Below are 226722 nucleotides of genomic sequence, written 5' to 3'. Positions count from 1 at the left end.
AGGACCGCGTCACCGGCGTGCGGTTCGGCGACGGCACCGAGCTGCCGGCCGATCTGGTGGTGATGGCGGTCGGCATCCGTCCGAATTTCGAGCTCGCCAAGAAGGCCGGGCTCTACTGCGAGCGCGGCATCGTCGTTTCCGACACCATGCAGACCTATGACGGCCGCATCTACGCGGTCGGCGAGTGCGTGCAGCACCGCCGCCAGACCTACGGTCTCGTCGCGCCGCTGTTCGACCAGGCCAAGGTCTGCGCCAACCACCTCGCGATGAAGGGTTTCGCCACCTATGACGGCTCGGTTACCTCGACCAAGCTGAAGGTCACCGGCATCGACCTGTTCTCGGCCGGCGACTTCGCGCCGGGGCCGGACAAGGAGGAGATCGTGCTGCAGGACGCCAACCGCGGCGTCTACAAGCGCATCATCCTGAAGGACAAGAAGATCGTCGGCGCCGTGCTCTATGGCGACACCATCGACGGTCCCTGGTACTTCCAGCACCTGCGCGACGGCACCGACGTCTCGCATATGCGCGAGCGCCTGGTGTTCGGCGCCGCCAATCTCGGCGATGGCGGCGTCAGCGGCCAGAGCTCGGTTGCCGCGATGAGCGACGAGACCGAGATCTGCGGCTGCAACGGCGTCTGCAAGGGCGCCATCGTCAAGGCGATCAGCGAGAAGAAGCTGTTCACGCTCGACGACGTCCGCGCCCATACCAAGGCATCGTCGTCCTGCGGCTCCTGCACCGGGCTCGTCGAGCAGGTGCTGGCGTTCACGCTCGGCGGCGACTATTCGGCGGCGCCGAAGGTCAAGCCGCTGTGCAAATGTACCGATCACAGCCACGACGACGTTCGCCGCGTGATCGTCGAGCAGCAGCTCAAGACCATTCCCGCGGTCATGCGCTTCATGGAGTGGAAGACCCTGAACGGCTGCCACTCCTGCCGTCCGGCGCTGAATTACTATCTGCTCGCGACCTGGCCCGGCGAATATCGCGACGATCAGCAGTCGCGCTTCATCAACGAGCGCGTCCACGCCAACATCCAGAAGGACGGCACCTATTCGGTCGTGCCGCGGATGTGGGGCGGCGTCACGACGCCGAGCGAGCTGCGCGCGATCGCCGACGTCGCCGAGAAGTTCAACATCCCGACGGTGAAGGTCACCGGCGGCCAGCGCATCGACCTGCTCGGCGTCAAGAAGGAGGACCTGCCGGCGGTGTGGTCCGACCTCAACGACGCCGGCATGGTGTCGGGCCACGCCTACGCCAAGGGCCTGCGCACGGTGAAGACCTGCGTCGGCTCGGAATGGTGTCGCTTCGGCACCCAGGATTCGACCGGCCTCGGCGTCAAGCTCGAGAAGTTCATGTGGGGCTCGTGGACGCCGGCCAAGGTCAAGCTCGGCGTCTCCGGCTGCCCGCGCAACTGCGCGGAAGCGACCTGCAAGGACGTCGGCGTGGTCTGCGTCGATTCCGGTTACGAGATCCATTTCGCCGGTGCCGCCGGACTGCACATCAAGGGCACCGAGTTCCTGACCAAGGTCGAGACCGAGGACGAATGCCTCGAGGTGATCGTGGCGCTGACCCAGCTCTACCGCGAGGAGGGCTGGTATCTGGAGCGCATGTACAAATGGTGCGACCGCGTCGGTCTCGAGCAGATCAGGAAGCGGGTGGTCGACGACGTTGCGAACCGCAAGGCGCTGTTCGCCCGCTTTGCCTATTCGCAGCAGTTCGCGCAAACCGATCCGTGGGCCGAGCGTGCCAGCCGCGGCGTCGACCGCAACGAGTTCGCGCCTCTCGCCGAATTGGAGCTCGCATGACTCAGTGGATCGAAATCGGCGCATTGACCGACATTCCGCGGCTCGGCTCGCGCGTGGTGCGCACGCCGGGCGGCAACATCGCAGTGTTCCGGACCGAGAGCGACGAGGTGTTCGCGCTCGACGACCGCTGCCCGCACAAGGGCGGGCCGCTGTCGCAGGGCATCGTGCACAACAAGCGCGTGACCTGTCCGCTGCATAACTTCGTCATCGAACTGGCGAGCGGGCAGGCCGTGGCGCCCGACGAAGGCTGCACCCATACCCATCCGGCCAAGGTCGAGAACGGCGTTGTCTGGCTGTCGGTGCGGCAGGCGGCCGCGGTGAGCTGAGCGGTCAGGCAATGTCCGTCAAGACCACGTGTCCCTATTGCGGTGTCGGCTGTGGCGTCATCGCGTCGAAGGACGCGGCCGGTGCCGTCACCGTCGAGGGCGACAGGCAGCATCCGGCCAATTTCGGCCGGCTCTGCAGCAAGGGCTCGGCGCTCGCCGAGACCATCGATCTCGACGGGCGTCTGCTCGAGCCGATGGTGGACGGCGCGCCGGCGTCATGGGACGACGCGCTCGATCGCGTCGCCGATGGCTTTAGCAGGATCATACGCGAGCACGGGCCCGACGCGGCCGCGTTCTATGTTTCCGGCCAGCTGCTGACCGAGGACTATTACGTCATCAACAAGCTCGCCAAGGGCTTCGTCGGCACCGCCAATATCGACACCAATTCGCGGCTGTGCATGGCCTCCAGCGTCGCGGGGCACAAGCGCGCGTTCGGCAGCGACACCGTGCCGGGCTGCTATGAGGATCTCGAGCAGGCGGACTTACTCGTGCTGGTGGGCTCCAACGCCGCCTGGTGCCATCCGATCCTGCACCAGCGCATGCTGGCGGCGAAGGAGAAGAATCCGGCCTGCAAGATCGTGGTGATCGATCCGCGCCGCACCGCGACCTGCGAGGGCGCCGATCTGCATCTGCCGCTGCGCTCGGGCAGCGATTCCGTGCTGTTCAACGGCCTGTTCGCCTTTCTCGCCGGCAGCAACGCGGTCGACCGCGGCTTTGTCGGCAATTGCACGACGGGTGTGGTCGACGCGCTGAAGCAGGTCGGCGGCCAGACCGTGGCGCAGACCGCGGCGACCTGCGGCCTGACCGAAGGCGCGGTCGGGCTGTTCTTCGACTGGTTCACGCGTACCGAGCGCGTCGTCACGCTGTATTCGCAAGGCATCAACCAGTCGTCGAGCGGCGTCGACAAGGTCAACGCCATCATCAATTGCCATCTCTTGACTGGACGCATCGGCCGTCCCGGCATGGGGCCGTTCTCGCTGACCGGCCAGCCCAACGCGATGGGCGGCCGCGAGGTCGGCGGGCTCGCCAACCAGCTCGCCGCGCATATGGAGATCGAGAATCCCGCGCATCGCGAGCTGGTGCAGCGGTTCTGGCGTGCGCCAGTGATCGCGGAGAAGGCCGGGCTGAAAGCGGTCGACATGTTCGACGCGATCGCCGACGGCCGCATCAAGGCGGTGTGGATCATCTCGACCAATCCGGTGGTGAGCCTGCCGGATGCCGATCGCGCGCGCGCCGCGCTCGACGCCTGCGAGCTCGTCGTGGTGACGGATTGCATGCGCGACACCGACACCACGCGCCATGCCGACGTGCTGCTGCCGGCACTGGCGTGGGGCGAGAAGGACGGCACCGTCACCAATTCCGAGCGCCGGATCTCGCGGCAGCGGCCGTTTCTCGCAGCGCCGGGCGAGGCGCGCGCCGACTGGCGCATCATCTGCGACGTCGCCGCCCGGATGGGATATTCCGGCTTCGATTATGCCTCGGTGGCCGAGGTGTTCCGCGAGCACGCCGAACTGTCCGGCTTCGAGAATAGCGGCCGGCGCGATTTCGACATCTCGGCGCTGGCGGCGCTGGACGATACCGCCTATGACGCGCTGGCGCCGGTGCAGTGGCCCGTGACGTCGGACCATCCGGCCGGCACGTCGCGGATGTTCGAGAGCCAGCAATTCTTCACGCCGGACCGCAAGGCGCGCTTCGTACCGGTGGCGCCGCGCGCGGCGCGCCACGCCACCAGCCGCGACTTTCCCCTGGTGCTCAACACCGGCCGCGTGCGCGATCAATGGCACACCATGACCCGGACCGGCAAAACCGGCCGGCTGCTGGCGCATGTGTTCGAGCCCTATGCCGAGTTTCACCCCGAGGATGCGCGGCAGGCCGGGCTGCAAAACGAGGGATTGGTGCGGCTGACCAGCAGCTGGGGCGAGATGATCGCGCGCGTCGTGGTCAGCGCCGACCAGCGTCGCGGCTGCGTGTTCGTGCCGATGCACTGGAACGCGGAGTTCGCCGGCGAGGGGCGCGTCAACGCGCTGGTCAATCCGGCGACAGATCCAGTGTCCGGCCAGCCGGAGTCCAAGCACACGCCGGTCAAGGCCGATCCCTATACGCCGAAATGGCACGCCTTCATCCTGAGCCGCGACGCGATCAGGCGTCCGGCAAGCGGCTATTGGGTCTACGGCAAGGCCGGCGATTGCACGCGGCTGGAGCTCGCGCTCGACACTCGCCCGGAGAGCTGGCGCGACTGGGCGAGGGCGCAGCTCGGCCTCGAAGGTGTCGAGATCGAGTGGATCGCCTATCGCGATCCGGCGGCGGGACGCTTCCGCTACGCGGCGGTGCGCGACGGCCGGCTCGAGGGCTGCGTGTTCATCGCGCCCAATCACGCGCTGCCGTCGCGGGCCTGGCTGACCGGGCTGTTCGCCGAGCAGCAATTGTCGGCCAATGCGCGGATGTCGCTGCTCGCGGGAAGGCCGTTCGGCGCGGGCGAGGATGTCGGCCCGATCGTCTGCTCCTGTTTCAGCGTCGGACGGCACCAGATCACCGCCGAGATCAAAAAGGGCGCCGACAGCGTCGATGCGATCGGCCGCTGTCTGAAGGCCGGCACCAATTGCGGCGGCTGCAAGCCCGAGATCGGCAAGCTGATCGGCGCCACCGCGCAGCCGCGGCAGGCGATCGCGTCGTAGGTCGCCGCGCCAGGGCCCAGCCGAGAAATGCGCGATTCAAGATTGTTGCGGCGCAAATTGACCGTGAGCCCTATTTCTACGGCCGCAATTTCCTAATGTGATCTTCAATATTGCGAGCCAGTTTGCGGTTACCCCTGCTGAGGCGCGCCGTGCCGATCACCATCATGTCGTGACCAAAGCCATAGAACAGGAAGGACATTACATGCCTTCACGCCGTCATCTTCTGACCGGCGCCGTCGCGACCGGTGTCGCGCTGTCAATGCAACGCGCCACTGTAGCAGTCGCGCAGCAAAAACGAGTGATCGTCGATTCGCAGGTTCACCTGTGGCCGGCAAGCACTCCGGAGAGACCCTGGCTCCCCGGTGCCAAGCCGCAGCTCCCGGAGCCCTTCACCATCGAGCGAGTCATTCCACTGATGGACGAGGCTGGCGTCGATCGCGTTGTCATCGTTCCGCCAGTGTCGCTTGAAGGTGAGCGCATCGATTATGCCCAGGAGGCAGTCAGACGGTACCCGGGCCGCTTCGCCATCATGGCGCGTGTCGCCCTCGACAAGCCCGACCGCGCGGCACGGCTTGCGACTTGGCGCGACCAGCCCGGCGTACTGGGCGTGAGGTTGAACGTCGGCCCCGGCGAAGCGGCGTGGCTGACAGACGGAACCGCGGACTGGTTCTGGCCGGCGGCGGAGAAGGCCCGCCTGCCGGTGATGTTTCTCACTGAGGGGCAGACGTCGCTGTTCGCCCGCATCGCCGAGCGGCACCCGCAACTTACGCTCATCATCGATCACATGGGCGTCGGCGCGGGACTTCGCCCTCGTCCCGGCTCATCGGAAAACAACATGGTGCCGGAGGCTATCGTCCAGGCGGCCGCGCTCGCAAAATATGCGAATGTATCGGTGAAGTTGTCGTCGGTCCCGCTGATTTCGACTGAGCGATATCCATTCCGCGACGTGATCCCGCACATCCACCGCCTGTTCGACGCCTACGGCCCGGAGCGCTGCCACTGGGGGACCGATCTAACCAACTCATTCGCCCGGGCCACTTACCGGCAGCGCGTGACGCAATTCACCGAGGAGCTTCCGTTCCTCAGCGAAAGCGACAAGGACTGGATCATGGGCCGCGCGATCCTGGCGCGGCTTCGCTGGACGTCGTCCTAGCAGCCGCGGCAGATGCTCTTCAGCTTGCTGTTGAGCAGGCGGTCCTCTTCGTCGGAGGCCGCCTTGGTGTAGGGGTCGTTGCCGTGGCGCTTGTCGTCGGCAAAACTGCCGGCGCCAGTGGCGCCGCCCAAGTGCATGCCGTGCATCGCGTGCCCGCCGCCATGGCCGTGGCTGCCGCGCGCGTCCACCGGCGGCATCGCGGCCGCAAGCAGCGTCAGCAGCAACCCGACCGTCGTGATCGTCCGCATGTTTTCCTCCTCGTCGCGGTAAAATACCGCTGACGCTGAGGCAAATGGGTGTCGGCCATCTTCACAATTTCGCGTGGCGGCAATCGGGGCAGGGGCCGGCCGGTTCCGGCCAAATACCGCCGGTGCGCCGCACATAGGCCGCCCGGGGATGGCTTCATGCCGACAATGCAGTGCTCGTCACACCAAAATGGTGTATCGGCAGGCTTGAGCGCGCGCGGGCAGCGGCCCGGTGCGACACAATCAAGATATCGCAAGATTTGGAGGAAGGTTCATGTCGGCTCTGCCACTCTCGGGCATCAAGATTCTCGACCTGACGCGGGTGCTCGCGGGCCCGCTGTCGGCCCAGATGCTGGCGGATCTCGGCGCCGAGGTGATCAAGATCGAGCGGCCCGGCGGCGGCGACGACGCCCGCGCTTTCGGCCCGCCCTATCTCACCGATCCCGAAGGCAAGCAGAACAACAACAACTCGTTCTACCTCTGCGCCAACCGCAACAAGAAGTCGGTCACCGTCAACATCGCCAAGCCGGAAGGGCAGGCGATCATCCGCGAGCTCGCCAAGACGGCCGACGTGATGATGGAGAACTACAAGGTCGGCGACCTCAAGCGTTACGGTCTCGACTACGAGACCATCAAGCAGCTCAACCCCGGTATCATCTATTGCTCGGTGACGGGTTTCGGCCAGACCGGACCTTACGCGCCGCGCGCGGGCTATGATGCGATCCTGCAGGCGATGGGTGGCCTGATGAGCGTCACCGGCCATATCGACGGCGAGCCGGGCGAGGGCCCGATGAAGGTCGGCCCCTCGATCGTCGACTACATGACCGGCATGAACACCTCGATCGGCATCCTCTCGGCGCTCTACCATCGCGACGCCAACAACGGGGAAGGGCAGCACATCGACGTCTGCCTGTTCGACACGGTGATCGCATCGCTGTCGCACTGGCTGCAGATCTACCTCGTCAATGGCAAGACCCCGCCGCGCCGCGGCACCTGGGGCAATGGCGGCATGCCGGCCGGCGTGTTCCGCTGCACCGACGGCGAGCTGATGCTGGTGGTCGGCAATGACGGCCAGTTCCAGCGCACCTGCGCCGTGCTCGGCGAGCCCGAGCTCGCGAACGACAAGCGCTTCGTCAAGAACAACGACCGCGTCGTGCACGGCAAGGAGATCATGGCGATCTTCGCCGGGCTGTTCCTGAAGCATCCGGTGGCCTACTGGCTGGAGAAGCTCGAGGAGGCCGGCGTGCCGTCCGGCCCGATCAACAATTTCGAGCAGGTGTTCAGCGATCCGCACGTGCAGTCGCGCGGCATGCGGGTCAAGGTCGACCATCCGTTCGAGCCGAACCTGTCGCTGATCCGCAACGCGCTGACCTTCTCGGGCACGCCGATCACCGAGTACCGCGCCCCGCCGCTGTTAGGGGCCGACACCAAGGACGTGCTGGCGACCATCGGCTATGACGACGCCAAGGTCGAGGGACTGAAGGCGCAGGGGATTCTGTAGGCACTGACTTCGAGGCCGCGGGCGGTGGAGTTTCTCCGTCATCCTGAGGTGCGAGCTCTTGCTAGCCTCGAAGGATGAACGGCCCCGCTGGTGGCCGTCGACCCTTCGAGACGCGCGCAAGGGCGCGCTCCCCAGGGTGAAGGGACCAGGGTCGTCATTCCGCAACAACACTTCGACCAGCATCGAAGCATCATTGACATCCGCCTGCTAGGTTGGCGCCATCGATCCTCATCGAAGGTGCCAATCATGAAACGGGAAGTGGTCCGCGTCGAACCGATCTCGAGTTGGCTGGAGCGCTGGAAGGCGCCGGCATCGCCGGTGACCCGGGCCGGCAACATGGTGTTCGTCTCCGGCCTGCCGCCGTTCGATCCCGCGACCGGCGAGTTCGCCGCCGGCGCGTCGATCGAGCGGCAAAGCGAGCTGGTCATGGAGCAGCTCAAGCAATGCCTCGAGGCGGCCGGCGCCACGCTCGACAATGTGATGAAGTGCAACGTGTTCTGCACTTCGGCAAAGCACTTCACAACCTTCAATGCAGTCTATGCAAGGTACTTCCCGCACCAGCCGCCGGCGCGGATCTTCGTCTGCATCCCGGAATGGACCGGGCCGTTCGACGTCGAGATCGACTGCATCGCGATGGTGTAAGGGCAGGGCGCCGCAGCGGCGCCCTCGCTTCACAAATCCTGCCGCGTCAGCCGCCCGTGCATCGCGACCGGTCGCGGCGCTGGCTTGCTCGGCACGTCGCCCATCGTCAGCGCCATCACCGAGACCGTGACCACGCGGTCGATGATGCCGCGGACGTCGTCCAGATCGCATTTGCCTTCCGACAGCCGCAGCAGGCGTTCCTTCTCGCGGATGGTGTGGTGCGCCATCGCGAGCGCGAAGTGCAGGCCCCAATAGAGCTCGGTGTCGCTGCTGGCCGGCATCGCGCGGCGCATCGCCGCGGCGAACTTGCGCAGGTGATCGACCTCGCGATTCTTGATGCGGCGGATCGGCGGCACGGATTCGATCGAGGCGCGGATCATGAACCGCGCCGCGGTCGAGCCCTCGCGATCCGGCCCGAGGCAGCCGCGCAGGGTGGGGCCGACGAGGGCGCGCATGATGTCCTCGATCGCGGCGCGGCCGCCGCCTTTTTCCTCCGCCGCCCGCAATTCGTTGAGGCGCTCGCGGTTGGTCTGGATGCTGCGGGTGACGAACAGCTCCGCGATCAATTCGTCCTTGGAGCCGAAATGATAGTTCACCGCCGCGAGGTTGACGTTCGCTTCCGCGACGATGTCGCGCAGCGTGACGTCGCCGAAGCCGCGGTCGGCATAGAGCCGCTCGGCGGCGGCGAGAATGGCGGATCGGGTCTGGTCGCTGGCCATGGCTGAGAGCCTCCGGTCATTCCGGGGCGATGCGCAGCATCGAACCCGGAATCTCGCTCCACAATTTCCGGATTCCGGATTCAGCCCTGCGGGCTGCCCCGGAATGACGAACGCGAGGTTGCATTTCAAACATTTGTATGAAACTATCGTTTGAACGGTCGGAAATGTCAATCCGCGGATCGCGGGGCTGCATTCTGGCACACCGCCGCCGCCCTTTCGCGAACGCCCTTGCGAGCCGCGGAGGCGGGGGCAACAATGTCGGCAAATGGCTACGGCCCAGGTCATCGGCCCAGGTCAGCGGCCCAAGTCTAGGAAACGAGGAGCGTCCCATGGATTTCACGATGTCGCCCAAGCAGAAGGAGTGGCTGGAGCGCGTTCAGGCCTTCATGAAAACGCACGTTCGGCCCGCCGTGCCGATCTACGACAAGCAGGATGCCGAGGGCCCGCGCTGGAAGGTGATCCCGATCCTCGAGGATCTGAAGAAGAAGGCGAAGGCCGAAGGCCTCTGGAACATGTTCATGCCGCCGTCCTCGCATGAGGACGATGAATTCCACGGCGCGGGATTGACCAATCTCGAATACGCGCTGCTGTCGGAAGAGATGGGTCGCATCTCCTGGGCTTCGGAAGTGTTCAACTGCTCCGCTCCCGATACCGGCAACATGGAAGTGTTCATCCGCTACGGCACCAAGGAGCAGAAGCGCAAATGGCTGCGCCCGCTGATGGACGGCGAGATCCGCTCCGCCTTCCTGATGACCGAGCCGGCGGTCGCTTCGTCCGACGCCACCAACATCGAGACCCGGATCGAGAAGGACGGCGATCACTACGTCATCAACGGCCGCAAATGGTGGTCGTCGGGCGTCGGCGATCCTCGTTGCAAGATCGCGATCCTGATGGGCAAGACCGACTTCAACGCCGCCAAGCATCAGCAGCAGTCGCAGATCCTGGTGCCGCTCGATACCCCCGGCATCAAGGTCGAGAAGATGCTGCCGGTGTTCGGCTTCGACGATGCGCCGCACGGCCACGCCCAGGTGCTGCTCGAGAACGTCCGCGTGCCGAAGGAAAACATCCTGCTCGGCGAAGGCCGCGGCTTCGAGATCGCCCAGGGCCGTCTCGGTCCGGGCCGCATCCATCACTGCATGCGCACCATCGGCCAGGCCGAGGAGGCGCTGGAGAAGATGGTGAAGCGGCTCGCCTCGCGCACCGCGTTCGGCAAGAAGATCATCGAGCATTCGGTCTGGGAGCAGCGCATCGGCGATGCCCGCACCGACATCGAGATGAACCGTCTGCTCTGCCTCAAGGCCGCCGACATGATGGACAAGGTCGGCAACAAGACCGCACAGGCCGAGATCGCGATGATCAAGGTCGCAGCTCCCAACATGGCGCTCAAGATCATCGACCAGGCGATCCAGGCCTTTGGCGGCGGCGGCGTCTCCGACGAAGCAGGGCTCGCCCGCGCCTATGCCCACATCCGCACGCTGCGCCTGGCGGACGGTCCGGACGAGGTGCACAATCGCGCCATTGCCAGACTTGAACTTCGGAAGTATGCAAACACGTCGCACTGAGCATGATGCGGAACGCATGGCGTTCGCGCGCACATCGTGCTCAGAATGAAAAAGAGAGATCAGGCTGGCGTGCCAGCCTGATTGAGGGAGCGCCCCGACGCGCTCCTTGAAAAATCGAGTTGAGGGAGCGTCATCGTGGCGGACGGCGTCAGGAAAGACGAAGAATTTTCCGGCACAAGGGAAGTCGAGGAGCGCCATCGTATCAACGAGGCTAGTCTCGACGCCTGGATGAGGGAACACGTCGAAGGCTATCAGGGGCCGCTCACGGTCCTGCAGTTCAAGGGTGGCCAGTCCAACCCGACCTACAAGCTCGAGAGCCCCGGGCGCAACTACGTGATGCGGCGCAAGCCGTTCGGTAAATTGTTGCCGTCGGCGCATGCGGTCGATCGCGAGTTCCGCGTGATCGCGGCGCTCGGCAAGCAGAATTTCCCGGTCGCGAAAGCCTACGCCCTGTGCACCGACGATGCAGTGATCGGCTCGGCCTTCTACGTCATGTCGATGGAGGAGGGGCGGGTGTTCTGGGATCCGACGCTGCCGAGCCAGGAGCCCGACGCGCGCCGCAAGATCTTCGCCAGCAAGATCGAGACGCTGGCCAAGCTTCATCTGTTCAATCCCGAGACGATCGGCCTCGGCGACTTCGGCAAGCCCGGCAATTATTTTGCGCGGCAGGTCGATCGCTGGACCAAGCAGTACCGCGCCTCCGAAACGCAGCACATTCCCGAATTCGAGAAGCTCGCCGAGTGGCTGCCGAAAACCGTTCCGGAGCAGAAGCGCGTCTCGATTGTGCATGGCGACTATCGCCTCGACAACATGATCTTCCACGCCACCGAGCCGCGGGTGCAGGCGGTGCTCGACTGGGAATTGTCGACGCTCGGCGATCCTATGGCCGACTTCACCTACCTGTTGATGCAGTGGACCATGCCGGGCCTCGTCAATGCCGACCTCAAGGCATTGAACATTCCGAGCCAGGATGAAGCGGCGCAGATCTATTGCGACGTGACCGGCATCCCGGTGCCGGACCTGAACTGGTATTTCTCCTACAACCTGTTCCGCCTTGCCGGCATCACGCAGGGCATCGCGGGCCGGGTTCGCGACGGCACCGCGGCGAATGCCAAGGCCCTCGAGTCGGCCAAGCGCACCGTGCCGCTGTCGCAGGCGTCATGGGAATACGCGCAGAAGGCCGGCGCAACCTGATCCAGGAAAGCGGCGCGATCCCGCAGGGTTCGCGCCGCCTTGCGTCCGCTTCACCTCGCCCCGCCTGCGGGGAGAGGTAGGATCGCATCGCCAGATGCGATCCGCGTGAGGGGAGTCTCCGCAAACACATTTGTCGCCGTTGATGCGGCGCCGCCGCTGCAAGGTGCGGCATGTTTCCGCATTGTAGCCATCTGTGACTTGAGTTCGCGCTGCCGCTTTGGCAAGTCAGTCCGGTCAACGCCCGCCCTGGTCCTGATCGGACATTTTCATTTTGGCTCTTTCCTCCAATCTTCGCGGCAGCCTGTTCATGGCTGCGGCCATGGCCAGCTTCACGGTCAACGACACCATCACCAAGGCGGTGTCGGCGGAGCTCAACATCGGCGAGATCCTGCTGGTGCGCGGCCTGGTTGCGATGGTGCTGGTCGCGGCGCTCGCCTGGTACCGTGACGCGCTGCGCAGTTTCAGCGTGCTGCTGATCTGGCCGGTCGGGCTGCGGGTTCTTGGCGAGATCGGCGGCACGCTGACCTATCTCTCCGCGATCGCGCAGATCCCGCTCGCCAACGCCTCGGCGATCTTCCAGGCGCTGCCGCTGGTTATCACGCTCGGTGCGGCGCTGGTGTTCGGCGAGCCGGTCGGCTGGCGGCGCTGGCTTGCGATCGCCGCCGGCTTCATCGGCGTGCTTGTCATCGTTCGGCCCGGTGCGGAAGGCTTTAGCCAGGCTGCGCTCTTGGCGCTGGCGTCGGTCGGCTTCTGCGCGGTGCGCGATCTCGCCACCCGCCGTATCCCGAAAGAGCTGCCGACCGTGTTCATCACGCTGCTCACCACCGTGACCGTGACGACGGCGGGTGCTGTCGTCCTTGTCCCGCTCGGCGGCTGGCGGCCGCCGTCCGGCACCGCGCTCGGCCTGCTCATATTGGCCGCGGTCCTGATCCTGATCGGTTATCAGTGCATCATCGTGTCGCTGCGCACCGGCGACATCTCGGCGGTGGCGCCGTTCCGCTATACCGCGCTGCCGTGGGCGATGCTGACGGGCTATCTCGCCTTCGGCCACAAGCCCGACGGTCCAATGCTCGCGGGCGCCGCGATCATCGTGGCCTCCGGCCTCTATGCCTTCTACCGCGAGCGCAAGCGCGACAAGCTCCGTCCGGCCGCGACCGGACCGGGCCTGCCGCCGGATGGGCTGTGAGGCATCCGTGATCCTACGCAATCATTTGCAAATCACTTCGCGCAATGCGCGATCAGCCGTGCGACGAATGCGCCGCACGCCTCGAGCTGCGACATCTCGACGAACTCATCCGGCGTATGCGCCTGTGCGATCGAGCCGGGGCCGACCACAACGGACGGCACATCCGCCATGCTGACGAACAGGCTGGCCTCGGTGCCGAAGGCGACCTTGGCGTGGTCGTTGCGGCCAGCAAATTGCTTGGCGAGCGTGACGATGGCGGCGTCGGCGGCGGTGTCGAGTGCGGGGTAGTCGAGGATCTCCTCGAAGTCGATGCCGCAGTCCGGATGCCGCTTGCGCATGTCAGGCTCGATCTCGGCCTTGGCCCAGGCGGTGATCGCGTCCGTCACCTCTCTCGACTCGGTGATGCCGATGCCGCGGCACTCGAATTCCACCACGCATTGGTCCGGCACGATGTTCAGCGCGGCGCCGCCATGCACGATGCTGGTGAGCAGGGTCGAGTGCGGGACATCGTAGAGGCTGTCTCGCTCGGCATCCGCCGCCAGCAGCACGGCGCGGCGGCGGATTTCGGCGATCAGGTCGGCGGCATATTCGATGGCGTTGACGCCGTCGGGCGCGATCGAGGAGTGGCGGGCGAGCCCGCGGAACGTGGCGCGCACGCCATGCTTGCCCTTGTGACCGATGATCACCTGCATCTGGGTCGGCTCGCCGACGAAACAGCCGAGCGGCTTGATCGGCTTGCGCGCGACCTCGCGCAGCATCGGACGCACGCCGACGCAACCGATCTCCTCGTCATAGGAGATGGCAAGATTGATCGGCGTCTTCAGATCGGCCGCGAGCATCTCGGGAACCATCGCGAGGCAGACGGCGACAAAGCCCTTCATGTCGGTGGTGCCGCGGCCGTACAGCCGGCCGTCGCGCTCGATGAGCTCGAACGGGTTGTGGCTCCAGTCCTGTCCCACAACCGGCACGACATCGGTATGCCCCGACAGCACCAGTCCGGCCTTGTCCTCGGGGCCGACCGTGACCCACAACGAGGACTTCTGCCCGGTTTCATCGACGATGCGCTGTCCCGTGAGGCCAAGCGAGGCGAGGTAGCGCTCGATGTAGTCGATCAGGGGCAGATTGCTGCGGTCGCTGACGGTGTCGAAGGCGACGAGGTCGGCCAAGAGCTTGCGGATGCGGTCGGGACGTTGATTTTGCATTGCCTGTTCGTTTGCGAGGGGATTGTGCGAGGAACTACGAGTGTGCGGGCGATCCTGCCAGCGAAGTATAACAGCTGGTCGGCCTGCCGAGGCCAAGCAATATTCGGACCGTTGCCAGCGGTTATTGGAGGTCCAGGCGTGTAGATGGGTAGAGCGAAGCGAAACCCATCAAACATATCCGCGCGGCGCGGTGAGATGATGGGTTTCGTGGAGCTATCATCGGGTCGCGCGCGTTGCGCGGACCTAGCGCGGAACGAAAGGCAAGACTCGGACGATTTATGTCGCGAGAATGCGAAACTGTTCCCCATTCTCGGCTGTCATCGCCCGGCTCGGACCGGGCGATTCAGTACGCCGCGGCCTCTCGGCTCAAGCACAGACGTCTCTGGAGTACTGGATCACCCGCATGCGTATGCGCAGGTGATGACACCGCATTGTTTGGCACTTGAATGCGAACCATCTCCAGCGTCGTCCCGGCGAAGGCCGGGACCCATTACCCCAAATGCCAATGAATGCGCGACGCTGGGGCAACAGCCTTCTTCAACTACTCGACCCTGTGGTTATGGGTCCCGGCCTTCGCCGGGACGACGGTCGTGAATGTGGAGCCATCGGGGCCGCAGCCGGGATAACCACTGGAGACTGCCCTCGCTAGATCGGCTTGCCCGTATAGGGCATCGATGCGGTGAGGCCGCCGTCGACCGGGATGGCCTGGCCGTTGACGTAGGACGCATCATCGCTTGCCAGGAACAATCCCATCGCGGCGAGCTCGTGCGGCTGGCCGGCGCGCTTGAGCGGATTGAGCTGGCCGATCTTGTCGGCGGTGCCGCGCTCCTTGGCGCGATCGAACACCGGTTTGGTCATGCCGGTTTCAATCAGGCCCGGGCACACCGCATTGATGCGCACGCCGGTGCCGGAGAGCGAGTAGGCGGTGGTCTGCACCAGGCTGATGACGCCGGCCTTGCTCGCGCCGTAGGGATGTCCGCTGGCACCCGACTTCAGGCCCGCGACGGAGGCGGTGCAGACGATCGAGCCGGAGCCTTGCTTCGTCATATGCGGAATCGAATGCTTGATCGCGAGGAACGGGCCGATCAGATTGACGCGCAGCACTTCCTGCCAATGTTCGACGGTCTGGTCGGCGAGCGGGACGAGGCCGCCGCTGACGCCGGCATTGGCCCAGATCGCATCGAGCTTGCCATACTTCGAAACCGCCTTCTCGATGAAGGCCTTCACGTCGCTCTCCGAGCCGGCATCGGCGGTGACGGCCTCGACGGTGCCGCCGGCATCGCGCACCAGCTTGGCGGTCTCGTTGACGCCCTCGGTGCGATCGACCGCGATCAGCTTGGCGCCTTCCCTGGTGAACAGCAGCGAGGCGGCGCGGCCGATGCCGCTGCCTGCGCCGGTGATGATGACGGATTTGCCTTCGAGGCGGCCCATGGGTTTCTCCCTGTTCACGTGATTAGTTCGGGTGGTCCTTGGCGCGTCTGCCGCGCGACGGAATTCAAACAAAATTTCAAACGTCCGAAGCACTTGAGACGATGTGCGGCGTGACGTACAGCGAGACGGGACACTATTGAAGGGCTCATCCGATGTCCAATCCAGACAAGCCTGACGTGACGGTGACGCGGTGGTGGTGGGTTCGCCACGCGCCGGTGCGGAGCGACGGCGGCAACATCTACGGACAGGAGGATATCGACTGCGACACCGGCGATGTCGAAGTGTTCGAGGCGGTCGCCAAGATGCTGCCGCGCGATGCGGTCTGGTATTCGAGCAATTTGAAACGCACGCACAAGACCGCGGACGCGATCTGGGCTGCCGGGTTTCCAAAACCGGAAAGCATGACGCAGGAACGCGACTTCGCCGAGCAGCATCTCGGCCAATGGCAGGGCATGAACCGCGCCGCGTTTCTCGCCAGCCGTCCGCCGGGTACGGCCTGGTTCGCCGACGTCAACGATCCCGCGCCCGGCGGCGAGAGCTACATGGATCTCTACACTCGCGTCTGCCGCACCATTGTGCGGATCACCGCGGCGGAAGCGGGCAGGAATATCATCGCCGTCGGCCATGGCGGCGTGATCAAGGCCGCGGTCGGGCTGGCGCTCGGCGGCCAGCCGGACAGGGGGCTGTCGTTCGATATCGATAATGTCTCGGTGACGCGGCTCGATCACATCGCAAGCGCAGGCCTGTCGACCTGGCGCTTGCCGATGGTGAACCAGCAGCCGTGGATTGCCGATCCGCGCCACGCCGCTATGCATCAGCCGTCCGGGCCTGAAGTCAGGCCGGCGAGCAAGCTTGCGTGATCGTCATTCCGGGATGGTCCGAAGGACCAGACCGCAGATGCGCAATTGCGCATCGGGGAATCTCGAGATTCCGGGTCGACGCTGGTGCGTCGCCCCGGAATGACGCTAAGACGAACACTTAACATCAGGGAGAGAAACATGACCTTGTTCGACATGAAGGGAAAAGTCGCCGTCATCACCGGCTCGACGCGCGGCATCGGACGCGCGATCGCCGAGCGCATGGCCGAGCACGGCGCCAAGGTCGTGATCTCCTCGCGCAAGGCTGACGTCTGCGAGCAGGTGGCGAAGGAGATCAACGACAGCTACGGCAAGGGCACCGCGGTTGCGATCGCGGCAAACATCTCGTCGAAGGAAAACCTGCAGAACCTGGTCGACGAGAGCAACCGCGCCTTCGGCAAGATCGACGTGCTGGTCTGCAACGCGGCGTCGAACCCGTATTACGGTCCGCTCGCCGGCATCTCCGACGATCAGTTCCGCAAGATCCTCGACAACAACATCGTCGCCAACAACTGGCTGATCTCGATGGTGGTGCCGCAGATGATCGAGCGCAAGGACGGCTCGATCATCATCGTGTCCTCGATCGGCGGCCTGAAGGGCTCGACCATCCTCGGCGCCTACGCGATCTCCAAGGCTGCCGACATGCAGCTCGCGCGCAACCTCGCCTGCGAATACGGCAAGCACAATATCCGCGTGAACTGCATCGCGCCCGGCCTGATCAAGACCGACTTCGCGAAGGCGCTGTGGGACAATCCGGACAATCTGAAGGCCTCGACCGCACGCTCGCCGCTACTGCGGATCGGCGTGCCGGACGAGATCGCTGGCGCCGCCGTGATGATGGGCTCGCGCGCCGGCGACTTCATGACCGGCCAGACCATCGTGATCGACGGCGGCGCGACGATCAGCTGAGCATCACTCGTCATTCCGGGGCAGCCCGCAGGGCTGAACCCGGAATCTCGATGTTGTTGCGCGAGATTCCCCGATGCGCGATTGCGCATCTTAGGTTCGCGCCCCGGAATGACGGACTACTCCACCGCCGCATACACCCCGTTGCGCACCAGCGAGCGGGTATATTCGCGCTGGCCCGGGCCCTGCATCATGAAGACCGCGATCAGGTCTTCGCTCGGATCGATCCAGAAGAAGGTGCCGGCCATGCCGCTCCAGAAATACTGGCCGACCGAGCCGGAGAACGGCGCGATGCCCTGCTGCATGCGCACGGCGAAGCCGAGGCCGAAACTGTGGCCGGGCGACACCAGCGTGCCCTGGATCTTCACGCCGGCGCCGAGGTGATCGGAGGCCATGAATTCGAGCGTCTTGCGGCCGATGATCCTGGTGCCGTCGAGCGAGCCGCCGTTCAGCAGCATCTGCGCGAAGCGGGCATAGTCCATCGTGGTCGAAACCAGGCCGCCGCCGCCGGATTCCATCGCCGGCTTCTCCAGCATGTTGAACAGCTGCACCTTGTCGTTGGTCCAGGGATCGTTGGCAAAGGCCTCGGCGAGGCGGCCGGCATTGGCTTCCCCGGTGTGGAAGGCGGTCTCGGTCATCTGCAGCGGCGAGAGGATGTGCTCAGTGAGGTACGCGCCGAGCGTCTTGCCGCTGACGACCTCGATGATGCGGCCGAGTATGTCGGTGGAGCGGCTGTAGTTCCACTCGGCGCCGGGCTGGCAAACCAGCGGCATGCCGGCGAGCATGGTGGCGTGCTCGGCATTGGTGATCTTGCGGCTGCGCAGCCGCGACTGCTGGTAGAGCTGCTGCACCGGGCCGTTGCCGGTGTGGTCATAAGTAAGCCCAGACGTGTGACGAAGCAGGTCCTGGATCGTCATCTGCCGCTGCACGGGTACCAGCTCGAGCTTGCCGTTGTTGTCGATGCCGACCTTGGTCTCGGCGAATTCGGGGATGAATTTCGCGACGGGGTCGTTGAGCAGGAAGTGGCCGTCCTCCACCAGCTGCATGATGCCGACCGAGACGATCGGCTTGGTCATCGAGAAGATACGGAAGATCGTGTCATGGGCCATTGGCGCCGAGGCGGTCGGGCTTTGCCGGCCGATCGCGTCGAACCAGCCGATCTGGCCGCGCCGCGCCACCAGCACCGTCACGCCGGGCACGGTTCCCTTGTCGACCTCGCGGCGGAAGGTGTCGGACATCGCCTGCAGCCGCACGCTCGACAATCCGATCGATTCGGGCTTGGCGAGGGGAAGAGAGGGGGTGGTCGGGCTGGCGGCGTGCTTGGTGGCGGTTTGGGCGTTCATGGTCTCTCCCTGGTTGTTGATTCTTGCGGCGAGGTGCCGACACGGGGTGATCGCCGAAGTCTGGCGCAGAAGTTTTGCAATGAACAGAAGCTTCACCGCTTCGCCCTTGCAAACCGGCCATGCCCTGTGCTTGAAACGGCGCGAACCGGCGGCGACGCAGGTTCCCTGCAGGAGTGTAGCTCAATTGGTAGAGCACCGGTCTCCAAAACCGGGGGTCGCAGGTTCGAGCCCTGCCACTCCTGCCAGCTAATTCAATGACTTAAGCATGATTCTCTGGGAACGGACACCGAACTTGGACCCAACCTGGACCCAAGCGCTTTCAGGACCCAAAAATCCCCGCCGATAGCGAATTGATGATCGAGGCCACCGAGGTATCCGCGGTCTGCCTCCGCTTACGTTTTGCATAGTTCCTGAGCAGCACCGCTGGATCGTCTCCGATGCGCTCGGCGACGGTGTGGACAGGGACGCCGCGGTCGAGCAGCAGCGTCGCGTGGGTGCCCCGCAAGTGGTGGAATTCGAATCCCTCGTAGCCTAGAGCGTCCGCGGCTCGTCGGAATTGCTTCGAGAAGGCGTTCGGATCCCGCGGCTTGGCCAGATCGACGCCGCGTCTTGTGAAGGTCGGAAAAATCAGCGCGTCGTCGGGCAGCCGGACTAAGCTCAGGTCGACATCAACGCCGTCAGGAACGCCCGCAAAGAGCCGCTGGTGCGCTAAACGCTCGGTGGCCAGCAATGCCACCGTCGCATCGTCTAATGCGATCGTGCGGGCTCCGCGCCACGTTTTCGGGGGCTTGTACCTGGCGCCGAACTTCTTTGTGATCTCCAGGGCGCGCTCGACCCTGAGTGTCTTCTTTTGGTCGTCGAAGTCCGACCAGCGAAATGCGAGCAACTCGTTACGCCGGACGCCTATCGCCGCGTCCACCGCAACCGGGACGTACATCGTTGGCAACGACTTGAAGCCGCTGACCAGCGTCTTCAGGTCCGACTCGTCGAGCGCAAGGCCGTGGTCGCTCTCGCCGGCCGACGGCAGCTGTTCGATCCGGGTCATGGGATTGCTGGCTAGCATGCCTTTACGCTCGGCGGTCGACAGGCAGCTGTTGAAGCAGCGATGGACGTGGTTGACTGTCATCGGTGCCAGTCTGGCCTCCAGCTCGCGGTACAGCTCGTCGATCTCGGTCGCCTTCAGCTTCTGAAGGAGCTTTTCGCCGAGCTTTGGCTTGACGTGGACGCGCAGCAACTCCTCGTAGCGTTCGAGAGTACGTTGGCCGACGCGGGTCTTCTTGCGGCCGGGCGCACCGGCCGCGATCCACTGCTCGGTCCAGGCGGCGATCGTGATCTTGTTCGGGTCGACGTGCTCGTGGGTGTCGACCGCCCTCGTCAGCGCCCTGAGCCGCTTCCGCGCCTCGGCTTTGGTCCCGCGAAAGGTCTCTGCGTGACGCTTGCCGTTCGCGCGCCATCGAAGGCGGAAGACATTCTCACCGCGCTCGTCAATGCCGCCTTCTCCGTGGGATCGCTTACCCATTCACGTCACTCCGATGCTGCTGCTTAAGAAGTTCTGCGATCTGCCTAATCAAGTTACCCCATAGCGTCGCCTCGACATCCATACGACCAGGCTGCGGATGGCGACCAAACAAGGTTGAAGGTCTGAGGTAGGGATGGGGGCCGGCCAGCGGCTCCGCGATTTTTTCATAGACAATCTCGCATGCCATGGTCGATCTGTGCACGCGGACGTAGAGCACCTGAAACGCCAATTCGTACGATGCAAAGACCGCGGTCAAAGCATCGACCAGGAAAGCGGATCCCGTCAGCTTGCACCGTGGTTTTGCGCGAGCTTTTGCCAACTGATGGATTCGGGCGTCTGTGTCCGAGACACTGTCGGTTGCCATAACAGCTAAAACCAGAATGGCCACTGTTGCTGGCGTCGCGGCGAGACCAAGGCCGACTCTTCGGGCCTCTTGGACGCCGACTGGGCTGAGATTAATAGGTTGCGCAAGGTTCTTCTCAAGAGCGGTCTGGAGGGGTTAGCCGTAGCACACGATGCGCTAACAGACAGGGACCCTGCTCAAAGCGCGCGTATTCTGATGGCGCTCTTCCCTAGCGTGGTCCCGGATCTCTTGCGGGACGAGTTTGCTAGTAGTGGCATTACTCAACAGGACCTGCTTGATGCCATCCGCGACCTCGAAAGCCCGGCCCGAGACCAGTAGGAATGAGAGAGGCGCGGCGGGAGGGTTGGAGCCGTCCGCAGGGTGGGCCGCCCGAGCCCGGCTATGCGATCGCGGCCGTCGGCCGCTGTTTGGGCGTTGGCAGGGTCGAAATAACGCCGGGGGCTCCGGCTGGTCCTCGCCTGCTCGGCGGCGGGCTATGGAGGTCTTCCGGCCTAAGGCTACCTTCCACGCGCCGCGTTTGCCCCGAACCACCGCCGCTCGATTTCCTTCACGGCTATCTTCACGGCCGGAAGATACTTTCGCGCCGCTGCCTCTGGCGTCATCGACGACGAGAAGAAGATTAGGTTGAGGCTGGCTGCCATGAATCGGGCCACCGCCGGGGATCGCCAAGGCGACGGCGCTGAACCGGCTGTGGATCCGCCGACAGACGACGCGTAACCATCCTCCTTCGTTTGGAAAAGGACGTCCTCGATGAAGCGGCTAGTCGCCAAACGGCGCGACACGGGCGTCAAAGGAGCTGATCTCGAGGGTTTCCGGCTCTTGTTAGGTCCAGGTACGGGTCCAGGAGTTGCGGGTAAGCGAGAAATCGCTAGATTTGCTAGCGGTTATGAAGTTTTGCCCCCGGTTTGCATGTCCGGTGGGTACGCCGGCGCCCTGCGGCTGATTGGCCGTCAACTCGTCGAGCCGGTCTCGAAAGCAAGGCTGGCGATCATGTCAAACAACTTTCTAATCCGTCCTTGAATGTCCAGTCTTGTGTTGCGAGCTAAACCTCAGGCGGCGATGCAAGCGAGGACATCCAGTTGCCGGTCCGAGCGCCGCAAAAGCCTTGAAGGCCAATAAACGGCTTTTGACTGGGAACGACGCAGCCAACGTCAAAATGAATGCACGGGCTCGTACGGCTGTTCGGCAACGAGCGCAGCCAAGCAAAGCAGCGGCCGAACGGGGCTCAGAGGCATCCAGAACGAGCTACGAGGCCGCGTGCAGACGATCTGGAGTGTGAGGAGTTTTGCTCTACGTGGCCTCGCTGACGCATTGCGCATTGCTGCACACTCACTACCTCGCCGAGACCGATAGCTCGAACGTTCGTGGCGCGCCGAGATAAACCTGATCCCCGTAACCCGGATCCGACCATGCCGCATACCCAGCTTCACGGAAAGAGGGCGGCGTCCTGTTGAAAGCAGAGCGGAACGGACTAACGCGTTAGGGCGTCTTGCGGCGGAGCCGAGGAGTAGAGAACTCTACGGTCTCCAAGGCATCTAGAACGGTCTGTGAGGCCGCGTGCAGCCGATTTGGCCTCTCGGCAGTGACCATGAGGCCCCTCGCGGAAACTTTGCTCCACGCGGCACATGTGGCCTAAGGGAGACCTGCGGTCGCGCCCAGAATGGGTTGGGAGGAAATCAGCGTCTCGCGATCTGCAGCGATTTCGCCCGTAAAGCTACGGATATCACCTGTAGTGCAACGGAACCCATTGGCGGTTCGATGTTAATGTTAAAAGCGGACACCTCATGGGGCGCTAGACGGCCGCGCAAATTTGCGGCAAATTGCATCCAAATTAGGTTTTGGGATGCTTGCTCACATTTTTGCGGACAAAGAGCGCAAGCTTCCCGCGGCGCGACGGTTTGAAGACAAAGAATTTTGATGTGCGGAGTGTAGAGCCGCACCGAAGCGGGCAGGGTTGGCGTTCGAAGTCTTTTTCACAGCGCGGCGGACGAGCAAACACTAATAGATGCGTGGCAATTGCTTGTCAGCTGAAGCGCTCGCAGATTTTTGGCGAGCGCTCGGGTGGTTTGATGAATTGATTTCCGACTGCAATCACACCTGCTCTGCGTCGGCAGAGTTTTTAGGAGCGGGTGTTGAGTCGTGTGACTTTCATTGCGAAGGCCGAGCCGCTGGTCCGCTGGTCCGAAGTTGAATCGGATCTCCACGAAATTTCAAATTTTTCTTCCTCGTTGTCAGGCGATCTTTCGATCGAGCGCTTGGCTATCCCTGCTAATGACCCGCGCACACTAATTAAGCGGCCAGCGTCAAGGCTGGTGGGATCAATTGATACGCTTCTGGCAGTGCCGCCATTGAGCGCTGCGCACGATCCGTTGCACACGCTGTCATGGCCGAATGAAGGCGCGGCATCGCTCGTCAATCCATCAAATCGTCATCCCGGATTTCGAGCCGGTGAATCCAACATCCAGTTGATCATTTAGCTGAATCTGTAGTTGCGCGCGAATTGTACGAAAAGAATATTGGAGCATCTGTAATGGCAAGCGCTAGCGGCACCACCATCCTCACGGGCACGAGCGGCAGCGACAATCTTGTCGGAGGCTCGGGCGATGACACGCTATCCGGTGGTGCCGGCAACGATCGCCTCAACGGTGGTTCCGGAGATGACACCCTCAATGGGGGCAGCGGCTTTGATACCGTTCTGGGCGGATCAGGGTCGGATACCTTGATCTACAAGGCATATGAAAATCAGTACGTCCTGGGATCAACCGGCTTCACTGCCACCAACCAGCAAATCAGTGGCGGGATCATTTATTCTGGAACCGATCAGACGAGTCTCGGCATTGTTGGCGCGTCTACGGTCGTCTCAGGTACAACGTTCCAGGGCTACGACTCCTACGACGGCGGAAATGGTGCTGTGCAGCTCGGCAAGGCGGGCGCGACGCCGGATCGCGATACGCTGCAGATCTGGCTGAGTGCCGCGCAGTTAGCCGATGCAGATATTCAGGCCGAGATTTCGTATTATAAGAACGTCTGGGTTCCTGCGCACATCAGTGCTCAAACAGGACAGGCCGACGGTACCGTCTATAGCTTCAAAACTCTCAATTTGCAGGTTTCGGCGATCGAGAAAGTTGAAGTACGTGATGCCTCAGGCAACCTTACTATCGCAGCCACTGCCGATACAGCATCGGCGACAGAAGCCGGCGGTATTAATAACGGCACTGCTGGCGTCAATCCGACCGGCAACGTCCTAACGAACGATTTCGATTTCAGTGCTGCTTCCAAGACAGTTGCGGGCGTTGCGGCGGGAACCACCAGTGCCGCGTTGAGTTCTGGTGCCGGCACTGACGTGGTCGGTGCGCATGGCACCCTGCATCTCAATACCGACGGTTCCTATACCTACACCGTGAACAACGGCCAGGGCGCTGTAGAAGCGTTGCGCACATTTAGCGACACGCTGACGGATACGTTCTCCTATACGGTGAAGGATACAACGGGGGCGACGGCTACCACGACGCTGACGGTGACGATCCACGGTGCCGACGATGCGCCGGTTGCGGTGGCCGACGTGGCCTCGGCGACCGAGGCGGGCGGGGTGAATAACGGCACGGCCGGGGTCGATCCGACCGGCAACGTGCTGACCAACGACACCGACGTCGATGCCGGCGACAGCAAGACGGTCGCAGGCGTTGCGGCGGGCACCACCAGTGCCGCGTTGAGTTCTGGCGCCGGCACCGGGGTGACCGGTGCGCACGGCACGCTGACGCTGGGTACCGACGGCAGCTACACCTATGTGGTCGACAACAGCGACAGCGCGGTGGAGGCGCTGCGCACCTCGAGCGACACGCTGACGGATACGTTCTCCTATACGGTGAAGGATACAACGGGGACGACGGCTACCACGACGCTGACGGTGACGATCCACGGTGCCGACGATGCGCCGGTTGCGGTGGCCGACGTGGCCTCGGCGACCGAGGCGGGCGGGGTGAATAACGGCACGGCCGGGGTCGATCCGACCGGCAACGTGCTGACCAACGACACCGACGTCGATGCCGGCGACAGCAAGACGGTCGCAGGCGTTGCGGCGGGCACCACCAGTGCCGCGTTGAGTTCTGGCGCCGGCACCGGGGTGACCGGTGCGCACGGCACGCTGACGCTGGGTACCGACGGCAGCTACACCTATGTGGTCGACAACAGCGACAGCGCGGTGGAGGCGCTGCGCACCTCGAGCGACACGCTGACCGACACGTTCTCCTACACGGTGAAGGACACCGCCGGGCAGACCTCGACGACGACGCTGACGGTGACGATCCACGGTGCCGACGATGCGCCGGTTGCGGTGGCCGACGTGGCCTCGGCGACCGAGGCGGGCGGGGTGAATAACGGCACGGCCGGGGTCGATCCGACCGGCAACGTGCTGACCAACGACACCGACGTCGATGCCGGCGACAGCAAGACGGTCGCAGGCGTTGCGGCGGGCACCACCAGTGCCGCGTTGAGTTCTGGCGCCGGCACCGGGGTGACCGGTGCGCACGGCACGCTGACGCTGGGTACCGACGGCAGCTACACCTATGTGGTCGACAACAGCGACAGCGCGGTGGAGGCGCTGCGCACCTCGAGCGACACGCTGACCGACACGTTCTCCTACACGGTGAAGGACACCGCCGGGCAGACCTCGACGACGACGCTGACGGTGACGATCCACGGTGCCGACGATGCGCCGGTTGCGGTGGCCGACGTGGCCTCGGCGACCGAGGCGGGCGGGGTGAATAACGGCACGGCCGGGGTCGATCCGACCGGCAACGTGCTGACCAACGACACCGACGTCGATGCCGGCGACAGCAAGACGGTCGCAGGCGTTGCGGCGGGCACCACCAGTGCCGCGTTGAGTTCTGGCGCCGGCACCGGGGTGACCGGTGCGCACGGCACGCTGACGCTGGGTACCGACGGCAGCTACACCTATGTGGTCGACAACAGCGACAGCGCGGTGGAGGCGCTGCGCACCTCGAGCGACACGCTGACGGATACGTTCTCCTATACGGTGAAGGATACAACGGGGACGACGGCTACCACGACGCTGACGGTGACGATCCACGGTGCCGACGATGCGCCGGTTGCGGTGGCCGACGTGGCCTCGGCGACCGAGGCGGGCGGGGTGAATAACGGCACGGCCGGGGTCGATCCGACCGGCAACGTGCTGACCAACGACACCGACGTCGATGCCGGCGACAGCAAGACGGTCGCAGGCGTTGCGGCGGGCACCACCAGTGCCGCGTTGAGTTCTGGCGCCGGCACCGGGGTGACCGGTGCGCACGGCACGCTGACGCTGGGTACCGACGGCAGCTACACCTATGTGGTCGACAACAGCGACAGCGCGGTGGAGGCGCTGCGCACCTCGAGCGACACGCTGACCGACACGTTCTCCTACACGGTGAAGGACACCGCCGGGCAGACCTCGACGACGACGCTGACGGTGACGATCCACGGTGCCGACGATGCGCCGGTTGCGGTGGCCGACGTGGCCTCGGCGACCGAGGCGGGCGGGGTGAATAACGGCACGGCCGGGGTCGATCCGACCGGCAACGTGCTGACCAACGACACCGACGTCGATGCCGGCGACAGCAAGACGGTCGCAGGCGTTGCGGCGGGCACCACCAGTGCCGCGTTGAGTTCTGGCGCCGGCACCGGGGTGACCGGTGCGCACGGCACGCTGACGCTGGGTACCGACGGCAGCTACACCTATGTGGTCGACAACAGCGACAGCGCGGTGGAGGCGCTGCGCACCTCGAGCGACACGCTGACCGACACGTTCTCCTATACGGTGAAGGATACAACGGGGACGACGGCTACCACGACGCTGACGGTGACGATCCACGGTGCCGACGATGCGCCGGTTGCGGTGGCCGACGTGGCCTCGGCGACCGAGGCGGGCGGGGTGAATAACGGCACGGCCGGGGTCGATCCGACCGGCAACGTGCTGACCAACGACACCGACGTCGATGCCGGCGACAGCAAGACGGTCGCAGGCGTTGCGGCGGGCACCACCAGTGCCGCGTTGAGTTCTGGCGCCGGCACCGGGGTGACCGGTGCGCACGGCACGCTGACGCTGGGTACCGACGGCAGCTACACCTATGTGGTCGACAACAGCGACAGCGCGGTGGAGGCGCTGCGCACCTCGAGCGACACGCTGACCGACACGTTCTCCTACACGGTGAAGGACACCGCCGGGCAGACCTCGACGACGACGCTGACGGTGACGATCCACGGTGCCGACGATGCGCCGGTTGCGGTGGCCGACGTGGCCTCGGCGACCGAGGCGGGCGGGGTGAATAACGGCACGGCCGGGGTCGATCCGACCGGCAACGTGCTGACCAACGACACCGACGTCGATGCCGGCGACAGCAAGACGGTCGCAGGCGTTGCGGCGGGCACCACCAGTGCCGCGTTGAGTTCTGGCGCCGGCACCGGGGTGACCGGTGCGCACGGCACGCTGACGCTGGGTACCGACGGCAGCTACACCTATGTGGTCGACAACAGCGACAGCGCGGTGGAGGCGCTGCGCACCTCGAGCGACACGCTGACGGATACGTTCTCCTATACGGTGAAGGATACAACGGGGGCGACGGCTACCACGACGCTGACGGTGACGATCCACGGTGCCGACGATGCGCCGGTTGCGGTGGCCGACGTGGCCTCGGCGACCGAGGCGGGCGGGGTGAATAACGGCACGGCCGGGGTCGATCCGACCGGCAACGTGCTGACCAACGACACCGACGTCGATGCCGGCGACAGCAAGACGGTCGCAGGCGTTGCGGCGGGCACCACCAGTGCCGCGTTGAGTTCTGGCGCCGGCACCGGGGTGACCGGTGCGCACGGCACGCTGACGCTGGGTACCGACGGCAGCTACACCTATGTGGTCGACAACAGCGACAGCGCGGTGGAGGCGCTGCGCACCTCGAGCGACACGCTGACGGATACGTTCTCCTATACGGTGAAGGATACAACGGGGACGACGGCTACCACGACGCTGACGGTGACGATCCACGGTGCCGACGATGCGCCGGTTGCGGTGGCCGACGTGGCCTCGGCGACCGAGGCGGGCGGGGTGAATAACGGCACGGCCGGGGTCGATCCGACCGGCAACGTGCTGACCAACGACACCGACGTCGATGCCGGCGACAGCAAGACGGTCGCAGGCGTTGCGGCGGGCACCACCAGTGCCGCGTTGAGTTCTGGCGCCGGCACCGGGGTGACCGGTGCGCACGGCACGCTGACGCTGGGTACCGACGGCAGCTACACCTATGTGGTCGACAACAGCGACAGCGCGGTGGAGGCGCTGCGCACCTCGAGCGACACGCTGACGGATACGTTCTCCTATACGGTGAAGGATACAACGGGGGCGACGGCTACCACGACGCTGACGGTGACGATCCACGGTGCCGACGATGCGCCGGTTGCGGTGGCCGACGTGGCCTCGGCGACCGAGGCGGGCGGGGTGAATAACGGCACGGCCGGGGTCGATCCGACCGGCAACGTGCTGACCAACGACACCGACGTCGATGCCGGCGACAGCAAGACGGTCGCAGGCGTTGCGGCGGGCACCACCAGTGCCGCGTTGAGTTCTGGCGCCGGCACCGGGGTGACCGGTGCGCACGGCACGCTGACGCTGGGTACCGACGGCAGCTACACCTATGTGGTCGACAACAGCGACAGCGCGGTGGAGGCGCTGCGCACCTCGAGCGACACGCTGACGGATACGTTCTCCTATACGGTGAAGGATACAACGGGGGCGACGGCTACCACGACGCTGACGGTGACGATCCACGGTGCCGACGATGCGCCGGTTGCGGTGGCCGACGTGGCCTCGGCGACCGAGGCGGGCGGGGTGAATAACGGCACGGCCGGGGTCGATCCGACCGGCAACGTGCTGACCAACGACACCGACGTCGATGCCGGCGACAGCAAGACGGTCGCAGGCGTTGCGGCGGGCACCACCAGTGCCGCGTTGAGTTCTGGCGCCGGCACCGGGGTGACCGGTGCGCACGGCACGCTGACGCTGGGTACCGACGGCAGCTACACCTATGTGGTCGACAACAGCGACAGCGCGGTGGAGGCGCTGCGCACCTCGAGCGACACGCTGACCGACACGTTCTCCTATACGGTGAAGGATACAACGGGGGCGACGGCTACCACGACGCTGACGGTGACGATCCACGGTGCCGACGATGCGCCGGTTGCGGTGGCCGACGTGGCCTCGGCGACCGAGGCGGGCGGGGTGAATAACGGCACGGCCGGGGTCGATCCGACCGGCAACGTGCTGACCAACGACACCGACGTCGATGCCGGCGACAGCAAGACGGTCGCAGGCGTTGCGGCGGGCACCACCAGTGCCGCGTTGAGTTCTGGCGCCGGCACCGGGGTGACCGGTGCGCACGGCACGCTGACGCTGGGTACCGACGGCAGCTACACCTATGTGGTCGACAACAGCGACAGCGCGGTGGAGGCGCTGCGCACCTCGAGCGACACGCTGACCGACACGTTCTCCTACACGGTGAAGGACACCGCCGGGCAGACCTCGACGACGACGCTGACGGTGACGATCCACGGTGCCGACGATGCGCCGGTTGCGGTGGCCGACTCCAGGGCAGTCAATGAGGATGCGACCCTCACTGTGTCTGCCGCAAATGGCGTGATCCAGGGCACCACCGGAGGGTCGGTGGCTGATACCGACGTTGACAATGCTACCAGCACGCTGGTGGTCTCTGGCGTGGTTGCCGGCACGGGTTCGGTGACGCAGGGCGTTGGCGTGGCGACCTCGATCGCGGGCACCTACGGCCATCTGACGCTGAATGCGAACGGCTCGTACAGCTACGTGGCGGATACCGCTAACAGCCTCGCCACGGGTGTCACGGCGGTGGACACCTTCACCTACACGGTCAAGGACCCAGACGGGCTGGTGTCCAACAGCACGACGCTGAAGATCACAGTGACCGGCACCAATGACGCCCCAGTTCTGGATCCGTCGAAAACGCCGGTGCTCACGGCCGAGAACCAGGGCAGCGGTGCGCCGTCGGGAGCGGTCGGTACGTTGGTCTCTAGCTTGGTGGATATTAATCCACCCAGTGGTGGGTTGGACAATGTTACTGATGTCGACACAGGGGCCGTGACCGGCATCGCACTGACCGGTACCGATACGAACCACGGCTCCTGGTTCTTTTCCACAAATAACGGCGCAACGTGGACGGCTGTAGGAGCAGTGTCGAACACCTCGGCTCTGCTCCTCTCGGCGGACGCCAACACGCGGCTCTACTTCCAGCCAAGCGCGGGCTTTGCCGGAACAGATACGAATGCCATCACCTTCCGTGCTTGGGATCAGACCAGCGGCTCGAACGGAGTCAAGGTGGACACATCATCCAATGGCGGTACGACGGCATTTTCGACAGCCATTGATACTGCGAACATCACTATCAATGCGACCGACACAACTCCGCCGACGGTGATATCGATTACGGGTGGCACCTCGTTGCCTGCGGGCAACAGCGAAACGATCACGTTTACATTCAGCGAAAAAGTGACCAATCTTACGCTTGGAGATATATCGCTAACCGATAGCTCAAACGGCACCAGTTTGAGCAATCTTCAGTCCACGGATGGCGGGCTCACTTGGACAGCGACGTTCACCAAGGGCAGCTCCAATAGTACAACAATCAGCGTTTTCAACAGTGGCACTACGGCTGCCACGGATCCGTATTGGACTGACCTTGCGGGAAATCTCGGGACAGGTGGCGGATCTCTGACTATCTCGAAAAAAGCTCCTGCGGGTATTTCGGGGCAGCCGATTAATCTCGGTCTGGAACAACCCGAAGCAAACGACGCCGCTGTCTCAGTGACGATCACAAGCCTGCCAACGGGGTGGACCGTACCAAACGGCACCAAGCTTAGCGACGGTTCATTTGCCGTAACGGGGGTCGACTTAGGCGCGCTCACCGTTACGACGCCCCTTGAATTTGTCGGAGCCGCGGTTATCACCATTTCCGCCACTTGGGCCAATCCCGATGGTAGCTTTGACACAATTCTGGTTCGCGACAATGTCGAAGCGTACGCACCGGGATCTCCGATTTTTGCTTGGTCGGGCGATGACCATCTGACTGGTTCAAGCGGCCACGATACCTTTGTGTTTTCGCAGCCAATCGGCGACGACGTCGTGCACAGCTTCGAGGTATCCTCAGACGTCATCGACCTGATCAGCTATGGCTGGCAAAGTTTCGCGGACGTTCAAGCCCACACCGCGGACGACGCACATGGCAATGCTGTGATCACGTTGGCTGACGGCCAAACGATCACGCTCGATGGCGTGCATGCATCGGATCTCACCGCCGCGAACTTCGAATTCGACGTGACGCCGACGGTCGAAAACCCGGGTCCGATGACCATCGGTGATGGAGCGATGCTGCCGCTGTCGGGCGTCATCCACAACACCGGCGAGATCGACCTGCAGGCCTCCGGCGACGACACGCTTCTCCAGATCATCCAGACTGGCATCACGCTCAACGGCGGTGGCCGCGTGGTCCTGTCCGACGATGACCACAACATCATCGCCGGCACGGCCTCGAACGTCTCGCTCGACAACGTTGACAACGTGATCTCCGGCGCCGGCCAGATCGGGCAGGGTGACCTGACGCTCAGCAACGAGGGCACTATCGACGCCAACGGTACCCATGCTCTGGTGATCGACACCGGCGCCAACGTGATCATCAACGCCGGTACGCTGGAGGCGACCGGTACGGGTGGGCTCGTGCTCGAGAGTGCAGTGGCCAACAGCGGCCTGATCTGGGCCAATGGCGGCACGGTCGCGGCAGAGGGCGTGGTTACCGGCAGCGGTAACGCCCTGATCAGCGGAGCCGGCACCGTTGAGTTCGGCGCAGCCTCGGCGGCAGGCGTCACTTTTGACACAACCGCTGCCGGCCACCTGATCCTGGATGATGCCTTCCACTTCTCCGGTACGGTGCGCGGCTTCGATGGCAATGACGACATCGACATCAAGGGCATCAGCTTCGGCGCTGGCACCACGTTGAGCTTCACAGGGAACCAGGAGGGGACCGGCGGCACTCTGACGGTGTCGGATGGCGCTCACACGGCCAACATCGTTCTCCTCGGTCAATACGACCCGACCGGCTTTGCCGAGAAGGCGGACGCCACGAACGGCACGGTGATCACCTATGACCCGCACCACATCGCCTGAGGGGCGTGAACTTCACGGAGGAAGAAAATAATGGGGGAGAAGCCGAACCCCGTAAGTTTACCCTCCTGCCTTTTTTTGGGTCGGCAGTGGCTTTGGCGCAGCCGCCGGCCATGCTAAGTAGGACCGATTGGAATAATTGAATACTTGAACGTTTTGGGTGCCGCCTATTGGCTGCCGCTCATCATTTTTAGGGGATGGCTCCGGCCAGGTTCCGCGTGAGTACCCTTCGTAAAAGAGCGGACGAAATCCGGCAGGCGCTGCGGGCCTGCCAGGGCTATTTTGTGACTGCAGCGATATTCAGCCTGGCCATCAACCTGCTCTATTTGGCCGGCCCGCTGTATATGCTGCAGGTCTATGACCGCGTGATCTCGAGCGGGAGCGAGGTCACGCTGCTGATGCTGACGCTTGCGCTATTACTAGCGTTCATGGCGTTCGCGGGTCTCGATGCGGTACGCGCGCGTGTGCTGACGCGCGCCAGCATCCGCCTCGATCGGACGATCGCGCCACGGGTGATGACCGCCATTATTGACCATTCGACAAGGATCGGCGGTGCGCGCAGCCAGTTGCTGCGCGATTTCGATGCTTTCCGCCAGTTCATCACCGGGGCCGGAGTTCACGCAATCTTCGACCTGCCGTGGACGCCGATCTATGTTGCTGTGATTTTCGCTCTGCACCCGTTCCTGGGCGCATTTGCGCTGGGCTGCACGATTATCCTGGTTCTGATGGCCTTTCTCAACGAATGGATCGTCAGGCCGCCGCTTTCCGAATCCAGCGAGGCGGCCAATCGAAATTACAGCTTCACCGAGATGAGCCTGCGCAACACCGAAGTGGTGCGCGCAATGGGGATGACTGCCGGCCTTCTGAAGCGCTGGGGCCGCGACCGCGACCGAATGCTCGAGCGCCAAGTCGCCGCAAGCGATCGCGCGGCCACGATGCAGAGCTTGATCCGCCTCCTGCGGCTGTCAATGCAATCATTAATTCTCGGTCTCGGCGCCTATCTGGTGATCGAGCGGCTCACCACCGCCGGTGCGATGTTTGCCGCCAGCATCCTGCTTGGCCGCGCCCTGCAGCCGGTCGAACAGATCGTCGGATCCTGGCGCAGTCTTGTCTCGGCCCGCGGCGCGTTCCTAAGGGTGCGGGAGCTGTTGGGAGCCAATCCGCCGCGCCAATCAGGACTGACGCTACCGCGGCCTGAAGGCCGCCTTTCCGTAGAAGCGCTGTCCTTTGCTGTGCCTGGAACATCGAGGCCCATTCTGCGTGGGGTCACCTTCCAGGTCGAACCGGGCGAAGTGCTGGGGATTATCGGTCCTTCAGGTGCCGGCAAATCCACGCTGGCGCGTCATATCGTTGGCGTTCAGGCGCCATCCGCGGGTGCCGTCCGCCTCGACGGGTCGGATGTTTCGACCTGGATCAGGTCGTCGCTCGGCGAGCATCTCGGCTATCTTCCGCAGGATATCGAGCTGTTTGCCGATACCGTGGCCGCCAATATCTGCCGGTTCAAGGACGGAGATGACAAGACGATCATTCTAGCGGCGCGAATGGCCGACGTGCACGAGATGATCCTGCGGCTCGTCGACGGCTACGACACCCAGGTCGGGGAGGGCGGCGCGATCCTGTCCGGCGGCTACCGCCAGCGCATCGGTCTCGCACGCGCGGTCTACGGCAATCCGAGCCTGGTCGTGCTTGACGAGCCGAGCTCGAACCTCGACTCGGAAGGTGACGCCGCACTCGCAGAGTGCATCACGGAGCTGAAGAAGCGCGGAACGACGGTAGTCATCATTTCGCATCGACCGGCAACTATCGGGGTGGCCGATAAACTCCTGGTGTTGCGTGACGGCGTTGTCGAGATGTTTGGCGCACGCCATGAAGTGCTGTCGCGTCTAACACGTCCCGTGCCGGTACCGGCCGTTCGAGGGGCGGCAGGCTAGGAGACGTCATGTCATTGCTTGATCTTGCCGATCTATCGATGCGTCCGGGCGTGGTTCTACGCCGTAGGGAATTTGCCAACAAGGATGGGACGCCAAACGATTCCATTCGCAACATTGCGCTGGCGGGCTGGCTGATCATCGCGATCTTTTTCTTCGGTCTCGGCACCTGGGCGGTTACCGCGCCTCTCAACGGGGCCGTGGTCGCCAACGCCGTCGTGAAGGTCGATGGCAACCGCAAGAGCCTTCAGCACCTCGATGGCGGCATCGTCAAGGAATTGCACGTCAGGGAAGGCGACAGGGTGCTCGCAGGCGATCTGCTGATCGTCCTGGACGAGACCCAGGCTCGCGCCGAACATGAGGTGCTGACGCAGCAATATGCCGTGCTGCGCGCAACGGAAGTCCGGCTGCTGACCGAGCTTGACCATGGCTCACAGCTTGTCACGCCGCCAGATCTGAAAGCGCGCTCTGATGATCCCTATTTCAAGAGCGTCTGGAACGGACAGGTCAGTCAGTTTGATACCCGCCGGGCGTCGCTCGAAGGGCAAAGAAGCGTCGTTCGCGAGAAGATCAATCAGCTGGGCTCGCAGATCGTTGGCTCGGAAGCGCAGGTGAAGTCGTTCACCAATCAAATCGACTCGGTGCGTAAGGAGGCCAAGGACGTCGCTCCACTCGTTGAGCGAGGGCTGATCGCCCGTCCCCGCATCCTGCAGTTGGAGCGGACGGCGTACGGCCTCGAAGGCCAGATCGCCGATGCAAACGCCAGCATTGCCAAGGCGCGCCAGGCGATTGCGGAGCAGGAACAGCAAATCGCTCAGTTCGACAATGACCGGATGACCGACGTCACAAAGGACCTGCGCGACACGCAAGCCAAGCTCCTCGAGGTCATCCCGAAGGCGATGAACGCCAAGGCTGTGCTGGGCCGGATGGAAATCCGCGCGCCCTATACCGGACGCGTGGTCGGGCTCAATGTGTTCTCCGTCGGTGGGGTGATTCAGCGTGGCGACAAGATTCTGGACATCGTGCCCGATGAGGACTCGCTGACAATCGAGGCGCAGGTGGCGGTTGAAGATATCAGCGATGTGCATCCGAACACGCGCGCTGAAGTCCACCTAACCGCCTACAAACAGCGTATAGTTCCGATCATTCATGGCGACGTCATCCTGGTCTCGGCGGACCGCTTGACGGATCCCAAGACCAATAATCCGTATTACACGGCGTTTGTTCGGATCGACCAGAACGAGCTTGCGGCCTTGCCCAACATTCATCTTTACCCGGGAATGCCTGCAACGGTGATGATCCCGACGGTTCAGCGAACTGCGTTTGATTATATCGTGGGGCCGCTCATTATGTCGTTCAACCATGCCTTCCGGCAGAAGTGATCGCACGAAAGGGCTTCGGAATTGTTCAGGTCGGTCGGCAGAGGGGGCGGGCAACCACGGCCGCGCTGAACTGATCGACAGCTTCATTCAGTGCCCATGGCGCGCCCGGTGACGCGCCGCCGGATGTTAGCGACAATATCCGGTTTGTGCTCGAATTCGCTCTGTGTCCTGCTGGCCGGGCCGCGCGCCAGGCCATCGAGCAGACGGCGGAGCCCGAGACCGAGCCGGCTGCGGTCAACCTGAACGGCACGCTCGCGGACTGCCGCAGCGCCTTTCCCAGCCAGATTCCGGAGGCGATGGAGCGGGCGTCTTGCGCATAAGGGCGACGGACCTGGTGCGGCCGCTGTTGCCGTTTCCCGCGTGCTCTACCGCGAGACGCCCTGCGCAGGGCCACTGGCAGGGCAGCTTCAGGCCAGGACAATGTACCTGCTCGAGCGAAACGTGCAGATCCGGAAGCTTCATGCGCAGCTCATCGACGATAGCAGCAGACTATCGGCGGCGCCGACCGGCGCGGGCAAGCAACCGCTGGCCGTCAGCCAGCGGCGACAATCGAACCCTGAGGTCAGCGGCGGGCTCGGAGAGGATTCTAGAACGTGTTATTTAGACGGTGTGAGGCTAGGCGGAAGGACTCATGTCATGCGCCGTTGCTGCTGTCATTGCGAGACATCAGGCTTCCGCTTGCCTCGTGGATCATCGTGACCCACGGGACCGTCTCGTTGAAACCGGCGGCGGTATGCAGCAGCTAGCAACCGAAGTTCGCTGCCTCGTCAGGCAGACCGACGACGTGTTAGGTCCAAGTATGGGTCCACGAGAAAACGATCGGCGAAAAATTGCTTCATTTGCAATGAGCTAGGACGGTGCGGCACCGGTTTAAACATCCGGCGTTTGGTGCTTCGTGACGCAGGGTTGGGCTCATCCTGCCGAAGCTACCAGTACGGTGGCCTCAATCGAGCGGCTCCGGGACCCACCATCGAAGCTTCGGCGCTTGGCATTGTGGCGCGATTAACGAATACGGTTTCTCAGTCGCAGCTGACGTTTGGTGTCACAAAGCGACGCTTGCCGGAGTAAAAGGCCCCGACGCTGAGGAGACGTGCATCGGGGCCTTGGGTAGGCGAGCTGCAGAACGCGCCGCGCCTTAGCGGGCTAGTCCCGTCCCCTCGCCATAGAGTTTGCGCTCGCGTTGGATCTGGTCAACCGCAGGCAAATCAGCGTCGATCGCTCGCTCCTTATCGTATGTTAAGCGAACAGGTCGTTTCCAGCCTGCGTGATCCTCACGAAGGTGCCGCTCTCGTGTTACTCGAGCCGGCGCTGACCTTTGGCGTGCATCAGCCCAGCCTAGTACTCAGTCCGTGTCGCCTTGTCTCCGTCGATCATCGAACGGTTGATCTTCTCGATGTAGATCCTGCCGTCTTGGATCGGCTCGAATGCGCGGGCGTGCTCCATGTTCCTGCGGGCGGCTTTCTCGGGGTCGGCGTAGGGGTGGTCGCCCTTCATCTTCATCGGTGGGTCCCATCGCGCATCTGCGCGGCATGGATGTGCTGGCGGTGTACGTGGCTTTCGGCCGGGTTGTGGCTATCAAAGGTCGCGCCGCAGGGACAGCGCATCAGCGACGATGGTTGTTGAGAAGGCAGCTTTTCGCCGCGCCCACATCGCCTGCTTGCGCGTAGTCCGGTCGCGCTAGTCGCGCCAGGCTTGGAAATGCGCCTCGCTCAGCGCCGGCCGCAACGCTTCCCATTCGAACTCGAATGGCGCGCGCGAGTTCGAAACTCGCGGCCGGCCCGCTGGCCGCTTAGCCGGAAAAGCGAGAATCAATCATTGGTATAGCTTGCGAAGGCAACCAGCAAGTGCAGTCCCCGGAACTAGCGTTTTGGGGAGGCGGATGGCAAAGAGAGCTGCCACGGTTGTGGGGCGCATGAAGAAAATGCACCCCACCGATTTCGAGAACCTCGCATACGACCTTTTGTTCTTGTCGGGCATTCGGAACCTGAAGTGGCGCACGCCCGGTTCTGACGGCGGGCGCGACCTGGAGGGCGAATTCACGTCACCGGATTTCTCCGGGGATTACGTTCCCCAAAAGTGGTACATCGAGTGCAAACGGTACGGAAAGTCGATCGACTGGCCTACTGTTCATGAGAAGCTATCGGTCGCAATGAATCACAAGGCCGACTTTCTATTGTTTGTGACGACGGCAAATTTCTCCACCCAGTGCAGGGATGAGGTAGACCGCCACAACGAACGTAAATCGTCTCCGCTGATTAGAATCTGGCCTTTCTATACATTGGAGCATCTACTTTCGGTGCATGGTCAACTCTCAGTCAAGTACGGGCTGCGCCAAGCCAAGGAAGTTTTGCCCGTCGATTTCAAGACTATCCTCGCGGAGCTGAATAAGCTTGCTCAATCCACTCACGCTGCCGCCGTGTTCGGTGAGAATACCATCAATCGGGTCGAGCTTCTTGCCGCCGTGACAGAGCTGATTGAGGCAAGAATGCTGGACGTGGTTCATCACGGCAGATTTGTCTCGAAAGCGTTCAACCAAAGCCGAGATTCCTTTGATTGGTGCTTTCCAAATCCTCTACCTGTTAAAGAATTCGATCGGCCAAGCCTGAGGGCCGCTCTATCGACTATCAAAGTGGTCAGTGGCGACAGCACCATCTCGTGTTCAGTGCAGAAGGACACCATTCGGGTTTCCGTTAATGGGGAGTAAGCCGAAGAAGGCAGTTGCCGCCCCGAAACGCACGACCAAAAAAGCAGCCGCACCAAAGAAACGGGTTTCGAAGGTAAAGCGGGGGCGGGCGAAATCTAAGTCAGCGTGATTGACTGCTCAGGATGCGGTGAGTGGAGCACTTTTTGAGCGTGATCCGCCGCTTTCCGCAGGAGCAGGATCTTTCGCCTCCAATCACGCAATCGTCTGTAGGTCAGATTTTCCCGAGGCCCGCGAGCAAAATCTCGATATTTGGAGCGCAAGGCCGCACTGACCGCCTCGACCACGCCAATGGTGTAAAAATCGGCAAAGAATAACGGTGGAGAACGTCGCGAGCCTTATGGGGGCGCACCCTCGTAGCGTTCTTCTTCGTCCATCAAGCGAGATAATCGAGCAGACCTGATCCTCGAGGTCCTGAACTTGCAAAATGGCTTGTGACCTACCTAGCTCATCTTCGATTGCCTTTAGGATCATGGGATCGATATGAGGTTCGCTCCGCAACCCGGAATGAGCCTGTGGAAATTGCCGGCGCCGGCGGACCCAAGCTTGGACCCAAACGCAATGAAATAGGGCATAACTAGGCAGCACAAGGCTGCGGGCAAGCCGACGAAAACGTCAACGAAATGAAACAAGACGACACTACAGCCAACCAGCGGTCATAGTGCTTTTCAATCTCCAAAACCGGGGGTCGCAGGTTCGAGCCCTGCCACTCCTGCCAGCCTTTTCCCAATCATTTGAATGCCTTGGCCGAGGTCCCGGCCCCCGGCCATGATCCTGTTCGCCTACTTGATGAGCGGGCAGCCGCCGTCCTTCAGCGGCCTGAACGCCTGGTCGCCGGGTACTTCGGCGAGCACCTTGTAGTAATCCCACGGCGCCTTCGATTCCTCGGGCTTCTTGACCTCGAACAGGAACATCGAGTGCACCATGCGGCCGTCCTCGCGCACCACGCCGTTGTCAGTGAAGGCGTCGCGGACCGGGGTCGCGCGCATCTTGGCCAGCACCGGCTTGGTCTCCTTGGTGCCGGCGGCCTTCACCGCGTTGAGGTAGTGCAGGGTGGCGCTGTAGGTCGCGGCCTGGTTCATCGTCGGCATCCGCTTCATGCGCTCGAAGAAGCGCTTGCCGAAGGCGCGGGTGCGGTCGTTGAGATCCCAGTAGTAGGCCTCGGTGATGATCAGGCCCTGCGCGAGCTTGAGCCCGAGGCTGTGGATATCCGAGATGAACATCACGATGCCGGCGAGGTTTTGCCCGCCCGCGACGATGCCGAATTCGGAGGCCTGCTTGATGGTGTTGATGGTGTCGGCGCCGCCATTGGCCATGCCGATGATCTTGGCCTTCGAGGCCTGCGCCTGCAGCAGGAAGGACGAGAAGTCCGGCGTGTTGAGCGGATGCCGCGCACTGCCGAGCACCTTGCCGCCGGCGGCGCGGACCACGTCGCCGGTGTCGCGTTCGATCGAATGACCGAACAGATAGTCGGCGGTGATGAAGAACCAGGTATCGCCGCCGTTCTTCACGATCGCGCTGCCGACGGTGTGGGCGTTGGCGTAGGTGTCGTAAGTCCAGTGCAGCGTGTAGGGCGAGCAGGACTTGCCGGTGATGTCGGAGCTCGCCGCATCCGTCACAATCATGATCTTCTCGAACTGCTTCGACATCTCCATGCCGGCGAGCGCGGTCGCCGAGGTCGGCAGGTCGATGATCATGTCGACATTCTCGGCCTCGTACCATTTGCGGGTGATGGTGGCGGCGACGTCGGCCTTGTTGAGGGCGTCGGCGGTGACGAGCTCGATCGGCTTGCCGAACATCGACCCGCCGAACTCCTCGATCGCCATCTTGGTGGCCTCGACATTGCCGGCGCCGCCGATGTCCGAATAGACCGACTGGAAATCCGTGAGCACGCCGATCTTGAGCGGCGCCTGCTGCGCGAGCACCGGCCCTGCCAGCACAGCCGCGATCAGGCCGGCGGCGGACAGACTCGTGACGATGGATTTCATGATGGTGTGCCTCCCCGAGGTGTTCTTGTCAGTTTGTCCGACAAAGCTAGATTTGCCCGGTTCCGGTGTCAATTCCGACCGCCCGGGTGCGACAATCAGGCCGAATATTGCCCGTTTGACGCCCCAAGGGCCTTCGCCTATCTTTTGTCCGACAAACGACAATCGGGGTCCGGGGGAGCTGAAGATGCCCACCACGCCGCTGTTCCGGCGTATCGATGTCGCGCCGGCCTATCAGAAGGTCGCCGACGCGATCGAACGCGAGATCATCAACGGGCGGATCAAGCCGGGCGAGCCGATCGGCACCGAGCAGCAGCTGGTTGCGCAGTTCGGCGTCAACCGCTCGACGGTGCGCGAGGGCATTCGCGTGCTCGAGGAGGGCGGGCTGATCCGCCGCGATTCCAGCCGCCGGCTGCAGGCCTGCCTGCCGCGCTACAACAAGCTCGCGACGCGACTGTCCCGCGCGCTGATCCTGCACGAGGTGACGTTCCGCGAATTGTTCGAGACCTCGATGACGCTGGAGGTCGCGAGCGTCGAGGGCGCGGTGGAGCGCGCGACCGAGGAGAACATCGCCGAGCTCGCCGGCAATCTCGAGCGCAGCGCAGCTGTCGTCGGCAATCCCGCGGCGCTGGCCGAGCTCGATGCGGAATTCCATGTGCTGATGGCCAAGGCTTCGCAGAACCGCGTGCTGCAACTGGCGCGCGAGCCCGCCGCGCAACTGTTCTTTCCGACCACCGAGATGATCGTGGGCGGCGTGCCCGAGGGCGGCGCGCGGCTGGTCGAGGCGCACCATCATCTGCTCGACGCGATCAAGCGGCGCGACAAGGAGGCCGGCGTGCTGTGGACGCGGCGGCACCTGCAGGACTGGCGGCGCGGTTTCGAGAAGATCGCCTCGCTCGATCGCTCGGTCGAGCACACCTACATGGAACACGCTTACGCCGCCCGGCAATAGCGACGGCGCGGCCAAGACAAGACGAAAACAACGACAACAAGCACATTCGGGAGGGACAAATGAGCGGAGACATCGCAGCAACCATCCAGCGCGCCCGCGGGCACAGCATCGGCGATCTGCTGCGCCGGTCGGCGAAGCGCTACCCCGGCAAGACCGCGCTGATCTGCGGCGCGGTGAGCTGGAGCTTTGCGGAGATGGACGCGATCTGCAATCGGCTCGGCCGTGGCTTGCTCGCGCTTGGCGTTGCGAAGGGCGATCGCGTCGCGGTGCTGTCGCGCAACTCGCACGGCTTCGCCGCGCTCCGCTTTGCGGTGGCCCGGATCGGCGCGATCCTGGTGCCGATCAACTTCATGCTCAATCCGGACGAGATCAATTTCATCCTCGCCAATTCCGGCGCCAAGCTGCTCGCGGTCGGCCCGGATTTCGTGGAGACGGCGCACGCTGCGGCCGCCAAGGGCTCGGCGGTCGAGACCTTGATCTGGCTGCCGGGCGAGGATCCGGCCACCGCACCCGACGGCATCACGACGTTCGACACCCTGCTGCACAGCGACGCCTCGGCGCCGGAGGTGTCGGTGGACAGCCGAGATCCCGCGCAGGTCATCTACACCAGCGGCACCGAGTCGCTGCCGAAGGGCGCGATCCTCACCCACGAAGCCGTTATGTGGCAGTATGTCAGCTGCATCATCGACGGCGGCATGGCGACCGACGATACGGTGCTGCACGCGCTGCCGCTCTATCACTGCGCGCAGCTCGACGTTTTCCTGGGGCCCGCGATCTATCTCGGCGCCACCAGCCTCATTACCGGCAAGCCGGTGCCCGACAATGTCCTGGCGCTGATCGCGGCCCACAAGATCAATTCGTTCTTCGCGCCGCCGACGATCTGGATCGCGATGCTGCGCTCGGGCGCGTTCGACCGCACCGACCTGTCGACCCTGCGCAAGGGCTATTACGGCGCCTCGATCATGCCGGTAGAGGTGCTGCTCGAGTTGCAGCGCCGGCTGCCCGAGGTGAAGTTCTGGAATTTCTACGGCCAGACCGAGATCGCGCCGCTCGCGACCGTGCTGTCGCCGGAGGACCAGCTGCCGAAGGCCGGCTCGGCCGGCAAGCCCGCGATCAATGTCGAGACGCGGGTGGTCAGGCCTGATATGACCGACGTCGGGGTGGGGGAGGTCGGCGAGATCGTGCATCGCTCGCCGCATCTGTTGTCAGGCTATTACAACGATCCGGTCAAGACTGCGGCCGCGTTCGCCGGCGGCTGGTTTCATTCCGGCGATCTCGCGACCATCGATGCCGACGGCTACATCACCGTCGTCGATCGCGTGAAGGACATGATCAAGAGCGGCGGCGAGAATGTCGCGAGCCGCGAGGTCGAGGAGATGATCTACCGGTTGCCTTCGGTGTCGGAGGTCGCGGTGGTCGGGCTGCCTGATCCGCGCTGGATCGAGGCGGTGACCGCGATCGTCGTGGTCAAGGCCGGCCAGAGCCTCGATGCCGACGCCGTCATCAAGCATTGCGCGGCGTCGATGGCCCATTTCAAGGTGCCGAAGCAGGTCATCTTCGTGGATGCCTTGCCGAAGAATCCGAGCGGCAAGCTGCTCAAGCGCGAGCTGCGCCAGCGCTATCTCGGCGGCGCCACGCTCGACCAGGCGGTGCAGAAGAGCTTCGCCGGCTAGGCTGTCTATTGGCCAGCTGTCGCCGGCGCCTTGTCCGACCATTCCGGCGGCAAGCCGAGCTTGCCGGCGGCCATTCCGACCAGGCCGGGATTGCGGCCGAACGCCTCGCAGGCCGCGTATTTCGGCTTGCCGCCGAGCGTTGCGCCAATCTTGTCGAACGATGGCAGCTCTGGCGCCTTTCCGAATGGCGTCGCGCCGGTGACGACGAGCTTGCTGAAATCGTCGCTGAAGGAAGGGGCGAGATCGTAGGCGTCACCGGCGCTCGAGACCATCGGCGAGTTGGTGAAAGAATTCGCCCCGCGGGCCCAGATCATCGCCGCCTGCTGGCGGCTGGCCTGATCGCGCACCTCGGCTTCGACGGTCAGGCTGCCAAGCCCGACCGGCAACCGCGGCACCGGCACCGGCACGCCCGCGCCGAGCGCGCTCGGCAGGAAGCTGACCACCATGGAAGTGCCCGCCGCGACCTCGTCGGTGGGCGCCGCCTGGGTGACAAGCGCGTGCAGGGACAGATCCGCAGGCTGATCGGGACCAACAACCTGCAGCCGCTCGCTCAGGCCGACGCACAGCGAACGATCGATCGCGTTGGCCACCAGGTGCCGCTGCTCCTGGGACAGCGTCGGCGACGCTGCCTGCGAGAAGGTCGTCGGGACGATCCGCACCGTCTTCGCGGCGAGGACCTCGTCCTTGTTGACGCGAACCAGCGATTTCGCCAGCACTCCGTCGGACGGCGTGAGATTGTCGTAGGATGCCAGTGACCCGCCTCGCGTCATCGGTGCGCTGGCACAGCCCGACAACAACACCATCGCAACCGCAGCGCCGGCAAGCAGGGATGACCGATTGGGCTGACCGTTGCGCGACGCCCGGCCCGTGCTCCGCGCATCAGTCGCAGCGCCCGGCAGAAATTCGATTCTCATGTACCCCTCGAACGACCGCTCACCCCACGAACGATCGAAGGTCACGATAGAGCAGGGCCGCCGGGGTCGGGATTAAGAGATATTAAGTCAGATGTAGCTCGCGAAACCGCGCGACCTATTTGAGCCACATTTGGCCGTGCAGGCTTAACAAAACGCTATATTTGCGCACTGCGCATCCGGGGCCGAGGCCTCTAAAATGCCGTGATGCAAATCCTGGAATACGACCTCGTGGCTTTCCCCGTCACCAACGCACGCATCCTCTGCGTCGAGGACGATGCCGATATCGCGCGCATGCTGGCCGAGGTGCTTGAGGACAACGGCTTCCGACCGGTGCTGGTCGGCTCGGCCGTGGAGATGGATGCGCTGCTCAAGCGCGAGAGCTTTGATCTCGTCGTACTCGACGTGATGCTGCCGGGCGAGGATGGGCTGAGCATCTGCCGGCGCCTGCGCATGTCGTCTTCGATTCCGATCATCATGGTCACCGCGCGGGGCGAGGACATCGACCGTATCCTCGGCCTCGAGCTCGGTGCCGATGACTACGTCACCAAGCCGTTCAATTCGCGCGAACTGGTCGCCCGCATCCGGGCGCTGCTGCGCCGCGTCGAGAGCGGCGCCACGTCGCGGTCACGGCCGCGTCCGCTGACCTTTGCCGGATGGCGCATCAACCCCACCACCCGTGAGCTGCATGACCCCGCGGGCGTCCGGATCACGCTGACCGGTGCCGAGTTCGATCTGCTGCTGGCGTTCTGCCGCAATCCTGGGCAGGTGCTGTCACGCGAGCAATTGATCGAGCAGGCCTTCGGCGGCCTGATCGCCTCAGTCGAGCGCAGCGTCGACGTTCATATCAGCCGCATCAGGCAGAAGATCGAACCGGATCCGAAGGACCGCTCGATGATCAAGACGGTGCGGCTCGGCGGCTACCTCTTCACGCCTGCGGTCGAGCAGATATGATGGGATGGGCGCAGCGGCTGATGCCGCGCAGCGTCGCTGCGCAACTCATGAGCCTCGTCGCGCTCTCGGAACTGATCGGCATCACGCTCGCGGCGGTGACCATCATTTTTCTGTTCGATTCTCCCTCGATCACCGACACGCAGAAGTTTCTTGCCGGGCGGGTCGCGGAGCTCACGCAGCTCGTGCGTTCCACGAAGACGCCGGCAGACGCGGATGAACTGCTGGCCGCAGCCAGGAGCGGCGGTCTCGACGTCAGGCGCGTCGCCTTAGGCGAACTGGTGCCTCGAGCAGCCGCAGAGACGCGGTCGTTTTCCATGCGAGCGTTCCGGCAACTGGCTGCGGAGCCCGGAATTGAATTGATGGAGGATCTGCGCCATCCCGCAGGCTCGTCGTCACAGGTGATCGTGAGACTCGACGATGGCCACGCGCTGATGGCCGATGTTGCGGTCAAAGGCGGCCTTTGGTCCACTTTGCTCCGCCCGCTGGCCGGGGGGACGATCATCGTGCTGATCTCGATGCTGCTGCTGTCGGTCTATGCGGTGCGTTGGGTGATCGCGCCGCTGGCCGATGTCGCGCGTGCCGCGACCTCGTTCGGCCGCTCGCCGCGGGCTCCCGAGGTGCTGCGCCGGCGCGGTCCGCTCGAGATCGCCCAAGTCGCCGACGCGCTGAACGACATGCGCACGCGTATCGCAGCGCTGCTCGACGACCGCACCCGCATGCTCGCCGCCATCAGTCATGACCTGCGGACGCCGCTGACCCGGCTCAGGCTGCGCACCGAGCGCGTCGGCGACGACACCCTGCGCCCGGCGATGCTGGGCGATATCGCCAAGATGACGCGCATGATCAACGAGACCCTGGAGTATCTGCGCGAGGATGCCCGCTCGGAGGCGGCGTCGTTCATCGACCTGCCGAGCTTCCTGCAGACCATCTGTTCGGACTTCGCCGACATGGGCCACGCGGTATCCTATGCCGGGCCGGCGCGTCTGCCTTATGCCTGCCGGCCCCGCGCGCTGTCGCGCGCCGTCACCAATATCGTGGAGAATGCGGTCAAGCACGGCAGCAAGGTCGCGGTGACGCTTCGCCCCATGGAGGCCGGCCACATCGAGATCGAGGTGGCGGATGACGGTCCGGGCATCCCAACTGCGCTGCACGACAAGGTATTCGAGCCCTTCTTCAAGGCCGACAGCGCCCGGCAGGAGGGGGGCTTCGGGCTGGGGCTATCGATCGCGCAGGATATCGCCAAGCGCCATGGCGGCAGCATCGCTTTGAGGCTGCGGGAGCCGAGCGGACTGCTCGTATCGATGCTGCTGCCGCCAAAACCCGGCCTGGCCTAGAGGGGCGAGACGAACGACGCTGATCCCGCCAGGACGCCAGGGGATCGCAGGGCGCCGGCTAAGCCCTTGATTTGGAGAGACCAATGCCCGATCTCCCCGAACCGGGCGGGAGCCGGACCCGACCCCGCCGACCTTGACGTTTGGCCGGTCTCGCAGTAGATACTCGCCACTCGCAGCCGGCCCGCTTTGATGGCGGATATCCGGCGCGGCCTAATTCCCCGAACATTCGAGCTCGTTTATCGGCTCAACCTTCCAAACGAGGGCTGGGTCCGCAAGGTCGGCTGTTCGGATTCCTTGAAACGTTGCAATCGTCCGGAGACGGACGCGGATCTCACGATGGCTTTCAGCCCGTTCAAATTCCTGCAGGAAGTGCGCTCGGAGACCGCCAAGGTCACCTGGCCGACGCGCCGCGAGACGACCATCACCACCATCATGGTGTTCGTGATGGTGGCGCTGGCCTCGGTCTTCTTCTTCGCCGCAGATCAGATCATCCGCTATCTGATTACCCTGATACTGGGCATCCACTGATGAGCATGGGAACTCAATTGATGGACAAGCGCTGGTACATCGTCCACGCCTATTCGAACTTCGAGAAGAAGGTTCAGGAATCGATCCGCGAGCAGGCCAAGCAGCGTGGGCTGGAAGAACTGTTCGAGCAGATTCTAGTGCCGACCGAGAAGGTCACAGAGGTGCGCCGCGGCCGCAAGATCGACGCCGAGCGCAAGTTCTTCCCGGGCTATGTGCTGGTGAAGATGAAGCTGACCGACGAGGCGTTCCATCTGATCAAGAACACCCCGAAGGTGACCGGCTTCCTCGGCGCGGAAAACAAGCCGATGCCGATCTCGGAAGCGGAGGCGATGCGGATCCTGCACCAGGTGCAGGAGGGCGTGGAGCGTCCGAAGGCGTCGGTGTCGTTCGAGATCGGGGAGAACGTACGCGTGGCCGACGGCCCGTTCGCTTCGTTCTCCGGCGTGGTGGAAGAAATCGACGAGGCGCGCTCGCGCGTCAAGGTCGCGGTGTCGATCTTCGGCCGCGCGACGCCCGTGGAACTGGAATTCGGTCAGGTCGAAAAGGTGGTCTGACCGGACGGCGCGGGGTATATGCCTCGCGTCAAGTCGAGAGGCCGTGGGAGGGAGGAGGCGGTCGCCAGCCCCTTCAACCGAACCACGGAACCTGAAACCGCCGGCACGTCCGGCACAACAGGAGTGATAAATGGCAAAGAAAGTGACCGGATACCTGAAGCTTCAGGTCCCGGCCGGTGCGGCGAATCCTTCGCCCCCGATCGGCCCCGCGCTTGGTCAGCGCGGTCTCAACATCATGGAGTTCTGCAAGGCGTTCAACGCGCAGACCCAGAAGGAAGAGAAGAACACCCCGATCCCGGTGATCATCACCATCTATGCGGACCGGTCCTTCACCTTCGAGATGAAGACCCCTCCGATGTCCTACTTCCTCAAGCAGGCCGCCAAGATCCAGTCCGGATCGAAGGCGCCGGGCCGTGACAAGGCCGGCCAGGTGACCAAGGCGCAAGTGCGCGAGATCGCCGAGAAGAAGATGAAGGACTTGAATTGCGACACCATCGAATCGGCCATGAAGATGGTCGAGGGCTCTGCCCGTTCGATGGGTCTGGAAGTTGCGGGGTAACGGGCCATGTCAATCGGAAAGCGTTTGAAGAAGGCCCGCGAGGGCGTCGATCGCGAGAAGCTCTATCCGCTCGCGGATGCCATCAAGATGGTCAAGGAGCGCGCCAAGTCGAAGTTCGACGAGACGATCGAGATCGCGATCAATCTCGGCGTCGACCCGCGCCACGCCGACCAGATGGTCCGCGGCGTCGTCAACCTGCCGAACGGAACCGGCCGTACGCTTCGTGTCGGCGTGTTCGCGCGCGGCGCCAAGGCTGAGGAAGCCAAGGCCGCCGGTGCCGACGTCGTCGGTGCGGAAGACCTGGTCGAGAAGGTGCAGGGCGGCGCGATCGATTTCGATCGTTGTATCGCCACGCCCGACATGATGCCCCTGGTCGGCCGCCTCGGTAAGGTGCTCGGTCCGCGCGGCATGATGCCGAACCCGAAGATCGGCACCGTGACCATGGACGTCACCAACGCCGTGAAGGGCGCCAAGGGCGGCTCGGTCGAGTTCCGCGTCGAGAAGGCGGGCATCGTGCAGGCCGGCATCGGCAAGGCCTCGTTCTCCGAGGACAAGCTGGTCGAGAACGTCAAGGCGCTCGCGGACGCGGTCTCCAAGGCGAAGCCGGCGGGCTCCAAGGGCACCTACATCCAGCGCGTGGCGGTTTCCTCCACCATGGGCCCGGGCGTGAAGGTCGAGCCGGGCACAATCCTCGGCTGAGGTCTCTGGCCGTGACGAGATAAAGAGGGGCGGGACCGGGCAACCGGTTCCGCCCTTTGTTTTGCCAAAGCGTTTTCGAGCGAAGTGGCTACCGGTTCGCGTGAAGAAAACGCGCCAAGACAAGATCTGAAGCCTCTCGCAAGAAAGAACAACAATGCCCGATAAGGTCCTGGTCTATTCACGCTTTCCCAAGGCCCAGCTGATCCGCTTCGGCGAGCGCTATGAGCTGCTGAACGCGGCGGGCAAGCGATTGGATGAAGCGTTCCCGGCGGCCGAGCTCGCCGATATCCGCGCCATGATCACCGCGGGCGGCACGGCGCTCGGCACGGAGGCCATGGACATGCTGCCGAAGCTCGGCGCAATCGTCTGCTACGGCACCGGTTATGACGGCGTCGATCTCGCCGCGGCCGCCAGGCGCGGCATCGCGGTCGGCCACAGCCCGGGGGCCAATGCGGCCTCCGTCGCCGACACGGCGGTGACCTTGATGCTGGCGTCGGTGCGGCGGCTGCTGGTGGCTGACAATTACGTGCGGAGCGGCGACTGGGCCGGTGCAAAGCCGTCGCCGATGATGCGGCCGCAGGCCGGCATGCGCGGCCGCAAGGTCGGCGTCTACGGCATGGGCGAGATCGGCCGCAAGATCGCCGCCCGCGTCGCGGCCTTCGAGACCGAGGTCGGCTATTTCAGCCGCTCGAAGCAGGACGTGCCCTATCAATACTTTCCGACGCTGGAGGCGCTCGCCGATTGGTGCTGCGTGCTGCTGGTGGCCGTCCGCGCCGGCGCCGAGACCGAGCATGCGGTCAATGCCGACATCCTGCGCCGGCTCGGCAGCGACGGGTTCGTCGTCAACATCGCGCGCGGCTCGGTCATCGACGAGAAGGCGCTGGTCGCAGCGTTGACCGACGGCGTGATCGCCGGTGCCGGCCTCGACGTGTTCGCGAGGGAGCCACATGCGCCCGATGCGCTGACGGCGTTGCCGAACGTGGTGCTGTCGCCGCATCTCGGCGGCCACACGCTGGAATCGCACGTCGCCATGCAGGATTGCGTGCTGGCCAATCTCGACGCGTTCTTTGCCGGCAAGCCGCTCGCCTATCCGGTGGCGACGGCGGCCTGACCGGAGCTTCAGCTCCGGCGCGGCGCGTGGCGCAGCTTGTCCGGGTTGCGGACGATGTAGATCGCCGCGATCCGGCCGGTCTCGCCGTCGATCGCCATGCTCAGTGTGTGGTCGACTTCGCCATCGAGGAAGATCAGCGCGCCCGCGCTGCCATTGACCATCATCGGTTCGACGCGAACCTCGCTGCCGGCGTTCTTGCCGGCGATACCGATGATGAAGCGGACGATCTTCTCTGCCCCCTTGATCGGCTTCAGCGCCGCCAGCTTGCGGCCGCCGCCGTCGGTGATCGCGATGGCATCCTCGCGCAGCAGGTTGGCGAGGGCGGAGACGTCGCCGCTGGCCGCGGCCTTGCAGAATGCCGTCAGCAGCCGTGCGTGGCCTTCGGGCGGCTCGGCGGGAACAGGGCGGTTGTCGCGGACCGATCGGCGGGCGCGCGCGGCGAGCTGCCGGCAGGCCGCCTCGCTGCGCTCGAGGGTGCGGGCGACTTCCGCGAACGGCCGGTCGAACACGTCGTGCAGCAGGAACGCGGCGCGCTCGAGGGGCGTCAGGGCGTCGAGCGCCAGCATCAGCGCGAAGGAGAGATCGTCGGCGAGTTCGGTCGCCGCCTCGGCCGACAGCGCCTCGTCGAACACCGGCTCGGGCAACCAGGCTCCGACATAGACCTCGCGCTGGGCGCGGGCGCTCTTCAGCCGGTCAAGACAAAGCCGGGTCACCACCGTGACGAGGAACGCCTCGGGATTGCGAACGTCGTCGACCGCGGCGAACCGCAGCCAGGCGTCCTGGACCACATCGTCGGCATCGCCGCGGCTACCGAGCATGCGATAGGCAAGCCCGGTCAGCCGCGCCCGATACGGCGCCAGCGGGTCGCGCTCAGGCAGCCTGCTTGATGACATCGATCTGATGGCCGGCCACGGTCACGCGGCGACACTCCCTGGCATATCCCAGCGCCAGCTTCATCATGGGGAAGATGCGGCCGATTTGTAGGGCCATGGCGAGGTCGATCACGCCTTTTTCGCCCCAGCGCGCGCGAACGGCGTCGCGGCGGGCGTCATCGTCGGTCGAGCGCTGCACGATGGCGTCGGCGAAGTGGAAGCCGAGCGCGGTGTCCGCGGTCATGGGGGCAACGTCACGACGGAGCACGGCGGTGACCTGCTGTTCCGCCATTCCGGCTCCGATCGCCATGTCGACGACCAGTTGCGCACAGGGACCGCAATCTTCCGCCAGGGCGCCGGTCAGCTTGGCAGCATAGAAGGCCTCAACCGGCGCGACCGCGCGGTAGGCGGCGGCCTTCATCGCGCCGGCGAATTTGAAGAACGCGGCGGGCGATTCCTTCAGCATGATCTCGAGATAGGTGGTGTCGTAGCCGTAGCGCCTGGAATAGGCGCGCAGCATGCGGCGCGCGATGAAGCTACGCATGTCGTTCTCCTTGATTTGGCAGGGCGGAATAGAGGGCGAGCGCCGCCGGCAGGACGACCGCCACCAGATCGGATGCGGCATGGCGGTCGTGGCCGCCGGCGATCATCACGAGATGCAGCAGGCCGTGGCCGGCCAGGAACGCGGCGCCCGCGACCGCTGCCGGCCACCAGGCCGGCCACAAGGCTCGCGCGGCCAGGCCGAGCCCGGCCGCGATGAAGGCAATGCCGACGTCCTGGGCCAAATGAGGGTTGAACGGACCGGTATCGGCGGCGCCGGGCACCAGCGACCACCAGAGGGAACCGGCCGACAGCATCACCAGCCCATTGGCGACGTTGAAGAGGGCGAGAATTCCTGCAATCCATCGTTTCATGCGAGCCTCCAGCGCCCAGACGAGCGACGGCATTGGAGCGTGACGCCTCCGGGAAGAAATTTTTCGCTGGGCCGGGCGGATCGCCGAACTGGTCTGAAATTTGCTCTTGGCAAGCAGGGCAGGACCGGCTACATAGCGCCTTCCGGGCGTGCTGGCACTTGCTGGCATGTCCGTGCTCGCAATCCGAAAACCTGAGATGATAGGAGATCATTCCTTTCCGCATGCCCGCAAGGATGCTCGAAAGGAAGGAGACCCATCGCCTCTGACGGAGTGAGAGCAGGGGCCTTCAGCGTGCTGAAGTGCCTCGATCCTGTCCAAGACTGCAGGCGCCCGCGAGAACTTCGTGTTTTCAACGGCTTAATCGCATGGCCTGCATAGACGGGTGAAGACCGGATTTTGCACTCCACGTCGCGATCAGTTCGCGGCCGGGAGGCTGGTTTGGTTCGAACCTCGACAGCCCATGGCCGCAAGGCTCTGGGAGGGCAGGCTTCTAGATGTCGTCTTGCCCGGCATGTCCGAAGGGTCTCGCGCCCAAGGATCAGGTTTAGGGCGGGACGATGGGTGCAACCCGGCGGTCCTGCCTTCGCGGAAAGGCCGCCAACCGGAAAGAGCTTGCTGTGGAACGAGCGGCAAAAAAAGAGTCGGTCGAACAACTTAACGAGGTCTTCAAGACCACGTCGGTTGCGATCGTTGCTCACTATTCCGGCCTCACCGTGGCCCAGATGCAGAAGCTGCGCATGCAGATGAAGCAGGCGGGCGCGTCGGTGAAGGTCTCGAAGAACCGTCTCGCCAAAATTGCTCTTGAAGGCACTGACGTCGCTGCCATCGGCTCCCTGCTGAAGGGGCCGACCGTGATCGCTACTTCGAACGATCCGGTTGCGGCGCCAAAGGTTGCCATCGAATTCGCCAAGGCGAACGAGAAGTTCGTCATCCTCGGCGGCTCGATGGGTAAAACCGTCCTGAATGTCGACAGCGTGAAGGCGCTTGCCTCACTGCCGTCGCTCGACGAACTGCGCGGCAAGATCGTTGGCCTCCTCGTGGCGCCGGCGACCAAGCTTGCTCAGCTCTCCAACGCGCCCGCGGCCAAGCTCGCACGCGTCATTCAGGCTCATGCCTCAAAGGGCGAAGCGGCCTGACCCTTCGCTAATCTCAAACCTGGTTCGAACCAACGTTTAAGGAACTGAACAATGGCTGACTTGCAGAAAATCGTCGACGACCTCTCGAGCCTCACCGTGCTCGAAGCGGCCGAACTCGCCAAGCTCCTCGAAGAAAAGTGGGGCGTGTCCGCCGCTGCCGCCGTTGCGGTTGCCGGCCCGGCTGCTGGTGGTGGCGGTGCCGCTGCTCCGGCTGAAGAGAAGACCGACTTCACCGTCGTGCTGGCTGGGGCCGGCGACAAGAAGATCGAAGTCATCAAGGAAGTCCGCGCCATCACTGGCCTGGGCCTGAAGGAAGCCAAGGACCTCGTCGAAGGCGCTCCGAAGCCCGTCAAGGAAGGCGTCAACAAGGAAGAAGCCGACAAGATCAAGGCCCAGCTCGAGAAGGCTGGCGCCAAGGTCGAGCTCAAGTAATGCGCGATCCGGGAGCGCCGCAGGGCGCTCCCGGGCCATGCAAACGGCGTGCGACAGGTTGTCGCGTGGCGCGACGGACACAAAAAAGTGTGGGGATCCGTGGACTTAACCCTCGAATCTCCTTTATTGCCATCCCATATCGGGTTGGCAGCGGAAAAACACGGTAGGCGGCGGGGACGGCAGGGTCCTCGGCGGAAGCCGTTGGGAGACAGTCAGATTTCGGGCTTTTTCAGTCCGTAAAGCGGAGCGTTTGGACGAGCGGGTGCAGTGATGCGCCCCGCGCGTTGTTTTGCGTTTTGGAGGTGGTCGGGGCTGGGACGGGGATTTAATTCCTGACTTAGCGCTTCGTTCCTTCGAGACGATTCGAAATTCAACCCGGGGCCGATGGCAGTCGCTCCCGGAAGGTTCGCCCCACAAAGGCGACGAAAATGAGAGGCCACGATGGCGCAGCAGACATTCACCGGTCGCAAACGCGTACGCAAGTTTTTCGGTCACATCAAGGAAGTCGCCGAGATGCCGAACCTCATCGAGGTTCAGAAGGCGTCCTATGACCAGTTCCTGATGGTCGACGAGCCGACCGGCGGTCGGCTCGACGAGGGCCTGCAGGCGGTGTTCCGCTCGGTGTTCCCGATCTCGGATTTCTCCGGCACCTCGATGCTCGAATTCGTCCGCTACGAGTTCGAACAGCCGAAATATGACGTCGACGAGTGCCGCCAGCGCGGTATGACCTTCGCTGCGCCGCTCAAGGTGACGCTGCGCCTCATCGTGTTCGATATCGACGAGGAAACCGGCGCCAAGTCGGTGAAGGACATCAAGGAGCAGGACGTCTACATGGGCGATATCCCGCTCATGACGATGAACGGCACCTTCGTCGTCAACGGCACCGAGCGCGTCATCGTCTCGCAAATGCACCGTTCGCCGGGCGTGTTCTTCGACCACGACAAGGGCAAGACCCATTCGTCCGGCAAGCTGTTGTTTGCCGCGCGCGTGATTCCGTATCGCGGTTCCTGGCTCGACATCGAGTTCGACGCCAAGGACATCGTGTTCGCGCGCATCGACCGCCGCCGCAAGCTGCCCGTGACCTCGCTGATGTACGCGCTCGGTCTCGACGGCGAGCAGATCCTGTCGACCTTCTACAAGAAGATCACCTACAAGCGGACCAAGGACGGATGGCGCGTGCCGTTCGATGCCAACCGCTTCCGCGGTTATTCGACCGTCAACGACCTGATCGACGCCGACACCGGCAAGGTGGTGCTCGAGGCCGGCAAGAAGCTGACCGTGCGCCAGGCGCGCCAGCTTCAGGAGAAGGGCCTGAAGGCGCTGCGCATGTCGGACGAGGAGCTCGTCGGCAACTATCTCGCCGAGGATCTCGTCAACCCGAAGACCGGTGAGATCTACGCCGAAGCCGGCGAGGAGATCACCGAGAAGTCGCTCAAGGTGCTGAACGAGCAGGGTTACAAGGACCTGCCGCTGCTCGACATCGACCACGTCAATGTCGGCGCCTACATCCGCAACACGCTGTCTGCCGACAAGAACATGACGCGCGAGGACGCGCTGTTCGACATCTACCGCGTGATGCGTCCGGGCGAGCCGCCGACGCTGGATTCGGCGCAGGCGATGTTCCAGTCGCTGTTCTTCGACGCCGAGCGCTACGACCTCTCCGCGGTCGGCCGCGTCAAGATGAACATGCGCCTCGAGCTCGATGCGCCCGATACCCATCGCACGCTGCGCAAGGAAGACATCCTGGCGGTCATCAAGACGCTGGTCGACCTGCGCGACGGCAAGGGCGAGATCGACGACATCGACCACCTCGGCAACCGCCGGGTGCGCTCGGTCGGCGAGCTCATGGAGAACCAGTACCGGATCGGCCTGCTCCGCATGGAGCGCGCGATCAAGGAGCGCATGTCGAGCGTCGATATCGACACCGTGATGCCGCAGGACCTGATCAACGCCAAGCCCGCGGCTGCCGCGGTGCGCGAGTTCTTCGGCTCCTCGCAGCTGTCGCAGTTCATGGACCAGACCAACCCGCTGTCGGAGATCACCCACAAGCGGCGCCTGTCGGCGCTTGGCCCGGGTGGTCTGACCCGCGAGCGCGCCGGCTTCGAAGTCCGCGACGTGCATCCGACGCATTACGGCCGCATCTGCCCGATCGAGACGCCGGAAGGTCCGAACATCGGCCTGATCAACTCGCTGGCGACGTTCGCGCGCGTCAACAAGTACGGCTTCGTCGAGACGCCCTATCGCAAGATCAAGGACGGCCGGGTCACCGACGAGGTGATCTATCTGTCGGCGATGGAAGAGGGTCGCTACCGCGTCGCGCAGGCCAACGTGCCGCTCGATGCCAAGGGCCGCTTCACCGACGACCTCGTGGTCTGCCGTCACGCCGGCGAAGTGCTGCCGGTGACGCCGGACAAGGTCGACTACATGGACGTGTCGCCGAAGCAGCTGGTTTCGGTCGCCGCGGCGCTGATCCCGTTCCTCGAGAACGACGACGCCAACCGCGCGCTGATGGGCTCGAACATGCAGCGCCAGGCGGTGCCGCTGGTTCGCGCCGAGGCGCCGTTCGTCGGCACCGGCATGGAAGGCGTGGTCGCCCGTGACTCGGGCGCGGCGATTGCCGCGCGCCGCTCGGGCGTGATCGACCAGATCGACGCCACCCGCGTCGTGATCCGCGCCACCGAGGATCTCGATCCGACCAAGTCGGGCGTCGATATCTACCGGCTGATGAAGTACCAGCGCTCCAACCAGTCGACCTGCATCAACCAGCGTCCGCTGGTGAAGGTCGGCGACATCGTCAAGAAGGGCGACATCATCGCCGACGGTCCGTCGACCGATCTCGGCGAGCTCGCGCTCGGCCGTAACGTGCTGGTCGCGTTCATGCCGTGGAACGGCTACAACTTCGAAGACTCGATCCTGCTCTCCGAGCGGATCGTGAAGGACGACGTCTTCACCTCGATTCACATCGAGGAGTTCGAGGTGATGGCCCGCGACACCAAGCTCGGTCCTGAGGAAATCACCCGCGACATTCCGAACGTCTCGGAAGAAGCGCTGAAGAACCTCGACGAAGCCGGTATCGTCTACATCGGTGCGGAAGTCCGCGCCGGCGACATCCTGGTCGGCAAGATCACGCCGAAGGGCGAGAGCCCGATGACGCCGGAAGAGAAGCTGCTGCGCGCCATCTTCGGCGAGAAGGCCTCCGACGTCCGCGACACCTCGCTGCGCGTGCCTCCGGGCGTGCAGGGCACCATCGTGGAAGTCCGCGTGTTCAACCGCCACGGCGTCGATAAGGACGAGCGTGCGCTGGCGATCGAGCGCGAGGAGATCGAGCGTCTCGCCAAGGACCGCGACGACGAGCAGGCGATCCTGGACCGCAACGTCTACAACCGCCTCGCCGAGTTGCTGGAGAACCGCCAGGGCATCGCCGGCCCGAAGGGCTTCAAGAAGGATACCAAGATCACCCGCGCGGTGCTCGACGAGTATCCGAAGTCGCAGTGGTGGCTGTTCGCCTCGCCGAACGACAAGCTGATGGCCGAGATCGAGGCCATGCGGAAGCAGTACGACGAGTCGAAGAAGGGCCTCGAGCAGCGCTTCCTCGACAAGGTCGAGAAGCTGCAGCGTGGCGACGAGCTGCCGCCCGGCGTGATGAAGATGGTCAAGGTCTTCGTCGCGGTGAAGCGCAAGATCCAGCCCGGCGACAAGATGGCCGGCCGTCACGGCAACAAGGGTGTGGTGTCGAAGATCGTGCCGATCGAGGACATGCCGTTCCTCGAGGACGGAACGCACGCCGACATCGTGCTCAATCCGCTCGGCGTGCCGTCGCGCATGAACGTCGGTCAGATCCTTGAGACCCATCTCGGTTGGGCCTGCGCCGGCCTCGGCAAGCGCATCGGCCAGACCATCGACGCCTATTATCACAAGCAGGATCTCAAGCCGCTGCGCGAGACCCTGAAGAAGATCTACGGCGAGGATGAAACCATCAAGTCGCTGAACGACAACGAGCTGGTCGAACTCGGCCGCAATCTGAGCCACGGCGTGCCGATCGCAACGCCGGTGTTCGACGGCGCCAAGGAAGCCGACATCGAGGAGATGCTGAAGCTCGCGGGCTTCGACGCCTCCGGCCAGTCGACCGTTTATGACGGCCGTACCGGCGATCAGTTCGATCGTAAGGTGACGATGGGCTATATCTACATGCTCAAGCTGCACCATCTCGTGGACGACAAGATCCACGCGCGTTCGATCGGTCCGTACTCGCTCGTCACCCAGCAGCCGCTGGGCGGCAAGGCGCAGTTCGGCGGCCAGCGCTTCGGCGAAATGGAGGTCTGGGCGCTGGAAGCCTACGGCGCCGCCTACACGCTGCAGGAGATGCTGACCGTGAAGTCGGACGACGTCGCCGGCCGTACCAAGGTGTACGAGGCGATCGTGCGCGGCGACGACACCTTCGAGGCCGGTATTCCGGAATCGTTCAACGTGCTGGTCAAGGAAATGCGCTCGCTCGGCCTCAACGTCGACCTGCACAATTCCAAGGTGGGACCGGCGTCGACGTCGGAAGCGGCCGAGTAACGCTGTGATCATGCCCGGCGCGAGACGTGCCGGGCCTTCGCACCCAGCTCGGACGTTGGGCGGGGCGCGCGCTGAATAAAAGTTTCGAATTTGCTGCCGGTGACGATCGGCACGCGAGGAGAAGACCATGAATCAAGAGATTATGAATCTTTTCAATCCGACGACCCCGGCCCAGGTCTTCGACCAGATCCGGATTTCGATCGCGTCTCCGGAGAAGATTCTGTCCTGGTCCTACGGCGAGATCAAGAAGCCGGAGACCATCAACTACCGCACCTTCAAGCCGGAGCGTGACGGCCTGTTCTGCGCGCGCATCTTCGGGCCGATCAAGGACTATGAGTGCTTGTGCGGCAAGTACAAGCGGATGAAGTACAAGGGCATCATCTGCGAGAAGTGCTCGGTCGAGGTGACGCTGTCGCGCGTCCGGCGCGAGCGCATGGGCCATATCGAGCTGGCGGCGCCGGTCGCCCACATCTGGTTCCTGAAGTCGCTGCCCTCGCGCATCGGCCTCCTGCTCGACATGACGCTGAAGGATCTCGAGCGGATCCTGTACTTCGAATACTACGTCGTGCTCGAGCCGGGTCTCACCGCGCTGAAGGATCGTCAGCTGCTGTCGGAAGACGAGTATCTGAAGGCGCAGGACGAGTACGGCCAGGATTCCTTCACCGCCATGATCGGCGCGGAGGCGATCCGCGAGCTGCTCAAGGGGCTCGAGCTCGAGAAGCTCGAGGCGACGCTGCGTGCCGACATGGCGGAGACCGACTCCGACATCAAGCACAAGAAGCTCGCCAAGCGTCTGAAGATCGTCGAGGCTTTCCGCGTTTCCGGCAACAAGCCGGAATGGATGATCATGACTGTCGTGCCGGTGATTCCGCCGGACCTGCGTCCGCTGGTGCCGCTCGACGGCGGCCGGTTTGCGACCTCGGACCTCAACGACCTGTACCGCCGCGTCATCAACCGCAACAACCGCCTGAAGCGGCTGATGGAGCTGCGTGCGCCCGACATCATCATCCGCAACGAAAAGCGCATGCTGCAGGAGGCCGTCGACGCACTGTTCGACAACGGCCGCCGCGGCCGCGTCATCACCGGCGCCAACAAGCGTCCGCTGAAGTCGCTCGCCGACATGCTGAAGGGCAAGCAGGGCCGGTTCCGCCAGAACCTGCTCGGCAAGCGCGTCGATTATTCGGGCCGTTCGGTGATCGTGGTCGGTCCCGAGCTGCGCCTGCATCAGTGCGGCCTGCCGAAGAAGATGGCGCTCGAGCTGTTCAAGCCGTTCATCTACTCGCGGCTCGATGCCAAGGGCCTGTCCACCACGGTGAAGCAGGCCAAGAAGCTGGTCGAGAAAGAGCGTCCGGAGGTCTGGGATATCCTCGATGAGGTGATCCGCGAGCATCCGGTGCTGCTCAACCGCGCGCCGACGCTGCATCGCCTGGGCATCCAGGCGTTCGAGCCGGTGCTGATCGAAGGCAAGGCGATCCAGCTGCATCCGCTGGTCTGCGCCGCCTTCAACGCCGACTTCGACGGCGACCAGATGGCCGTGCACGTTCCGCTGTCGCTCGAAGCGCAGCTGGAAGCGCGCGTCCTGATGATGTCGACCAACAACATCCTGCATCCGGCGAACGGCCAGCCGATCATCGTGCCGTCGCAGGACATCGTGCTCGGCCTCTACTACGTCTCGATCATGCGCGAAGGCCTGCCCGGCGAGGGCAAGATCTTCGGCGACATGGCCGAGCTCGAGCACGCCCTGCATTCGAAGGTCATCCACCTCCACACCAAGATCAAGTACCGGTGGGAAGGCCTCGACGAGGAAGGCAAGCACTCCAAGCGCTGGATCGAAACCACCGCGGGCCGCGTCATGCTCGGCAACCTGCTGCCGAAGAACCCGAAGATCTCGTACGACATCATCAACAAGCTGATGACCAAGCGCGAGATCTCCGGCGTGATCGATCAGGTCTACCGGCACTGCGGTCAGAAGGAGACGGTGATCTTCTGCGACCGCATCATGGCGCTCGGCTTCTACAACGCCTTCAAGGCGGGCATCTCGTTCGGCAAGGACGACATGGTCGTGCCGGCGTCGAAGTGGAAGATCGTCGATCAGACCCGTACGCTGGCGAAGGATTTCGAGCAGCAGTACAATGACGGCCTGATCACCCATGGCGAGAAGTACAACAAGGTCGTCGACGCCTGGTCGAAGGCCGGTGAAGAAGTCGCCAAGGCGATGATGAAGGAGATCTCGTCCACCAAGAAGACGGCGGCGGGCGCGGATGCCGACATCAACTCGATCTACATGATGGCGCACTCCGGTGCGCGTGGTTCGCCGGCCCAGATGCGCCAGCTCGCCGGCATGCGCGGCCTGATGGCCAAGCCGTCGGGCGAGATCATCGAGACGCCGATCATTTCCAACTTCAAGGAAGGTCTGTCGGTGCTCGAGTACTTCAACTCGACCCACGGCGCCCGCAAGGGCCTCGCGGACACCGCGTTGAAGACCGCGAACTCGGGCTACCTGACCCGCCGTCTGGTCGACGTCGCGCAGGACTGCATCATCACGCAGACCGACTGCGGCACCACGCTCGGCATCAAGATGCGCGCCATCGTCGACGCCGGCACCGTGGTCGCCTCGCTCGGCTCGCGCATCCTGGGCCGCGTGGCCTGCGATGACGTGCGCGATCCCGCCACCAACGAGGTCGTCATCAAGCGTGACACCTTGATGGAGGAGAGCCACGTCGACGCGATCCAGCAGGCCGGCATCCAGGAAGTGAAGATCCGCTCGGCGCTGACCTGCGAGCTGATCAACGGCATCTGCGCCAAGTGCTACGGCCGCGATCTGGCCCGCGGCACGCCGGTCAACCACGGTGAGGCCGTCGGCGTCATCGCGGCACAGTCGATCGGTGAGCCCGGCACGCAGCTGACGATGCGCACGTTCCACATCGGCGGCGCCGCGCAGCTCAACGAGCAATCGTTCGTCGAATCGAACTTCGACGGCAAGATCGTGATCAAGAACAAGGCGATCGCCCGCAACAGCGAAGGCAGCCTGATCGCGATGGTGCGCAACATGGTCGTTGCGATCGTCGATGCCGACGGCACCGAGCGTGCGACCCACCGTATTCAGTACGGTTCGAAGATGCACGTCGACGAAGGCGATATGGTCAAGCGCGGCCAGCGCATCGCCGAGTGGGATCCCTATACCCGCCCGGTGCTGAGCGAGGTCGAGGGCACGATCGGTTTCGAGGATCTGGTCGAGGGACAGTCGATCTCGGAAACGCTCGACGAGTCGACCGGTATCGCCAAGCGCGTGGTCATCGACTGGCGCACGACGCGCGGCGGTTCGGACCTGCGTCCGGCCATCGTGGTCAAGGGCAAGGACGGCAAGGTGATGAAGCTCGCGCGTGGCGGCGATGCCCGCTACATGCTGTCGGTCGACGCCATTCTGTCGGTCGACACCGGCGGGAAGGTGATGCCGGGCGACATCCTGGCGCGTATCTCGACCGAGAGCGCCAAGACGCGTGACATCACCGGCGGTCTGCCGCGGGTGGCGGAACTGTTCGAGGCTCGCAAGCCGAAGGATGCGGCGATCATCGCGGAGACCGCGGGAACGATCCGCTTCGGCCGCGACTACAAGAACAAGCGCCGCATCTCGATCGAGCCGATGGACAAGACCGAGGAGCCGCGCGAGTACCTGATCCCGAAGGGCAAGCACATCCACCTTCAGGACGGCGACATCGTCGAAAAGGGCGATTTCATCGTCGAAGGCAATCCGGCGCCGCACGACATCCTGGCGATCAAGGGCATCGAGGAGCTCGCTGCCTATCTGGTCAACGAAATCCAGGAGGTCTACCGGTTGCAGGGCGTGCTCATCAACGACAAGCACATCGAGGTGATTGTCCGTCAGATGCTGCAGAAGGTCGAGGTCACCGATCAGGGCGACACCGACATGATCTCGGGCGAGCAGGTCGACAAGATCGAGTTCGACGCGCTCAACACCAAGGCCAAGGAGGAGGGCAAGAAGCCCGCCACGGGTACGCCGGTTCTGCTCGGCATCACCAAGGCGAGCCTGCAGACCCGCTCCTTCTTCTCGGCGGCGTCGTTCCAGGAGACCACGCGCGTGCTCACCGAAGCTGCCGTCAACGGCAAGGTGGACCCGCTCGAGGGCCTCAAGGAGAACGTCATTGTCGGCCGCCTGATCCCGGCCGGCACCGGCGCCTCGATGGCGCGGATCCGCGAGGTCGCGGTCAAGCGCGACAAGCTGATCCTCGACGAGCGCGAGAAGCAGCAGGCGGCGATCGTGCCGACGGCTCCGGAAGCGGAGCCGCTGGCGCTGCCGCCCGCCGAATAGGCATCCGCAAGACTACGGGTATGGCGAGAAGGCCGGCGTTTAGCCGGCCTTTTTGCTGCTTTCTTTGCTTGCTGCGGTGCAGGGACGCAGTTTGTTCATCTTTCCTTCAGGCAAAAAAGTGCCTTTGCTAGGGTGACTTAGACCGGTTGTTTGGCTCGCGCCGGAGACGACGGAATCCATATGCTCGACTTGGCTATCGTAGGCGGCGGCCCCGGGGGGCTGATGAGCGCCTGGTATTTGAAGCGCAAACTCGGCGACCTCTGCCGCGTTACCATCTTCGAGGCGTCGAACCGCCTCGGCGGCAAGATCGTCACGCGCAAATTCGACACCGCGCCCGCGATGTATGAGGCCGGCGTCGCCGAGATCTATGATTACTCGATGACGGGGCCGGACCCGCTGCGCGAGCTGATCCAGCATTTCGGCCTGCAGACGATCCCGATGGACGCCGAGCAGGTGCAGCTCGACGGCGAGTTGCTTGCCGACGTTCCCGGCATGCGCCGCAAATACGGGGCGAAGACCGCGGCCGCGATCGAGGCGTTCCGCAAGCGCTGCAGCGACCTGGTGTCGCCGATCGAATATTACGAGGGCGTCGGCGCCCACGACAACGAACACCCGTGGGCCTACAAGACCGCCGAGCAGGTCCTCGACGAGGAGGTCGAGGACGCGACCGCCAAGCGTTTCTTCAAGGTGATGGCGCGTTCCGACATCGCGACCGAGAGCCACAACACCAACGGCCTCAACGCGCTGAAGAACTACGTGATGGACGTCGACGGCTACATCGGCCTGTATTCGATCCAGAACGGCAACGAGCAGCTGATCGATTGTCTGCGCTCGGAAGTCAGCGCCGACATCCAGCTCAACCATCGTGTGCTCAAGGTCGGCAAGACCGCTGGCGGCCGCTACCAGCTCAACATGATGAACGGCAAGGGGCCGGAGACGCGCGACTTCGATCTCGTGCTGGTCTGCCTGCCGCACTCCTGGCTCGCGACCATGCGCTGGGACGGCGAACAGCTGCGCAAGTCGATGGTCAAGCACGTCGCCTATTTCGACCGGCCCGCGCATTATCTGCGGGTCTCGATCCTGTTCGACGAGCCGTTCTGGGGCGAGAAGATCCCGGGCGCCTGGTTCATGTCGGAAGCGTTCGGCGGCTGCTGCGTCTACAATGAGGGCGCGCGCCACGATGTCGGCAAGCACGGCGTGCTGAACTGGCTGATCGCGGGCTCGGATGCGCTGGCCTTCGCCAATCTCAGCGACCAGGAGCTGATCGATGCCGCGTTGAAGTCGCTGCCGGCCTCGCTCGGCGATGCGCGCGAGCATTTCCTGGAAGGCAAGATCCATCGCTGGCTGTCGTCGGTCAACGCGCTGCCGGGCGGCCTGCCGGTGCGCGACGTCATGACCAACCACCGGCCCGAGCCGAAGGAGCATCCCGGCATCGTGGTGGTCGGCGACTATCTGTTCGATTCGACGCTGAATGGACTGCTCGATTCCTCCGATGCCGCGACCGACATCATCGTCACCGAGATGATGCGGCTGCGCCGTACCCGCGCGCAGGACGAGAGCTCGCTGTCCGACAAGATCGACCGCAGCTATTTCGACAATTATCGCGGCGTCGGCCCCTACAGCGAGGTCTGGCGCAACTTCACCGACCCGGCCTATCTGACGGACCTGATCAAGACGGTCTGGGGCAGGGCGAAGGGCTACAAGCTGCTGATCGCCGGCTCCGCCAGCGGCGAACTGGTCGGCGCGCTGCGCGAACGTGGCATCGATGCCTGGGGCATCGAGAACAACCGCTACATCCACGGCAAGACGCCGAAGGCGCTCAAGAAGTACAACAAGCTCGGCTCGATCGCCGACATGCCGTTCAAGGCCAACGAGTTCGACTTCGTGTTCGAGACCTCGCTGTGCCATCTCGGCGAGAAGCAGGTCGTGCGCGGGGTGCGCGAGCTCAACCGCGTGGTCAAGACCGGCGTCGTGTTCGCGTCGGTGACCTCCGACATGGCGGCGGCAGTGATCGATCGCTACGACCTGCTGCGCGGGGTGAAGAAGCTCGGCACCTGGTGGGAGTGGTCGGAATTGTTCTTCGGCAACGGCTTCGATCTGTCGATGCACCGCCGCGACTGCACCGATGCGCTGTGGACATTGACGCTGGCCGCCAACAAGGGGCCGGGGCAGTGGTACGCCGACTCCGACAGCCTGCGCTATTCCTTCTTCGACAAGGTCGAAGCCGACCTCGACGACTAGCGGGACCGACCGGAAGCTTTTGCCGTGAGCCGACCGGCCTCGTGTCAACCAGCTGTCAAACGGCGGCAATTCTGCGCTCCGCGAATCCGCGCGAGCGCGCCGCGGCGTGTCGGCCGTTCCAAACGCTTTGCCGAATTCGTCGTGATCGCATAGGATTACGGGCGCAGTGTTATCAGCTGCGGTTTCGATTTGCGGTCATGCCGGCCGTGGAGCATCGGTTGGTTTCATGGCGCCAAGACCTCCTGCATCAGACGATCCGACGAGAGCGGCGGCCGACGATCCCGAGCTGAAGAAGAAGCCCGCGTCCGGTCCGCCCGCGGCGGCCGCCTCCACGAAGCCGTCCGCGGCGCCGGCTGACGACGAAGAGGAAGACGACGCGGACGACGAGTTCGAGCTCGATGACGACGATGATGACGAGGACCTCGTCGTCTTCACCGCCAAGGAAGCCGCCGGCGCGCTCTCCACGATCTTTGGCTTCGTCAGGCCGATCCTGGCGAACTACAGGAAGCCGTTCGCCTGCGTCGCCTTCGGCGTGCTGGTCGAGACGTTGTTCAACGTCATCATGCCGCTCAGCCTGAAATTCCTGATCGACGACGCGCTCGGCGAGGAGGATTTCGGGGCCCTCTACAAGATCCTCGGCGTGCTCGCGGTTGCCGGCATCGTCACCTCGATCATCGCGGTCTGGTACGAGCGCTGGGATGCGCGGCTGGGCGCCGGCATCATCGCCGACGTGCGGACGCGGCTGTTCGACCATGTCCAGAACCTGCCGTCGGCCTATTTCGCGCGCACCAAGCGCGGCGAGATCCTGTCGCGCTTCTCGATCGATTTGTCGGCGTTCGAGGGCTCGGTCAAGACCTTCGCCAACAGCGCGGCGCTGCCGGGCCTCGAGCTGGTCGCAGGCATCATCCTGATGCTGTTCCTGAACTGGCAGCTTGCCGTGGTCGCCTTGCTGGTGTTTCCGATCACCCTGATCGGGCCGCGCATCCTGACGCCGAAGGCGGTGCAAGCCAATTACGAGCAGAAGCAGAACGAGGCCGCGCTGCTCGGAACCGTGCAGGAGAACGTCGCCGCGCAGGCGGTGGTGAAGGCGTTCAATCTGCAGCGCCGGGCGCTCGGCTGGTTCACGATGCGCAACCGCGACGTCCGGGCCAAGGCCGCGTCAGCCATGTTCCTGTCGACCATGGTGGAGCGCACCGTCACCATCGCGGTGCTGCTGCTCCACCTCGTGGTGCTGGCGATCGGCGCCTATCTCGCCACCAAGGGGCAGATCACCGTCGGCACCTTCGTGACCTTCGAGAGTGCGTTCTGGGAGGTGTCGTACAACATCGCCCATCTGATGCATTTCATCCCGGTGTCGATCCAGTCGGCGGCGGCGGTGCGGCACATCCAGGAACTGCTCGACGAGCCGACCCGCGGCGCCGACCGTCCCGGCGCGCCGGATCTGCCGCGCATCACCAACGACATCTCCTTCGATCGCGTCACCTTCCAGTATGAGGGGGCACAGACGCCGGTGCTCGACAATCTCAGCCTCAAGCTCAATGCCGGCAAGAGCATTGCGATCGTCGGTCCCAGCGGCTCCGGCAAGAGCACGCTGATCAACCTGATCCTGCGGCTCTACGTGCCGGACGAGGGCCGCGTCGCCGTCGACGGCGTCGATATCCGCCGGGTGACGCGCGAGTCGCTGCGGGCCAACATGGCGGTCGTGTTCCAGGAGAACATGCTGTTCAACATGTCGATCCGCGAGAACATCCGGCTCGGCAAGGAAGGCGCGACCGACGCGGAGGTCGAGGACGCTGCCCGCAAGGCCGAGATCCATCGCTACATCATGAGCCTGCCGCAGCGCTACGACACGCCGGTCGGCGAGCGCGGCGATACCTTGTCGGGCGGCCAGCGCCAGCGCATCGCGATCGCGCGCGCGATCATCCGTAACCCGTCCGTGCTGCTGCTCGACGAGGCGACTTCGGCGCTCGACCAGACCACGGAGGCTGCGATCAATCGCACGCTGCTCAAGGTCGCCGAGGGCCGCACCATGATCTGGTCGACGCATCGCCTGACTTCGGTGGTCGAGATGGACGAGATCATCGTGATCTCCGGCGGCAGGGCGATCGAACGCGGCTCGCACGAGGAGCTGCTGGCCCGCAATGGCGTCTATCGCAAGCTGTGGGACGACCAGGGACATCTGAATCACGACGAGGACGCCGACGACGCGGATGATGACGATGATGACGATGATGAAGATGAGGACGAAGACGAGGATGAGGAGGCGTGAGACCCGCGTCGCGGGCGATGGTCGAGCGCCAGATTTTTCGTTACGCCCGGTCCGCGGCGTGCGGACGTTGCCGGAAGTGGTTGGCCGGCTGCGTCGTTGACGCCGCCGCCGCAGGGTTGTGCAGCCGGCGCAGCCAGCCGCGGCCGAGATAGCCGAAAAAGCGCGCCCAGCGCTGGGCCTGCCACGTGGGCCCGCTGCCGACCGACACCTCGCGGAAGCTGAATGCCTTGGCGTTCGACCAGGCGTCGCAGGCGGTCTTGACCGGATCGTCGTAGAACGCGGTGATCTTCTCCTCGCCCATGCCGTCGGTCGACAGCCAGGCCGGGATGTGGACGTTGCAGAGCTGGGCGACGTCGGTGAACACCTTGTCGGTACCGGTGCCGGTGACGGGGCAGGTGCTGGCGAAGGCATCACCGACCAGCACCACGCCGGCCTGCCGATAGCCGGTGCTGACAAAGATGTCGGCGGGCCTGATCTTGATATCGCCGGCGATGTCGAACTCGCCGGTGAGCCGGCGCAGCCGCGGCAGCGCGGCGTTCAGCGTCTCCACCGGATTGCGCCGCATCGCCCGCAGCCAGGGATCGTCGGCCTTGCGATAGGTGAAGAGGTTGGCGCGCATCCGGTTTCCGATCGGAAACAGCGTGATGTAGGGGATGCGGTCGCTCGGCCGCTCCGAGAAGTAGGTCATGGCCGCGAACGGGAAGGCGGGGCGGCCGACGGGGACGAAATCGAAGCCGAGCGAGATCGAGTGGCAGAAGCTCGTGACCAGCCGCTCGATGCCGAGCATCCGGCGCAACCCGACGTTCAGGCCGTTGGCAAGCACCACAAGGCGCGCCGAGATCTCCTCGCCATTGGCAAGCACGAGCCGCTGCCGCTCGGAACTGGTCGCGACATTGATCACCTTGTCGCAGATGAATTCCGCCGGCCCGGCGATTTCGTTCCGAATCGCCGCAATCAGCGCGTCGTACATGATGCCGTATTGCCGGCTCGGCTGCCGGTCGAGCAACCGGCCGAATCGCGCGATCCAGTTCTCGCCGTCCAGCGTCGCCGAGCGGAGCACCGACTCGGCGAGGCCGGTCCTGGCGAATCGCTCGAGCTGGAGGTCGCCGCCGATCTTTTCGACACGGAAATCGAACGGGTAGACCCGGTGGGGGTCGATCAGGATCGTCGGTATCCCGGCACGGCCGAGCATGACGGTTGCGGTCGAGCCCGCAAGACCGCCGCCGATGATCGCGATGTCGGTGTACCGCATGAGAATTCCGTGGCTGTGACCCCGATTTTTGCGCTGCGAATGGCAAATAAAGGCTTAGTTTCGAAGTTTGCCTTCGGGACTAACTTGGGGAGAGTTGTTTCTATTCATATTTTACCCGGATGTAATATGATTCCGCACGCGCCCGAAGATTCGGATGAAGTGCGCGGGGAGGTCGGTCGGCCGTCACATTTCGCCTTGCGCCGAACCTCGGTGAAATGCGAAATCCGCAAGTGCCAGAGGCGTTTCTTCGCTTGTCGTTTTGCTTGACTTCACTATCTCTCGATTATACAAGGCGCCCACTTAACGACAGGCGGTGAGCTACGCCAGCGTCGGAACGGAACACCCGAAGGTCCTTTTTGAAGAGCCGGACGGGCACCAACCTCGACGAATGCCGCTCAAACGCTGTCGATGATAGCTAGGCAATGCCAGGACGATATTAGTTCTCTTGAGCACGTCCTCTTGAGAGTGAATTCGGATGCATGACCTCGGTGGCGGACCGAACAGCGCACGCTGAACGGTTCGGGATCGCGGTCCTCTGTGGCGTCGATGCGCTTTCCGCTCAGCGATGAGTGGTTGGCGCGATTTCGCTTTGCGCGGTTGTTTGTTCCGTGTCGAGCGGGCCGTGCGGGACGGCTAGTCCTGAGAAGAAATTTGCGGAGCCATTCAAGGTTTTCGCGTGAACTAAAGGGTGAAGGCTGCATGCCGACGATCAACCAGCTGATCGCAAATCCGCGTGAAGTGCAGAAGTCGCGTAAGAAGGTGCCGGCGCTGCAGCAGTCGCCGCAGAAGCGCGGCGTGTGCACGCGCGTCTACACCACGACCCCGAAGAAGCCGAACTCGGCGCTTCGTAAGGTCGCCAAGGTGCGCCTGACCAACGGCTTCGAGGTGATCGGCTACATCCCGGGTGAGGGCCATAACCTGCAGGAGCACTCGGTGGTCATGATCCGCGGCGGCCGCGTCAAGGACTTGCCCGGTGTGCGCTACCACATCCTCCGCGGCGTGCTGGATACCCAGGGCGTCAAGAACCGTAAGCAGCGTCGTTCGAAGTACGGCGCGAAGCGTCCGAAGTAAGCGGGAACCGATCAGATGTCGCGTCGCCATTCTGCCGAGAAGCGTGAAGTTCTTCCGGATCCGAAGTTCGGGAACATCATCATTACGAAGTTCATGAACTCGGTGATGTACGCCGGGAAGAAGTCGGTTGCCGAAAACATCGTCTACGGTGCGCTCGGCATGATCGAGGCCAAGACCAAGCAGAACCCGCTCGGCGTGTTCGAGCAGGCGCTCGAGAACGTGATGCCGACCATCGAGGTTCGTTCCCGCCGCGTCGGCGGCGCGACCTACCAGGTTCCGGTCGAAGTCCGTTCGGTGCGCCGTCAGGCGCTCGGCATCCGCTGGCTGATCTCGGCCGCCCGCGAGCGCAACGAGAAGACCATGACGGAGCGTCTCTCGGCTGAGCTGCTCGACGCCTCGAACAATCGCGGCAACGCCGTCAAGAAGCGGGAAGACGTGCACCGGATGGCGGAAGCCAACCGCGCGTTCTCGCACTATCGCTGGTAAGGCGAACAACGGAATTTAAGGAACAGTTTCATGCCCCGCCAACATGCCATCGAGGACTACCGCAACTTCGGTATCATGGCGCATATCGACGCCGGCAAGACCACGACCACCGAGCGTATCCTGTATTACACCGGCAAGAGCCACAAGATCGGCGAAGTGCACGAAGGTGCCGCGACGATGGACTGGATGGAGCAGGAGCAGGAGCGTGGCATCACGATCACCTCGGCTGCGACCACCGCGTTCTGGAACGGCAAGCGCCTGAACATCATCGACACCCCCGGCCACGTCGACTTCACCATCGAGGTCGAGCGTTCGCTGCGCGTGCTCGACGGCGCCGTTTGCGTTCTCGACTCCAACCAGGGCGTCGAGCCGCAGACCGAGACCGTCTGGCGCCAGGGCGACAAGTACAAGGTTCCGCGCATCGTCTTCGCCAACAAGATGGACAAGACCGGCGCCGACTTCTTCAAGTGCCTGTCCGACATCGTCGACCGCCTCGGCGCCAAGCCGATCGCGATCCAGCTGCCGATCGGTGCCGAGAACAACTTCAAGGGTCTCGTCGACCTCGTGAAGATGAAGGGCGTCATCTGGAACGATGAATCGCTCGGCGCGAAGTTCGACTATGTCGACATTCCGGAAGATCTGGTCGAGCAGGCCAAGGAATATCGCGAGAAGATGGTGGAAGCCGCCGTCGAGCTCGACGACGACGCTTTGGCTGCCTTCCTCGACGGCAAGGAGCCGGACGAGGCGACCCTGAAGCGCCTGATCCGCAAGGCCGTGCTGACCGGCGCGTTCTATCCCGTGCTGTGCGGCTCCGCGTTCAAGAACAAGGGCGTGCAGCCGCTGCTCGACGCCGTCGTCGACTATCTGCCGTCGCCGATCGACGTGCCCGCGATCAAGGGCACCGACGATGAGGGCAACGAAGTCGTGCGCAAGGCGGACGACAAGGAGCCGCTGGCGCTGCTCGCGTTCAAGATCATGGACGACCCCTTCGTCGGCACCATCACCTTCTGCCGCATCTATTCCGGCATCCTGCAGTCGGGCACCGGCGTGGTGAACTCGACCCGCGAGAAGAAAGAGCGTATCGGCCGCATGCTGCTGATGCATGCGAACAACCGCGAAGACATCAAGGAAGCCTATGCCGGCGACATCGTCGCGCTGGCTGGCCTGAAGGAAGCGCGCACCGGTGACACGCTGTGCGATCCTGACAAGCCGGTGATCCTCGAGAAGATGGAATTCCCGGAGCCGGTGATCGAGATCGCGATCGAGCCGAAGTCGAAGGCCGACCAGGAAAAGCTCGGCGTGGCGCTTGCCAAGCTCGCCGCGGAAGATCCGTCGTTCCGCGTGTCGACCGACCAGGAGTCCGGCCAGACCATTCTCAAGGGCATGGGCGAACTGCATCTCGACATCAAGGTCGACATTCTCAAGCGCACCTACAAGGTCGACGCCAACATCGGCGCGCCGCAGGTGGCGTTCCGCGAGCGCGTGACCAAGAAGGCCGAAGTCAAGTACACCCACAAGAAGCAGACCGGCGGTACCGGTCAGTTCGCCGAAGTGTCGATCGTCGTCGAGCCGAACGAGCCCGGCAAGGGCTATGAGTTCGAATCGAAGATCGTCGGCGGCGCGGTGCCGAAGGAATACATCCCCGGCGTCGAAAAGGGCCTCAACAGCGTGATGGGCTCCGGTGTTGTTGCCGGCTTCCCGGTGGTGGACGTCAAGGTGCAGCTGGTCGACGGCAAGTATCACGACGTCGACTCGTCGGCACTGGCGTTCGAAATCGCATCGCGGGCTGCGTTCCGCGAAGCGTTGACGAAGGGCAAGTCCGTTCTGCTCGAGCCGATCATGAAGGTCGAGGTGGTGACCCCGGAAGACTACACCGGTTCGGTCATCGGCGACCTGAATTCCCGGCGTGGCCAGATCCAGGGCCAAGACATGCGCGGCAACGCCAACGTCATCAACGCGATGGTGCCGCTCATGAACATGTTCGGTTACGTGAACAACCTGCGCTCGATGAGCCAGGGTCGCGCGACCTTCACCATGCAGTTCGATCACTACGCCGAAGCTCCGGCGAACGTGTCGGCTGAAGTCCAGAAGAAGTTTGCCTGATTGTCGTTGATGGCAGTCAACGATTGAACGGAGAGTCAAATGGCCAAAGCTAAATTCGAACGTAACAAGCCCCACTGCAACATCGGCACCATCGGTCACGTCGACCATGGCAAGACCTCGCTGACCGCAGCGATCACCAAGGTGCTCGCAGAAACCGGCGGCGCGACGTTCACCGCCTACGACCAGATCGACAAGGCGCCGGAAGAGAAGGCCCGCGGCATCACGATCTCGACCGCTCACGTCGAGTACGAGACGACCAACCGCCACTACGCCCACGTCGACTGCCCCGGCCACGCCGACTACGTGAAGAACATGATCACCGGTGCCGCCCAGATGGACGGCGCGATCCTGGTCGTGTCGGCTGCTGACGGCCCGATGCCGCAGACCCGCGAGCACATCCTGCTCGCCCGCCAGGTCGGCGTGCCCGCGCTCGTCGTGTTCCTCAACAAGTGCGACATGGTCGACGATCCGGAGCTGCTCGAGCTCGTCGAGCTCGAAGTCCGCGAGCTGCTCTCGAAGTACGAATTCCCGGGCGACAAGATCCCGATCATCAAGGGCTCGGCGCTCGCCGCCCTCGAAGACAAGGACAAGAAGCTCGGCCACGACGCCATCCTCGAGCTGATGCGCAACGTCGACGAGTACATCCCGCAGCCGGAGCGTCCGATCGACCAGCCGTTCCTGATGCCGGTTGAAGACGTGTTCTCGATCTCGGGCCGCGGCACCGTCGTCACCGGCCGTGTCGAGCGCGGCGTGATCAAGGTCGGCGAGGAAATCGAAATCGTCGGTATCCGCGACACCCAGAAGACCATCGTCACCGGCGTCGAAATGTTCCGCAAGCTGCTCGATCAGGGCCAGGCCGGCGATAACATCGGGGCGCTGCTCCGCGGCACCAAGCGCGAGGAAGTCGAGCGTGGCCAGGTGCTGTGCAAGCCCGGTTCAGTCAAGCCGCACACCAAGTTCAAGGCTGAGGCTTACATCCTCACCAAGGAAGAGGGCGGTCGCCACACCCCGTTCTTCACCAACTACCGTCCGCAGTTCTACTTCCGCACCACCGACGTGACCGGTGTCGTGCACCTGCCGGAAGGCACCGAGATGGTGATGCCGGGCGACAACATCGCGATGGAAGTGCACCTGATCGTGCCGATCGCGATGGAAGAGAAGCTGCGCTTCGCGATCCGCGAAGGCGGCCGCACCGTCGGCGCCGGCGTCGTCGCCGCGATCATCGAGTAACTACGCGAATAGGGAATGGCGAGTAGCGAGTGGGGCACTCCATTCGCTATTCGCTACTCGCCACTCACTAAAGAAAGAATACGGCAATGAACGGCCAAAATATTCGCATCCGTCTCAAGGCGTTCGACCATCGAATCCTCGATACGTCGACCCGCGAGATCGTGAACACGGCGAAGCGCACCGGTGCGCAGGTTCGCGGACCGATTCCGCTGCCGACCCGCATCGAGAAGTTCACCGTCAACCGTTCGCCGCACGTTGACAAGAAGAGCCGCGAGCAATTCGAGATGCGCACCCACAAGCGCCTCCTCGACATTGTCGACCCGACCCCGCAGACCGTCGATGCGCTGATGAAGCTCGACCTGGCCGCCGGTGTCGACGTCGAGATCAAGCTCTAAGGTTTTGGATTTTTACGTCCGCCGCTTGCGGACAGAAAGACAGGAAGCACGCCGATGCGCTCCGGAGTGATCGCACAAAAGGTCGGGATGACGCGGGTCTTTACGGAGACCGGCGAGCATATCCCTGTGACCGTGCTGAAGTTGGGCAACTGCCAGGTGCTGGGCCACCGCACGACCGAGAAGAACGGCTATGTCGCTCTTCAGCTCGGCTCGGGCGCCCGCAAGACCGTGTACATGCCCAAGGCCGAACGCGGCCAGTTCGCGGTCGCCAAGGTCGAACCGAAGCGCAAGGTCGCCGAGTTCCGCGTGTCCGAGGACGCGCTGATCCCGGTCGGCGCGGAAATCCAGGCGGACCATTTCGTGGTCGGCCAGTTCGTCGACGTGACCGGCACCTCGATCGGTAAGGGCTTCGCCGGCGGCATGAAGCGCTGGAATTTCGGCGGTCTGCGCGCCACCCACGGTGTGTCGATCTCGCACCGTTCGATCGGTTCGACCGGTGGCCGTCAGGACCCCGGCAAGACCTTCAAGAACAAGAAGATGCCCGGTCACATGGGCGTCGACCGCATCACCACGCTCAATCTGCGCGTGGTTTCGACCGACGTCGAGCGCGGCCTGATCCTCGTCGAAGGCGCCGTTCCCGGCTCCAAGGGCGGCTGGATCTCGGTGCGCGACGCGGTCAAGAAGCCGCTGCCGAAGGACGCCCCGAAGCCCGGCAAGTTCAAGGTTGCAGGTGGCGAAGCTGCCGAGGCTGTGGCCGAGAAGGAGGGCGTGTGAGATGGAATTGAAAGTCACGACCCTTGAAGGCAAGGACGCCGGATCCGTCGAGCTCTCGGACGCGATCTTCGGTCTCGAGCCGCGCGCCGACATCATCCAGCGCTGCGTGCAGTGGCAGCTGAACAAGCGTCAGGCCGGTACCCACAAGGCCAAGGGCCGCGCCGAGATCTGGCGCACCGGCAAGAAGATGTACAAGCAGAAGGGCACCGGCGGCGCCCGTCACGGCTCGGCCCGCGTGCCGCAGTTCCGCGGCGGTGGCCGTGCGTTCGGTCCGGTCGTTCGCTCCCATGCGACCGACCTTCCGAAGAAGGTGCGCGCGCTCGCGCTCAAGCATGCGCTCTCGGCCAAGGCCAAGGACGGCGGGCTGATCGTGATCGACAATGCGCAGCTCGAGGCCGCCAAGACCAAGGCGCTGCTCGGTCACTTCTCCGGCCTCGGGCTCACAAACGCGCTGATCATCGACGGCGCCGAGCTGAACGCCGGTTTCGCGACCGCGGCCCGGAACATTCCGAACATCGACGTGCTGCCGATCCAGGGCATCAACGTCTACGACATTCTCCGCCGCCAGAAGCTGGTGCTGACCAAGGCTGCGGTTGATGCGCTGGAGGCGCGCTTCAAATGAAGAACATCGATCCGCGCCACTACGACGTCATCATCTCTCCCGTCGTGACGGAAAAGGCGACGCTCGCCTCCGAGCACAACAAGGTGATGTTCAAGGTCGCCGGCAAGGCGACCAAGCCGCAGATCAAGGAAGCGGTCGAGAAGCTGTTCGACGTCAAGGTGAAGAGCGTCAACACTCTCGTTCGCAAGGGCAAGACCAAGGTGTTCCGCGGCAATCTCGGCTCGCAGTCGGACACCAAGCGCGCGATCGTGACCCTGGAAGAGGGCCACCGCATCGACGTGACTACCGGACTATAAGGCGCAACGACGATGGCATTGAAAACCTACAATCCCACGACGCCGGGCCAGCGCCAGCTGGTCATGGTCGATCGTTCGGCGCTCTACAAGGGCAAGCCGGTGAAGACCCTGACCGAGGGCAAGCTCGGCAACGGCGGTCGCAACAACACCGGTCGCATCACTGTGCGTTTCCGCGGCGGCGGCCACAAGAAGGCCTACCGCACCGTCGACTTCCGCCGCGACAAGGTGGACATGCCGGCGGTCGTGGAGCGGCTCGAGTATGATCCGAACCGCACCGCGTTCATCGCGCTGATCAAGTATCAGGACGGTGAGCTGGCGTACATCCTGGCGCCGCAGCGCCTGGCGGCAGGCGACACCGTCGTCGCCGGCAACTATGTCGACGTCAAGCCGGGCAACGTCATGCCGCTCGGCAACATGCCGGTCGGCACGATCGTGCACAACATCGAGCTGAAGATCGGCAAGGGCGGTCAGCTGGCGCGCTCCGCCGGCACCTACGCCCAGATCGTCGGCCGCGACCAGGACTACGTGATCGTCCGCCTGAACTCGGGCGAGCAGCGTCTGGTGCACGGCCGTTGCCGCGGCACGATCGGCGCGGTCTCCAACCCCGATCACATGAACATCTCGATCGGCAAGGCCGGTCGTACCCGCTGGCTCGGCTGGCGTCCGCACAACCGCGGCGTCGTCATGAACCCGATCGATCACCCGCACGGCGGTGGTGAAGGTCGTACCTCGGGCGGTCGCCACCCGGTTACTCCGTGGGGCAAGCCGACCAAGGGCAAGAAGACCCGCACCAACAAGTCGACCAACAAATTCATTCTCCTCAGCCGCCACAAGCGGAAGAAGTAAGGAACGCCGGACATGGTTCGTTCAGTCTGGAAAGGCCCGTTCGTCGAGGGTTCTCTGCTCAAGAAGGCAGATGCCGCGCGCTCGTCCGGCCGTCACGACGTCATCAAGATCTGGAGCCGCCGCTCGACCATCCTGCCGCAGTTCGTCGGCCTGACGTTCGGCGTCTATAACGGCCACAAGCACGTGCCGGTGGCAATCAACGAGGAAATGGTGGGTCACAAGTTCGGCGAGTTCTCGCCGACCCGGACCTTCCACGGCCATTCGGGCGACAAGAAAGCCAAGAAGGCTTGAGGATTAACCGATGAGCAAACCAAAGCGCGAACGTAGCCTCGCGGACAATGAGGCCAAGGCCGTCGCCCGCATGCTGCGCGTCAGCCCGCAGAAGCTCAACCTGGTGGCGCAGCTGATCCGCGGCCGCAAGGCGTCCGCTGCGCTCGCCGACCTGCAGTTCTCGCGCAAGCGGATCGCGGTCGATGTCAAGAAGTGCCTGGAATCGGCGATCGCGAACGCCGAGAACAACCATGACCTGGAGGTTGACGATCTGGTCGTCGCCGAGGCGCATGTCGGCAATGGCATCGTGATGAAGCGTTTTGCTCCGCGCGGCCGTGGCCGTTCGGGCCGTGTGTTCAAACCGTTCTCGCACCTGACCATCGTGGTTCGTCAGGTCGAGGCCGAGGCAAGCGCCTAAGAAGGGCGCAGGAGAAGACGATGGGTCAAAAGATCAATCCAATCGGGCTGCGTCTCGGCATCAACCGGACCTGGGACTCCCGTTGGTTCGCCGGCAAGCAGGAATACGGCAAGCTGCTGCACGAGGACGTCAAGATCCGCGAGATCCTGCACAAGGAGCTCAAGCAGGCGGCCGTCGCCCGCATCGTGATCGAGCGTCCGCACAAGAAGTGCCGCGTGACGATCCATTCGGCCCGTCCGGGCGTCGTGATCGGCAAGAAGGGTGCCGACATCGACAAGCTGCGCAAGAAGGTTGCCGACATCACCTCGTCGGACGTCGTGATCAACATCGTCGAAATCCGCAAGCCTGAGCTCGACGCGACCCTGGTCGCTGAATCGATCGCCCAGCAGCTCGAGCGCCGCGTCGCGTTCCGCCGCGCCATGAAGCGCGCCGTGCAGTCGGCGATGCGTCTCGGTGCCGGTGGCATCCGCATCAACTGCTCGGGCCGTCTCGGCGGCGCCGAAATCGCGCGCATGGAGTGGTACCGCGAAGGTCGCGTGCCGCTGCACACGCTGCGCGCCGACGTCGACTACGGCGTTGCCACCGCGTTCACGACCTTCGGCACCTGCGGCGTCAAGGTCTGGATCTTCAAGGGCGAGATCCTCGAGCACGATCCGATGGCCCAGGACAAGAAGATGGCCGAAGGCGACAGCACGCCGCGTTCGCGCCGCGACGCCGCTTGAGGCAAAGCAGGAATTTGAGGGCTTAAAGCCATGATGCAACCTAAGAAAACGAAGTTCCGGAAGGCGCATAAGGGCCGTATCCACGGCGTTGCGACCTCTGGCGCGACGTTGGCGTTCGGCCAGTTCGGCCTGAAGGCGATGGAGCCTGAGCGCGTCACCGCCCGTCAGATCGAAGCCGCCCGCCGCGCGCTGACCCGTCACATGAAGCGCGCCGGCCGCGTCTGGATCCGCGTGTTCCCGGACGTGCCGGTGTCGAAGAAGCCCGCCGAAGTCCGCATGGGCTCCGGCAAGGGTGCCCCGGAATTGTGGGTGGTCCGGATCAAGCCGGGCCGCGTGATGTTCGAGATCGACGGCGTGCCGGTGCAGACCGCGAAGGAAGCGCTGTCGCTCGCCGCCGCCAAGCTGCCGATCAAGACGCGCTTCGTTGCGCGCATTGCGGAGTAATCGCCATGGCCGAGATGAAAGTTGAAGACATTCGCGCGATGAGCGACGACCAGCGGGAAGACGCGATCCTGAATCTGAAGAAGGAACGCTTCAACCTGCGTTTCCAGCGCGCCACCGGGCAGCTGGAGAACACCTCGCGGATGCGGGAAGCCCGCCGCGATATCGCTCGTATCAAGACCATCGCTGCCCAGCAGCGCGCGAAGAAGAAGTAAGGGGCCAGCTATGCCGAAACGTACTCTGCAGGGCGTGGTCGTCAGCGACAAGCAAGCCAAGACCATCGTGGTGCGCGTCGATCGCCGCTTCACCCACCCGATCTACAAGAAGACGATCCGCCGTTCCAAGAACTACCACGCGCACGACGAGAACAACCAGTTCAAGCCGGGCGACATGGTCTGGATCGAGGAATCGAAGCCGATCTCGAAGCTGAAGCGCTGGACCGTGGTCCGGGGCGAACACAAGAAAACGGCCTGATTACTTCGGCCTGGCCGAGGGAATTCAGGGAAATTTTGAGCGCGCTGAAGCGCAGAAAGAGGACGAGGTGCATCAATGATTCAGATGCAGACCAACCTCGACGTGGCCGATAATTCAGGCGCACGCCGTGTCATGTGCATCAAGGTTCTTGGAGGTTCCAAGCGCCGCTATGCCACCGTGGGCGACGTTATCGTTGTGTCGATCAAGGAAGCCATTCCGCGTGGCAAGGTGAAGAAGGGCGACGTGATGAAGGCCGTCGTGGTCCGGGTCCGCAAGGACATCCGCCGCGCCGACGGTTCGGTCATCCGCTTCGACCGCAACGCCGCCGTGCTGATCAACAATCAGTCCGAGCCGGTCGGCACCCGTATCTTCGGGCCGGTGCCGCGCGAGCTGCGCGCCAAGAACCACATGAAGATCATTTCGCTCGCGCCGGAGGTGCTGTGATGGCTGCCAAGATCCGCAAGGGCGACAAGGTGATGGTGCTCACCGGCCGCGACAAGGGTCGCACCGGCGAGGTGTTCGAGGTGCGTCCGGACGAGAACAAGGCTCTCGTTCGCGGCATCAACATGGTGAAGCGTCACCAGAAGCAGACCCAGACCCAGGAAGGCGGCATCATCTCCAAGGAGATGCCGATCGACCTTTCGAACATTGCGTATGTCGGCAAGGACGGAAAGCCGACCCGCATCGGGTTCAAGATTCAGGCCGATGGCAAGAAGGTTCGTGTTGCCAAGAGCTCGGGAGCAGAGATCGATGGCTGATACAGCTTACACGCCGCGTCTGCGCGCGGAGTATGACAAGAAGATCCGCGGCATGATGACCGAGAAGTTCGGTTATGCCAACGTGATGCAGGTGCCGCGCCTCGACAAGGTCGTGCTCAACATGGGCGTGGGCGACTCCGTCAACGATCGCAAGAAGGCCGAGACCGCCGCCGCCGAGCTGACCCAGATCGCCGGCCAGAAGGCGATCGTGACCTATTCGCGGATCGCGATCGCGACCTTCAAGCTGCGTGAGAACCAGCCGATCGGCTGCAAGGTCACGCTGCGCAAGACCCATATGTACGAGTTCATCGACCGCCTGGTGAACGTGGCGCTGCCCCGCGTCCGCGACTTCCGCGGCCTGAACCCGAAGAGCTTCGACGGCCGTGGCAACTATTCGCTCGGCATCAAGGAGCACATCATTTTCCCCGAGATCGACTTCGACAAGGTCTCGGAAGCGCGTGGCATGGACATCACGGTCTGCACCACCGCCAAGACCGACGACGAGGCGCGTGCCTTGTTGACCGCTTTCAATTTCCCGTTCCGGCAGTGAGTAGCTGAGCCAAAGCCACTCAAACGCGGATACCCAGGAGCCAAGCATGGCAAAGAAGAGTTCAGTCGAGAAGAACAACCGGCGCAAGCGGATGGCGAAGAACGCCGGCCCGCGCCGCGAGAAGCTGAAGGCGATCATCGCCGACAAGACCAAGCCGATGGAAGAGCGCTTCGCGGCGACGCTGAAGCTCGCCGAGATGCCGCGCAACTCGTCGCCGACGCGCATCCGCAACCGTTGCGAGCTGACCGGGCGTCCGCGCTCGAACTATCGCAAGAACAAGCTCTCGCGCATCGCGCTGCGTGAACTCGGCTCCAAGGGCCTGGTTCCCGGCCTCGTGAAGTCGAGCTGGTAAGGGAGGGTCGGAACAATGTCTACGCACGATCCGATCAGCGATCTCATCACCCGCATCCGCAACGCGCAGATGCGCTCCAAGTCCAAGGTCTCGAGCCCCGGCTCGAAGATGCGCGCCAACGTGCTCGAGGTGCTGAAGTCCGAGGGTTACATCCGCGGCTACGCCAGCGTCGAGCATGCCTCGGGCCGCAGCGAGCTCGAGATCGAGCTGAAGTATTTCGACGGCGAGCCCGTCATCCGCGAGATCGAGCGGGTGTCGAAGCCGGGCCGCCGCGTTTACGCCTCGGTGAAGAACCTGCCGCGCGTGAACAACGGTCTCGGCATTTCGGTGTTGTCGACGCCGAAGGGAATCATGGCTGACCACCAGGCGCGCGACGCCAACGTGGGCGGCGAAGTTCTCTTCACGGTGTTCTGAGGAAGGATTTTACGATGTCACGTATCGGCAAAAGGCCGGTGGCGATCCCGTCGGGTGTGACGGCGACCGTCGAGGGCCAGACCGTCAAGGTGAAGGGGCCGAAGGGCCAGCTTCAGTTCGTCGTGCATGACGACGTCGAGGTGAAGTTCGAGAACGGTCAGGTCAAGGTCGCTCCGCGGGTCAAGACCAACCGCGCGCAGGCGATGTACGGCACCGCGCGCGCGCAGGTCGCCAACCTCGTCGAGGGCGTCACCAAGGGCTTCGAGAAGAAGCTCGAGATCACCGGCGTCGGCTACCGCGCCGCGATGCAGGGCAAGAACCTGCAGCTCGCGCTCGGCTACAGCCACGACGTGGTGTACGCGATCCCGGAAGGCATCACCATCGCGGTGCCGAAGCCGACCGAGATCACGATCACCGGCAACGATCCGCAGCGCGTCGGCCAGGTCGCCGCCGAGATCCGCGCCTACCGTCCGCCGGAGCCCTACAAGGGCAAGGGCGTGAAGTACGCCAACGAATTCATCTTCCGCAAGGAAGGCAAGAAGAAGTAACGGAGCCGGTCATGTCACTCAAGGTTACGAATGCCCGGCGCAAGCAGCGCGTGCGCCTTGCGCTTCGCCGCTCGGCAGGCGGCCGTCCGCGGCTGTCGGTGTTCCGCTCGTCCAAGCACATCTACGCCCAGGTCATCGACGACCAGAAGGGCGAGACGCTCGCTTCCGCCTCGTCGCTGGAGAAGACCATGCGCGACGCCGGCAAGACCGGCGCCGACATCGATGCGGCAAAGGCGGTCGGCAAGCTGCTCGCCGAGCGCGCGGCGCAGAAGGGTGTCAAGGAAGTCGTGTTCGATCGCGGCGCCTACATCTATCACGGGCGCGTCAAGGCGCTCGCGGATGCGGCGCGCGAAGGCGGATTGAGCTTCTAAACTTTACGAACGATGACGAGGAAAGAGGCGCAAGGCCTCCTAGAGATTGGAAAACACCATGGCAGGTGAACGCGAACGCGGCGGACGCGAACGGAGCAGGGAGCGCGAGGAGCGCGACAGCGAGTTCGTCGACAAGCTCGTCCACATCAATCGCGTGGCGAAGGTCGTCAAGGGCGGCAAGCGCTTCGGCTTTGCGGCGCTGGTCGTGATCGGCGACCAGAAGGGCCGGGTCGGGTTCGGCCACGGCAAGGCGCGCGAAGTTCCGGAAGCGATCCGCAAGGCGACCGAATCGGCGAAGCGCAACCTGACGCGCGTCGCGCTTCGCGAAGGCCGCACGCTGCATCACGACATCGCCGGCCGTCACGGCGCCGGCCGCGTCTACCTGCGTGCCGCTCCGGCCGGTACCGGCATCATCGCCGGCGGCCCGATGCGCGCTGTGTTCGAGACGCTCGGCATCCAGGACGTGGTGGCGAAGTCGATCGGCTCGTCGAATCCCTACAACATGGTTCGCGCGACGTTCGATGCGCTGAAGCATCAGGATTCGCCCCGCTCGGTGGCGGCACGCCGCAACATCAAGGTCTCCACCCTGCAGTCGCGCCGCGTCGGCGGCGACGCCGAAGTGGTGGCGGAATAACAACGCGCGCTTCTCGAAGCGCTATTCGGAGTTACTGTCATGGCCAAGGCCAGCAAGACCATCAAGGTCGAGCAGATCGGCAGCGCAATCCGCCGCCATCACTCGCAGCGTTCGACGCTGATCGGCCTCAAGCTCAACAAGATCGGCCGGGTTGCCGAGCTGCAGGATACCCCTGAAGTTCGCGGCATGATCAGCAAGGTTCAGCATCTCGTCCGCGTCGTCGGCGAGTAAGCAGAGATAAGGAGAAGGGCGATGAAGCTCAGCGATATCGCCGACAACGCCGGCTCGCGCAAGAAGCGCATGCGTGTCGGCCGTGGCATCGGTTCCGGCAAGGGCAAGACCTCGGGCCGCGGCGGCAAGGGCCAGACCGCGCGTTCGGGCGTCCGCATCAAGGGTTTCGAAGGCGGCCAGATGCCGATGCATCGCCGTCTGCCGAAGCGCGGCTTCAACAACATCTTCCGGCTCGACTTCGCCGAGATCAATCTCGACCGTCTGCAGGAAGCGATCGACAACAAGCTGGTCGATGCGAGCGCGACGGTGAACGTCGAATCGCTGGTCAAGGCCGGCGTGCTGCGCCGCGCCAAGGACGGCCTGCGGCTGCTCGGCCGCGGCGAGATCAAGACCAAGCTGACCATCGAGGTGCACGGCGCTTCCAAGTCGGCCATTGCCGCGGTCGAGAAGGCCGGCGGCTCGGTCAAGATCCTGGCCCCCGCCAAGGAAGAAGGCGAGGCGGCGTAACATCTGCGTCATTGCCCGCGACGCGCGGGCAATCCGCGGATCGAATGATGGACTTATCGAGGCCGAGCACCAGATAATGTCCGGTGTCTGCCGGCGCCCAGGGAATTGATCTCTTTGGGGGCGCCGGCGAATGGGGCTCCGGGAGAAAGCCGAAACATGGTCTCAGCAGCCGAACAACTTGCCGCCAACCTCAATTTCGGACAGCTGGCGAAAGCCGACGAGCTGAAGAAGCGCATCTGGTTCACCCTGGGTGCGCTGCTTGTTTATCGGCTCGGCACCTACATCCCGCTGCCCGGCATCGATCCCAACATCTGGGAGCAGGTGTTCCGCAGCCAGTCCGGCGGCATCCTCGGCATGTTCAACATGTTCGCCGGCGGCGGCATCCACCGCATGGCGATCTTCGCGCTCAACATCATGCCGTACATCTCGGCATCGATCATCGTGCAGCTGCTGACCACCGTGTCGCCGCAGCTCGAGGCGCTCAAGAAGGAAGGCGAGGCGGGCCGCAAGACGCTGAACCAGTACACCCGCTATCTGACCGTGATCCTGGCGCTGTTCCAGTCCTATGGCATCGCGATCGGCCTCGAAGGCGCCGGTAATGTCGTCAGCGACCCCGGCATGTTCTTCCGGATCTCGACCGCGATCACGCTGACCGGCGGCACCATGTTCCTGATGTGGCTCGGCGAGCAGATCACCTCGCGCGGCATCGGCAACGGTATCTCGCTGATCATCCTGTCCGGCATCGTCGCCGAGCTGCCGTCGGCGCTCGCCAACATGCTGGAACTGGGCCGCCAGGGCGCGATGTCGACCGGCCTGATCCTGATCGTCATCGTGATGGCGGTCGCCGTGATCGCCTTCATCGTGTTCATGGAGCGCGCGCAGCGCCGGCTTTTGATCCAGTATCCGAAGCGCCAGGTCGGCAACAAGATGTTCGAGGGCCAGTCCTCGCATCTGCCGCTCAAGCTCAACACCTCGGGCGTGATTCCGCCGATCTTCGCCTCGTCGCTGCTGCTGCTGCCGACCACGGTCGCGAACTTCAACGCCGGCAAGGGGCCGGAATGGTTCCAGTGGATCACGACCCAGCTCAGCCACGGCCGGCCGCTGTTCCTGTTCATGTATCTCGCGCTGATCGTGTTCTTCGCGTTCTTCTACACCGCGATCGTGTTCAATCCGACCGAGACCGCGGACAACCTGAAGAAGCATGGCGGCTTCATCCCGGGCATCCGGCCCGGCGAGCGCACCGCCGAGTACATCGACTATGTGCTGTCGCGCATCACGGTGCTCGGCGCGGTCTATCTCGCGATCGTCTGCCTGATTCCTGAAATTCTGATTTCCTACGCATCGGTCCCGTTCTACTTTGGCGGCACCTCGCTGTTGATCGTCGTCAGCGTGACGATGGATACGGTGTCGCAGGTGCAGGGCTATCTGCTCGCTCATCAGTATGAGGGGTTGATCAGGAAGTCGAAGCTCAGGGGAGGCCGCCGCCGCTGATCGCGGCTTGGCTTCGAACTCAAAACACAGGTGTGCGGACGTCGCCCACCTAGCCGGGGGGCGAAACAGATATGAGATTGATCCTTTTGGGGCCGCCGGGCTCGGGCAAGGGAACCCAGGCGCAGCGGCTGGTGCACAAGCACGGCATCGTCCAGCTCTCGACCGGTGAGATGCTGCGCGCTGCGGTCGCCGCGGGCACGCCGGTCGGCTTGCAGGCCAAGGAGATCATGGCCAATGGCGGCCTGGTTCCCGACGAGGTCGTGGTGGGAATCATCGCCGACCGCATCGAGGAGCCCGATGCCAAGAAGGGGTTCATTCTCGACGGCTTCCCGCGCACTGTGCCGCAGGCCGAGGCGCTCGACGATCTGCTCCGGAAAAAGCACCTCAAGCTCGACGCGGTGGTTGAGCTCCGCGTCAACGAGAGCGCGCTGCTCGCCCGCGTTGAGAGGCGTGCCGAGGAAACCCGCGCGCGCGGCGAGGAAGTCCGCCTCGACGACACGCCGGAAGTGCTGACCAAGCGCCTGGCGCAGTACCGTTCGCTGACGGAGCCGCTGATTCACTATTATTCGGAGCGGCGGAAGCTTCTGACGGTCGATGGCATGATGACCATCGAGCACGTCACCCGCGAGATCAACCGGATCCTGACCGCGCTCGGCGCGCTGGAACCCAGGGAACACGAGGATCACGTCCCCAAGACGGCTAAAAAGGCCGCCAAGGCGGCCATGAAGGCCAGCAAGAAGCCGGCCCGGAAGGCAGCTAGACCAGCCAAAAAGGCCGCCAAATCGGCCCGGAAGGCTGCCAAGGCGTCCTCCAAGGCCAAAGCGGCCAAGAAAACCGTGAAGAAAACCGTGAAGAAAGCCGCGAAGAAGGCGGTAAAGAAGGCCGCCCGCGCCGCGAAAGCCCGCAAGGGAGCAAAGACCGCCAAAAAGGCGGCAAAAAAGCTCACGAAAAAGCGAGCTAAACGCTAGGAGCGGTTGACGAAACCGACATGAATCCTTTAATAAGCCCCGCATCCAAGTTGGATAGTTTGATGACGATGCCGGGCCCCGAAGGACATGAGGGGAGGGCGTCGTGTTCGCGTTTGTGGACACAAGCCCGAGAGAGCAAGCACTTGAGAAGCCCGTATCCGTGATGGATCGGCGACAGGAGAGAAGTCCGTGGCCCGTATTGCCGGCGTCAACATTCCTACCAACAAGCGCGTCCTGATCGCGCTTCAGTACATCCATGGCATCGGCCAGAAGAACGCGGCCGACATCATCGAGAAGGTCAAGATCCCGCTGGACCGTCGCGTCAACCAGCTGACCGACCAGGAAGTCCTGCAGATCCGCGAAGTGATCGACCGCGACTACCTGGTCGAGGGCGACCTCCGTCGCGAGGTCGGCATCAACATCAAGCGGCTGATGGACCTCGGCTGCTACCGCGGCCTGCGTCATCGCCGCGGTCTGCCGGTGCGCGGCCAGCGCACCCACACCAATGCGCGCACGCGCAAGGGGCCGGCCAAGGCGATCGCCGGCAAGAAGAAGTAAGTTTTGCGAATTGCTAGTGGGGAGTAGCGAATGGAAATTCGCTACTCGCCATTTGCGTTTTGAGGTGTAGCCGCTGGCACTACGGCGGCGTCGAGATCACAGGAAAGGTTTGAAATGGGCAAGGAAGCCACCCGCGTACGCCGCCGCGAACGCAAGAACATCGCCTCCGGCATCGCGCACGTGAATTCGTCGTTCAACAACACGACGATCACCATCACCGACGCGCAGGGCAACACCATTGCCTGGTCGTCGGCCGGCACCATGGGCTTCAAGGGCTCACGCAAGTCGACCCCCTATGCCGCGCAGGTCGCGGCGGAAGACGTCTCCAAGAAGGCGCAGGAACACGGCATGCGCACGCTGGAGGTTGAAGTGGCCGGCCCGGGTTCGGGCCGTGAATCGGCGCTCCGTGCGCTGCAGGCTGCGGGCTTCACCGTCACCTCGATCCGCGACGTGACCACCATCCCGCACAATGGCTGCCGTCCGCGCAAGCGTCGGCGCGTTTGATCTGTAAGTCGCGGGCGGCCTCTGGCCGCCCTGCGATGGTTTTTGGAATTGACCGCGCGGACTGATCCGCGATCTCCAACGCCGGGTTCGGCCATTCGATTTGGCCCTGTGACCGGCAAATGGGTGAAACAGTGACGATCCAGAAAAATTGGCAAGAACTCATTCGACCGAACAAGCTGCAGGTAACGCCGGGCTCGGACGCGAGCCGGTTCGCCACCGTGGTCGCCGAACCGCTCGAGCGTGGCTTCGGCCAGACGCTCGGCAACGCGCTGCGCCGCATCCTGTTGTCCTCGCTGCAGGGCGCGGCGGTGCAGTCGGTGCATATCGACGGCGTGCTGCACGAGTTCTCCTCGATCGCCGGTGTCCGTGAAGACGTCACCGACATCGTCCTCAACATCAAGGACATCTCGATCAAGATGCAGGGCGAAGGCCCGAAGCGCATGGTCGTGAAGAAGCAGGGCCCGGGCGCCGTCACCGCCGGCGACATCCAGACCGTCGGCGATGTCACGGTGCTCAACCCCGACCTGCAGCTCTGCACGCTGGACGACGGCGCCGAGATCCGCATGGAGTTCACGGTCACGACCGGCAAGGGCTATGTCGCCGCCGAGCGCAACCGTCCCGAGGATGCTCCGATCGGCCTGATCCCGGTCGACAGCCTGTTCTCGCCGGTCCGCAAGGTCTCCTACAAGGTCGAGAACACCCGCGAGGGCCAGATCCTCGACTACGACAAGCTGACCATGACGATCGAGACCAACGGCGCGATCACGCCGGAGGACGCGGTGGCCTACGCCGCGCGCATCCTGCAGGATCAGCTCAACGTGTTCGTCAACTTCGAAGAGCCGCGCAAGGAAGTCACGCAGGAGATCATCCCCGATCTCGCGTTCAACCCGGCGTTCCTCAAGAAGGTCGACGAGCTCGAGCTGTCGGTGCGTTCGGCAAACTGCCTGAAGAACGACAACATCGTCTACATCGGCGACCTCGTGCAGAAGTCGGAAGCGGAAATGCTCCGCACCCCGAACTTCGGCCGCAAGTCGCTGAACGAGATCAAGGAAGTGCTGGCCCAGATGGGTCTGCACCTCGGCATGGAAGTGCCGGGCTGGCCGCCGGAGAACATCGACGAGCTCGCCAAGCGCTTCGAGGATCACTACTAAGCTTTGGTCATTCCGGACGTCGCGAAGCGGCGATCCGGAATCTCGAGATTCCGGGTTCGGCTCTGCGAGCCGCCCGGAATGACGTCCGGGCGAACGCAGGATGCCCACCTGCAAAACTTGTCGCTGAACCACCGCGGCAGAATTGAAGAAGGAAGAAGTCAATGCGTCACGGCAAGGTTCATCGGAAGCTCAACCGCACCGCCGAGCACCGGCGTGCGATGTTCGCCAACATGGCGGCCGCGCTGATCAAGCACGAGCAGATCGTCACCACGCTGCCGAAGGCCAAGGAGCTGCGGCCGATCGTCGAGAAGCTCGTCACCCTCGGCAAGAAGGGCGGCCTCGCCCTGCGCCGCCAGGCGATCTCGGAGCTGCGCGACGTCGACCAGGTCAAGAAGCTGTTCGACACGCTGGCGACCCGCTACAAGGACCGCCAGGGCGGCTACACCCGCATCATCAAGGCCGGCTTCCGCTACGGCGACAACGCGGCGATGGCCGTGATCGAGTTCGTCGACCGCGACGTCGACGCCAAGGGCCAGGATTCCGGTCCGACCCAGGACAAGGAAGCCGAGGCGGCGTAAGCCCCGCTTCGAGCCAGGTTTTGAAAGCGGCGCCTTCGGGCGCCGTTTTTGTTTGTCGGCGTCGCTCCATCCCGGACGTCGTCCTGGCGAAAGCCAGCACCCACAATCGCAAGCGGACGTTGTCGCGACGGCTGGAGGTCGCGCCGTCGCGCAATAACGCGGGCTGGTGGTAATGGGTCCTGGCTTTCGCCAGGACGACGAGGTGTGTTCTGCTTCCTCACGCATCGGTGAGATGCAATTGCGGCGCTGCATGCCGCGCCCGATATGTCCATCGACATCAATGGAGATGACAGATGAAAATCGACCTTTCCGGAAAGACTGCGCTGGTGACCGGCTCGACCGCGGGCATTGGCAATGCCATCGCAAGGGGGCTGGCCGAGACCGGCGCCGAGGTCGTCGTCAACGGCCGCGGTCAGGCCAAGGTCGATGCCGCGATTGCCGCGATCACGAAGGCGGTACCCGGCGCGAAGCTCCGCGGCATTGCCGCCGACGTATCGAGCGCTGCCGGTTGCAAGGCGCTGCTCGCGGCGCTGCCGGACGTCGACATCCTCGTCAACAATGCCGGCATCTTCGAGCCGAAGCCGTTCTTCGACATTCCCGACGAGGACTGGAGCCGCTTCTACGAGGTCAACGTGATGTCGGGCGTGCGGCTGTCGCGCGGCTACATGCAGGGCATGCTGAAGCGCAACTGGGGTCGCATCGTCTTCATTTCCTCGGAGTCCGGCCTCAACATTCCGACCGAGATGATCCACTACGGCATGACCAAGACCGCGCAGCTTGCGATCGCGCGCGGCCTCGCCGAGCTGACCAAAGGCACCGCCGTGACCGTCAACTCGGTGCTGCCCGGACCGACCATGTCCGAAGGCGTCGAGACCTTCGTCAAGGATCTCGCCAAGCAGAACGGCCAATCGGTCGAGGAGGCGGCCTCCAACTTCGTCAAGCAGCACCGGCCGACCTCGCTGCTGCAGCGCTTTGCCAGCACCGAGGAGATCGCCAACCTCGTGGTCTATGTCTGCTCCAAGCAGGCATCCGCGACCAACGGCGCCGCGCTGCGCGCCGAGGGCGGCATCGTCAACACGATCGCATGAGGCCGCACGCCGGCCTATGTGATCTCCGAAGTCGAGATGCGCGACGCCGCGGCGTTCGAGGCCTATCGGACGCTGGCGGCGAACACCATCGCACAATTTGGCGGGCGCTACGTCGTGCGCGGCGGCACAGTCGAGGTGGTGGAGGGCGGTCCACCACCGAACGCGATCGTCGTCGTCGAATTTCCGACCATGGCGCGCCTGCGCGAATGGTACGCGTCACCGGAATACGCCGAAGCGTTGAAGCTTCGCGCAACCGCGCTGGAGCGACGCCTGCTGTTCGTCGAGGGCGTACCGGCGATCTAGAGCTTTTCCCGTTCCGATGGAATCGGAACGGGGCTCTAGATTCTTGTTTTGGCGCGTTTTCTTCACGCGAACCGGTATCCACTTCGCTCGAAAACGCTCTAGCTATCCCTTCGCGCCGTCGAGGAACTCGCTGAAGCCTGCGGGACGGTAGGGACCGAAGCAAATCTGCTCCAGCACGCCAATTCCGGTCTGGCCGCCCTGGCGGGCGCGGACCACCTGCTGGACGTGCACATTCTCGCGGGCCAGCGGGTCGAGCGTCGATGGATCGAACGACTCGCCGCCGATCTCGAGCTCGCCCTTCCACATGCCCTGGCCCCACTGCGGATGGCCGTAGCCGAGCCCCTTCATCTGGAATTTGAGGATCGGGTCGAGCGCGATGGTCGTGGTGTGGCCGTCGATATCGACGAGGTCGATTTCAGCCGACTGCGCGAGCCGGGTGTGCGGCACGTATTTGACGCGATGCCGCGCGGTCGCCATGCGGCGGTCGAGGCCGTCGACCACGCCGGGAATCTCGGCCTCGCATCGGTAGAGCGGCGCGGTGATGCCCTCGCGGACCAGCGCCTCGCCCTGCGTCCCGTCGAAGAAGATCGTGTGCGAGATGTGGTCGTCCCAGACCAGCGGCGCCCAGAGGAAGAACACGCTCGGCGGCGGCATCGGCGCGCCTCCGACGTCGCGTTCGCCGACATTGCGCACGCCCCAAGAGCGATCCTTGGTGCCGTAGCAGGTGCGATCGTCGACCTTGATCCCGCCGTCGGGGTGGCTGATGACACCGCTCCAGCGGCCGAACTGGTCGAACCGGGTCGAATCCATCGCGCGGCGGCCGCCCGACCAAAGCGTCTGGCGCGCTTCCTGGATCGCGGCGGTGCGCGCGGAGAAGGTCAGGTCGCAGGCGAGGCCCGTCGCATTGTCGTCGAGCACGACCCGGGTCCGCAGCATCGGCTCGAGCACTTCGAGCCTGAACGGACCGACCTGCATCTCGGTGCGCTCGAGCGGGGCGCGCCGCGAGCCGTAAAAGCAGTGCTGCCGTCCGCCGCGTTCCACGACGCTGAAGGCGCAATCGAGGATCTTGCGGTGCGGGTAGATCGCAATGCCGATCCCGAAATAATACGCGCCGTCGGCGGTGTAGCCGTTGAACCAGGTCCGGTCATAGACATTGCGGTCGCTGGTCGAGGGAACCGCGATCGGCTCCGGCGTCTGGTGGATGGGGAAATCGTCCAGTTTGTTGAGCACGCCGATCCCTTTCGCTGTCAGTCCTTCCAGTATGAAAAGCTGTCGTGGTCCAGGGCTTGCGCGCAGGCGCCGCGGGTCATTTTCAGGAACAGCGCGTCGCCGCGCTCGGAGCGCTGCACGCTGAGCGCGGAGACGACGCCCATCATGATGCCGTGCAGCGTGTAGCGCCGATAATCCCGCCAGCAACGATCCCACTCATAGTCCCGCACGCCGCGCCGGATCAGTTCCGAATGATAGAACCGAACCAGGTCGGCCTCATGAAGACGCCGTTCGATCGGGTCGATGCCGGCCGAGAGGAAATAGGCGACGTCGACGATTCCTGGGCCCACTGTCAGCGTCTGCCAGTCCAGCGTCGCCATCGGATGGGTATTGCCGCGGACGTCGAACAGCATGTTGTCGAGCCGGAAATCCGCATGCTGGAGCGTTCGCGGCGCCGATCGATCGGACTGGTAGCGCAATAGCGCGTCCGGAAGCCGGTCGATCAGATCAAGGAATTCCGGCTCGATCACGCCGCGATATCGCTCCTTGTAGTGACCGATGATGCCGGGCAGCGCCGCGCGAAGGTCTCTGCGCCGGCTTGCGGCCATCACGAAGCATTGCACCGCATCGAGGCTCGGGTCATTCCATCGCGGCGCATGCAACGCCGCGGCCTCGGTCATGGCGATCCGGCTGTCGGCGATCGAGCATCCGGCGAGCTGATCGCCCGGACGTGCGGGCGCGAGGTCCTCCAGGATCAGGGTGAAGTCGTCGGTCGCCGGATCGATTTCGGCAAGAATCGGCCGGGGGGTGTGAATGGCGACGGTGGCGGCCAGCTCGCGATAGAATGCGACCTCGCGGACGTAAAGCGTGTGCGCGGAACCGGAGCGGCGGCTGTCGGGATCTGCGGCCGGGAATTTGCCGACGACGCTCAAGGGAGCGTTCGGCTCGTCACCGTCATAGGTCAGACGAAATCGATAGCTGTCGCCGACGAGGCCATTGCCGACCGGCTTGCAGGCGAGATCGACGACCCTGACCTGGTCGATCACACCGGCTTCGCGCAGCGCCCGCGTCATCCACTCCGGATCGATCCGCGACGGATCGGCCGTGAGCAAACTCATCGGTTTCCTCCCATCCCCGTGGGCGTCACCACCGCTCCGGCTGCGTCCTGCGCGGCCGGATTGAGGACGGGGTGATCGTTGCGCAAATCATACAGGCGCTGGCGGCTTTGGCAAAAGCCACCCGCCGGCCTGTGGGGATATCATGCCCGGGATGTTGCCCGGGCATGAGGAAGCGGACGTGAGGAGCCTTACCAGCCCTCGAGCACGATCTTGCCGCGTGACTTGCCGCTTTCCAGCAGAGCGTGGGCGCGCTTGAGGTTGGCGGCGTTGATGGTACCGAAGGTCTGGTCGAGCGTGGTGCGCAGCACGCCCTTGTCGATCAGGTCGGCGACATCGTTGAGCAGATGATGCTGCGCGATCATGTCGGGTGTCTGGAACGAGGAGCGCGTGAACATCGATTCCCAGTGCACCGAGACCGCCTTGCCCTTGAACGCGGCGACGTTGAATTCCGGCGGATCGTCGATCAGGCCGAACTTGCCCTGCGGCGCGATGAAGTCGGCGATCGACTTGTAGTGCTGGTCGGTGAAGGTGAGGCTGGCGACGAGGCCGACCGGCGGCAGCCTCAAGCTCTCGATCTGCTCCTTCATCGGCTGCGAGTGGTCGATCACCGCATGGGCGCCGAGATCGCGGCACCACTTTTGCGACTCCGGCCGCGTTGCTGTCGCAACCACGGTCAGTCCGGTGAGGCGGCGCGCAAGCTGGATCAGGATCGAGCCGACACCGCCGGCGCCGCCGGTGATCAGAAGCGTGCGCGGATCGAGGCTCTTGCCCGGCACCGCGCCGAGCCGGTCGAACAGCAGCTCCCACGCGGTGATCGAGGTCAGGGGCAGGGCGGCGGCCTGCGCGAATGATAGCGACGCCGGCTTGTTGCCGACGATGCGTTCATCGACCAGATGAAATTCCGAATTGGTGCCCTGGCGCAGGATCGAGCCCGCGTAAAACACCTCGTCGCCGGGCTTGAAGAGCGAGACGTCGGGCCCGACCGCGTCGACCACGCCGGCCGCGTCGAAGCCGAGGATCTTGTATCCGCCGTCGGTCGGCGCCGCGCGCTTGCGCACCTTGTAGTCGACCGGATTGGCCGAGATGGCCTTCACCGCGACGCGGATGTCGCGCCCCTTCGGCTCAGGCTTGGCGATCTCGAAATCGACGAGCGAATCCGCCGCCTCGATCGGCAGCGATTTTTGGTATCCGACGGCCTTCATGCCTGGTCTCCGTGGTGGGCGATTGCCTGCCGATTAACTGTCGCGCTGGCGTCCATTTGGCAAGTACTGTAAAAACAGGGAACTAGTCCCTGTTTGTATACTATTGGGAAAATACTGCATGAAACGGAAGAATTTCGCGCGCCGGCCGGGCTGCGCGGTCGAGGCGGCGCTCGACCTGATCGATGGCAAATGGAAGGGCGTGATCCTGTATCATTTGCAGGCCGGCACCCAGCGCTTCGGCGAGTTGGGCGGCGGATGCCCGGCATCACCCAGCGCATGCTGACCAAGCAGCTGCGCGCGCTCGAGGACGACGGCCTCGTGATCCGCAAGGTCTATGCCGAGGTGCCGCCACGGGTCGAGTACACGCTTTCCGAACTCGGCGAGAGCCTGCGCCCGGTGATCGATATTCTGAAAGCCTGGGGCGAGGGCCATCAGGAGCGGCTGTCCTGCGCGCCGGCGCCGGAGGTCATTGTGAAGAAGTCGAAGCGCGCGGCCTGAAAGCATGTTCGCGCGACGCGCTCCGCTTCACCTCGCCCTGCGTGCGGGGAGAGGCATAGGCCGCCTACGGCGGCCGTTCTCAAGAACGCCTAAGCGGTGCTTCGGCTATGACGCATCGTCAGATGCGTTCCGGGTGAGGGGGAGCCTCAGCAAGCGCAGCTGCTGCCGAATACGCGGAGAGGGCCCCTCACCCCAACCCTCTCCCCGTAAGAACGGGGAGAGGGAGCGCGGCGCCGTCCTGGTCAATATTCGACCGATCTCATTCAGCTAGAAACGCGTGAACCAAACGCTCGATGAAAACGGCCGGAGCGATGCCCCGGCCGTCTATGAGTTGGTCTCAGCTCCGATCAGATCAGAACGCAACCTGCGTGCGCAGCGCGACCGCGTCGAACTTCGAACCGACGTCCGCAGCCGAGGTCGCCGAGGCCTGCTTGGCGATATCGCCGTGCAGATAGTTCAGCATGAAGCGGACGTTGTTGTTGACGTACCAGTTCAGCGCGGCGGTGTAGACGGTCTGCCGTCCACCCGCGATGCCGACCGCCTGCGCGATCTGATCGTTGAGGTCCATCGTGCTGACGCGGCCGGCGATTTCCCAGGCGCCCCAGCCGCCGCCCGCGAGCGAGAACGGATCATGCGGCTTGATCCCGCTATAGGAGGCCGTCGCCGGGTTGTAGGCGTGGTTCTCGCCGGTCAGCACATAGCCGACCTGCGCGTAACCGCCGTCGAACTTCAGGCTCGGCGCGCCGAACGGCGGCAGTCCGGTGTTCGCGGAGCGGTCGACATTGAACCAGTAATATTCGCCCTGCGCGATGAACGGGCCATAGGTCGCCGCCGCCTCGACGCCGTAGACCTGCGCGCCGGAGACATTGGCGATCGCACCGGTCGAGATCAGCGTGGTCGGATCGATGCGCAGCTCGGGCCGGTCGCTGAGCGTGAGCGTCTGCGCCTGCGTGAGCTGGTTGCGCGGCGGCTGCACCAGCCATTCCGCATCGGCGCCAATGTGCACCGAATAATTCTTGCCGCTGATCGGATTGCCGGCGACGCGGATGACCCCGCCATACTGCTCGGACGTGCCGGCCGGCGAGGCGGAGGACGCGGAGTGGATGGCGCCCGACGTCGGTCCGGTGACATAGCCGCCGATCCAGAACTGGTCGTTCCACCAGCGGGTGCCGGCGGCCGAACGGAAGTCACCGGCGGCGATGTTCTGTGCGATGATGCCGACCGAGGCGCGCTCCATGAACAGGATGTCGTTGGAGCTGGTCGCTTCGTCGAGTGTCCACGGCACGTCCATGATGCCGCCTTCGATCGCCATCTTGCCGCCGAACGGCTTGAAGCCGGTGTAGCTCAGATACGCGTTCTCGATGCCCGAGGTGCCGCCGCCGGGCAGCGATCCCGGCGCCGCGCCGCCGAAGCCGTCGGACGAGCCGCCGAAATCGTAGATCAGCGAGTAATTCCAGTCACCGAAGAACTTGCCGACGATGCCGATGCGCGCGCGGCGGACGTTCTCGCCGCTGTCGAGCTTCTGCGGTGAGGTGCCTGCGGTGTTCGGGCGATAGTCGTAGCCGCCGACATCCCAGTGCACGCGGCTCGTGATCGCAACGCAGTTCTGTTCGTCCGCGGTGCAGATCGTCGGCCGGTTGTTCGGCATCGTCACCACGACGCCGGACGGCGCGACCGGGCCCTTCACCGGGATCGCGGCGTTGGCGGTCGCCACCCGCGCGGCCTTGGCATCCGCCGCCTTCGCATTGGCGTTTGCGCTGGCTGCGCTTGCGGTATTGGCGTTGGTCTGCTTCTGCAGTTTGTCGAGCTTCTGCTCGAGCATCTTCAGCTGCTGCTTCAGCAGCGCGATCTCCGCATCGCTGCCGCCTCCGGCCGATTGCGAATAGGCCGGCGAGGCGGCAAGCGCCCCTGCCAGGCCTATGGCGATTGCACTGACTTTTGTTGCACCCATTGTGCACCCCCGTTGTGTTTGAATTCCCCACTCACTCACTGAACGGTCCTAGGAGCGTATCGTGACTGACGCACGACAGTGCTTCCGGGCATCGCAGTTCCGCTTGTGGTCCGCAGGCAACAAGCGGAGCGGCGCAGCGAGATGACAGCCATCATAGAAGCTTGGCGGCGCGCTTCAACGCGGCCGCTGCGGGTTGTGCACCGGTACGGCGGGGGGGCCAGTTATCCGGCCGGGCGCCCTTCAATTGCCCGGCAAACACGCCTATATTCCGGCGTTTCCACGAGAGGTGAGAATGCTCCGACCTGTCCGCTTTGCTGCCGTATCCGCTCTGTGCACGTTGGCCTTCATGGGGAATCTTTCCGCAGCCGCGGCCCAGGACCGCCGCGTGCCGTCCTCGCAGGCCGAGCTGCAATTGTCCTATGCGCCGATCGTGCAGCGGGTGCAGCCGGCGGTGGTCAATGTCTACGCCGCCAAGACCGTGCAGAACCGCAATCCATTTCTGGATGACCCGATTTTTCGCCGGTTCTTCGGCGTGCCGGGACAGCAGCCCGAGCAGATGCAGCGCTCGCTCGGCTCCGGCGTGATGGTCGATGGCTCCGGCCTCGTAGTCACAAACAATCACGTGATCGAGGGCGCCGATCAGGTGAAGGTCTCGCTCGCCGACAAGCGCGAATACGAGGCCGAGATCGTGCTGAAGGACAGCCGTACCGACCTCGCGGTGCTGCGCCTGAAGGACACCAACAAGGAGAAGTTCGCGACCCTCGACTTCGCCAATTCCGACCAGCTGCAGGTCGGTGACGTCGTGCTCGCGATCGGCAATCCGTTCGGCGTCGGCCAGACCGTGACGCACGGCATCATCTCGGCCCTGGCGCGCACTCAAGTCGGGATCACGGATTATCAATTCTTCATTCAGACCGACGCCGCGATCAATCCCGGCAATTCCGGCGGCGCGCTGGTCGACATGACCGGCCGGCTCGCCGGCATCAACACTGCGATCTTCTCGCGCTCCGGCGGCTCGCAGGGCATCGGCTTTGCGATCCCCGCCAACATGGTGCGCGTCGTGGTGGCCTCCGCCAAGAGCGGCGGCAAGAATGTGAAGCGGCCATGGCTCGGCGCGCGGCTGCAGGCGGTGACGCCGGAGATTGCCGAGACGCTCGGGCTGAAGCTGCCGTCTGGCGCGCTGGTCGCTAACGTCGCGCCGAACAGCCCGGCGGCGAAGGCCGGACTGAAGCTCTCCGACCTGATCGTCGGGATCGACGGCACGCCGATCGACGATCCCAACGCGTTCGACTACCGCTTCGCGACCCGTCCGCTCGGCGGCAACGCGGAGATCGAGGTGCAGCGCGCCGGCAAGCCGGTGAAGCTCACCATACCGCTGGAGACCGCGCCCGACACCAACCGCGACGAGATCGTGCTGACCGCGCGCTCGCCGTTCCAGGGCGCGAGGGTCGCCAACATCTCGCCGGCGCTGGCCGACGAACTGCATCTCGACGCCGGTGCCGAGGGCGTGGTGGTGACTGATCTCGCCGGTGACGGCACCGCGGCCAATGTCGGCTTCCAGAAGGGCGACATCATCCTCGCGGTCAACAACGAGAAGATCGTGCGGACCAGCGACCTCGAGAAGGCATCGAAGACGGGGACGCGGGTCTGGCGCATCACGCTGGTGCGCGGCGGCCAGCAGATCAACGTGACGCTCGGCGGATGAGCCCCAAGCAACCGCGAGAGGCCGGCAACCTCTTTGCTGCGGCGGGGATGGAGCAGGACGCGCCGCACCCGCTGCCGGACCGGCTGCGTCCGCGCACGCTGGCCGATGTCGTCGGCCAGGATCACATCCTCGGCCCTGACGGCGCGCTGACGCGGATGCTGGAGACGCGCACGCTGGGCTCGCTGGTGTTCTGGGGACCGCCCGGCACCGGCAAGACCACGGTGGCGCGGCTTCTGGCCGACGCCACCGAGCTGCATTTCGAGCAGATCTCCGCGGTGTTCTCCGGCGTCGCCGATCTCAAGAAGGCGTTCGATGCCGCGCGTGCCCGCCGCGAGACCGGCAAGGGCACGCTGCTGTTCGTCGACGAGGTGCATCGTTTCAATCGCGCGCAGCAGGATTCCTTCCTGCCCGTGATGGAGGACGGCACGGTGGTGCTGGTCGGCGCCACCACGGAGAACCCGTCCTTCGAGCTCAACGCGGCGCTTCTGTCGCGCGCCCGCGTGCTGGTGTTTCACTCGCTCGATACGGCGGCGATCGAGAAACTGTTCGCCAATGCCGAGAAGATCGAGGGCAAGCCGCTGCCGCTCGATGCCGAAGCCCGCGCCGTGCTGGTGCGGATGGCCGATGGCGATGGCCGCGCCTCGCTGACATTGGCCGAAGAGGTCTGGCGCGCCGCCCGCAAGGGCGAGGTGTTCAACGCCGAGCAGTTGCAGGCCATCCTGCAACGCCGGGCGCCGATCTACGACAAATCGGCCGACGGCCATTACAATCTGATCTCGGCGCTGCACAAGTCAGTGCGCGGCTCCGATCCGGATGCGGCGCTGTATTATCTCGCGCGCATGTTCGATGCCGGCGAGGATCCGCTGTTCCTGGCGCGGCGCGTGGTGCGCATGGCGGTCGAAGATATCGGCCTTGCCGATCCGCAGGCGCTGGCGGTGTGCAACGCCGCCAAGGATGCTTACGATTTCCTCGGCTCGCCGGAGGGTGAGCTCGCGATCGCGCAGGCCGTGGTCTATCTCGCCACCGCGCCGAAATCGAACGCGGTCTACACCGCGTTTGGTGCTGCGATGCAGACCGCGAAGCAGGGCGGCTCGCTGCTGCCGCCGAAGCACATTTTGAATTCGCCGACCAAGCTGATGAAGTCGGAGGGCTACGGCTCCGGCTATCAATATGATCACGACATGCCGGACGCATTCTCCGGCCAGGACTATTTCCCGGAAGCGCTGGGCCGCCAGACCTTCTACGATCCGCCCGACCGCGGCTTCGAACGCGAGATCCGCAAGCGGCTGGATTACTGGCAGCGGCTGCGCAAGGACCGGGGCGGGAGCTAGGGCAAGACGAGATTGGGCCGTGGCCGCGAATAGCGTGCGTTCCCACCTGCGGCGCGGGCAGGGAACGCTTGCGTAACTTCGGAATATTAGAAATATATTCCTGATTTGCCCGACGTGTCAAGTTGCTTGGTGCCACGCCGATCGCCGCCGGCTCCTTTGCATGGGGTTGTTTTCGATATTTTGCCAGCGCCCGCTGCGACGGCCCATAACTTGATAGTGCTTGAGCGCATCACTTGACGCTCTTCACGAACTCCAAAATCTCGTCCGTCAGCCGCGTGTCCGGCGTGTTGATCGCATAGACCTCCGACATGTGGCTGTGCTGCGGCAGCATGAAGCTGCGGGCGCAGCCGCTCGGCCGCTTGCAACTGGCCTGCTTCATGAGCTCGAACTGCTCGACGAAGCGCGGCGGATCGAGCTCGGCCGCGGTGATCAGGAACGGGATCGGGCTCGCGACCAGCCCTTGCAGCGAGGAGCGTTCGGCATAGCGCGAGGGGTCGGAGCCGTAATAGGCGAGCTCGGCGTCGCCGGCCGGCGAGGCCGTCAGATCATAGATGCCCGACACCATGATCGCGCCGGCAAGTCCGCCGCCCTTCACCTTGTGGAATTCGCCATGGGAGACATAGCTCTCGACATGGATCGCGCCGGCCGATTGGCCCATCAGGAAGATGCGCCTCGGCTCGCCGCCGCGGGAGGCGATGTTTTCCGCAACCCACTGCACGATCGCACCCATGTCCTCCGGGCCTGCCGGCCACGGAAAGGCCGGCGCGAGGCGATAGGTGGCATTGACGCCGACGAAGCCGTTCTTGACCGCCCACAGCATGATGTTGTCGTAGAACGGGCTGCCGGGCGCGCGCTTGTTGCCCGCGACGAAGCCCCCGCCATGGATGTAGATCAGCACGGGTCGTGCGGGCGCCGCCGTCTCCGGCGTGAACACGTCGAGCAGATGCCGGTCGGCGGGGCCGTATTTGAGGTCGCGCTCGACCTTGACGCCCTGATAGGGCTCCTTCTGTTGCAGCGGCGCGTAGAGTGCAGCGGTCTTGGGCGGGTCGATGACGCGGCCGAGTTCCAGGAGCTTCCAGGCCAGATCTTCCGGCATCGCGGCTTCGGGCATCGGACTTTGCTGGGCGAGCGCAGGGTCAGTGAGCATCAGGGCCGCCGCCAAAGCCGATATCGCCAGTCTCATTCCAGGGCCCCCGTCGATTGTCGTATGCGGCCGAACATGGCCGATGTTGCACCGGATTCACACCGATTTCGCCGTGACGATTCGCGGCATTTGCGCTAGGCACAATGCAGGTCTGGAGCCGAAAAATCACCATGAGCCGCCGCATCAAGAGAACTACATCGCCGGGCGACCGCGCCAAAGGGCGCGACAAGGGCCGCGACCGGGACCGCGCCGGCGATCGCGGCAAGGATCGTGGTAAGGATCGTGGCAAGAGCGGATCGGCGGAGCGCACCCGCAAGCCGGACGATCGCAAGTTCGGTGAGCGCAAGTCTGGAGAGCGTCCGTTCGCGCATCGTGCGGCCGGAAAGCCGCCGCGCTTTGCCGAGTCGCGTCGCGACCGGCAGGAGCGGGCTGAGCCCGCCGCTACGAAGCCCGCGGCCGAGCAGCCGCTGCCGACCAAGGTACAGACCGTCGTCGTCACCGCCGACGAGAACGGCATGCGCGTCGACCGTTTCCTCGAGGCACGCTTTCCCAGCCTGTCGTTCTCCCACATCCAGCGCATCGTCCGGAAGGGCGAACTCAGGGTCAACGGCAAGCGCGCCGATTCCAAGGACCGGCTGGAGGAGGGCCAGAGCGTGCGCATCCCGCCGTTGCGGCTCGACACGCCGAAGACATCAGGCACGCTCTCCGAGGCCGAGGCGAAGACGCTGCAGGCGCTGAAGGACATGACGCTGTACGAGGACGACGACGTGCTGGTGCTGAACAAGCCGGCCGGTCTCGCCGTGCAGGGCGGCTCCGGCATGACGCGCCATGTCGACCAGATGCTCGAGGTGATGCGCGACGCCAAGGGGCAGAAGCCGCGGCTGGTGCATCGGCTCGACCGGGAGACCTCCGGCTGCCTTCTGGTCGCCAAGACGCGTTTCGCTGCCACGCACCTCACCGGCGCATTCCGCCATCGCTCCGCGCGCAAGATCTACTGGGCGCTGGTCGCCGGCGTGCCGAAGCCGAAGCAGGGCCGCATCTCGACCTATCTCGCCAAGGAGGAGAGCGAGGAGGACAGCATCATGCGGATCGCCGAGCATGGTGACGAGGGCGCGAGCCACGCCGTGACCTATTATGCCGTGGTCGAGACCTCGGCGACTAAGCTCGCCTGGGTCTCGCTCAAGCCGGTGACCGGCCGCACCCATCAATTGCGCGCCCACATGGCGCATATCGATCATGCCATCGTCGGCGATCCCAAATATTTCAACAAGGAGAACTGGCAGCTGCCCGGCGGCTTGCAGAACCGGCTGCATCTGCTCGCCCGCCGCATCGTGATTCCGCACCCGCGCGGCGGCGTGATCGATGCCACCGCGCCGCTGCCGCCGCACATGCTGCAATCCTGGAATCTGCTCGGGCTCGAGGCCGACCGGTTCGACCCGATCGAGAACGCGCCCGAGGAGTGACGGTCGGGCGCCGATATCCGGCGCGGACAGCAACAACGATCAAACGGCTCCGCGCTTTGCGGCTATCCTCGCGCGCCGGCCTTTGCCGGCCTGCAACGGAGACTCTCCATGATCGGCACCTGGCTGCGCGTCACGCTTTTCCTGATCGGCTCGGCTGTCGCCGCGGTGACGGCACAGGCCGAGACCATCGTGCTCCGCGGCGGCACGCTCTACGCATCGGCCGACGCGCAAGCGCTGCCGGATGCGGTGATCGTGGTGACCGACGGCGTCATCAGCGCGGTCGGCAAGTCCGGCGACATCCAGGTGCCGCCGGATGCCCGCGTGATCGATTGCAGCGGCAAGACCATCGTCGCCGGCTTCTGGAACAGCCATGTCCATTTCACGCAGAAAGTCTGGCGCAACGCCGGCCGCGGCGCTGACGCAGCACATGCAGGAGATGCTGACGCGCTGGGGTTTACCACGGTCTGGGATCTCGGCTCCGATCCGAGCGACACGTTGCCGCTGCGCAAGCGCATCGTCGCGGGCGAAGTCGCCGGCCCCAACATCCTGCTCGCCGGCAACATCTTCCCGAAGGGCGGGCACCCCGTCTACATCCCGCGTGAAGTGCAGCTTCCTGAAGTCGCAACGCCGGAGGAGGCCACGAAATGGGCACGCGACTGGCTCGGCATGGGTGAGGACGGCATCAAGCTGTTCACCGGGGCGTTCATGGGCGACAAGCCCGTTGTCAACATGGACCCTGCAATCGCCAAAGCGGCTGTCGACGTCGCGCATGCGCAGGGCAGGCCCGTGTTCGCGCATCCGCAGAACAAGGTCGGCGTCGAGACGGTGATCGAGTCCGGCGTCGACGTGCTCGCGCACACCACGCCCGGCGAACCCAGCTACACCGCGGATCAGCTGGCGCGGTTCAAGGCACAGGGGACTGCGCTCGTTCCCACACTGTCGCTGTTCACCACCGTGGTGCTCGATCCGAACGTCACCAACCGTCTGGTGGCCTCGACCGTCAACCAGCTCAAGCAGTTTTCGGAGAATGGCGGCACGGTACTGTTCGGCACCGATGTCGGTTTCACCACGCTGTACGACACCACGCAGGAATTTCAGCTGATGCACCGCGTGTTGTCGGAGCGGCAGGTGCTGGCCTCGCTGACGACCAATCCGGCGCGGTTCTTCAAGGCCGCGAAGAAGGGACGGGTCGAGCAGGGCTTCGACGCCGATCTCGTGGTGCTCGACGGCGATCCGCTCGGTGACGTCGGCAATCTTGCGAAAGTGAGCAGCACGATCCGTGCCGGTCACGTGATCTACCAGAAACCGTGACGAGGGCGGGGAACTCGCATCTCGGGGGCAGCGTTGACGCATGGTGCGTTCACTTGAACCGTTGCTGTCGCGTCACGACATATAGGCTATGAAGCGATCCCTGATTGTTGCCGGCATTCTGCTCTGGGCCATGGGCGCGGCAAGCGCACAAATCCTTGCGCCCGGCCGCTCGACGTGGGATCCGCCGGTCCCTCAGCCTCCGCCTCCGCCGCGGATCGAGGTGCCGGCGATCCCCAGGATGGACGCGCCGACGCAGCCGAGCCTGCGCTCGCGGCCGCGCAGCTCGTTCGGCGACCGCGTCAGCCGGTGCCTCGACGAGGCCGCCGCCGCCGGCCTGAACCAGGCCGAGCGTGCCGCCTATTCGCGATCCTGCGCCAACCACCGGGATTAGGGCAGGGCGTGGTCTGCTAGACAAGCCTTGCTGACGCATGGACGGAATTGTCGTCGCGCCGGCGCGAGTACGAACAGGCAAACGACATCGGCCGGCGGAGCCGCGGCGATCCGGTTCAAGGCTGTCGACCGTGCGAATCTGTCTGGCTATCCAAACGGACCGCTTTGATTTCGTCTCATGATCTTGAGCGTGAGCAGGGCCGCCCCGAGCACAAGAAGCAAGACACCGACGACAGTTGTGCTTGTCGATTCGAATGTCACACCGACTGCTGTCAGCAAGCAGCCGACAACGATAGCAATAAGCCCACCAAGCTTCTTTACCAACAGAAGCTGTCCGTCGCTTGCGCGCGCCACCATGATCAACCTCACTCTGTAAGTGATGCGGTCATTCCACCGTCGCCGCGGGCCGGTGTTGCTTGGACAAGCGGCGGGCTCACATCCGCACACGATGATCGTACTCTCGCGTGCCAATGATGGAAATCGCTCGTTGCTGCCATGATGACTTCTCTTTTGATTCAATTGCGCCGCGGGCGATTGGACAATCTTGCTTACCTAGCCGCGCCGAAACGTCGCATGACAATATCGAATGTGCATCGCGCAACGGCGCTGCGATTCCGCGATACGCAATGCGTTCAGCGCATTTGTCGTAAAGTGTTCTGGACCAACGCAAGCATTGCAAAGGCTGTGGGAGTGGATCGTTGACTCCGTGGTTTTTTGGGCGCCTACTTCTGGTTGCCGACTAGAAGACCTGAAGCAATAAGGTCGAAATCCGGAAGGACAGCCAATGCGGCCGCCTTCGATCGCGGAACAAGCGGAGCGGCCCTACATCTCGACCGGGCACTTGCCCGAACCCGAGATGGTGCAGGAGCTCGTGTCTCAAGCGCATCAGCGCTTCAAGTCGAACAGCGAAGGGACCAATTCGCAGGTTTATCCGGCCCTGGCCAGAGTGCCGAGTGAACTGTTCGGCGTCTGTGTGGCCGGTACCAGCGGGCGTGTCTACGGCGCGGGCGATATCGAATACGAATTCTCGATCATGAGTGTATCGAAGCCATTCGTATTCGCATTGGTGTGCGAGGCCATCGGCCCTGAAGAGGCTCGTGCAAAACTGGGCGCGAACGCGACCGGGCTGCCGTTCAATTCACTGGCGGCGATCGAGCATGGAGCCGGGCGCACCAACCCCATGGTGAACGCAGGCGCGATCGCGACCACAAGCCTTGTGCCGGGCTCGAGCGCTGACGAGCAATGGTGGTTCATCCATGACGGTCTCTCGCGCTTCGCGGGCCGCAAGCTTTCGCTCAACGAGGAAGTCTACGCATCGGCATCCAAGACCAATTTTCGCAATCGAAGCATCGCGCGGTTGCTGGAGAGCTACGACCGGATCTATTGCGACGCCAGGCAGGCGACCGATCTCTACACCCGGCAGTGTTCGCTGAATGTGAGCGCCAGGGATCTCGCCGTGATGGGTGCGACGCTGGCCGACGGCGGGGTGAACCCCGTGACCCGGCAGCGGGTGGTCGATGCGGCCGTGTGCCACTATGCGTTGGCGGTCATGGTCACTGCTGGACTGTACGAGACGTCGGGCGACTGGCTGTACGACATCGGTCTGCCCGGCAAAAGCGGCATTGGTGGAGGCATCGTCGCGGTGTCTCCGGGAAAGGGTGGTTTCGGCACTTTCGGGCCGCCACTGGATGCGGCCGGCAACAGCGTGCGAGGGCAGCTCGCCGCGAAGTTCCTGTCGCAAAGACTGGGCATGGATCTGTTCGTGTCCCAACCGGACGAGTGAAGAGGCACTGAAGATCGGTCGAGCCGTGGCCCGATCGATCGCAACGTCGGGCAGGTTGGAGGACGCGATGGCAACGCAAGCAATCTCGATCGGCGACATTCATCAGGAAGAGCGCGCATCATGGGTGCCCATGGTCGCGATTGCGTTCGGCCAGATGATCATGTCGTTCAACGTCGCGTCGTTGCCGGTTGCGATGGGGGGAATGGTGGCCAGCTTCGGCGTGCCGCCGACCACGGTCGCGACTGGAATCGTGGCGTACTCGATGCTTGTCGCCGGGTTCGTGATGCTTGGCGCCAAGCTTGCCCAAAGGTTCGGGGCGGTGCAGGTATTTCGCGGTGCCGTCGTGCTTTTTCTGATAGCGCAGATTGCGATGACGTTCAGCCCTACGGCCTCCGTCATGATTTCCGCTCAGGCGCTTTGCGGCGCTGCGGGCGCGGTGATCGTGCCCTCGCTCGTCGCGCTGATTGCCGAGAATTATGCCGGACGCCAGCAGGCGACGGCCCTTGGCGCGTTGGGCTCGGCGCGGGCTGCCGCCGGCGTGCTGGCATTCGTCGTCGGCGGGTTGCTCGGCACCTATATCGGCTGGCGCCCCGCGTTTGGAGTTATCATCGTTGCCTCGGCGATCGCTTTCGCTCTGAGTTTCCGCCTGCGGCCGGACCGCGGTCGCGCGGATGTCCAGATCGACCTGATCGGGGTCGCTCTTGCCGCGAGCGCGATCATCTTCATCAGCTTCGGCTTCAATAATCTGAACAGTTGGGGCGTGATCCTGGCGACCCCTAACGCGCCATTCGACTTGCTGGGCGTCTCGCCGGCACCGGTCCTGATCGTGCTTGGCATAGTGCTCGGGCAGGCATTCCTGATGTGGACGCATCGCCAGCAGGCCGCGGGGAGGACGCCTTTGCTGGCGTTGGAGGTGATCGATTCGCCGGAGGAGAGGTGTGCGGTCTACGCGCTGTTCGCGGTCGTGGCGCTCGAGGCCGCGCTGAACTTCACGGTGCCGCTCTACATCCAGATCGTGCAGGGACGTTCGCCAATCGCGACGGCGATCGCGATGATGCCGTTCAATCTGACCGTCTTTCTCTCGGCGATGCTGATCGTCAATCTCTACGACAAGCTGACGCCGCGCCGGATCGGGCGCTTCGGCTTTGGCCTCTGCACTGTCGCGTTGTTGTGGCTCGCGTTCGTCGTGCGCAACGACTGGAGCGAAATTCCCGTTCTGCTTGGCCTCGTGCTGTTCGGCATCGGCCAGGGCTCGGTGGTGACACTGCTGTTCAACGTTCTGGTCACGGCCTCACCCAAGGCGTTGGCGGGGGATGTCGGGTCTTTGCGCGGAACCACGCAGAATCTGGCGGCTGCCGTTGGCACCGCGGTGGCCGGAGCTCTTCTGGTCGGTCTTTTGAGCACGATCGCGCTCGGCAGGATCGCGGCCAGTCCGGTGCTGACCAAGGAGCTTCAGAGCCAGGTTGATCTCGGCAACATCACTTTCGTCAGCAATGACCGGCTGCGCAGCGTACTCGAAGGCACGAGCGGTACGCCACAGCAGGTCGAGGAAGCCGTCCGGGTCAACACCGAAGCGCGCCTGCGCGCTTTGAAGATCGGGTTGCTGATCATGGCCGGCCTCGCACTGCTTGCGGTCATTCCCGCGGGACGGCTGCCGAATTATCGGCCAGGCGAAATACCGGACGACGGAGCGACCGGCGAGCGCGAGCGATCGACCTGATCGGATGTCGGGCGCCTCGGGGCAAGAAGGTCTCTGCAATAACGAGGTGCCAGATATGGATGAACTCGACCGTCGCATCGTGCTCCGGAGAATGCTTGGCGGCGTCGCAGCCGCTGGTCTCGGAACAGGCTTGCTGACGCAGGTGGCCAGGGCGCTGCCACTGCCCCCGAAGATGCCCTCGTGGCGAAGACGGATGATCCGGAGCGGCCGCTTCATATGGTCGTCGCCCGGCCATCACCGCGCCCGCGTCCTCCGCCACCGCGCCGCCGCTGGCATCGCCGGCGCCGCTGGACCTGTTGGTGGCACAGAGGTCGCCGCCGCTGTGGATGCGCTGGTGAGAGCAGGCACAAGCTCCGGCGGCGCGAGTGGCGCGGTTGCGCGGCCTGGAATGCGCGACCGTGCCATGGCTGCTTGGGATCAAGGAGGACGACATGGCTACCTATGAGAACAGTTCCACGATGCTCCGCGGGCTACCTGGCCCGCCTTTATGGGTCTGCGTTCTGCTGGGCCTCGTCATGATCGCCGCGGGCCTTCTGGTGCTGGGAGATGTCGTGCTTTTCACCGTGATCAGCGCCATCTTTATCGGCTGGACGGCCATCGTTGCCGGCGGGTTCGAAATCCTGCACGCCTTCTGGACCAAGGGCTGGGGTGGATTCGTGTGGCAGCTTGTGCTGGGGGTGCTCTACCTTGCCTGCGGAATCGTTCTGCTCAGCCAACCGGTGGCGAGCGCGCTGCTCTTGACCTATGCCCTCGGTCTCATGCTTTTGGTCTCCGGGATTGTGCGCATGCTGGTCGGCATCGGCCATTGGCAGCAGTCCGGCTGGATCATGCTCGCATCCGGGCTGTTTGGCGTTCTGGCCGGCCTCGTCATTCTGACGGGATTTCCGGCGACCGGACTGTGGGTGCTCGGGCTGCTGCTGGGGATCGATCTGCTGTCTCATGGCATCGGATGGCTGAGTTACGCTTTACAGCCTGCCGCCAGAGCGGCTCAATAAGCCGTCGATCCTCCAGGGAGCAGCAGAACTCTCATTAATCGTCTGAAATCAAGTCGGCTCCTCGCGAGATCAATGACGGTCTCGCGCGATGCGCCATCGGCGGAGAGTGGACATGTCAGGTTTGAGGAAGGGCGTGAGAGTTTCGGCGCTGGTTGCGTCGATCGTGATGAGCCTCGTCGCCTTGCTGCCAGCGCAAGCTCAGGAGGATGGCGACGTGCTGTTTCAGAACGTGCGAATTTTCGATGGCAGGAATGGCGCGCTGTCCGGGCCGTCCAATGTGCTGATCCGGAACAACAAGATCGAGAAAATTTCGACTGGGCCGATCGCGGCCGACGCTCAGGTGATTGCCGGCGACGGACGGGTGCTGATGCCCGGGCTGATCGACGCGCACTGGCATGCATTGCTGGTACGCCCGACGCCGGCGGCCGTGATGGCCAGCGACATCGGTTACATCAATCTTCTTGCGGCCGCCGAGGCAACGGCCACCCTCATGCGTGGCTTCACCACCATTCGCGACATGGGCGGCCCGGCCTTTTCCCTCAAGCGCGCGATCGACGAAGGTCTCGTCGTCGGTCCTCGCATCTACCCATCCGGTGCCATGATCACCATCACCGGCGGCCATGGCGACTTCCGGCCGCTGTCCGATCTGCCCAGAACAATCGGCGGCATGCTCAGCCGCATGGAGAGGATAGGCGGCGCCATGGTCGCGGACAGCCCGGATGAAGTTCGCGTGCGCGCGCGCGAGCAGCTCATGCAAGGGGCTACGCAGGTCAAGCTCACGGCGGGCGGTGGGGTGGCGTCGCCGTTCAGCCCGCTCGATGTGTCCACGTTCACTGAACCGGAGTTGCGCGCCGCGGTCGAGGCTGCGGAGAATTGGGGTACTTATGCCGTCGTACACGCCTACACGCCGGTCGCGATCCAGCGATCGATCGCAGCGGGGGTCAAGTGTATCGAGCATGGTCATTTGATGGACGACGCGTCGGCCCGCCTGATGGCCGAGAAGGGAATTTGGCTGAGCACCCAGCCCTTCCTCGATATGTCGGGCGCCAGCGCCCTTGGACCTGCGGAGCAGGACAAGATGCGGCAGGTCGTTGCCGGCACCGACAGGGTCTACGGCTTTGCGAAGAAGTACAAGTTGAAGACGGCATTCGGTACCGACGTGTTGTTCTCGAAGGCACTCGCCGACCGGCAAGGCGCCATGCTGTCAGCCCTCACGCGATGGTACACGCCGGCTGAAGCGCTCATCATGGCGACATCGACGAATGCCGAATTGCTCGGTCTGTCCGGGCTTCGAAATCCATATCCAGGCATGCTGGGCGTGGTGGAGGAAGGCGCGTTGGCCGACCTTCTGCTGGTCGATGGCAATCCAATCGACAACATCAAGCTGATAGAGGATCCGGCGAAGAATTTCCTGGTCATCATGAAAGATGGGAAGGTCTACAAGAATCTTCTTGGTGGTGACCGGAACAGGTAGGCGGACATAGTCACAAGGCGGGCCAAGCGGCAGCGTCAAAGCATCGGCTTGTAGCCGATATGGCTGCCGACGTGGCCGGTGGAGCAGCGATCGCCGGAAGGGCAAGGGCAGCTACTACCGCCGAAACTGCGTCAGAAACGTCCGCAAGGAATCGTGCGGGCTCTCGACATCCGAAATCACCCAGCCGTCGGGACCATTGACGACGATGAAGTTGAGCGTGACGGCGCGGCCTTCATTGTCGAATGTCACCGTCACGTCGGCCTTGTCGAACTGCCGGCGCGGGATTGCGATCGAGATCGGGCCGAGCCGCCAGGTCGGGCTCTGCACCAGAAAATCGTAGGGCGCATCGTGCAGCGCGGTCCAGGCACCGCGCAGGGTGGGATCGAAGAATCGGCGAGCCGTTTCCTCGTCGCGCGGCAGGCCGTTGGAATATTCGGCGCTGCCTCGCCCATAATGGGCGTAGACGTTGCGGATCAGGGATTCCGGCGAACGGAACCCGGCACAGGCTGTGGCGGAGGCGAAAACCACCGCAACCAGCGAAAAACCCGCAAGGAATTTGCCGCGTCCCATCAGCTTTATTTGCCGTTGCCCCTGACATATCTTGCAGGGAAATCCCTATGAACGAAAGCTACCCGGCGCGATGCGCGAACTTTTCGACGATGTCCCAGAACAATCTCCGTTCGATCCGCAGGAGGCGGTGCGGCGCCACATCCGCACGCCCCAGCGCAAGCGGTTCTACACCAGCGCCGGCGTCGCCGAGGCCGATGGCGGATTTTCGATCACGCTCGACGGCAAGCCGATCCGCACGCCGTCCGGCAAGCCGATCGCGGTGCCGACGCGGGCCATTGCGGACACGGTGGCGGCGGAATGGAATGCGCAGCGCGAGACCATCGATCCCATGACCATGCCGCTGACGCGGCTTGCCAACAGCGTGATCGAGGGGGTGATCGATCGCATCGACGAGGTCGCCGACGATGCGGCCAAGTTCCTCGGCAGCGACCTCTTGTTCTACCGGGCCGGCCATCCAGAGACGCTGGTGGCGCGCGAGGCCCAGCACTGGGATCCGATCCTGTTCTGGGCCGCCGACGCGCTCGGCGCCCATTTCGTGATGGCCGAGGGGGTGATGCATGTCGGCCAGCCCGAGCCTGCGATCAAGGCGGCGCGGGCGGCGTTCCCGACCGACCCATGGTCGGTCGCGGCGCTCCATGTGGTGACGACGCTGACCGGCTCGGCGCTGCTGGCGCTGGCGCTCGCCCATGGCGTCCGCGACGAGGACCAGGTCTGGGCCGCCGCCCATGTCGACGAGGACTGGAACATCGAGAAATGGGGCGTCGACGAGGAGGTCGCCGTCCGCCGCGCCGCCCGCCAGCTCGATTTCAAGGCCGCCGCCGGCGTGCTCAGGGAGCTCAAGCCGGCCGCCGGTTAACGAGGGGTTTACGGCGCCGGGCTAGCCTGCGGCACGTTCCTCGCGCAGGGCCGAGACCTCCGACATGGCACTCGCCATCAATCCCGTGCTGCCGGTGCTCGCCTCGAAGGAGGCGGACGGCGTTGCGCCGGACCTCAAGCTTGAGGCCGGCAGCGTCGTCAATGCGCAGGTGCTGAAAGTGCTGTCCGCCGATCTGGTGCGGATCGCGATCGCGAGCCTGTCGATCGACGTCCAGACCGAGGTGCCGCTGCAGCAGGGCCAGAACCTGCAGCTCGCAGTGTCGCAGACCAATGACGGCATCCGCCTGCAGCTGGTCGGGCCGGGGCCGGACACCGGCGATGCCGTACGGCTGTCGCCGGCAGCGGCCAACGCCACCGATGCCGCCCAGCCGGTCGCCACGGCACCGAAGGCTGTATTGACGCCGCTGGAGCGCGTCACCATCACCGCGACGGCGCAGACCGCGGCGGCGGTGCAGGGAAGCCAGGCGCCGCTGTTCGCCAATCTCGCCGCGGTCGCCTCGGCCAATCTGCCGCCGAAGCTGCAGGCCGCGATCGCGCAGGTGCTGGCGCAGCAGACCGGTCTCGACGAGAATTTGAGCGGCGATGCGGTCAAGACCGGCTTGCAGAAATCCGGCCTGCTGTTCGAGGCGACGGTGGCGGCGGGCATTGCGCCCGCGAGCGGCAGCGCGCCCGATCTAAAGGCCGCGCTGATCGTGCTGCGCCAGGCGCTGACCTCGCTTGGTACCGCTGATGCCGGCAGGCCCGCGTCCGCCACACCGCTCCAGCAACCGGCGCAGGCCAGCGCCGCGACGGCGCCGAGCCTCATGCCATCCGGCACGCCAGACCTCGACGTTCAGGAGATCTTGCTGCCGCAGGCCCGCCTGCCGGTCGCCGAGGATGTCACCCGCGGCACCACAGGGTTCGCAGGGGCGCTCGCGGATGCGCTCGATGCCGGCCCGTCCTCCGGCGGCGCGCTCAATCTCATTCAGCAAGCGCTGCACGAACTCGGCAACCCCGCACGGCAAGGCGCCGCGCCGAGGGAGATGCTGCCGGGCGAGGTGCCGGTACGCGGCAACACACCGCCACCGCCGTTTCACGGTGCGCTGCCGTCGGCGCAGGCCGTCGCCGAGCCGTCGATCGCCCCAAACACGCCACTCGCGACCGCCGCGCATCGCCTGCTGGAAAACACCGACGCCGCGCTGGCGCGGCAGACGCTGCTGCAGGTCGCCTCGCTGCCGGACCGCGGCGACGCTACGCGGCCGCAGCTCGACGCCATGCTGCCGCGCTGGAATTTCGAGATCCCGTTCCTGACCCCGCAGGGCACGGCGATGGCGCAGTTCGAGATTTCCCGCGACGGCGGCTGCAATGAGGTCGAAGCCGCCAAGCGGGTGTGGCGCGCGCGCTTCACGCTCGATGTCGAGCCGGCCGGCCCGGTGCACGCGCTGGTGTCGCTGAACGGCGAGCGCACCTCGGTGCGGATGTGGGCCGAGCGTCCCTCGACCGCCGCGCAACTGCGCGCCGGCGCTTCCGAGCTGAGCCGGGCGCTGACCAGGGCCGAGCTCACGCCCGGCGACATCGAGATCCGCGACGGCAGCCCGCCGCAACCCGCACCCGCCCGCGCCGGCCATTTCCTGGACCGCGCATCATGAGCGAGGCCAACAACCAGCTCGCGGTCGCGCTGCATTACGACCACGCCGGTGCGCCGCGCGTGGTGGCAAAAGGCAAGGGCGCAATCGGCGCCAAGATCATCGAGGTCGCCAAGGCCAACGACATCCCGATCGAGGAGAACGAGGTGTTGGCCGGCGCGCTCTCCAATGTCGAGCTCGGCGACGAGATTCCGGCCGAGCTCTACAAGGCCGTCGCCGAGGTGCTGGTGTTCGTGCTGCGGATGTCGGGCCGGGCGCGCTAGCGGGCGCGTTTTCGAGCGAAGCGGGCACCGGTTCGCGTGAAGAAAACGCGACAGACAAGTGAGTTCTCTTGCCATCCTTTCACCACGATGGCATCCACCATCGTCGTCAATGCGAACCTGCCCAGGACTTGTCGTGATCCATCGCCGCCACGCGCTCGGTCTGCTTGCTGCCGCTACGATCCTGCCATCGCGCAGCTTCGCCAACGTGTCCTACCAGCGCAGCGAGTTTCGCGAGGAGCTGCAAAAGCGGTTCTTCGAGCTCGGCACCGAGGGCACCTTCGTCGGCTACAAGGTCGAGGACTATCTGATCATCGCCAGCGACAAGGTCCGCTCGGGCGAGGGCAGGCTGCCGGCCTCGACCTTCAAGATCCCGAACGCGCTGATCGCGCTCGAGACGGGGGTGGTGCAGGACCCCGACAAGGACGTCTTCAAGTGGGACGGCACAACCCGCAGCATCGAGGCCTGGAACAAGGATCACACGCTGCGCTCCGCGCTCGCGGTGTCGGCCTTTCCGGTGTTCCAGGAGATCGCCCGCCGCATCGGCGAGGAGCGGATGAAGAAATATCTCGAGATCATCGACTACGGCAACCGCGACATCGGCGGCGGCATCGACCAGTTCTGGGTGACCGGCAATTTGCGGATCGATCCGGTGCAGCAGATCGATTTCCTCGACCGGCTGCGCCGCGGCGTGCTGCCGGTCGACAAGCGCAGCCAGCAGCTGGTGTGCGACATCCTCCCGGTGACGAAAGTCGGCGACGCCGTCATTCGCGCCAAGACCGGCCTCACCGACAAGGAGCACGGCTCGCTCGGCTGGCTGGTCGGCTGGGCCGAGAAGGGCACCGACATCACGGTGTTCGCGATGAACATGGACTGCAAGACGCAGGCGCAGATCGATGCGCGGATGAGCGTCACGCAGCAATGCCTCATCGATATCGTCGCGCTGTGATGACCTGATCTGCGTGTTCATCGCTGGCTGGCGCTACGTAGCTCGACTAGCATCCTCCGATAAAATCAAGCGGAGGAATCATGCATTCAGCAACAGTCTGGCTCTCGTCGCTCACGCTGGCCGCGGCCGGCGGCTGGCTCGCGGCGACGGTGTTCTCGGTGCCGGCCACCAGCAAGGAGCCGCGCTTCCCGCAGCTCACGATGGAGCAGCTCAGCGACCTGCAAAAACCGCTCGGCGAGCAGATCATGAAGGTGTCGAGCGTCGGCATCGGCGGTCCCTACAATCCGATGATCCGGAGCCCGGTGCTCGGCCAGCGGCTCTACGATCTGTTCTATTATCTGCGCTGGCAGACCTCGGTGCCGACACGGCTGAACGAGTTCGCGATCCTGATCATCGGCCGGCAGTGGCGCTCGCAGGTCGAGTGGTTCGCGCACGCGCCGCTCGCCGCCAAGGCCGGCCTGCCACCCGACGTCATCGCGGAGCTCAAGGCCGGCAACCGGCCGTCGAAGATGGCCGACGACGAGGCGGTCGTGTACGACTTCGTCACCGAGCTGACCACGACCAAGAAGGTCTCCGACGAGACCTATGCGCGGGCCAAGAAGATTTTCAACGATCAGCAGATCGTCGACCTCACCGCGGTCGCCGGCAATTACGTGATGGTGGCGATGATCCTGGCGATGGCGGAGGAGACCGTGCCGCCTGGCAAGGAGGAGCCGTTCAAGGTTGGTGAGAAGTAGGGGCGGCGCGGACTCCGTTCATCTCGCCCCGCGTGCGGGGAGAGGTCGGAACGCATCGCAGATGCGTTCCGGGTGAGGGGACTCTCCTCAGGCACAGCTATCACCGTGCAAGAGGAAGCAGCCCCTCACCCCAACCCTCTCCCCGTAAGAACGGGAGAGGGAGTAGGGCGCCGTCGCTATTGGCGCCCGATCGCTCGCTGCAAGGTCGGCATCAGCTTCGGGTCGCGGCATTGCGCGACGTTGAAGCGCATGAAGGCGGCGGCCGTCTGCGAGGCGCTGAACACGTTGCCGGGCGCCAGCACGACATTGTCCGTTAGCGCCAGCCGCGCCACGTCGGCGGAGTCGCACCCGTCGGGCAGATGGCACCACAGATAGAAGCCGCCGCGCGGCATCAGCCAGGGTGTGACGCCGATGCGCTGCAGTTTGTCGCCGACGTCGCGGCGGGCGCGGGCAAGGCGCCGGCGCAGCTCCTCGACATGCTTGCGATAGAAACCGCTCGACAGCACGCTGGCGATGATCTCGGTGGCGACCGCGCTCGGGCCGCCGAAACCGGTCGCGACCTGGAGATCGACGAGATCCTCGATCCAGTCCGCCCGCGCGGCGATGAAGCCGCAGCGCACCGATGCCGACAGCGTCTTGGAGAAGCTGCCGATCCGGATCACGCGGCTCAGGCCATCGAGCGCGGCGAGCCGCGCCGAAGGCTCCGGCTCGAAGTCCGCAAAGATGTCGTCCTCGACGATGGTGAGATCATGGGCGGTGGCGGCATTCAGCACGCGGTGCGCGGTCTGCGGCGACAGCGTCGCACCGGTCGGATTATGCAGCGCCGAGTTGGTGACATAGAGCCGCGGCCGCTCGGCGGCCAGTGTCGCCTCGAAGCTTGCGACATCGGGGCCCGATGCCGTGTAGGGCACGCTGACGATGCGAACCTGATGCGCGCGCAGCAGCGCCCGGAAATTGAAATAGCAGGGATCGTCGACCAGCACAGTGTCGCCCGGCCGCAGCAGGAAGCGGCAGACGAGGTCGATCGCCTGCGTGCCGGACGCGGTCAGCAAGAGCTGCTCGGGTGGCACCTCGAGGCCCTCGTCGGCAAACCGCGCCATCAGGATCCGACGCAGCGTGAGCGAGCCGCGTGTCGCGCCATAGTCGGAGAGCACGGCGTCGTCGGCCCGCGCGAGGCCGCGCAGCGCGCGCCGCAACGCCTCTGTCGGCATCCACTCGGCGGGCAGCCAGCCGCAGCCGGGCTTGAGCGCGCCGGTCTCGGCATCGAGCGATTGCCGCGACACCCAGAACGGATCGACTGCGCGGTCGCGCTGCGGCTCGTCCTTTGCGAGCGCGAGCGGCGGCAGCGTCGTGGACGAGACATAGAAGCCGGAGCCGGGCCGGGCCCGGATCAGGCCCTCGGCCACCAGCCGGTCATAGGCCTCGACGACGGTGGAGGGCGACACGCCCATGGTCGTGGCCAGGCCGCGGATCGAGGGCAGGCGGTCGTCGGCGACCAGCGCGCGGCTCGCCACCTTGGCGCGGATCGCGTTCATCACGTCGGTGGTCCGCGTCGCCTTTGGCGCATCGGATTGCTGTTGCAAGTGTATGCCTACCTTTGCCCATACAGTTTTGCGATATTGTACTGATCTGTAGCTGCCTTGGCGAGCCTCCGCCGGCTATGGTCGGTGCGAGGTCGGACTCGGCTTCATCTCGCCCCGCCTGCGGGGAGAGGTCGGAACGCATCGCCAGATGCGTTCCGGGTGAGGGGGAGTCTCCACGGGTTCGGGCGTTACCGAGTATGCGGGGCCGCCCCTCACCCCAACCCTCTAAGAGCGAGCTTCGCTCGTCTCGGCCCCGCAAGAGCGGGGCGAGGGGGCGCAGTTACGTTTTGGGAAGCAAAGTACGATGGACAAGGCTTCGATCGACGGCTGGGGCAGCGGCCTGCTCGGCGTGATTATCTTCAGCGGCTCGCTGCCGGCGACCCGCGTGGCCGTGGCAGGGTTCTCGCCGCTGTTCTTGACTTCGGCGCGGGCGGCGATCGCGGCGCTGCTCGGCGCCGCGCTGCTTGCGGCGCTGCAGCAGCCCTGGCCGCAGCGCAAGGATCTGGTGTCGCTGACCATCGTCGCACTCGGCGTCGTGATCGGCTTTCCGCTGCTCACCGCGCTCGCGCTCCAGCACATCACCTCGGCGCATTCGATCGTGTTCATCGGGCTGCTGCCGCTGTCGACCGCCGTGTTCGGCGTGCTGCGCGGCGGCGAGCGGCCGCAGCCGCTGTTCTGGCTGTTCTCCTGCATCGGCAGCGCGACGGTCGGCGCGTTCGCCCTGTCGAGCGGCGGATCGGCGTCGCTGACCGGCGACCTCCTGATGGTCGCCGCCATCATCGTCTGCGGCCTCGGCTATGCCGAAGGCGCGGCGCTGTCGCGGCGTCTCGGCGGCTGGCAGGTGATCTCCTGGGCACTGGTGCTCTCAGTGCCGGTGGTGCTCTTGATGACGATCATGACGCTGCCGCCGAGCTGGCAGGGCATCGGTGCGCCGGCCTGGCTCGGGCTCGCTTATGTCTCGATCTTCAGCATGCTGGTCGGTTTCGTGTTCTGGTATCGCGGCCTTGCGATCGGCGGCATCGCCAGCGTCGGCCAGTTGCAGCTGTTGCAACCGTTCTTCGGCCTCGCGCTGGCCGGCCTGTTGCTGCACGAGCAGGTGGCCTGGTCGATGATCGCGGCGACCCTGCTGGTCGTGGTCTGCGTGGTGTTCGCGCGCCGCTTTGCTTGACGTCTGTCTCTCCTCACGGAGAGGAGCGCGGAACGCGCGTCTCGAACCATGAGGCCACAGGCGGGCCTGCATCCTTCGAGACGCCAGCAATCGACGCGCACGCTGTCAATTTGACCGGCCGTGCGTGGCGTCAGGAAGCGGGCGCTAGGCGGGCTCTTGCGCTTTCCCGATCCGCCCGAGATGGGTGAAGCCGAAGCCCTTGGAATATTTCAGCCCGTAGCCGAGCGCGCGGTCGATCCCGATATGGGCGAGCCAGATCATCGCGATCGACAGCACCAGCGGCGCCGCGGCGGCAAAGCCCAGCGTCATCAGCGCGACCGGCGCCAGATAGCTGTGGGCGGCGTTGTAGACGATGGCGCCGACCCGCGGGCCGGCGAGATAGGCCGCGAAACTCAAATCCGGCACCAGGAACAGCAGGACATAGACCAGCCACGAGCCCTCCCATTGGGCATAGAGCACGGTCATGCCGAGGAACAGCACGAGGCCCTCCAGCCGGAGCAGGGTGCGCACCCCGCCGGTCGGTGCGCCGGTCTCGACCGTGGCCGTGCTCGTGTCGGTCATCGCCATCTCCCCAGGTATCGGAAATCCTACCGTTTTTGCGCCCGAACCCGTACACAACCGCCTTTCCGGTTCCGAAATGGCCGTGCTAAGCCATTTCCGAACGAAGCGGACCTCGGCTCGCGCCGGGACGCGGACTGTAGCTAACACGGGCGGAAACAAATGAAAGATATCCTCGATACCCTCGAAGAGCGGCGCGCCGGCGCCAAGCTGGGCGGCGGCGAAAAGCGCATCGAGGCGCAGCACGCCCGCGGCAAGCTGACCGCCCGCGAGCGGATCGAGCTCCTGCTGGACAAGGGCTCGTTCGAGGAATTCGACATGTTCGTCGAGCACCGCTCGATCGAATTCGGCATGGAGAAGACCAGGATCCCCGGCGACGGTGTCGTCACCGGTTGGGGCACGGTCAACGGCCGCAAGACGTTCGTCTTTGCCAAGGATTTTACGGTGTTCGGCGGCTCGCTTTCCGAAACCCACGCGCTGAAAATCACGAAACTGCAGGACATGGCGATGAAGGCGAGGGCGCCGATCATCGGCCTCTATGACGCCGGCGGCGCGCGCATCCAAGAGGGCGTCGCGGCGCTCGCGGGCTATTCCTACGTGTTCCGCCGCAACGTGCAGGCTTCGGGCGTGATCCCGCAGATCTCCGTTATCATGGGGCCGTGCGCCGGCGGCGACGTCTATTCGCCGGCAATGACGGACTTCATCTTCATGGTGAAGAACACCAGCTACATGTTCGTCACCGGCCCCGACGTGGTGAAGACCGTCACCAACGAGGTGGTGACCGCCGAGGAACTCGGCGGCGCCTCGGTGCACGCGACGCGCTCCTCGATCGCCGACGGCGCGTTCGAGAACGACGTCGACGCGCTGCTGCAGATGCGCCGCCTGATCGACTTCCTGCCCTCGAACAACAGCGACGGCGTGCCGGAATGGCCGAGCTTCGACGATATCGGGCGGGTCGACATGTCGCTGGACACGCTGATCCCCGACAATCCGAACAAGCCCTATGACATGAAGGAATTGATCCTGAAGGTCGTCGACGAGGGCGACTTCTTCGAGATCTCGGAGACCTTTGCGAAGAACATCGTCACCGGCTTCGGCCGCATCGCCGGCCGCACCGTCGGCTTCGTCGCCAACCAGCCGATGGTGCTGGCGGGCGTGCTCGACAGCGATGCCTCACGCAAGGCTGCGCGCTTCGTCCGGTTCTGCGACGCCTTCAACATCCCGATCGTCACCTTCGTCGACGTGCCGGGCTTCCTGCCGGGCACCGCGCAGGAATATGGCGGCCTGATCAAGCACGGCGCCAAGCTCTTGTTCGCCTATTCGCAGTGCACGGTGCCGCTCGTCACCATCATCACCCGCAAGGCCTATGGCGGCGCCTTCGACGTCATGGCGTCGAAGGAAATCGGCGCCGACATGAACTACGCCTGGCCGACCGCCCAGATCGCCGTGATGGGCGCCAAGGGCGCGGTGGAGATCATCTTCCGCTCTGACATCGGCGACCCCGACAAGATCGCCGCCCGCACCAAGGAATACGAGGACCGCTTCCTGTCCCCCTTCATCGCCGCCGAACGCGGCTACATCGACGACGTCATCATGCCGCATTCGACCCGCCGCCGCATCGCGCGGGCGCTGGCGATGCTGAAGGACAAGAAGGTGGAGATCCCCGCGAAGAAGCACGACAATCTGCCGTTGTGAGGAGAGCGTAGGGTGGGTTAGCGCAAGCGTAACCCACGACCTTCGCATGCGCGTCTCCCTTTGTTGCTCTTGTTGTCGTCATTCCGGGGCGCGCGTGAGCGCGAACCCGGAATCTCGAGGTTCCAGGGGCGTACGATCCGTAGCGGGTTGCGGCTTCCGCCTTCGCTCACTGCGCTACGCGCGCGGACCCGGTCGCGTAACCGGCCCTGCGAACAGAGAGCTGAGCTCAGCCCCATTCCAACCCTTTACGCTGAAAGGGGCGGACAGTCCGTCACGGCAGGCAGGAGAAACTGGTTGAGGATGGCGTTTGAGATGGCATCGTGGTCGAAGGCGTTCACGACGACCACCAGATCGAGCCCGGGCACGATGAAAAGGCGTTGGACGCCGCTGCCGTACGCGGCGATCCAGATCAGGTCGTGGCCGTTCAGCAAGGAACGGCCAAGCCACCAATGATAACCATAGTAGACGGCCACGTGCCCTCCGGCGTTAACCCGCGGCTTGGTCGACTCGGCGATCCACGCGGCGGGCAGGACCTGTCTGCCGTTCCAGCGTCCATCATTCGCGACGAGTTCGCCAAGCTTGGCGACGTCGCGCGGCCGTAGCCGCAATCCGGCAAAGGCCGCGAGTTCGGCACTGCCGGTAAAGCTGAGCCACTCGACATCAGTGATGCCGAGCGGTTCGAACAGCTTGTCTCTGGCAAGAGCATCGATCCGTTGGCCGACGCTCTTGGCAAGGGCCGCAGCCAGGAGGCTGGTGGCGCCGCCGCTATAGTTGAACGATACGCCGGGCGGGAGCGCCATCCGCTGTTGCAGAACATAGCGGTAGGGATCTTTCGCTTCGAGCAGATGCCGTTCGTTGTTCGCCTGATGTTCCAGCCGCGCGCTTCATCCCACCGTAGACCGTGCGACATGGTGAGCAGGTGCCGGAACGTGATGCGAGCGTTCCTCGTCGTACGAAGATCGGCGTATTCGGGGAAGTAGTCGATAACACGGGAATCTAGCGGCGGAAATTGTCCCTCGCTGATCGCCAAGCCGATCAGAAGTGAGGTTACGCTCTTCGAGATGGAGCGGATGTCGTGCTTCGTTTCCGCCGAAAATTGAACCGGTGCCGACCACTCCATCCACCGCCGCTCCCGGCCGGCGAAATAGCGCTCGAACACAAGCTTGCCGCGCCGCACGATGACAACGGCGTGAACGTTGCGCTTGGGCCATTGTTTGAGAAACGCGTCGAGTCCGGAGAGGCTTTCGGCATCGAAGCCGACCTCGGCGGGAGCCGCAACGACCCATCCGTCGTCGAGCGTTGAACAGGCTAACATTTGATTTGAGTCCGAATCGGATGACCAAGAGCTAGCGCGCGCCTGAAGCGTAGCGATTTCTTGCGAAAATGAACACGGCGGGTTACGGCTTCCGCCTGACCCGCCCTACAGGTCCGAACCCGATGACCGAAGACCAGCCGACCGACGAGATCTCCGAGATCGAGGCGCAGATCGAGGAGCTTGCCGAGAGCGCCGAGCGCTCCCGGCGGATCATTCTCGGCTCGAAGGTCGCGATCGCAGGCGGGTTCGCGTTGCTGGCCGTCGCGCTGCTCGGGCTGTTGGGCGCCGGTCAGACCGCGGCACTCGGATCGATCGCACTGATGCTCGGCGGTATCGTGTCGCTCGGCTCGAATGTCAGCACGTTGCGGCAGACCGAGGCAGCGATCAGCACCGCCGAGGCGCGCCGCGCGCGGCTGATCGGCAATATCGACCTGCGGCTGGTTCACGACGCGCCGCTGAAGCTGATGTGAGGCGCGGCGGGCGCGCAAAGCGGCGCCGCAAACTCAGTGTCGTCCTGACGAAAGCCAGGACTCATTATCCCAAGTCTCAATTGTTGCGCGACGCTGGGGCCGCGATCCCGTTCATCACCGAAATGCGGTGGTAATGGGTCCCGGCTTTCGCCGGGACGACAGCGGAGGGAGTTACTTCGACGCCAGCGGTACGTAGTCGTATTCGCCGACGCCTTGCAGGATCAGGAACGTCAGCGACGTCGTGCCGGCATTGGTGACGAGGTGAGGGCGGGTCGGGCGGACGGCGTAGACTTCGCCGACCTTCAGGTTCACTTCCTCCTTGGGCTCCTGCAGGAACAGCCGCATCCGGCCCTCCAGCACATAGAAGGTGTCGGAGATGTTGCTGTGGGTGTGCCACGGCACCTTCTGGGTCGGCGAGAGTTGCAGCTCCATGATGCGGAAGCCGGGGCGGGCGGCGTGCTGGGCGCGGCGCTCGACTTCGTAGAGATGGCTGGCGTCCTTGACCGGTTGTCCTGGCTTCATGGTGGCCTCCCTGTGGTGTTGTCCCGTCGGGCGGGAAGGCGATGATGCTAGTCCCGTTCTGCCGCGCGCGGAACGGCCGGAATGGTCATGGCGGGCGCGCACGATGCGTAGGGCGGGGCAGCCGTAACGCGCCCGGCAAGACCTCACTTCATCCCCATGCAGTTCGCATAGAATGTGGTCGTCGCCGGCCAGTCGGAAAACATCGCGCGGACGCCGACCTGTCTTGCCAGCACGTCGAGCACGGTCAACGTGTCGCCGTCGCGGTCGATCGCCGCCTTCACCGACTTGTGGTAGAACGCACCGCCTCGGTTAAGCGGCCCGTCGCGCTCCAGCGACCAGCCGATCAGATCGAGGCCGGCGGCCTTCGCTGCCCTGGCGTAAGCCGACGGGACGATCTCGCCCTTGTCGTTCAGCGCCAGCATCGCGAAGATCGGCGGTCCCAGGATCGCGACGCCGGAGGCCTTCAATTCCTGCATCGACGGCTTCCAGGTCTCCGGCCGGTTCGGATCGAGGCCCGCTTTCTCGTAGCGGTCCTCGAGATAGAGCGCCTGGCTGGCAAAGTCGGGTTCGGTCTTCACCCAATAGAGGATGTCCTTAAGGCTGAAGCTCTGTGGGAACACGTCGCTCGGCGGAATGCCGGCGGCCTTGTAGGCGGCGAGCATCTGGGTCGCATATGTCTCCTGGGTGTAGTCGCCGTCGAACGGCATCGCCAGCTCCGGCGCCTTCAGCTCGGGCGTGAATTTTGCGCCGAGACTTTTGATCAAGGCGATGCTCTCGTCATGGCTCATCAGCGTGCCGGAATTGGCGTAGAGGTCGGTGCGCCAGCGCGGCGTGCCGTTCTGGTACTCCTCGGGCGTCCTCGCATCCGGATTGAAGCCGTCCATTTTCGCGGTGAGCCGCTTGAATTCGGCGAGCGTGATGTCGCTGGTGCAGCACTTCGCCGAGGCCTTCCTGCCGGCGGCGGGATCGGCCGGGCTGAAGGGTTGCGTGCATTTTGAAGCGAGATCCGGCACCGTCAGGATGTTGGTCGTGGTGTGCAGGTCGCATTGCGAGTGCCGGCACACCAGCTGGCGGTCCCTGGTGAAGGTGACGTCGCATTCGATCACGCCGGCGCCCATCCGTGCGGCGGCGAGATAGGATTCGCGGCTATGCTCGGGAAATTGCAGCGCGGCGCCGCGATGGCCAATCGAAAAATCGGTCTTGTGGAACGGCCCGGTGCATTGGCTGAGCTGCTGCTTCAGGGGCCCGTCCTTCATCTTGTCGACCAGATAGAACGGGCGCGGCCCGAGCTGCGCCTCGCGCGGCAGCGCGATCTCCCCGGCGGCGACGGGCAGCGCGGCGCCGAGGGCGAGCAGGAACGAGAGCAGGGCGGTGCGGTGACGGGCAAGCATGGGTGATCCCCCTGATCAGGCATTGTCAGCAGGCCGACATATCACGGAGCATATGCCGGCCGCCTGTGCGAAATGAAACCATGGAGGAAAACCAATGCCCGCAGCCTATTTCGTCGTCCGCGCCACCGTCACGGACATCGCCCGGCGTGCCGCCTTCGACGCCTGGTATTCGCGCGAGCATCTGCCGGACGCGATGAAATCGTTCGGCGCCGAGCGCGCCTGGCGATGCTGGAGCCTGAGCGATCCCTCGCTGCACCAGGCGACTTATCAGTTCGCCGACGAGAAGGCGCTCGAGCGCGCGGTGAGCAGCGATCACATGAAGCGGTTGGTCGCCGACTTCAACCGTGACTGGCCGGAGGTGACACGCACGCGCGATCTCCTGGTGCTGGCGGAGGAGGCGACGGCGGCATGATGGTTGCGTGACGTCACGACGTCGACAACGCTCGAGTTCCATGAAACGTGAACGCGCGGTTCAGCGAGCGTTCAGCTCGCGAGGCAAAAACTTACTGCTGCAGTTGGTCCAACTCAGCAACAAAGGGAAACGCTCATGGAACGCCGGGATTTTCTGAAGATGGCCTTCGGTGTCGCCGCCGGAGCCGTCACCTTCGCAGCGACGGCGCAGGCGGCGCCGCTCGCGCCGCTTCCCCTCAACCAGGATGCACGCGCACCAGCGGCTGGCGAAGCGCATCCCGCCGTCACCACGGCCGAGGAGGTCGGCCGCATGAAGCCCGAGCAAGTACGCTGGCATCATCGCCATTGGGGTTGGCGTCACCGGCACTGGCACCGCAGGCATTGGGGCTGGCGTCGCCACCATTGGCGCCGTCATCACTGGCGCCGCTGGTGATATCGACTCCATGACGAAAAGAAAAACCCCGCGCCAGGCGGGGTTTTGTTAGTTCGGAATCTGCCGCGATCAGATCGGGCGGCAACGGCCATAGCGCCAGGCAAAACCGTAGGGGCAGGCGCGGACACGCGGCGCCACCACGACGGGGCGCTCGACCACGACCGGCGGGCGCACGACAACGGCGCCCGGCGCGACGACGACGCCGCGATTCCTGACGCAGCCGCCATAGGGGCCACGGTGCCAGCCGGGGCCGCAGCCACCGGCCGCATCAGCGGCGCTGATGCCGGCGAATGCGGTCGTCACCAGAACTGCTGCAGCAAAAAGATACTTCATGTCTTCTCCTTTTTTATTTTGGGCCGCGCTGCGGCACCGCAACAAACTTTCGTCTACCGATTCGCCCGGCCGGATCATTGCAGACGGCGTGCCCGATGTCGCCGACCATAATGTTGCGGCCTGAATGCGACATGAATGTTGCAGCTCACAGCTGCGTCAGCACGCCGCAAGCCGGCTCAGCATCACTTCGAAATATTTCGCGGACGCCGGGCAGCCGCGCGCTGTTGGCGAGCGTACGAGAATACATCGGAAGGCGAGGCAAACGAGACCGGCGGTTCATCGACGCTTGCCCGAAGGCGCACCGCTACTGGTCTGGGCCGAACAGCGCGGCAAATCGCTTCTCGCCGTTGCGCGAAAAATTGACCACGCGGCTGCCCGGTGCAGCGTCGCGCGCGGCCCATTTCAGTTCCGTGAAGCGGTCCATCATGGCAGCGCCCAGCGTGCCGGCGAGATGATGCCGCCGCTCGCTCCAGTCGAGGCAGGCCTTGCACACCGGCCGGCGCGGATGCGTCAGCGCATCGGCGTCGATCTGCAGCTCCTCGGCCATGAAGCGCTTGCCTTCGCCGGTGAGCTCGATCGCCTGCTTGCTCTGGCGGACCAGCTTCTGCCGCTTCATGCTGTCGAGCATCTGAACGCCGAGATCGCCGGCGAGATGGTCGTAGCAGATGCGGGCGCGGCGCAGCGCCGGATCCTTCGGCCCGGTGCGCACCCGCATATGGCCGGCGCGAGCGGCAATGCCCTGCAGGCCTTCCAGCACGTCGGCGACGTCGGGGTCGGAGAGGCGGTAGTAGCGGTGGCGGCCCTGCTTCTCGGGCTCGATCAGCCCGCCGGCCTCGAGCTTGGAGAGATGCGAGCTCGCCGTCTGCGGCGTGATGCCGGCCTCCTGCGCGAGCTCGCTCGCGGTCAGCGCGCGGCCGGTCATCAGCGCGGTCAGCATGTTGCAGCGTGCGGGATCGCCGACCAGAGCGGCGATCCGGGAGATATCGGGTCCTGCTTTCATAGTTCGATGATAGACGAAGCATCGAGGTCGGACAAGCCGCTATTGTTCACCGTGCCGTCATTGCGAGGATTGCTTCGCTGACGCTCGCAACAACGGAAACATGACCGGAGGCCATCAATGACCGTCACCGTTTTCATCCGCTACCAGCTCGATCCATTCAAGCGCGCGATGTTCGAGGAGTATTCGCGGAACTGGCTCTCGATCATCCCGCGCTGCGGCGGCGACCTCATCGGCTACTGGATGCCGCATGAGGGAACAAACAACATCGCCTTCGCGCTGATCTCGTTCGACAGCCTTGCCGCTTATGAGGCCTATCGCGCGCGGCTGCGCCAGGACAAGGAGGGCGTCGCAAACTTCAACTTCGCGGAAGAAAACCGCTTCATCCTCGCCGAGGAACGGACATTTCTCCGCAAGGTCGAGGTATAGTAGGGCCACAACAGCAATGTGCGGGAGGCGCCCATGATCGCAGTGATCTTCGAAGTCTGGCCCAAGCCTGAGCAACGGGATCTCTATTTCGACCTCGCCGCCGAGCTGAAGCCGATCCTGCAGGAGATCGACGGCTTCATCTCGGTCGAGCGGTTCGAGAGCGTTACCGAGAAGGGCAAGTTCGTGTCGCTGTCATTCTTTCGCGACGAGGCTGCGGTGGAAGCCTGGCGCAACACGATCGAACATCGCCGTACCCAGGCCAAGGGCCGCGCGCGGATCTTCCAGAACTACCGGCTGCGGGTGGCAAGCGTGATCCGTGATTACGGCCTGAACGAACGCGATCAGGCGCCGAAGGACAGCCGCGCGGCGCATGAGCCGCACTAGCGGGCGGATGCGTGGGTGCCTATCTGTGCGCGGCCAATGACTCCAGGGAGCGACCAATGCCACTGCCAACTGCTGACAAACGCGCCGCCTTCAGGAAGCTGCATGAGAGCGGGTGCTTCATCATTCCGAATCCGTTCGATGTCGGCAGCGCCCGCGCCTTGCAGCATCTCGGCTTCAAGGCGCTGGCGTCGACCAGCGCGGGCTTTGCATGGACCATCGCCAAGGCCGACAACCGCGTCACCGTCGATGACGTCTGCGACCACCTGACCGCACTGTGCGCGGCGGTCGATATTCCCGTCAATGCGGATTTCGAGGGCGGCTTCGCGGTCGAGCCCGACAAGGTCGCCGCCAATGTCGCGCGCGGCGTCAAGACCGGCGTCGCCGGGCTTTCCATTGAGGATTCCACCGGAGACGCCGCCAACCCGCTGTTCGAGCACAAGCTTGCGGTGGAGCGCATCAAGGCGGCGCGCAAGGCCATCGATGCCGACAACAGCGGTGTGTTGCTCACCGGCCGCTGTGAGGCATTCCTGTGGGGCAAGAAGGACATCAATCTGGTGATCGAACGGCTGCAGGCCTATTCGGAAGCAGGAGCGGACGTCCTTTATTCGCCGGGCATCGCGACCAAGGAGGAGATTTCCGCGGTTGTGAAGGCGGTGGCGCCAAAGCCGGTCAATCTGTTGATCGGCGGCGTGTCGGAGCTGACGCTGCAATCGGTCGCCGATCTCGGCGTGCGCCGGATCAGCGTCGGCGGAGCGCTTGCTCGGATGGCCTGGACCGGCGTGATGAAGGCGGCCAAGGAGATGGCCGAGAAGGGCACCTTCACGGAATTCGCCAATGGCTATCCCGGCGGCGAGCTCAACAAGATGTTCAAGTAGACTCACACGCAAAAAAGCAGCGGGCCGCCGGGGCCCGCTGCTTCATCGCTCACGATAGCGAGCGGATTACTTGTTCTTGTCGCCGGTCGAGTCGGCCGGCGCCGCCGAGCGGTCGATTTCCTGTCCAGTCGGCTTGTTGGCCGATGGAGACGCCGGCTGCGCAGGTGCCGCGCCCGTGGTCGTGCCGGGCTGGCTGTTCGGCTTCGGCGTCACGTCGCGCATGCCCGGAGGCGGCGCGGCCGGATTGGCCGGCTGCTGCTGCGCGGTCTGCGCTGACGGCGTGGTACCCGCCTCATGCACCGAGGTATTGTTCAAGCCGTAGAACAACGCACCGAGCACCACGGCCACCGCGACGGCGAACATCGCGATCTTGGTGGTGCTGGCCGGTCCCTCCTGGAGTTCCGGGTCCGGCTGCAGCTCGTTGTCCAGGCTGTTGAAGCGCGCCTGACGGCGCATTTCGTCCTCGGTCAGGTTGGCGCGATACGGATCGTCAGGTTGATGGGCCATTGCAAAGTTCCTCCGTTAGCACCTGAAAGCTAAACGCAGAGGACAATGGCTGGCGCGCGAGGATGTTCCGCGCCAATGTTGCAACCTGTTCATGCAGGAACCGCCGATTCCTCGGGTTCCAACCTGTTTCATGAGGCCTTTTCAATGTGGACCATGCCGCCCACCGATTCGGTGCTGCACTTGCTCTCGTTCATTGCGGTTGCGGCGCAGTCGATGACGGCGGCGCTGGCGGCAGGCAGGCGCAGCATGGATTGGGCCGGCGTCTGCATGCTCGGCGCGATCACCGCGCTCGGCGGCGGCACCATCCGCGACGTGCTGCTCGGACATTATCCGCTGCTCTGGGTCGCGCACCCGATCTACCTTGCGGTCGCGGCGGCGGGCGCCTTCGCCACCATCCTGCTGGCGCGGCTCGTGCACCGGCTCAACCTCGCATTCCTGGTGCTCGATGCGATCGGACTTGTGGTGTTCACCATGGCCGGTTGCGACGTGGCCTCGCAAATCGACGTCCCGCTGCCGATCGTGATCGTCGCCGGCATGATCACCGGCTGCGCCGGCGGCGTGCTGCGCGACATCCTCTGCAACGAGGTGCCGTTGTTGTTTCGCAGCGAGCTCTACGCCAGCGTCTCCGTGGTGACGGGACTGTTCTATGTGACCGGCTCCGGGCTGCAGGTGAACACCCAGCTCTGGACCGCGCTGACCTTCGCACTCGGGCTGACGTTCCGCATGCTTGCGATCCGCTACCGATGGGAGATGCCGAAATTCGTGTTCAGCGACGAGGAGCGCTGAACGGCTATTTCGCCGTCCGCGCCTTGGCGACCTCGTCCGCGGTGACGGCCGGCGCCGCGTTGCCCCAGGCATTGCGGATGTAGGTCGCAACGTCCGCGACCTCCTGGTCGGTGAGCTTGGGATAGGCCGGCATCGAGCCGCCGTTCGGGGCGCGCGGCGTGGTCACGGTCTGTGCGCCGTCGAGGATGATGCGCAGCGTGCTCGCCGGATTGGCCGACTGCAGATTGGCGTTGCCGGGCAGTGGCGGATAGATCCGCGGCGCGCCGGAGCCGTCGAGCTCATGGCAGGCGATGCAGGCCCCGCGATAGATGCGTTCGCCATTGCTCATCTGCGCCGGCGAGGGCGGGGTGACTTCCGGCTCCGGCGCGCTGGCAGGCAGGCTCTTCAGATAGACCGCGATCGCGCGCACGTCGGCGTCGCGCATCTTCGAGGTCGAATTGAGCACCACCTCGGACATCAGGGGGCCGGCATGGCTGTGCCCGTTGCGGCCGCTCTGCAGATATTCGGCGATGTCAGCGACGCTCCATGATTTCAGCCCGCTGCGCGCGGCGCCATCGAGCCTTGGCGCGAACATGCCTTGCACGGTGCTGCCACTGAGCGCCTGGTCACGCCTGTCGGCGCCGAAGGCGTTCTTGGGCGTGTGGCAGGCGCCGCAATGGGCGAGGGCCTCGACGAGATAGCGTCCGCGATTCCATTCCGAACCCTTGTTCTGGTCCGGCTGGATGATGCCCGGCGTGAAGAACAGCGCGTTCCAGGCCCGCATCAGCACGCGGTAGTTCAACGGCCAGCGCAGCTCCGGCGGCGGCGCCTTGTTGCTGACCGGCGCCAGCGTCGCGAGATAGGCTCGGATCGCCAGGATGTCGTCGCGGATCAGTTTCGTGAAGTACGGGTAGGGGAAGACGGGATAATAATGCGTGCCGCTCGGCGAGACGCCGATCCGCAGCGCGCGCAGGAAATCGTCGTCGCTCCAGCCGCCGATGCCGGTATCGCGGTCGGGGGTGAGGTTCGGCGAGAACACCGCACCGAACGGCGTGTCGATCCGCTTGCCCCCGGCAAAGGGCTTTGCCGGATCGGCCGTGTGGCAGCTGGCGCAGTCGCCGGCGATCGTGAGCGCCTTGCCGCGGGCGATGACGTCGTCGGTCGGCGCGGCGGCACATTCGCGGGTCGGGAGCGCGCCGCACAACAGCGCTGCGACCAGAATCGCACCCGTCGTTCGAAATCGTCGCCGCATCCGATCACCTTCCGGTCCACAAGACGCGTTACGCCATTTCGCCGCGGGCCTGTCCTGCGACAGAAACCGAAACGGCCCTGCAATATTCCCGGCACGAAATTGCGATTTTTGAGCCACGGGCCTGGTCGCCCAGAATTGTGCTGCGCGGGCCGGAAAATCCGACATAGACTGGTTCTAACAAGCTCGGATGACTAGCTAAAAAGCAGTCGTCGCGACCAGCGAAAAGAGGGCTAAATGGGAATCAACCAAGGGCCTATCAGCCTCGACCAGAAATACACCCAGGACACCGGCCACGTCTTCATGACCGGCATCCAGGCGCTGGTCCGCCTGCCGATGGCGCAGATCAGGCGCGACCGCGCCGCGGGCCTCAACACGGCAGGCTTCATCTCCGGCTATCGCGGTTCCCCCCTCGGCGGCTACGACCAGCAGCTGTTCGCCGCCCGCAAGCATCTCGAGCAGTACAACATCAAATTCCAGCCCGGCGTGAACGAGGACCTCGCGGCCACCGCGATCTGGGGCTCGCAGCAGCTCGCCCTGTCGCCGGGCACCAAATATGATGGCGCGGTCGGCATCTGGTACGGCAAGGGCCCCGGCGTCGACCGCTGCGGCGACGTGTTCCGCCACGGCAATGCGGCCGGCTCCGCCAAGCATGGCGGCGTACTCTGCCTTGCCGGCGACGACCATGGCGCGAAATCCTCCACCGTCCCGCATCAGTCCGACCACGCCTTCATCTCCGCGCTGATGCCCTACCTCTACCCCTCCAGCATCCACGAAATGATCGAGATGGGCCTCCTGGGTATCGCGATGTCGCGCTACTCTGGCTGCTGGGTCGGCATGAAGGTGATCACCGAGACGGTCGAGACGACCGCCGAGATCGACCTCACCGACGAGATGACGCCGTTCATCATTCCGACCGATTTCGAATTGCCGCCGGGCGGCCTCAACATCCGCTGGCCCGACGACCGCTTCGAGCAGGACCGGCGGTTGCAGGACTACAAGGGCTTTGCCGCGATCGCCTTCGCCCGCGCCAACAAGGTCAACCGCATCACGATGGATTCGCCGAACGCGCGCTACGGCATCATGGCCTCGGGCAAGAGCTACGAGGACATCCGCCAGGCGTTGCGCGAGCTCGGCATCACGCCCGAGATCGCCGCCAAGATCGGCATCCGCCTCTACAAGATCGGCATGCCCTGGCCGCTGGAGCCGGAAGGCGTGCGCAACTTCGCGGTCGGCCTCGAGGAGATCTTCATTGTCGAGGAGCGCCGCGAGATCGTCGAGAACCAGGTCAAGCAGGAGCTGTTCAACTGGCGCGACGACGTGCGTCCGCGCATCGTCGGCAAGATGGACGATCACGACAAGCGCTTCCTGACCTTCGCCGCCGAGCTCAGCGTGGCCTCGCTTGCGAGCTCGCTCACCGAACGGCTGCTTCGACTTAATCTCAATCCTGAAATCGCCGAGATGCTGCGCGCCAAGGCCGACTGGTTCAACGGCCGTCAGTCGACGCAGATGCAGGCGACCGCGCCTGTCAGCCGCACGCCGTATTTCTGCTCGGGCTGCCCGCACAACACCTCGACCAAGGTGCCGGAAGGCAGCCGCGCGCTGGCAGGCATCGGCTGCCACTTCATGGCACTGTGGATGAACCGCTCGACCGAGACCTTCACCCATATGGGTGGCGAGGGCGTGCCGTGGGTCGGCATCGCGCCGTTCACCAACGAGAACCACGTCTTCGCCAATCTCGGCGACGGCACCTATTTCCACTCCGGCATTCTCGCAATCCGCCAGTCGATCGCTTCCAAGGCCAACATCACCTACAAGATCCTGTACAACGACGCGGTCGCCATGACCGGCGGCCAGCGCCACGACGGCGATCTCTCGCCGCAGCAGATCACCTTCCAGCTCCATGCCGAAGGCATCCGCGAGATCTATCTGGTCTCGGAGAATCCGGACGCCTATCCGGCCGATACGATCGCGCCCGGCGTCAAGCTGTTCCATCGCGACGAGCTCGAGAACGTCCAGAAGATGTGCCGCGACACCAAGGGCACGTCGGCGATCGTGTTCGTGCAGACCTGCGCCGCCGAAAAACGCCGTCGCCGCAAGCGCGGCCTGATGGAGGATCCGCAGCGCCGCGTGCTGATCAATCCCGCGGTCTGCGAAGGCTGCGGCGACTGCTCGGTGCAGTCGAACTGCATCTCGGTCGAGCCGCTGGAGACGGAGCTCGGGCGCAAGCGCACCATCAACCAGTCGACCTGCAACAAGGATTATTCCTGCGTGAAGGGCTTTTGCCCGTCCTTCGTCACGGTCGACGGCGGCAAGCTCAGGCGGCGCGCGCCGCCCGAGCTCGGCAGCATAGATAATCTGCCGGAGCCGGCCTCCAAGCCCGCGCTCGACCGGCCCTACAACATCGCGGTCGGCGGCGTCGGCGGCACCGGCGTGCTGACGATCGGCGCGCTGCTCGGCATGGCCGCCCATATCGAGGGCAAGGCCTCGATGATCCTCGACATGTCGGGTCTCGCGCAGAAGGGCGGCGCGGTGCTGAGCCACGTCCGGCTCTCCGAGCACACCGCCGACGTGACCTGTTCGCGCATCGTGACCGGAACGGCCGATCTGGTGCTTGCCGCCGACGAGGTCGTGGCGGCGTCGAAGGACACCATCACGCTGTGCGATGCGAGCCGCACCGTCGGCATCATCAACAGCCACGTGATCCCGACCGCGGACTTTATCCTGAACCGCGACTTCAACTTCCAGAGCCGCAAGGTCAACAGCGTGCTGGAGACCGAGCTGCGCAAGGACTCCGCGTTCTTCGACTTCACCAAGCCGGCCGAAGCGCTGCTCGGTGACTCCATCGCCACCAACATCATGATGATGGGCTTTGCCTATCAGCGCGGGTTGCTGCCGCTGTCGGCGGAGGCGATTCTGCAGGCGATCGAAGTCAACGGCGTCTCGATCAAGATGAACACCCAGGCGTTCCAGCTCGGGCGCCTGGCCGCCGCCGATCCGGCACGGCTGAGCGGCATGATGAAGGGCGACGACGAAATCGCGCCACCGAAATCGCTGGATGCGATGTCGCTGGACGAGATCATCACCCATCGCATGGCGTTCCTGACCGACTACCAGAATGCACGTCTGGCAAAGCGCTATCGCAAGCTGGTCGACCAGGTGCGCGACGCCGCCACCAAGGGCGGCTATGGCGAGGCGCTGCCGCGCGCGGTCGCGATCAACTACGCAAAGCTGCTCGCCTACAAGGACGAGTATGAGGTGGCGCGGCTGTTCACCGACGGCCGTTTCGAGAAGCAGCTGCGCGATCAGTTTGAGGGCGAGTTCAAGTTCAACTTCAATCTGGCGCCGCCGATCCTCGGCGGCGGGCTCGACGCGCAGGGCAGGCCGAAAAAGCGCGCCTTCGGTTCGTGGATGATGTCGGCCTTCAGGGTGCTGGCGAGATTCCGCTTTCTGCGCGGCACGCCGCTCGACATCTTCGGCTACAACGCCGACCGCAAGCTGGAGCGCGATCTGATCGCGGGCTACGAGAAGGATGTCGCGACCGTGCTCGGCCTGCTGTCGCCGCTCAATCACGACATCGCGGTCGAATTGCTGGCGCTGCCCGATCGCATCCGCGGCTACGGTCCGGTGAAGGACAAGGCGATCAAGGAGGCGAAGGTTCGCTACGCGCAACTCGCCGCCGACCTCGCCAACCCGCCGTCCGCGCCGCGGCAGATGGCGGCGGAGTAGGTTAGCCACAAATTCGGTGTCGTCCCGGCCTAGTGCGCAATTGCGCACGGGAGCCGGGACCCATAACCACCGCACTTTGTTGTAGCGCGACGCTGGGGCCACAGCTCACTCTCACCACACAATCCTGTGGTTATGGGTCCCGGCTTTCACCGGGACGACATCTGTGTTTTGGGCGCGCGCACTGTGCACATGCTACAGTCTCGCCTGACGGAATATTTCCGCGCTTGCCAAGGTCGCGTCGTCGGTTCAGAAAAACGCTCGAGCGAAGAAACGCCAGCGGAGAGCGATTTGACCATCAAGGGCAAGGCCTACATTGCCGGGATCTACGAACATCCCACCCGGCACGCACCCGATAAATCAACAGCACAGCTGCACGCCGAGGTCGCCAAGGGCGCGATCGAGGACGCCGGGCTCACGAAGGACGACATCGACGGCTATTTCTGCGCCGGCGACGCGCCGGGCGGGCTGTGGCCGATGGTCGATTATCTCGGCCTCAACACCAAGAAGCTGCGTCATGTCGACTCCACCGAGACCGGTGGCTGTTCCTATCTGATCCATCTCGGCCACGCCGCCGAGGCGATCGCCGCGGGCAAATGCTCGGTCGGGCTGGTCACGCTGGCGGGCAAACCGCGCACCGGCCCGATGCCGCCGCGCGCCTCGGGCGCCGAGGCCGATTTCGAATCCGCCTACGGGGCTACCACGCACAATGCCTATGGCATGTGTGCCATGCGTCATATGCACGACTACGGCACCACCTCCGAGCAACTCGCCTGGATCAAGGTCGCGGCCTCGCATCATGCGCAATACAATCCGCATGCGATGCTGAAAGAGGTCGTCACCGTCGAGGACGTGCTGAACTCGCCGATGATCTCCGATCCGCTGCATCGGATGGATTGCTGCGTCGTCACCGACGGCGGCGGCGCGATGATCGTCACGACGCCCGAGATCGCCAAGAGCCTGAAGAAGCCGCTGGTGCGCCTGATCGGCCATGGCGAGGCGATGAAGGGCCCGCGCGGCGGCAAGGATCTCGATCTGACCTACTCCGCCGGCGTGTGGTCCGGTCCGCGTGCCTTCGAGGAAGCGGGCGTGACGCCGAAGGACATCAAATACGCCTCGATCTATGACAGCTTCACCATCACGGTGCTGATGCAGCTCGAGGACCTCGGCTTCTGCAAGAAGGGCGAGGGCGGCAAGTTCGTCGCCGACGGCAATCTGATCTCGGGCGTCGGCAAGCTGCCGTTCAACACCGACGGCGGCGGTCTGTGCAGTAACCATCCCGTCAATCGCGGCGGTATGACGAAAATCCTCGAGGCTGTGCGCCAGTTGCGCGGCGAGGCGCATCCGAAGGTGCAGGTGAAGAACTGCGACCTCGCGATCGCCCACGGCACCGGCGGTCTGCTCGGCGTTCGCCACGCCGCCTCAACCTGCATTCTGGAGCGTGCGTGATGTCTGAAGCGAAGAAGTACAATGCCCCGGTGACCAACCCGGAGACCGCGCCGTTCTGGGAGGCGGCGAAGGCGGGCAAGTTCATGATCAAGCGCTGTAACACCTGCGGCGAAGCGCACTACTTCCCGCGCGCGATCTGCCCGTTCTGCTTCTCGGACAAGACGGTGTGGGAAGAGTCGAGCGGCGAGGCCACGGTCTACACCTACAGCCTGATGCGGAAGTCGCCGACCGGTCCCTATGCGATCGCCTATGTGACGCTGAAGGAAGGTCCGTCGCTGCAGACCAACATCGTCGATTGCGATCTGGAGAAGGTGAAGATCGGCCAGAAGGTGAAGGTGGTGTGGAAGCCGACCGACGGCGCCCCGCTGCCGTTCTTCACGCCGGCCTGATTTTACCCTCTCCCCTTGTGGGAGAGGGTGCCTTCGCTGAAAGCGAAGGCGGGTGAGGGGTCTCTCTCCGCGTAGAGAATCTCTCTGTGGCGCGAACCCCTCACCGAAACGAGTTTGAGACGACTGCTGGTGCTGCCCTCTCCCACAAGGGGAGAGGGCGCAGTAATGGGCACCGTGCCGTTAAGAATACATTCGGGGAGAAAACAACAATGCCGATCGTGTACGAACAGCTGATGGCCCTGAAGAATCTCGGCCAGAAATACAGCTACGCCGACCGCGACGTGATGCTCTATGCCTATGGCATCGGCCTGGGTGCCGATCCGATGGACGAGAAGGAGCTCGCTTTCGTCAATGAGGGCGTGCTGACGCCGCGCCCGCTCAAGGTGGTGCCGACGTTTGCCTCGGTCGCGGCCTGGGGCGCCGGTCCCGGCGAGATGAATCTTAACCGCGTCATGGTGGTCGACGGCGAGCGCGACATCACCTTCCACAAGCCGTTCGCGACCGCCGCGCACATCACGGCCGACTCGACCGTGCTCGACGTGTTCGACAAGGGCAAGGACAAGGGCGCGGTGATCCGCCACCAGACCGTGCTGAAGGACGAGAAGGGCGACAAGCTCGCCACGCTGGTCGCCTCGCGCTTCGCCCGCGGCGATGGCGGCTTCGGCGGCCCGTCCGACGGCCAGCCCGAGCCGCACAAGGTGCCGGAGCGCGCGCCGGACAAGGTGGTCGACATCACGACGCGGCCCGACCAGGCGCTGGTCTATCGGTTGTGCGGCGACCGCAACCCGCTGCATTCCGATCCGGAGTTCGCCAGGAAGGCCGGCTTCCCGCGGCCGATCCTGCACGGCATGTGCACCTACGGCATCACCTGCCGCGGCGTGCTGCAGACCTATGCCGACTACGATCCGTCCGCCTTCAAGCAGCACGTGGCGCGGTTCTCCTCGCCGGTGTTCCCCGGTGAGACCGTGACCATGGAGCTGTGGAAGGACGGCAATGTGGTGTCGTTCGAGGCCAAGGTGAAGTCGCGCGGCGTCACCGTGATCAAGAGCGGCAAGACGGTGCTGGCGTAGCTTTCCGTCATTCCGGGATGGTCCGAAGGACCAGACCGCAGGTGCGCAATTGCGCACCGGGGAATCTCGAGATTCCGGGTTCGCGCTGCGCGCGCCCCGGAATGACGGCAATCAAGAACAAAACGGAGAAAACAACCATGGGATTACTCGACGGCAAGGTGGCGCTGATCACGGGCGCCGGCGGCGGGCTTGGTGAAGCCTATGCGAAGCTGTTTGCGCGCGAGGGCGCGGCCGTGGTGGTCAACGATCTCGGCGGCCCGCGCGACGGCTCGGGCTCCGACAAGTCGATGGCCGACAAGGTGGTCGACGCGATCAAGGCCGAGGGCGGCCGCGCCGTCGCCAACGGCGCCGACATCTCGACCTTGGCCGGCGGCCAGTCGGTGTTCGACGACGCCATCAAGCATTTCGGCCGCGCCGACATCCTGGTCAACAATGCCGGCATCCTGCTCGACGAGACCTTCCACAAGGCCAAGGAAGCGAACTGGGACAAGGTGATGAAGGTGCATCTGAAGGGCACCTTCTGCTGCACCCAGCCGGTGTTCAAATGGATGCGTGACAATGGCGGCGGCGTCATCGTCAACACGTCCTCGACCTCGGGCCTGATCGGCAATTTCGGCCAGACCAACTACGGCGCCGCCAAGGGCGGCATCTGGGGCCTGTCCAACGTGCTGGCGATTGAGGGCCGCAAGTACAACATCCGGATATGGACCCTGGCGCCGGGCGCGCTGACCCGCATGACCGCGGACCTGCCGCGTTACAAAGAGAACCCGGGTGCGGCGCTCGGCCCGGACGGCATCGCGCCGGCCGTGCTCTATATGGTCAGCGACCTGTCCGGCGACCAGACCGGCAAGGTGCTTGGCGTCTCCGGCCCGCGCGGCGTCCGCGAGATGCGGATGATGGAAATGGAGGGCTGGACGCCGCCGTTCACGGGATGGAAGGCGGAGGACATCGTCACCCACGCCAAGGAGATCTTCTTCTCCGAGGAGGAGATCAAGAAGTCGGCGCGGCGGTTCAAGTAAGGATTGGCACCCGCGACCGCGGGACGGCTTCCCGATGCGCAATGGCGCATCGGGAAATGACGCTGTATAGAGGGCGAAACAGACGAGGCACCCATGACCAAACTCACCGCCCAGGCCGCAGGAACCTTTGCGATCGCGCCGACCCCGTTCCACGACGACGGCCGCATCGACGAGGCATCGATCGACCGGCTGACCGATTTCTACACCGAGGTCGGCTGCGACGGCGTCACCGTGCTCGGCATCCTGGGCGAGGCGCCGAAGCTCGACGCCGCGGAGGCCGAGCAGGTCGCGCTGCGCTTCGTCAAGCGCGCCAAGAAGCTCCAGGTCATCGTCGGTGTCTCGGCGCCGGGCTTTGCCACGATGCGCTCGCTGGCGAAGAAGTCGATGGATGCGGGCGCCGCCGGCGTCATGATCGCGCCGCCGCCGCATCTGCGTACCGACGACCAGATCATCGGCTATTTCAAGCAGGCGCAGGAAGCGATCGGCGACGATATTCCCTGGGTGCTGCAGGACTATCCGCTGACGCTGACCGTCGTGTTCACGCCGGCCGTGATCCGCAAGATCGTGATGGATTCGCCGTCCTGCGTGATGCTCAAGCACGAGGACTGGCCGGGCCTGGAGAAGATTTCGACCTTGCGCAACTTCCAGAAGGACGGCTCGCTGCGGCCGCTGTCGATCCTGGTCGGCAATGGCGGCCTTTTCCTCGATTTCGAGATGGAGCGCGGCGCCGATGGTGCAATGACCGGCTATGCCTTCCCCGAGCTGCTGATCGATGTCGTCAACCTGTCCAAGGCCGGCAAGCGTGATGCCGCGCATGATCTGTTCGACGCGCATCTGCCGCTGATCCGCTACGAGCAGCAGCCCGGCGTCGGTCTCACCGTGCGCAAATACGTGCTGCAGAAGCGCGGCATCATCTCCTCCAGCGCGCAGCGCAAGCCCGGAGCCGTCATCACGCCGCAGGCAAGGGCGGAGGTCGACTATCTCTTGTCCCGTGTGGCGCGCGTCGACCGTCGCGCCAATCTGCAACCGCAATCCAGTGCAGCAGGCTAATCATGACCGAGATCGTTGCCCCGCGCCTTGCGTCGACCGTGCTGCTGCTGCGTGACGGCAGCTCATCGGGCGAAATCGAAGTCTTCATGATGGTCCGCCATCACCAGATCGAGTTCAACTCGGGTGCGCTGGTGTTTCCGGGCGGCAGCGTCGACAAGAACGACAAGGAGATCGCCGCCGATCCCGCGCTCTATTCCGGCGGCGAAGGGCTCGACGGCGACGCGCTCGGCTTCCGCATCGCGGCGATCCGCGAGACCTTCGAGGAGAGCGGCATCCTGCTGGCGCGGCCGGTAGGCTCGAAAGACCTGGTCGATGCGAAGCGCGCGAACGAGATCGCGACCGCGCATCGCACGGCGCTGAACGAAGGCAAGATCAGCTTCCTGAAGGTGCTGACCGACAACGGCATGGTGCTCGCGCTCGATGCACTCGTGCCGTATGCGCACTGGATCACGCCGGAGGGCATGCCGAAGCGCTTCGACACCTGGTTCTTCCTGGCCGCCGCGCCGCCCGAGCAGCTCGGCGCCCATGACGGCAAGGAATCGACCGACTCGATCTGGGTGTCGACGCGCGAGGCGCTGGAGGGCGGCGAGAGCGGCCGCTTCAAGCTGCCGTTCCCGACCACGCGCAATTTGATCAGGCTCGGCAAGCAGCCGAACGTCGGCGCCGCGCTCGCCGACAGCAAGGGCAAGTCGATTGTCGCCGTAATGCCCGTGATGACCAAGACCGCCACCGGCCGCCAGCTCCGCATCCCCAAGGAAGCGGGGTACGATGGCGAGGTGTTCGACGTCGGGGCGCTGGGGTAGGTCCGTCGTCCTGAGAGACGTCGAGTGCGTGACTCACAGGCAGCGCTATGTCGTCCCGGCGAAGGCCGGGACCCATAACCACCGAACTGCATTGCTGCGCGACGCCGAGGCTGCAGCTTTTTCCAACAACACAACCCTGTGGTAATGGGTCCCGGCCTTCGCCGGGACGACGGGGAAGGAGAGTCGCTTCTCCACATTTCGGCTTATATCGAAATATCATCACCTCGCAGCGATGTAGCTTCCGTCTCAACCATCGAGACGGGATCCCGCCAATGACCACCGCCCCACGACAGCCGAGCATGGCCTTCGAGCTCGCCTTGCTGCTCGCGCTCGCCACCCTGTGGGGCGGCTCCTATACCTTCATCAAGCTTGGTGTCGCGACCATCCCGCCGATCACGCTGATCGCGGCGCGCACCACGATCGCGGGGCTGCTGCTGCTCGTCATCATGCGGATGCGCGGCGTATCGATGCCGGCCGATCGCGCGACCTGGCGCCGCTTCATCTTTCAGGCCTGCCTCAACAGCGTGATCCCGTGGACGCTGATCGCCTGGGGCGAGCGCTTCGTCGATGCCGGGCTCGCCACCATCCTCAATTCGGCCTCGCCGATCTTCACCTTCCTGTTCACCGCCGCGATCACCCGCCATGAGGGGGCGAGCCCGCGCAAGCTGTTCGGGGTGATATCAGGCATGGCCGGCATCTGCCTGATCGTCGGCGTCGATGCGTTCCGCGATCTCGGGCAGGGGATCGTGGCCGAGGTCGCGATCGTCGCCGCCACCATCTGCTACGCCTGTGCCGCGATCTTCAGCCGCGGCTTCAAGGAGCTCGATCCGATGGCGCCGGCGGCGGGTTCGCTGCTCGCGGGCGCCGCGATCTTCGTTCCGCTCAGCCTTGTCGTCGAGCGGCCCTGGACGCTTTCGCCGTCGACGACATCGCTCACCGCATTGCTGGCGCTTGCCGTGTTCTCGACCGCGATCGCGTTCGTGATCTACTTCCGCCTGATCCAGACCCTCGGCTCGGTCGGCACCACCGCGCAAGCTTACTTGCGGGTGCCGATCGGGGTGGCGCTCAGCGTCATGGTGCTGGGCGAACGGCTGAGCCCGACGGCGTGGATCGGCCTCGCCTGCGTCGTGATCGGCGTCGCCGCGATGACGATTCCTGCACGAAGGATCGCCACGGCCTGACGTCATCGCCGCGATGACGATTCCTGGGCGCAAGATCGCCCCGCCTGAAGTTTCGCCCGCTGAAACCGGCGCCTTGCTGCCGCCGGCCAATGCCTGCATGCTGCCCGCAACGAGACCACAGGGCGGGAAACGGGACGATGTTGCGGCGGATCAGCCTCATTGCCGGTGCGTGCATGGCGTTGCTGGCGATGGCCGGCACGGTGCGCGCGCAGGACTTCCCGAGCCGGCCGATCCGCATCGTCATTCCCTACGCGCCGGGCAGCGTCGCCGACGTGTTCGCGCGCATCATGGCGCAGGACATGCAGGAGCAATGGAAGGGGACGATCGTCGTCGAGGCCAAATCCGGCGCCAATGGCTCGATCGCGGCCGAGGAGGTCGCCCGCGCCGCTCCCGACGGTTACACATGGCTGTTGGTGACGACCTTCTTTACCGCAAGCCCGGGGCTGAACACGCAGCTGCGCTGGGATCCCGTGAAGGATTTCGTGCCGGTCGGGCAGATCTGTCTCGCCCCGAACTTCTTCATCGTGCCGACCTCGCTGCCAGTGAAGACCGTCGCCGACTATGTCGCGCTGGCCAAGGCCAAGCCGGGGACGCTGAACTACAGCCATCCCGGCAAGGGCTCGACCGGCCATCTCGGCTTCGAGCTGTTCAAGCGGCTCGCCGGCATCGACGTCACCGCGATCGGCTATCGCGGCTATCCGCAGATGGTGCCCGATATCGCGAGCGGCCTGATCACCTCGAGCTTCCTGTCGGCCAACCAGGCGCTGGCCCAGGTGCAGTCCGGCAGCATCCGGATCATCGGGGCGATCAGCGACGGCCGCTCGAAGTATTTCCCCGACGTGCCGACCATGGCCGAGCAGGGCTTTGCCGAGGCGCAGGTGACGCCGTGGTTCGGCTTCGTGGTGCCGGCCGGCACGCCGCAGCCGGTGGTCGAACGCATCAGCGGGGCGCTCGAAACCGCGCTGGCTTCCACCGAGGTGCGCAAGAAGCTAGATGTCGCCGGTTGCGACGCCCGTAGCGCGCCGCTGAGGCAGTTCGCCGATATCATCAAGGCGGACGTTGCGCTCTGGGCCAGGGTGGTCAAGGAGGCCGGCATCCCGCCGGACTGAGCCCCGCCGCCCTGTGCCGGAATCGGCCACCGGCACCCGCCCGGGGTGACGCCGGTCACACCGCCCGCGGGTTGGGCCGTGCAGCATGTTTCCCCAAAGCCCGTAATTTCCCGTATATTAGGGCGCATTGGACCCCGGCCTTGATGACATGACCGCTGAATTGCCGCCGAATTCGCAAGCGCCGCGTGCGTTCTCCCTCTCCATTGGCCAGCTCACGTTCGGCAGCTTCCTGCTGGTCCTGGCTGTGATCATCATCACATCCACCGCCAGCGTGATCGCGATCCGCCACATCGATACCACCTTCGCCGAGCTGCAGCGGCTGCAGAGTGTCGGCGACATCGCCGAGGATATCGACCGCCGCATGAACGAGCTGCGGCTCGCGGCGCGCGATTTCGTCACCGAGCCGGGCAGCCAGTCGGTCCAGGTCGCGGAGGCGGCCCAGTCGCTGAGCGAGATCCTGAAAAAGACCCGCATCAAGCTGGCGCCCGAGCAGCAGGACATGATCGACGGCGTCACCCAACGGCTGGCGACCTATCGCAACGGCATCGAGCGCATCTCGGCGCTGCTCAGCCGCCGCGCCGAGCTGGTCGCCGGGCTGCCGCCGCTGCGCGACGCCTTCGACAAGGCGGTCGCCGCGAGCAACGATGCGGCGCTGGCCAATGCGCTGTCGCAATCCCAGAGCCGGATTGCCACCGCATTGCTGGCGCACAACACGTCCGCTGCCGAGCAGGCCGCGCAGAGCATGCGGGCGATGACCATCTCCGATCCCGCGCTGCGCGGCGCCATCGATAATTATGCCGAGGCGATCATCGCGGTCTCGGTGCGCGAGGGCCAGATCGCCGACATCGACAAGGAGGTGCTCGGCGCCGAAGGCCGGTTGATCCAGAAGGTCACCGAGCTGCTCCGCGAGCTCAGCTCTCGCCGCGGCCACGTGCTGTCGCGCGATTTTGCCCGGACGCTGGCCGAAGCAAAATGGCAGAGCATCGTGCTCGGCACGGCGGGTGTGCTGATCGGCCTGTTCGCGTCGGTGTTGGTGGTTCGCCGCACCGTCCGCCCGCTCGCCAGGATCGCGGGCTCGATCCGCAAGGTCGCCGGCGGCGAGAAGAGCGCGTTCATTCCCGGCGCCGACCTCGACAACGAGATCGGCGACATCGCACGCGCCGCCGAAGTGTTCCGCCAGACCCTGGTCGACGCCGACAGCGCGCGCGAGGCTGCGCTGCGCGCGCTCGCCGAGCAGCGGCTCGCCGAGGAGAGCTACCACAAGCTGTTCGAAGCGTCGGTCGAGGGCATCTACGTCACGACGCCGGGCGGCGCGCTGCTCAACGCCAATCCGGCGCTGGCGCGGATGATGGGCTATGCCGCGCCGCAGGACCTGATCAAGGGCATCGACGACATCGCCACTACCGTCTATGTGGATCCGGCGGCGCGCGAGCAGTACCAGCAGCTGATGCAGCGCGACGGCACGGTGCGTGACTACGAGTACCAGGTGCGCGCGAGCGACGGCACCGTGCTGTGGCTGTCCGATTCGGCGACCGTCGTCCGCAACGACGAGGGCGAAGTGATCCGCTACGAGGGCACGGTGCGCGACATCACCGACCAGAAGCGCGCCGAAGACGCGATCGCCGAAGGCCGTCGGCTGTTGCAGATGGTCATCGACACCGTGCCCGCCGTCATCAACGTCAAGGACCGCGACCTGCGCTACGTGCTGATGAACCGCTACATGGCGGGAATCTTCGGCATCGAGCCGCAGGACGCGATCGGCCAGACCACCGGCGAGCTGATGTCGCGCTATGGCGCGGCGAAGACCGATGAGAACGACAAGCGCGTCCTGTCGGCGCGCCGCGAGCTCGGCTTCTATGAAGAGGAGTACAAGGACGTCGCCGGCAACATGCGGCAATGGCTGGTCAACAAGCTGCCGATCCTCGATGCGCAAGGCGAGATCGAGAACATCGTCACGGTCGCGCTCGACATCGGCGAGCGCAAGCGCTCCGAGCAGGAGATGCGCAAGGCGAGGGATTCCGCGGAGGCCGCGTTGCGCAATCTGCGGGAAACCCAGAATTCGCTGATCGAGGCCGAAAAGCTCGCCGCGCTCGGCCGCCTAGTGGCCGGCGTCGCCCATGAGGTCAACAATCCCGTCGGGATCAGCCTGACGGTGGCGTCCGCGCTGGAGCGCAAGACCGCGAATTTCGCCACCCAGGTCGAGCGCGGCGACCTGCGCCGCTCCAGCCTCAACGATTTCCTGAACACGGCGCGCGATGCCTCCTCGCAACTCGTCGCTAATCTCAACCGCGCCGCGGAGCTGATCCAGTCGTTCAAGCAGGTCGCCGCCGACCGCAACTATTCGGACCAGCGCACCTTCGACCTCGGCGATCTCACCGAGCAGGTGGTGATGAGTCTGAGGCCCGGCCTGCGCAAGCACAATCTGACGCTCAATGTCGATTGCGAGCCGAACCTGATCATGAATTCCTATCCGGGACCGTATGGCCAGGTGCTGACCAATCTGTTTCTCAACGCGGTCGCGCATGCGTTCCCGGACGGCAAGGCCGGCGAGGTCGAGATCCAGGTCCATGCCGCCGGCGGCGACAATGTCGAGGTGATCTTCGCCGACAATGGCTGCGGCATGAGCCTCGACGTGCGCCGCCGTGCCTTCGATCCGTTCTTCACGACGCGGCGCGATCAGGGCGGCACCGGGCTCGGCCTGCACATCGTCTACAGCATCGTCACCACGCGGCTCGGCGGCCGGCTCTCGCTGGATTCCGCACCGGGCAACGGCACACGCATCCAGATGATCCTCCCGCGCGTCGCGCCGCTGGAGCAGGCCGCGGAATAGCGCGAAGCGTAGTGGCCAACCACGCGTTTGCTCTCGATCCGTCATCCTGAGAGCCTGACTGAAAAATGGGTGAGTGATCTCAGTGGGGTGTGATTCCATCGGATTTGCAAAGATTCGAGGGAGAGCACGATGCCCTGGACCAAGATCACTCGGGAGCAATATCGGCGGGACGATCTGCGTTATGCAAGCGATATGACCGATGCGGAGTGGGCGGTGATCAGACGCCTGTTGCCGCGAGCGAACCGGCGCGGCCGGCCGCGTAAGACGGAGCTGCGTCGTGTGATCGAAGCGATCCTCTATATCGTTTCGACCGGCTGCCAGTGGCGGGCGTTGCCGCAGGAGTTCCCGCCCTATTCGACGGTGCAGGGCTATTTTTATAGATGGCGGGATACAGGCCGGTGGCAGAGGATTGTCAGCGTGCTTGTCCGCCGGGCGCGAAAAAAGCTTGGACGGACACCGAAGCCGACGGCAGCCGTGATCGACAGTCAAAGTGCGCCAACCACCCAAGCTGGCGGACCGCGCGGCTACGATGCAGGCAAGCGCATCTACGGCCGCAAGCGGCACATTGTGACGGATACCAATGGCCTCCTCCTTGGGGTTCATGTTCATCCCGCCAACGTTCAGGACTGCCATGGCGCCGTACCGCTGCTGAAGAACGTGCGGATGAACTTCCCCCGGCTGCGCCACGTCTTTGCCGACCGGATCTACCGCGGAAATCAACTCCTCGACGCGCTCTCAGACTGCGGTCCATGGACTGTCGAGATCGTCGAGCGGCCTCAAGGCGTCAAAGGCTTCCAGCTTCTGCCGAGGCGGTGGGTGGTTGAACGCACATTCGCTTGGTTCGGCAGATGCCGCCGCCTCGCCAAGGACTTCGAGGCGACGGTGGCAACCGAAGCTGCCTGGCTGCTGATTGCACACATCAGGCTCCTGACCCGCAGACTCGCGGCTGCAGCTAAGGTTGGGTGATTTATGAGTCAGACTCTGAGGAGCGGCGAAGCCGCGTCTCGAAGGATGCACGGCCCGGCTCGTGGCCGTCGATCCTTCGAGGCTCGCTGTGCTCGCGCCTCCAGCGACAAAGGCGAAGCCTTTGCGCGGGGATGACGGGTCTAATGGTTTCAAACCGCTAATTGATATCCGCGAGCTTGTGCAGCGTGGCGCCGAAGATCAGGCTCGCCTTGCCGACCAGCGCGGTCCCGCTCATGGTGCCGCGGGTGTCGGTGAAGGTGCCGGAGACGCCGATGCCGACGGGCGCGGGCCCGCCGAACAGTGGGTTGTCGGTGTCGCGCGGCGTCGTGTGGCGTTGCACAAGGATTTCGCCCTTGAAGGCATCGCCCTTCACCGTGTAGCTGCCGGTGTAGTAAAGATAGGCGTCGCCGCCCAGTATCTGGCCGTCGCGGAAGAGAATGACGCCGCTGCCCTTGCCGATGCGACCGTCCAGCAGGGTGACGTGAATTGAGTAAAGTCCGTTCTTCATGACGTCCCGATTGCTGGCCGCCGCGCCCATGGCAAGCCAGTTGGTTTTTTATGCCAAAGCGAGCAACCTCGTGCAATGCGGCAGGTTGATTCCCGGGTGTCCCGCGTTCGGGTGACCCTCGGTTCCTGCCAGGCAGTGTGACGGCGCAATGACAGCGGACCGTACGCGCGAATCAAAGTGGCCCGCGAAATGCATAGCTCTGATTGCACTGGCCGGTGAGTGCTGGAGCAAACACATGTCTGACTGGATTGAATCCGGCGGCCATTGGGCACGCCCTCGCAGGCTCAATGGAACTTCGGCCCGTTATGCGGGCCACATGATCGCATCCCTCGTGCTGATAACGCTGGTGTTGGTCGCGGCCATGCGAATCGCGCAGGCGCGCGATCCCGACGGCCGCTACGCCAATTCGCCGCTGAAGGAGTGGTTCGACGGACTGCGCAGCGGCAAAGGGCCGTGCTGTTCGGATGCCGACGGCACAGCGGTCAGCGATGTCGACTGGGAATCCAAGGACGGGCACTATCGTGTGCGCCTCGACGGGGCGTGGATCGATGTCCCCGACGAGGCCGTGGTCACCGAGCCCAACCGGGTCGGTCGCGCCATGGTCTGGCCGATTCCCAGCTACATGGGCGTGACGATCCGCTGCTTCATGCCCGGCAGCATGACTTAGCGCCGCACGCGTGGCTCAGACGTATTTCTGATCGCGCTCGAGCAGTTCGATCGAGATGCCCTGCGGGCCACGGATGAATCAGATCCGCACGCCGGGACGGATCGTGGTCGGCTCCTTGGTGAATTCGACGCCCTTGGCCTTGATCTCGGCCGCGACCGCGTCGATGTCCTTCACCGTGAGCCCGAAATGATCGAGCCCCTGATAGGGCGTCACCGGCGCGGCGTTGACGCCGTCGCCCTGGGTCACCTCCGCAATGAACACCCTGGCGCCGCCGAGCTGGACGTCGATGCGGCCGGGGCCGCGGATGATCTCGCCGCCGAGAATGTCGCGCAGCCAGGTCGCGGTGGTCTCGGGATCGGGACTGCGCAGGTGGACGTGGTCCCAGGTGACGACAGGCATTGCGATCTCCTTGTTGTTGTCGTGCCGCTGTTCGGTGCGCGGCACTCGCTCTCGGGCGGCGCAAATCTAGCGAGCTGTTCGCTGGGATACCATCCCTCGTTATGCCTGCCCAAGATTGTCGTCCCGGAATGAAACCATTGCGGCCGTCAGCGATTGTCTTCGCGTGGCCGCTCGACCTGCGGCCGTCCCGGACGCCGCGGGGTGCGGCCTCGTCTCTGTGTGGGGGGCGGCCCGATCAGGCTGCCAGGGTGAGGGCACGACGATGCGGATCGGCTTGGCGTCGTTTCGGAGGTTGGCCGCCGGACGTCTCGGTGAAGGGGGCTTCTACGCCAGCCTGCTGCTGCCGCTGATTGCGCTCGCCGGGATCGCCGCATGGTTCATGCTTCCCGAGCCGAGCGACGCCGGGGACCAGGATGTCTGGCCGGTGTCCTCCATGATCCGCACCGCGCAGAATGCCCCGACCGGCGAGCAACCAGCCCAAATCACAAATCAGACCGCGAGGGATGCGCTTGCCGCACCGGCGGACGAGCCGACCACCGTCGGTGTGGCCATCGCTCCACAGGGGGCAGAGGAGGCCAAGCCGTCCGGGCCCGGCGCTGAAAGGTCGCCGCTGGATAAGCTGCGGATCGCCTCGCAATCGTGGCGGCGCGGCGGGCTGGGTTCGAAGGCGCTGGTCACCCTGACGCTGCGCAATGCCAATGATTTCGCCGTCAAGGATATCGAGATCGCCTGCGCCTTCATCCGCCGGGACGGTCGGCCGCTGACCGAGCGCAAGCGGCTGATCTCCGACACCATCGCCATGAAGAGCCGCAAGACTTACTCGCAAATGTTGGTCGGGTTCGTCAACGTGAACGCAAACAAGGCGAAATGTTCGGTCGTGACGGCGAGCCGCCTCTAATTCCCGGCATCTCGAAAAAGTGACCGCGAATTGACTTGTCGGGTGAACCGTAACGGCCGGACAGGAACTAACTAATAAACCAGCCGTTAGCGAACGACCCGGGAGCGCGGACAGCGTCCGGGTGATCATGCGCAGACGATGAAATCGCCCGCGCGATGACTGATGTCGTCGCGCCGAGATGAACCGCGCCCTGCTGCGCGGGGGGAGCTACCAAAATGCCTGTGGCGCGTTATTTCCTGTTCGTTGGTGGAGTGCTGCTCGCGCTGCTCTTCGTCGTCAATGCCATCGTGCCGCAGGAGGCCGTGGTCGCCGGCCAGAACCAGGGACTGTCGTCGCCGGGCGTCGACAAGACCATGGTGCGCATCAAGTCGACCCAGAAATTGCCCGAGCGGGTGGTGTACGACACCAATTTGCCGACCATTGTTCCGGCGCAGGTCAACGCGGTCGCCGCGGCTATCCCGTCGGCTACGGGCGATGCGTCGGCGCAAGCCCGCGTCCGCAATACGTTCGCCCAGTTCATTCCGCCGGAGAAGGCTGATGCGCAGAAGGTCGCGGCTGAGGCAAAATCGGCTGAACAATCGGCGCAGGCCCAGCCTCAGGCGCCGAAGAAGCGCAAGGTCGCGCGCTACCATGCCCATCCCCAGCAGCCGATGCGGCTGGCACAGCCCGGCATGTATCAGCCCTACCGCGTCGCGCAGCAGCAGCGCATGGGCTTCTTCGGCGGCTTCGGCACCTGGTAAGAAAGGGCTGCCGCAGCCGGCAATCAATCCGCCGCCGCAAACACTTGCGGCGGCTTTTTCATGTCCGCGATCAGGCGGGTGGCCGGATCCGGGACGGCGTCCGAGCGGCGCTCGCTACCTTTAGCGCGGCAGGCGCGGAATCTTGTCCGCGAAGCCGTTGTAGCAGGTCAGCCGCTCGTCCTCTTCCTTCACGAAGCGGCAATCGTTGACGCCCTTGGCCGGGGCAGCCTTCGGCTTCGGTTGCGGCTTGAAAATCTCGTCGTAGCAGATCAGTCGCTCCTTGGTGGCGTCGTCGATGTCCTGACAGGCCTGAAGCTTCTGAGCGACCGATTGAGGCTTGCCGGGCGCGGCAGGCTTCTCGCCCTTCTTGGCGGCCGACTTCTTGCCGACCTGGACCAGCGGCTTGTCGCCGACCATCGGCTGCGAGGTCGCCGCCGCCGGCTTGTCTGCGTCGGCGGGGGCCGGCGTGGTGCCTTGGGCAAGCACGGCAGCCGGGCAGAAGAGCGCCAGCGCGAGGATGATATGTCTCATGTCGAAAATGTCCGAAATGGCGTGATGACCGGAAGGATGGCGCCGGGGATCGGAAAAGCCCGGCAAGCGCCGAGACTTAACGCAAGTCTTGCCCGAATCCTACCCCCAGAGGTGACCCGCCCGGCACCGATCCACCGGCAAAAGTGAGGGCAATTCGTCGCCGTTCGACCCGCGGGAGAGCGTGAATTGCCTTTGCCCGGCGGGGCGGCTATGACCACGCCATCTGACCATCGGGGAGCGCAGAGACTGAACGCCGCGCGCCTGGGCACCGCTTCGAAACGCAGGTGCCATGACGGCGAACATTCTCGATGGGCATGCACATGCCCAAATTGTCATCGACAAGATTGCTGGCGAACTCGACCGGCTGCCCCGCGCGCCGGGGCTTGCGGTCGTGCTGGTCGGCTGCGACCCGGCGAGCCAGATCTATGTGCAGAGCAAGGTCAGGATGGCCGAGCGGCTCGGCCTGCGCGGCGAGGTCGCACGCCTGCCGGATGATGCCAGCGAGTCCGATCTGCTTGCCGGAGTAGAGGCGCTCAATGCGCGCGACGATATCGACGGCATCCTGGTGCAGCTGCCGTTGCCGGCGCATATCGACGCCTTGCGCGTGATGGCGGCGGTCGATCCCGCCAAGGATGTCGACGGCCTGCACGCCCTGAACGCCGGCCGGCTGTTTCACGGCGATGACGCGCTGGTGCCGTGCACGCCGCTCGGCTGTCTCCGGCTGATCAAGTCGGTCCGATCAGACCTCACCGGCGCCCATGCCGTGGTGATCGGCAGCTCCAACATCGTCGGCAAGCCGATGGCCGCGTTGCTGCTGCAGGAGCACGCGACCGTGACGCAGACCCATATCCACACCCGCGGCATCAGCAGGATCTGCCGCGAGGCCGACATCCTGGTGAGTGCGGTGGGCAAGGCCGGCCTCGTGCGCGGCGACTGGATCAAGCCCAAGGCCATCGTCATCGACGTCGGCACCACGCGCGTCGAGAGGCCGGACGGCGGCTATGCGGTGTGCGGCGACGTCTCGTTCGACGAGGCGGTGCAGGTCGCCGGCGCGATCACGCCGGTGCCGCGCGGCGTCGGCCCGATGACGATCGCCTGCCTGATGGAGAACACGCTGAAGGCCGCAAAGGCGAGGGCGGCCCGGCTGCAATAGCGCGGGATGCCCGTGGCGATATGCGAGCGGCGGGTGTCGCTCGCGTATCGCGCGCGAAGTTCATGACGTCCGGGGTAATGGAAAGCCCGCACCATTCGTCTATCGTCGCGCGACAGATGGAGGCGCGCGATGCTGTATGCGGAAGATCTCACCGAGGGCCAGACGTTCAAGCTTGGCAGCTACACGATCGGCGAGGCCGAGATCCTGGAGTTCGCCGGCAAATATGATCCGGTGCCAATCCATGCCGATCCCGTCGCGGCCGCGGCAGGCCCGTTCGGCGGACTGATCGCAAGCGGTTTCAACACCATTGCGATCTATCAGCGGCTCGTCGTGGAGGCGATCTGGACCAAGGTGGCGGGGATCGTCGGGCGGAGCTTCGAGATCCGCCTGCCGAGCCCGGTTCGGCCCGGCGCCACGCTCACCGGCCAATCCCAGATCCAGAAGATCACCATCAGGCCGGAGCGGCGCGACGCTGTCGTGATCTTCAAGACGGAGCTGGTCAACGACGAGCAGCGTCCGGTTCTTGTCCTCGTGCTCGACGCGCTGATCCGCATGCGGCCGGCGGAGCAGGGGCCGGCATAGGCGCGGCCTGAGGGGCATCCCGAAGTCATCCGCCTCGGACGGCCGTCAGCGCCTCTACGTGTTCCCCACACGCGACCTTGTCGTCGCGCAATGTTGCGGCAATTATGACAAGCTGGCGGCAGAACGGCAGCGCATCAATGACGTCATCATCGACGAGGTCGTGCTGCCCGGTATTTGCTTCGTCGATGCGCCGAACGCATTCGACCCAGACGGATGTGCCGCCGTGAAACGCAGCAAGCAGACGAACGGAGAGATCGAAGCCAGGCGGCGCAAGGCCGAGGAATGGCTCCGCATGCAGACCCGACGCGCCGCTGAACGGCAACGGCTTCGCGACTACAAGATTGCGCTGGCGCGCGACGAGGTTGCCGTCGATACGACGCGGCTTGCGCCCTCGAACAGCTATTCGACCCCCGACTTCGTGCTGCGCGGAACCTATCGACCGGAGCCCTTCATCTGCAAGGACTGCGGCGTTGCCGAGGTCTGGACGCCGTTGCAGCAGAAATGGTGGTACGAGACCGCCAAGGGCGATGTATTTACCGCGGCGGTGCGCTGCCGGGCCTGCCGCACCAGGGAGCGCGCGCGCAAATCCGCCGCACGCCGCGTGCATCTGGAGGGACTCGCAAGGAAGAAGCCTCCCGTCTCGTAGCGATGGGCGTGACTTCAGGGTCGCACTTAACATCTGATACGCGGGGAACCGCTGCGCAGGCGGTCAATGCGTCGCGCGTGCGGAACGTTTCGGTGCCTGATCGGTTCGAGACCTTGAAGCCCCCGATGTGGGGTGCGGGCGGGGAGGAACCAGCCAAGGAAAACTTGTCAAGGAAACCTGTCAAGGAAGCCATCGCGGCCGGAACCAACGAGAAGGAGCAGCGGATGAAACTCAATTCCACGCAAGTAAAGCAGACCATGACGCAACTGAATGCCCAGGTGCTTCCGGACGATCACCCGGCCGTGGCGCAACTGAACAGCGTGTTCGGTGAGCACACGTTCTTCGTCGACACCAGCGGGCTCAAGGTGCTTGAACCGGCCCAGACCTCCGACATGCCGGGGCAGACCGGCGAAGTCGTCAGTCTCGCCGAGTGGAGCGATCCGGAGCTGACCTCGCTTCGGCCGCACGAGCCCGAGCCGACCGGCGTGCTCATCGCGCTTGAACCCAGCAAGCACTGAAGCGTTCCAGCGCGAAGTGAATACCGGTTCGCGTAACCAAAACGCCACCAAGCAAGGGGATTGAGAGCATGATCCGATTCAATCGGATCATGCTTTTTGTGCTGCATCGTGCGACACCGCGATCGGCCGTCCTGATGGCGACAGCCCCGACGTCGCATCAAGAGGTGCCGAAAGTCACATGGCAAATCAGCGCCACCTGCGTATGCATCGGTTTGAGATGGGTATCCAGGCGGTGAGGGGCAGATGGGGATCGTGCGGCGCTGGAGCCCTGACGAGGACGAGAAGCTCAGAGAACTCGCCAGGGCCGGCAAGAACGCTCTCGAGATCAGCAACGAACTGACCCGCAGCGCTTCGGCCGTGCGCCGGCGCGCCGAGGTCCTGTCGGTCCTGATTATGGCAAAGGCGTTTCGCGCGCGCCCCTCGCATGTCGCCACCCATCTCGAGCGGGTCGCGATCGACGCGATCCGCAACCGCCGTCCGTTTCCCGCGGGCGTCGGCCCAAGCACCATTGCCGGAATGATCGAGAAGGGCTGGATCGTCCCGGAGATGGGGCGCCGATACAACGTGACCGATGCCGGCGTGGAGGCGGTGCGGCGGAAGATTCCGAGCGGGTGAGAGCGGAGCAGGCTGCGGGTTCGAAGCACTGTGCCGAGCGGCTCGCCCGGCGCCGTGCGAACGGGCGGCTATTCGGCACCGAACGCAAGATTTTGCGCCCGAGACGGCTGCCTGGTCCGTTCAATGATTGGAGGCGCGACGACCAGCGGTCTCCCGTCCGCCCTCCGATCTGATTGCCCTATGCTCAACGCCCAGCACACCCAAGCCGACCGATACCAGCGTTTCGCCAATCTTGCGCCTTTCGTCCGCGAGGCGATCGATACCATCGGGTCATTGACCTCGGCCCAGCGGTTGGATGTGGACTTCCTCGAACGCGAATTCATCCCGGCGCTGGGGCTCAATGACGAACTGCTTCATGAGCAGCCGCCGGAGCTGGCGCCGAACTTCGGCAAGGGCCTCCACCTTTGGCAATACCCGAACCAGCTTGCGCCATACCTCGCCTGGCTTGCGCGCAATTCGTCCGGCGTTTCCTCGTACATGGAAATCGGCTGCCGCTGGGGCGGCATGTTCGTCCTGGTTACGGAGTGGCTCAGGAACAGCGGCGCCGACCTCAAGACCGTGATTGCACTCGATCCGATCGCGCCGACGCCCTTTATCTCGACCTATTTCGATCTGCTGCAGCAGCAGGCCGCTATCGAGCCGATCTACATCCAGGATTTTTCGACCTCGCCGCTGGTCGGTGCGCATGTCGACCGGCTGAAGCCGGACTTCGTCTTTATCGATGGCGATCACAGCCTGCGCGGTGCGCTACAGGATCATCTGCTGGTGCGTTCCCACGCCCGCATCATCGTGCATCATGACATCCATTCCCAAGCCTGTCCGGATACCACGCTGCTCTGGAAGGCGCTGAAGCAGTTCGAAACGCCAAGCTTCGATACGTTCGAATTCACCAGCCAGTATCCGTCGGTGAATGGCTCATTCCTCGGCATCGGCGCCATGAAGCGGCGCTCGGCCCAGATGTAGGACCGGGAGCCGGGCGGATCGCCGCGATCACGAGCTCGCGGGCCGATCGCGGAGGTTCAGCTTGCTCTTGTCGCCGCCGGCCCAGGCCAGGGTCTTCGGGTTCATCACGCGGAACCAGAGCGGCGGGATTGCCGCCAGCCCGAACATGCCGGTGTAGCCGTTCGGCAGCCGCGGGATGTCGTCGAAATCGCGCAGCGACTGGTAGGGGCGCATCGGGTTGGCGTGGTGGTCGGAGTGACGTTGCAGGTGGAACGTCATCAGGTTCGAGACGATGTGGTTGGTGTTCCATGAGTGGCGCGGCTCGACCGCCTGGTAGCGGCCGCTCGGCAGCTTCTCGCGCAGCAGCCCGTAATGCTCGACATAGTTGGCCTGGGTCAGCGCGTACCAGCCGAGGAAATGGTGCGCGACGATGAACGGCGCGACCTTCCAGCCGAACAGCGCGATCAGGACGGCCGCGACCACGAGCGTCAGCGCAAAGCCTTGCAGGATCTCGTTGTTGACCGACCAGACCGGCTCGCCGCGCCGGGTCAGCCGTTCGGCCTCGTTGCGCCAGCCGCGCTTGAACGCACCCGGCAGCTCGCGCGTTGCGAACGCATAGATCGATTCACCGAAGCGCGCGCTGGCGGGGTCTTCGGGCGTTGCGACCCAGGTGTGATGGCCGCGATTGTGCTCGACGCGGAAATGCGCGTAGCCCACCGCGCAGTTGGCGAGCATGCCGAACAGGATGTTGAGCCTGTCCGGCTTGTGGCCGAGCTCGTGCCCGATCAGGAGCGCGCCGCCATTGATGGTGCCGACGCCGAGCAGCAAGGCGACATAGGACCACCACGGCAGATCCTGGGTGCCGAAGAAGGCGATCAGCGCGACGTAGTTGATCCAGGGAAATACCACGGTGATGCGCGCGAGCCGCAGGTAATAGGGATCGGCCTCCATCGCGGCGACCACTTCCGCCGGCGGATTGTGGGTGTCTTCGCCGAACACGACGTCGAGCAACGGGATCAGGATGAAGATGAAGACGAAGGGGATCAGCGTCACCAGCGGATTGTGTGTCCGCAGGAACAGCCAGTAGGACAACAGCGGGATCAGCGGCGGAATGAACGAGAGCATCCAGAGATAGCGTTTGCCGTCCCGGTAGGTGATCGTTTCGCCAGCAGCATTGGTGCCCGTGAAGATCATCGCATTCCCTCCAGCATCTCTTGCGAGGCGGCGTTCGCCATTGTTGGGCCAAGCATGCCGCCAGGCGGGCCTGCGCCGCCAGTTCACAACAGGCCAATTTTGTGGCATTTTGCGCCAAGCTTGTTCGGCCGGACGTTCGCGAGGGGGAGGTCGCCGACGCCATGCACGGATCGGAATCCGATGCCCTTCGCACGCCGGTCTCCGCGGTCTATGCGCGGGCCCTGGTGCGGGCATTTGGCCAGACGCGAGGCGATCGCGACGAGCTGCTGAAGGGCACTGGAATTCGGCTCGAGGCGCTCGACCAGCCCGGCGCTCACATGCCGGTATCCTCGCTGGTGGTGCTGGCGGCCAACATCACCCGCCGGCATGGCGAGCTGTGGCCGTTGTCGGCCGCGGCGGTGTGGTCGACATCGCTGCAAGGCGCGCTCGATGTCGCGACCAGGACGGCGCCGACCATCGCGGATGCGTTGGCGACCGGCGCGCGCTTCGGGTCGACCCGCGCGCCCTTCGTCCGCAACCGGCTGCGCAAGACAGCGCGCGCGATCCAGATCGAAATCTCTCCCGCCGTCGCGATGGACGAAGCGCTGTGGCACGCCGTGGCGCTGGCGGTCAGCCTCAACGTGCACGCCGTGTACGTGCAGCTGCTCGAGGATGCGATCGGTGAGGCGACACTGCAATTTCCCTGGTCGCCGCCTGCGGGCGCGGAGCGGCTGCTCGAGCATTATTCCTGCGCGGTGAAGTTCAACGCCGCCGCCTTCATCTTCGAGGTGCCGAAAGCGCTCGGCGCACGGCCGTCGCCGTTTGCCGATCCACAATTGCACGCCAAGGCCATTGAAGCGCTCGAGGCGATCGAAAATCCGCAGCCCGACACCGCGGCGCTGGCGGGGATCGTCGAGCGCCTGATCGCGGCGCGCCTGCCGCGGCGCCTCGCCGAGGCGGAGGCCGCGCGCCTCGTCGGCACTTCGCGGCGAACGCTGGTGCGGCGGCTCGCCGAGACCGGCTGCGCCTTCCGCCCGCTGCTCGACGGCGTGCTACGCGAGCGCGCGAGGATCATGCTCGCGGCAGGCACCCAATCGCGCGACCAAATGGCGGCCGCGCTCGGCTATACCGACGCGACGAGCTTCAGCCGGGCGTGCCGGCGGTGGTTCGGAGAGAAGGGCGGGCGGGATTAGGGCGCGGTCGATGGCTCGCGCAAGCCCACAGACCCTGGTGGACGATACGCAGACTTAAGCGATGCCGATCCCGTCAATGCGTATGCAGGGCGTCGTAGGCGTGCGCAAAAAACACAGCGGCGCTGAGGAGCAGCAGCGCGACAATGGTCGCTTCCATCATGACACTTCCCCATTATTGTTTGGGAGAAGTGGTACCGGTCAAATGTTTCCGCCCGGTTTCGTCCGCTGATGAAAATGGTTTCGTGGCAGGATCGCTGCAACAATCGGCTGCCGGATCGAGCTCGCGCGGTGCTCGGATCGCTCGGCATCGATACTGTGACGCCGACCTAAAAGCTACGCCGCCGGGCCCGAAATGGTTTGTCCCGGCGGCGCCCTGTCATTCCCAGCGCTAGGGCCCTGAAATTCCCAGTGTCATTTCCTTAGCAGATCCGCGGAGAGACGGCTGTTGCCGAACTCACACAAGCTTCTAAGAGAGGAGCCGACGCCAGGGCCTACACGTCAGCTCCTCCGAAACGTGACCGTGCTGCGTCCCCAACGGTCCCGTCCCTCTGAGAAGCCTGCGCCGATCTAGTTGCCGATTTGCTAACCGTCCCTCTCGTCGGCAGGGCGGCCGATACCATCACTCCAATTCTGATATCGTTTTTCGGCGAGCCTGGCCGGGAGGTAATCCCTATTGGTGCTATTGGCGGCAGGAACGAGCGGTGGTTTTGGAAGTAGTGTCTTCCGGCTCCCGGCTCTCATACCCCCAACCCGGCTGGGAGCCACAGGGGCGGCCTCGGCGCGCGGCGTCGGGGTCGTTCTCATCTTGCAGCATCGCTTCAGAACAGACGCAACGCGAAAACGCTCACTCAGAACGAAATGAGCGCGGCTTAAATTATTGATCTATCGGTAAAATCGCTGGCGCGCTCGGAGAGATTCGAACTCCCGACCCTCGGAATCGAAATCCGATGCTCTATCCAGCTGAGCTACGAGCGCGTAGCGGGTCGATTATCAGACTTGGGCGGGGAGGGCCAGCAGGCAGGCACGGAGCGCGGCACCCAGCGGTGCCGGCACGTCCCGCCGTCTCCCTTATAGCCGTCAGAAGCAGGGATGCCGGCGGTGGTCCTGGCCGATATAGGCGGCCGCGCTCTGGTAGCACTTGTTGCGCGGGGAGCCGTCGTAATAGGCGAAGCTGCCGGCAGTCGGGCCGGGGCCGTAATTGTGCAGATAGCTGATGTGGTAGGGCAGGCCCCAATGGGCGTGGTGGTGATGCCGGTGGTGGCGCGGATGGGCCGTGAGGTCGGCCGCAGCCGCCGGGGTCAGGGCCATCACGGCCAGAGCGAGGGCGGCGAAAAGCTTGGTCTTGGTCATGGGCGGCCTCCGGTCATTTACGGGAATCGGCATTGTGGGCCGCCCCGGGGTCCATTTAACCCGGAATCGGGGCCAAAAGCTGCGGGAAATCAGCCACAGCGCGCCAAATTTTGCCTTTTTGCGGATGCTTAACGGATTGCCAACACAGTCCGGCCAGAGTCTTGCGGTCAGGTCCGCCCGGGCCCGGCCTTTCCCGCGGTTTCGAACGATCCATGCGCATCACGCCCCTTGTCGCCTTGCTGCTCTCGGTTCTGGCCGCGACGCCCGCGCGGGCGGTGCTGCACATCACGCGCGACCATGGCGGCTATGTCGAGGAGTACAAGGCTAAGTACAAGCAGATCCGCGAGCGCCGCGAGCGCGTCGTGATCGACGGCATCTGCAACTCGGCCTGCACGCTGGTGTTCGGCATCGTGCCGCTGAACAAGATCTGCGTTACGCCGCGGGCCAGCATCGGCTTCCACCAGGCCTATTACGACAAGGCCTTCACGTTCGGCATCAAGGTCACCAGCCTCGAGGGCACCTCCGACTTGATGTCCTACTACCCCGATACGGTGAAGGACTGGATCCGCCGCAATGGCGGGCTCACCACCGAGATGAAGAAGATCAAGAACGGGGTCGATCTCTGGAAGATCGTCGATCCCTGTCCGGAAGAGTGGTAGGCGCGGACGCGCTCCTTGTTCCAGGTTTTGGGCCTTCAAGTCCTGGGGTTCAGGTCTTGGGAATTCAAGTCTTGGGCCTGACGTCGCCATCCGACACCAGCAGCACGGACGCCTTCGACTTGCCGAGCACGGCCGCGGCGATGCTGCCGAAATTCAGCCTGTCGCCCTGGATGCGGTCGACGCCGATCACGACAAGGTCGGCCCGGCTTGACGCGATCTCCTGCAGGATCGCGATCTCAGGTGCGGTATTAGCGCGCAGCCGCGTCGTCACGTTGATTCATAGCGCGCCGCGGTCGCCGCGATGTCCTTCAGGATCGCCTCCTCATGCGCGAGCGACATGCTGGGGCTGGTGCGGCGGGCGCCCTTGTCGCGCGTGGTCGAGACGTAGACCACCTGCAGCGGCTCGCTCGAAAGGCGCGCCAGCGCGATCGCGACCTCGGCTCCGCGCCGCGAGACGTTGCTGCCCGAGACCGGCACCAGGATCTTCCGCGCATTCGCCGTCGGCTCCTTCTCGTGCACGCCCTTGGCGGCCGCGATCGCCAGCGGGCCGTCGAAGCCGGAGGTCAGGTCGTCGAGCCGCCGGTCGAAGCCGCCGCCGGGACCGGCGGCCGCGTCCATGCCGACCACCAGCAGGTCGAAACCTTTTTTGGCTTCCTCGGCGCGATCGCCTCCGCCGCCGTCTCCTCGCGGGCGCGGCTGATGACGTCGACATTGCCGCCGCCGTCGGCATCTGCTTCGGCGCTCGCCTTGGCCGCGTTGATGACCGCCGCCTCGGGGCTCTCCTCATCGGCATGGTTCTTCTCCTGCAGGTTGGCGTTGGCGCCGACATGCAGCACCGTGATCGGCAGACCGCGCCCGCCGGCGAGATGCGCGGCGAATGTCGCATTGCTGCTCTCGTCGACCGCGAGCAGCAGCCGCTCGAGATTGGCGACGAAGCCGCGCTGCTCATATTCCTCGCGCTCCAGCCGCTCCTTCTCGTCCCGGCCGAGCGGCAGCCGCGCCAGCGCGCTGCGCAGCATCGGCGGCATCGCCATCGTGGTCAGGATCGCCATGGTCACGATCATCGAGAACATGGTCTGGCTCAGCACCCCCATCGACAGGCCGATGGTGGCGATGATCACCTCGGTCGAGCCGCGCGCATTCATGCCGCTCGCCAGCGCATAGGACTCCTGCCGGGTCAGCCCGCCGAGCGCACCGCCGACAAAGGCGCCGCCGAACTTGCCGATGCTCGCAATCAGCACCAGCGCCGCGGTCAGCCCCAGCACCGACGGATCCTTCAGCACCGTGAGGTCGGCGCTGAGGCCGGCAAGCCCGAAGAATACCGGCAAGAACAGGCTCGAGATCAGCCCGCGCAGCCGCTCGTCGGTCTGCCGGGTCAGGATCGGGGATTCCCCGACCAGCACGCCGGCGATGAAGGCGCCGAGCACGGTGTGCACGCCGATCAGATGCGTGATCATCGCCATCCCGCTCATCAACAGCAGGATCACGGTGATCACCGCCGCCGAAGAGACCAGATTGTCGTTGGCCCAGCGGATCAGCCGGAACACCAGCCGCCGGCCGATCGTGAAGCTGACCGCGAGGAAGGCGAGGGTGCCGAACTGCGCCTGCGCGACCGAGAGGATGTCGAGGCTGCCGCGCGAGGCAAGGCTGAAGATGACAGCGATGATGATCCAGCCGAGGGTGTCCCCCAGCGGATCACCATGGCATCTCCGATTTCCAATTCCGGCGCGGCTCGGCCGGCTTGCCGCATGCGGTCAACGCCCGGGTTCCGAAAGCGATCCCCTGGGTCAGATTTTGGAACAGAGGCGCCGGCGGTTCGTTTTGCTCAGGATGCGTTCATCCTGGTGATGCGAATGTCTCCATGAGCGAGCCTGACCGCCGGAGCGGCTGTGGCTCAGCTCGCGCGAACGGGAGGCTGCAATGGCAACCAGATCCAATCTTTCGAAGGCTGAACTCGCGCGTAGCGTTGCCGGCGCTACGTCGGCATTGGTGCTTAGTGCGCTCGTCCTGTTCGTCGCCGCGCATCACTTGAGTGGCGGGTAGGAGGCGGCGCGTGCCGCGCTGATCCATCAAAGCAGGAAGGTCCCGATCAGGAGGCCGGCCGCAAATGCCCAAAGCCCGAGGGTGCAGGCCGATATGACGCGGACGAGATTGCGCAGATCCACGTCCTGCCAGCTGCTATGGGACCGATACGTCAATTGCAGGCACCCCCTGCGGTGGCCGCCTTTGCTTCGCTTTTGCTTCCTGGGCCGACAGCCTGTTCCCGATAGGTGCCGAAATGAAGGCAACCGGTGGTGGCGCCCGATCACGCATTTGCGAGCCGTCGCTAACGCGCGATGAGATCGGGTGCCGTCGTCATCGTGTTCTAGCTCGTTGTTTGAGCATGGTTTTCTCGAAAAATCGCTGCGCACTTTCCCGGATCATGCTCGGGCGTGCGGTATTGTCTTGCTGTCTGTGGGGGCGCCCGCGGCCGGTCAGGCGGCCCGGCGCTTGCGGGTACGTGCCGCCTTTTTCGCCGAGCGCGACCGCTCCGCCGCGGGGCGGCTCGCGGCCGCCTTGCCGCCGAGCTTGCCGCCCTTGCGCGACGGGGAATGATCCTCGCGCGTGCCGCGGCCGGAACCGCTCTTCTTGCCGCCGTGGGTCTCCTTGTTGACGGTCGCCCATGCGCGCCGCTCGGCCTCGCGATCCGGAACACCACGCGTCTCGTAGCCTTCCTCGATGTGCTCGGCCTGCCGTTTCTGCTTGTCGGTATAGCTCGACTTGTCGCCTCTGGGCATCGCGCTCTCCTGTCTATTTTGATCGAGACGTCCGCCGGACTTCGGCCGTGTCGTCGTTCGGCTCGACGACCTCGAATCTGGACCGGCTGAAGCGGCCCAATCCGCTGAGCTCGTAATAGCCGTCACGTTCGATATCCTTTGTCACCTCGTAGACGCGTCCGAGCGAGAGCGTGTCCCGCTGCAACGTGTTGTCGACGCAGCGAACGTGAAAAATTTTGCCGGTTTCGGCCATGCGCTCATCCTGAATTGTTGGTCTGGTTCGGCGTTACTTATCGCGCAACGTCACGATCGCAACCGGCAACCCTGCCGCGGGCCGATCACGAAATTTCGTTCGGTAACTTCCATTCGGGCGCCGGTTCGAACACTTCGCTGTCGCCGGGAATTCGCTTCATGTGATAGCCGGCCGGCAACACGTGGCCCGGCGCTTCATCCGCCACCGGAACGTCGAAGATCAGTCCGCAGATCAGTGCATGTTCCCACGCTTGCTTCTCCGTCGGAAAAGCCTTGTCGATCTGTCTGTCGCGATCGAATAGCGCGTAGGGCATCCGGCATCCTCGCTGCATTGGCTTGGCGTACGCGGCTCGCCTGTCGTTCGCCCGATATATCGAAAACGTCCGTTGCCGACCGGTGTTCCTAAATTCGCCCGCCAGCCGCGAACGCCGAGCCGCTCCCTTGCATGATATCGCTGAGATATTTCGCCGGTGGCTTGCCGAGCGCCTTCTTGAACATGGTGATGAAGGCTGTGACGGATTCATAACCGAGCTCGGACGAGACCTGCTGAACGCTCGCGCCGGCGGAGAGTTCGCGCAACGCGACGATCAAATGCAGTTGCTGACGCCAGCGTCCGAATGTCAGGCCGGTTTCCCTCAGGATGAGACGCGCGAGACTGCTCTCGCTCAGCGCCACGCGTTCGGCCCATTCGGCGATCGTGCGGCGATCGGCCGGATCGTCGGCGAGCGCTGCCGCGATCCGTCGCAAGCGTGGCTCGGGCGAGATCCGCAGATGCAGCTGCTGCAGCGGCATACGCGGCAATTCGCTCAGCAGCAATTGCGCAACGAGGGTTTCAGTGCCGTGGTCCTGCTGCATACGGTCGGAAAGCGCGATGATCAGCTCTCGCAGCAAGGGTGAGATCGACAATGTGCAGCAGCGGTCGGGCAGGTCGGCGGCACCGGGCTCGATGAAGACGAAGAAGATTCGTGCATTGGCGGTGGCGATATTGGTGTGGCGCGTGCCGCCGGGAAGCCAGACGCCGCAATGCGGCGGCACCATCCACAACCCGTTCGGAACGCGGCACATCACGCCGCCGCCGAGCGCGAAGACGAGCTGTCCCTTCCGGTGCGCATGCTCGGCCGCCTCGACCTTGTTTTCGGTGACGTCGAGGCGCACGGCGATGGCCGCCGCCGCGACGTCATCCGGATCAAGGTCCGGCCAGGGATAGCGAAGTTGAAAGCCCATAACGGAGCTGGAAACCCGTTGAGTGACCGAATTTAGCGATCGATAGAATAGATATGTAAATTCTTCCGACAGCCAAGTCGATAGCTTGGCGCATTCAGATGGGCAGGAGCATGCGATGACGATGATAGCACCGATGCGCACGCTGGGCGGGCAGGGGCTGTTGTTGACGGGGATCCTGCTGATCGCCTCGACGCTCCGCGCGCCCATTACCGGCGTCGCGCCGATGCTCGGCATGATCAGTGAGACCAGCGGGATCAGCGCGGCGGAGGCCGGAATCCTGACGACGCTGCCCTTGCTGGCGTTCGCCGCGATCTCACCGGTTGCAGCTGTGCTCGGGCGCGAATGGGGCATCGAGCGGTCGCTGTTCGGTGCGCTGCTTGTCATCGCGGCCGGGATCGCGCTGCGCTCGTCCGGTCCGGTCTGGGCGCTGTTCGCAGGCACCGCCACCATTGGTGCCGGAATCGCCGTTGGAAATGTGCTGCTGCCGAGCCTGCTCAAGCGGGACTTTCCGACCCGTATCGCCAGCCTGACCGGCGCTTACGCGATCACGTCCGCATTGGCCCAGGCGCTCGCATCTGTCGTGGCCGTCCCGCTTGCGCAATTGCCGGGATCGAACTGGCATCTCTCGCTTGCGAGCACGCTGATCTTTCCGTTGGTGGCGCTGATAGCCTGGGCACCCCAGCTGGGGACGCACGCGGCCCCGACGGTCGAGTCGGCCTCGTCGCCGCATCGCGGGCGCATCTGGCACTCGCTGCTCGCCTGGCAGGTGACGGGCTTCCTCGGCCTGACCTCGCTGGTGTTCTACATCATCGTCGGATGGTTGCCCGCCATCCTCGTGCAGGCAAGCTACCCGGCGGCGACGGCGGGTACGCTGCACGGTGTGTTGCAATTGGCGACCGCGCTTCCCGGCCTGATCCTCGGGCCGATGGTCCGGCGCATGAAGGACCAGCGCGGGATTGCGATTGCCGTGTCGCTTGCAACCTGCGTCTCGCTGCTGGGATTGTGGCAGTGTCCGTCGCTCGCAATGCTGTGGGTCGCGCTGTTCGGCTTCGGGGCGGGTGCAGCCTTCATCCTCGGCTTGACATTCGTCAGCCTGCGAACCTCGCATAGCCACCAGGCGGCCGCGCTGTCCGGCATGGCGCAGTGCCTCGGCTACTCGCTCGCCGCTGCGGGTCCGCCGCTCGCCGGACTTGCCCATGATGCGACCGGAGGCTGGGAGGTTGCGCTCGCGTGCTGCGCCGTCGCGACGGTGTTGATGGCAGTCCTGGGCCGATCAGCCGGCCGCGCGGCGACAATCTGATTGTCGTTCGATGCGGAAATATCGCGAGCCAGATCCGGCTCGCAACAAGGCGTGGCGGCGGGCGGTCGGTTGTCTGCGCCGCAGGCGCGCGCTACAGAAGGCGGGAAGCCTCGCAAGCAAGAGCCAAGGGAAAAGTATCGTTGAGGACATCTGCCAGCACGCGCATCGCGATCGGATCGACGCTCTTTGCCTTGGCGTCGAGCGCATTCCTTTTTCTGGTTCCTCCGAGTCCGATCGACAGGAACCTGTTGCGTGGCGCCTTCCGTCTTTACAAGGGATATGCGTATCTCATCCCCGTCAAATACGTGGACGGCACGCTCGAGACTGCCCGATTGTACGAAGACGACCGGCTTCTCGGGCCAGCGAACACCGCCCAGCAAGAGATCATCGACAAGGGTGCCGGCCGCTTCGCATTTTACCGGGACACCTGGAATTACTTCGGCCCGGCCTTGATGTTCTCGACCAGCGACAACACAGACCCGAATACCAACGGCAGGAAGTATCACCTGAGATGACGAGCTGACCTGCGCTGTGTCCGGCTGTCGTCACGTCGTGCGTATCACGCCCAGTTCCTTCGACCGTTGGAGAAGAGCCGGCCGGTAAGGCGGGGAGGGATCGTCGTCGTCAGGGATGGCGCAATGGCCGAACTCCTGCTGGATGCGCTGGATCTCCATGACCCGATCGTTCAACCGCTGCAGATGCTCAAGCGATGTTGCCTTCCAGTAGCGGAAGGTGTCGAGCGTAATCGGCACGAAGGCGGTGCCGAACAGCGTTGGATCGGGCACGATGGTCCGCCCGAGCAGCAGGTAGCGGTCCTGACCGACGATGACGAGGGTGGCATACGGCCGCCCTTCACTTACCCTGAGGCCCTTCAACGAAAGTTCGCACAGCTTGCTGAAATAGGGTTCCTCGCGCCAGCGGTCGGGATCATCGAGGTCGACCTGCACATTCAGCGCGTCGAGCCCGAAATGCGGCACCATGCCCGTGGTCTCGGGAAACCAATCATCATCGAGGTGGCCTTGCAGCCAGGCACAGCTGAATGAGCGGCACTGCCGGGGACGCTCGTGGTAGATCTCGCATCCGCCGCCCGCCAGGATGTGGCTGCAGACCGTATTCACCGGCTTGCTGAGATCGGTCACCTCAAGCACCTTGCAGCAGAGGGTGCATGATCCACATTGCCTGACCGTCGGAGCCACGGGAAAGCCGAGGGCCCACGAGCCCTGCCGTTCGCGGAGGAGCAGCTTCTGCTTCTCCAGCGTGCTCAGTGCACGCTCGACCTTGAGACGCGACAATCTGGTCACGCCGATAATATCTTTCGTCGTCGTCGCGCCGCTCTCGACCGCCCGAACGACGACCAACGCCACTTGATCCATTGTTTTTCTTCTTGTCCGGCTCGTGGCCGGCTCTTCTTGTGCAGTGTTTTTGGCCGCCGGTATCCGGCGACGGTATATTCCAGTGCAATCCGGAACGTGCCGCGACCGACGGCTGCGAGATTCCACCGAAGCGTATCGGTGAGGGCGGCATGTCGCATCCGATAAACGCGCATGGCATCCCTGAGGACAAATCGTCGTGATTGGCAGCGCGTGCGGCCGGCGCTTCGCGTGAGAGGACTGGCGAGGTCGGCGAGCTCGCGAGCCTCTGTCACCGCGGCAAGTCGACCCGACGGGCAACTCAGTGAAAACCTGTCAAACCACTGACCGCGCAACACAGCCAGTGTCGTCCCTGCCTAGTGCGCAATTGCGCACGGGAGCAGGGACCCATAACCACAAATGCTGATTGTTGCGCGATGCTGATACGACGAGTCCCGTTCACAACAACCGCCGCGGAGTATGGGTCCCTGCTTTCGCAGGGACGACGCCAGGAAAGAGCCGTGAGCTCTCATTCTCCTTCTTTCCGGCGTCATGCGCGGGTGATGACACCGCGTGTTGGTCATCTTGAATTGCGACTCATCCCCACTGTCGTGCCTGCTTGCGCCGGGAAGAAAGTGTGCTTGCGCAAACGGGCGCGGCACCCCACAAAATTCGCGATTGCTGGTTGCTTCATCTTCAGGCAATGACGGTCTGCAATGAACAAGAGCTTCGAGGAAACTGCCGCTCGTCTGGCGCCGGCGATCTTTGTCGTGCTGTGGAGCACCGGATTCATCGGCACCAAATACGTCATCAACAATGCGGAGCCGCTGACCTATCTGGCGATCCGGATGGCGTTCGTGGTGGTGGTGATGGCGGTCATCGCCGCGATCGCGCGGCCGAACTGGCCGGACCGGACTGGCATTCTCCACAGCGCGGTCGCCGGCATCCTGGTGCACGGCTTCTACCTCGGCGGCACCGCGATTGCGATCGCGCATTCGGTTCCGGCGGGGCTCTCGGCCTTGATCCCGGGCCTGCAGCCGATCCTGACTTCGACCATTGCCAACCGCTGGCTGGGCGAGCGCGTCACGCCGCTGCAATGGGGCGGGCTGGTGCTCGGCCTCGCCGGCGTCGTCTTGATCCTGCACAACCGGCCGATGACGGGCGAGGCGGGGTGGGGCTGGCTCGCCTCCGGCGTCTCGCTGATCAGCATCACCTTGGGCACGCTCTATCAACGGCGCTATTGCAACCGGATCGACTGGCGCGCCGGCAATCTGGTGCAGTACATCGCGGTGACGATCTTCTTCGGTATCGGCGCCTTCGTGTTCGAGACCAATGTGGTGCATTGGACCGGCGAGTTCGTGCTGGCGCTGGCCTGGCTCGTGTTCGCGCTGTCGATCGGTTCGATCGGGCTGTTGTACTGGCTGATCCGTCACCATGCCGCGACCTCGGTCGCGAGCCTTTTCTATCTGGTGCCGGCGGTGACCGCGCTGATGGCCTACGTCCTGTTCGACGAGCGGCTGGATCATGTCGCCATTGCCGGCATGGCCGCCTGCGCCGCGGCGGTGCTGCTGGTCAATCGCCGCGCTTAGTCTTTGCGACGGATCTTCGCGTAAGCTGCAAGCGCGCGTTCGCGCCCCTGCTTGTGATCAACGATCGGCGGCGGGTACGTCTTGCCGAGTTCGATGCCGGCGCTCGCCAGCTCGATCGGTGTCGCTGTCCAGGGCTGATGGATCAGCTCGTTGGAGAGCTGCGCGAGCTCCGGCACCCAGCGCCTGACATAGCCGCCGTCGGGATCGAATTTCTCGCCCTGCAGGACCGGATTGAAGACGCGGAAATAGGGCGCGGCGTCAGCGCCGCAGCCCGCGACCCATTGCCAGTTGGCGGGATTGGAGCCGGCATCGGCATCGACCAGCGTATCCCAGAACCATTGTTCGCCTGTGCGCCAGTCGATCAAGAGGTGCTTGACCAGGAACGAGGCCGCCACCATTCGCACCCGGTTGTGCATCACGCCGCTGTGCCAGAGCTCGCGCATGCCGGCATCGACGATCGGATAGCCGGTGAGTCCGCGTTGCCACGCCTCCAGGGCGAGAGCGTTGCGCCTCCACCGAAAGGCATCGAACAGCTCCTGCAAGTTCCGATCCGCCATATCGGGGACGTCGAACAGCAGATGGCGGCAGAATTCGCGCCAGCCGAGCTCGCTGAGGAACTTGTCGATGTCGCCGGCAAGGCGCGAGTCTTCCGCGGCGGCGAAGCGGGCCGCGTGAAAGACCTGCCGCGGGCTGATCTCGCCGAAGCGCAGATGCGGCGACAGGCGCGAGGTGCCGTCGCGGTCGGGCCGATCGCGGTCGTCGGCGTAACCGCTGATCCCCTCATCGAGGAATCGCTTCAGCCGCGCCTGCGCCGCGGCTTCACCCGGTGTCCAGGTCTCGCGCAGGCCGCCGGCCCAATCCGGCCGTGTCGGTTCGAGACCCCAGTCATCGAGGGCGTCGCTCGCGATGCCGCCGATGGATGTGAGTCTCTTCGGCGCCGGCAACGGCCTTGGCGGATCGCCGAGGCCTTGGACGCGCCGCCAGAACGGCGTGAACACGCGCAAGGCCCGGTTGTCCTTGTTGCGGATCGCCTTCGGTTCGACGAGCAGATCGCCGCGGAAAATTTGAGAGTCGATGCTGTCACTTGCGAGCGCGGCTTCGACTTCTCTGGCAACGGCCTGATGCGGCCCATGTGCGATGTCGTTCCAGAATACGGCGCGTGCGCCGATTTCGCGCGCCAACGTGGCGATCACCGACGCGGCCGGTCCGGTGCGCAGCACCAGCGATCCGCCTGCCATGGTGAGGCTCTTGCCAAGTGCGCGCAACGACTGCGCCAGCCACCAGCGCGTCGCACCCCCGAGCCGACGTACGGCCGGCGGCATCAATGCACGGCTCTCTTCGTCGCGCACATAGAGGCCCACGACCGGCGCGCCGCTTGCCGCCGCCTCATGCAACGCCGGGTGATCCGACAGCCGCAGATCGTCACGAAACCAGACGATGATCGGCTGTGCGCGGGTCACCCGGACGCAGTGAGCCTGCCGCTACTTCGGCTGCGGCACGATGCGGATGTAAGGCTTCGGCGCCTTCCAGCCCTGCGGGTAGATCGTCTTGGCTTCGTCGTCGCTGACCGAGCCCGCGATGATCACGTCCTCGCCCTGCTTCCAGTCGGCAGGGGTGGCGACGCGGTGCTTGGCGGTCATCTGCAGCGAGTCGATCGAGCGCAGGATCTCCTGGAAATTCCGGCCGGTGGTCATCGGATAGACCATCACCAGCTTGATCTTCTTGTCCGGTCCGATCACGAACACGTTGCGGACGGTCTGGTTGTCGGCGGCGGTGCGGGTGAGGGGATCGCCCGAGATCGAGGCCGGCAGCATGTCGTAGAGCTTTGACACGTTGAAATCGGTGTCGCCGATCATCGGATAGTTCGGCGCCGCGCCTTGGGTTTCCTTGATGTCGTCGGACCATTTGGCGTGGCGGTCCACCGGGTCGACCGACAAGCCCATCAGCTTGACGCCGCGCTTGTCGAACTCGGGCTTCAGGCGGGCGAGCGCACCGAGCTCGGTGGTGCAGACCGGGGTGAAGTCCTTGGGATGGGAGAACAAAAGCGCCCAGCTGTTGCCGATCCAGTCATGGAACTTGATCTTTCCTTCGGTGGTCTCGGCTTCGAAGTCGGGGGCGACGGCGCCAATCTGAAGTGCCATGATTTTACCTCATCTCTTTGAAGTTGTGACTGAATTTGTATTTGAGGCTGTCTGTTCCAGTATAGGACGGGATAAGGCTTAAGTGAACGGGTTCTGAAAAAAGGTGAAACATTTCTCCTTGAGGACGGAATTCCAAGCAACTTGTTTTGATCCGGATCCCTGCGGCGAAACATCAGCTGCGGCACAAAGGCTTGGAAATGCCCAGATAATGCCGCTTATCGCAGTCATCACGCCGGCCCTGGCTGCTATAGGACTGAACCGCGACGACGTTTAAAGCGACCAAATAGCAACCATCTAAAAATCTCGGAACGCAAGTTCCGAATCATTAACCACTCGTTTACGCCCGCATGGAAAAGCTGGCCTGAGATAGGAATTGAAAGCTCCCACAATGTCTACCCCAAGTACCAAGACCGCTGAGCCTCTCAGCGGTGCGTTGCATCCGTCCTGCCGCAAGACTGCCGCCCATGCGCTCACCATTGTGCGCGACGGCGTGATCACCGGCGAAGGCCCGACCACCAAGGGCCGCATCCATTTCTCCCGGTCTCTCGATGCCGATGACGCTGCGTGGTGCGCGCGCATCCTGACGGCGGCCGCGGTCGAGCATCAGCCGATCAGCCGGGCCGAGATCGAGGCGCTGTTCGCGATCAACGAGGCCGCCGCCGAGCGCAGCGATGGCGGCCGGTTCGACGATCTGCTCGCCAAGGCGATCGCCCACCATGCCGCCTCCGAGTCCGGCCTGCCGGTGCCGCCGCGCACGGTGGCGCTGTCGCCCGACACCGAGATCGATCGCTGGGCGCCGAGGCAGGGCGCCAAGATGGACACCAAGGTCCTGGAGTGGATCGCGGGCCAGATGCGCGGTCAGCGCCGCACCGGCCGCGCGCTGGCGGCGATGGTGGCGACCCTGGTCGGCGCGACCGCGCTGCCGCTCGCGGCGCAGCTCCCCAACGTGTTCGACATCGGGATGATGTAAGCCATCATCCCGCGTAACTGGAATTCGACGAAAACGGCGGGGATTACTTCCCCGCCGTTTTCTGTTTGCCGCCGGTTTCCTCGAGTCCGAGCGTCCGCCCCGGAAACCCGGCGACGTCGAAATAGCGGGTCGAGAGCACTCGCTGGAATTTCAACACGGTGCGCAGGCCGTTGGCCGACGGCTTCTTCGACATGATGGTGCCCTCGACCGTCTTCGGCACGATGCCGTTCGGCAGCGCCTCCGACATCACTCGGCCGATCAGCCCGCCATTGTTCGGCGCGCGCAGGCCGAGCAGCTGGGCGGCGGTCATGCCGACATCGGCGTTGCTGACCGGTAGCGGATCGACATAGCCCGCCTTGAAGTCGGGGCCGATCGCCGCAGTGAAGTTGAAGGTGTCGCCGCGGCTGAAGCTGCCATGCATGCCCTGGCCCTGGCGCAGCACGGTGTCGGCGATCTGCACCGAGCAGTTGGTCGGGATCTCGCAACCGCTCGACCAGGAGCGGAAATTGACCACGATCGACGGGTTCGGCGTCACCGCCTTGCCCTTCAGATTGAGGTTCGACATCGGGAGCGTGCCGGGGAAGGTGCCGAGCTTGTCGTCGACAAACAGGCCGCTGACATAGTCCTGCTCGAGCAGCGCCTTGATGACGCGGTCGGCGAGCTTCTTGTCGCGGTTCGGCAGATAGATCAGATCCGAGCCTCCATTGGTCGCGATCACGACGTCAGGCTTGGCCGGATCCTGGCCGAGCACGCCGTTGCCGGCCTTCGGGTGTGCGTTGTCGGCGACCTTGGCGTTCTTGTCGTTGGGGTCGAACAGCGGCAGGTCCAGCGCCCTGGCGAGGTCGATCGCCAGAAAGCCCATCGGCAGGAAATCCTTCGGCGTGTCGTTATAGGCAATCTTGGCCGAGGGGCTGGTCTTGCTCTCCTTCGAGATCGTCGAGAAGCCGTGGTCGGAGGAGATCATGATGTTGGTGTCGGCGGAAAGCCCGAGCTCGTCGAGCGCCTTGCGCAGCTGCGCGAGGTTGTTGTCGGCATTCTTGATGCCGGCCATCGAGGTCGGGCCGTTGATGCCGGGGGTGATGGCGTTGAGGCTGTCGCCGGTGTTGTGCTGGCTGCCGTCAGGGTCGCGCGACCAGAACACCAGCACGAACGGCTTGTTGCGCGCCTTGAACATCGGCAGCACGACCTTGGTTGCGACGTCGGCCATGTAGGCCTGCTGCGCGACGTTGGCGACCGTGGTGCCGGGTGTCTTGGCGTCACCCGCCTTGGCGTTGTCGCCGCGGCTCGGCGTGGCGAGCGGCAGGCCCGCCTTGGTCAGCGCGTCCTTCATCTCGTCGGAGAGTGGCACGCCGGTCTTGCCGCCGGTGGAATCGTCGACCACGATCGTGTTCTTGCCGCGATCGGTGTGGTCGAACAGCAGGGTCGGGCCGACCTTGCCGATGGCGGCGGTGCTGAAACCCAGGCCGCGGGCCATCTTTAGCAGCGTCTCCTCGTTGAGGTAGTCGCCGTTGAAGTGATCGTCGACATCGGCGAGCACCGCGTCGTTCTCGATGAAGGGGACCACGGTGTCGCCCGCCGGCGCCGAGGTGTAGCCGGTATAGATCGTGTTGGAGAAGGTGCCGGTGTCGCCGAGATAATGGCCGGTCGACAGCGCCGAGCTGTTCGCCATCGTGAAGGTCGGGAACAGCGAGTGTGAATTCTTGAAGTTGACGCCCTTGTCGCGGATTTCCGCCATCGCAGGCGCCGTCTGCGGCGTCACGATGCCGCCACGTAGGCCGTCCGGGACGAACAGGATGAGGTTGCGGGGCTTGGCGTTCTGCGCCGAGGCGGCGCCCGCCGAAAGCGCGATTATGCTCGCGGACAGTAAGGTAATGGCACTACGCATATTGCTGTTCCCCCTGATGAAGCCCCGCGGCAGCCCGCCGCAGCCTTCGTTTAGTTTTGCCATATGACAGAAATGTTACAGCGCTTGCTCGGCGCTGTAACGGCCGGATTTTTCCCGCAGGACGCCGGTCAACACACCGTCATTCCGCAGGCTGAATCGCGGTTCTCTCATTGCGCGCAGCGCTGCCGGCATGCCCGTACCGGGCATAGAGCGCCGGCAGCACAGCGAGCGTCAGCAGGGTCGCGCTGATCAGGCCGCCGATCACGACGGTGGCGAGCGGCTTCTGCACCTCAGCACCGGTGCCGGTGGCGAACGCCATCGGCACGAAGCCGAGCGAGGCCACCAAGGCGGTCATCACCACGGGGCGGAAGCGGGTGAGGGCGCCTTGCTCGATGGCTTCCCGCATCGGCACGCCGCGCTCGCGCAACTGCCGGATGAAGCTCAGCATCACGAGCCCGTTCAGCACCGCAACGCCCGACAGCGCGATGAAGCCGACCGCCGCTGAGATCGAGAACGGCATGCCGCGCAGCCAAAGTGCTGCGATGCCGCCGGTGAGCGCCAGCGGCACCGCGCTGAACACCAGCAGGGCATCGCGGGCCGAGCCCATCGCCGCCAGCAGCAACAGGAAGATCATCGCAAAACACGCCGGCACCACGACGGCCAGGCGCTGGCGCGCCGCGGCGAGGTTCTCGGATTGGCCGCCCCAGGTCATCCAATAGCCCGGCGGCAGCTGCACCGATTGCGTGACTCTTGCCTGGGCTTCCTCGACCACCGAGCCGAGATCGCGGCCGCGAACATTGGCTGTCACCACGATGCGGCGCTTGCCGTTCTCGCGGCTGATCTGGTTCGGCCCCTCGGTGAAGGAGAACTGGGCGACGCGGTTGAGCGGCAGGCTCTGCACCGGCGAGCTCGGCGTTGCCTTCGGCAATGCGACCGGCAAATTGCTCAGCGCCTCGAGATCGGAGCGCACGCTCTCCGGCAATCGCACCACGATGTCGAAGCTGCGATCGCCTTCGTACACAACACCGGCATCCTGACCGCCGACCGCGGCACCGATCACGTCCTGCACGGCCGAAACGCTGAGGCCGCGCCGGGCGATCGCCGCCTTGTCGACCTTGATCTCGAGCACGGGCAGGCCGCCGGCCTGTTCGACCTTGACGTCGGTCGCGCCGCGCACGCTGCGCAGCGCCGAGGCAATCTGGTTGGCAGCTTTCTGCATCGGCCCGAACTCGTCACCGAACACCTTGACCGCGATGTCGCCGCGAACGCCGGCGAGCAGCTCGTTGAAGCGCATCTGGATCGGCTGGGTGAACTCATAGACGTTGCCGGGCAGCCGGCCGACCGCCTTCGAGATGTCCTCGATCAGTTGTTCCTTGGTCAGCGATGGGTCCGGCCACTGCTCGCGCGGTTTCAGGATGATGAAGGTGTCGGACGCGTTCGGCGGCATCGGATCGCTCGCCACCTCCGCGGTGCCGGTCTTGGAGAAGACGAACGACACCTGCGGAAAGCGGCTGACGGCCTTCTCGACCGACAGCTGCATCGCCTGCGACTGTGACAGCGCCGTGCTCGGAATCCTGAGCGCGTGCATGGCGATGTTCTTCTCGTCGAGCGAGGGGATGAACTCCTGGCCGAGGCGGAAGAACCCGAACAGGGCGGTCGCGAACAGCACGACCGCCACCGCGATGACCGGGATAGGCGTTGCAACCGCGCGCCGGAGCAGCGGGCTGTAGCAGCGCTTCAGGGCGGCAACGAGCCGGTTTTCCTGCTCCTGCACGCGGCCGGTGATGCCGATCGCGATCAGCGCCGGAACCAATGTCAGCGACAGCACGAAGGCGGCCGCGAGCGCAAGGATCACGGTCAGCGCCATCGGCTCGAACATCTTGCCTTCGACGCCGGTGAAGGTCAGCAGTGGCACATAGACCAAGAGGATGATGGCCTGGCCGTAGAGGCTCGGCTGCACCATTTCCACCGCGGAGGCCCGCACCGTCGCCAGCCGTTCATCGCGCGTCAGCACGCGGCCGAGCGCATGCTGCTTCTCGGCGAGGTGACGCAGGCTGTTTTCGGTGATGATCACGGCGCCGTCGACGATCAGGCCGAAATCCAGCGCGCCAAGGCTCATCAGATTGGCGCTGATCCGGCCTTGCCACATGCCGATCGCGGTCATCAGCATCGCGACCGGGATCACCATCGCCGTGATCAATGCCGCGCGGAAATTGCCGAGCAGCACGAACAGCACGGCGATCACGAGCAATGCGCCTTCGCTGAGGTTGCGCGCCACCGTGCCGATCGTTGCATCGACCAGCTGGGTGCGATCCAGCACCGTCTTGACCTCGATGCCGGCCGGCAAGGACGGCATGATTGTCCGCAGTTTGGCGTCGACCGCGGCCGACACGGTGCGGCTGTTGGCGCCGATCAGCATCAGCGCGGTGCCGACCACGACCTCGCGGCCGTTCTCGCTGGCGCTGCCGGTGCGCGTCTCGCCGCCGATCGAAAGCGTGGCGAGGTCGCGGATCCGTACCGGGACGCCGCCGCGGGTGGTGACGACGACGGCGCCGAGCTCGTCGATGTTCTCGAGCCGGCCGCCGGAGCGCACGACGAAGCCTTCGCCGTTGCGCTCGATATAGCGCGCACCGCGGCTGACATTGTTGGTCTCGATCGCCTTGGCAACGTCGGCGAAGGTGAGACCGAGCGCAATCAGCTTCGCCGCATCGGGATGGACCTGATACTGCTTGAGGTATCCGCCGATCGTATCGACGCCGGCGACACCAGGCACCATCTTGATCTGCGGCTTGATGATCCAGTCCTGCACCGTGCGCAGATACGCATCCTTCTCGACCTCGCTCTGCAGCATCTGACCGTCCGCCGTCAGGAAGCGGCCGTCGCTTTGCAGGCCCGGCGCGCCGTCGGTCTGCACCTTTTGGCCAGAGTAATGGACGGTCCACATGTAGATTTCGCCAAGGCCGGTCGAGGTCGGGCCGATCCGCGGCTCAATGCCTTGCGGCAGGCGCGCGCGGACTTCGGTCAGGCGCTCGCCGACCTGCTGGCGGGCGAAATAGATGTCGGTGGCCTCGCTGAACACTGCCGTGATCTGCGAGAAGCCGTTACGGGAGAGCGAGCGCGTGCTCTCGAGGCCGGGCGCGCCGGCCAGGGCCGTCTCGATCGGGAAGGTGATCTGCTTCTCGATTTCGGCCGGCGACAGCGCCGGGGCCACGGTGTTGATCTGGACCTGCTTATTGGTGATGTCGGGCACCGCGTCGATCGGCAGCTTCGTCAATGCAAGGCCGCCGAGGACCATCAGGATCGCCGTCAATGTGACGACCACCCAGCGCCGCCGGATCGCAAGACCAATGATGCGCTCAATCATGGTCGTGCTCCGCCTCGTCCTTCTCGAACTCCGCCTTCAGCGTGAAGGTGTTCTGCACCGCGACGGTCTCGCCGGCTGTGAGGCCGGCAACGATCTCGATATCGTCGTCGTCCTCGCGGCCGGTCCGCACCGATCTCGCCTCGAAGCCGTCGGCATCGCGCACGAACACGGTCGGCGTTCCCTTGATGGTTTGAAGCGCCTTCTTCGAGACGATCACGGTCGACGGCGCGCCTGACAGCGGGACCTCGGCGGTGACAAAGGTACCCGGCTTCCAGCGGTGGTCCTTGTTGGGCATGGTCGCGATCACGCGCGCGTTGCGGGTCTCGCGGTCGAGCAGGGGGCTGACGAAGATCACACCGGCATTGGCTTCATCTTCGGTGCCGATGGCGCGGATTTTCACCGAAACACCTTCGCGGACCGCGCCGATGTCTTCGGGGGAGACCGCGAGGTCGACCCAGATGTCGTCGAGATTGACGATGACATAGAGCTCGCTCTCCTGGCCCTCGCGCCCGATCAATCCGCCGAGGTCGACACGCCGCTCGGATACCCGGCCGCTGATCGGCGCGCGCAAGAATTGCGTCCGCAGGCTCTCCGGCGGCTGGTTCGGCAGGTCGGCGATCTCGGCCTCCGAGAGACCAAGCGCGAACAGCTTCTGCCGGGCGCCGTCGAGCTTGATCTGGGCATCGTTCGCGGTCAGTCGCGTGCGCAGGAACTCGTTTTCCGACACGATGCGGGTCTCGACCAGCGTCTTCTGCCGCGCGTAGAGGGTCTGCTGCAAATCGTTGGTGAGCCGTGCGGCGAGGTATTCGCTCTTGGCGTCGGCCACCTCGCGGCTTTCGATCGCGGCGACGATCTCGCCCTTCTCGACGACGTCGCCGAGACGCTTGCGCAGTTCTGTGACCGTCGCAAGCACGCGCACCGAGACCCGGCCGATATGATCCGCATCGGGGATCAGCGATCCCGGCGCGAGGAAATGCCGCTTCAGCATGCCGCCGCTGGCTTGCGCGAACGTGATGCCGGCCTCGCGAACCTGGTCTTCGCTCAGCTCGATATGCCCGGGGGCCTCGTGCCGGGCCTCGGTCTTAGTGTCTGTCGTCGCAGTCTCCTGCGTCGCGGCCGGGAACCTGACCGGCCAGCCGATCCATCCGGCCGCCACAACGACCAGTGCAATGCCGGCGGCCACGCCGGCGAAAAATAGAACAACCCGTTTCATATGCGCCTCTCCGCAGCGCAGGCCGATGGCCCTGCGCTGTCGCGACATCGATCTGTGCGGAAGGGTGCGCGCTGCCGAATGGCAGCAGCGCACGGCCGGTCACGTCGACCGGATCAGGCGCGGGGTGGCTTGAAGGGAGAGAGGCGTTCGGCCGAAGCCGGCAGCCCGATGCTGGTGTCGCCGTAGCTGTGCGGCGCATAGGCGATCGGGAACGCGGCCTCCTGCGGAGCCACGGAGGCGACGTGCGTCAGGCAATGGTCGCTGTGAGGCGAGGCGGGATGCGCCGGAGCCTTGCCGCCGGCGTCGTTGATCGACTGCGCGATCGAGAAGCCGGGAGCCGCGTCGGCATCGCCGTCGGAGGTCCAGCCGTGGAAGAACGACAGCACCAGCGCAAGCGAAATCAGTCCCGCAAGCAGGCTGCGCCAGCGGCGCGATCCCGTTGCGTGAGGAGAAGACTGAATCATGGTGCGCGAAGCGTCCATGGGGCCTACTTAGCGCCGTGCCCGCGCGCATTCAAGTTCCGGTCCGCGACAGATTGGCCGCGGATACTATAACGTTACGCGCGGTCTGCGGTTCGGCGCAGCAGCCATCGGCGCGCCGCGGCGACCGCCCAGATCGCTTCGACGAGGCCGAACGGCCAGGCGCCCTGCAGGAAACCGTAGGCCGAGCCGAGCGCGCAGGAGACAGCGAAGGCCAGGATGAACCAGGGGCTGCGATCTTCGGCCGCATAGCAGACGAGCATCATGGTCACGGCGAATAATCCGAACAGCGTCAGCGCATCCATTCCGCAGCAGAACTCCTGTTGTAACGCTGTTGATATCTGATCATGCTTGGGATGGAATATCCATCCAGCGTCGCCGCCCTAACCTAAAGGGACTGCACCATGAAGCGCATGCATGTTCACGTCGCCGTCAAGGACATCCCGCAATCGGTCGGCTTCTACTCGGCGCTGTTCGGGGCCGAGCCGACGGTCGTGAAATCAGACTATGCCAAATGGATGCTCGACGATCCCCGCGTCAACTTCGCGATCTCGAGCCGACGCCGCGAACCGGGCCTCGACCATCTCGGCATTCAGGTCGAGAGCGCTGAAGAGCTCGGCGAGGTGTACGGACGGCTGCGCAAGGCCGGCGGCGAGGTCATCGAGCAGGGCCAAACGGTGTGCTGTTATGCCAAGTCCGAGAAGTCGTGGATCGACGATCCCGCGGGGATCGCCTGGGAGACGTTCCACACGACCGGTGAGAGCATCGTCTATGGCGACGGCACCGGCGAGCGGACCGCGCGTGTCGCGCACGAGAAGCAGGAAGACAAACAGAGCGCGTGTTGCGCCCCACAGCCCGAGGCCGCGCCGCCCGAGGCTTCGGCTTGCGGCAGCTCGTGAGTATGGAGCGGCCGAGTGGCCGGCTCTGCGCGAGTCCACGTTGGCCTTAACCGTCCGATAACTGATTTTCCTAACCACCCCTTGGGTTGTGTTCCCGTACAAGGGCATCCACAGGGGCAGGAAAATGTCGGTTGTCTCAACGAGCAGCGTGCCGGAATACCGGCGGCTGTCGATCAAGGGTGTGTTGCGCGCCAGCAGGATGGGCGCGATCCAGTGGCTCGTCTTGAGCGCCGCGCTGCTGGTGCTCGCCATCACGCTTGGCACCGGCTATCTCGCGCTGCAGTTTCGCGAGCGCGCGCTGGAGATGTCCGAGCGCGAGCTCAACAACACTGCGCTGCTGCTGTCGCGGCATTTCGATCAGCAGCTTACAGATCTCCAGCATGTCCACGACGACATCATGAATTACCTGCGGGCCGAGCAGGTCGAGACCGCCGATCAGTTCGAAAAGAACATGTCACTCCTGAGCGCGCACGAGATGCTGCGCACGCGGCTGGCGGCGCTGCCGCATGTCGGCGGGCTCAATCTGTTCAACGCCAAGGGATGGCTGATCAACTCATCCGAGATGTGGCCGGTGCCCGACATCAGCGCTGCGGACCGGCGCTATTTCCAGGAGTTCACTTCGGGACGGCCAACGTCTCCTGTCATCGTCGAGCCCGCAATGAGCAAGGTGACCGGCAACTGGACCACGATCTTTGCGCGCAAGATCACCGGGCGCAACGGCGAGATCATCGGCTTCGCGAGCCGCGGCGTCGAGCCAAGCCATTTCGAGGATTTCGTCGCCTCGCTGGCGCTGAGCGGCGACACCGTGATTTCGATGATCCACCGCGACGGCACCATCATCGCACGCTATCCGCAGGATGCCGGCGTGATCGGTCGCAACATCATCAATCTGCCGGTGTTTCAGAAGGTCATCAGCTTTGGCGGCAACACCTCGGGACGGTTCGTTGGCGCTTCAGGCGAGGAGAACGTCGGTGCGGTCAGATCGCTGTCGCATTTTCCAATCCTGATCCTCGCTACCACGAAAACATCGAGCGCGCTGGAGGACTGGCGCATTCAGACCAAACTGCAATTTTGCGCAGCCGTGTTGGCGGTACTGATCATCAGCTTCGCGGTCTTCCTGATCGTCCGCCAGCTGCAGCGGCAGCACGATGCGGCAAGCCGCAGGCTGTCCGAGAAGAGCCAGCACCTCGACACCGCCATCAACACCATGACGCAGGGGCTGCTGCTGTTCGACGCCTCGGCGCGGCTGGTGATCTGCAACCAGCAATATATCGACATGTTCGGCCTCTCGCCTGATGTCGCGAGGCCGGGCTGCCATCTGCGCGACTTGATCCTGCATCGCCAGGCGATCGGCTCGTTTGTCGGCGACGTCGACGAGTACTGTGCCCGCTTCACCAGTCCCAGGGGTGATGAGGTCCGGGATTCCGTGATCACGACGCCGGACGGTCGCAGCATCCGCCTGATCTACAAGCGTGCGCCCGACGGCGGCTGGGCCACCACGCTAGAAGACGTCACCGATGGGCGGCGTGCGCAAGCGCGGATCGAGTATCTCGCGCATTACGATGCGCTGACCAATCTGCCGAACCGGACGCTGTTCCAGCGCCACGCGGAGGGGCTGCTGCTCGAGGCCGCCACGCGCGAGTTCGCCATCCATTACATCGATATCGACGAGTTCAAGCGGATCAACGACACGCTGGGCCATCTGATCGGCGATGAGTTTCTGCGGCGCGTCGCCGAGAAGTTGCGCCAGTCGGTCGGGTCGAACGACTTCATCGCGCGGCTCGGCGGCGACGAGTTCGCGATCGTCCAGCACGACATCACTTCGGACGACGACGTCGGCGACCTGGTCGCACGCATCTATCAGTCGCTGCGCACGCCGTTCGACTGCCTCGGCCATCATTTGTCGAGCGACGCCAGCATCGGCATTGCGATCGCCCCGCGTCACGGCTCCGATCTGTTTCGCCTCCTCAAATGTGCCGACCTTGCGATGTACGCCGCCAAGGCGGCGGGCCGCAGGACCCATCGCTTCTTCGATCCGGCGATGGAGGCGCAAGCTAATCTGCGCCGCGCGCTGGAGGCCGATTTGCGTATCGCGCTGGCCGAGGGCGGCTTCGAGCTGCACTACCAGCCGCTGGTCGACCTGCGCAGCGACGAGGTGACCGGCTGCGAGGCGTTGCTCCGCTGGCGGCATCCCGTGCGCGGCATGATCTCGCCGGCCGAGTTCATACCGGTTGCCGAGGAGACCGGGCTGATCGAGGAGATCGGGCAGTGGGTGCTGCGCACCGCCTGCACCGAGGCGGCAGCCTGGCCGGCGCATGTGCGCGTCGCGGTCAACGTCTCGCCGATCCAGTTCAAGTCGGAGACGCTGGCGCTGAAGGTTGCGAATGCACTTGCCGAGAGCGGGCTCGATCCGCGCCGGCTCGAGCTCGAGATCACCGAGGCGGTGCTGATCGCCGACGACGATGCGGCGCTGGTCACGCTCGGCCAGCTCCGCGCGCTCGGTGTCCACATCGCGCTCGACGATTTCGGCACCGGATACTCGTCGCTGCAATATCTGCAACGCTTCCCGTTCGACAAGATCAAGATCGACCGCAGCTTCGTCAAGGAAGTGACCCGCAACAGTGGCTCGGCCTCGATCATCCGCGCCGTGGTTTCGATCGCAGCCGACCGCAACATGATCACCACTGCCGAGGGCGTCGAGACCGATCAGCAGCGCGACACCGTGCAGATGCTCGGCTGCACGCAGATGCAGGGCTACCTGTTCAGCAGGCCGGTTCCTGCGCGGGACCTGCGGACGCTGCTCGCGGCCGATTGCGTCGCCGCCTGAGCGCCTGTCGATCCGGTCCGTCAGGAACAATCGTCGCCGTCTCCGATTGAGAGTGGAAGCTCTTGAGAGGCGAGGCGGTCCATGAAAAGCAAGCTCGTGTCCGATGCGCCCAGCGCGCAGGTTCACGTCGTCGTGCTCGATAGCGGCGAGGAAGCGTTCGGCGCGCTGACGAAGTTTGCCAATGATGCCAAGGTGACGGCGGCATCGCTCACCGCGATCGGCGCGTTCGAGCGGGCAACCGTCGGCTGGTTCGATTTCGCATCCAAGAGCTATCGGAAGATCGAGATCAACGAGCAATGCGAGGTGCTGTGCGCGATCGGCGATATCGCGACCGGCGACGACGGCAAGGCCAGCCTGCATATTCACATCGTGCTCGGACTGTCGGATGGATCGACGCGTGGCGGCCATCTGCTTGCCGGCATCGTTCGGCCGACACTGGAGGTTGTGGTCACCGAAGCCCCTGCCAGGCTTCGCCGGCGGAAGCGGCCCGAGCTCGGCATTGCCCTGATCGATCCAGCCGCGACCGCCTGACGCTTTCCTCCGAAAAGTTCCTAAAAATCGACCTGCCTACGCCGAGGCGCGGAACCGAACCCGTGGAACCGCGTTCCCTTGCGGGGCTCGACCGGCAGGCGATCAATGAAAACCGCAGCAACGTCCGCGGCCATGCTGCTGTTTGCCTCGTGCATGGCAAACGCAGAGAGTGGCCTTGCGTCCTATTATCGTGGCATCGGCAGGAGTGGCGAGATGACCTGCGCGCATCGCAAGCGGCCATTCGGCAGCATGATCACCGTCTCGTATCTGGGAAAATCGATCCGGTGCCGCGTCAACGACCGGGGCCCGTTCGTTCGTGGACGGATCATCGATGTGTCGACCACGGCGGCCCGCGCGCTCGGCATCCTTCAGCTCGGCGTCGCCCATGTCGTGATCCAGTAGAGCGCGGCCGGCGGCAGGATCAGGGCCTGGAAGCAGTCGCCCGCTGTTCGGCGATCGCCTTGCGGAGCGTCCGTGACAGCGCCTCGACCGAATAGGGTTTCTGGATCAGCTCGAAGCCGCTGTGCGCGTTCTCGGCGAGCACGTTGCTGTAGCCGCTGGTCAGCACCACCGGCAGTCCAGGAAAGCGATCGCGGATGATTCCGGCGAGCTCGACGCCGTTCATGCCCGGCATGATCACGTCGGAGAACACCAAGTCGGCGGCGAACTCGTTCTCCGAGAGGATCGAGAGCGCGGCATTGGCATTGGCCGCGCGCTTGACCGAATAGCCGAGATCCTCGAGCAGCTCGGTGGAGAACTGGCCGACATCGTCGTTGTCCTCCACCACGAGGACGCGATAGCCGCGGCCGATCGAAGCCTGCTCGGTGCCCGCGCTGGCGGCGACCTTGGCGTCCGCCGGGCGCATCGCGTGCGGCAGATAGATGGTGAAGGTCGCACCGTGCCCGGGCGTAGAGGTGACCTCGATGTCTCCATCGGATTGCTTGACGAAGCCGAAGGCCTGGCTCAATCCGAGACCCGTTCCCTTGCCGACCTCCTTGGTCGTGAAGAATGGCTCGAAGATCGCGTCAAGATTTTCCGGCGAGATGCCGGTGCCGGTGTCCTGGATCGAGACCGTGACGAAATCGCCGCTGCGCGAGGCCTGGGCGCGCAGGGCAGGGATATTCTTGACCTTCCGGACGCCGATCGTCAGCTGGCCTTCGCCGCTCATGGCATCGCGGGCGTTGACCGCGAGATTGAGTAGCGCGGTCTCGAACTGGCCGATGTCGGCGATCGCAAAGCAGTCGGGATCCTCGATCCTGACCTCGATGTGGATCCGCGCGCCGACCAGCGGGCGGATCAGCTGCGTCACGCTGTCGACCTGCGTGCCGACATTGAACACTTCCGGATTGAGCGGTTGCCTGCGCGCAAATGCCAATAGCTGGGCGGTGAGCTTGGAGGCCCGCTCCACGGTCTCGGAGATCGCATCGATATAGCGGCGGCGCCGGTCATCCGGCAGATCGCGGCGGCGCAGGAAGTCGGTCGCGGAGCGGATGATGGTGAGCAGGTTGTTGAAATCGTGCGCGACGCCGCCGGTGAGTTGGCCGACGGCTTCCATCTTCTGCGATTGCCGCAGGGCTTCCTCGCCGCGGCGCCGTTCGGTGATATCGACGGCCTCCGGAACGGCGCCGACGATGGTGCCGTGCTGGTCCTGCAGCGGCCGCATCGCGAAATCGAAATAGCGCTCGCCGATCGGCAGGCGCAGCTGCATCTCGATCTTGACTTCCTCGCCGCGCATCACGGTCGCGAAGGCATTCTGGATCACGCGCGGCATGCCCTCGGTCGCGGCGAACCACGGCGTGTCCCAGAACGGTTTGCCGACGACGTCGGCGGCATCGGTACAGATGCCGGCCAGCGCCGTCTGGTTGGTATAGAGCAAGCCGCCATCGCGGTTGAGCAGCATCTGGTATTGATGGCTGGTTTCCAGGATCGCGCGCGTCTGCGCTTCACGGGATTCGAGCTGCGCGGTGCGCTCCAGGATGCGCCGCTCAAGCGACTCGTTGAGCTTGCGCAGCTCGATCTCGGCTTCCTTGGCCGCCGTGATGTCGTGGGCGACGCCGATGAAGCCGATGTGCTTGCCGTTCGGGTCCCAGCGCGGCTGCGATTCCGAGCGCAGCCAGCGCCAATCGCCTGCGGCGTTCCGATAGCGGGCCTCGAGCACGAATGGCTTCAGCGAGAGCTCGCCGGTGATCTGCTCCTGCAGGATTTGCGGCAGGTCATCCGGATGCAGCGCCTTGCGCCAGTCGAACACGATCGCTTCCTCGAACGGCAGTCCAAGGAAGTCGAGATAGGCCTGGTTGGCAAAGGAGCGGGTGCGGTCGAGCTTGGTCACCCAGATCGGCACCGGCGCGCTGTCGGCGATCAGGCGGAAGCGCTCTTCGCTCTCGCGCAGGGTCTCCTGTGCCAGCATCTGATCGGTGACGTCGAGATCGGCGCCGACCAGCCGCAGCGCACGGCCGCTGCGGTCGCGCTCGATCTTGGCGACGACGCGGATCCAGCGGCTGTCGCCGTCGTTCGGGCGGATGATGCGGTATTCGGCCGTGTAGTCTTCGCCGCCGGCCTTGAGCACGCCGAACAGGTGCCGGATCGTGCGCTCGCGATCCTCGGGGTGGATGCGCGCGACCCAGTTCTCATAGGTCTCGTTGATCTCTTCGGGCGGCAGCCCATGCACCAGGAGATATTCGGGAGAGCGGCGGTTGCGCACGCCGTCGCGGAAATCGATCTCGAGTCCGCCGACCCGCGCGATGCGCTGGATCCGCGCCAGCTCCGCTTCGCGCTCCTGGAGCTCGCGATGGGCGCGATCGCGTTCGCGCGCGATCTCCTCAAGATGCTGCCGCAGCCGTTCGGCTGCCGCAGCTTCGGGAAGCACATCAGCGGGATCGGATGGGGTCATACGCGCCGGCAACCTCTCGGTGCAGTCTCACACAGGACGCGGCGGCTTTGCCAGCTTGATTTACGGCAATCGTTAGGCTGAGTCATTCCGGGGCGATGCGAAGCGTCGAACCCGGAATCTCGAGATTCCGGGTTCGCTTCGCGCCCCGGAATGACGATGCAATCCACGAGCTCTTCATTTGCTCTTGGGCGGCCGGCAATTATAGGCCCGGCGGAACCCGGCGGCCTGTGCATCTTCCTCGGAGCAGAACCAGCGATCCGGATTGCCGAGGCCCGGGTAACTGCGGCACGCCTGCAGGTGGTAGATGCCGACATTGCCGGTGACGCGGGCGCGCACGGCGTATTTGCCCTTGATGTTGCAGCTGGCCGGCATCGGCAGGTCGTCGGGGAAGAGCACATTGCGGATCTGCGTGTCACGGTCGGCGGGGCAGGCGTTGCCGAGCAGGGCGCCATCCTTCCTGGCCGTACGAAAATCGCGCGGCGCCACGAAGCAGCCCTTCCAGAGCCCGGCGCGATTGTCCTTGGCGGTGGCTTCATCCGGCTTGAATCGGCCAGTGGCCGACCCCTCGACATTGAGAGCATAGCCCTTCTGGACCAGCACCTGGCTGAGGCTGGTCGGGTCGCCCTCGATCTTGCAGACGCCGAGGCGGCGCTTCTTGAAGGTCGGATCGACGCCGATATCGTCGCAATGAATTGGCTTGCCGCCGATCAGCCTGGTCAGCTGGTCGCGCGCCTCGATCCCGCAAGTCCAGGCGTCGGCGTGCTCGTCGATGCAGAGCTGATCGACCGCCGGCGCGTCGATGCCGTCGAGCCGATAGGTCGTGTTGCCGAGCTGAACGGTGCCGGCGTCCTTGATGACCGCAGTGGCCGTGGGGCCTGCGGTTGCAGTCGGGCTGGTGGTTGCAGACAGGAAGGCCAGGAGAAGCGTCGTGGCGACCGGATTTCGAAACCGCATTTTCTCAACTTCAGATCTTTGGCGGGCAGCCGAACTTCTAGCACAAGCCGGTACGATCCAACCAAGGACTGTTCGCGAGCGGGGCGTGCGAACCGTCACATCCCGATCGGCATTCCGTGGCGCAGAACGGCCGGACATTGCCATTGAAGGGATGCGCATGGGCGAGTTTCGTTATCAACGTCCTCCGCCGAAATCATCACCGGCATTTGGAGCCTGCAATGCCTCGCGCGCTGGCGGCGGAAGAGAAAGACGGCCCAAGAGGCCGCGCCCGATCAAAGATCCAATTGACTTGATGAGAACAAAATAGGAACATGATGCACCACCTGAATCCCGGATACCCCATGATGTCTGCACGGCCCGAATCTGACGACGATGACGGGCCGGAAGCCGCTGTCGATCAGGCCATTTCCGCCTGCGGCGGGAATTTGCGCGCCACCATCCGGGCGCTGATCGTGGCCAATGAATTCCTGGAGAACGAGGTCAGCGAGCTGATGAAGGCCGTCGCGAAGGCTCATTCGCGTGGCCGCTTCAAGACCTATTCGGGCTGAAATACCGATCGGGCTACCGCCGAGGACTGACCAGGGACTGGCCGGGCAGCGGGCAGGGTCTGCATTAGACCGTTGCCTCCGGGGCAATTTGCTGTACCAACGGAGTGGTTACGCCCAATCGCCCGTGCCAGATTGCGCGGGGAGGAATCCTGCCAAATGGACAATTCGAAGTCCGAAAAAGCCCAAGCAAGAAGAGCATGTTCAAACGAATCCTGATCGCCAACCGCGGCGAGATCGCCTGCCGGGTCATCAAGACTGCGCGCCGTATGGGGATTGAGACGGTCGCCGTCTATTCCGAGGCCGACCGCGACGCGCTGCATGTCGAGATGGCCGATGAGGCCGTGCTGATCGGACCGCCCGCCGCGGCCGAGAGCTATCTTTTGATCGACAAGATCGTCGAGGCCTGCCGCAAGACCGGCGCGCAGGCGGTGCATCCCGGTTACGGCTTCCTGTCCGAGCGCGAGGCGTTTCCGCGCGCGCTGGAAGCCGCCGGCATCGTCTTCATCGGTCCGAACCCCGGCGCCATCGCCGCGATGGGCGACAAGATCGAATCCAAGAAGGCCGCGGCGAAGGCGAAGGTTTCGACCGTGCCGGGTCATCTCGGGGTCATCGAGGACGACAAGCACGCCGTCCAGATCGCCGACGAGATCGGCTACCCCGTGATGATCAAGGCCTCCGCCGGCGGCGGCGGCAAGGGCATGCGCATCGCGCATTCGAAGGCGGAGGTCGCCGAAGGCTTCAACCTCGCCAAGGCCGAGGCGAAGTCGTCGTTCGGCGACGACCGCGTCTTCATCGAGAAATTCATCGTCGATCCCCGGCACATCGAGATCCAGGTGCTCGGCGACAAGCATGGCAATGTGATCTATCTCGGCGAGCGCGAGTGCTCGATCCAGCGCCGCAACCAGAAGGTCATCGAGGAGGCGCCGTCGCCGCTGCTCGACGAGACCACCCGCCGCAAGATGGGCGAGCAGGCCGTCGCGCTGGCGAAGGCCGTGAACTACGATTCGGCCGGCACCGTGGAATTCGTCGCCGGCCAGGACAAGAGCTTCTACTTCCTGGAGATGAACACCCGCCTGCAGGTCGAGCATCCCGTCACCGAATTGATCACCGGCATCGATCTCGTCGAGCAGATGATCCGCGTCGCCGCCGGCGAGAAGCTCGCGATCGCGCAGAAGGACGTGACGCTGACCGGCTGGGCGGTGGAATCCCGCGTCTATGCCGAGGATCCGTTCCGCAACTTCCTGCCGTCGATCGGGCGCCTGGTGAAATACCGTCCGCCGGCCGAGGCCAGCCATGACGGCATCACGATCCGCAACGACACCGGCGTGCAGGAAGGCGGCGAGATTTCGATCCATTACGATCCGATGATCGCCAAGCTCGTCACCCACGCCCCGTCGCGCGCCGCGGCGATCGAGGCGCAGGCGACCGCGCTCGACGCCTTCTATGTCGACGGCATCCGGCACAACATTCCGTTCCTGTCGGCCTTGATGAACCATCCGCGCTGGCGCGAGGGCCGGCTGTCGACCGGCTTCATTGCGGAAGAGTTCCCCAAGGGATTTTCGGCGCACGCACCCGAGGGCGAGTTCGCGCGGCGGCTGGCTGCGGTCGGCGCCGCCATCGACCACGTGCTGGGCGAGCGCAAGCGGCAGATCTCCGGCCAGATGGGCGGCCGCGTGGTGCTGCGCGAGCGCCGCCGCGCGGTGTGGCTCGACCGCGCCGAGATCGCGCTCGATGTCGCCCGCGAGGGTGACGCCATCGCGGTGCGCTTCATTGCCGCCGACGGGCTCCCTGGCAATCCGCACAATCTGGTGTCGGGCTGGGTGCCGGGCGATCCGGTTTGGCAGGGCACCATCGACGGCAACTTCGTCGCCGTGCAGGTGCGGGCGATCAACAACGGCTTCCGCCTCGCGCATCAGGGTTTTGAGATCCCGGTCTATGTTTTCACCGAGACCGAGGCGACCTCGGCGCGGTTGATGCCGGTGGTCTCGGCCGCCGACACCGGCAAGAAGTTGCTGTGCCCGATGCCTGGTCTCGTGGTGTCGATCGCGGTGACCGAGGGGCAGGAGATCAAGGCCGGCGAGACCCTGGCGGTGGTCGAAGCCATGAAGATGCAGAACGTGCTGCGCGCCGAGCGTGACGGCACGGTCAAGAAGATCCACGCCGCCGCCGGCGCCACGCTCTCGGTCGACGCGCTGATCCTGGAGTTCGCTTAGCACCGTCATTGCGAGCGCCAGCGAAGCAATCCATCTAGCCTCATATGATGAGAGATGGATTGCTTCGTCGCTTTGCTCCTCGCAATGACGTGGATGGAGACACATCATGGCCTTCCGCAAACGCCGCGAAGCCCTGCGATCGATACTCACCGGATCGATCTGCATCCGCCCGGGCTCGGTCTATGACGCGACCTCGATCCGGATTGCGGAGGATCTCGGCTTCGAGCTCGGCATGTTCGGCGGCTCGGTGGCGTCGCTCGCCGTGCTCGGCGATCCCGATATTGCGCTGATCACGCTGACCGAATTCGCCGAGCAGATACGCCGCATGTCGCGTGCGTCGACGCTGCCGGTGCTGGTCGATGCCGACCACGGTTACGGCAACGCGCTCAATGTCCGCCGCACGGTCCAGGAGGTGGAGGCCGCCGGCGCGGCCGGCCTCACCATCGAGGACACGCTGCTGCCGCAGGTGTTCGGCCAGGCCAAGACCCAGCTGATCTCGCTGGAGGAAGGCGTCGGCAAGATGAAGGCGGCGCTTGACGGCCGCAGCGATCCGTCGCTCGTCATCCTGGGCCGGACCGGTGCCGTTTCGATCACCGGTCTCGACGATGCGATCGCACGTGCCAGGGCCTATGAGGCGGTCGGCGTCGATGGCTTGTTCTTCACCGGCATCAAATCGCGTGGCGAGTTGGAGGCGCTCTCGGCCGCGACGACGCTGCCGATCGTGCTCGGCGGCGCGCCGGAGGAGATGACCGCGCTCGACTATCTGGCAAGCCGGCGCGTCAGGATCGCGCTGCAAGGCCACGCGCCATTCGCGGCCGCAACCCAGGCCGTCTACGAGACGCTGAAGGCGCTGCGCGAAGGCACCTCGCCGAAGAACCTCAAGGGCATTGCCTCGTCCGAACTGACCGGCCGAGTCATGCGCGAGGCGGAGACCAAGGCGCGCAGCGGCGAGTTCCTCGGTCTGAAGAAATGAGCGGCGTGATCCGCCACGTCACCATCAGCGGCCGCGTCCAGGGTGTCGGCTATCGCGCCTGGGTCGACGAGCAGGCAAACGCACGCGGCCTCGAAGGCTGGGTCCGCAACCGCCGCGACGGTAGCGTCGAGGCGGTATTCGCCGGTCCCGACGACGTCGTCACTGAAATGATCACGGCATGTGGCCGCGGTCCGTTCTCGGCGCGCGTCGCTGCCGTGCACGCCGGATCTGGCAATTCCGATCTTTTGAACCAGCGCCGGGCAGGGGAGCGGTTCTCGGTCCTGCCCACGATCTGAAGCGCGTCGTTACGCGACCGCTGAGATCACCAGCGCCTGAATCCGGCCTTCGATCGCGCCGTTGCCGAAGCGGTGCGCAACGGCCGATGCGGCATGCTCGGTCGCCGCATCAAGGCCGATACCGCCGCGCGCCTCGATCTCGCCACGCAACGGTGATCCCTGGCAAAAGCCGATCGCAGGATCATGAGGCGCATTGGCCCGGCTTTGCAGCCGAACGTCGTCGATTTCGATCTTGCTGAAGCCCGCAACTGCAAGGTCGGCCCGGATCGGGTCGGCCGCGTAGTGGCCATAAGGCGTGCGCGCCAGGAAGCGCGGCGGATCGGCCGGAAAGACCTCCGCCAATGCCTGGGTCACCACGTCGGCAAACTCGTTGTCTTCGATGCGACCCCACATGCTGAACAGGAAACGGCCGCCCGGCTTCAGCACGCGGCGCGCCTCCGAATAACCCTTGGGCTTGTCGGGGAAGAACATCGCGCCGAATTGGCAGGCGACGACGTCGAAGCTCGCATTGTCGAACGGCAGGTTCAGTGCATCGGCCTGCCGCCAGGTGATTGCGGTCCCGCTCGGCATCTGTGACTTCGCTCGTTCGAGCATCGGCTCATTCAGGTCGGTCGCCACGATCCTGGTGTCGCCGCCGAGCGCGGACGACAGCGCGCGGGTGACGGCGCCGGTGCCGGCTGCCGTCTCAAGCAGGTCGCGCGGGCCAAGAGCCTTGGCACGTTGCGCCAGATCGCGTGCGTAGGGTTCGAAAATCATCGGCACGAGGAGCCGGTCGTAAAGCTCTGGAATGGATCCAACGAACTCCTTGTCGGACGCTGGCATGCGCAATCTCCATTGCGGCCGTGACGCGGGCGACCCGGTGCACGGCCCAAAAACATCCACCCGGATCAACTTGGACGAAGATCTCGGGGGCCACAAAGGAAAACTCCTCACCTCCGATGCACGGCATTCGCCGAGGCGCCGGATAGGTCAGGAGACCTGCCATGTCTCGTGCGCCGTCGTGGACAGCACGGCCAGCCTTGACTTCTGCTCCGAACCGTCTGATATTTCTGTCATGACAGAAATATCCGCCAAGAAAAAACTTCCCGCCGTCGTCGAGCGCTTCATCCTGCATTGGGGCGACATGGGCGACGAATGGGGTGTCAACCGTTCGGTCAGCCAGATCCACGGGTTGCTCTACCTTGCCGAAGCGCCGATGACGGCGGAAGACATCGCCGACACCCTCGGCATGGCGCGCTCCAACGTTTCCAACTCGATCAAGGAGCTGTTGTCCTGGGGATTGATCCGGCGGGTGCCGATCCTTGGCGATCGCCGCGACCACTTCGAGGCCGAGACCGACATCTGGGAGGTCGCGGCCAGGATCGCGGCGGGACGCAAGGAGCGCGAGATCGATCCCGCGCTCGCAGCGCTGCGCGCCTGCGTCTCCGACGCGGCCGACGATCCCGCGATCAGCCCGCTCGCGAGCAAGCGGCTGAAGGAGATGCTGACATTCACCGAGCTGGTCGACCGTTGGTACACGCAGATGCTGAACGTGCCGCGGCCGCGCCTGGTCGCGTTGATCAAGCTCGGCGAGAAGATCGTGAGTTTCCTGCCCACGGGCAGGGCCAAATAAAGGCGGCGGCGTAACGGGAGCGTGCGATGGCGTCAGCAAGGATATCCACCTTAAAGACAGCGCCGGCTTCCGATACAAAGCTGCTCGACGACCATCGCTTCCGCGCATTGTTGTCGGACGAGGATTGGGGCCGCCTGCCGGTTGCGATCTGGCGGCGCTTCTCGAAACGGTTCGAGGACGGCAACACCGTCGTCTATGTCGGCGAGGTCGAGGAAGCCGCGTGCAGCCGCATCGGCTGGTGGCTGGCGCAGGCCGCGCGGCTGATCGGCGGACCGTTCCCGACCGGCACCGAAACGCGCGTGCCGATGATCGTCACCGTCACCGAGGACGCGGCAAGCGGCGGCCAGGTCTGGACCCGCATCTGCGCGCGCCGCGACGGCTTCCCGCAGGTGATTCATTCCGCCAAGCGCTTTGCCGGTTCGACCGGGCTCGAGGAATATGTCGGCTTCGGCGTCAGCATGGCGCTGCGGATCGCGGTCGAGCACGAGGCGCTGGTGTTTCGCAGCGTCGGCTATTCGCTGCAACTCGGCCCGTTTCGCCTGCCGCTGCCCGAATGGCTCACGCCGGGCGATCTCACCGTGACCCATTCCGATCTCGGCTGCGGTGACTTCCGCTTCACGCTGGAGATCATCCACCCGCGTTTCGGCAGGCTGATCCGTCAGTCCGCCGTGTTCAGGGAGGCCACGCCATGACGCCGCTGCTTTGGACACTTGTCGCCATCCAGATTGCGATGGGCGCATTCGATACGTTCTATCACCACGAATTCACCGAGCGGCTGGCCTGGCGTCCCTCGCAGCGCCACGAGCTGCAGCTGCACAGCGTGCGCAACATGCTCTATGCGCTGCTGTTCCTCGTGCTCGGCTGGCTGCAAGTGCACGGCATCCTTGCGATCGCGATCATGGCCGTCCTCGTCGTCGAGGTCGTCATCACCTTGATGGATTTCGTCGAGGAGGATCTGAGCCGAAAGCTGCCGCCGAGCGAGCGGATCAATCACACGCTGCTGGCGATCAATTACGGCGCCATCCTCGTGCTGCTGGTGCCGGTCCTGATCGGCTGGGCGATGCTGCCGACCGCCGTCGCGCCGGCCTATGCGGGTCCGTTAAGTCTGTTCGCGACGGCTGCGGCCTTCGGCGTCGCGCTGTTCGGCGCGCGCGACTTTGCCGCGACGAGGCGCCTCGGACGGTTGGCCAGCGTGCCGGCCGCGACGCTGGTCGAGAAATTGCCGGCGCGGCAGACCGTGCTGGTCACCGGCGCTACCGGCTTCATCGGCAGCCGCCTGGTCGCGAGCCTCACCGCATCCGGCCATCAGGTGATTGCGTTGATCCGAAATCCGGCAAAGGCCGACATGCTGCCGCCGCCGGTGACGCTGGTCACGAGCCTCGACCAATTGCCCGCCGACTACGGGATCGACGCCATCGTCAATCTCGCGGGCGAGCCGATCGGCAACGGCCTCTGGACCGAGGCCAAGCGCCGCAAGATCATCGCCTCACGTATCGACATGACGTCTGACGTGATCAAGCTGATCGCGCGCCTCGAACGCAAGCCGTCGGTACTCGTGAGCGGCTCCGCGATCGGCTGGTACGGGCTCTGGCAGGACCAGGTGCTGACGGAGTCGGCGAAATCCCACGCCTGCTTCAGTCACGAATTGTGCGAGGCCTGGGAGAATGCGGCGAAGCCGGCCGCGGATCACGGCGTGCGCGTGGCATATTTGCGCATCGGTCTCGTGGTCGGCATCGATGGCGGCTTCATCACGCGGATGCTGACGCCGTTCGAGTTCGGCCTCGGCGGCCCGCTCGGCTCGGGCAAGCAGTGGATGTCGTGGATCGAACGCGACGACCTCGTGCGCCTGATCGCGCATGTGATTGCGAGACCTGAACTGGCCGGTCCTGTCAACGCGACCGCGCCGATCCCGGTGACCAACATGAAATTCACCGAGGAGCTCGGACGCCGTCTGCACCGGCCGGCGATCTTCCGCGTGCCGGCGGCGCTGCTCCGCGCCGTTGGCGGCGATTTCGCCGACGAGCTCTTGCTCGGCGGCCAGCGCGTGCTGCCGAACAAGGCGCTGAGCAACGGCTTTGTGTTCCGACACGAAACCTTGCGCAGCGCGTTCGATGCGATCCTGTGAGGAGGCCTCGATGTGCAGCACCTGTTCCCGTGCATTCGGAGGTTGGCTTGCGGGCTGTGGCGCGGCGACTGCGGTGATTTCCGCCGTCGGTCAGACCATTGTGATGATGACGTCGCACGGCGATGTCGCGCGGCTGCTCTACGGCATCGTCGTGATGCTGCTTCCGTCGGCCGCGATCTTCGTCATCACTTGTCTGCTCACAGCAATTCCCACGGCGATCGTCGTCTGGTTCACCGAGGAGTTCCATATCCGAGCCGCGGGATTTTTCGCTTGCGCAGGCGCGGCGATCGGTGCGTTGAGCATCACTGTCCTTCTACGATCCCCGGCTGTCTGGACATCCGGACTGGTTTGCCTGTTCGTCGTGGCCGGGTTTGTCGCCGGCCTGACCTACTGGTTCGTCATGTGCGAACTGGCGGCAGGCGAAGACTCGATGTGAACGGCTGCGATGTTCAACCTATGCCGCAGACGCCACGCTCCGAAACGTCGCGGCCAGCGTCCTGAGTGCCGCGAGCTTGGCGGGATCGCTGACTTTCGAATGCAGCATCACCTTCGACGTGCCGAGCCGCGGCAGCTTGTGGGCAGGGCCGATATCGACCAGGCCCGGCGGCGCGATGCGGCGGACGAGGGGCGCGACGGCAAGCCCTGCAAGCGCGGCCGCCACCACCGCGGTGACGCCGCCGCCGACGAAGCTTTCAGTCAAGGCGATGCCGGCCTTGTCAAGCGCGCGCACGGCGAGGGCGCGCACGCCGCAGGGCGGCGCCAGGGTCGCGAGCGGCAGCGCATCGCCGCGCGGCCAGACGAAGCGTTTGGCGGCGAACCAGCCGAATTCGTCCTCGGTCAGCTTCTCGCCGCCGCGCCGGCTGCCTTCCTGGCGCACGATCACGGCGTCGAGCTCGCCGCCATCATAAGCGTCGAGCATTTCGCGCGAGAAGCCGATGGTCACGGAGAGGGCAAGCTGGGAGGCCATCGCGTGCAGCCGCTCCAGCAGCGGTACCAGCTCCGGGCCCGCGGCGTGATCACTGATCCCGAGCGTGAGTTGCTGCCGCGCCGGTTTCTCGCCGGCCAGCGCGCGATCATGCACCTCGATCAGCGCGCGGGCGTGCTGCAGGAAGGCCGCGCCGTCGGCGGTCAGCCGCACCGCGCGCGGCGAGCGCTCGACCAGCCGCTTGCCCAGCACCGTTTCGAGCCGCTGCAACTTCATGCTGATCGCCGCCTGCGTGGTGCCAAGCGCCTCGGCGGCGCGGGTGAAGCCTTGCAGCTCGGCAACGAGGAGGAAGGCCTGCACGGTGTCGATATCGAGCGTGGCGGTCATGATCAAAGATTGTTATCATTGCTATCAATCTAGATAAGATACCAAGATGATGCGCGAAGGTCTAGCTAGAGGAGGCGCAATTGACCCGCGCCAACCGGATTCAAGGAGACCGATCATGCCGCTCATCACCGTCACCTACGCGACCTCGCGCGAGAGGCCGTCGCTGAAGTCCGACATCGCCGCCGCCGTGTCGGACCTGACCGCACGGATTCTGCACAAGGATCCGAAGGTCACCGCTGTTATCGTGAAGTCGGCTGATGCCGGCGACTGGTTCGCAGGCGGCAAGTCGCTCGCCGAGCAGGGGCTTGCAAGCTACTGGCTCGACATCCACGTCACCGAGGGCACTAACACCAAGGACGAGAAGGCGGCCTATCTCGCGGCGCTGTTCAAGCGGATGGGCGAATTGCTCGGGCCGCTGCATACCGAGAGCTACGCCCATGTCGACGAGGTGAAGGGCGACGCCTACGGCTTCGGCGGCCTTACCCAGGAGCGCCGCTACATCGCCGGGAAGCTCGAGGTCGCGCCGCAGAAGGCGGCGTGAAGCCTATGACATCGCTTCCGGCAGGCGCGCTGCGGTGTCGCCGAACACCTCGGAAAAGGCCTGCCGGAGCGCGACATCGACATCGGCCATCGTGACCGGCAATCCGAGATCGAGCAGCGAGGTGACGCCGTAGCGCGGATCGACCACGCCGCAGGGCACGATGGCCTGGAAGTGCGCAAGATCAGGCTCGACATTGATCGCGATGCCGTGGAACGAGACCCAGCGGCGCAGGCGCACGCCGATCGCGGCGATCTTGTCCTCATGGCCCGGTCCCTTGTCCGGGCGCCGCACCCAGACCCCGACGCGGTCCTCGCGGCGCTCGCCGCGGACGTTGAAGGCGGCCAGCGTGCGGATGATCCATTCCTCCAGCGAAGCGACATAGGCGCGCACATCGGGCCGGCGCCGCTTGAGGTCGAGCATCACATAGGCGACGCGCTGGCCCGGGCCGTGATAGGTGACCTGGCCGCCGCGGCCGCTCTGGAAGGTCGGAAAGCGCGGCGCGAGCAAATCGTCGGCCTTGCCGCTGGTGCCGGAGGTATAGAGCGGCGGGTGCTCCAGCAGCCATACCAGTTCGGGGGCCGCGCCCGTCGCGATCTTCACTACCCGCTCGTCCATTGCGGCGAGCGAATCGAGGTAGGGCACCGCGCGGTCGGAAATCCGCCATTCGACCGCTTCGCCGCCCGAAGGGCGCGCAAAGGTCGTCAAATCGAGGCTCTGGCGGTCGTTAACCATTAGCTAACCCTAACGTGGTCAGGTGAACCCACAATCTAGTTCCCGTTCGGCGGTTCAGAAGTGCCCACCCTCGATAAAGTCAGCGTTGATCTCATGGTGGTCCTCGGCACCACCACGATGCCGATTCACCAGGTCATGCGGCTGTCCCGCGGCGCCATCATCGAACTGGATGCCACCGAGGCCGACGAGGTCAAGATCCTCGCCAACAACCTGCCGGTGGCCAGCGGCGTGGTCCTGGTCGACCGCAACCGGATTGCGGTCGAGGTCAAGCAAATGCTGCCGAAATCTCCCGGGGTTCGCAGTTAATTCCCGCATTAATCGCCTTGTCCCTGCATCCGTGATTTGTTACATGGCCCCGTCGATCCGGCGGTGCCTTCGGGGTTCCATCCGGTATCCCAAGCGCTCGTGGCGGAATTGGTAGACGCGCTGCCTTGAGGTGGCAGTGGGTAACACCGTGGGGGTTCGAGTCCCTCCGAGCGCACCATAAACCCAAGTTTCCATCTGAAATCATTAAGCTTTTTCCGGGTGTTGCCCGGGAATGCCACTGTGCGCGTGTGGCCCGGCAAGGTGCTGTCGAATGGCTGGTCGCGCGGTTGGGGCGATGACAGTTGGAGGCGCCGATCGAATCGCGGGACCTCAGCTGCCGCTTCCGGCGAGGCTAAGCTAGGTCTCGACGCGTGACCTCAACACGCGCGACCGGCCATCATGCAAAGCCGTTATCAAACTGCTTGAGCAGCCAGTCGGTGAGGTCGACTTTCTCGGCCAGTACCCGCGCGTGCCGCTGCGCCATCGTCGCTTCCAATGCTGGATCAGCGACCATGTCCGACACGAGCCTCACCAGTTCCTCGAACTGCTGGGGCTTGAAGCCCCAGGCCAACCGATACCGCTGTTCCAGTTCAGCGATCACGGAGCAGCGCCCGACGAAGCTGTTGCAGCGGATCGCGGGGCGCCCGAGCAAAGCCGCCTCCATCGTCATCGTCTGGCTGTCGCTGATCAGTATCTTCGCGTGAGCCAGAAGATCGTGCATGGTCTCGGGCGGAGCCTTCAGAGCGTATGGCTGAAGCCGCGGCGCGATCGAGCTTTCTGCGTTGATGAAGACGCGGCCATGCGGTTCGAGCAACGCAATCAATCGAAGCACCTGAGCCTCGGAAAGCCCGCTCTCGCCGGCGTCATGATGAGCCGTCAGCGAAACCAGCCGTATGATGAAGTATGGCTCGCGAGGTTCTATTCCCAACAGGCGCACCACGTCCTGGTCGGGCTTGAAATGGTTCGGGTGGAGGTAGGCCAGCTCATGATAGCTGTCGTGAGTCCGCACCTTTGCGGTCTTTTTGTCCCGCAGGACGGCCGGTATGACGATGCGATTTGCGAAAGGATAGGTAATCTTCGCGAACAGCGGCACGTAATCGGCGTCGTCTTCGTTCAGGACGATCGAGGGCCTGCCAATGACGCGGCCGACGTGAGCAACCGATACAGACGTGCCGACAAGGAAATCCGGTCTGTCCGGAAGCGCGGCTTTCAGGACCTGCCAGTTGTGGATCGCAAGCTCGATGGCGCTGCCGACAAGGCCCCGGCGCGGCTTCGAGGCGACGGTATAGGGCAGGCCGTAGTGATCGAGCAATCCACCGACAATGCCGCGATCACGGATCGTGACCGTGATCTTGTCGCCACGCGCCTGCATGCGCTGCGCCACGTTTCGGAAAAGGTGAACGTGCGCGGGATGGCCGATATCAAACAGAACGTGCATCGCTCTTGTGAACTTTGCTGGGATAGAGCGTTGGGATCTGAGCGATGCGCTCCAGCACCTCGGTGGGATCGAGACCGATTACGCCGCAATACCACGCGATCGATTCGAAGCGCGGGATGTTCTCCATTTCGACGAGACGAAGCGCGCTCGCTCGATCGAGCACGCCCTCTCGAATCTGGTTCGAGCGGAAGGTGTCATTCTCGCTAAAGCCCGCGACCCGCGTATAAATGTAGTTATAGAAAGCAGCCGTCCCATCTCCGATGCGCCAGGTCGAGCGCGTATCGTTGGCGGTCTCCCAGTCGTATTGATCGATCAGCGTGTCGTTTACTTCGCTCTCGACCCAGGGAATGTAGTCGAACAGTCGGAGATATTCGTGCTTGATCGAATAGTAGCTGAAAAAGGCGCCGGCGGTGTCGAGAAGCGATTTGTTGATGTAGCGCGGGTTGAGCAGGAATTCCTTGCCGTAGTAGCTCGCCATCTGAAGCTGCGCGAATTGTGACGGCCGGTGACCAAGGGTGGGCGGCACACCACAAAAGCCGGCCTTGAAATGTGTCTTCTCCAGCGGATTGGAAGCAAGCACCGTAGCTTCGAGGTGAAGCTTTTTCGCGAGGTCGTTGGCGTAGTAGAAATACTGCTTGTCGCCGGCCATGAAGAGGGGAACCATTCCAAGTGACGGCCGCTTGAGCCAAGCAGAGACGTTGCGACGAATGTTTGCTCGCTTTTCGGCAATGTCGGCCGAGACGAGAATATGCTCGACCTTGAGCGCCCCGCACATCCGCGCCTGGTTGCGGCGCGCCAAGTCCGTAATCATTCCCCAGTCGTAGGTGTAGGCGATCGGCTTTAGGCCGAGCTCACGCACCGCGTAGTGAAGGCCAAAGCTGCTGTCGCGTCCTCCGCTCAGCGTGATGAGGCAGTCGGCGGAGGCGCCGTTGCGCCGTGCCTTCAGCTTGTTGGCTTCGGCCTCCAGGGCAGGACGCCCCAGATAAGTCTTCGGTTGGTGGCTCTGGCAGAAGTTGCAGACGCCGCTAGCATCGAAAGCGATGAAAGGGACTGTTTCCGGCAAAATACAGCGGGTGCACCGGCGCAATGCCTTGATCGGTTGCGGATCGATTTCGAAGCGCGAGAAGTTGCCAAGCCTGACTGCGGGCATCGAATTGAAGGTTGTGGCATTGCGGACCTTGGCGGGTGTGTCGTCCCGGATCTCGCGCCGCCGCGGGGCGATCGCCGGCGTCTCCTCGGTGTCGGCGCCAAGATCGATCTCGTGGCTGACCAGCGTATCGAGCCCGATCAGCAATGCGCTGCCAGCCTTGATCTGTCGGATAGCGTCCGGACGCGCAGGCCAGGCCAGGCCTGGCGTGGTCAGGAATTCCTCCAGAATGTAGCGCTCGGAGGCGAAGACGATTGTGTCCTCGGCCGGGCTCGGCGCCACATAAAGAGAGCCGTTATTCGTTGCTAGGACCATGCAGTTGAGGTCGTCGGACACGAGTGCGGTCGAAACCGTCCCAAGCAACCTGCGGAATGTCGAGCGCATCGCGTTGGCGAGCGATTCGCCCCGATCGAGATGCTGGCGAAGCAACTGGAGCATCACTTCGGTGTCGACCTCGGCCTTCCGCTCGGCCGTGTTTATGGTTCGCCACAGATCTTCGTCATTGACGATGATGCCGTTGTGAACGCCCAAGATGCCGCCGGCAAGAACCGGCTGGTTGTTCGCGTGCAGGTTTTGAGTGCCGTTCGTGACGAGTCTCGAATGTCCGAAGATAGCGATGGGTTCGCGGGACCGGTAGAGCGTGTCCAGAGCGCCCTTGAAGAAGGGAGCAAAGTCCGTCGAGGCGAGAAAATCGCGCGGACGCTGCGCACTTTTGCGAAAGGTGACGGTGGTCGGACCAATGATGGCGAGCCCGGAGGATTCCTTGCCGCGTGTTTCCGACAGGAGGAACAGCCGTGAGACGGCGCGTTCCAAGATCTCGCGATCAAGCGCGCCCGGGCTCGTAATCACTCCGAAAATGCCGCACATCGCAACCGCTCGCCGTCGCTCGACCTATTTCAGGTGCTTGTTCATTTCCATGTCAAGCCACATGGCAAACATGACGGATTGCCAGCCCATCAAGACAAGGAATGTCGTGAAAAGCGGTGTGTTGTCTGCCACGAATCCAATGAAGAGCCGATGCATCACAACGTAGAGTCCGACGAGCATGCCGAGCGACAGCAAAACAGCGCCCGTGAAGTAGAACAGCACCAACGGATGAAAGTCGCGGATGATATATTTCTGCAGCATGCGATAGGCAAACAATCGCACGAGCAACAGTGACAGCCTCGGCACGAGGCGAATTGGCTTGATGCCCGATTGTTCGCCGATACCGTAGATCGGCTTGATCGGGATGTCGCGTACCCTGAAATCAAAGATATTCAGTTTCACGAGCATGTCGTTCGGCATCCCGTACCGCTTGTAGATGTCGTCCAGATTCAGCGTCTTGAGCACCTTCCGGTTGGCCACGGTGTAACCGGTTTGCGAGTCCGCCACGTGCCAATAGCCCGAGGCGATCTTGGTCAACATCGAAAGCAATCCGTTACCGATGTAGCGAACGCGCGGAATCAGGTTCCACGCCTCACCGGTGAAGAGCCGGTTTCCCTTGGCGTAGTCTGTCTCATCGGCAATGACGGGCTCAAGCAGTGCGTGCAGGTCGCCGGGGTCCATTTGCGCGTCGCCGGCCATGACGGCCGTCGCATCGATGTCGTGGTCGCGCGCCCAGCGATAACCGGCGGCGATCGCCCCACCGACACCTTCATTTTTGGGCAGCCGAATCAGTATGACGCGTTCGGGCTGTGCGGCAGAATAGCGCTCGACGATCTCGGCGGTGCGGTCGCGGCTCTGGTCGTCCACGCAGACGATGTGGTCGACAAACTCCGGCATGGTCTCGATGACGCGGCCGATCAGTTTTTCCTCGTTGTAACAAGGCACCACAACCGCGACAGTCTTCGATTTATACATGCGCATTTCCCGCCGCGGCGCGGCTTCGTGAGTCGTAGGCCGGTTGGGGAACCTGCTTAAGCCTCTGTTCCAGGTTGAACCACCCTGCTTGAATGCGGTATCTGCAGTTTCGTCAATAGGCTGTCCATCGACGCGTCGGTCCGGAGATCGCGCTCGGCTCCAATTTTTCTGGCTCTCGTGTCTGAATTTGTTGCATTTTCGACTTTGGTGCCGGCGAAGGGGCAGCAGGCCAAGCCCGCGGATTCGCGTCTTCAGGCGGGTTGCATCATATTGACTAGTAAGATCAATAAGATGCGTCAATATCAACTTCGACGGGCAGGCGCGGGTCGCACTCCATGAACGAGGAAACGCTCCGCTTCTACAACCTGCAGGCGAAAAACTACATTGCGCTCAGAGCCCGCCCCATTCAGGTTTATACCGACAGGCTCGAGCGGGAGGCCATGGCCCCGCTCGTCGCGGCGGCGACAAATATCCTCGACCTTGGCTGCGGCGAGGGACGTTTGACGCGGTGGCTTGCGCAAAGCAAGCGAGATCAGGGCGGAGATTTCACCGTGCACGGTGCGGACTTCAGCCCCGAAATGATCGCCCATGCGCGGGCCCTGAATGGCGACCTCCCGGCAACCTACGGTATTGGCGATGCGATGGCGTTGCCGTTTCCGGACAACAGCTTTGATCTGGTCGTATCGTGCACGGCCCCCAACAATTTTCCCGACCTGAACGCTGCCCTCGATGAAATCCGTCGAGTGCTGCGGCCGGGCGGTACATTCTGCGCAACGATCATAAACAGCCAGGAGGCGGCACGCTTCGCGCGCTATCTCTACTACTCGCCTTATTATCTTGCGAAGCTTGCGCAGCGCATCGTGAAGGGGGCGTCGAGCTATCACCGCGTCTTGTTCTCTCGCGAAGAGCTCGAGCGGCTGTTACAGGGCCGCTTCAAGATGACAGAGATATCCGGAATGCGGCTCATTCCCGATTTCGTGCCGGAATTTCCGCTGAACATCTGGCCGCCCTTGTTTCCGGTCATGTCGGGCCTGATCGACGCTACGCAGAGCCTTGATCATTGGCTTGCAAAGCATCCGACATTCGGACGCCGCGCCCGTTTCCACCTTGTGATTGCACAGGCAGTGAAATGAAGCCGGGACGACAGCGCCCGAAATTCGTCGTGACCGTAGACGTCGAGGACTTCTTCGAGCCGCGGCCTCCGATCGACACCTATCGGGGCCATAACGCCGGGCGCGATTACGCAACTCCGCGCATCATGGATATCCTCGAAAGACACGGCGGCCGCGGCACCTTCTTTGTCGATGTCCAGAACCGCCGGACCGTCAGCGAGGAACTCGTTGCCGGCGTGACGCGCGAGATCGCCGAGCGTGGCCATGAGGTTGGCCTGCACACCCATCCGGCCTTTCCGGAGGGAAAGCGTGGATACGGAATGGCGCAGACGATGAAGACGCTGTCGCTCGACGAGCAGCGCCGGTTCATCTCCGAAGGGGTGGCGCTGATTGAAGCCTGGACCGGCCGACCGCCTGTCAGCCATCGCGCCGGCGGCTACGGCGCCAACTACGATACGCTCGCTGCCCTGGAGCAAAATGGCATCGGGATCGATTCGAGTGTTTTTTACGGCTATCCGCACTGCGGGCTCAATGATCCCCCGCTCACAGCGAACGCCGTTGTTCGGCATGGCGATCTGCTCGAAGTTCCCGTGACCGTGACGCGCTGCGATCTTGCGCTTGGACCGGCCCGCCTGCTGTCGCTGACGAAGAAGCTCGATCCGGACTGGTGCAGTCCCGGCGAGTTGCGCCGCCAAATCGAAGCCGTCTTGGCGTCCGGTCAGCAAATCATCGTGCTGTTCTTGCATTCCTATTCGTTGATAGATATCGAACGCGGGTTTCGGCCGGACGAACGCGCCTGCGCGGTTCTCGATGAATTGCTGGCCGACTGCGTCGGTCGTTTTGACGGAGAGATTACGACGCTGGAGCGTGCGGCTCGCGCCGTCGATCCAGTCTCCAGCAAGGAAGCGGTAGGCCAATCGCCACCGGTCGTTCGCTCCGATCTGCTGTTTCGCAATGTCGAGCTCATCGGTTGGCTGATGCGAAAAGTACGGCTGCGGCACTTGAAGATTTTGGTCGGGCAACGGTAGCGGCCTAGCCTGTTGCACACACGATAGAGTAAATGGCTACAGCGCGCTTTTTTGTAGAAGGCCTCCACGCATGATGACCGGTCAAGGTCCGGCTTCGGATCGGGATCTACTCGACCGTGTTCGCGCAGCGTCCGATGCTCTCGGCAACTGGCTTGAGCAAAACGACTATGCCGGCAACGATCCTTATCAGCTGGACAACATTATTTCCCAGGTTGGCAGCCGACCTATCATCGGGCCGCTCATGCACTTTGCCCGCCGAACGCTCAAGCCCTACCACGCGCTGATCCCGAAACGCCTGTTCCAGGCGGCCCCGGCCATTGTGATGCCACAAGCACTCGGAGATAGCCTCGCGGGTGAAGCTCGCCAACCCGACGGCAAGGTTTCGCGTCAACGAGCGGCGAGGTTGCTGACCCTGCTGGAGGACACGCGTAGCCCGCTGGCTCGCAATGCAGCTTGGGGTTTGCCGTTCAACTGGGGAGGAACGGGAAAGCACCCGAAGCATTGGCCGACCACAATTACGTCCACCATCGTGTTGACCGGTCTCCTCGATGCCATCCATCTGCTCGACCGCGACCGGGGGCTGGCGCTGCTCGAATCCGGCATACGTTTCATGCTGGAAGAGGCTGGCATGATCGAGTTGCCCGAAGGCGCCTGTATCTATTTTGGTCCGGGCGACACGCGCCTGATAATCAATGCCAGTGTTGCAGCCGCCGGCCTGCTGGCCCGGGCGGGCAGGGTGCTTGATCGCGACGAACTCGTCGTGCTTGCCGGGCGGGCAGCCTTGTTCGCCGTCCACCATCAAAATCCCGATGGATCCTGGTTCTATGCGCCGGCGTTCCGCGATCACCCCGTCGACACGATCATCGATAGCCGGCACACCGGCTACATCATCGAGGGGCTTATCGAAGTCAACGCGACAATGGGAGACCAGCGTATCGCGGACGCGATCGGGCGCGGTTGGGGTTATATGCAGGCCCAATTGATCGACGACGACAAGCCGCGTTGGAGTCCCGAGCAGACCTGGCCAATCGATTCCCACGATGTCGCACAGAGCATCATGACCGCATTGGCCTACGGGGATAAAAGTCTGGCAAAGCGCCACATGGCTTTTGCCATGGATCGCTTTTATGCCGGTGACGGCAAGTTCCGTTACAAGGCGTTCGAGAACGGCAACAACAACGACGCCATCTTCATTCGCTGGACGCAAGCACCGATGTACAAGGCGACCGGCAGATATCTGGCGAACTTTTCCGTCACGGAGCGTGGATGAAAACCCTCACCCGCCGCTCGCTGCGAGCCGGATTGCCACGCGGCTCCTCGCACGCCGGGAACCTCTCTTGCGGCTCGAACTCAATTGAGAGGCACGGAGCCTGATGGGTCTGCTTACTCGCAAGCGGTTGCTTTGGGGCGCGGCCTTCATTGTGGGCGCTGCGGCGCTATTCTATTTGGTCGATCGCATCGATTGGCACACTCTTCGGTCGATCTCGATTCAGACGTTACTCGTACTCTGCCTTTCGTCGATCGTTATGATTGCGCTGCATGCGGCAGGCGCAGCGACGCTGTTGGCGGGAATGCGTCATCCAGCCAGCCTGATGGATGTCATGATGGCCATGCTGGCAGCGGGCACGGTCAGCCTGGCCGGCGATCCGAAGCTCGGCGTGCCGGCGCGCCTGGCGTTCTACAAGATGCTGGCGGATATCCCGGTGAGTGTCGGCGCGGCTCAAACGACGATCGAAAGCCTTCTTTGGCTGTTCTTGATGGGAGCGGTCCTGGTCATTCCGGGCGAATTGGCAGGTGATCGTGCACTGCCGCTTTCGCTCGCGGCCGCGGCATTGCTGATCGCCGGCCTCGCAGTCGTGGGACTTGGTCCGGCGGTGTTGGACAAGATGTGGGTACTCGGCCCGTTGTTTCGGGCCTCCGGGCCGATCCGTCGGTTCGTCTTCGATCTGCGAAACGCAATGTTCGGGATTAAGCCATTTGCGCTGGTTGTCGCGACGTTGTGGCTTGCGACAACCTATGTGGTCGACGTCGCCTCGATTTGGTATCTCGGCCGGGCCTTGGGTGCTGATCTTCCCCTTGTGGCCATCGGGCACGCGATCGTCATTTCTTATCTGGCCGGCGCAGTTTCCCTGCTGCCGTTGGGATTGGGGGTGCGTGACGTCACGTTCGTGCTGCTGTTGCAGCAGGCTGGAGCTTCCGCGGAGACGGCTGCAGCGCTTGCTCTGATTCACCGCACCGTACGCACGGTTCTTCCGCTGCTGATTGGTTTCGCCGTCTCCGGACTGATCGCAACGCGTTCTCGGCCGTAAACGACGAAGGGACAATGGCTTGAGCACTCCGTTTCTGATCGGCCAGCTCGTTCTAGCTTCCGGCTTGGCGAGGTTTTTCTATGTCTTCGACAGCGTCCTCCCGATTCCTCCGTTTGGGCGTATCGCCTTCGGAGTGGCAACGACCAGCTTTGTCTCAGCGTGTCTGCTGTTGCTGCTCACGCTTGTTGCACCTGGGCTGGCTCTTGGAGGGCACGCCAGCGCGCCATTCATCGTTGGATTGGCGTTGCTTGTAACGCCTTGGAAAGGACCGGCGCCTCGCGGTCCCAAGAACCACCGCGCCCTGCGCGATCCGGTCGTTCTGGCTTCGGTCGTGGCCGTACTGATGGTGGCCTGCATTATCGTGCCGCGGCTCTGGTTCTATGCCGGCCAGGTGACCGGCAATTCCGACGCAATGCAGTACCTTGCAGAAGCGCGGCAACTTCTTTCGCAACGTAGCTTCTTCGATGCCTCCGGGATCGGAGGCCTTTCCGACGGCACTCTGCGCGGCGATCCCCATGGCCTGCTCTGGCCTGCCTACAACGCGTCGGCCCTGCTTTGGTCCAGTCTCGGCGGGGCCGGATTGAGCGACGAAATGGTGCCGCGCGTCGCATTCCAGCTGACGATCATCACCTATGTTGCGGCGGGCATAGCTCTCGCGAGCGCTGCGCAGGTGCGTGGCTTGGCGATCCTTCTGCCGTTTCTGATTCTGGCGGTCCCTCTCATCCACAGCGGATCAATCGACGGCAGCCGCGACGTATTCCGACTAACGGCGCTCTTGCTGCTTTGCACGTTTCTCGTGGCGCAGTGGCAAGGCGGTGCGCGTTACCCAAGCGTCGGAGCTGCGCTATTGGGCGTCGTGCTCGGCGGCTGGGCGATGCAGGGCCATGCACTTTCCATTGTCCTTGTGCCGCTGATTGTCGCGCCCTGGACGCTTCTGAGCGTTTCATTCGGGCAGTCCCCGATGCGCAATGCGCTGCTGACCGCCGCAGTGGCTGCAGGCTATTGCCTGGGCGGCCTTCACGTCGCAATGGCCTATTACAAGACCGGCTCCCTGACCGGCGACAACGTTGACGCAGCCCGGGTCGCCGCCGGTACGCTCTATGCGCACAGCATCGAAGCGCGAGATACGGCACGTATCGGCGAAGGTGCAGTCCTGTCTAGCCGGCTCCTCATCAGTTTTGCCAGGGACGGTGGATGGCCGAGCGCAGCGGCGCTTGTCGTCTTGTTCGCGACGATAGTCTGGTACGCCGTCCAGCGAGCTTTGGCCCGAGGTCGCTCGACACTCCAGTCGATCGACTGGCGGATCGGAGCCATGTTTGCGGCGTGGTTTCTCAGCCAGATGCTTCTGCTGTTGGGCGCCTTCGATGCCGGATACTACAATCTGTCGAGTTGGACAGTGTTGAATGCGCGCTACGCGATGCAGTTTTACATGTTCGCGGCTCTGTTCGTCGCTTGGGGAATAGCGGTTGCTCCGGTTGCGCTGACCGCCACGTCAACAAGCGTCGAGCGCCGCGAAACCTGGACCCGGGCTGCCTTGTCGTTGGCGATTCTCGGTGTGGCTGTTGCCACAACCTGCATTCTCGTCCAGCGATGGACGTACTATTCAACGAGCGGCTATCAACGGGTTGCCAAGCAGTTGAACGCTTTGACCGCGGGGCTGCCGCCAACGTGTCGGGTATTGGCCGAGGATACCGGCATCAATTTTCTCGCTCAACGGCAGGTTCTGCAACTCTACAGCAAATATATGCGCGACCTTCTCGTCGAGCGCGACAAGGAAAAGCTGCTGCATGAGCTCGACAAGCGCGATATCTGCGCAGTTGTTCTCTATGACGGGTTATATGTCGACATGGCCGGGCCTGCGGCGCCGCTTCTTGAAGCGCTGGCCTCGCCGAACTTCAAGATGTATGGCGTAGAGCCATGGCGCATCTACGTGCGGGCGGCGCCCTAACTGGCGACTTCGGCAACGCGAGCAATCGCGCGGCTGCAAGCTTGCCTTACCGGAGCGCCTGATGATCTTTGCGAGCTACGCCTACCGTGTGGTCTCCAACTTCGTGTTCCTGGGGCTGGTCTATTTCACGCTGAACCTTCTGGAGAAGTACGAGCAGCGCGCGACGGTCGCAATTCTGGTCCTGGTCTATGCGGCGATGCACGCCTTTCGGCCTGCGCTCGTTCTATTTCTTCCAGCGCATCGAGCGCCTGGAGGGTGAGACGCGGCGGCTCGCCGCGGCGGCCGGCGAGGGGCCAAATGGTGTCGCCTCGCGCAGGCAGATCGTCGCCGATGTCACCGTGCTCAGGCATGCTGGCGGGATCAAATCCTATATCGATATCTTCTTCCTGGCGCTGGTGATCCTGCTCTGCGTCGCCAAGATCCTGGCCAGCTAAATCACGTCAATCAGGCACGCGCCTGCCAGCCGACGCCTCGGCGCGCGGCGCGCGCTTCTTCACATTATTGGCGACGTGGACTGACGCGTTGTCGGCAGCCGGCGGCGCGACATGCAAGGGCGCGCCGTGGCCTCGGCCGTGCGCCGGGGCGGGCCCCTGATGCGCAGCCTGCTTCGGATGCCTGGCCTGGCGCGCGGAGAACGCCTGCGCGCGCGATACGCCAACGCCAATTGTCGCACGCTGCACGAGGCGGCGATTGGCCGCCGATCGGGCTGCGAGCAGGGTCAGGTCGAGCGCCTCGGGAACGCGGAACACGTCGGGCGCCGGGACCGGCAATGTCGGGACGGATGCGAACGGCGCAAGCTGGGGCTGCGGCCACAACGTGCGGACGGGCATCGCGACCCGGGTGCGCTGTGCGTGGTCGAGGATGTCGGCATCGCGCCAATCCATGTCGGCAAGCACCGGGGCAGGCAGCGTCCGCGTCGCGGTGAAGACGAAGTTCGGAATCCTGGGCCAGCGCGTGGTCGCCACCGTCTCGGTCGGCGGATGCAGGTACCATTGCTGCGGCTGGGTCGGCGTCGCCGGGCGATCGGGCGTTGCGGGCACGACATGAACGATCCGGTAGCCGCGCTCCTTCAGCGTGTTGAGGATGCGCGGCAGCGCCGCAACGGTGCGCGGCTGGATGTCGTGCAGCAGCAGGATGCCCTTGCGCTTGGCTTCGATCCGCTGGATCGCGAGGTCATAGACCCGCTGCGGCGAGATGTGACGCCAGTCGTCCGCGGGGAAGTCGGCGCTCCAGACCTGGATGCCCTGGGACGCCAGATAGGTCTCCGGGATCTCGGCGCGCATCAGGCCGGGAATCCGGAAGAACGGCGCGAGCTTGCTCTTGTCGCCATTGAGGGCTGCGAGCGTCGAGGCAATGCCGTCGTCGACCTCCTGCCGCACCTTCTCGAGCGACATCTTGTTCATCGTCAGCGGATGGTTCTGGCTGTGCGTGCCGACGGTATGTCCGGCCGCGATCAGCTTGCGCACGCCCTCCGGATTGAACCGGGCCTGGGAGCCGATGGTGAAGAAGGTCGCCTTGACGCACTGGCTGGCGAGAATGGCCAGCACCTGGTTGCTATATTTAGGTAGCGGCCCGTCGTCGAAGGTCAGCACCACTTCGTGATCGGCGAGCGGCAAGGTCTCCGGGTACTGCATGGTGCCGATCCGGGGATGCTCCTTGGGATCGACGACGAGGGTCCGCGAGGTGCCGAGTGCGTTGGGGTTAGGGCAGTCTGCGGCGAGGGCGGCGTACGGCGTCATCAAGCCGCAGCCCAGCAGCGCCGCGCGGACCACGGTCCGCGACCGCTTCCGGATCATCACCAAGACGTTTGCAATCATCGAATCTCGGCCGCATTCCAAACGCACTGACGAATCCTTAGGTGCGGCGCCATGAATGCCGCCTTAACGGTCTGTAATCCACCTAGCGTCCCGGGTTCAATGTGTCCGGTCGGACACGGTTTTCAGCGCCGCCGGGACGATGTGGACGACGTGGTATTTATGCTCCTGCAGGTACCTCAAGAAGGCGGGCAGCATCTCGGCTGTCCGCATTTGCGGGTCATGCAGCAGTATAATTCCCTTGCGGTGGCCTTCGAGCCGCCCGGTGAGCAGCTTGAGTTCCTCCTCGGGGGTCATCTTGTTCCAATCGCTGGCCCAGAAATCGGCTCCGAACACCGCGATACCGCGCTTTTCCAGATGGTCCAGCAGGGCGGGTGTCGATTCGAAATAGGGGAACCGGAAGAATGGCGTGCTCGGGACCGTGCTTGCGGTGCCGCGCAGGGCCTTCTGGACCGCTTCGATCCCCCGGTTGATGTTCGCCTCGGCCTGATCCAGCGGGAGCTTGTTGAGATGCGGATGGTCCCAGCTGTGATAGCCGATGCTGTGGCCGAGGCGCGCGATCTTGCGGACCATATCGGGATGATCGGCCGCGTTGCGGCCGACCATGAAGAAGGTTGCCTGCACGCATTCGGCCGCCAGCGCCGTCAGCACCTTGTCGGTGACCCCCGGCGTCGGTCCGTCGTCGAAGGTCAGCACGACCTCGCCATCCCTGAGCGGCAGGGTCTGCGGAAAGCTCTTCAGCCCGACGCGCGGATAGGTCGCGGGGTCGACCTCGAGTACACGTGAGGTGCCGAGCGCGTCCTTGCGCTGGCATTCGGCGGCGTGCGCCGAGCCGAACAGTGCAACAGGCGCGAGCGCGACCAGCGCCGCGAAAGCCTTCCGGAGCGGTCGCGGTGCGCTCGACATCTTTCTCATTGCACTGGGCCCCACCGATTAGGTAATCCGTTCCGCACTCATCCAACCAGTTTTTCCCCTCCTGTCAAACCGGCGAAACACGGCATGGCCGAGAATTTCGACGTTGCCGAACCCGCCGAGGCCGATCCGCTGGCCCGGATGCCGATGCGGGACGAGGAGGGCGAGCTCCGCGGCGAATTCGTCGCGGCGATCACCCGGGCCATCCACGCCGCCGACCGGCCGTTGCTGTGCGAGGTGGTGGCGGAACTGCACGAGGCCGATCTCGGCGACCTGATCGTGGCGCTGGAGCCGGTCGACCGCGTCACCCTGGTCGAGATCACCGGCACCGATTTCGACTTCTCGGCGCTCAACGAGGTCGACGAGACGGTCCGCGAGGAGATCCTCGAGGAACTCGAGCCGGAGACGGTTGCCGAGGGCGTCCGCGAGCTCGAATCCGACGACGCCGTCGAGCTCCTGGAGAGCCTCGACGAGGAGGACCAGGAAGAGATCCTGGAAAAGCTGCCGGCGGCCGAGCGCGAGGACATCGAGCGGAGCCTGCTGTACCCGGAGAATTCCGCCGGCCGGCGGATGCAGACCGAGTTCATCGCGGTGCCGCCGGATTGGAATGTCGGGCAGGCGATCGACTATATGCGCGACACGCCGGATCTGCCGGATCGCTTCTACGAAATATATGTGGTCGATGCCGACAAGCACCTGCTGGGCGTGGTGCCGCTCGACGTGCTGCTGCGCACGCGCCGCCCGGTTCCGATCAAGGACCTGATCGACGAGGACCGCCGCCGGGTCTCCGCGCTGGAGGACCAGGAAGAGGTCGCGCGGATGTTCGGCAAGTACAACCTGGTCGCAGCTCCCGTGGTCGACACCATCGACCGGCTGGTCGGCGTGATCACCATCGACGACGTCGTCGACGTGATCGAGGAGGAGGCAGACGAAGACTTGAAGGCGCTCGGCGGCGTCACCAGCGACGAAGAGCTGTCCGACACGGTGTGGACCATCGCCCGCGGTCGCTTCAACTGGCTCTTGGTCAATCTCGCCACCGCGTTCCTGGCCTCGTCGGTGCTCGGTCTGTTCGAGGGCCAGCTCGAGAAGATGGTGGCGCTTGCGGTGCTGGCGCCGATCGTGGCGAGCCAGGGCGGCAATGCCGCGACCCAGACCATGACGGTCGCGGTGCGCGCGCTCGCCACCCGCGAGCTCGGCCCGTACAACGCGATGCGGGTGGTGCTGCGCGAGACCATGGTCGGGCTCGTCAACGGCATCGCCTTTGCCGTCATCACCGGCGTCGCCGCGGTGGCCTGGTTCAAGATCCCCGGCCTCGGCATCGTGATCGGGCTTGCGATCATCTGCAATCTGGTGGCCGGCGCGCTCGGCGGCATCCTGATCCCGATGGTGCTGGAACGGGTGCGGGCTGACCCCGCGGTCGCCTCCGGCACCTTCGTCACCACCGTCACCGACGTGGTCGGCTTCTTCTCCTTCCTCGGCATCGCCACGCTGTGGTTCGGCCTCAAGTAACGCGCTCGCGGGCAGGGCGGCGCATGGTCCGGGCGCGAGCCGCGCCGGGCCGCTTATCGTTAATCCGAACTTAACGCGCTTCATCGATGATGCCGCTATCTCCAAGCGGCCATCACGGGGGCCATCATGCAGCGGTTGCGGCTCAAGGCGGACGGACGGATCGTCGAATTGCGCGACGGGCAGGAAATCCCGCTCGTGCCCGCACATCCCGACCAGGCGGCGATGCAGCCTGCGGCAGCGCAGCCGGCCGTACGCGATCTGCGCCGCCGGGCCCAGCTCACCCAGCTCGAATTCGCCGCCAAGCTCGGCGTGCCGGTGGAAACCATCCGCAACTGGGAGCAGGGCAAGCGCGCGCCGCGCGGACCCGCCCGCGCGTTGCTCGCCGTGATCGCCCATTCGCCGGAGACGGTGTTCGCCGCGCTGTCGAGCGAGCCGACGGCGGCTTGAGCGGGTAGGGCGCGCTCTATCATCGCTGCAATCTCGGTGTCGTCCCTGCCTAGTGCGCAATTGCGCACGGGAGCAGGGACCCATACTCCGCGGCCCGTGTTGTGAACGGGACTCGTTCGTTCGACCGTCCCGCAACAATGCCGATCTGTGGTTATGGGTCCCTGCTTTCGTGTTCGGTCCCGTGTGATTGGCGAGGGCCTGGATTGGCGCCAGGTAGCCGAGGCATTTGAGGCGGGTCCGATTGTAGTCGTGGACGAACTTGGCGATGAAGGCGTCGCGGTCGGCGTGGTTGACAAAGGTACGGCGCGCGCTGCCCCGTTTGTGTTCGCGGCCGATGGCTTCGGCGATGCGCCGGTTGAAGCGTTCGACGAGGCCGTTGGTTTGCGGGTGGTAGGGCTTGGTCAGGCGATGCTCGATTGCGCGCTGCTTGCAGAGCCGATCAAAGGGGTGGTCGCCGGAAGGCTTCCCGACCGGTTTGTTCTTCTTGTCGACGGCGAAGCGGTCGGTGAACTCGGCTCCGTTGTCGGTCAGGATGGTGTGAACACCGTGCGGAAAGTCGGCCAGGAAGCGTTCGAGGAAGCCGGTCGCGGTCGTTCCGTCTCGCCTGGAATGGATCTCGACGAAGACGTATCGGGTGGCGCGATCGATCGCGACAAAGGCATAACTGGTGCGGCGTTGCAGCGCGGGCAGATACTTCACGTCGATATGGATGAAGCCGATACTGGCATTCTCGAAGACGCCGGCTTTGGGCTTGTCAGGCTTGGCAAGCCGGCTGATGCCATTGCGCTGCAGGCAGCGGTGAATCGCACTACGGGACAGCTTGGCGTTGATGCATCGCCGCATCACCTCAACGATGTCGTCCAGCGGCAATTGGAGCGATGTCCGTAGTTCACAAACGGCCCTTTCTTCAACCGCGGAGAGGCTGGTCGTGAGGTTCTTCGGCCGGTGCGAGCGGTCTTCGACCGTCGTGCGGCTGCGCCAGCGATAAATCGTGGTCTCGCTAACCCCCAGTTCGGCCGCCAATTGGGCGACCGACTTCCGGCTGCGCTGGATGTAGGCACGTGTCTTCGGCGTCGTCGTGGCGTTCGCGTGCAAGCTCAGTTCCATGACACGAGGCGCTCCCTAACAAAGGCCACGCCTCGTTCTACACCGATTCCATCCAACCAATCTGCAGGGACCAAACACTTTCGCAGGGACGACAGCGAGCGTGTTGCGCGAGCTGTGAATCAAGCTTCCGCGTCCTCGCGACATGATCTGCCCGAGCTTTGCTTTTTGTTCCGCCCTCTCTTGAACAGAGGGCGCAGGGAAAGCCGGGTGCCGATCGCACCCATGGGCCCCGAGCAAAAGGTAGAAAGCTCGGGGGTAGGACCACAGGTGTAACCGGAAACAACCCGGCTTTCCCTGCGCGATGGGTTACGGCTTATACGTGCTCTCCCCGGCGAGACTGGGCTTTTTTGTCGCCGCCCTCGCAAACGCTTGCGCACTTTGCGAGAGGACACCTGCCGCTAGGGCGTCAGGCCTGCACGATTTCGCCGTCCGCATCATGCGCACTCGTCAGTTGCGCTTGCCGCGTCCACCGCATCTCACCGCAACACTCCTGACGATGCGCAGCGCCCCTCGATCGGGTGAGACGGGTTATTCATACATTGAGTTGTCCTTCGGATAAAGCGAAATATTTTTGCTCCGAGGGCTTGACCCGTCGGGCAACTCAGTGATCGGCAATTTCCGGGCAGCCTTGGCCGCGAGCGCCAATCCGCGTGACACGTCTGGCCATATCAGGCGTTCAAGCATCCATCACCCGCAGCACGGCTGTTTGGTTTTCGGTGCGCAGCAGAACTGCTGGTCCTGGAGCCATCGGTCGCGCGGCTTGCAGCTCGACGGGCGCGCCGAGAGATGGACGCGGATCGCAGCGTCGCCGGTCTCCATGCGTTCCGCGCGATAGATCTGCATCGGCCGAACACCGTCGCTCACCTCAAAGGTCAGCCTGGCTTGCGGGGCGAAGCCGACCGCCTCGTCGACCTTGCGGATGATCGCAAGAAATTTTCCGGCCGGCATGTGACCGCGGTTTTCCTCCTCGATGTCCCAGAGCTGAATGAAGGTCTCGCTCCAGCTCTCCGGGTTCGCGCCGCAATCGAGCGCCCTGAACGAACCGGTCTTGACTTCGGTCACGTGGTAGCTCGGGCGGACGTCCCGGCCGTCGTAGCTGAAGATCAGCGGTTTCTCCTTGTGCGCCTCAAGGCCGGAAAGGAGGGCCGCGGATGACAGCTCTTCCACCGGAAGCAGGGCGCCGACGATCGAACGGGTATTGGCAAGCGTGTCCATGGCTGCTATCCTCATTTCAACGATTGTTGAATTGTAGGATTATCGAAAGATGGAGGAGCGTCAAGCCCGAACCGCCTTCGCCGCGTTGTCGCAGGAAACGCGGCTGCGGATCGTGCGGCTGCTGGTCCAGGCGGGTCCCGAGGGGATGGCCGCGGGGGCGATTGCGGAGGCGGTCGAGGTGTCGCCATCCAACGTGTCGTTCCATCTGAAGGACCTCGAGCACGCCGGCATGATCGTGCCGCGCCGCGAGGCGCGCTCGATCATCTACTCGGCGGATTTCACCGGTTTGCGTGACCTCATCGCCTTCCTGATGAAGGATTGCTGCGCGGGCCACCCGGAGATCTGCGCGCCGGCGCTCGCCGCCGCCCAGTGCAAGCCTTCCACCAGCAAGAAGAAGGCGCGTGCGTGATGCGCGATTTCGATCTGCCACGGCGCCTTGTGGCGGAATGTCTCGGCACGTTGCTTCTGGTCGCGACCGTCGTCGGCTCCGGCATCATGGCAGAAACCCTGACCAAGGACGTGGCCCTGGCGCTGCTCGGCAATACGCTGCCGACCGGTGCCATCCTGGTGGTGCTGATCACGATCCTTGAACCGATATCCGGCGCGCATTTCAATCCGGCGGTGACGCTGGTGTTCACGCTCAAGGGCGAGCTCCGCCCGCCGCACGCCGCGCAGTACGTCGCGGCGCAGGTGCTCGGGGGAATCCTGGGTGCGATGGTCGCGCATGCCATGTTCGGCCTGCCGCTCCTGGTGTTCTCCGCCAAGGCGAGGACCGGGTTCCCGCAGTGGTTTGCGGAATTCGTTGCCGCGTTCGGACTGGTCGCAACAATCATCGGTGGCCTGCGGTTTCGCGAGGCCGCTATCCCATGGCTGGTCGGGCTCTACATCACGGCCGCCTACTGGTTCACCGCGTCCACGTCTTTCGCCAACCCGGCCGTTGCCATCGCGCGATCATTCACCGATACGTTTTCCGGTATCCGCGCGCAGGACCTGCCGGGATTTATCGTCGCCGAGATTCTGGGGGCGATGGTCGCGCTGGCGCTGATGACGTGGCTGTTGCGGCAGAGCGAAACGAAGATGGAAGCAATCCGATGACGATCACGATCTACCACAATCCCGATTGCGGGACGTCGCGCAACGCCCTGGCCATGATCCGCCAAAGCGGGGAGGAGCCGGAGATCGTCGAGTATCTCAAGACGCCACCCGCGCGCGACACGCTGATCGCGCTGATCAAGGCCATGGGCATGACGCCCCGCGCGCTGTTCCGCGAGAAAGGCACGCCTTATGCAGCGCTCGACCTTGCCAATCCGAAATGGAGCGACGACGAGTTGATCGATTTCATGATCGCGCATCCGATCCTGATCAATCGGCCGATCGTGGTCTCGCCGAACGGCGTGAAACTGTGCCGGCCGTCCGAGGCTGTGCTTGAACTTCTCGCCACTGACATTGGCCAATTCGTCAAGGAGGACGGAGAAGTGGTCCCGCCCAGGACGCCGGGTGCGCGCGCCGGATGAGCCGCCGTGCAGACAACGTCCTGATTGTTGCACTCGGGACCACGCAAACCCTTGCCTGGGCGTCGAGCTATTATCTGCCCGCCATCCTCGCGGACCCGATCGCGCGGGACCTCGGCATCTCGACCAACTGGCTGTTCGCCGCGTTCTCGATGGCGCTGGTGATCTCCGGGCTGCTCGGTCCGCGCGTCGGCCGCCAGATCGACCGGATGGGCGGACGCGAAGTGCTCTGTGCGTCCAACCTCATCCTGGCGTCCGGTCTGATCCTGCTCGGGCTGTCGCAGGGCGGCGTGCTGATGGCGGTGAGCTGGCTGTTGCTCGGCGTCGGCATGGGTCTTGGCCTGTATGATGCAGCCTTCGCGGCGCTCGGGCGCATTTACGGCAACGCCGCCCGTCGCTCCATCACCGGCATTACGCTGATCGCGGGCTTTGCCAGCACGATCGGCTGGCCGCTGAGTGCGTGGGGGCTGGCAACCATCGGCTGGCGCTGGACCTGTTTCGGCTGGGCTGCGGCGCACATCCTGATCTGCTTGCCGCTCAACGGCCTCCTGATCCCGAGGCTAAAGCGGGAGCATCGGATCGCGGCCGACACGCCGAAGCCGCACATCGCCATCGACCGCGCCATGGTGTTACTCGCTTTTGCCTTCGCCGCCGCCTGGAGCGTGACGTCGGCGATGGCGGTTCATCTGCCGCGAATTCTGGAGTCGCTCGGTGCGACGCAGGCGCAGGCGATCGCGGCGGGCGCACTGATCGGCCCGGCTCAGGTGGCGGCGCGCATTGTCGAAGCGAGCCTGCTGAAGCGCTTCCACCCGCTCTGGTCGGCGCGCCTGGCCTGCATCACACATCCCTTGGGCGCCTGCGTCATCGGCCTGTTCGGCGGTGGCTTCGCGGGGGTGTTCGCGCTGTTGCACGGTGCCGGAAACGGCATCCTGACCATCGCGCGCGGCACGCTGCCGCTGGCGATATTCGGTCCGAAGGATTACGGCTACCGCCTGGGACTGCTCGGCGCGCCGTCGCGACTGTCTCAAGCCCTCGCGCCCCTCATATTCGGATTCCTGATCTCGCCGCTCGGTGGCTACACGCTTGCGGTCACATCGGCTCTGAGCTTGGCCGCGCTGCTGGCGCTGTTCGCACTCAAGGCCGGGCCGAAGACCCCCTCGCGCTAGCATCACGCCCCTTCATCCGCCGGACCGTGTCGATGAACGCCTTGATGATCGGGGAATGGCCACGTCCGCTGTGATGCGCGATGCTGTACTGGGTCTTGATGGTGCGGTCGCTGATCTCCAGCGCGCGCAGATTGGGATGCGGCACGAATTCGAAGTCGGCGACGACGCTAATGCCCAGGCCGCGCTCGACCGCCTTCCACACACCCTCGCGGCTCTCGATCTCGAACACCGGTTCGATCCTGATGCCCTCGGCCTGCATCGTCGCCTCGAACGCGCGCCGCGTGGTCGAGCCGCGCTCGCGCAGCACGATGGGCTGGTCGGCCAGCTCGCGCAGCCTGACCGACTTGCGCTTGAACCAGGGATGGTCGCGGTTGACGAACACGATCACGCGGTGCGTGCGGTAGGGGATCATGGTGACGCGCGGATCCTCCGGCACCTCCGCCAGGATCGCGACGTCGGCCTCGAAGTCGACGATGTGGCGGAAGGTGCGTTCGGAATTGCCGAGCAGGGTCGAGATCTGCACCTCCGGATGATCGCGCTTGAACGCCGCGATGATCTCGGTGGCATGAAACGGCCCGACGGTCGCGACCCGCAGATGGCCCTTGGTCGCCTTGCCGTGCGCGGCCAGGAGGTCGTGAGCCTCGTCGCAGAACGTCATGATGCCGCGGGTGATCTCGAACAGCGCGGCGCCGGCCTCGGTGAGCTCGGTATGCCGCGGCTTCCGAATCAAAAGCTCGACGCCGTAGCTCTCCTCCAGCTCCTTGACCTGGATGGTCAATGTCGGCTGGCCGACGTTGAGCACGCGCGAGGCCGCGGTGAAGCCGCCATGGGTGGCGACCGCGTGGAAGGCGCGAAGCTGGCTGAACACTATTGGCATAATCAATAGAACGCATCCGTAGAATGAATTTGTCAATAGCAGCCGGCGCCGTACCTTCGCGCCAAACGGAGGACGCGCGGATGGACTGGACTTATTCCAACCCGGTGAGGATCGAATTCGGAGCCGACAGCTTCGACAAGCTGCCGGGGCTGATCGGCAAGCGCGCCTACGCGCTCGTGACCTATGGCGAGCCGATCTTCGACGAGCTCGAGCGGCGGCTGCGCGCCGCGGCGGGACCGTCTGTCCTGACTATTCGCGACGTCGCGCCCAATCCGGACTACCGCCTGCTTACCGAGCAGACCGCGCGCTTTGCCGGGCTCGCGAGGCAGCCCGAGGTGATCGTCGCGCTCGGCGGCGGCTCGGTGATCGACTCCGCCAAGGTGTTCGCGGCCGCCGGCGGCGACTTCGCGACCGTCAAAACCTATCTGGAGACGCAGCAGGGCGCCGAGCGCCTCGCGGCGATCCCGATCATCGCGGTGCCGACCACCGCGGGCACCGGCAGCGAGGTGACCTGCTGGGGCACGGTGTGGGACGAGGCCAACGGCAAGAAATACTCGCTGGCGCGTCCGTCGCTCTATCCGACCCATGCCGTGATCGATCCGCGCCTGATGCTCGGCAAGCCGCAGCTTCTGACCGTCAGCACCGGGCTCGACGCGCTGTCGCATGCGCTGGAGAGCATCTGGAACGTCAACAACAATCCGGTGTCGGCCAACCACGCGGTGGCCGCGGCACGCAGCATCCTCGAGGTGCTGCCGAAGCTCGCCAACGACCTCGGCAATCTCGAGCTGCGCAGCCGCATGGCGCAGGCGGCGCTGTTCGCGGGCCTGGCATTCTCCAACACCAAGACCGCGATCGCGCATTCGCTGTCCTATCCGATTACGCTGCGGCACGGCGTCCAGCACGGCATCGCCTGCTCGTTCTCGCTGCCGATGGTGCTGCGCAGCGTCAAAGGGGCGGGCGGGCTCTGCGAGGACAGCTTGAGGCAGATCTTCGGCGCCGACCTGGCCCGCGCCGCCGACGATCTCGAGGACTTCATGGCGCGGCTCGGCATCTCCTGCAATCCGGCCGCCTACAGGATCGAGCGCGCCGAATGGCACGCGCTGATCGCGGACTCGCTGGAGGGCGAGCGCGGCCGCAACTTCTTAGGGTCGAAGGAACGGCTGATCGAGGCAGCGCAGACGCAGCGGATGCCGAGCGCGGCGAACGCGTGACGACGGCGCAGTGACGAGGAGAGGCATCATGCAAGACAATCGTAAAACCATCACCGTGAACGGGCGCGATTACGAGGCGCCGACGCGGCCAACCGTCGTGATTTGCCTCGACGGTTCGGAGCCCGGCTATATCGAGCGGGCGATCGAGGCCGGCGTCGCGCCGACCTTCGCACGCTTCATGAAGGAGGGCGCGCACGTCCATGCCGCCAGCGTGATCCCGAGCTTCACCAATCCGAACAACCTCTCGATCATCACCGGACGTCCGCCCGCGGTGCACGGCATCGCCGGCAACTACTTCTACGACACGGCGAACAACGCCGAAGTCATGATGAACGATCCGAAGTTCCTGCGCGCACCGACCATCCTCGCCGGTGTCCACGACGCCGGCTACAAGGTTGCCGCCGTCACCGCCAAGGACAAGCTGCGCACCTTGCTTGCGTACGGTCTGGACTATTCCAGCGGCCGCGCCATCGCCTTCTCGTCCGAGAAGGCCGACCAGGCCACCAGGGCGGCGAACGGCATCGATGATGTGCTCGATTTCGTCGGCCTGCCGCTCCCCGAGGTCTACTCGGCCGATCTGTCGCGCTTCGTGTTCGCGGCCGGCGTCAAGCTGGTCGAGCGTTACCGTCCCGATCTGATGTACCTGTCGACCACCGACTACATCCAGCACAAGGTCGGGCTCGGCACCAAGATCGCCAACGACTTCTACGCGATGATCGACGGCTATCTTGCGAAGCTGGATGCGCTCGGCTGCAACATCGTGGCGACCGCCGACCACGGCATGAACGACAAGTTCCTACCCGACGGCAAGCCCGACGTGATCTACCTCCAGGACGTCATGGACGACTGGACCGGTACGGGCGCCGCACGCGTGATCCTGCCGATCACCGATCCCTATGTCGCCCATCACGGCTCGCTCGGCTCGTTCGCGACCATCTACACGCCGGAGGGCGCCAACGTCGACACGCTGCTGTCGCGGCTGCGTGCGACCGGCGGCATCGAGGTCGCGCTGACGCGCAACGAGGCCTGCGCCAGGTTCGAGCTGCCGCCGGACCGGATCGGCGACATCGTCGTGATCTCGACCAGGCACAAGGTGCTGGGCACCAGCGAGTCCCGTCACGATCTCTCGGGCCTGACCGAGCCGCTGCGCTCGCATGGCGGGCTCACCGAGGAGCGGGTGCCGCTGATCGCCAACCGCAAGATCGCGCTGCCCGCCGGCCACGCCCTGCGCAACTTCGACGCCTTCGACGTCGCGCTCAACCGCATCCAGTGACGCATTCGGACCCCAAGGACAGTGCCATGAACATCCAGAGCCCGGCCGTTCGCCACGAGCAGATGCGCATCGCGGGCATCCTCGTCGACACCGACGAGCATGTCGAGGTTTTCAGTCCCTACACCAACAAGGTGGTGGGCACGGTGCCGGCGGCGCGGCCGGAGCATGTGCGCAGCGCCTTCGCCAAGGCGGCCGCGTTCAAGCCGAAGCTGACGCGCTACGAGCGCCAGCGCATCCTGCTGCGCACCGCCGAGATCCTGGCCGGGCGCAAGGAGGAATTCGCGCGGTTGATCACCGCCGAGTCCGGCCTGTGCTGGAAGGATTCGCTCTACGAGGCCGGGCGCGCCTATGACGTCTATTCCTTTGCCGGCCAGCTCGCGATCAAGGACGACGGCGAGACGTTCTCCTGCGACATCAGCCCGCAGGGCAAGGCGCGCAAGATCTTCACGACGCGCACCCCGCTGCTCGGTGCGATCTCGGCGATCACGCCGTTCAACCATCCGCTCAACATGGTGAGCCACAAGATCGCGCCCGCAATCGCGACCAACAACCGCGTGGTGCTGAAGCCGACCGAGCTGACGCCGTTGACCGCGCTCGCGCTCGCCGACGTGCTCTACGAGGCCGGGCTGCCGCCGGAGATGCTGTCGGTGGTGACCGGCAACCCGCATTCGATGGGCGATGCGATGATCACCGATCCGGACGCCGATCTCGTCACCTTCACCGGCTCGGTCAGGGTCGGCAAGCACATCGCCAATAAAGCGGGCTACAAGCGGCTGGTGCTCGAGCTCGGCGGCAACGATCCGCTGATCGTGATGGAGGACGCCGACCTCGACAAGGCGGCCGAGCTCGCGGTGACCGGCGCCACCAAGAATTCCGGCCAGCGCTGCACGGCCGTGAAACGTATCCTCTGCGTCGAGGCGGTCGCCGACGATTTCGCCGCGCTGGTGCTGACGAAGGCACGCAAGCTGAAATGCGGCGACCCGATGGACCCGACGGTCGACGTCGGCACCGTGATCCATGAGGGCGCGGCGAAGGAATTCGAGCGCCGCGTCAATGCCGCCGTCGCCGACGGCGCCGAGCTGCTGCACGGCAACGCTCGCGACGGCGCGCTCTATCCGCCGACCGTGGTCGACCGGATTCCCTACACCAGCGAGCTGGTGATGCAGGAGACGTTCGGGCCTGTGATCCCGATCATCCGCGTGCCCAACGACATCGACAGCGTGATCCGGATCTCGAACGCGACCGCGTTCGGGCTGTCATCCGGCGTCTGCACCAACCGGCTCGACTACATCACGCGGTTCGTCAATGAGCTCGACGTCGGCACCGTCAACGTCTGGGAAGTGCCGGGCTACCGGATCGAGATGTCGCCGTTCGGCGGGATCAAGGATTCCGGCCTTGGCTACAAGGAAGGCGTGCAGGAGGCGATCAAGAGCTTCACCAACGTCAAGACCTATTCGCTGCCCTGGCCGGTCTAGAGCAGCGCGTTCGACGAGGGCCGCACGCGGACAACAAGAACAACGCGGCGGCCGACTGCGATCAACCAAACAAAGGGGAGGCCTCAATGTCGATCACGTTCAGTCCGTCGGGCGTCGGCTCGGTCGGAGTCCAGAATCCGGAGCTTGCGACATCGTTCCGCCGCGCGCAGTGGCGGATGCTGTTCGCGGCGATGTTCTGCTATCTGTTCTTCTACACCGGGCGGCAAACCTTCGGCTTCGCCATTCCCGGCATCCAGGCCGAGTTCGGCGTCACCAAGGAGGCGCTGGGCTGGGCCAGCGCGGCGCTGCTCTGGTGTTACGCGGTCGGGCAGGCCATCAACGGCAATCTCGGCGACAAGTTCGGCGGCCGCCGCGTGATGAGCGCCGGCGCGATCCTCTCCTTCATCATGAATTGGGCCACCAGCCTGTCGACCGGGATCGTCAGCCTCACCGCGTTCTGGGGCATCAACGGCTATTTCCAGTCGATGGGATGGGCGCCGGGCAGCCGGCTGCTGTCGAACTGGTGGGGCCGCCACGAGCGCGGCACGGTCTACGGGCTCTATACATTCGCGGCGGGGCTTGCCTCGGTGCTGTCGTTCGTCACCTCGCTAGTCGTGGTCGGCTACTTCCAGCTCGACTGGCGCTGGATCTTCCGCATCCCGGTGGTGCTGCTGCTGCTCGGCGGCATCGCGTTCTACCTGATCGCGCGCGAGAAGCCCGAGGACATGGGCTTTGCCTCGCCGCATGACGAGGCCGACGATGTCGCCTCCGCGGAAACTGCGGTCAGCGCCGATGAGGGCTCGCTGGCGCGCTACAAGGCGGTGCTGTCGAACTGGCGTCTTTTGGTCGCCGGCGTCGCGATCGGCTTCCAGAACGCGGCGCGTTACGGCCTCTTGGTGTGGGTGCCCGTGCACTTCCTCGGCAGCAACTGGGCCAAGGCCGGCGCCGCCTCGGTGATCGATCCGCGCTGGATCAGCATCGCGCTGCCGGTCGGCATGGCGGTCGGCGCGTTCAGCAATGGCTGGGTCTCGGACAAGGTGTTCGGCTCGCGCCGCTACCTCGCCATCGTGCTCTACATGGCGCTCGCCGCGGTCACCTCGCTGTGCATGTACGCGATCCCGACTTCGGACGTCGTTCTCGGAATGACGGTGCTGTTCCTGTGCGGCTTCTTCACCTACGGTCCGCAATCCTCGTTCTGGGCGCTGTGCCCGGATCTGGTCGGCCACAAGCGGGCAGGGACCGCGACCGGGGTGATGAACTTCTTCGCATATCTGTTCGCAGGTCTCGGCGAGCCGATGATCGGCCACTTCATGGACAAGCATAACCAGACGTCGCTGGTGTTCCTGGTGGTCGCTGTCTGCGCGACCTCCAGCGCGGTGGTGGCGGCCTTCATCCGTCGCTAGCTCACTGCGTCCCGGGCAACGGCCCCGGGGCGCCGCTGTCCGTGCCTACGTAGCCCGGATGAGCGAAGCGATATCCGGGGCTGGTTTTGTCCCCGCATGTCGCTTCGCTCATGCGGGCTACGCTCGTTTTTACAGTGAGCAGAGCACCGCGGCGGGCGATTGTTGCAGCGGCGACGCCGGGCCAATTCCCTGCAATCGCCTGCCTCGCGCGGCTGACCTGACGCCCAATTCCTGATCATCGGCTGCTCAATCGAAATGCTCGACTGCTAAAATATCGCTTTATATCAATTAGATATATTAAATTGCATGCAGAATACAAAATGTGCTTGTCGGTTTGGCCGCCTTGAAGCAGACTTCGCGCAGGGCAGGAGAGGCCAGCGACCGTCAAGGACGAGGGGCGCGGCAGGGCAAAACAATCTGTCGGGAGGAGCAAGCAATGAGCGATCAGGTGTCCACCATCGCAATGGCAGATGCGGCAAAGCCTTCAGGCGTGCGCTGGAAGATTTTCCTGCTGATGCTGTTCCTGATCTCGATCAACTATATCGATCGCGCCTCGCTCTCGGTCGCGATGCCGGTCATCGCCAAGGAGTTCGATATCGATCCGGCGATGCAGGGCCTGATCCTGAGCTCGTTCTTCTGGACCTATGCGCTGATGCAGGTGCCGGGCGGCATGCTCGCCGATCGCTTCAAGCCGCGCATCGTGATCGCGCTCGCGACGCTGTTCTGGGGCTTCTTCCAGGCGCTGGCGGCGCTGTCGACCAGCTGGATGTTGCTGCTGCTGACCCGGCTCGGGCTCGGCGCGTCGGAAGCGCCGATCTATCCGGCCGGCGGCAAGCTCAACGCGATCTGGATGACGCAGACCGAGCGCGGCCGCGGCGCCACCTTGCTGGACGGCGGCGCACCGCTTGGTGCGGCGCTCGGCTCGATCGTGATCGCCTGGTTGATGGCGGCGTTCAGCTCCTGGCGCGTCGCCTTCGTCATCGCCGGCGTCGGCACCATGCTGTGCGGGCTGTGGGCCTGGTACTACATCCGCAACGTGCCGCGCGAGCATCCGTCGGTCAATGAAGCCGAGGCGCGCTATCTCGAGGAGGCGCACGCGATCGAGGATGCGGCGACGCCGCCGTCTTCGGGCGCAAGCTGGATGGCGTATTTCCGGTTTCGCTCGGTGTGGTGCATGTGCCTCGGCTGGATGTTCTTCAACACCACGTTCTACGGGCTGCTGACCTGGATGCCGACCTACCTGTTCAAGGTGCACGGCTTCGACATCAAGGCGCTGGGCGGCGCGTCCTTCATCATCTTCTTCGCAGGCTTCGTCGGCGAACTGGTCGGCGGCTGGATCGGCGATAACTGGCGGGAGCGGGGAGGGTCGCCCAACACCGTGTTCCGCACGCTGTTCGGCATCGCGGCGATCATGGCGACGGTGTCGATCTTCCTCGTCGCCTACGTCACCAACGCGGTTGCGGTCGTGGTGCTGCTGTCGACGACGCTGTTCTTCCTGCGCTGGTGCGGCATGTACTGGGCGATTCCGTCGGCGCTGGCGGGCCGCGGCAAGTCCGGCTTCCTCGGCGGCTGCATGAATCTCGGCGGCAACATCGCCGGCATCACGACGCCGCTGATCGTCGGCTTCATCGTGCAGGCCACCGGCTCCTATTTCCTGGCCCTGATGTATTTCGCCGCCGCGGGCATTGCGCTGTTGATCTGCTCGACCCTGATCGATTACAGCCGCAAGCTCCCGGTCTAGAACGGATGCGGCCGAATCCGCCAAGGGTTCGGCCGCTTGACGAGGCTCACCAATGACACGTCCTATCAGGCTCGGCATGCTGACGCCGTCGTCGAATACCGCGCTCGAGCCGATCACCTGCGCGATGCTATCGGGCGTCGACGACGTCTCGGCGCATTTCTCGCGCTTCAAGGTGACCGAGATCGCGCTGTCGGAGCAGGCGCTGCGCCAGTTCGACGCCAGCGAGATTCTTCGCGCGGCCGAGCTGCTGGCGCATGCCAAGGTCGACGTCATCGCCTGGAATGGCACCTCGGCAAGCTGGCTCGGTTTCGACCGCGACGAGAGCCTGTGCGAAGAGATCACGGCGGCAACGGGTATCAAGGCCTGTACCACGGTGCTGGCCTATCGCGACGTGTTGCGGCGGATCGGCGCCAGCCGCATCGGGCTGGTGACGCCGTATCGCAAGGACGTGCAGGAGCGGATCGTCGCCAACTGGAATTCGCAGGGGCTGCACTGTTTTGCCGAGCGGCATCTGTCGCTGCAGGACAATTTCTCCTTTGCCGAGGTCAGCGAGGCCGAGGTCGCAAAGCTGATCGAGGAGGTGGTGCGCGAGGGCTGCGATGCCGCCGTCGTGCTCTGTACCAACATGCGCGGCGCCCGCGCAGCCGAGCGGCTGGAGCGCGGATTTGGCGTCCCGGTGCTGGATTCGATTGCGGTGACACTGTGGGCATGCCTTGCCGCGGCCGGCTGCGATCCGTCGCGCGTGCAGGGCTGGGGCAGCCTGTTCTCGAACCCCGATCTGCGCGCGGCCGCCGCGATCCACGTGGGAGGGCGCGATCTCCAATCATGACAGTGAAGGCAAGCGGTGACTGAACCCAAGGCGACCAGACGTAACAAGGAACCCAAGCGCGCGATGACCGCGCTGCAACGGCGCCGTCTGCGCGTGCCGCGGGTTGGGCTGCACGAGCAGGCGGCGACGCGGCTGCGCACCATGATCGTGCGCGGCGAGCTGGCGCCGGGGCAATCGCTGGGGGAGGCGGACCTCTCCGACGCGCTCGGCGTCTCGCGCACGCCGCTGCGCGAGGCGCTGAAGCAATTGGCGAGCGAGGGCCTGGTCGAGCTGCGGCTCAACCACAGCGCCGTGGTGGCGCCGTTCCGCCGCGCCGAGCTCGCCGAACTGTTCGAGGCCGTCAGCGGCATCGAACGCTGCGCCGCCGAGCTCGCCGCGCTGCGCATGGAGTCGGACGACTTCGAACGGCTCGCGGCGCTGCAGGACAAGATCGAATGGCATCACGGCCGCGGCGAGCTACGCGATTATTTTCAAGTTAATCAGCAGATCCATTCGGCGATCGTCGGCTTCGCCCGCAATGCCGTGTTGAAGGCGACGCACGAGGCGCTGCTGGCGCGGGCCGAGCGGGCGCGCTTCTTCGCGCTGTCGGTGCTCGGCCGCTGGGATGAATCGGTGCAAGAGCATCAGGAGATTTTGTCGGCGCTGAAGGCGCGTGATGCGGCCCGGGCCGGGCAGATACTGGCCCACCACGTGCGCCGCACCGGCGAGATCGTCGCCGAGACGCTGGATGCCAAGGCAATGAACGACAAGGCGGACGACGCCGCGGCACCGGAGGCACCGGCAAGGCCACGCGGCCGCAAGACGAGGGACGTTGCGCCATGAAGATCCTGCTGCTCAATCCCAACACGACGGCTGATGTGACGGATCTGCTCCATGCCGCCGGCAGCAAGGCGGCGTCGGCCGGCACCGAGCTCGTGCCGCTCACCGCCGCGCGCGGCGTGCCTTATATCGCGACCCGCGCCGAGGCCCAGATCGGCGGTGCGATCGCGCTGGAGATGCTGGCTGAAGCCGGCCCCGGCGTCGATGCCGCTGTCATCGCGGCGTTCGGCGATCCCGGCCTGTTCGGCGCGCGTGAGCTGTTCGCCTTCCCCGTCGTGGGATTGGCCGAAGCTGCGATGCTCACGGCCTGCATGCTCGGCCGCCGGTTTGGTATCGTCACCTTCGCCGGCGCGCTGGCGCCCTGGTACGAGGAATGCGTCGCCATGCACGGGCTGAGCTCGCGCTGCGCCGGCATTCGCACGCTTGACGGTCATTTCCAGTCGATCTCGGAGGTGCAGGCCGAGAAGGAGGAGCTGCTGGTCGCGCTCGCCAACCGTGCGGTCGATCAGGACAACGCCGACGTCGTCATTCTGTCGGGCGCACCGCTTGCCGGACTCGCGGCAAAAGTCCGCGACCGCATTCCGGTGCCGGTGGTCGATCCGGTCGCGGCGGCGGTGCGGCAGGCGGAGACGCTCGCCGTGCTCAAGCCGCGCAAGGCGGTGGCCGGCACCTTCCGCCGTCCCGATCCGAAGCCGACGCGCGGGCTGGCCGAGCCGCTCGCCGCAATCATCGAACACCGCTCACCGAAGGAGGGAACAAACTGATGTCCTTCGACACCATTATCCGCGGCGGCACCGTGGTGACCGCGGCCGACACCTTCGCCTGCGACGTCGGTATCCGCGGCGGCAAGATCACGGCGCTCGGCCATGATCTCGGCGATGCAGCCACGATCATCGACGCCACCGACCGCCTGGTGCTGCCCGGCGGCATCGACAGCCATGTCCACTTCGCCCAGCCGTCCGGCGACGGCATCGTAATGGCCGATGGTTTTGCCAGCGGCACGCGATCGGCGGCCTTCGGCGGCAACACCACCGTGCTGCCGTTCTGTCTGCAGGAGAAGGGCCAGACCCTGCGCGAGGCGCTGAAGCATTACCATTCGCTGGCCGAAGGCGAGTGCCATGTCGACGTCGCCTTCCATCTCATCCTCACCGATCCGACCGAGCATGTGCTGGGCCAGGAGCTGCCGGCCCTGGTCGAGGACGGCTACACCTCGCTCAAGGTCTTCATGACCTATGAGGGCCTCGCGCTGTCGGACCGGGAGTTGCTCGAGACCATGTCGGTCGCGCGCGAGACCGGCGCCATGCTGATGGTGCATGCGGAGAATTTCGACGCCATCCGCTTCCTGACCGACCGGCTCGAACGGACCGGTAACACCGCGCCGCGCTTCCATGCGACCTCGCGGCCGATCCCGGTCGAGCGCGAGGCCACCCATCGCGCGATCTCGCTGTCCGAGCTCGTCGACGTGCCGATCATGATCGTGCATGTCTCGAACCGCGAGGCGATGGACGAAATCCGGCGCGCGCAGCAAAGGGGCTTGCGGGTCATGGGCGAGACCTGTCCGCAATACCTCATGCTGACCGAAAAGGATCTCGATCAGCTCAACATGGAAGGCGCAAAATACGTCTGCTCGCCCCCGCCGCGCGACGTCGCCAGCCAGCAGGCCTGCTGGGAAGGTCTGCAGCAGAAGGTGTTTTCGGTGTTCTCGTCGGACCATTGTCCGTTCCGTTACGACGACCCGCAGGGCAAGCTTGCGCCGAAGGGACGTACCAGCTTCCGCTGGGTGCCAAACGGAATCCCGGGCGTGGCGACGCGGCTGCCGATCCTGTTCTCCGAAGGCGTGGTGAAGGGGCGGATCGACCTCAACAGCTTCGTCGCCTTCAGCGCCACCAACCATGCCAAGATCTACGGCCTCTATCCGCGCAAGGGTACGATCGCGGTCGGCTCGGATGCCGACATCGCGCTGTGGGACCCGAAGCGCAAGGTGACGATCCGTCACGAGTTGATCCACGACGGCGCGGACTACACGCCCTATGAGGGGCTCGAGGTCACGGGCTGGCCGGTGCTGACCATGGTGCGCGGCAAGGTCGTCGTCGATAACGGTACGCTCATTGGCGGCAAGGACCACGGCACCTATCTGCCCCGCGCCAAGCCGCCGAAGGCCGCGACCATTCCGTAACGCGACCAAATCCGTAACAAGCAAAGAGAGAAGGCAGGAGATCAACATGCCCTATGCTGTGACAGACGACGGAGTGCGGCTCTATTTCGAGGAGACCGGATCGGGGCATCCGGTGATCCTGGTTCACGAGTTCGCCGGCGACTTGCGCAGCTACGAGCCGCAGATGCGGCACTTCGGCAAGCGCTTCCGGACCATCGCCTACAATGCGCGCGGCTTTCCGCCGTCGGATGTGCCGGAGCAGGTCTCGTCCTATTCGCAGGCGCGCGCCGCCGACGATATCCTGGCGGTGCTCGATCATATCGGCGCGCCGAAGGCGCATATCGTCGGTCTGTCGATGGGCGGCTTTGCGACGCTGCATTTCGGATTACGTCACCCTGATCGGGCGCTGTCGCTATGCATCGGTGGCTGCGGCTACGGCGCCGAGCTCGATAAGCGCGAGACGTTTCGCGCCGAGGCCGACGTGATCGCGGGCATGATCCGCAAGGAGGGCATGCCGACCTTCGCCGAGCGCTACGCCTACGGGCCGACCCGCGTGCAGTACGAGAACAAGGACCCGCGCGGCCATGCCGAGTTCAAGGCCATGCTGGCCGAGCATTCGGCGGTGGGATCGGCCAACACCCAGCAGGGCGTACAGAAGGAGCGCCCTTCGCTCTACACGCTGGTCGACGAGATGAAGCGGATCAAGGTGCCGACGCTGATCATCACCGGCGACGAGGATTGGCCTTGCCTGCTGCCGGGCATCCTGATGAAGCAGAGCATCCCGTCGGCCGCGCTCGCGGTGATGCCGAACTGCGGCCACGCTATCAACATCGAGGAGCCCGACGAATACAACCGGATCGTCGGCGAATTCCTGGCGCAGGTCGAGAGCGGCCGCTGGCCGCAGCGCGATCCGCGCGCGGTCAGTGCTTCGATCACTGGAATGAAGGGGTAGGCTTCACGCCGAGTTGAATCGCGGCCTTCATCCGCCACCAGACCAAGCATCCGCGCTTTTTGGGACACATCCCCGGAAGGCGCGGATTTTTTTCGGGCGTGAGCAAGCCGCGACAGCCGGCGGTGCACAACCTGTTCGCATGATTGCTGACTGCTGCAGTCATCTCCAACGCGATCCGTTCAATTCCATGTCTTGTGACCGAAACCGCGTCCACAGATAGCCGATCGCGTGAGACGGAAGAGGAGGGCGTCTGTCATGCGCGCAAAGATTGGTCCCCCGATATCTGCAACCGATGCGGACATGAGCGCGCATCATCGTTCGTCGCATTCATTCGACCGACACAGCGCT

The 226722-nt window shown here is 64.4% G+C and carries 211 protein-coding genes, 3 tRNA genes and 5 pseudogenes (1 of these 219 cut by a window edge); 155 read left to right on the top strand and 64 right to left on the bottom strand.

The window, feature by feature from the left end:
- The 4 genes from nirB to ACVMIH_RS11105 form a co-directional block, all read left to right on the top strand.
- A protein-coding gene (gene nirB / locus ACVMIH_RS11120) for a nitrite reductase large subunit NirB (protein ID WP_456861680.1) crosses the window boundary here: on the top strand, window positions 1–1802 show its 3' portion. 658 nt of this gene lie to the left of the window's left edge; the window shows 1802 of its 2460 coding nt (coding positions 659–2460); its start codon lies off the left edge, out of view; its stop codon occupies window positions 1800–1802.
- Complete coding sequence (nirD, locus tag ACVMIH_RS11115) at window positions 1799–2128, top strand: nitrite reductase small subunit NirD (RefSeq protein WP_028335429.1); 330 nt, start codon at window positions 1799–1801, stop codon at window positions 2126–2128. The genes nirB and nirD overlap by 4 nt, the downstream gene beginning before the upstream one ends.
- A gap of 11 nt (window positions 2129–2139) precedes the next feature.
- On the top strand, window positions 2140–4803 hold the full coding sequence (locus ACVMIH_RS11110) for a nitrate reductase (RefSeq protein ID WP_057019570.1): 2664 nt from the start codon (window positions 2140–2142) through the stop codon (window positions 4801–4803).
- A gap of 97 nt (window positions 4804–4900) precedes the next feature.
- The gene (locus tag ACVMIH_RS11105) at window positions 4901–5956 is read left to right on the top strand and encodes an amidohydrolase family protein (protein WP_233442899.1); all 1056 of its coding nucleotides are present in this window, start codon (window positions 4901–4903) and stop codon (window positions 5954–5956) included.
- Here ACVMIH_RS11105 and ACVMIH_RS11100 read toward each other — a convergent pair.
- Window positions 5953–6204 (bottom strand): hypothetical protein, encoded by a 252-nt coding sequence (locus ACVMIH_RS11100; RefSeq protein WP_456861677.1) that lies wholly within the window; start codon window positions 6202–6204, stop codon window positions 5953–5955. The genes ACVMIH_RS11105 and ACVMIH_RS11100 overlap by 4 nt on opposite strands.
- 271 nt (window positions 6205–6475) lie before the next feature.
- Here ACVMIH_RS11100 and ACVMIH_RS11095 point away from each other — a divergent pair, with 271 nt between their 5' ends.
- Both ACVMIH_RS11095 and ACVMIH_RS11090 read left to right on the top strand, forming a co-directional pair.
- On the top strand, window positions 6476–7702 hold the full coding sequence (locus ACVMIH_RS11095) for a CaiB/BaiF CoA transferase family protein (protein WP_057019568.1): 1227 nt from the start codon (window positions 6476–6478) through the stop codon (window positions 7700–7702).
- A gap of 246 nt (window positions 7703–7948) precedes the next feature.
- Window positions 7949–8344: a RidA family protein gene (locus ACVMIH_RS11090; RefSeq protein WP_176936864.1), complete on the top strand. Its 396-nt coding sequence runs from the start codon at window positions 7949–7951 to the stop codon at window positions 8342–8344.
- 29 nt (window positions 8345–8373) lie between these two features.
- On the opposite strand, the gene ACVMIH_RS11085 is transcribed toward ACVMIH_RS11090, so the two are convergent.
- Entirely contained in the window at window positions 8374–9063 is a 690-nt protein-coding gene (locus tag ACVMIH_RS11085) for a TetR/AcrR family transcriptional regulator (protein ID WP_057019566.1), read from the bottom strand.
- A gap of 329 nt (window positions 9064–9392) precedes the next feature.
- Here ACVMIH_RS11085 and ACVMIH_RS11080 point away from each other — a divergent pair, with 329 nt between their 5' ends.
- The 3 genes from ACVMIH_RS11080 to ACVMIH_RS11070 all read left to right on the top strand — a co-directional run bounded on the left by ACVMIH_RS11080 (window position 9393) and on the right by ACVMIH_RS11070 (window position 13005).
- Window positions 9393–10625 carry an acyl-CoA dehydrogenase family protein gene (locus ACVMIH_RS11080; RefSeq protein WP_057019565.1) on the top strand — a complete coding sequence of 411 codons (1233 nt, stop codon included), beginning with the start codon at window positions 9393–9395 and terminating at the stop codon, window positions 10623–10625.
- Between the two features lie 135 nt (window positions 10626–10760).
- The gene (locus ACVMIH_RS11075; protein WP_057019564.1) at window positions 10761–11819 is read left to right on the top strand and encodes a phosphotransferase family protein; all 1059 of its coding nucleotides are present in this window, start codon (window positions 10761–10763) and stop codon (window positions 11817–11819) included.
- A gap of 271 nt (window positions 11820–12090) precedes the next feature.
- Entirely contained in the window at window positions 12091–13005 is a 915-nt protein-coding gene (locus ACVMIH_RS11070; RefSeq protein WP_092082390.1) for a DMT family transporter, read from the top strand.
- Between the two features lie 32 nt (window positions 13006–13037).
- Here the strand turns inward: ACVMIH_RS11070 and argE are convergent, their stop codons facing one another.
- Both argE and ACVMIH_RS11060 read right to left on the bottom strand, forming a co-directional pair.
- Window positions 13038–14207 (bottom strand): acetylornithine deacetylase, encoded by a 1170-nt coding sequence (gene argE / locus ACVMIH_RS11065; RefSeq protein WP_456861674.1) that lies wholly within the window; start codon window positions 14205–14207, stop codon window positions 13038–13040.
- A 645-nt stretch (window positions 14208–14852) separates the two neighbouring features.
- Entirely contained in the window at window positions 14853–15638 is a 786-nt protein-coding gene (locus ACVMIH_RS11060; protein WP_057019562.1) for an SDR family NAD(P)-dependent oxidoreductase, read from the bottom strand.
- 152 nt (window positions 15639–15790) lie between these two features.
- Between ACVMIH_RS11060 and ACVMIH_RS11055 the strand changes: the two genes are divergently transcribed.
- Window positions 15791–16498, top strand: coding sequence for a histidine phosphatase family protein (locus tag ACVMIH_RS11055; RefSeq protein WP_057019561.1), 708 nt, complete (start codon window positions 15791–15793; stop codon window positions 16496–16498).
- Window positions 16499–16636: 138 nt separating this feature from the next.
- Window positions 16637–17404 (top strand): SDR family NAD(P)-dependent oxidoreductase, encoded by a 768-nt coding sequence (locus ACVMIH_RS11050; protein WP_026192903.1) that lies wholly within the window; start codon window positions 16637–16639, stop codon window positions 17402–17404.
- A gap of 116 nt (window positions 17405–17520) precedes the next feature.
- Here the strand turns inward: ACVMIH_RS11050 and ACVMIH_RS11045 are convergent, their stop codons facing one another.
- Window positions 17521–18744, bottom strand: a complete 1224-nt coding sequence (locus ACVMIH_RS11045; protein ID WP_456861672.1) for a serine hydrolase domain-containing protein — start codon at window positions 18742–18744, stop codon at window positions 17521–17523.
- Window positions 18745–18913: 169 nt separating this feature from the next.
- On the opposite strand from ACVMIH_RS11045, the gene ACVMIH_RS11040 reads away from it, so the two are divergent.
- Window positions 18914–18989 (top strand) — tRNA-Trp (locus ACVMIH_RS11040).
- A 74-nt stretch (window positions 18990–19063) separates the two neighbouring features.
- On the opposite strand, the gene ACVMIH_RS11035 is transcribed toward ACVMIH_RS11040, so the two are convergent.
- Together ACVMIH_RS11035 and ACVMIH_RS11030 are read right to left on the bottom strand one after the other, a co-directional pair.
- Window positions 19064–20263 (bottom strand): tyrosine-type recombinase/integrase, encoded by a 1200-nt coding sequence (locus ACVMIH_RS11035; RefSeq protein WP_456861670.1) that lies wholly within the window; start codon window positions 20261–20263, stop codon window positions 19064–19066.
- Complete coding sequence (locus ACVMIH_RS11030) at window positions 20256–20651, bottom strand: hypothetical protein (protein WP_456861668.1); 396 nt, start codon at window positions 20649–20651, stop codon at window positions 20256–20258. The genes ACVMIH_RS11035 and ACVMIH_RS11030 overlap by 8 nt, the downstream gene beginning before the upstream one ends.
- Before the next feature lie 2108 nt (window positions 20652–22759).
- On the opposite strand from ACVMIH_RS11030, the gene ACVMIH_RS11025 reads away from it, so the two are divergent.
- From ACVMIH_RS11025 to ACVMIH_RS11010, 4 genes are all read left to right on the top strand, one after another.
- Window positions 22760–23104, top strand: a complete 345-nt coding sequence (locus ACVMIH_RS11025) for a hypothetical protein (protein WP_456861666.1) — start codon at window positions 22760–22762, stop codon at window positions 23102–23104.
- A gap of 53 nt (window positions 23105–23157) precedes the next feature.
- The gene (locus ACVMIH_RS11020; RefSeq protein ID WP_456861664.1) at window positions 23158–31863 is read left to right on the top strand and encodes a VCBS domain-containing protein; all 8706 of its coding nucleotides are present in this window, start codon (window positions 23158–23160) and stop codon (window positions 31861–31863) included.
- A gap of 215 nt (window positions 31864–32078) precedes the next feature.
- Entirely contained in the window at window positions 32079–33791 is a 1713-nt protein-coding gene (locus tag ACVMIH_RS11015; protein WP_456861662.1) for a type I secretion system permease/ATPase, read from the top strand.
- Window positions 33792–33799: 8 nt separating this feature from the next.
- The gene (locus ACVMIH_RS11010) at window positions 33800–35170 is read left to right on the top strand and encodes an HlyD family type I secretion periplasmic adaptor subunit (RefSeq protein ID WP_456861660.1); all 1371 of its coding nucleotides are present in this window, start codon (window positions 33800–33802) and stop codon (window positions 35168–35170) included.
- Between the two features lie 1335 nt (window positions 35171–36505).
- Here the strand turns inward: ACVMIH_RS11010 and ACVMIH_RS11005 are convergent.
- Complete coding sequence (locus ACVMIH_RS11005; protein WP_456861658.1) at window positions 36506–36670, bottom strand: hypothetical protein; 165 nt, start codon at window positions 36668–36670, stop codon at window positions 36506–36508.
- A 379-nt stretch (window positions 36671–37049) separates the two neighbouring features.
- Between ACVMIH_RS11005 and ACVMIH_RS11000 the strand changes: the two genes are divergently transcribed.
- Both ACVMIH_RS11000 and ACVMIH_RS10995 read left to right on the top strand, forming a co-directional pair.
- The gene (locus ACVMIH_RS11000; protein WP_456861656.1) at window positions 37050–37874 is read left to right on the top strand and encodes a restriction endonuclease; all 825 of its coding nucleotides are present in this window, start codon (window positions 37050–37052) and stop codon (window positions 37872–37874) included.
- Between the two features lie 143 nt (window positions 37875–38017).
- Complete coding sequence (locus ACVMIH_RS10995; RefSeq protein ID WP_456861654.1) at window positions 38018–38188, top strand: hypothetical protein; 171 nt, start codon at window positions 38018–38020, stop codon at window positions 38186–38188.
- Between the two features lie 465 nt (window positions 38189–38653).
- On the opposite strand, the gene ACVMIH_RS10990 is transcribed toward ACVMIH_RS10995, so the two are convergent.
- Window positions 38654–39859: an ABC transporter substrate-binding protein gene (locus ACVMIH_RS10990; protein WP_456861652.1), complete on the bottom strand. Its 1206-nt coding sequence runs from the start codon at window positions 39857–39859 to the stop codon at window positions 38654–38656.
- 184 nt (window positions 39860–40043) lie between these two features.
- Here ACVMIH_RS10990 and ACVMIH_RS10985 point away from each other — a divergent pair, with 184 nt between their 5' ends.
- A complete protein-coding gene (locus tag ACVMIH_RS10985) occupies window positions 40044–40808 on the top strand; it encodes a FadR/GntR family transcriptional regulator (RefSeq protein WP_018272155.1) in 765 nt (254 codons plus the stop codon).
- Between the two features lie 59 nt (window positions 40809–40867).
- On the top strand, window positions 40868–42481 hold the full coding sequence (locus tag ACVMIH_RS10980; RefSeq protein ID WP_141342962.1) for an acyl-CoA synthetase: 1614 nt from the start codon (window positions 40868–40870) through the stop codon (window positions 42479–42481).
- 5 nt (window positions 42482–42486) lie between these two features.
- Here the strand turns inward: ACVMIH_RS10980 and ACVMIH_RS10975 are convergent, their stop codons facing one another.
- Window positions 42487–43395 (bottom strand): DUF3313 domain-containing protein, encoded by a 909-nt coding sequence (locus ACVMIH_RS10975; protein WP_456861649.1) that lies wholly within the window; start codon window positions 43393–43395, stop codon window positions 42487–42489.
- 204 nt (window positions 43396–43599) lie between these two features.
- Here ACVMIH_RS10975 and ACVMIH_RS10970 point away from each other — a divergent pair, with 204 nt between their 5' ends.
- The 7 genes from ACVMIH_RS10970 to ACVMIH_RS10940 all read left to right on the top strand — a co-directional run bounded on the left by ACVMIH_RS10970 (window position 43600) and on the right by ACVMIH_RS10940 (window position 49131).
- On the top strand, window positions 43600–44346 hold the full coding sequence (locus ACVMIH_RS10970; RefSeq protein WP_057019557.1) for a response regulator: 747 nt from the start codon (window positions 43600–43602) through the stop codon (window positions 44344–44346).
- Between the two features lie 20 nt (window positions 44347–44366).
- Window positions 44367–45680, top strand: a complete 1314-nt coding sequence (locus ACVMIH_RS10965; RefSeq protein ID WP_456861647.1) for an ATP-binding protein — start codon at window positions 44367–44369, stop codon at window positions 45678–45680.
- A 336-nt stretch (window positions 45681–46016) separates the two neighbouring features.
- Window positions 46017–46208: a preprotein translocase subunit SecE gene (gene secE, locus ACVMIH_RS10960; RefSeq protein WP_028335448.1), complete on the top strand. Its 192-nt coding sequence runs from the start codon at window positions 46017–46019 to the stop codon at window positions 46206–46208.
- A gap of 20 nt (window positions 46209–46228) precedes the next feature.
- On the top strand, window positions 46229–46762 hold the full coding sequence (gene nusG / locus ACVMIH_RS10955; RefSeq protein WP_021081670.1) for a transcription termination/antitermination protein NusG: 534 nt from the start codon (window positions 46229–46231) through the stop codon (window positions 46760–46762).
- 130 nt (window positions 46763–46892) lie between these two features.
- Window positions 46893–47321, top strand: coding sequence for a 50S ribosomal protein L11 (rplK, locus tag ACVMIH_RS10950; protein ID WP_016840552.1), 429 nt, complete (start codon window positions 46893–46895; stop codon window positions 47319–47321).
- Window positions 47322–47327: 6 nt separating this feature from the next.
- Window positions 47328–48020: a 50S ribosomal protein L1 gene (gene rplA, locus ACVMIH_RS10945; protein WP_018272150.1), complete on the top strand. Its 693-nt coding sequence runs from the start codon at window positions 47328–47330 to the stop codon at window positions 48018–48020.
- Window positions 48021–48174: 154 nt separating this feature from the next.
- On the top strand, window positions 48175–49131 hold the full coding sequence (locus tag ACVMIH_RS10940) for a 2-hydroxyacid dehydrogenase (protein WP_057019555.1): 957 nt from the start codon (window positions 48175–48177) through the stop codon (window positions 49129–49131).
- Window positions 49132–49139: 8 nt separating this feature from the next.
- Here ACVMIH_RS10940 and sigJ read toward each other — a convergent pair whose 3' ends face one another.
- The 3 genes from sigJ to ACVMIH_RS10925 are packed head-to-tail and all read right to left on the bottom strand — an operon-like array spanning window position 49140 to window position 50950.
- Window positions 49140–50024, bottom strand: a complete 885-nt coding sequence (gene sigJ / locus ACVMIH_RS10935; RefSeq protein WP_141342195.1) for an RNA polymerase sigma factor SigJ — start codon at window positions 50022–50024, stop codon at window positions 49140–49142.
- Window positions 50002–50523 (bottom strand): hypothetical protein, encoded by a 522-nt coding sequence (locus tag ACVMIH_RS10930; RefSeq protein WP_456861646.1) that lies wholly within the window; start codon window positions 50521–50523, stop codon window positions 50002–50004. Before ACVMIH_RS10930 ends, sigJ begins: the two co-directional genes overlap by 23 nt.
- A 16-nt stretch (window positions 50524–50539) precedes the next feature.
- Window positions 50540–50950, bottom strand: a complete 411-nt coding sequence (locus tag ACVMIH_RS10925) for a hypothetical protein (RefSeq protein ID WP_456861645.1) — start codon at window positions 50948–50950, stop codon at window positions 50540–50542.
- A 584-nt stretch (window positions 50951–51534) separates the two neighbouring features.
- Between ACVMIH_RS10925 and rplJ the strand changes: the two genes are divergently transcribed.
- The 6 genes from rplJ to ACVMIH_RS10895 all read left to right on the top strand — a co-directional run bounded on the left by rplJ (window position 51535) and on the right by ACVMIH_RS10895 (window position 65885).
- Window positions 51535–52053 carry a 50S ribosomal protein L10 gene (gene rplJ, locus ACVMIH_RS10920; RefSeq protein WP_028335452.1) on the top strand — a complete coding sequence of 173 codons (519 nt, stop codon included), beginning with the start codon at window positions 51535–51537 and terminating at the stop codon, window positions 52051–52053.
- Between the two features lie 51 nt (window positions 52054–52104).
- Window positions 52105–52485: a 50S ribosomal protein L7/L12 gene (gene rplL, locus ACVMIH_RS10915; protein ID WP_028335453.1), complete on the top strand. Its 381-nt coding sequence runs from the start codon at window positions 52105–52107 to the stop codon at window positions 52483–52485.
- Between the two features lie 441 nt (window positions 52486–52926).
- Window positions 52927–57045 carry a DNA-directed RNA polymerase subunit beta gene (rpoB, locus tag ACVMIH_RS10910; protein WP_057019553.1) on the top strand — a complete coding sequence of 1373 codons (4119 nt, stop codon included), beginning with the start codon at window positions 52927–52929 and terminating at the stop codon, window positions 57043–57045.
- Between the two features lie 127 nt (window positions 57046–57172).
- On the top strand, window positions 57173–61375 hold the full coding sequence (rpoC, locus tag ACVMIH_RS10905; RefSeq protein WP_057019552.1) for a DNA-directed RNA polymerase subunit beta': 4203 nt from the start codon (window positions 57173–57175) through the stop codon (window positions 61373–61375).
- A gap of 180 nt (window positions 61376–61555) precedes the next feature.
- Entirely contained in the window at window positions 61556–63616 is a 2061-nt protein-coding gene (locus ACVMIH_RS10900; protein WP_057019551.1) for an FAD-dependent oxidoreductase, read from the top strand.
- Between the two features lie 226 nt (window positions 63617–63842).
- Complete coding sequence (locus ACVMIH_RS10895) at window positions 63843–65885, top strand: ABC transporter ATP-binding protein (RefSeq protein WP_057019550.1); 2043 nt, start codon at window positions 63843–63845, stop codon at window positions 65883–65885.
- 40 nt (window positions 65886–65925) lie between these two features.
- On the opposite strand, the gene ACVMIH_RS10890 is transcribed toward ACVMIH_RS10895, so the two are convergent.
- Window positions 65926–67137, bottom strand: coding sequence for an FAD-dependent monooxygenase (locus tag ACVMIH_RS10890; protein WP_456861643.1), 1212 nt, complete (start codon window positions 67135–67137; stop codon window positions 65926–65928).
- A 699-nt stretch (window positions 67138–67836) separates the two neighbouring features.
- Between ACVMIH_RS10890 and rpsL the strand changes: the two genes are divergently transcribed.
- From rpsL to ACVMIH_RS10725, 33 genes are all read left to right on the top strand, one after another.
- Window positions 67837–68208 carry a 30S ribosomal protein S12 gene (gene rpsL, locus ACVMIH_RS10885; RefSeq protein WP_006611834.1) on the top strand — a complete coding sequence of 124 codons (372 nt, stop codon included), beginning with the start codon at window positions 67837–67839 and terminating at the stop codon, window positions 68206–68208.
- Between the two features lie 15 nt (window positions 68209–68223).
- The gene (gene rpsG / locus ACVMIH_RS10880) at window positions 68224–68694 is read left to right on the top strand and encodes a 30S ribosomal protein S7 (protein WP_016843741.1); all 471 of its coding nucleotides are present in this window, start codon (window positions 68224–68226) and stop codon (window positions 68692–68694) included.
- A gap of 30 nt (window positions 68695–68724) precedes the next feature.
- Window positions 68725–70797, top strand: coding sequence for an elongation factor G (gene fusA / locus ACVMIH_RS10875; RefSeq protein ID WP_057019548.1), 2073 nt, complete (start codon window positions 68725–68727; stop codon window positions 70795–70797).
- 39 nt (window positions 70798–70836) lie between these two features.
- Window positions 70837–72027 carry an elongation factor Tu gene (gene tuf, locus ACVMIH_RS10870; RefSeq protein ID WP_018272140.1) on the top strand — a complete coding sequence of 397 codons (1191 nt, stop codon included), beginning with the start codon at window positions 70837–70839 and terminating at the stop codon, window positions 72025–72027.
- Window positions 72028–72113: 86 nt separating this feature from the next.
- Window positions 72114–72422, top strand: coding sequence for a 30S ribosomal protein S10 (gene rpsJ / locus ACVMIH_RS10865; RefSeq protein ID WP_002712302.1), 309 nt, complete (start codon window positions 72114–72116; stop codon window positions 72420–72422).
- 54 nt (window positions 72423–72476) lie between these two features.
- Window positions 72477–73196: a 50S ribosomal protein L3 gene (gene rplC, locus ACVMIH_RS10860; protein ID WP_075968380.1), complete on the top strand. Its 720-nt coding sequence runs from the start codon at window positions 72477–72479 to the stop codon at window positions 73194–73196.
- Between the two features lies 1 nt (window position 73197).
- Window positions 73198–73818 carry a 50S ribosomal protein L4 gene (gene rplD, locus ACVMIH_RS10855; RefSeq protein WP_016843745.1) on the top strand — a complete coding sequence of 207 codons (621 nt, stop codon included), beginning with the start codon at window positions 73198–73200 and terminating at the stop codon, window positions 73816–73818.
- Complete coding sequence (locus tag ACVMIH_RS10850; protein WP_028339313.1) at window positions 73815–74114, top strand: 50S ribosomal protein L23; 300 nt, start codon at window positions 73815–73817, stop codon at window positions 74112–74114. The genes rplD and ACVMIH_RS10850 overlap by 4 nt, the downstream gene beginning before the upstream one ends.
- 12 nt (window positions 74115–74126) lie before the next feature.
- The gene (gene rplB / locus ACVMIH_RS10845) at window positions 74127–74960 is read left to right on the top strand and encodes a 50S ribosomal protein L2 (protein ID WP_021081655.1); all 834 of its coding nucleotides are present in this window, start codon (window positions 74127–74129) and stop codon (window positions 74958–74960) included.
- 12 nt (window positions 74961–74972) lie between these two features.
- Window positions 74973–75251, top strand: coding sequence for a 30S ribosomal protein S19 (gene rpsS / locus ACVMIH_RS10840; RefSeq protein ID WP_028335459.1), 279 nt, complete (start codon window positions 74973–74975; stop codon window positions 75249–75251).
- A 10-nt stretch (window positions 75252–75261) separates the two neighbouring features.
- Window positions 75262–75648, top strand: coding sequence for a 50S ribosomal protein L22 (gene rplV, locus ACVMIH_RS10835; protein ID WP_016843750.1), 387 nt, complete (start codon window positions 75262–75264; stop codon window positions 75646–75648).
- 20 nt (window positions 75649–75668) lie between these two features.
- A complete protein-coding gene (rpsC, locus tag ACVMIH_RS10830; RefSeq protein WP_016843751.1) occupies window positions 75669–76370 on the top strand; it encodes a 30S ribosomal protein S3 in 702 nt (233 codons plus the stop codon).
- Between the two features lie 30 nt (window positions 76371–76400).
- Window positions 76401–76814 (top strand): 50S ribosomal protein L16, encoded by a 414-nt coding sequence (rplP, locus tag ACVMIH_RS10825; protein ID WP_016843752.1) that lies wholly within the window; start codon window positions 76401–76403, stop codon window positions 76812–76814.
- A gap of 5 nt (window positions 76815–76819) precedes the next feature.
- Complete coding sequence (gene rpmC, locus ACVMIH_RS10820) at window positions 76820–77026, top strand: 50S ribosomal protein L29 (RefSeq protein WP_016843753.1); 207 nt, start codon at window positions 76820–76822, stop codon at window positions 77024–77026.
- Between the two features lie 10 nt (window positions 77027–77036).
- Window positions 77037–77285 (top strand): 30S ribosomal protein S17, encoded by a 249-nt coding sequence (gene rpsQ, locus ACVMIH_RS10815; protein ID WP_016843754.1) that lies wholly within the window; start codon window positions 77037–77039, stop codon window positions 77283–77285.
- A 75-nt stretch (window positions 77286–77360) separates the two neighbouring features.
- On the top strand, window positions 77361–77729 hold the full coding sequence (gene rplN, locus ACVMIH_RS10810; RefSeq protein WP_011473865.1) for a 50S ribosomal protein L14: 369 nt from the start codon (window positions 77361–77363) through the stop codon (window positions 77727–77729).
- Window positions 77729–78043: a 50S ribosomal protein L24 gene (gene rplX, locus ACVMIH_RS10805; protein WP_016843755.1), complete on the top strand. Its 315-nt coding sequence runs from the start codon at window positions 77729–77731 to the stop codon at window positions 78041–78043. The genes rplN and rplX overlap by 1 nt, the downstream gene beginning before the upstream one ends.
- A complete protein-coding gene (gene rplE, locus ACVMIH_RS10800; protein WP_016843756.1) occupies window positions 78036–78593 on the top strand; it encodes a 50S ribosomal protein L5 in 558 nt (185 codons plus the stop codon). The genes rplX and rplE overlap by 8 nt, the downstream gene beginning before the upstream one ends.
- 46 nt (window positions 78594–78639) lie before the next feature.
- Complete coding sequence (gene rpsN / locus ACVMIH_RS10795) at window positions 78640–78945, top strand: 30S ribosomal protein S14 (RefSeq protein WP_016843757.1); 306 nt, start codon at window positions 78640–78642, stop codon at window positions 78943–78945.
- 15 nt (window positions 78946–78960) lie between these two features.
- Window positions 78961–79359 carry a 30S ribosomal protein S8 gene (gene rpsH / locus ACVMIH_RS10790; protein WP_018272133.1) on the top strand — a complete coding sequence of 133 codons (399 nt, stop codon included), beginning with the start codon at window positions 78961–78963 and terminating at the stop codon, window positions 79357–79359.
- Between the two features lie 14 nt (window positions 79360–79373).
- Entirely contained in the window at window positions 79374–79907 is a 534-nt protein-coding gene (gene rplF / locus ACVMIH_RS10785; RefSeq protein ID WP_024578581.1) for a 50S ribosomal protein L6, read from the top strand.
- A gap of 11 nt (window positions 79908–79918) precedes the next feature.
- A complete protein-coding gene (gene rplR, locus ACVMIH_RS10780) occupies window positions 79919–80278 on the top strand; it encodes a 50S ribosomal protein L18 (RefSeq protein ID WP_016843760.1) in 360 nt (119 codons plus the stop codon).
- Between the two features lie 58 nt (window positions 80279–80336).
- Window positions 80337–80912, top strand: coding sequence for a 30S ribosomal protein S5 (rpsE, locus tag ACVMIH_RS10775; RefSeq protein WP_016843761.1), 576 nt, complete (start codon window positions 80337–80339; stop codon window positions 80910–80912).
- A gap of 39 nt (window positions 80913–80951) precedes the next feature.
- Window positions 80952–81143, top strand: a complete 192-nt coding sequence (gene rpmD, locus ACVMIH_RS10770) for a 50S ribosomal protein L30 (protein WP_028335461.1) — start codon at window positions 80952–80954, stop codon at window positions 81141–81143.
- 21 nt (window positions 81144–81164) lie between these two features.
- The gene (rplO, locus tag ACVMIH_RS10765; protein ID WP_028339310.1) at window positions 81165–81650 is read left to right on the top strand and encodes a 50S ribosomal protein L15; all 486 of its coding nucleotides are present in this window, start codon (window positions 81165–81167) and stop codon (window positions 81648–81650) included.
- A gap of 156 nt (window positions 81651–81806) precedes the next feature.
- Window positions 81807–83141: a preprotein translocase subunit SecY gene (gene secY, locus ACVMIH_RS10760; protein WP_057019546.1), complete on the top strand. Its 1335-nt coding sequence runs from the start codon at window positions 81807–81809 to the stop codon at window positions 83139–83141.
- A 71-nt stretch (window positions 83142–83212) separates the two neighbouring features.
- Complete coding sequence (locus ACVMIH_RS10755) at window positions 83213–84109, top strand: adenylate kinase (protein WP_456861640.1); 897 nt, start codon at window positions 83213–83215, stop codon at window positions 84107–84109.
- Window positions 84110–84298: 189 nt separating this feature from the next.
- On the top strand, window positions 84299–84667 hold the full coding sequence (gene rpsM, locus ACVMIH_RS10750; protein ID WP_057019544.1) for a 30S ribosomal protein S13: 369 nt from the start codon (window positions 84299–84301) through the stop codon (window positions 84665–84667).
- Between the two features lie 114 nt (window positions 84668–84781).
- Window positions 84782–85171 carry a 30S ribosomal protein S11 gene (gene rpsK / locus ACVMIH_RS10745; protein ID WP_006021048.1) on the top strand — a complete coding sequence of 130 codons (390 nt, stop codon included), beginning with the start codon at window positions 84782–84784 and terminating at the stop codon, window positions 85169–85171.
- Between the two features lie 119 nt (window positions 85172–85290).
- The gene (locus tag ACVMIH_RS10740; RefSeq protein WP_035631062.1) at window positions 85291–86322 is read left to right on the top strand and encodes a DNA-directed RNA polymerase subunit alpha; all 1032 of its coding nucleotides are present in this window, start codon (window positions 85291–85293) and stop codon (window positions 86320–86322) included.
- Window positions 86323–86483: 161 nt separating this feature from the next.
- Complete coding sequence (gene rplQ / locus ACVMIH_RS10735) at window positions 86484–86900, top strand: 50S ribosomal protein L17 (protein ID WP_028339307.1); 417 nt, start codon at window positions 86484–86486, stop codon at window positions 86898–86900.
- A gap of 293 nt (window positions 86901–87193) precedes the next feature.
- Window positions 87194–87988 carry an SDR family NAD(P)-dependent oxidoreductase gene (locus tag ACVMIH_RS10730; RefSeq protein ID WP_057019542.1) on the top strand — a complete coding sequence of 265 codons (795 nt, stop codon included), beginning with the start codon at window positions 87194–87196 and terminating at the stop codon, window positions 87986–87988.
- A 36-nt stretch (window positions 87989–88024) separates the two neighbouring features.
- Complete coding sequence (locus ACVMIH_RS10725; RefSeq protein WP_456861638.1) at window positions 88025–88291, top strand: DUF1330 domain-containing protein; 267 nt, start codon at window positions 88025–88027, stop codon at window positions 88289–88291.
- Between the two features lie 102 nt (window positions 88292–88393).
- Here the strand turns inward: ACVMIH_RS10725 and ACVMIH_RS10720 are convergent, their stop codons facing one another.
- From ACVMIH_RS10720 to ACVMIH_RS10710, 3 genes are all read right to left on the bottom strand, one after another.
- Window positions 88394–89521 carry a hypothetical protein gene (locus ACVMIH_RS10720; protein ID WP_456861636.1) on the bottom strand — a complete coding sequence of 376 codons (1128 nt, stop codon included), beginning with the start codon at window positions 89519–89521 and terminating at the stop codon, window positions 88394–88396.
- Window positions 89522–89538: 17 nt separating this feature from the next.
- A complete protein-coding gene (locus tag ACVMIH_RS10715; protein ID WP_456861634.1) occupies window positions 89539–90618 on the bottom strand; it encodes a phosphotransferase in 1080 nt (359 codons plus the stop codon).
- Between the two features lie 188 nt (window positions 90619–90806).
- A complete protein-coding gene (locus tag ACVMIH_RS10710) occupies window positions 90807–91820 on the bottom strand; it encodes a zinc-binding alcohol dehydrogenase family protein (RefSeq protein ID WP_028335470.1) in 1014 nt (337 codons plus the stop codon).
- A gap of 199 nt (window positions 91821–92019) precedes the next feature.
- Here ACVMIH_RS10710 and ACVMIH_RS10705 point away from each other — a divergent pair.
- Window positions 92020–92318 (top strand): annotated as a pseudogene (locus tag ACVMIH_RS10705) (winged helix-turn-helix transcriptional regulator).
- 352 nt (window positions 92319–92670) lie between these two features.
- Here the strand turns inward: ACVMIH_RS10705 and ACVMIH_RS10700 are convergent.
- Window positions 92671–94269, bottom strand: a complete 1599-nt coding sequence (locus ACVMIH_RS10700; RefSeq protein WP_057015490.1) for an OprO/OprP family phosphate-selective porin — start codon at window positions 94267–94269, stop codon at window positions 92671–92673.
- A gap of 346 nt (window positions 94270–94615) precedes the next feature.
- On the opposite strand from ACVMIH_RS10700, the gene ACVMIH_RS10695 reads away from it, so the two are divergent.
- Both ACVMIH_RS10695 and ACVMIH_RS10690 read left to right on the top strand, forming a co-directional pair.
- The gene (locus tag ACVMIH_RS10695) at window positions 94616–95974 is read left to right on the top strand and encodes a DegQ family serine endoprotease (RefSeq protein WP_092090135.1); all 1359 of its coding nucleotides are present in this window, start codon (window positions 94616–94618) and stop codon (window positions 95972–95974) included.
- The gene (locus tag ACVMIH_RS10690) at window positions 95971–97305 is read left to right on the top strand and encodes a replication-associated recombination protein A (protein ID WP_057015492.1); all 1335 of its coding nucleotides are present in this window, start codon (window positions 95971–95973) and stop codon (window positions 97303–97305) included. The genes ACVMIH_RS10695 and ACVMIH_RS10690 overlap by 4 nt, the downstream gene beginning before the upstream one ends.
- A gap of 229 nt (window positions 97306–97534) precedes the next feature.
- Here the strand turns inward: ACVMIH_RS10690 and ACVMIH_RS10685 are convergent, their stop codons facing one another.
- Window positions 97535–98452, bottom strand: a complete 918-nt coding sequence (locus tag ACVMIH_RS10685; RefSeq protein ID WP_456861631.1) for an alpha/beta hydrolase — start codon at window positions 98450–98452, stop codon at window positions 97535–97537.
- Window positions 98453–98619: 167 nt separating this feature from the next.
- On the opposite strand from ACVMIH_RS10685, the gene ACVMIH_RS10680 reads away from it, so the two are divergent.
- The 7 genes from ACVMIH_RS10680 (at window position 98620) to ACVMIH_RS10650 (ending at window position 107585) form a co-directional block, all read left to right on the top strand.
- Window positions 98620–99912, top strand: coding sequence for an RluA family pseudouridine synthase (locus ACVMIH_RS10680; protein WP_456861629.1), 1293 nt, complete (start codon window positions 98620–98622; stop codon window positions 99910–99912).
- 108 nt (window positions 99913–100020) lie between these two features.
- Complete coding sequence (locus ACVMIH_RS10675; RefSeq protein ID WP_456861627.1) at window positions 100021–101223, top strand: amidohydrolase family protein; 1203 nt, start codon at window positions 100021–100023, stop codon at window positions 101221–101223.
- An 88-nt stretch (window positions 101224–101311) separates the two neighbouring features.
- Window positions 101312–101614, top strand: coding sequence for a hypothetical protein (locus ACVMIH_RS10670; RefSeq protein ID WP_057015495.1), 303 nt, complete (start codon window positions 101312–101314; stop codon window positions 101612–101614).
- A gap of 783 nt (window positions 101615–102397) precedes the next feature.
- On the top strand, window positions 102398–103396 hold the full coding sequence (gene glsA, locus ACVMIH_RS10665; protein ID WP_456861625.1) for a glutaminase A: 999 nt from the start codon (window positions 102398–102400) through the stop codon (window positions 103394–103396).
- A 67-nt stretch (window positions 103397–103463) separates the two neighbouring features.
- Entirely contained in the window at window positions 103464–105116 is a 1653-nt protein-coding gene (locus ACVMIH_RS10660; protein ID WP_456861623.1) for an MFS transporter, read from the top strand.
- 431 nt (window positions 105117–105547) lie between these two features.
- Window positions 105548–106111: an HdeD family acid-resistance protein gene (locus tag ACVMIH_RS10655; RefSeq protein ID WP_092090157.1), complete on the top strand. Its 564-nt coding sequence runs from the start codon at window positions 105548–105550 to the stop codon at window positions 106109–106111.
- 166 nt (window positions 106112–106277) lie between these two features.
- On the top strand, window positions 106278–107585 hold the full coding sequence (locus tag ACVMIH_RS10650; RefSeq protein WP_456866437.1) for an amidohydrolase family protein: 1308 nt from the start codon (window positions 106278–106280) through the stop codon (window positions 107583–107585).
- A 114-nt stretch (window positions 107586–107699) separates the two neighbouring features.
- Here the strand turns inward: ACVMIH_RS10650 and ACVMIH_RS10645 are convergent, their stop codons facing one another.
- Complete coding sequence (locus tag ACVMIH_RS10645) at window positions 107700–108155, bottom strand: hypothetical protein (RefSeq protein ID WP_057015498.1); 456 nt, start codon at window positions 108153–108155, stop codon at window positions 107700–107702.
- A gap of 70 nt (window positions 108156–108225) precedes the next feature.
- Here ACVMIH_RS10645 and ACVMIH_RS10640 point away from each other — a divergent pair, with 70 nt between their 5' ends.
- The 5 genes from ACVMIH_RS10640 to ACVMIH_RS10620 all read left to right on the top strand — a co-directional run bounded on the left by ACVMIH_RS10640 (window position 108226) and on the right by ACVMIH_RS10620 (window position 112602).
- Window positions 108226–109011: an ATP12 family chaperone protein gene (locus ACVMIH_RS10640; RefSeq protein ID WP_057015499.1), complete on the top strand. Its 786-nt coding sequence runs from the start codon at window positions 108226–108228 to the stop codon at window positions 109009–109011.
- Window positions 109012–109075: 64 nt separating this feature from the next.
- Entirely contained in the window at window positions 109076–110659 is a 1584-nt protein-coding gene (fliK, locus tag ACVMIH_RS10635) for a flagellar hook-length control protein FliK (protein ID WP_456861621.1), read from the top strand.
- Window positions 110656–110919 (top strand): EscU/YscU/HrcU family type III secretion system export apparatus switch protein, encoded by a 264-nt coding sequence (locus ACVMIH_RS10630; RefSeq protein WP_028335488.1) that lies wholly within the window; start codon window positions 110656–110658, stop codon window positions 110917–110919. The genes fliK and ACVMIH_RS10630 overlap by 4 nt, the downstream gene beginning before the upstream one ends.
- 133 nt (window positions 110920–111052) lie before the next feature.
- A complete protein-coding gene (gene blaOXA, locus ACVMIH_RS10625; RefSeq protein WP_456861619.1) occupies window positions 111053–111865 on the top strand; it encodes a class D beta-lactamase in 813 nt (270 codons plus the stop codon).
- An 80-nt stretch (window positions 111866–111945) separates the two neighbouring features.
- Window positions 111946–112602 carry a carboxymuconolactone decarboxylase family protein gene (locus ACVMIH_RS10620; RefSeq protein WP_028335490.1) on the top strand — a complete coding sequence of 219 codons (657 nt, stop codon included), beginning with the start codon at window positions 111946–111948 and terminating at the stop codon, window positions 112600–112602.
- 176 nt (window positions 112603–112778) lie between these two features.
- On the opposite strand, the gene ACVMIH_RS10615 is transcribed toward ACVMIH_RS10620, so the two are convergent.
- A complete protein-coding gene (locus ACVMIH_RS10615; protein WP_456866434.1) occupies window positions 112779–114137 on the bottom strand; it encodes an aminotransferase-like domain-containing protein in 1359 nt (452 codons plus the stop codon).
- Window positions 114138–114489: 352 nt separating this feature from the next.
- Between ACVMIH_RS10615 and ACVMIH_RS10610 the strand changes: the two genes are divergently transcribed.
- A complete protein-coding gene (locus ACVMIH_RS10610) occupies window positions 114490–115353 on the top strand; it encodes a DMT family transporter (protein WP_456861617.1) in 864 nt (287 codons plus the stop codon).
- A 144-nt stretch (window positions 115354–115497) separates the two neighbouring features.
- Here the strand turns inward: ACVMIH_RS10610 and ACVMIH_RS10605 are convergent, their stop codons facing one another.
- A complete protein-coding gene (locus ACVMIH_RS10605; RefSeq protein WP_028335494.1) occupies window positions 115498–115914 on the bottom strand; it encodes a DUF4260 domain-containing protein in 417 nt (138 codons plus the stop codon).
- 159 nt (window positions 115915–116073) lie between these two features.
- Here ACVMIH_RS10605 and ACVMIH_RS10600 point away from each other — a divergent pair, with 159 nt between their 5' ends.
- Complete coding sequence (locus ACVMIH_RS10600) at window positions 116074–117606, top strand: acyl-CoA carboxylase subunit beta (RefSeq protein ID WP_076831336.1); 1533 nt, start codon at window positions 116074–116076, stop codon at window positions 117604–117606.
- 245 nt (window positions 117607–117851) lie between these two features.
- On the opposite strand, the gene ACVMIH_RS10595 is transcribed toward ACVMIH_RS10600, so the two are convergent.
- Both ACVMIH_RS10595 and ACVMIH_RS10590 read right to left on the bottom strand, forming a co-directional pair.
- Complete coding sequence (locus ACVMIH_RS10595; RefSeq protein ID WP_456866431.1) at window positions 117852–118451, bottom strand: serine hydrolase domain-containing protein; 600 nt, start codon at window positions 118449–118451, stop codon at window positions 117852–117854.
- Between the two features lie 86 nt (window positions 118452–118537).
- A pseudogene (locus ACVMIH_RS10590) lies at window positions 118538–118765 on the bottom strand (serine hydrolase domain-containing protein); the annotation flags it as partial.
- Between ACVMIH_RS10590 and ACVMIH_RS10585 the strand changes: the two are divergent.
- Window positions 118682–118909 carry a hypothetical protein gene (locus tag ACVMIH_RS10585; RefSeq protein WP_456866700.1) on the top strand — a complete coding sequence of 76 codons (228 nt, stop codon included), beginning with the start codon at window positions 118682–118684 and terminating at the stop codon, window positions 118907–118909. The pseudogene ACVMIH_RS10590 and the gene ACVMIH_RS10585 sit on opposite strands and share 84 nt — an antisense overlap.
- Before the next feature lie 134 nt (window positions 118910–119043).
- A complete protein-coding gene (locus ACVMIH_RS10580) occupies window positions 119044–119391 on the top strand; it encodes a hypothetical protein (protein ID WP_456866428.1) in 348 nt (115 codons plus the stop codon).
- Between the two features lie 171 nt (window positions 119392–119562).
- On the opposite strand, the gene ACVMIH_RS10575 is transcribed toward ACVMIH_RS10580, so the two are convergent.
- Entirely contained in the window at window positions 119563–119913 is a 351-nt protein-coding gene (locus ACVMIH_RS10575; RefSeq protein WP_456861615.1) for a cupin domain-containing protein, read from the bottom strand.
- A 143-nt stretch (window positions 119914–120056) separates the two neighbouring features.
- On the bottom strand, window positions 120057–121304 hold the full coding sequence (locus ACVMIH_RS10570; RefSeq protein WP_456861613.1) for a glycerophosphodiester phosphodiesterase family protein: 1248 nt from the start codon (window positions 121302–121304) through the stop codon (window positions 120057–120059).
- Between the two features lie 94 nt (window positions 121305–121398).
- Here ACVMIH_RS10570 and ACVMIH_RS10565 point away from each other — a divergent pair, with 94 nt between their 5' ends.
- Complete coding sequence (locus ACVMIH_RS10565; protein ID WP_057015961.1) at window positions 121399–121716, top strand: hypothetical protein; 318 nt, start codon at window positions 121399–121401, stop codon at window positions 121714–121716.
- A 135-nt stretch (window positions 121717–121851) separates the two neighbouring features.
- Window positions 121852–122148 carry a twin-arginine translocation signal domain-containing protein gene (locus ACVMIH_RS10560; protein ID WP_057015962.1) on the top strand — a complete coding sequence of 99 codons (297 nt, stop codon included), beginning with the start codon at window positions 121852–121854 and terminating at the stop codon, window positions 122146–122148.
- Between the two features lie 69 nt (window positions 122149–122217).
- Here the strand turns inward: ACVMIH_RS10560 and ACVMIH_RS10555 are convergent, their stop codons facing one another.
- The gene (locus tag ACVMIH_RS10555) at window positions 122218–122481 is read right to left on the bottom strand and encodes a GCG_CRPN prefix-to-repeats domain-containing protein (RefSeq protein WP_028339269.1); all 264 of its coding nucleotides are present in this window, start codon (window positions 122479–122481) and stop codon (window positions 122218–122220) included.
- On the opposite strand from ACVMIH_RS10555, the gene ACVMIH_RS10550 reads away from it, so the two are divergent.
- Window positions 122480–122605, top strand: a complete 126-nt coding sequence (locus tag ACVMIH_RS10550) for a hypothetical protein (RefSeq protein ID WP_274612953.1) — start codon at window positions 122480–122482, stop codon at window positions 122603–122605. The genes ACVMIH_RS10555 and ACVMIH_RS10550 overlap by 2 nt on opposite strands.
- Window positions 122606–122785: 180 nt before the next feature.
- Here ACVMIH_RS10550 and ACVMIH_RS10545 read toward each other — a convergent pair whose 3' ends face one another.
- A complete protein-coding gene (locus tag ACVMIH_RS10545) occupies window positions 122786–123481 on the bottom strand; it encodes an ArsR/SmtB family transcription factor (RefSeq protein ID WP_026192884.1) in 696 nt (231 codons plus the stop codon).
- 117 nt (window positions 123482–123598) lie between these two features.
- On the opposite strand from ACVMIH_RS10545, the gene ACVMIH_RS10540 reads away from it, so the two are divergent.
- From ACVMIH_RS10540 to ACVMIH_RS10530, 3 genes are read left to right on the top strand one after another with little or no spacing between them, the layout of a single operon-like run.
- A complete protein-coding gene (locus ACVMIH_RS10540; RefSeq protein ID WP_050384507.1) occupies window positions 123599–123907 on the top strand; it encodes an NIPSNAP family protein in 309 nt (102 codons plus the stop codon).
- 33 nt (window positions 123908–123940) lie between these two features.
- Complete coding sequence (locus ACVMIH_RS10535; protein ID WP_456861611.1) at window positions 123941–124291, top strand: antibiotic biosynthesis monooxygenase family protein; 351 nt, start codon at window positions 123941–123943, stop codon at window positions 124289–124291.
- Between the two features lie 56 nt (window positions 124292–124347).
- Window positions 124348–125166 (top strand): isocitrate lyase/PEP mutase family protein, encoded by an 819-nt coding sequence (locus ACVMIH_RS10530; protein WP_253589984.1) that lies wholly within the window; start codon window positions 124348–124350, stop codon window positions 125164–125166.
- A 66-nt stretch (window positions 125167–125232) separates the two neighbouring features.
- Here the strand turns inward: ACVMIH_RS10530 and ACVMIH_RS10525 are convergent, their stop codons facing one another.
- Entirely contained in the window at window positions 125233–125673 is a 441-nt protein-coding gene (locus ACVMIH_RS10525; RefSeq protein WP_057015965.1) for a hypothetical protein, read from the bottom strand.
- Window positions 125674–125817: 144 nt separating this feature from the next.
- On the opposite strand from ACVMIH_RS10525, the gene ACVMIH_RS10520 reads away from it, so the two are divergent.
- Window positions 125818–126459, top strand: coding sequence for a trimeric intracellular cation channel family protein (locus ACVMIH_RS10520; protein ID WP_168858105.1), 642 nt, complete (start codon window positions 125818–125820; stop codon window positions 126457–126459).
- Window positions 126460–126463: 4 nt separating this feature from the next.
- Here ACVMIH_RS10520 and ACVMIH_RS10515 read toward each other — a convergent pair whose 3' ends face one another.
- On the bottom strand, window positions 126464–127690 hold the full coding sequence (locus ACVMIH_RS10515) for a c-type cytochrome (protein ID WP_456861608.1): 1227 nt from the start codon (window positions 127688–127690) through the stop codon (window positions 126464–126466).
- 234 nt (window positions 127691–127924) lie between these two features.
- Here ACVMIH_RS10515 and ACVMIH_RS10510 point away from each other — a divergent pair, with 234 nt between their 5' ends.
- The 11 genes from ACVMIH_RS10510 (at window position 127925) to ACVMIH_RS10460 (ending at window position 143279) form a co-directional block, all read left to right on the top strand.
- Window positions 127925–131416: an indolepyruvate ferredoxin oxidoreductase family protein gene (locus ACVMIH_RS10510; protein ID WP_456861606.1), complete on the top strand. Its 3492-nt coding sequence runs from the start codon at window positions 127925–127927 to the stop codon at window positions 131414–131416.
- Window positions 131417–131704: 288 nt separating this feature from the next.
- Window positions 131705–132862, top strand: a complete 1158-nt coding sequence (locus ACVMIH_RS10505) for a thiolase domain-containing protein (RefSeq protein ID WP_076831315.1) — start codon at window positions 131705–131707, stop codon at window positions 132860–132862.
- Entirely contained in the window at window positions 132862–133251 is a 390-nt protein-coding gene (locus ACVMIH_RS10500) for a Zn-ribbon domain-containing OB-fold protein (RefSeq protein WP_076831312.1), read from the top strand. Before ACVMIH_RS10505 ends, ACVMIH_RS10500 begins: the two co-directional genes overlap by 1 nt.
- 209 nt (window positions 133252–133460) lie before the next feature.
- Complete coding sequence (locus tag ACVMIH_RS10495; RefSeq protein WP_076831310.1) at window positions 133461–134321, top strand: MaoC family dehydratase; 861 nt, start codon at window positions 133461–133463, stop codon at window positions 134319–134321.
- Window positions 134322–134458: 137 nt separating this feature from the next.
- Window positions 134459–135340 (top strand): SDR family oxidoreductase, encoded by an 882-nt coding sequence (locus tag ACVMIH_RS10490; RefSeq protein ID WP_076831307.1) that lies wholly within the window; start codon window positions 134459–134461, stop codon window positions 135338–135340.
- A 93-nt stretch (window positions 135341–135433) separates the two neighbouring features.
- Window positions 135434–136390: a dihydrodipicolinate synthase family protein gene (locus tag ACVMIH_RS10485; protein WP_141340969.1), complete on the top strand. Its 957-nt coding sequence runs from the start codon at window positions 135434–135436 to the stop codon at window positions 136388–136390.
- Window positions 136391–136392: 2 nt separating this feature from the next.
- The gene (locus ACVMIH_RS10480; protein ID WP_141340968.1) at window positions 136393–137193 is read left to right on the top strand and encodes an NUDIX hydrolase; all 801 of its coding nucleotides are present in this window, start codon (window positions 136393–136395) and stop codon (window positions 137191–137193) included.
- Window positions 137194–137465: 272 nt separating this feature from the next.
- A complete protein-coding gene (locus ACVMIH_RS10475) occupies window positions 137466–138374 on the top strand; it encodes a DMT family transporter (protein ID WP_456861604.1) in 909 nt (302 codons plus the stop codon).
- A gap of 137 nt (window positions 138375–138511) precedes the next feature.
- The gene (locus ACVMIH_RS10470; RefSeq protein WP_456785157.1) at window positions 138512–139483 is read left to right on the top strand and encodes a Bug family tripartite tricarboxylate transporter substrate binding protein; all 972 of its coding nucleotides are present in this window, start codon (window positions 138512–138514) and stop codon (window positions 139481–139483) included.
- Between the two features lie 148 nt (window positions 139484–139631).
- Window positions 139632–142313, top strand: a complete 2682-nt coding sequence (locus tag ACVMIH_RS10465; RefSeq protein ID WP_456861602.1) for a PAS domain S-box protein — start codon at window positions 139632–139634, stop codon at window positions 142311–142313.
- A gap of 129 nt (window positions 142314–142442) precedes the next feature.
- Window positions 142443–143279, top strand: coding sequence for an IS5 family transposase (locus ACVMIH_RS10460; protein ID WP_076824982.1), 837 nt, complete (start codon window positions 142443–142445; stop codon window positions 143277–143279).
- A 157-nt stretch (window positions 143280–143436) separates the two neighbouring features.
- On the opposite strand, the gene ACVMIH_RS10455 is transcribed toward ACVMIH_RS10460, so the two are convergent.
- Complete coding sequence (locus ACVMIH_RS10455) at window positions 143437–143787, bottom strand: GrlR family regulatory protein (RefSeq protein WP_456861601.1); 351 nt, start codon at window positions 143785–143787, stop codon at window positions 143437–143439.
- A gap of 316 nt (window positions 143788–144103) precedes the next feature.
- Here ACVMIH_RS10455 and ACVMIH_RS10450 point away from each other — a divergent pair, with 316 nt between their 5' ends.
- Window positions 144104–144454 carry a hypothetical protein gene (locus ACVMIH_RS10450; protein ID WP_141340965.1) on the top strand — a complete coding sequence of 117 codons (351 nt, stop codon included), beginning with the start codon at window positions 144104–144106 and terminating at the stop codon, window positions 144452–144454.
- Between the two features lie 81 nt (window positions 144455–144535).
- Here the strand turns inward: ACVMIH_RS10450 and ACVMIH_RS10445 are convergent.
- Window positions 144536–144853, bottom strand: a pseudogene (locus ACVMIH_RS10445) (VOC family protein); the annotation flags it as partial.
- A 262-nt stretch (window positions 144854–145115) separates the two neighbouring features.
- Between ACVMIH_RS10445 and ACVMIH_RS10440 the strand changes: the two are divergent.
- Window positions 145116–145751, top strand: coding sequence for a hypothetical protein (locus ACVMIH_RS10440; RefSeq protein WP_233475693.1), 636 nt, complete (start codon window positions 145116–145118; stop codon window positions 145749–145751).
- Window positions 145752–145966: 215 nt separating this feature from the next.
- Window positions 145967–146491 carry a hypothetical protein gene (locus ACVMIH_RS10435; protein WP_456861599.1) on the top strand — a complete coding sequence of 175 codons (525 nt, stop codon included), beginning with the start codon at window positions 145967–145969 and terminating at the stop codon, window positions 146489–146491.
- A 120-nt stretch (window positions 146492–146611) separates the two neighbouring features.
- Here the strand turns inward: ACVMIH_RS10435 and ACVMIH_RS10430 are convergent, their stop codons facing one another.
- A complete protein-coding gene (locus tag ACVMIH_RS10430; RefSeq protein WP_456861597.1) occupies window positions 146612–147022 on the bottom strand; it encodes a hypothetical protein in 411 nt (136 codons plus the stop codon).
- Window positions 147023–147311: 289 nt separating this feature from the next.
- On the opposite strand from ACVMIH_RS10430, the gene ACVMIH_RS10425 reads away from it, so the two are divergent.
- The 6 genes from ACVMIH_RS10425 (at window position 147312) to ACVMIH_RS10400 (ending at window position 151499) form a co-directional block, all read left to right on the top strand.
- Entirely contained in the window at window positions 147312–148175 is an 864-nt protein-coding gene (locus ACVMIH_RS10425) for a bifunctional 5,10-methylenetetrahydrofolate dehydrogenase/5,10-methenyltetrahydrofolate cyclohydrolase (protein WP_456861595.1), read from the top strand.
- Between the two features lie 129 nt (window positions 148176–148304).
- Window positions 148305–148757, top strand: a complete 453-nt coding sequence (locus ACVMIH_RS10420) for a MaoC/PaaZ C-terminal domain-containing protein (protein WP_076831284.1) — start codon at window positions 148305–148307, stop codon at window positions 148755–148757.
- Window positions 148758–148815: 58 nt separating this feature from the next.
- Entirely contained in the window at window positions 148816–149403 is a 588-nt protein-coding gene (locus ACVMIH_RS10415) for a zinc-ribbon domain containing protein (protein WP_456861593.1), read from the top strand.
- A gap of 224 nt (window positions 149404–149627) precedes the next feature.
- Window positions 149628–149921 (top strand): hypothetical protein, encoded by a 294-nt coding sequence (locus ACVMIH_RS10410; protein WP_016846480.1) that lies wholly within the window; start codon window positions 149628–149630, stop codon window positions 149919–149921.
- Window positions 149922–150164: 243 nt separating this feature from the next.
- Window positions 150165–150536, top strand: coding sequence for an SANT/Myb-like DNA-binding domain-containing protein (locus ACVMIH_RS10405; RefSeq protein ID WP_016846479.1), 372 nt, complete (start codon window positions 150165–150167; stop codon window positions 150534–150536).
- 180 nt (window positions 150537–150716) lie between these two features.
- Complete coding sequence (locus ACVMIH_RS10400; protein ID WP_456861591.1) at window positions 150717–151499, top strand: hypothetical protein; 783 nt, start codon at window positions 150717–150719, stop codon at window positions 151497–151499.
- A 27-nt stretch (window positions 151500–151526) separates the two neighbouring features.
- Here the strand turns inward: ACVMIH_RS10400 and ACVMIH_RS10395 are convergent, their stop codons facing one another.
- Entirely contained in the window at window positions 151527–152672 is a 1146-nt protein-coding gene (locus ACVMIH_RS10395; protein WP_057015826.1) for an alkane 1-monooxygenase, read from the bottom strand.
- Between the two features lie 161 nt (window positions 152673–152833).
- Here ACVMIH_RS10395 and ACVMIH_RS10390 point away from each other — a divergent pair, with 161 nt between their 5' ends.
- Complete coding sequence (locus ACVMIH_RS10390) at window positions 152834–153844, top strand: helix-turn-helix domain-containing protein (protein WP_253639660.1); 1011 nt, start codon at window positions 152834–152836, stop codon at window positions 153842–153844.
- An 898-nt stretch (window positions 153845–154742) separates the two neighbouring features.
- Here the strand turns inward: ACVMIH_RS10390 and ACVMIH_RS10385 are convergent.
- Window positions 154743–154819 (bottom strand) — tRNA-Arg (locus ACVMIH_RS10385).
- A 102-nt stretch (window positions 154820–154921) separates the two neighbouring features.
- Window positions 154922–155194 carry a hypothetical protein gene (locus ACVMIH_RS10380; protein WP_076831273.1) on the bottom strand — a complete coding sequence of 91 codons (273 nt, stop codon included), beginning with the start codon at window positions 155192–155194 and terminating at the stop codon, window positions 154922–154924.
- Window positions 155195–155406: 212 nt separating this feature from the next.
- Between ACVMIH_RS10380 and ACVMIH_RS10375 the strand changes: the two genes are divergently transcribed.
- Window positions 155407–155853, top strand: a complete 447-nt coding sequence (locus tag ACVMIH_RS10375) for a hypothetical protein (RefSeq protein WP_018272072.1) — start codon at window positions 155407–155409, stop codon at window positions 155851–155853.
- A 64-nt stretch (window positions 155854–155917) separates the two neighbouring features.
- On the opposite strand, the gene ACVMIH_RS10370 is transcribed toward ACVMIH_RS10375, so the two are convergent.
- From ACVMIH_RS10370 to ACVMIH_RS10340, 7 genes are all read right to left on the bottom strand, one after another.
- A complete protein-coding gene (locus ACVMIH_RS10370) occupies window positions 155918–156124 on the bottom strand; it encodes a universal stress protein (protein ID WP_456861589.1) in 207 nt (68 codons plus the stop codon).
- Window positions 156121–156471, bottom strand: a complete 351-nt coding sequence (locus tag ACVMIH_RS10365) for a universal stress protein (protein ID WP_456861587.1) — start codon at window positions 156469–156471, stop codon at window positions 156121–156123. The genes ACVMIH_RS10370 and ACVMIH_RS10365 overlap by 4 nt, the downstream gene beginning before the upstream one ends.
- Window positions 156417–157508: a cation:proton antiporter gene (locus ACVMIH_RS10360; protein WP_456866425.1), complete on the bottom strand. Its 1092-nt coding sequence runs from the start codon at window positions 157506–157508 to the stop codon at window positions 156417–156419. The genes ACVMIH_RS10365 and ACVMIH_RS10360 overlap by 55 nt, the downstream gene beginning before the upstream one ends.
- Before the next feature lie 819 nt (window positions 157509–158327).
- Window positions 158328–158630, bottom strand: a complete 303-nt coding sequence (locus ACVMIH_RS10355) for a hypothetical protein (protein ID WP_050385697.1) — start codon at window positions 158628–158630, stop codon at window positions 158328–158330.
- Between the two features lie 13 nt (window positions 158631–158643).
- Complete coding sequence (locus tag ACVMIH_RS10350; protein ID WP_057015855.1) at window positions 158644–158862, bottom strand: hypothetical protein; 219 nt, start codon at window positions 158860–158862, stop codon at window positions 158644–158646.
- A gap of 85 nt (window positions 158863–158947) precedes the next feature.
- Window positions 158948–159175, bottom strand: a complete 228-nt coding sequence (locus ACVMIH_RS10345; protein WP_057015856.1) for a hypothetical protein — start codon at window positions 159173–159175, stop codon at window positions 158948–158950.
- An 88-nt stretch (window positions 159176–159263) separates the two neighbouring features.
- Window positions 159264–160085 (bottom strand): AraC family transcriptional regulator, encoded by an 822-nt coding sequence (locus tag ACVMIH_RS10340; protein WP_057015857.1) that lies wholly within the window; start codon window positions 160083–160085, stop codon window positions 159264–159266.
- 115 nt (window positions 160086–160200) lie between these two features.
- Here ACVMIH_RS10340 and ACVMIH_RS10335 point away from each other — a divergent pair, with 115 nt between their 5' ends.
- On the top strand, window positions 160201–161385 hold the full coding sequence (locus tag ACVMIH_RS10335; RefSeq protein ID WP_456861584.1) for an MFS transporter: 1185 nt from the start codon (window positions 160201–160203) through the stop codon (window positions 161383–161385).
- Window positions 161316–161900, top strand: a complete 585-nt coding sequence (locus tag ACVMIH_RS10330) for a hypothetical protein (RefSeq protein ID WP_245311306.1) — start codon at window positions 161316–161318, stop codon at window positions 161898–161900. Before ACVMIH_RS10335 ends, ACVMIH_RS10330 begins: the two co-directional genes overlap by 70 nt.
- A gap of 30 nt (window positions 161901–161930) precedes the next feature.
- Here ACVMIH_RS10330 and ACVMIH_RS10325 read toward each other — a convergent pair whose 3' ends face one another.
- On the bottom strand, window positions 161931–162758 hold the full coding sequence (locus ACVMIH_RS10325) for a hypothetical protein (protein ID WP_057015859.1): 828 nt from the start codon (window positions 162756–162758) through the stop codon (window positions 161931–161933).
- A gap of 692 nt (window positions 162759–163450) precedes the next feature.
- On the opposite strand from ACVMIH_RS10325, the gene ACVMIH_RS10320 reads away from it, so the two are divergent.
- Window positions 163451–164323: a DMT family transporter gene (locus tag ACVMIH_RS10320; protein WP_092088959.1), complete on the top strand. Its 873-nt coding sequence runs from the start codon at window positions 163451–163453 to the stop codon at window positions 164321–164323.
- Here ACVMIH_RS10320 and ACVMIH_RS10315 read toward each other — a convergent pair.
- Both ACVMIH_RS10315 and ACVMIH_RS10310 read right to left on the bottom strand, forming a co-directional pair.
- Window positions 164320–165783 (bottom strand): cryptochrome/photolyase family protein, encoded by a 1464-nt coding sequence (locus ACVMIH_RS10315; protein ID WP_253639663.1) that lies wholly within the window; start codon window positions 165781–165783, stop codon window positions 164320–164322. The genes ACVMIH_RS10320 and ACVMIH_RS10315 overlap by 4 nt on opposite strands.
- A gap of 21 nt (window positions 165784–165804) precedes the next feature.
- Window positions 165805–166464, bottom strand: coding sequence for a peroxiredoxin (locus tag ACVMIH_RS10310; protein WP_057017041.1), 660 nt, complete (start codon window positions 166462–166464; stop codon window positions 165805–165807).
- 388 nt (window positions 166465–166852) lie between these two features.
- Between ACVMIH_RS10310 and ACVMIH_RS10305 the strand changes: the two genes are divergently transcribed.
- Window positions 166853–167434: a hypothetical protein gene (locus tag ACVMIH_RS10305; RefSeq protein WP_057017042.1), complete on the top strand. Its 582-nt coding sequence runs from the start codon at window positions 166853–166855 to the stop codon at window positions 167432–167434.
- A 43-nt stretch (window positions 167435–167477) separates the two neighbouring features.
- On the opposite strand, the gene ACVMIH_RS10300 is transcribed toward ACVMIH_RS10305, so the two are convergent.
- From ACVMIH_RS10300 to ACVMIH_RS10280, 5 genes are all read right to left on the bottom strand, one after another.
- Window positions 167478–169319 (bottom strand): alkaline phosphatase family protein, encoded by a 1842-nt coding sequence (locus ACVMIH_RS10300; protein ID WP_456861580.1) that lies wholly within the window; start codon window positions 169317–169319, stop codon window positions 167478–167480.
- Between the two features lie 139 nt (window positions 169320–169458).
- Complete coding sequence (locus tag ACVMIH_RS10295) at window positions 169459–172683, bottom strand: efflux RND transporter permease subunit (RefSeq protein ID WP_229191875.1); 3225 nt, start codon at window positions 172681–172683, stop codon at window positions 169459–169461.
- On the bottom strand, window positions 172676–173896 hold the full coding sequence (locus ACVMIH_RS10290) for an efflux RND transporter periplasmic adaptor subunit (RefSeq protein WP_283087622.1): 1221 nt from the start codon (window positions 173894–173896) through the stop codon (window positions 172676–172678). Before ACVMIH_RS10290 ends, ACVMIH_RS10295 begins: the two co-directional genes overlap by 8 nt.
- Before the next feature lie 113 nt (window positions 173897–174009).
- A complete protein-coding gene (locus ACVMIH_RS10285) occupies window positions 174010–174360 on the bottom strand; it encodes a hypothetical protein (RefSeq protein ID WP_156436187.1) in 351 nt (116 codons plus the stop codon).
- A gap of 92 nt (window positions 174361–174452) precedes the next feature.
- Entirely contained in the window at window positions 174453–174680 is a 228-nt protein-coding gene (locus ACVMIH_RS10280) for a hypothetical protein (RefSeq protein ID WP_456861577.1), read from the bottom strand.
- Between the two features lie 99 nt (window positions 174681–174779).
- Here ACVMIH_RS10280 and ACVMIH_RS10275 point away from each other — a divergent pair, with 99 nt between their 5' ends.
- The 4 genes from ACVMIH_RS10275 (at window position 174780) to ACVMIH_RS10260 (ending at window position 179034) form a co-directional block, all read left to right on the top strand.
- The gene (locus tag ACVMIH_RS10275) at window positions 174780–175274 is read left to right on the top strand and encodes an ArsI/CadI family heavy metal resistance metalloenzyme (protein WP_456861575.1); all 495 of its coding nucleotides are present in this window, start codon (window positions 174780–174782) and stop codon (window positions 175272–175274) included.
- A 124-nt stretch (window positions 175275–175398) separates the two neighbouring features.
- Window positions 175399–178101: a bifunctional diguanylate cyclase/phosphodiesterase gene (locus tag ACVMIH_RS10270; protein ID WP_456861573.1), complete on the top strand. Its 2703-nt coding sequence runs from the start codon at window positions 175399–175401 to the stop codon at window positions 178099–178101.
- An 81-nt stretch (window positions 178102–178182) separates the two neighbouring features.
- A complete protein-coding gene (locus tag ACVMIH_RS10265; protein WP_057017046.1) occupies window positions 178183–178632 on the top strand; it encodes a PPC domain-containing DNA-binding protein in 450 nt (149 codons plus the stop codon).
- A gap of 105 nt (window positions 178633–178737) precedes the next feature.
- Entirely contained in the window at window positions 178738–179034 is a 297-nt protein-coding gene (locus ACVMIH_RS10260; protein ID WP_016840471.1) for a septal ring lytic transglycosylase RlpA family protein, read from the top strand.
- 19 nt (window positions 179035–179053) lie between these two features.
- Here ACVMIH_RS10260 and ACVMIH_RS10255 read toward each other — a convergent pair whose 3' ends face one another.
- Together ACVMIH_RS10255 and ACVMIH_RS10250 are read right to left on the bottom strand one after the other, a co-directional pair.
- On the bottom strand, window positions 179054–181522 hold the full coding sequence (locus ACVMIH_RS10255) for a PAS domain-containing protein (RefSeq protein ID WP_456861572.1): 2469 nt from the start codon (window positions 181520–181522) through the stop codon (window positions 179054–179056).
- Window positions 181523–181696: 174 nt separating this feature from the next.
- Window positions 181697–182476 carry a thermonuclease family protein gene (locus ACVMIH_RS10250; RefSeq protein WP_076831238.1) on the bottom strand — a complete coding sequence of 260 codons (780 nt, stop codon included), beginning with the start codon at window positions 182474–182476 and terminating at the stop codon, window positions 181697–181699.
- A gap of 341 nt (window positions 182477–182817) precedes the next feature.
- Between ACVMIH_RS10250 and ACVMIH_RS10245 the strand changes: the two genes are divergently transcribed.
- The 4 genes from ACVMIH_RS10245 (at window position 182818) to ACVMIH_RS10230 (ending at window position 186506) form a co-directional block, all read left to right on the top strand.
- Window positions 182818–183024, top strand: coding sequence for a hypothetical protein (locus tag ACVMIH_RS10245; RefSeq protein WP_316399113.1), 207 nt, complete (start codon window positions 182818–182820; stop codon window positions 183022–183024).
- Between the two features lie 197 nt (window positions 183025–183221).
- Complete coding sequence (locus tag ACVMIH_RS10240) at window positions 183222–185237, top strand: acetyl-CoA carboxylase biotin carboxylase subunit (protein WP_076831235.1); 2016 nt, start codon at window positions 183222–183224, stop codon at window positions 185235–185237.
- 106 nt (window positions 185238–185343) lie between these two features.
- Window positions 185344–186210: an isocitrate lyase/PEP mutase family protein gene (locus ACVMIH_RS10235; RefSeq protein WP_253623764.1), complete on the top strand. Its 867-nt coding sequence runs from the start codon at window positions 185344–185346 to the stop codon at window positions 186208–186210.
- The gene (locus ACVMIH_RS10230) at window positions 186207–186506 is read left to right on the top strand and encodes an acylphosphatase (protein WP_253590005.1); all 300 of its coding nucleotides are present in this window, start codon (window positions 186207–186209) and stop codon (window positions 186504–186506) included. Before ACVMIH_RS10235 ends, ACVMIH_RS10230 begins: the two co-directional genes overlap by 4 nt.
- A 9-nt stretch (window positions 186507–186515) precedes the next feature.
- On the opposite strand, the gene ACVMIH_RS10225 is transcribed toward ACVMIH_RS10230, so the two are convergent.
- Entirely contained in the window at window positions 186516–187328 is an 813-nt protein-coding gene (locus ACVMIH_RS10225; RefSeq protein WP_456861569.1) for a class I SAM-dependent methyltransferase, read from the bottom strand.
- A 232-nt stretch (window positions 187329–187560) separates the two neighbouring features.
- Between ACVMIH_RS10225 and ACVMIH_RS10220 the strand changes: the two genes are divergently transcribed.
- The 4 genes from ACVMIH_RS10220 to ACVMIH_RS10205 all read left to right on the top strand — a co-directional run bounded on the left by ACVMIH_RS10220 (window position 187561) and on the right by ACVMIH_RS10205 (window position 190679).
- On the top strand, window positions 187561–188118 hold the full coding sequence (locus ACVMIH_RS10220; protein WP_456785139.1) for a GbsR/MarR family transcriptional regulator: 558 nt from the start codon (window positions 187561–187563) through the stop codon (window positions 188116–188118).
- A 26-nt stretch (window positions 188119–188144) separates the two neighbouring features.
- Complete coding sequence (locus ACVMIH_RS10215) at window positions 188145–188810, top strand: DUF4166 domain-containing protein (RefSeq protein ID WP_028336452.1); 666 nt, start codon at window positions 188145–188147, stop codon at window positions 188808–188810.
- Window positions 188807–190243: a TIGR01777 family oxidoreductase gene (locus ACVMIH_RS10210; RefSeq protein WP_456861567.1), complete on the top strand. Its 1437-nt coding sequence runs from the start codon at window positions 188807–188809 to the stop codon at window positions 190241–190243. Before ACVMIH_RS10215 ends, ACVMIH_RS10210 begins: the two co-directional genes overlap by 4 nt.
- A 73-nt stretch (window positions 190244–190316) precedes the next feature.
- Window positions 190317–190679, top strand: coding sequence for a hypothetical protein (locus ACVMIH_RS10205; RefSeq protein ID WP_143271108.1), 363 nt, complete (start codon window positions 190317–190319; stop codon window positions 190677–190679).
- An 18-nt stretch (window positions 190680–190697) separates the two neighbouring features.
- On the opposite strand, the gene ACVMIH_RS10200 is transcribed toward ACVMIH_RS10205, so the two are convergent.
- Complete coding sequence (locus tag ACVMIH_RS10200; protein WP_456861565.1) at window positions 190698–191555, bottom strand: LysR family transcriptional regulator; 858 nt, start codon at window positions 191553–191555, stop codon at window positions 190698–190700.
- A gap of 115 nt (window positions 191556–191670) precedes the next feature.
- On the opposite strand from ACVMIH_RS10200, the gene ACVMIH_RS10195 reads away from it, so the two are divergent.
- On the top strand, window positions 191671–192096 hold the full coding sequence (locus ACVMIH_RS10195; protein ID WP_168857472.1) for a tautomerase family protein: 426 nt from the start codon (window positions 191671–191673) through the stop codon (window positions 192094–192096).
- Window positions 192097–192099: 3 nt separating this feature from the next.
- On the opposite strand, the gene lipB is transcribed toward ACVMIH_RS10195, so the two are convergent.
- Window positions 192100–192828 (bottom strand): lipoyl(octanoyl) transferase LipB, encoded by a 729-nt coding sequence (lipB, locus tag ACVMIH_RS10190; protein ID WP_456861563.1) that lies wholly within the window; start codon window positions 192826–192828, stop codon window positions 192100–192102.
- Between the two features lie 60 nt (window positions 192829–192888).
- Here lipB and ACVMIH_RS10185 point away from each other — a divergent pair, with 60 nt between their 5' ends.
- The gene (locus tag ACVMIH_RS10185; protein WP_021080574.1) at window positions 192889–193134 is read left to right on the top strand and encodes a FliM/FliN family flagellar motor switch protein; all 246 of its coding nucleotides are present in this window, start codon (window positions 192889–192891) and stop codon (window positions 193132–193134) included.
- A gap of 93 nt (window positions 193135–193227) precedes the next feature.
- Window positions 193228–193312: transfer RNA gene (locus tag ACVMIH_RS10180), tRNA-Leu, on the top strand.
- Window positions 193313–193531: 219 nt separating this feature from the next.
- On the opposite strand, the gene ACVMIH_RS10175 is transcribed toward ACVMIH_RS10180, so the two are convergent.
- The 3 genes from ACVMIH_RS10175 to ACVMIH_RS10165 are packed head-to-tail and all read right to left on the bottom strand — an operon-like array spanning window position 193532 to window position 197561.
- Entirely contained in the window at window positions 193532–194572 is a 1041-nt protein-coding gene (locus ACVMIH_RS10175; protein WP_456861561.1) for a DUF354 domain-containing protein, read from the bottom strand.
- The gene (locus ACVMIH_RS10170) at window positions 194556–196586 is read right to left on the bottom strand and encodes a hypothetical protein (protein ID WP_057020852.1); all 2031 of its coding nucleotides are present in this window, start codon (window positions 196584–196586) and stop codon (window positions 194556–194558) included. Before ACVMIH_RS10170 ends, ACVMIH_RS10175 begins: the two co-directional genes overlap by 17 nt.
- Before the next feature lie 24 nt (window positions 196587–196610).
- On the bottom strand, window positions 196611–197561 hold the full coding sequence (locus ACVMIH_RS10165; protein WP_050385720.1) for a glycosyltransferase family 2 protein: 951 nt from the start codon (window positions 197559–197561) through the stop codon (window positions 196611–196613).
- 335 nt (window positions 197562–197896) lie between these two features.
- Here ACVMIH_RS10165 and ACVMIH_RS10160 point away from each other — a divergent pair, with 335 nt between their 5' ends.
- From ACVMIH_RS10160 to ACVMIH_RS10135, 6 genes and pseudogenes are all read left to right on the top strand, one after another.
- Window positions 197897–198694 (top strand): class I SAM-dependent methyltransferase, encoded by a 798-nt coding sequence (locus tag ACVMIH_RS10160; protein WP_456861558.1) that lies wholly within the window; start codon window positions 197897–197899, stop codon window positions 198692–198694.
- A gap of 29 nt (window positions 198695–198723) precedes the next feature.
- Complete coding sequence (locus tag ACVMIH_RS10155) at window positions 198724–199701, top strand: polysaccharide deacetylase family protein (RefSeq protein ID WP_199805371.1); 978 nt, start codon at window positions 198724–198726, stop codon at window positions 199699–199701.
- Between the two features lie 70 nt (window positions 199702–199771).
- Window positions 199772–200971, top strand: a complete 1200-nt coding sequence (locus tag ACVMIH_RS10150; protein WP_456861556.1) for a hypothetical protein — start codon at window positions 199772–199774, stop codon at window positions 200969–200971.
- A gap of 103 nt (window positions 200972–201074) precedes the next feature.
- A complete protein-coding gene (locus ACVMIH_RS10145) occupies window positions 201075–202010 on the top strand; it encodes a lysylphosphatidylglycerol synthase domain-containing protein (RefSeq protein WP_456861554.1) in 936 nt (311 codons plus the stop codon).
- A 19-nt stretch (window positions 202011–202029) separates the two neighbouring features.
- Window positions 202030–203958, top strand: a complete 1929-nt coding sequence (locus ACVMIH_RS10140; protein ID WP_456861552.1) for a hypothetical protein — start codon at window positions 202030–202032, stop codon at window positions 203956–203958.
- A gap of 61 nt (window positions 203959–204019) precedes the next feature.
- Window positions 204020–204392, top strand: a pseudogene (locus ACVMIH_RS10135) (hypothetical protein).
- Between the two features lie 6 nt (window positions 204393–204398).
- Here ACVMIH_RS10135 and ACVMIH_RS10130 read toward each other — a convergent pair.
- Together ACVMIH_RS10130 and ACVMIH_RS10125 are read right to left on the bottom strand one after the other, a co-directional pair.
- The gene (locus ACVMIH_RS10130; RefSeq protein ID WP_253639677.1) at window positions 204399–205775 is read right to left on the bottom strand and encodes a polysaccharide deacetylase family protein; all 1377 of its coding nucleotides are present in this window, start codon (window positions 205773–205775) and stop codon (window positions 204399–204401) included.
- 96 nt (window positions 205776–205871) lie between these two features.
- Window positions 205872–206687, bottom strand: a complete 816-nt coding sequence (locus ACVMIH_RS10125; RefSeq protein ID WP_057020842.1) for a polysaccharide deacetylase family protein — start codon at window positions 206685–206687, stop codon at window positions 205872–205874.
- A gap of 84 nt (window positions 206688–206771) precedes the next feature.
- Here ACVMIH_RS10125 and mgtE point away from each other — a divergent pair, with 84 nt between their 5' ends.
- Together mgtE and ACVMIH_RS10115 are read left to right on the top strand one after the other, a co-directional pair.
- Entirely contained in the window at window positions 206772–208193 is a 1422-nt protein-coding gene (gene mgtE, locus ACVMIH_RS10120) for a magnesium transporter (protein WP_057020841.1), read from the top strand.
- Between the two features lie 126 nt (window positions 208194–208319).
- Window positions 208320–208640, top strand: a complete 321-nt coding sequence (locus tag ACVMIH_RS10115) for a helix-turn-helix domain-containing protein (RefSeq protein WP_028343385.1) — start codon at window positions 208320–208322, stop codon at window positions 208638–208640.
- A 255-nt stretch (window positions 208641–208895) separates the two neighbouring features.
- Here the strand turns inward: ACVMIH_RS10115 and ACVMIH_RS10110 are convergent.
- Both ACVMIH_RS10110 and ACVMIH_RS10105 read right to left on the bottom strand, forming a co-directional pair.
- A pseudogene (locus ACVMIH_RS10110) lies at window positions 208896–209747 on the bottom strand (DDE-type integrase/transposase/recombinase); the annotation flags it as partial.
- Between the two features lie 687 nt (window positions 209748–210434).
- Entirely contained in the window at window positions 210435–210962 is a 528-nt protein-coding gene (locus tag ACVMIH_RS10105) for a DUF6428 family protein (RefSeq protein ID WP_456861550.1), read from the bottom strand.
- A 49-nt stretch (window positions 210963–211011) separates the two neighbouring features.
- Here ACVMIH_RS10105 and ACVMIH_RS10100 point away from each other — a divergent pair, with 49 nt between their 5' ends.
- From ACVMIH_RS10100 to ACVMIH_RS10085, 4 genes are read left to right on the top strand one after another with little or no spacing between them, the layout of a single operon-like run.
- Window positions 211012–211371, top strand: coding sequence for an ArsR/SmtB family transcription factor (locus tag ACVMIH_RS10100; RefSeq protein ID WP_057020839.1), 360 nt, complete (start codon window positions 211012–211014; stop codon window positions 211369–211371).
- On the top strand, window positions 211371–212057 hold the full coding sequence (locus tag ACVMIH_RS10095; protein ID WP_456866422.1) for an aquaporin: 687 nt from the start codon (window positions 211371–211373) through the stop codon (window positions 212055–212057). The genes ACVMIH_RS10100 and ACVMIH_RS10095 overlap by 1 nt, the downstream gene beginning before the upstream one ends.
- On the top strand, window positions 212054–212476 hold the full coding sequence (arsC, locus tag ACVMIH_RS10090) for an arsenate reductase (glutaredoxin) (protein WP_456861548.1): 423 nt from the start codon (window positions 212054–212056) through the stop codon (window positions 212474–212476). The genes ACVMIH_RS10095 and arsC overlap by 4 nt, the downstream gene beginning before the upstream one ends.
- A complete protein-coding gene (locus tag ACVMIH_RS10085; RefSeq protein WP_057020836.1) occupies window positions 212473–213639 on the top strand; it encodes an MFS transporter in 1167 nt (388 codons plus the stop codon). Before arsC ends, ACVMIH_RS10085 begins: the two co-directional genes overlap by 4 nt.
- Here the strand turns inward: ACVMIH_RS10085 and ACVMIH_RS10080 are convergent.
- A complete protein-coding gene (locus tag ACVMIH_RS10080; protein WP_456866419.1) occupies window positions 213608–214516 on the bottom strand; it encodes a LysR substrate-binding domain-containing protein in 909 nt (302 codons plus the stop codon). The two genes, ACVMIH_RS10085 and ACVMIH_RS10080, sit on opposite strands and share 32 nt — an antisense overlap.
- An 80-nt stretch (window positions 214517–214596) precedes the next feature.
- Between ACVMIH_RS10080 and psrA the strand changes: the two genes are divergently transcribed.
- The 10 genes from psrA (at window position 214597) to ACVMIH_RS10030 (ending at window position 226374) form a co-directional block, all read left to right on the top strand.
- Window positions 214597–215727: an iron-containing alcohol dehydrogenase PsrA gene (psrA, locus tag ACVMIH_RS10075; protein WP_057020834.1), complete on the top strand. Its 1131-nt coding sequence runs from the start codon at window positions 214597–214599 to the stop codon at window positions 215725–215727.
- 25 nt (window positions 215728–215752) lie between these two features.
- Entirely contained in the window at window positions 215753–217000 is a 1248-nt protein-coding gene (gene phnA, locus ACVMIH_RS10070; RefSeq protein ID WP_456866416.1) for a phosphonoacetate hydrolase, read from the top strand.
- Between the two features lie 26 nt (window positions 217001–217026).
- Window positions 217027–218475 (top strand): phosphonoacetaldehyde dehydrogenase, encoded by a 1449-nt coding sequence (phnY, locus tag ACVMIH_RS10065; protein ID WP_456861546.1) that lies wholly within the window; start codon window positions 217027–217029, stop codon window positions 218473–218475.
- Window positions 218476–218561: 86 nt separating this feature from the next.
- A complete protein-coding gene (locus ACVMIH_RS10060; RefSeq protein ID WP_210262819.1) occupies window positions 218562–219878 on the top strand; it encodes an MFS transporter in 1317 nt (438 codons plus the stop codon).
- A 436-nt stretch (window positions 219879–220314) separates the two neighbouring features.
- On the top strand, window positions 220315–221619 hold the full coding sequence (locus ACVMIH_RS10055) for an MFS transporter (RefSeq protein WP_057020831.1): 1305 nt from the start codon (window positions 220315–220317) through the stop codon (window positions 221617–221619).
- Between the two features lie 52 nt (window positions 221620–221671).
- Window positions 221672–222448 carry a maleate cis-trans isomerase family protein gene (locus ACVMIH_RS10050; protein WP_456861544.1) on the top strand — a complete coding sequence of 259 codons (777 nt, stop codon included), beginning with the start codon at window positions 221672–221674 and terminating at the stop codon, window positions 222446–222448.
- Window positions 222449–222463: 15 nt separating this feature from the next.
- Window positions 222464–223270, top strand: coding sequence for a GntR family transcriptional regulator (locus ACVMIH_RS10045; RefSeq protein ID WP_309143773.1), 807 nt, complete (start codon window positions 222464–222466; stop codon window positions 223268–223270).
- Complete coding sequence (locus ACVMIH_RS10040; protein ID WP_057020829.1) at window positions 223267–224031, top strand: aspartate/glutamate racemase family protein; 765 nt, start codon at window positions 223267–223269, stop codon at window positions 224029–224031. Before ACVMIH_RS10045 ends, ACVMIH_RS10040 begins: the two co-directional genes overlap by 4 nt.
- Entirely contained in the window at window positions 224031–225443 is a 1413-nt protein-coding gene (gene hydA, locus ACVMIH_RS10035) for a dihydropyrimidinase (protein WP_456785131.1), read from the top strand. Before ACVMIH_RS10040 ends, hydA begins: the two co-directional genes overlap by 1 nt.
- Before the next feature lie 46 nt (window positions 225444–225489).
- Window positions 225490–226374, top strand: coding sequence for an alpha/beta fold hydrolase (locus ACVMIH_RS10030; RefSeq protein WP_253639687.1), 885 nt, complete (start codon window positions 225490–225492; stop codon window positions 226372–226374).
- The last annotated feature ends 348 nt before the right edge of the window (window positions 226375–226722 follow it).

The sequence above is a fragment of the Bradyrhizobium sp. USDA 4503 genome (genome assembly GCF_054055815.1).
This window is presented reverse-complemented; position numbering and strand designations above follow the sequence as displayed.

Excerpts from the sequence above, each read along its gene's own strand:
- nirD (WP_028335429.1), top strand. The coding sequence starts at position 1,799 with ATGACTCAGTGGATCGAAATCGGCGCATTGACCGACATTCCGCGGCTC.
- ACVMIH_RS11110 (WP_057019570.1), top strand. The coding sequence starts at position 2,140 with ATGTCCGTCAAGACCACGTGTCCCTATTGCGGTGTCGGCTGTGGCGTC.
- ACVMIH_RS11100 (WP_456861677.1), bottom strand. The coding sequence starts at position 6,204 with ATGCGGACGATCACGACGGTCGGGTTGCTGCTGACGCTGCTTGCGGCC.
- ACVMIH_RS11095 (WP_057019568.1), top strand. The coding sequence starts at position 6,476 with ATGTCGGCTCTGCCACTCTCGGGCATCAAGATTCTCGACCTGACGCGG.
- ACVMIH_RS11090 (WP_176936864.1), top strand. The coding sequence starts at position 7,949 with ATGAAACGGGAAGTGGTCCGCGTCGAACCGATCTCGAGTTGGCTGGAG.
- ACVMIH_RS11085 (WP_057019566.1), bottom strand. The coding sequence starts at position 9,063 with ATGGCCAGCGACCAGACCCGATCCGCCATTCTCGCCGCCGCCGAGCGG.
- ACVMIH_RS11080 (WP_057019565.1), top strand. The coding sequence starts at position 9,393 with ATGGATTTCACGATGTCGCCCAAGCAGAAGGAGTGGCTGGAGCGCGTT.
- argE (WP_456861674.1), bottom strand. The coding sequence starts at position 14,207 with ATGCAAAATCAACGTCCCGACCGCATCCGCAAGCTCTTGGCCGACCTC.
- ACVMIH_RS11060 (WP_057019562.1), bottom strand. The coding sequence starts at position 15,638 with ATGGGCCGCCTCGAAGGCAAATCCGTCATCATCACCGGCGCAGGCAGC.
- ACVMIH_RS11055 (WP_057019561.1), top strand. The coding sequence starts at position 15,791 with ATGTCCAATCCAGACAAGCCTGACGTGACGGTGACGCGGTGGTGGTGG.
- ACVMIH_RS11050 (WP_026192903.1), top strand. The coding sequence starts at position 16,637 with ATGACCTTGTTCGACATGAAGGGAAAAGTCGCCGTCATCACCGGCTCG.
- ACVMIH_RS11045 (WP_456861672.1), bottom strand. The coding sequence starts at position 18,744 with ATGAACGCCCAAACCGCCACCAAGCACGCCGCCAGCCCGACCACCCCC.
- ACVMIH_RS11035 (WP_456861670.1), bottom strand. The coding sequence starts at position 20,263 with ATGGGTAAGCGATCCCACGGAGAAGGCGGCATTGACGAGCGCGGTGAG.
- ACVMIH_RS11020 (WP_456861664.1), top strand. The coding sequence starts at position 23,158 with ATGGCAAGCGCTAGCGGCACCACCATCCTCACGGGCACGAGCGGCAGC.
- ACVMIH_RS11010 (WP_456861660.1), top strand. The coding sequence starts at position 33,800 with ATGTCATTGCTTGATCTTGCCGATCTATCGATGCGTCCGGGCGTGGTT.
- ACVMIH_RS11005 (WP_456861658.1), bottom strand. The coding sequence starts at position 36,670 with ATGAAGATGAAGGGCGACCACCCCTACGCCGACCCCGAGAAAGCCGCC.
- ACVMIH_RS11000 (WP_456861656.1), top strand. The coding sequence starts at position 37,050 with ATGGCAAAGAGAGCTGCCACGGTTGTGGGGCGCATGAAGAAAATGCAC.
- ACVMIH_RS10990 (WP_456861652.1), bottom strand. The coding sequence starts at position 39,859 with ATGAAATCCATCGTCACGAGTCTGTCCGCCGCCGGCCTGATCGCGGCT.
- ACVMIH_RS10985 (WP_018272155.1), top strand. The coding sequence starts at position 40,044 with ATGCCCACCACGCCGCTGTTCCGGCGTATCGATGTCGCGCCGGCCTAT.
- ACVMIH_RS10980 (WP_141342962.1), top strand. The coding sequence starts at position 40,868 with ATGAGCGGAGACATCGCAGCAACCATCCAGCGCGCCCGCGGGCACAGC.
- ACVMIH_RS10975 (WP_456861649.1), bottom strand. The coding sequence starts at position 43,395 with ATGAGAATCGAATTTCTGCCGGGCGCTGCGACTGATGCGCGGAGCACG.
- ACVMIH_RS10970 (WP_057019557.1), top strand. The coding sequence starts at position 43,600 with ATGCAAATCCTGGAATACGACCTCGTGGCTTTCCCCGTCACCAACGCA.
- ACVMIH_RS10965 (WP_456861647.1), top strand. The coding sequence starts at position 44,367 with ATGCCGCGCAGCGTCGCTGCGCAACTCATGAGCCTCGTCGCGCTCTCG.
- secE (WP_028335448.1), top strand. The coding sequence starts at position 46,017 with ATGGCTTTCAGCCCGTTCAAATTCCTGCAGGAAGTGCGCTCGGAGACC.
- nusG (WP_021081670.1), top strand. The coding sequence starts at position 46,229 with ATGGACAAGCGCTGGTACATCGTCCACGCCTATTCGAACTTCGAGAAG.
- rplK (WP_016840552.1), top strand. The coding sequence starts at position 46,893 with ATGGCAAAGAAAGTGACCGGATACCTGAAGCTTCAGGTCCCGGCCGGT.
- rplA (WP_018272150.1), top strand. The coding sequence starts at position 47,328 with ATGTCAATCGGAAAGCGTTTGAAGAAGGCCCGCGAGGGCGTCGATCGC.
- ACVMIH_RS10940 (WP_057019555.1), top strand. The coding sequence starts at position 48,175 with ATGCCCGATAAGGTCCTGGTCTATTCACGCTTTCCCAAGGCCCAGCTG.
- sigJ (WP_141342195.1), bottom strand. The coding sequence starts at position 50,024 with ATGTCATCAAGCAGGCTGCCTGAGCGCGACCCGCTGGCGCCGTATCGG.
- ACVMIH_RS10930 (WP_456861646.1), bottom strand. The coding sequence starts at position 50,523 with ATGCTGCGCGCCTATTCCAGGCGCTACGGCTACGACACCACCTATCTC.
- ACVMIH_RS10925 (WP_456861645.1), bottom strand. The coding sequence starts at position 50,950 with ATGCCGTCGCTCGTCTGGGCGCTGGAGGCTCGCATGAAACGATGGATT.
- rplL (WP_028335453.1), top strand. The coding sequence starts at position 52,105 with ATGGCTGACTTGCAGAAAATCGTCGACGACCTCTCGAGCCTCACCGTG.
- rpoB (WP_057019553.1), top strand. The coding sequence starts at position 52,927 with ATGGCGCAGCAGACATTCACCGGTCGCAAACGCGTACGCAAGTTTTTC.
- rpoC (WP_057019552.1), top strand. The coding sequence starts at position 57,173 with ATGAATCAAGAGATTATGAATCTTTTCAATCCGACGACCCCGGCCCAG.
- ACVMIH_RS10900 (WP_057019551.1), top strand. The coding sequence starts at position 61,556 with ATGCTCGACTTGGCTATCGTAGGCGGCGGCCCCGGGGGGCTGATGAGC.
- ACVMIH_RS10895 (WP_057019550.1), top strand. The coding sequence starts at position 63,843 with ATGGCGCCAAGACCTCCTGCATCAGACGATCCGACGAGAGCGGCGGCC.
- ACVMIH_RS10890 (WP_456861643.1), bottom strand. The coding sequence starts at position 67,137 with ATGCGGTACACCGACATCGCGATCATCGGCGGCGGTCTTGCGGGCTCG.
- rpsL (WP_006611834.1), top strand. The coding sequence starts at position 67,837 with ATGCCGACGATCAACCAGCTGATCGCAAATCCGCGTGAAGTGCAGAAG.
- rpsG (WP_016843741.1), top strand. The coding sequence starts at position 68,224 with ATGTCGCGTCGCCATTCTGCCGAGAAGCGTGAAGTTCTTCCGGATCCG.
- fusA (WP_057019548.1), top strand. The coding sequence starts at position 68,725 with ATGCCCCGCCAACATGCCATCGAGGACTACCGCAACTTCGGTATCATG.
- tuf (WP_018272140.1), top strand. The coding sequence starts at position 70,837 with ATGGCCAAAGCTAAATTCGAACGTAACAAGCCCCACTGCAACATCGGC.
- rpsJ (WP_002712302.1), top strand. The coding sequence starts at position 72,114 with ATGAACGGCCAAAATATTCGCATCCGTCTCAAGGCGTTCGACCATCGA.
- rplC (WP_075968380.1), top strand. The coding sequence starts at position 72,477 with ATGCGCTCCGGAGTGATCGCACAAAAGGTCGGGATGACGCGGGTCTTT.
- rplD (WP_016843745.1), top strand. The coding sequence starts at position 73,198 with ATGGAATTGAAAGTCACGACCCTTGAAGGCAAGGACGCCGGATCCGTC.
- ACVMIH_RS10850 (WP_028339313.1), top strand. The coding sequence starts at position 73,815 with ATGAAGAACATCGATCCGCGCCACTACGACGTCATCATCTCTCCCGTC.
- rplB (WP_021081655.1), top strand. The coding sequence starts at position 74,127 with ATGGCATTGAAAACCTACAATCCCACGACGCCGGGCCAGCGCCAGCTG.
- rpsS (WP_028335459.1), top strand. The coding sequence starts at position 74,973 with ATGGTTCGTTCAGTCTGGAAAGGCCCGTTCGTCGAGGGTTCTCTGCTC.
- rplV (WP_016843750.1), top strand. The coding sequence starts at position 75,262 with ATGAGCAAACCAAAGCGCGAACGTAGCCTCGCGGACAATGAGGCCAAG.
- rpsC (WP_016843751.1), top strand. The coding sequence starts at position 75,669 with ATGGGTCAAAAGATCAATCCAATCGGGCTGCGTCTCGGCATCAACCGG.
- rplP (WP_016843752.1), top strand. The coding sequence starts at position 76,401 with ATGATGCAACCTAAGAAAACGAAGTTCCGGAAGGCGCATAAGGGCCGT.
- rpmC (WP_016843753.1), top strand. The coding sequence starts at position 76,820 with ATGGCCGAGATGAAAGTTGAAGACATTCGCGCGATGAGCGACGACCAG.
- rpsQ (WP_016843754.1), top strand. The coding sequence starts at position 77,037 with ATGCCGAAACGTACTCTGCAGGGCGTGGTCGTCAGCGACAAGCAAGCC.
- rplN (WP_011473865.1), top strand. The coding sequence starts at position 77,361 with ATGATTCAGATGCAGACCAACCTCGACGTGGCCGATAATTCAGGCGCA.
- rplX (WP_016843755.1), top strand. The coding sequence starts at position 77,729 with ATGGCTGCCAAGATCCGCAAGGGCGACAAGGTGATGGTGCTCACCGGC.
- rplE (WP_016843756.1), top strand. The coding sequence starts at position 78,036 with ATGGCTGATACAGCTTACACGCCGCGTCTGCGCGCGGAGTATGACAAG.
- rpsN (WP_016843757.1), top strand. The coding sequence starts at position 78,640 with ATGGCAAAGAAGAGTTCAGTCGAGAAGAACAACCGGCGCAAGCGGATG.
- rpsH (WP_018272133.1), top strand. The coding sequence starts at position 78,961 with ATGTCTACGCACGATCCGATCAGCGATCTCATCACCCGCATCCGCAAC.
- rplF (WP_024578581.1), top strand. The coding sequence starts at position 79,374 with ATGTCACGTATCGGCAAAAGGCCGGTGGCGATCCCGTCGGGTGTGACG.
- rplR (WP_016843760.1), top strand. The coding sequence starts at position 79,919 with ATGTCACTCAAGGTTACGAATGCCCGGCGCAAGCAGCGCGTGCGCCTT.
- rpsE (WP_016843761.1), top strand. The coding sequence starts at position 80,337 with ATGGCAGGTGAACGCGAACGCGGCGGACGCGAACGGAGCAGGGAGCGC.
- rpmD (WP_028335461.1), top strand. The coding sequence starts at position 80,952 with ATGGCCAAGGCCAGCAAGACCATCAAGGTCGAGCAGATCGGCAGCGCA.
- rplO (WP_028339310.1), top strand. The coding sequence starts at position 81,165 with ATGAAGCTCAGCGATATCGCCGACAACGCCGGCTCGCGCAAGAAGCGC.
- secY (WP_057019546.1), top strand. The coding sequence starts at position 81,807 with ATGGTCTCAGCAGCCGAACAACTTGCCGCCAACCTCAATTTCGGACAG.
- ACVMIH_RS10755 (WP_456861640.1), top strand. The coding sequence starts at position 83,213 with ATGAGATTGATCCTTTTGGGGCCGCCGGGCTCGGGCAAGGGAACCCAG.
- rpsK (WP_006021048.1), top strand. The coding sequence starts at position 84,782 with ATGGGCAAGGAAGCCACCCGCGTACGCCGCCGCGAACGCAAGAACATC.
- ACVMIH_RS10740 (WP_035631062.1), top strand. The coding sequence starts at position 85,291 with ATGGGTGAAACAGTGACGATCCAGAAAAATTGGCAAGAACTCATTCGA.
- rplQ (WP_028339307.1), top strand. The coding sequence starts at position 86,484 with ATGCGTCACGGCAAGGTTCATCGGAAGCTCAACCGCACCGCCGAGCAC.
- ACVMIH_RS10730 (WP_057019542.1), top strand. The coding sequence starts at position 87,194 with ATGAAAATCGACCTTTCCGGAAAGACTGCGCTGGTGACCGGCTCGACC.
- ACVMIH_RS10725 (WP_456861638.1), top strand. The coding sequence starts at position 88,025 with ATGCGCGACGCCGCGGCGTTCGAGGCCTATCGGACGCTGGCGGCGAAC.
- ACVMIH_RS10715 (WP_456861634.1), bottom strand. The coding sequence starts at position 90,618 with ATGAGTTTGCTCACGGCCGATCCGTCGCGGATCGATCCGGAGTGGATG.
- ACVMIH_RS10710 (WP_028335470.1), bottom strand. The coding sequence starts at position 91,820 with ATGAAGGCCGTCGGATACCAAAAATCGCTGCCGATCGAGGCGGCGGAT.
- ACVMIH_RS10700 (WP_057015490.1), bottom strand. The coding sequence starts at position 94,269 with ATGGGTGCAACAAAAGTCAGTGCAATCGCCATAGGCCTGGCAGGGGCG.
- ACVMIH_RS10695 (WP_092090135.1), top strand. The coding sequence starts at position 94,616 with ATGGGGAATCTTTCCGCAGCCGCGGCCCAGGACCGCCGCGTGCCGTCC.
- ACVMIH_RS10690 (WP_057015492.1), top strand. The coding sequence starts at position 95,971 with ATGAGCCCCAAGCAACCGCGAGAGGCCGGCAACCTCTTTGCTGCGGCG.
- ACVMIH_RS10685 (WP_456861631.1), bottom strand. The coding sequence starts at position 98,452 with ATGCTCACTGACCCTGCGCTCGCCCAGCAAAGTCCGATGCCCGAAGCC.
- ACVMIH_RS10680 (WP_456861629.1), top strand. The coding sequence starts at position 98,620 with ATGAGCCGCCGCATCAAGAGAACTACATCGCCGGGCGACCGCGCCAAA.
- ACVMIH_RS10675 (WP_456861627.1), top strand. The coding sequence starts at position 100,021 with ATGATCGGCACCTGGCTGCGCGTCACGCTTTTCCTGATCGGCTCGGCT.
- ACVMIH_RS10670 (WP_057015495.1), top strand. The coding sequence starts at position 101,312 with ATGAAGCGATCCCTGATTGTTGCCGGCATTCTGCTCTGGGCCATGGGC.
- glsA (WP_456861625.1), top strand. The coding sequence starts at position 102,398 with ATGCGGCCGCCTTCGATCGCGGAACAAGCGGAGCGGCCCTACATCTCG.
- ACVMIH_RS10660 (WP_456861623.1), top strand. The coding sequence starts at position 103,464 with ATGGCAACGCAAGCAATCTCGATCGGCGACATTCATCAGGAAGAGCGC.
- ACVMIH_RS10655 (WP_092090157.1), top strand. The coding sequence starts at position 105,548 with ATGGCTACCTATGAGAACAGTTCCACGATGCTCCGCGGGCTACCTGGC.
- ACVMIH_RS10650 (WP_456866437.1), top strand. The coding sequence starts at position 106,278 with ATGAGCCTCGTCGCCTTGCTGCCAGCGCAAGCTCAGGAGGATGGCGAC.
- ACVMIH_RS10645 (WP_057015498.1), bottom strand. The coding sequence starts at position 108,155 with ATGGGACGCGGCAAATTCCTTGCGGGTTTTTCGCTGGTTGCGGTGGTT.
- ACVMIH_RS10640 (WP_057015499.1), top strand. The coding sequence starts at position 108,226 with ATGCGCGAACTTTTCGACGATGTCCCAGAACAATCTCCGTTCGATCCG.
- fliK (WP_456861621.1), top strand. The coding sequence starts at position 109,076 with ATGGCACTCGCCATCAATCCCGTGCTGCCGGTGCTCGCCTCGAAGGAG.
- ACVMIH_RS10630 (WP_028335488.1), top strand. The coding sequence starts at position 110,656 with ATGAGCGAGGCCAACAACCAGCTCGCGGTCGCGCTGCATTACGACCAC.
- ACVMIH_RS10620 (WP_028335490.1), top strand. The coding sequence starts at position 111,946 with ATGCATTCAGCAACAGTCTGGCTCTCGTCGCTCACGCTGGCCGCGGCC.
- ACVMIH_RS10615 (WP_456866434.1), bottom strand. The coding sequence starts at position 114,137 with ATGAACGCGATCCGCGCCAAGGTGGCGAGCCGCGCGCTGGTCGCCGAC.
- ACVMIH_RS10610 (WP_456861617.1), top strand. The coding sequence starts at position 114,490 with ATGGACAAGGCTTCGATCGACGGCTGGGGCAGCGGCCTGCTCGGCGTG.
- ACVMIH_RS10605 (WP_028335494.1), bottom strand. The coding sequence starts at position 115,914 with ATGACCGACACGAGCACGGCCACGGTCGAGACCGGCGCACCGACCGGC.
- ACVMIH_RS10600 (WP_076831336.1), top strand. The coding sequence starts at position 116,074 with ATGAAAGATATCCTCGATACCCTCGAAGAGCGGCGCGCCGGCGCCAAG.
- ACVMIH_RS10580 (WP_456866428.1), top strand. The coding sequence starts at position 119,044 with ATGACCGAAGACCAGCCGACCGACGAGATCTCCGAGATCGAGGCGCAG.
- ACVMIH_RS10575 (WP_456861615.1), bottom strand. The coding sequence starts at position 119,913 with ATGAAGCCAGGACAACCGGTCAAGGACGCCAGCCATCTCTACGAAGTC.
- ACVMIH_RS10570 (WP_456861613.1), bottom strand. The coding sequence starts at position 121,304 with ATGCTTGCCCGTCACCGCACCGCCCTGCTCTCGTTCCTGCTCGCCCTC.
- ACVMIH_RS10565 (WP_057015961.1), top strand. The coding sequence starts at position 121,399 with ATGCCCGCAGCCTATTTCGTCGTCCGCGCCACCGTCACGGACATCGCC.
- ACVMIH_RS10560 (WP_057015962.1), top strand. The coding sequence starts at position 121,852 with ATGGAACGCCGGGATTTTCTGAAGATGGCCTTCGGTGTCGCCGCCGGA.
- ACVMIH_RS10550 (WP_274612953.1), top strand. The coding sequence starts at position 122,480 with ATGTCTTCTCCTTTTTTATTTTGGGCCGCGCTGCGGCACCGCAACAAA.
- ACVMIH_RS10555 (WP_028339269.1), bottom strand. The coding sequence starts at position 122,481 with ATGAAGTATCTTTTTGCTGCAGCAGTTCTGGTGACGACCGCATTCGCC.
- ACVMIH_RS10545 (WP_026192884.1), bottom strand. The coding sequence starts at position 123,481 with ATGAAAGCAGGACCCGATATCTCCCGGATCGCCGCTCTGGTCGGCGAT.
- ACVMIH_RS10540 (WP_050384507.1), top strand. The coding sequence starts at position 123,599 with ATGACCGTCACCGTTTTCATCCGCTACCAGCTCGATCCATTCAAGCGC.
- ACVMIH_RS10535 (WP_456861611.1), top strand. The coding sequence starts at position 123,941 with ATGATCGCAGTGATCTTCGAAGTCTGGCCCAAGCCTGAGCAACGGGAT.
- ACVMIH_RS10530 (WP_253589984.1), top strand. The coding sequence starts at position 124,348 with ATGCCACTGCCAACTGCTGACAAACGCGCCGCCTTCAGGAAGCTGCAT.
- ACVMIH_RS10525 (WP_057015965.1), bottom strand. The coding sequence starts at position 125,673 with ATGGCCCATCAACCTGACGATCCGTATCGCGCCAACCTGACCGAGGAC.
- ACVMIH_RS10520 (WP_168858105.1), top strand. The coding sequence starts at position 125,818 with ATGTGGACCATGCCGCCCACCGATTCGGTGCTGCACTTGCTCTCGTTC.
- ACVMIH_RS10515 (WP_456861608.1), bottom strand. The coding sequence starts at position 127,690 with ATGCGGCGACGATTTCGAACGACGGGTGCGATTCTGGTCGCAGCGCTG.
- ACVMIH_RS10510 (WP_456861606.1), top strand. The coding sequence starts at position 127,925 with ATGGGAATCAACCAAGGGCCTATCAGCCTCGACCAGAAATACACCCAG.
- ACVMIH_RS10500 (WP_076831312.1), top strand. The coding sequence starts at position 132,862 with ATGTCTGAAGCGAAGAAGTACAATGCCCCGGTGACCAACCCGGAGACC.
- ACVMIH_RS10495 (WP_076831310.1), top strand. The coding sequence starts at position 133,461 with ATGCCGATCGTGTACGAACAGCTGATGGCCCTGAAGAATCTCGGCCAG.
- ACVMIH_RS10490 (WP_076831307.1), top strand. The coding sequence starts at position 134,459 with ATGGGATTACTCGACGGCAAGGTGGCGCTGATCACGGGCGCCGGCGGC.
- ACVMIH_RS10485 (WP_141340969.1), top strand. The coding sequence starts at position 135,434 with ATGACCAAACTCACCGCCCAGGCCGCAGGAACCTTTGCGATCGCGCCG.
- ACVMIH_RS10480 (WP_141340968.1), top strand. The coding sequence starts at position 136,393 with ATGACCGAGATCGTTGCCCCGCGCCTTGCGTCGACCGTGCTGCTGCTG.
- ACVMIH_RS10475 (WP_456861604.1), top strand. The coding sequence starts at position 137,466 with ATGACCACCGCCCCACGACAGCCGAGCATGGCCTTCGAGCTCGCCTTG.
- ACVMIH_RS10470 (WP_456785157.1), top strand. The coding sequence starts at position 138,512 with ATGTTGCGGCGGATCAGCCTCATTGCCGGTGCGTGCATGGCGTTGCTG.
- ACVMIH_RS10465 (WP_456861602.1), top strand. The coding sequence starts at position 139,632 with ATGACCGCTGAATTGCCGCCGAATTCGCAAGCGCCGCGTGCGTTCTCC.
- ACVMIH_RS10460 (WP_076824982.1), top strand. The coding sequence starts at position 142,443 with ATGCCCTGGACCAAGATCACTCGGGAGCAATATCGGCGGGACGATCTG.
- ACVMIH_RS10455 (WP_456861601.1), bottom strand. The coding sequence starts at position 143,787 with ATGAAGAACGGACTTTACTCAATTCACGTCACCCTGCTGGACGGTCGC.
- ACVMIH_RS10450 (WP_141340965.1), top strand. The coding sequence starts at position 144,104 with ATGATCGCATCCCTCGTGCTGATAACGCTGGTGTTGGTCGCGGCCATG.
- ACVMIH_RS10440 (WP_233475693.1), top strand. The coding sequence starts at position 145,116 with ATGCGGATCGGCTTGGCGTCGTTTCGGAGGTTGGCCGCCGGACGTCTC.
- ACVMIH_RS10435 (WP_456861599.1), top strand. The coding sequence starts at position 145,967 with ATGCCTGTGGCGCGTTATTTCCTGTTCGTTGGTGGAGTGCTGCTCGCG.
- ACVMIH_RS10430 (WP_456861597.1), bottom strand. The coding sequence starts at position 147,022 with ATGAGACATATCATCCTCGCGCTGGCGCTCTTCTGCCCGGCTGCCGTG.
- ACVMIH_RS10425 (WP_456861595.1), top strand. The coding sequence starts at position 147,312 with ATGACGGCGAACATTCTCGATGGGCATGCACATGCCCAAATTGTCATC.
- ACVMIH_RS10420 (WP_076831284.1), top strand. The coding sequence starts at position 148,305 with ATGCTGTATGCGGAAGATCTCACCGAGGGCCAGACGTTCAAGCTTGGC.
- ACVMIH_RS10410 (WP_016846480.1), top strand. The coding sequence starts at position 149,628 with ATGAAACTCAATTCCACGCAAGTAAAGCAGACCATGACGCAACTGAAT.
- ACVMIH_RS10405 (WP_016846479.1), top strand. The coding sequence starts at position 150,165 with ATGGGGATCGTGCGGCGCTGGAGCCCTGACGAGGACGAGAAGCTCAGA.
- ACVMIH_RS10400 (WP_456861591.1), top strand. The coding sequence starts at position 150,717 with ATGCTCAACGCCCAGCACACCCAAGCCGACCGATACCAGCGTTTCGCC.
- ACVMIH_RS10395 (WP_057015826.1), bottom strand. The coding sequence starts at position 152,672 with ATGATCTTCACGGGCACCAATGCTGCTGGCGAAACGATCACCTACCGG.
- ACVMIH_RS10390 (WP_253639660.1), top strand. The coding sequence starts at position 152,834 with ATGCACGGATCGGAATCCGATGCCCTTCGCACGCCGGTCTCCGCGGTC.
- ACVMIH_RS10380 (WP_076831273.1), bottom strand. The coding sequence starts at position 155,194 with ATGACCAAGACCAAGCTTTTCGCCGCCCTCGCTCTGGCCGTGATGGCC.
- ACVMIH_RS10375 (WP_018272072.1), top strand. The coding sequence starts at position 155,407 with ATGCGCATCACGCCCCTTGTCGCCTTGCTGCTCTCGGTTCTGGCCGCG.
- ACVMIH_RS10365 (WP_456861587.1), bottom strand. The coding sequence starts at position 156,471 with ATGGACGCGGCCGCCGGTCCCGGCGGCGGCTTCGACCGGCGGCTCGAC.
- ACVMIH_RS10355 (WP_050385697.1), bottom strand. The coding sequence starts at position 158,630 with ATGCCCAGAGGCGACAAGTCGAGCTATACCGACAAGCAGAAACGGCAG.
- ACVMIH_RS10350 (WP_057015855.1), bottom strand. The coding sequence starts at position 158,862 with ATGGCCGAAACCGGCAAAATTTTTCACGTTCGCTGCGTCGACAACACG.
- ACVMIH_RS10345 (WP_057015856.1), bottom strand. The coding sequence starts at position 159,175 with ATGCCCTACGCGCTATTCGATCGCGACAGACAGATCGACAAGGCTTTT.
- ACVMIH_RS10340 (WP_057015857.1), bottom strand. The coding sequence starts at position 160,085 with ATGGGCTTTCAACTTCGCTATCCCTGGCCGGACCTTGATCCGGATGAC.
- ACVMIH_RS10335 (WP_456861584.1), top strand. The coding sequence starts at position 160,201 with ATGACGATGATAGCACCGATGCGCACGCTGGGCGGGCAGGGGCTGTTG.
- ACVMIH_RS10325 (WP_057015859.1), bottom strand. The coding sequence starts at position 162,758 with ATGGATCAAGTGGCGTTGGTCGTCGTTCGGGCGGTCGAGAGCGGCGCG.
- ACVMIH_RS10320 (WP_092088959.1), top strand. The coding sequence starts at position 163,451 with ATGAACAAGAGCTTCGAGGAAACTGCCGCTCGTCTGGCGCCGGCGATC.
- ACVMIH_RS10310 (WP_057017041.1), bottom strand. The coding sequence starts at position 166,464 with ATGGCACTTCAGATTGGCGCCGTCGCCCCCGACTTCGAAGCCGAGACC.
- ACVMIH_RS10305 (WP_057017042.1), top strand. The coding sequence starts at position 166,853 with ATGTCTACCCCAAGTACCAAGACCGCTGAGCCTCTCAGCGGTGCGTTG.
- ACVMIH_RS10300 (WP_456861580.1), bottom strand. The coding sequence starts at position 169,319 with ATGCGTAGTGCCATTACCTTACTGTCCGCGAGCATAATCGCGCTTTCG.
- ACVMIH_RS10295 (WP_229191875.1), bottom strand. The coding sequence starts at position 172,683 with ATGATTGAGCGCATCATTGGTCTTGCGATCCGGCGGCGCTGGGTGGTC.
- ACVMIH_RS10290 (WP_283087622.1), bottom strand. The coding sequence starts at position 173,896 with ATGAAACGGGTTGTTCTATTTTTCGCCGGCGTGGCCGCCGGCATTGCA.
- ACVMIH_RS10285 (WP_156436187.1), bottom strand. The coding sequence starts at position 174,360 with ATGATTCAGTCTTCTCCTCACGCAACGGGATCGCGCCGCTGGCGCAGC.
- ACVMIH_RS10280 (WP_456861577.1), bottom strand. The coding sequence starts at position 174,680 with ATGGATGCGCTGACGCTGTTCGGATTATTCGCCGTGACCATGATGCTC.
- ACVMIH_RS10275 (WP_456861575.1), top strand. The coding sequence starts at position 174,780 with ATGAAGCGCATGCATGTTCACGTCGCCGTCAAGGACATCCCGCAATCG.
- ACVMIH_RS10270 (WP_456861573.1), top strand. The coding sequence starts at position 175,399 with ATGTCGGTTGTCTCAACGAGCAGCGTGCCGGAATACCGGCGGCTGTCG.
- ACVMIH_RS10265 (WP_057017046.1), top strand. The coding sequence starts at position 178,183 with ATGAAAAGCAAGCTCGTGTCCGATGCGCCCAGCGCGCAGGTTCACGTC.
- ACVMIH_RS10260 (WP_016840471.1), top strand. The coding sequence starts at position 178,738 with ATGAAAACCGCAGCAACGTCCGCGGCCATGCTGCTGTTTGCCTCGTGC.
- ACVMIH_RS10255 (WP_456861572.1), bottom strand. The coding sequence starts at position 181,522 with ATGACCCCATCCGATCCCGCTGATGTGCTTCCCGAAGCTGCGGCAGCC.
- ACVMIH_RS10250 (WP_076831238.1), bottom strand. The coding sequence starts at position 182,476 with ATGCGGTTTCGAAATCCGGTCGCCACGACGCTTCTCCTGGCCTTCCTG.
- ACVMIH_RS10245 (WP_316399113.1), top strand. The coding sequence starts at position 182,818 with ATGATGTCTGCACGGCCCGAATCTGACGACGATGACGGGCCGGAAGCC.
- ACVMIH_RS10240 (WP_076831235.1), top strand. The coding sequence starts at position 183,222 with ATGTTCAAACGAATCCTGATCGCCAACCGCGGCGAGATCGCCTGCCGG.
- ACVMIH_RS10235 (WP_253623764.1), top strand. The coding sequence starts at position 185,344 with ATGGCCTTCCGCAAACGCCGCGAAGCCCTGCGATCGATACTCACCGGA.
- ACVMIH_RS10230 (WP_253590005.1), top strand. The coding sequence starts at position 186,207 with ATGAGCGGCGTGATCCGCCACGTCACCATCAGCGGCCGCGTCCAGGGT.
- ACVMIH_RS10225 (WP_456861569.1), bottom strand. The coding sequence starts at position 187,328 with ATGCCAGCGTCCGACAAGGAGTTCGTTGGATCCATTCCAGAGCTTTAC.
- ACVMIH_RS10220 (WP_456785139.1), top strand. The coding sequence starts at position 187,561 with ATGACAGAAATATCCGCCAAGAAAAAACTTCCCGCCGTCGTCGAGCGC.
- ACVMIH_RS10215 (WP_028336452.1), top strand. The coding sequence starts at position 188,145 with ATGGCGTCAGCAAGGATATCCACCTTAAAGACAGCGCCGGCTTCCGAT.
- ACVMIH_RS10210 (WP_456861567.1), top strand. The coding sequence starts at position 188,807 with ATGACGCCGCTGCTTTGGACACTTGTCGCCATCCAGATTGCGATGGGC.
- ACVMIH_RS10200 (WP_456861565.1), bottom strand. The coding sequence starts at position 191,555 with ATGACCGCCACGCTCGATATCGACACCGTGCAGGCCTTCCTCCTCGTT.
- ACVMIH_RS10195 (WP_168857472.1), top strand. The coding sequence starts at position 191,671 with ATGCCGCTCATCACCGTCACCTACGCGACCTCGCGCGAGAGGCCGTCG.
- lipB (WP_456861563.1), bottom strand. The coding sequence starts at position 192,828 with ATGGTTAACGACCGCCAGAGCCTCGATTTGACGACCTTTGCGCGCCCT.
- ACVMIH_RS10175 (WP_456861561.1), bottom strand. The coding sequence starts at position 194,572 with ATGCACGTTCTGTTTGATATCGGCCATCCCGCGCACGTTCACCTTTTC.
- ACVMIH_RS10170 (WP_057020852.1), bottom strand. The coding sequence starts at position 196,586 with ATGTGCGGCATTTTCGGAGTGATTACGAGCCCGGGCGCGCTTGATCGC.
- ACVMIH_RS10165 (WP_050385720.1), bottom strand. The coding sequence starts at position 197,561 with ATGTATAAATCGAAGACTGTCGCGGTTGTGGTGCCTTGTTACAACGAG.
- ACVMIH_RS10160 (WP_456861558.1), top strand. The coding sequence starts at position 197,897 with ATGAACGAGGAAACGCTCCGCTTCTACAACCTGCAGGCGAAAAACTAC.
- ACVMIH_RS10150 (WP_456861556.1), top strand. The coding sequence starts at position 199,772 with ATGATGACCGGTCAAGGTCCGGCTTCGGATCGGGATCTACTCGACCGT.
- ACVMIH_RS10145 (WP_456861554.1), top strand. The coding sequence starts at position 201,075 with ATGGGTCTGCTTACTCGCAAGCGGTTGCTTTGGGGCGCGGCCTTCATT.
- ACVMIH_RS10130 (WP_253639677.1), bottom strand. The coding sequence starts at position 205,775 with ATGATTGCAAACGTCTTGGTGATGATCCGGAAGCGGTCGCGGACCGTG.
- ACVMIH_RS10125 (WP_057020842.1), bottom strand. The coding sequence starts at position 206,687 with ATGAGAAAGATGTCGAGCGCACCGCGACCGCTCCGGAAGGCTTTCGCG.
- mgtE (WP_057020841.1), top strand. The coding sequence starts at position 206,772 with ATGGCCGAGAATTTCGACGTTGCCGAACCCGCCGAGGCCGATCCGCTG.
- ACVMIH_RS10115 (WP_028343385.1), top strand. The coding sequence starts at position 208,320 with ATGCAGCGGTTGCGGCTCAAGGCGGACGGACGGATCGTCGAATTGCGC.
- ACVMIH_RS10105 (WP_456861550.1), bottom strand. The coding sequence starts at position 210,962 with ATGGACACGCTTGCCAATACCCGTTCGATCGTCGGCGCCCTGCTTCCG.
- ACVMIH_RS10100 (WP_057020839.1), top strand. The coding sequence starts at position 211,012 with ATGGAGGAGCGTCAAGCCCGAACCGCCTTCGCCGCGTTGTCGCAGGAA.
- ACVMIH_RS10095 (WP_456866422.1), top strand. The coding sequence starts at position 211,371 with ATGCGCGATTTCGATCTGCCACGGCGCCTTGTGGCGGAATGTCTCGGC.
- arsC (WP_456861548.1), top strand. The coding sequence starts at position 212,054 with ATGACGATCACGATCTACCACAATCCCGATTGCGGGACGTCGCGCAAC.
- ACVMIH_RS10085 (WP_057020836.1), top strand. The coding sequence starts at position 212,473 with ATGAGCCGCCGTGCAGACAACGTCCTGATTGTTGCACTCGGGACCACG.
- ACVMIH_RS10080 (WP_456866419.1), bottom strand. The coding sequence starts at position 214,516 with ATGCCAATAGTGTTCAGCCAGCTTCGCGCCTTCCACGCGGTCGCCACC.
- psrA (WP_057020834.1), top strand. The coding sequence starts at position 214,597 with ATGGACTGGACTTATTCCAACCCGGTGAGGATCGAATTCGGAGCCGAC.
- phnY (WP_456861546.1), top strand. The coding sequence starts at position 217,027 with ATGAACATCCAGAGCCCGGCCGTTCGCCACGAGCAGATGCGCATCGCG.
- ACVMIH_RS10060 (WP_210262819.1), top strand. The coding sequence starts at position 218,562 with ATGTCGATCACGTTCAGTCCGTCGGGCGTCGGCTCGGTCGGAGTCCAG.
- ACVMIH_RS10055 (WP_057020831.1), top strand. The coding sequence starts at position 220,315 with ATGAGCGATCAGGTGTCCACCATCGCAATGGCAGATGCGGCAAAGCCT.
- ACVMIH_RS10050 (WP_456861544.1), top strand. The coding sequence starts at position 221,672 with ATGACACGTCCTATCAGGCTCGGCATGCTGACGCCGTCGTCGAATACC.
- ACVMIH_RS10040 (WP_057020829.1), top strand. The coding sequence starts at position 223,267 with ATGAAGATCCTGCTGCTCAATCCCAACACGACGGCTGATGTGACGGAT.
- hydA (WP_456785131.1), top strand. The coding sequence starts at position 224,031 with ATGTCCTTCGACACCATTATCCGCGGCGGCACCGTGGTGACCGCGGCC.
- ACVMIH_RS10030 (WP_253639687.1), top strand. The coding sequence starts at position 225,490 with ATGCCCTATGCTGTGACAGACGACGGAGTGCGGCTCTATTTCGAGGAG.